We start from the raw sequence: 201810 nt of genomic DNA on the forward strand, positions 1-201810 counted from the left end.
CCGCGAAGGCCAAGCCGAAGTGCACGACGCAGCGGAACTACACCGATCCGGACGCGCGGATCATGGGAACTGCGGACGGCTCAGCCCACCTCGAACACGTCAAAGAGATCGAGCGCGGGACTGCCGGCGGCACAGAGTTCTTCAGCGCCACCGGCCGGCTCAAGCACGGCGAAAAGTCCCGGACGCGCCTTGGAGCAGGATCCCCGCCAACGCCACGCTGAATGAACGCATGGCCCGCAAACTCAAAACCAAGAGGGGCAGGGCCGTCTGGCCTGGCGCAAAGCAATCGTGGAGCCGGTCTTCGGGCGGATCCACACCAGGCAGGGCAAACACGTGCTGCTCCGCAGCCTCGACCAGGCCTTCCACGAACGGGAACCTGCTCGCTGGCTGCCACAACCTGCTTAAACTCTTCACCTACCGGCAGGACCAAAGGACCGTCCCCGCCGACGCGTAAAGGCGTCCGGCAGGTCCCCGGCACGCGAGGACGCTCACGCAGGGAAACCGCTACCAGCCCCCGCCCCATTAGACACTCAGACCACTAGGGACCCATGCTCCTAGCACTGGCAGGCTCCGTGCCGCGTTGAGCGGCACAGCATCGAGAAACGGGGGCGAAAAGCCATCCGGGCCGGGGCCGCAGGCCTGTGGCTCCTGCTGGGGACCGACAGCCGCCGCGATTCCTGCCGGTCCCGGTGGCCGGGACCGGAACTGCACCAGCACACGCGGCCGTGACTGAATGACCCCATCAATCGGCAACCGGAGAGGCATCAATGATGAGTACACAGGGACCGGCGGGACCGGTGGACGCCCGCAATATTGACTCGATCGATTTCGAGACCGACGTGTTGGTGATCGGATACGGCTGCGCCGGAGCGGCCGCTGCCCTGGAAGCGCGTGGCCGGGGCGCCGACGTCGTCGTCCTTGAACGCGCCAGCGGCGGAGGCGGATCGTCTGCGCTCTCCGGCGGAGAGATCTATCTCGGGGGTGGTACACCAATCCAGCACGCCTGTGGCTTCACCGACACCGCAGAGGACATGGAAGCCTACCTGCTCGCGGCGCTGGGACCTCACGCCGATGCCGAGAAGATCAGGCTCTATTGCCGCGGCAGCCTGGAGCATTACGATTGGCTCACCAAGTACGGGGTCCCGTTCAAACCCTCACTCTGGGATTCTCCTGCTTGGGTTCCACCCACCGACGACGGTCTGATGTGGCTGGGCGAAAACGCCTGGCCCTACACCGGCCTTGCCAAGCCGGCACCCCGCGGCCATCGGGTCACAGCGGAAGGCTTCGGCGGCAAGGTGCTGATGAGCGTGCTGTCCACGGCCGTCGACGACGCCGGGGCCCAGGTCCACACGGACACTCAGGCCTCACAGCTCATCCTCGAGGGCCCGAAAGTTGTTGGTGTCGTTGCGCGCCGCTTTGGGAAAGCAGTAACCTACCGGGCCCGGCGCGGAGTCATCCTCACGACCGGCGGGTTTGCGGACAACGGTGAGATGGTGGCCCTGCATGCGCCCCAGCTGACCGGACTGGGCGTGACCAGCGATGGCGGGGATGACGGACACGGAATCAAAATGGCCCAGGCTGCAGGGGCAGCAGTGCAGCGGATGTCGGCCGCCCAAGTAGGCATTGCCCTGATACCGGGAATGGTTGTGCGCGGCATGCTGGTCAATGCCGTCGGGCAACGGTTCATCAACGAAGACCAATATCCCGGCCTGCTGGGACAAGCTGCCCTGTTCCGGCAGCAGATGTCTGTCTGGGTCATCCTCGACGAACAGGCCTATGAGGAAGTGCCGGAGGATGAGCGCTGGGGCGTGCAGCCGCACTTCGTTGCCGATACCATCGAGGAACTGGAGCAGGAGGTCGGCATGCCCGAGGGCTCCCTGGCGGCCACAGTGAGCGTGTACAACAGGCATGCAGCAGTCGGCGAGGACCCGTACTTTCACAAGGACAAGCGGTGGCTGCGCCCGTTGGAGCCACCGTTCGCGGCCATCGACGTCAGCCGCGGTATGGCAACGCCGGAGCAGGGCACTGCAGGTCGGGGCGGGGCGGAAGTCTTTACCCTTGGCGGCCTGCGGACCGGACTCGATGGAGAAGTCCTTGATGTGTCCGGATCCCCGATGCAGGGGCTTTATGCCGCCGGCCGGGCCACGTCGGGCCTGCACGGCCAGGGATACATCAGCGGCACGTCCCTGGGCGACGGCACATTCTTTGGCCGGCGTGCCGGGGCATCGGCCGCAGCCCGGTAAGCCACACGGTTACTACCGGCGGCGGCCTGCCCTCACCGGGCCGCCTGTGACGGCAGCACGGGCGGCCGCAGAACCGCCGGCCCTGCCCCGCGGCTACGGCCGATGGGGCAGGGCCAGCGCCTGGATGGCCTCGGCGTACATCACGGCTTTCACGGTGCCCAGGGTGGCAGGATGCCCCGGCGGGTTCGCTGTGGCCAGCGCGGCAGCGTGCCCGATCAGCTCCTGCTGCCCGATGGCGGCGTCGGCCAGTCCCGCTTCGGCGGCTTCCGCGCCGCCGAAGCGGCGGCCGGTGAGCATGGCGTCCCGGGCGGTCAGCGGGTCCAGCTTGCACTGGACCAGGGCCGCCATCCCGGGGGTAAAGGGAATGCCGATGTGCACCTCGGGGAAGCAGAAGAAGCCGCGGTCCGCGCGCATCACCCGGTAGTCGTGCGCCATGGCCAGCAGCGCTCCGGCCCCGAAGGCATGCCCGTTGATCGCAGCCGCGGTGGGCAGCGGCAGGGTCAGGATCCGGCTGTACAGTTCCTGGACCGCCCGGACGTAATCCGCTTCCAGCGCCACCGGGCCCTCGGACTCTGCGACGTCGAGTCCGTTCGAGTAGAACTTGCCGGTGCCGGTGGTGACCAGGGCAGGGGGCGGATCGGTCAGGACCTTGTCGAGCAGCCGGCCCAGCTCCTCCAGCCAGGCTAGGGTGAAGCGGTTCTCGCCGCTGCCCAAGTCCAGGACAGCGACTCCGTGCTCTGTGCTGAGGCTAGGCATGGGCTTCCTCCATAGGTGTGCTGGCAGTCCGCAGCTCCCGCTTGAGGATCTTGCCCATGGGGCTGCGGGGCAGCCGGCCAGTAGTCTCGACGGAGCCTTGGATCTTGTAGTTGGCCAGCCAGCAGTCGGCGTCGATGGCCGCAGAGGTGGCTGCCGGGTCATCCAGATAGCCCAGCATGACGTTCGGCCCGCGGACCAGCATCTCGCAGGCCACATTGGCTAGCAGGTTTTGGCCGTGGGCGACATCGCCCGGTTCCACCGAGCCGGCACGCTCCTGGAAATCCGTGGCAGGAACCTTTTCGGCCCGCGCCAGCAGTTCCGTCCAGGTCAGCAGCCCTGTCCCGGCCCGGTCCGGGAGTCCTTCGGTGGAGGGCAGCAGCACCACCGTCCGGAGGGCGGGCAGGCCGGGGACGAGCGGGGCGGGGCCTGAATAGCCCAGTTCCGCAGCAGCATCGGCAAGCAGTTCAAGATAGACAGTGCTGAGGAAGCTCTCGGCCGCAATGAGCACCGTGACCCGTGCCCGGCGCAGAATTTCATGGGCCTCGATTCCCCTGTACCGAGTATTAAAGGGCACGACGGCGGCACCCACCGACGCCGCGGCAAGGGCGCCGATCACCCAGCGGAAGGTGTTGGGTGCCCAGTGCGCCACACGGTTGCCGCGTCCGACGCCAAGGGGCATGAGCCCGCGGACGGCCAGGGCCACCTGTTCCTGCAGGTCGTCGAAGGTCAGGCGCACCTGGCCATCGACGATGGCCTCACGGCTGGCGTAGTTCTGAGCGCTGAATCGCACCAGTTCCGGAATTGTCCTTGGCTCTGCCCTGTCCTGCATTACCTGCCTTTCTTCTTGATCATGCGCTGCTGGCCTCTGCGAAGGCTCGCCTCAGGCGCCGTAACCGCCGTCGACGTCGAGCTTTTGCCCGCTGATGAAATTCGCTTGCGGCGAGGCCAGGAAGCACACGGCGGCGGCGATATCGGCCGCCGAGCCGTAGCGGCGCAGCGGGATACTGGCCGTGGCCGCTGCCTGAGCCCTCTGGTCGAAATCCCCGGATGCCATCAGTCGCTGTGCCATGCCATCGGTGAGCATGCCCGGCCCCACACAGTTCACCCTCACACCGTACCGGCCCTCCTCGACGGCCAGCGCGCGGGCCAGTGCCTCGACGGCACCCTTCGGGCCGCTGGAAAGGCCGTCCCGGGTGGGATAGCGCCGGGTGGCTGCGGTGGTGACGGCAACGATGGAGCCTGCCGACCGGCGCAGATACGGCAGACCCAGATGGGCGCAGGTATAGAACGCCTTGACATCGTCGTTGAGCTGCTCGGCCATCTGGGCCGGCGGTACCTGGCTCAGGTACCGCTGCGGAACATGCGGTCCCGCCGCATGGACGAGGGTATGGATGCCGCTGGTCCGGGTCGCCGCGTCCCGGAACGCCGCCGCAACGGCGGCCTCATCGGTGAGCTCCAGCCGGACGGCGGAAACGTGGTCGCCCAACTCCTGGGCCAGGTCACGAGCCGTTTCCGGATTGCGATAGTAGCTGAACAGTACCCGGCTGCCCTGGGCGGCGAGCTGGCGGACCACGGCTGCGCCGATCCCGCCGGAGCCGCCCAGTACGATGGCGGTTCCAGGCAGCCGCGCAAAGGCGCCTGCCGCCGAGGGCATGAGATCAACTGCCGGCATGGCCGCGATGCTCCCCGGCTCCTCGTTTTCCAGCATGGAATGAACTCCCTCGCCCTGAATGGTAGGTATCGGCTGCGGTCGTAGATCTGGGATCGACCGCAGCATCCTTTGAAGAACCTACCAAGCACTTGTTACGAGCACCAGTATGTTGTTCAATTCCTCTCAGAGGTATTTCAGCTAATGCCGGCCAGGGGGTCGCTGCGGTCCCGGTGACCGGGAATGCGGACCCGGCGCTGCTGGCGGGCCGTGCCGTGGTCGTCACCGGCGCAGGCTCCGGCCTAGGCCGTGAACATGCGCTGCTGCTGGGCCGCTGCGGCGCCCCTTCCCACTGAACGGATAGGCATTCTGTCCCGGGGAGTGGGATGTCCGGCAGTGTGTAGGGGGAGAGTTCCTTACCGTTGGCTCAATTGCAGCTGGTCTGAAGGCGACTCACTCTGGGAGGTCCATGTGGTACACGGAGCATTCGATGAGCAGTACGACGTCGTCGTTATCGGCGTTGGAGCGGCCGGAGCGGCCGCCGCGTTGGGCGCACACGAACATGGCGCGCGTGTTCTGGTGATCGATAAATGCCCGTCGGAGTGCGCGGGTGGCAACACCCGGGTATCTGGTGGCGGCTGGTTCATCAACAACAGCCCGGAACGAGCGGAAGTGTTCCTGCGCGCTCTCAACGGCTCACGCACCGTCGCGGCGGACGTCGTGCAGACCTGGGCGACGGAGACCGCGAAGAACTCAGACTGGTTACGCGGCCTTGGGGCCGCGGTCCGTCAAACCGGCGCTTACCACACTGAAGCAGAATTTTCTGAAGTCGACGGCGCTGACTGCTATGCCGGCATGGACACGATCAAAGGCGAAATGGGGCAATCCCTGCTCTACGAATTCCTTCTGGCTGCGCTCGCCGAGCGAGGCATCGAGGTTCGATTCGAGACCTGGGCCGAAGATTTGATCGTCGAGTACGGGGCGGTGCGCGGGCTCAAGGTCCAAGGACAGGAAGGCCTGTCGATCATCGGCGCCCACGGCGGTGTTGTTCTAGCCACCGGCGGGTTCGCCGCCAACCCCGCCATGGTTCAGGACTACTTACGGCTGGAGGACTACGTGTTGTGGGGCTCGCCGCACAACACCGGGGACGGTCACCGCATGGCGCAACGCGTCGGCGCAAACCTGTGGCACATGGACAATATGATGACCATCACCGGGATCGATGTAGGCGATAGGACCGGGCTGTACCTCGCAATGTGGAGCGGATGCAACTACGTGTTCATTGCGCCCGACGGACGCCGATTCATTGACGAGACCAAGGCGAATCGCCATGGACACGTGCAGCGTAACGGGCGCGAGGAGCTGTTTCCGCTCAGCGCGTTCTATCTGGTCTTTGACGAAACGATGCGCACGGCGGGACCATTGAGCCCGACCACGGCGGTACTGCCGGTCGGCTGGAAGCTGCTGATGGAGAACTTTGTATGGTCGGCGGACAATTCGAAAGAGGTGGCCGACGGCCAGATACACCGGGCGCAAACCCTCCGCGAGCTGGCCGCGACAATTGACGTCGACCCGGACACTCTTGAGCGGACCATCAACAACTACAACGCCGGCTGCGAGGCCGACCGCGACGACCATTTCGGCCGCGCACCGGAAACACATGCGCCCGTTTCGGAGGCTCCCTTCTACGCGCTGCGGGTAGTGCCGCTGCTCGGCTGGAGCGATGGAGGCCCTAGGCGCGACGGACGGTCGCGGGTGCTCAACACCCGCGGTGAGGTAATCGAGGGCCTATACGCGGCGGGCGAGGCCAGCGCCACCTATAGCTGGACCAAGGACGGCGGGTTCCATATCGCCGACGCGCTGGCATTCGGCCGCGTAGCCGGTTTAGATGCGGCCACCAGGGCTGCCGGCTGACCACATCACTGGACGGAGCGCTGGAGCATCAAGTCCTACTTGCCCTCTGCGGGGCAGGCGGTCAACGGACTGCGTGTTCAACTTACCCGGCTTGCCCGGCGACGGCGGTTGATGGGGCGGAGGCTGCCGCGAGTGAATGGGGAGGCGGCGATGGCCTAGCCGTCGGTGAAGTCCTCCGGGTTCATCTTCTGGCCGCGTTTGTTCCGTCGGCGCTTGCTCCGGTCTCTTCAATTTACCCGCCACTTACCGCTGATGACTAGTGAATGGATGAAAAAATGGAGTTGAAAGATAAGGGTGACGATGAGCGCTCGCACCCTTTCGAAGACTGGCAGCGGCTGCCGGGGGCTACGGTCAAAGTTCGCCGCGAGGGGAAAACCATCCGGGCCGGAATTATTGACGATGCCACCCCCGACGGCAGCATCGTATGGATCGCACAAGAAGGTGTACTGGAAAGAATGCTCATCCATAAAGCTGACGGATACGAAATTTGGATAGCACCGGCTCAGCTACAGAAGGCTGCTTCCATCGTTGTTTGAGGGTAGTGCTTGAGGGCGCCGCCACTTCGACCGGTATCCACAACGGGTCCGGCTGGCCGCGCACCTGCCAGGCGGTTTACGCAGCAGCCCGACCTAGCGCGTTAGTTAGAAGGGCCGGGCTCCGTCCGGATTCGGTATTCACAGATCGAATTCTGCGCAAGAATCTCTCATCTAATGATGAGATTATGCCGCTAGTGCCGGGAACCATGCCGCATATTTGTGTGAACCTTTATCCTCAATGTATTCCGGCTCGCGCGAGAACACGCTGAGGCCGGTTCTCGCAGCTACTTCTACTCCCGTACTTTGAACGCCGATAAGCTAGATTACGTCAAGTAGTTGCTAGGACAACCGTGCAGACGTCTCCAACCCACGGCCAGTAGCATGAGCCCATGCAGACGGCTTTGATGCTCATAATCACTGGCGTTTTGCTTGGCATGCCCACGGCGATATTTGCCTACAGAAATCCGCGGCGGAAAGGTGAACCCCTTGACGCACAGCGGACAGGGGTTCTCGGCTTAAGCGCCCTTGGCATGGCCTGCCTCATTGTCGGAGCCGCTGTCATCTTGTCAACCCTGCAGTAGGAATAGTCCAACTTTTTGGGAGACCAGTTCAGCAACGTGGCACTTTTCTGCGCTCCGGCGGCCTGCACAAAGCTGTTCAGCTCCCGTCCGGGGGCCTGGCCGTCTTCCGGGCCGGAAACTCCCCTGCTTTGGGCTGATTTTTTAAGCCGATAACCTGCCTTATGTAGTTGCTGCTGTTCCGCCTTTGGCAGGGCGTCGTACGTGTAGGAAGCAGCGGCCAGAGGCTTGGCCGCATCATCCAGTGCATAGCGGACGATGTGTTCATTCTTCGATCGGGACGTTAGAATTCCCACCGCTGGCCGCTGCCGTGGCAGCTTCATCTCTTCATTGACGACTAAGACATAAAAGTTGAGCTGGCTGAGATGCTCGGGCTTGAACTTTCAGGCTTTCGGCTCGATTACGACGTAGCGATCGGTCGGGATGTGATGAGCAGCAAGTCGATGAAGAAGTCGTCACCACCGACCTCCAGATGCACCGCCGGCCGGAGCAACGCGCGGGAGCGGTGAGGGCGTCGCCGCGAGCGAGATTGACCTTCTCGTACTTAATGATTCCCCGGGGAGCCACGGGGAGGGGCGGTCAACGGACGGCGACCAGCCCGTCGAGCCACTGCGGGGCTAGGGACCGGAACCGGTCGGGATCCATTGCGGCGGCACCGGCCGGGATCGCACCGGCCAGCGGCGTGGACAGGCCGCTCAGGTATTCGAAATTGCTGGCCTCAATCGCGTCGGGCTGCTGGGGCCAGGCTCCGATCACTACGCCGCTCACCGGCAGCCCCCGATTGTCCAGCGCCTCCAGTGTGAGCATGCAGTGACTGAGGGTTCCCAGGCCGCTGCGCGCGACGACGATGACGCCTACGGTCAGGGCGCGCGGATCGGACCGGGTGCCGGCCCCGCCGCTAAGGGCCGCCGCAAGGTCCGCCAGCGTGTGCCCGGCCGAGTCCAGTTCGACCAGCAAACCGCCGGCGCCTTCGACCAGGACGTGATCGTTCGCTGCGGCCAGTTTCCTCACCCGTTCCACGTGTACGGCCAGGTGCGGCAGCCGGGTGTCCTCCAGCTCGGCGGCCGCCGCAGGGGCCATCGGCGCCCGCAGCCGGGCGCCGTCGGAAACCGCTGCCAGGCCAGCCAGGCGCCGCACTTCGTCCGAGTCGCCGGGTTCACCGTCCTCGACGCCGGTCTGGACCGGCTTGTAGGCGGCCACCGTCCGGCTGCCCCATGCCGGCGAGGTGAGGGCGGCGGCCAGCGCCGCCGTCGTTATGGTCTTGCCCACGCCGGTGTCTGTGCCGGTCACCACCAGGATCCGGGGAAGGGCGGGTGTTCCTGCGTCCAGGGGAGCGGGCATTAGGGCCGTCCCGCCATGGCTGGCCGGGAGCCGGCGGCGGTTCCCGTTCCGGCTCCATTGCCGGTGCCGGCGACGGTCACCGTCAGCGGTGCCTGGAAGGACAACAGCCGGAGCCAGGCCGGTTCCGGACCTGTGAGGGCGATCTCGGGCAGGGCGCGGGCGGTCTCCTCCAGAACCAGTGCCGTCTCCAGCTCCGCCAACCGGGCGCCGAGGCAGCGGTGCAGGCCATAACCGAAGGCCAGCGAATACGCGTTGGGGCCCGCCTCCTGGGGATGGTGGCCGCTGAGCTCCAGCAGGATTTCCGCGCCTGCGGGCAGTTCATGTCCGTTCAGCTGGGTGTCCTGGGCCGCTGCCCGGCGCCAAGTGAAAACGGAGGATTCGGTTGCCAGCACCCGGCGCACCATCGGCCCGGCCTCACTGTCGCCGGACGCCAGGCGCCGCCACAGCTGCGGGTCCTCCAGCGAGCGGTACAGCGTGGTGGCGATCAGCTGGGAGGTGGTTTCCTGCCCGGCAATGACCAGGAAGTAGCCCAGGGAACAGATCCGGGCGGCATCCACCCCCGCCCGGTGCAGCACTCCGAACAGCGAATCCGTGTTCCGGCTGGCCTCGACTTCGGCGCGCAGCCAGCGGTAGAAGTCGGCGGCGCCGACGGCCAATTCGACCTGGCGCTGTGCGTCCGGCCAGCCCCAGAACAGCTCTAGGGAGTCGCGGCTCCAGCGTTTCAACTCGTCCAGGTTTGGGCAGTTGAGGCCAATCAATTCCTGCATGATCACCGGCGGGATATGTTTGGCCACCAGATCGGCCAGGTCCACCGTCCCGTGTGCCAGCCCGGCGGCGGCCACATCTGCCCGTTGGCGCGCCAGTTCGCGGATCCTCGGTCCCAGTGCTGCTACTTTGGCGGGAGAGAAGAACCCGGCTACCAGCTTCCGTACGCTGCGGTGGTCCTCGCCGGTGGCGGAGGCCAGCACTGGCGGCAGGGCGAACCGCGCGCGGCTGAGGATCCTCAGCGCCGCCGGACCCAGCGGCACGACGGCTGTCAGGGCGTTCGTGGGCACAAAGACATCCGTCCGGCGCAGGACCTCGCGGACCTGATCCGGATCCTTAACGACGTGAAAATTCATGCCCGTACCGCCTGTACTGCCTGTACTGCGTGTTCAGCCCGTAGTAACTGTTCTGCCCGGACCGCATCAGCCACGAGCTCGGCGGCGCGCCGTGTCTGCTCCGCTGTCAGGTCCGCCCGGGCCGTCAGCCGCAGCCGTGAAATGCCGTCCGGGACGCTCGGTGGACGGAAACAGCCCACCAGCACGCCTGCCGCCTCCAGCCGCGCGGCGATCCGCAGCGCCGGCCCGGGCCGGCCGACCGGAACAGACCGAACCGCTCCCGCGGCACGCTCGATCCCGCACGCCTGCGCAATGGCTGTGGCGTTGCGGGCGACTGCTGTAGGCAGTTCCGGTTCAGCCAGGATGATCCGGCAGGCCTCGGCAGCAGCGGCCGCAGCGGCCGGGGCGAGCCCGGTGTCGAAAATGAACGGGCGGGCGGTGTTGACCAGGTGCTCGCGCAGCAGGGCGGGCCCCAGCACCGCCCCGCCCTGGGCACCCAGGGACTTGGACAGGGTGGCGGTGAGCACCACGTGTTCTTTTCCGGCCAGTCCCGCAGCATGGACCAGTCCGCGTCCGTTCCCGGCTACGCCCAGGCCGTGCGCCTCATCCACCACCAGCAATGCGTCGTACCGTGCCGCCAGGGCGGCAGCCTCGGCCAGGGGAGCGGCGTCTCCCAGCACCGAGTAGATCGATTCCAGTACGACGACGGCGCGCGGCTGGGTGCGTCCGGCCAGCAGCCGTTCCAGTGCGGCCAGGTCCGAGTGCGGACAGATTTCCACCGGTGAGCGTGAAAGCCGGGCGGCGTCCACGAGCGAGGCGTGGATGTGCTCATCGCTGATGATCAGTGTGCCGGGTCCGCCCAGTGCGGTGAGGATCCCGAGGTTGGCGGTGTAGCCGCTGGAGAAGACCAGTGCCGCTGGCTGGCCGGTCAGCGCGCAGAGCCGTTCCTCCAGCTCCAGGTGAACGGGCTGGGTCCCGGTCACGACGCGGGAGGCCCGCGCGCCGGTTCCGCAGCGCTGGAGCGCGTCAATTGCGGCGGCCTTCAGCCGCGGGTCCGTGGACAGGCCAAGGTAGTCGTTGGAGGACAAATCCAGCAGGTGCCCGGCGGGCAGTTGTCCGCCGGCAGCATCTGCCCGCACTGCGGTCTGGCGGACCAGTCCCCGGCTGGTGCGCACCCGTTCCCGGTCCGCCAGCCAGTCCTGCATGGCACCCATCAGCCGTGCACCTGTGCGATGGCGGCGGTGAGGGCTGTGCCGATCGCCGCGACGTCGTCGTCATCGGCCAGGTAGGGAGGCATGGTGTAAACCAGGTCGCGGAAGGGCCGGACCCACACGCCACGTTGCAGCGCTGCCCGCGTGACGGCAGGAATGTCTACCGGACAGTTCAGCTGGACGACGCCGACGGCGCCGAGGGTGCGCACGTTCCGGACTGAAGCCAGTACGCTGGCCGGTGCCAGCGCCCTGGCCAGCCCGAGGCCGACCCGGTCCACCTGCCGTTGCCAGTTGCTGGACTCGAGCAGGCCCAGCGGCCACGTCGGCGGAGCACAGCACCGCGGCGAGCGTGAGGTAGCCGCCGGTCAGGGCCTTGCCCACGCACATCACATCGGGGGCCACCCCGGCCCATTCGGCGGCGAACAGCTTCCCGGTGCGGCCGAAGCCGGTGGCGATCTCGTCGAAGATCAGTAGCAGGTTGTATTGATCCGCGACCCGGCGCAGGCCGCGCAGGCACTCCGGGGCGTAGATGTGCATCCCACCGGCTCCCTGCAGTACGGGTTCCACGATGATCCCGGCGAGTTCGCGGTGGTGCCGTTCTACCGTCTCCTCCAGCAGTGCTGTCCAGGCCGCGACTTCGTCTGCATCGGAGATTAGATTTCCGTCGTCGGCAAGCCGGGCCGCCGGAGGCTTGGGCAGGAAGTGCTGCCGCGGTACCAGCCCCGGGAAGGCGACATGCATGCCGTCCACCGGATCGCAGACGCTCATCGCGGCGAAGGTGTCCCCGTGGTAACCGCCGCGCAGGGCCAGGAACTGCTGCCGCTCCGGCCTGCCCGCGGCGGCCTGGTACTGGACGGCCAGCTTTAGTGCCACCTCTACGGAGACCGATCCGGAGTCGGCGAAGAAGACGTGCTGCAGCGGCTCCGGGGCCAGCCGGACCAGTGTCTCGGCCAACTGCACGGCCGGTTCGTGGGTCAGGCCGCCGAACATCACGTGGCTGAACCGCCCGGTCTGCTGCCGCACGGCCTCGTCCAGGACCGGGTTGCGGTAGCCGTGGATGGCACACCACCAGGAACTCATTGCGTCGATGGCCTCGAAGCGCGCGCTGTCCGAGGCCTCCAGCTCCAGGCGCACCCCCGACGCGCCTGTGACGGCGTAGGGGGACGGTCCGTCCAGCGGGGCGTAGGGGTGCCAGAGCAGGCCCCGGTCGCGGGCGGCCAAGGTGGCGGTTGCTGTTGCCACCGACGGCAGGCCCGCTGTACTAGGCATTGGGCGCCAGCTCCGTTCCGGCGCCGCGGCGCCGGATGGCAATCCCGCCGGCGAGGGCAGGATCAGCGTCGGCGCCAGCACCGGCGTCGTCCGCCCCCAAAACCACGAAACCGGCGTCGGTGATCATGGCCAGGTCCGCCTCGGCAGACTGGCCTTCGCTGGTCAGGTAGTCACCCAGGAAGAGGGAGTTTGCCACCTGCAGCGCCAGCGGCTGCAGGGACCTCAGATGCATCTCGCGGCCGCCCGCCATACGCAGTTCCTTGTCCGGGCAGACGAAGCGCACCATGGCCAAAATGCGCAGGCACTGGGCCGGGGTGAGCAGCCAGGTGCCCTCCAACGGGGTGCCCTCGAACGGCATCAGGAAGTTCACCGGAATGGAGTCGCTGTCCAGCTCGCGCAGCGCGAAGACCGCGTCCACCAGCTCCTCGTCCGTCTCGCCCATGCCCACGATCAGTCCGGAACAGGGGGAGAGGCCGGCGCTCTTGGCGTACTCGACGGTGCGCACTCGATCGGCGTATTCGTGGGTGGTGCAGATATCGCGGTAGTTGGATTCGCTGGTGTTGAGGTTGTGGTTGTAGGCGTCGACGCCGGCGGCCTTAAGGCGGTCCGCTTGGCCGTCCTTGAGGATTCCCAGGCAAGCGCACACCTCGACCCGCGGATGCTCGTCCTTGAGCCGCTCTACTGCGCCGGCCACCCGCTCCACGTCGCGGTCGGTGGGGCCCTTGCCGCTGGCGACCAGGCACACCCGCGAGGCTCCACCGCCGATTCCCAGTGCGGCCTGCCGCACCGTCTCCTCCGGCTTGAGCCAGGTGTACTTAAGGATTTCCGCGGCCGATCCCAGCCGCTGTGAACAGTAGGTGCAGTCCTCCGGGCACAGGCCGGACTTGAGGTTCACCAGATAGTTCACCTTGACGGTGTTACCGAAGTGCGCGCGCCGCAGGCGGCCTGCGGCGGCAACGAGGTCTATCAACTGGTCGTTGGTAGAGTGCAGGACGGAAAGTGCGTCTGCCCGGCTTGCGCGACCGCCAGCCAGCAGTCGGTCCGCTATCTCATTGAATGAATTGAACACCGTTCAATAGTCGGCGTCCACCCTGTCGATGTCAATAGTGAGCCGGAGCCAGGTGGGAACGTTAAGGAGCTTGCATGGCGTTATCGCGGCAACAGATCATCGACACTGGTCTGGAGATCCTGCGCAGCTACGGCCTGGCCGACCTGTCGATGCGGCGGCTGGCCCGAGACCTGGGGGTGCAGCCGGGCGCCCTCTACTGGCACGTGAAGAACAAACAGGAGCTGCTCGGGATACTTGCCGAACGGATCCTGGCGCCGGTGGCAGTGGGCGCTTCCGCCGGCGGTGCGGCCGCCGATGTGCGGCGCCTGGCAAAGGACATCCGGGCGGCACTGCTGTCCGTGCGGGATGGCGCCGACGTCGTCTCCCTCACCCAAGCACTCGACCCGCAGTCCCTGGAGCCCTTGCGGCTGCTCGAAGCGCTGCTGTCCGACTGCGGCCTGCCGGCGGAGCACGCAGGCTGGGGAGCCCGAACACTGATGCACTTCATCCTGGGGGCGGTCGCCGAGCAACAGACACGGGCTGAGCTCGCCGGCGCCCGCTTGGTGCCTTCCGGCTTCCAGGAACTACCGGCGGACGAAGCATTCGACTTCGGTGTGGACACCATCCTCCGGGGACTGGGCATATAAGTCGCTCCAGCCGCGGCGTACGCCTCGTCATGCGGCGGTTATCCACCTCCAAGATAGGGCAGTAAAAGTGCTCCGGAGCTGGGCGAATGGTATGGCGGTGGAGTACCGCCTAAGCGAGGAATCACTGACTATCAAAGACCTGCCAGAATCTAAAAGGCGTTGCGCTTCCGTTGAGAACCCGGGACGTTCATCACGGGTTGGTGCGCCGTTCGGTCCTCGAGGTTCACGTCACCCTCGCCACGAGCAGCTTCTCGGAACCTCGACGGAGGCACGCCCGTCCATCGCTTGAACGCCACCGTGAAACTGTCAGGGTCGGTGTAGCCCAACGTGCGGGAGATCTGTGCGATGGAGTGACTTGTATTCGAGAGCAAGTCGGACGCGAGTTCATTTAAGGTCTCATCCCGAACCCGAACGAAGTCATGGCCAGTTTGCTCCAGCTTGCGCTGAAGAGTTCGTGGGGATACCCGCAGCGCCGCGGCCGCATTAGCCAGCTTCCGGTTGAGTTTGGGCGCGGCCTTGATGGCTTGTGCGACGGTCGCGGGCCAGTCTCCCGTGGCTCGGAACGAATCGAGCACCTCGTTGTCGGCCCGCACCCAGGCCGCATGCTGGAAAGCGTTTCCGTAGGGGAGTTCATAGGTCGACATCGCGGGATCCCACCACAGGCGCAATGCCTCGGAGCCACAGTCGACATCGCAGGAAACGTACGTTGTGGCCTCTGGGGAGATTTCCGCGAGGGGGAATTCAACCCGTGTGAAGGGGAATGGTTCGCCATACAGCCAGTCAAGGGAGCGTGAGGTGACACAGAGCTCGCGGTAGACGCTGAACGGTATGAGGTCTTCCGGGGTCTCGGGGTAGGAGTATTCCATTCCGGTGATTGCCCCTTCCGGTGTCCGCAGAGGGATGATCTGCAGGAGTCCCGGTGTGTAGTCCAGCGGGGTGGCGGCCTCCAGCCATGCTGCGACGGTTGGCGCTGTTGCGAGGGCCATTCCGCGGGCACCGGTCGTACTCGTTGTGTACGCACGCGCGGCTCGGATCCAGAGATCGACACGGTCGTGCGTGAGCGCCACGAACTGCTGCTGGAATGCCAGCTCCTTCTTGGCGGGAATGGTGCCGCCCGGTCGGTCGACGGCGTAGGGCGCGATGTCGGCGCGTGCTAGCGCGGCACGCCAGTCCAGACCAGCATCCCGGAGCAGATCGCGCAGGTTGTGGACGCTGAAGTTCTGCACGCGCAGGTTCTGGTAAGAGTTCAACTTCATCGCTTCACTCCTCGTCATCAGGGTTATCGCCACGGTGATGCAACGTTGTGGGGCGACCCGTTGCAGGGTGTGTGATTGCCGCAAGCATGGTGGCGTGCTCCAGATCACGATTTTACCTTGTGGCGTAGATTTCCGGTTAGTTGGCGTACTTTACCGGACCAGTACAGTGATTTGGCTCATAGCATTGACATGAACCGCCGCAAGCAGAGGCGCTGGCGGATGGACATCACGGGAGAGTCGAAGAGCGGCCCACGGGTCGAATCCACTGGCAGGCCCCCGCGTCAAGTTGCCTTCCCGAGAGACCTCGGATCCGGCAAGCCGATGCGTTCGTGCAATCGCACGCCCACCTACAGCGCGCTCGAAGGCACTCACCAACGCAATGAATGGGAGTACACCAATGACCGACATGGCAACTACGACAACCACAGCAGAACGTGATTTCGTCGCCGATCACACCGTCGAACGCGATCAGAGCCCGATGATCGGTGGCGATAACGCGTTCAAGGTCGCGGTCTTCGGGGCGAACGTGACGACGGGCCAGGGAGGGCTGAACCTGGCCGAGAACACGATCAAACTGGGCAACTGGGCCGAGATCGAGCAGCTTGCGCAGAAGGCGGACCGCTATGGCGTCGACGGATTCATCCCGATCGCCCGGTGGATGGGACTCACGGGCCCTGAAGGTCCTTGGGGCCGCCAGTTCGAGACGTTCACGTGGGCGGCGGGACTGGCGGCGGCGACGAAGAACATCCAGATCTTCGCCACCTGCCTCATCCCGTTCATCCATCCGATCATGGCTGCAAAGATGATGGCGACGGTCGACCATATCAGCGGCGGACGGATGGGCCTGAACGCGACGGCGGGCTATTTCAAGCCCGAGTACGCCATGTTCGGCGTGCCGGTGCCCGAGCACGACGTGCGCTACGAGCTCGCCGATGAGTGGATGACGATCGTTGAGCGGCTCTGGTCGAACGACGAGATCGAGTTCGACTTCGACGGAGAATTCTTCCAACTGGAGGGTGCACAGTCGCACCCGAAGCCGGTGCAGACCCCGGGTCCAATGGTGATGAGCGCAGGCTCGAGCCCTGCCGGCCAGCAGTTCGCGTTCAAGCACGCGAACATCCTCTTCGCGGCAATCACGAGTGTTGCGCACAGTGCCGAGGTCACACCGAAGCTGCGGGCGAACGCCAACGCGGCGGGCCGCGAGGACCTCGGGCTGTGGTCGGGCGTCCACATCATCTGCAAGGACACCGAGAAGGAGGCGCGCCAGTACCTCGAGTACGTCGAGGAGAACGGTGACTATGAGGCAGCGCTCAAGTACAAGCACATCATCATGAACGGCGACTCCCGCGGCTGGAGCTGGGACAACTACAAGAAGTCTGAGGACCCGAAGCAGGACGAGACGATCAAGACGTTCTTTCGCGCCGGCCTCGTTCCGCTCGTCGGCACGCCGGAGATGATCGTCGAGGGTCTGCAGAAGCTGCAGGACTCGGGCATCACCGGCGTCTGCACGGGGCTCGTCGACTACGACGAGGGCTTGGACCGGATGAACGAGCAGATCTTCCCGCTGATGCGCGAAGCCGGTCTGCGCGCCTGACGACGGTCCACTACTCAGAACAAGAGAGGCATGAGATGACGTTTCCTGACCCCAAGAAGTTCCGTCTCGTCGTAGCAGGCACGACCGAGTCGGGCGAGGCCGACTTCATCGAGCCAGGCCCCGCCGCCGAGTTCGACTTCCCCGGCGTGTCCGCGGGCGCGTTCTACTGGGCCGTCGACGGCGGCCACAGCAAGGAAAACTTCGGCGCTCCGCCCAGCAAGGTCGCGTTGGCCGGACCCAATGGATCCACCTTCGGGGTGAGCAGTTTCCCCGCGCACTCCTCTGGCGAGGTCGACGCGGCGACGCTCGATGAGAGCATGACCGCCACCGAAGACGATGGAGACGCCGGCATGCATGCCAGCGACACCATCGACTACGAGGTCGTGATTTCGGGCAAGGTTGACCTCGTGCTCCCCGGCGGCAAGAAGCGCACGCTTGTGCCAGGCGACCTGCTCGTCATGGCGGGCGTACCCCACGCTTGGAAGAATCCGTACGACGAGGACTGCGTCTACATCGTCGTAACGGTCGGCTTCAACACCCCGGAGGCGACGTCGTGAGCCCGACTTCACCCGGCAAGGCGCTGCGGGCGGTCTTTGAGAGCGAAGAGACGGCGCTGATGCCGTTCGGAGCCCTGCCGATCCACGCGCAAATGGCGCAGCACGCCGGCTTCGGTGCGTTCCAGCTCTCGGGTGGCATGTCCGCCTGGTGGCAGGGCGTTTCCGACACAGGCTGGCTCACGCTGACTGAGGTCGTCGAACACGCCAAACGCACGGCACGCGCTGTCGACATCCCCATATACTGCGACGCCGACACCGGCTTCGGCGCGCCGATCAACGTGCAGCGCACCGTCATGGAGTTCATCGACGCCGGTGTCGGCGGCATCCATATCGAGGATCAGCGCGAGCCGAAGAAGTCAGGCGGTGTCGCGGGAATCGAGCTGGTGTCCGACGCCGAGGCGGTCGGTCGCCTCAATGCCGCGGTCGACGCACGGGACAAGTACGGCGCGGACTTCGTGATCGTCGCGCGAACCGACGGATATGGCGCGGCCGGCGGCGGAGTTGACGAGGCGATTCGCCGCGCACAGCTGTACAAAGCCGAGACCGGCGCCGACGTCATCTTCTTCGAGGGCTTCCACACGTGGGAGCAGGCAGAACTCGCGCTGAAGGAGACGCCCGGGCCCGCATACGCCATCGGAGTTCCGATGATCGGGCGCAAGAGTGTCGCCGAAATGACCGCTATCGGTCAGGCCATCCAGCCCGTGCCCTTCGTACTGCCCGGGATCAACGAAGTGTGGCGACTGCTTATGCAGGTGAAGGAGTCGGGCGAGGCTACGCCGCTCGCTGAGTACATCGACCGAATGACCGAGGACACCGACGGCATCGGTTGGGGCGCGATGTTCGGGCGACCCTCGACCGACTACGTGCGTGAGACGGAAGAGAAGTTCCTTCCGCAGGACTCCCAGCGCGACTACGAAAATAACCTCCACGCAGGAGAACGGAGCTACTAATGAGCGAACAGCTTGATTTCAATGGACGGGTGGCGATCGTCACCGGCGCAGGGCAGGGGATGGGGCGCGAGCATGCCAAAATGCTTGCCTCCCGCGGGGCGCGCGTCGTCGTCAACGATTTCAACGCGGCCAATGCTGCCGAGGCGGTTGCCGAGATCACCGGCGCCGGCGGCACCGCGGTGGTGGACACCCATAACGTCGTCACCGGATCGTCCGACATCGTCCAGACGGCGCTGGATGCGTTTGGGCAGCTGGACATCGTCGTCAACAACGCCGGCATTAACGCCTTCGGCCGCTTCTGGGAGATGGACTCCGACACGTGGTGGCGGATCTTCGACGTCGCAGTGAAGGGCGTCGTCGGGGTCTCGCGCGCCGCGATGCCGCACCTCATCGCCTCGGGCAGCGGCCGTCTGATCAACATCTCGTCGAACGGGGTCATGGGAGTGCCGACCGACACAGCCTACAACGCTGCGAAGGCCGCGATCTGGGGGCTTAGCATCAGCCTCGCAGCCGAGGCGCGAGAGGTCGGGGTCCAGGTCACCACGCTGATGCCGGTGGCGTTGACGCCGATGACCGAGGACGCGTTCCCGAACCCGGTCATCCAGGACGCGATGCGCGAGACGGTTCCACCCAGCGCTGTATCTGCCTTCGTGACGTGGCTGGCTCACCAGGACACCACAGTGTACGGCGAGACGTTCGAGATCGCCGGGGTCGCAGCCGGCCGCGTGGCAATCGCTGGAATGCCGCGGATGAAGGTCGAGGTTCCCACGCCAGAGGCCTGGGCCGACAGCGGGGATGCGCTCACGAAGGACGGCGAACTGCGTCAGTTCCGCAACGCGAGCGAGTCTTTCCGCGACCAGATGGTGTATCTGGCGCCCGAGCTCGACGCGGTGCTCCCCGCCGACGCAGCGGACGTGTCGAGGTGACCGCGATGCCTGTGGCAGAGAAGGAAGGACTAGTCATGATTCAGAACAGGCTGTGCGGTTTCGAGGACGATCCGATGATCGTGCGTCAAACGTTCGCGCAGTTCCCCTCGGGCGTCGCGGCACTTGCAGCCGAAATCGACGGCGCGAAGCACGCGCTCGTCGCATCGTCCTTCATGGTCGGTGTGTCCCTGGAACCGTGCCTCGTCGCCGTCGCGGTGCAGAAGACGTCCGAGACATGGGACCAAATCTCGAAGGCCGGCCGCCTCGGCGTCTCAATCTTCGGGAAGGGCCAGGGCGGGCTCACTCGACAGCTCGCCAGCAAAGACCGCGCGGCGCGGTTCGAGCACGTCGCCATCGAGGCCAGCGACGACGGAGCTGTCTTCATCGACGGGGCGGCACTGTGGCTCGACTGCTCGATCTCCTCGGTTTCGGAAGCCGGCGATCACTGGATGGTACTGCTCGAAGCGCACCGGCTCGGTGCCGGTGAGAACGAGCCGCTCGTCTGGCACGGTTCAACGTTCCGCGAACTCGCGGATCCTCCTGCAGCCCGCGCCGCGTAACGGAATCGATCCCATCAACTCCGCGCCGCGTCGTCAGCTTCCTACATGACCGGCAGTGAGCTGGTCGTCGACGGCGGACGCCTGGCCGAGTACGAGAGCTCGCGCGTTCGCGGGTGTGGCTCCGCCCTTCTCACTCAAGAAAAGGGCGGAGCGCACTTGCGAAAGTGTGAGTGGCCTCGACCGCTCAGGCGCCGGTCGCGATCGGCAATGCGAAGGGCCAGCCTTGCACCACTCGGCCGACCGAACGCCTGCCCGGTTTACCGCCAAGGCACCGTTCCCAGTGTGAGGAGAGGAAATGAGCACGATCAACCGGTCTCCTGGTGTCAGGTTTTCCTCTGACGCTGAAAATGGCCTCCCTGCGGCTCACGTCGTCGTCGCTGCCGTGGTCGAATGGCGGGGCAGGATTGCCCTGTTCAGAAGGAGCCGTCAGGTTGGCCATGACAGTGGCCTTTGGCACTGCATCACGGGATTTATGGAAGCCGGGGCAACGCCCGAACAGCAGGCTCTTGAAGAGTTATTTGAAGAAACCGGGCTGCAGGCCAAAGACCTCCTGGACCTCCGGCAGGGACCGGTTCTGGTGGTCACCGATGGCTCGGGAGCTCCCTGGCTGGTTCACACCTTTACTGCCCTGACCTCTCGCCGACGATTAAGAACCAACTGGGAACACGATTCATACCGGTGGACTGCTCCGCACAAGGCGAAGCGCTTTACTAATCGGGTCTCCTGGCTGGACGAAGTGCTCGACGCAACCGGCCATTGCCCCGCTACCGTCCCGGCACCACAGCCACGGGCCAACATAAAACAGCTAGATCAGCGAGTGAGTCAATGAAAGCCATTACCGAAGTGAGCGCCTCTTCCGTCGGTAGTCACCAACTGCCGGGCGCCGTCGTTGTGCCTCAAATCGGCGCCGCCGTCCGGCTTGAAGGCGCAGTGGAGCATGGTGATGCCCGCGGCCGGGAGCTTGGTTATCCCACGGCCAACATCTCCGTGCCGAACGCGAAGGTCCGGGACGGTGTCTGGGCGGGCACTGTCTGCCTTGGGCCGGAAGGGCTCGGCGAGACATATGCTGCCGCTGTCTCGGTGGGGCGCCGCCCGACGTATTACCGCAAAGGGACGCGCCTGCTGGAAGCTCACCTTCTGGACTACACCGGCGACTTGTACGGTCGCATCGTTATGGTGACTCTGCACCTTTATATACGACCCCAGCGCAGATTCCACGGAACCGATGAACTGGTAACCCAGATCAGGAACGACGTGGCCAGGGCGCGTTCCTGGGCCATAAGTGCTGACGAGGAATTTTGGTCGTGAGAGATCACAGGCGACAATCCGAAGGCGCCGCATCGGGCCAGCGGTCCACAGCCGCACCTCTGGCCCCCCGACAGCGGCGGCTGCCGGCCCAAACGGGCGCAGCCGCTGCTGCTCACGCCCCCGTGAGCCACTTGACACTCAGCCGGGCAACGCCCAGCAAACACGGCGCATGGAGCCTGCTGATCAACGCACTGGTAGAAATCCGGCACGACGGCCAAGTCATCAGAACCGGCTTCGTCGAAGACGCCATGCCCGACTCTTCCGTACTCTGGATCGCCGCGGACGCCAACGGCCCGCGCCAAATGTTTGAAGCGTCCCAGGGACACCAGGTGTGGGTCACGCCGCAGGAACTGCCCGACGGCCTCCGCTACCGGATGACTCAGAACCAGATCTTCAGAGCCGCATCCACACGCAACGCATAAGTAAACACCCATAGCCAGCCAGTTGAACCTTCAACAGGCAACTGTGCCAGCGAATCCCAAGGATTCTGAAGATATCCGAAAGCGCGCCAGCACCTCTTGCAGAACGCTCATGGGTTGGTGCTTCCGTTCGTTTCCCGGGAGGCGAGCAATACTATGACCGCCCAAATCCCGACTACGAATCCGGGTTAATCGCGTGGGGTGCCCGGAAGGTTTTGCGTTCATTGAAGTTCGCGTTGTTCGTCGCCGCTAACCGTGAATATGTCACCGGAAGCAGTTCGCTGTAGTGGTGCCGACTGGACCAGTTGGCGCAGACCATGTGGAGGTCGGTTAGCGCTTGCTCAGAGCGTCCCAGAAAGTCTCCGTCGTGGCGGTCTAACAGGAACGGTTTCGGCCCAGCAGAGCTTGGACAAGTCTCGGCCAGCCGACGCAGCGGCACGTGCCGCGTCAGTGATATTCACAAGGGTGGCGGCTTGGCCTAGACTGAGGCGCACCTGACGAGTTCCACCTTTTATAAACATCGAATCAAGTCGCTTTTGGGCGATGGTCAAGGGTGTTCAGCGCTGGGGTGGAAACTGACGAAAGAGCTGACGCCTGCCATGAAGTTATCGTCCTTCAACTCCCTCCCGGCTCCCGAGGCTGCGGCGCTGTTGAGTCCCTGCGTAGACATTGCCCGCTGGGTGTCGGAGTTGGTGGCTGCCCGCCCGTTCTCTGGCAAAGAGGAGTTGCTGGCCGCCGCGGCAAGCGCGGCGGAGCCGTGGAGCGAGGCGGAAATCGACGCTGCGCTGGCTCGGCATCCGCGCATTGGCGAACGGGCCGAGGGGGCCAGCGCCGAGGCGGACATGTCCCGCGCTGAACAGGCCGGGGTGTCGCGGGATGACGCAGTACAAGCAGAATTGCGCCGGCAGAACCTCGCCTACGAGGAGAAGTTTGGGCGGGTCTTCCTGATCCGCGCGGCGGGCCGCAGCACGGAGGAAATCCTCAAGCAGCTCAACAGCCGGTTGGACAACTCGCCGGAAGAGGAGCTCGCGGTGGTCGGCCAGCAACTGCGCGAGATCGCCCTCCTGCGGCTGGAGGGAGCGATCGAACAGTGAACGTCAGCCATATCACCACCCACGTCCTCGACACCGGCATCGGCAAACCCGCCTCCGGTGTCAAAGCCGTGCTGGAAGCCCAGTCGGCGTCCGGCTGGCAGGAAGTTGCCTCCGGACGGACCGACAGCGACGGCCGGATCAAGAACCTGGGCCCCGAGGCAGTCGACGCCGGGGTCTACCGGATCAGGTTCGAGACGGGACCGTACTTCGCGGCGACGGGAACCGAGACTTTCTTTCCGTCCGTGGAGTTGTCCTTCGAGATCAAGGACCCGGCCCAGCACTACCACGTGCCGCTTCTGATTAGTCCGTTTGCTTACTCAACCTACCGAGGGAGCTAGCTAGGATGAGCACACCAGCCAACAGCGGGGCGTCCACCCGGGTGGTCCTGGGACGAAACCAGTACGGCAAGGCAGAAGTCCGCCTGGTCAAAATTACCCGGGACACCGACCGGCACCAGATTCAGGATCTCAACGTCACGTCCCAGCTGCGCGGAGACTTCGAGCAAGCACACATCGCCGGCGACAATGCGCACGTGGTCGCCACGGACACCCAGAAGAACACCATTTACGCACTGGCCCGGGGCGGGGTGGGAACCCCCGAGGAATTCCTGCTCCAGCTGGGACGGTATTTCACCGGCCGGTTCGACTGGGTCACCGGAGGGCGTTGGGCAGTCGAGCAGTATTTCTGGGACCGGATCAACGACCATGACCACGCCTTCTCGCGCAATAAGAGCGAGGTGCGCACCGCCGTCGTCGGGATGTCCGAAACGGGGGCCACCGTGGTGGCCGGTATTCAGGACCTGACGGTCCTGAAGTCCACCGGCAGCGAGTTCCACGGTTTCCCACGGGACAGATACACCACGCTGCAGGACACCACCGACCGCATCCTGGCCACCGACGTCACGGCGCGCTGGCGCTATCGAACCACGGAAGTGGACTTCGATGCGGTCTACGCCAGTGTCCGCTCGCTGCTGCTCAAGGGCTTCGCCGAAACCCATTCGCTGGGCCTGCAGCAGACCATGTTCCAGATGGGGAAGCTGGTTTTGGAAGCGCAGCCGGTGATCGAGGAGATCAGGATGTCGTTGCCCAACAAGCACCACTTCGCCGTGGACCTGCAGCCGTTCGGCTTGGACAACCCGAACGAGGTGTTCTTCGCCGCCGACCGGCCGTACGGGCTGATCGAAGCCAGCATCCAGCGCGAGGGAAGTCCGACCAGCCACAAGATTTGGGCCGACGTACCGGCATTCTGCTAGCCATGACGGCGGCGCGGCCCAGGCCGACCCAGGGAGGAACACGATGACCATCGCGATAACGAACCAGCCGCCTGTTGCCGGCGCCGAGGAGATCCTCATGCCGGAGGCGCTGTCCTTCATCGAAGAGCTGCACCGCAAGTTCGCCGGCGCCAGGGACGCCCTGCTGGCCGAGCGTGCCGAGCGGCGCCGCGACGCAGCGCAATCCGGCAGGCTGGATTTCCTGCCGGAAACCGAGCACGTTCGCACCGGCGACTGGCGCGTCGCCGCGGCCCCCGCGGCATTGCAGGACCGCAGGGTGGAGATGACCGGGCCGGCGTCGCCGGCCAAGATGGCGATCAACGCGCTGAACTCGGGGGCCAAAGTCTGGCTGGCGGACTTGGAAGATGCCTGCGCGCCGACCTGGCACAACGTGATTGATGCCCAGCTCAACCTCTACGGTGCCGCCCGGGGCGAGCTGTCTCACACCTCCGCCGAGGGCAAAGAGTACAGGCTGCGCACCGACGCACCGCTGGCCACCGTGGTGGTCCGCCCGCGCGGTTGGCACCTGCCGGAAAAGCACCTGACGCTCGACGGCGCCCCCACCATCGGCGCGCTGGTGGACTTCGGTCTGCACTTTTTCCACAACGCAGACCATCTGGCTTCCACCGGGCAGGGACCGTTCTACTACCTGCCCAAGATGGAGAGCTATCTCGAGGCTCGGCTTTGGAACGAGGTGTTCATCGCCGCGCAGGACGCGCTGGGCATCCCGCGGGGGACCGTGCGGGCCACCGTGCTGATCGAGACCATCCCGGCGGCGTTCCAGATGGAGGAAATCCTCTTTGAACTACGCGACCATGCCTCCGGCTTGAACGCCGGCCGCTGGGACTACCTGTTCAGCATCATCAAGTACTTCCGCGACGCGGGCGCGGACTTTGTGCTGCCGGACCGCGCGACTGTGTCCATGACGGCGCCGTTCATGCGGGCCTACACCGAGCTGCTGGTCAAGACCTGCCACCGCCGTGGCGCTTTCGCGATGGGCGGGATGGCCGCTTTCATCCCCAACCGGCGCGAACCGGACATTACCGCACAGGCGGTGGAGAAGGTCCGCGCGGACAAGACCCGGGAGGCCGACGACGGTTTCGACGGCTCTTGGGTGGCGCACCCCGATCTGGTGCCGATCTGCCAGGAAGAGTTCGACGCCGTGCTGGGCGACAAACCGAACCAGCTGGACCGGCTGCGCGAGGACGTGCAGGTCACGCCGGACCAGCTGCTGGACATTCCGTCCGCGGGTGGCGAGGTCACCGAGGCCGGCCTGCGGCTGAACCTCTACGTGGCAGTGGCCTACACCGCCGTCTGGCTGTCCGGCAACGGAGCGGTGGCGATCCACAACCTGATGGAAGACGCCGCTACCGCCGAGATCTCGCGTTCCCAGATCTGGCAGCAGCTGCATAACAAGGTGGTGCTGGCCGACACCGCAAACACGGTCAGCAGCGAACTGGTGGAGAAGCTGCTGGCCGAAGAAACCGAGCGGCTGCGCGGGGAAGTCGATCCGGAGACCTTTGAGCGCCACTACCTGCCGGCCAGCCGGCTGATCCTCGAACTGGCAACCGGTTCGGAGTTCGTGGACTTCCTGACCCTGCCGGCCTATGAGCTGGTGGACTGATGACCCGCCGCTTGGCCCTGGGGGCGGACGCGCTGGCTTGGATCGACGCCGAGCTGGGTGCCACCGACCGCCTTCTCGCCACCCATTACCCGGGCGAGACCGCGGGGCGCCAGCCTGTCCACACTGTCTATATTCCCGCCGACGCATACGTTCCAGATGTGCCTGCGACGTGGGGCTCCGAGGCGCTGGCAGCGGCCAAAGCGCACGGCGGCCTGGAACAGCTGGCGGTTTCGCTGGAACTGGGGGAGCCGGAACAGCTGGCCGAACTCGTCCGGCGCAAACTGGAGACTGAACCGATCGAAGACCTGCGCGTGGACTTCGAGGACGGCTACGGCAACCGTGACGACGAGGAGGAAGACGCCGCGGCGGTGCGGGCCGGCGAGCTGGTGGCCCGAACCGCTGCAGACGGGACGGCGCCTCCGTTTATCGGCGTCCGGTTCAAGTGCTTGGAGGCGGCCACCCGCGCCCGCGGGCTGCGCACGCTGGACCTGTTCATCGCGGCCCTGGCCGAGCATGCTGCCGGACGCGGCCTGCCCGATGGGCTGGTGCTGACCCTGCCCAAGGTCAGTACCGTTGACCAGGTCCGGGCCATGGTGTACGCCTGCGAGCAACTGGAGCGCGCACACGGTTTCACCACGGGGCGGGTGCGCTTTGAAGTCCAGGTGGAGACGCCCCAGCTGATCCTCGCCGCGAACGGCACCGTTCCCGTGGCCCGGCTGATCCACGAGGGCGCCGGACGGGTGTCGGGCCTGCACTACGGAACCTACGACTACAGCGCCTCGCTGGGAATCGCCGCTGCCTACCAATCGATGGAGCATCCGGCGGCCGACCACGCCAAGAGCGTGATGCAGGTTGCCGTGGCAGGAACCGGCGTCCGCCTCTCCGATGGTTCGACGAACATCCTTCCGGTCGGCGAACCCGCAAACGTCAGGACGGCATGGGCGTTGCACGCCAGGCTGGTCCGCCGGCACCTGGAACGCGGCATCTATCAGGGCTGGGACCTGCACCCCGCCCAGTTGCCCACCCGTTTCCTAGTCACCTATGCCTTCTACCGCGACGGGCTGCAGTCCGCGGCCTCGCGGCTGAGGAACTACCTGCAGGGGATCGACGGCACAGTTCTGGATGAACCCGCCACCGTTTGCGCCCTGGCCCGCTTCCTCGACCGGGCGCTGACCTGCGGCGCGGTGGAAGAGGCCGAGATCCTTCAGCTGGCGGACCTCTCCGTGGCACGGCTTCGAACGCTGGCATACCCGCCCAGAGCCTCTGCGCCGGAGGAAACACCATGACCATGCCGCACTACTACGCGAATCCGGCCGGCCTGCCGCCGCAAACCGCCCTGCTCACCGACCGGGCCATCGTGACCGAGGCCTACACGGTCATACCTCGCGGCGTGCTCCGCGACATCGTTACCAGCATGCTGCCCGGCTGGGCCGGCACCCGCGCCTGGATCCTCAGCCGACCGGTCCCGGGAGGAGCCAGCACGTTCGCGCAGTACCTGATGGAAGTAGACCCCGGCGGTGGATCGGAGCGTCCGGAAGAGCAGCCGACCGTGCAGGGGTTCATCTTCGTGCTCAGCGGCGAGCTGTCCGTGACCATCGACGGCGAGCGTCGCCAGCTGCTGCCGGGTGGATTTGCCTACGCCCCGGCGGGTGCCCCATGGGCGGTCAAGAACGACGGCGATGCGCCCGTGCAGTTCCAGTGGATCCGCAAGGCCTACCAGCCGCTGGAGGGCCATAGCGCGAAGCCGGTCTTCGGCAACGAGCAGGATCTTGAACCCGTGCCGATGCCGGATACGGAGAACAGATGGCTCACCACTCGGATGCTGCCCGTCGATGAACTGGGCTACGACATGCACGTCAACGTGGTCACGTTCGAGCCGGGCGGTTCGATCCCCTTCACTGAAACGCACGTGATGGAACACGGTCTGTACGTGCTCGAAGGCAAGGGGGTGTACCGGCTCAACGGCGACTGGGTGGAGGTGCAGGAAGGCGACTACCTGTCGCTCCGGGCCTTCTGCCCGCAGGCTTGCTACGCGGGCGGGCCGTCCAATTTCCGTTACCTGCTGTACAAGGATGTCAACCGGCAGATCATGCTCTAAGGCCGGAGTTCGAGACAGGAGCAAGTCCGTTGACGAAGGAAGCGCAACAGGCCTACGACCTGGTGGTCCGGGGCGGCCGGGTCATGACTCCTGACGGAACAGGGCCACGGGAGATCGGCGTCCAGGCCGGGACCATCGTGGCAATTGCACCCCTGGGCGCAGGGCTGCGGGGCGCCAGGACCCTGGAACTGCAAGCCGACGAGACGTTAATCCCCGGCCTGGTGGACACGCACGTCCACGTCAATGAGCCGGGGCGCACCGAGTGGGAAGGGTTCGCCTCGGCCACCCGCGCGGCGGCGGCCGGAGGGGTGACCACCATCCTGGACATGCCGCTGAACAGCATCCCGCCCACCGTGAACGTACTCGCTTTGGAGGAGAAACGGGCTGCCGCCGTCGACCAGGCCTTCGTCGACGTTGGTTTCTGGGGCGGCGCGGTGCCAAGGAACAGCACAGACCTGCGACCGCTCCACGACGCCGGAGTCTTCGGCTTTAAGTGCTTCCTAATCCATTCCGGAGTGGACGAGTTCCCGCCGCTGGATCCGGCGGAGCTGGAGAAGGACCTGGCCGAACTGGCAGCCTTCGGCTCGCTGATGCTGGTGCACGCCGAGGATGCGGCGACCATCGACCGGGCGCCGCAACCTGCCGGGACCAGCTATGCGTCCTTTCTGGCCTCGCGGCCGGGCAGCGCGGAAACCGCGGCGATAGCGGACGTGATCAATCAGGCCCGCAGTACCGGTGCACGCGTCCACATTGTGCATTTGTCCTCTGCCGAAGCGCTGGCGGAGATCGCCGAGGCCAAGGCCGCCGGCATCCGGCTCACCGTCGAGACCTGCCCGCACTACCTGACGCTGACGGCCGAAGACATCCCGGACGGAGCCACCCCGTTCAAATGCTGTCCGCCCATCCGCGAGGAAGCCAACCGTGAGCTGCTCTGGGCCGGCTTGGTGGGCGGGACAATCGACTGCGTGGTCTCCGACCACTCGCCCAGCCCCGTGGACCTGAAGGACTTGGAGCACGGCGACTTCGGTACTGCGTGGGGCGGGGTCGCCTCGCTGCAACTTGGCCTGCCGCTGGTCTGGACCGAGGCGCGCCAGCGCGGCGTTGCACTGGAATGGGTGGTGGACTGGATGTCCGCCCGGCCGGCCGCCATCGCGGACTTGGCGAAGAAGGGCCGAATCGAAGTCGGTGCGGACGCCGATTTCGCCCTCTTCGCCGACAAGGAGGACTTTGTCGTGGACGCGGCAGCGCTGAAGCACAAGAACCCGGTCTGCCCCTACGACGGCAAGACCCTGACGGGGGTCATCCGGCGCACTTTCCTGGGCGGCGCCCCGGTCACCGATGACGTCCCCCGCGGGCAACTGCTGCGCCGCGGCAGGGACTGAGGAGGTCAGAAGCCCGAACCCGGCGGCGCCAGCGCCGGCCGCCCGACGCCGGACCTCGGCGGCACCAGCGGCGGCCACGCAATTCCGGCCGGCGGTGGCTTCGGGCATAGCATCGGATCCGTGAGTAGTGCGGAGCAACCCTGGGCGGGCCACCCGAAAGGCAGCCGGGGCTACCGCAACATGCTGCTGGCCCTCTTGTTCGCCGGTTTCGCCACCTTCGCCCAGTTGTACTCCGTTCAGGCTGTCCTTCCTGGCATCGCCCGGAGCTTCACGGTCAGCCCGGCCGACGCGGCTCTCAGCCTCTCCGCCGCCACCCTCGGCCTGGCGCTCGCAGTGATTCCTTGGTCGGCGGTGGCGGACCGCGCCGGCCGCAAGCGCACCATGACCTGGGCGATCAGCGCCGCCGTGGTGCTGGGCCTGCTGCTGCCGCTGGCGCCGAACTTCCCGGCCCTGCTGGTGATGCGCTTCCTGGAGGGCGCCGCCCTGGGCGGGATCCCCGCCGTCGCACTGGTCTATCTGAATGAGGAAGTGCAGCGGCTGCACGCGGCGGTAGCCGCCGGCACCTACGTCGCGGGCACCACCGTCGGAGGCTTGGCCGGGCGCCTGATCGCCGGACCGGCGGGGGAGTGGGTCGACTGGCGCGCGGGCGTGCTGGCGGTAAGCCTCACGGCCGCACTGGCCGCGGTGCTGTTCGTCCGGCTGGCTCCGGCCCCGCGCGGATTCCGTCCCATCCTGCGCGGGCAGGGCCCCGGGCTCGGCCGGCGGATCCTGGCCAACCTGCGCTCGGCGCCGTTGCTGGCGCTGTACGCGCAGGGGTTCCTGCTGATGGGCGGCTTCGTGGCCGTGTACAACTACCTCGGCTTCCGGCTGGAGGGGCCGCCGTTCTTCCTGCCAGCGTCGCTGGCGTCACTGGTCTTCCTCGCTTATCTCGCCGGAACCGTGAGTTCCCGCGTGGCCGGAGGGCTGACGGTGCGGACCGGCCGCCTGCCGGTGCTGCTGGGCGGGATCGTGGTCAGTATTGCCGGGCTGGCGCTCACGCTGGCCGACTCGTTGCCGCTGATCCTGCTCGGGCTGCTGCTCTTCACGGCGGGATTCTTCGCCGCCCATTCGATCGCGTCCGGCTGGACACCCCGGCTCGCCACGGTCGGCGCGGCGCAGGCCTCGAGTCTGTACAACCTGTTCTACTACGCAGGATCCAGCCTGTTCGGCTGGGCCGGCGGCCTCTTCTTCGGCCGTTTCGGCTGGACCGGCGTCGTCGCCTTCACCGCCGCGCTCGCCACCATCGCAGGTACGACGGCGGTGCTCGCCCTCCGTACTCGCCGCGCCGGGGAATGAGGCCAGCCGCCGCAGCGAGGAGCCTTCGCGGTGGAGGGTTCATCGTTTCGGAATCGGGGTGATGGTCGGAGGTTCCGGCATCGGGGCAGTCCGAGGCTTAAGCTTGAAGGCGTGAATCCGGAGAAGACGGCTGCACGGCAGCAAGGACAGGGCCTGAACCGGAGTATCCTTGCGCTGGCCATCCCCGCGTTCGGGGCCCTGATCGCCGAGCCGCTGTTCCTCGCGGCCGATTCGGCCATCGTGGGGCACCTTGGCGTGGCGGAACTGGCCGGCATGGGGCTGGCCGCCACCGTGGTGCAGACCGTCGTCGGACTGATGATCTTCCTCGCCTACTCCACCACGCCCGCGGTGGCGCGACTGCTGGGCGCGGGCCGGCTGGCGGAGGCCTACGGCGTCGGACGTGACGGCATCTGGCTGGCGCTGGCCGTCGGCGTCGTGATGGCCATCGCCGGCTGGTTTGCCGCCCCTGATCTGCTAGCGGCGATGGGCGCCACCGGATCAGTGCAGGACTTTGCGGTGGACTATTTGCGCTGGTCAATGCCGGGGCTGCCCGGCATGCTGATTGTGCTGGCGGCTACCGGTGTGTTGCGCGGGCTGCAGGACACCAAGACCCCGCTGCTGGTGGCCGGCATCGGTTTCCTGGTCAACATCGGCCTGAACTTCCTGCTGGTCTACGGCATGGGACTTTCAGTGGCCGGTTCGGCGATGGGCACCAGCCTGGTGCAGTGGGGCATGGCTGCGGTCTACCTGGTCATCGTCTACCGCGGGGCGGTCAAGTACTCCGTGCCGCTGCGGCCCACCTGGGCGGGGCTGAAGGCCACCACGCACGTGGGATCCTGGCTGATGCTCCGGACCCTGAGCATGCGGATCGCGCTGCTCGCCACCGTTTTTGTGGCCACCTCGCAGGGTCCGGTCAGCCTGGCCGGGCATCAGCTGGTGATGACCATGTACAGCTTCCTGGCCTTCGCGCTGGACGCCATCGCCATCGCCGCCCAGGCCCTGATCGGCAAGGAACTGGGCGCGTCGAACAAGGCGCTGGCCCACTCGCTGACCCGGCGGATGATCGTCTGGGGCATCGGGTTCGGTGCGGTGACCGGCCTGCTGTTGGCCGCGGTTGCTCCGGTGCTCGGCTGGGTCTTCACCTCCGACCCGGCCGTGCACCAGGCCTTCACCGCCGCGATCTGGGTGCTGGCGTTGAGCCAGCCAATCTGCGGCTTCGTGTTCGTGCTGGACGGCGTGCTGATCGGGGCAGGTGACGCACGGTATTTGGCGATCGCCGGCGTCGTGAATCTGGCCGTCTATGCTCCGCTGCTGGTGTGGGTGGACCAGGCCGGGCTGACGGGAACCGAGGGCCTGCTCTGGTTGTGGGCGGCGTTCGCGCTTGGCTACACGGCAGCGCGCGCCGCGACGCTGGGCTGGCGGGTGCGCAACGATGCATGGATGATCACCGGGGCGCATTAGGCTGGAAGCCGTGACGATCCCGAGTACTACCCAGGCCGCCGCGTTCTGGCAGCCGGTCCTGATCCGTGCCCTGGTGGCCGCTGCCTTCGGCGCCATCACCATCTTCTGGCAAGAGCCCGGCCGCACCGTGATGGCCGTGGCCGGCGGGCTCTTCCTGCTGCTCAGCGGCGGGGCGGTCTGGCTGCTGGCCCGCCAGCGGGCCGCCGCGGCGCACCGCCAGCTGCTGCTCCTGCAGGCCGGCGTGCTGGCCGTGACCGGCGTCCTCGCCTGCGTGTTCCAGACGGTGCCGATGTTCACCGTGCTGGCCACTGCGGCGCTGCTGGTCTCCGGCGGCGCGGAGCTGATGCTCGGCTGGAGCAACCGGCCGTCCGGCGCGGCAAAGGGACAACCGGCACACGGTAACGGCTCCGTGGCCGGTACCGGTTCCCCTGCCGCCCACGGCGACGCCGGCTCGGTGCTGGCCCGTGACTGGCTGATCACCGGCGCGGTGTCCGTGGGCTTCGGCATTGCCCTGCCGTTCTTCGCGTACCTCGGCCCGCACGCGTTGCTGGGCGTGCTGGGCGGGGCGGCGATCATCATCGCCGTCGTGCTGCTGATCGCTGCCTTGAGCCTGCGCCACGACGCACGGCAGCCCACCGCGGGCTGACGGATTCCGCCTGGAGCGCAGCCTGGCCGGCACCAGTGTGGCGGCGGCCACCGACACCCCTGCACCACTTCCACGGCCGGTAGACTGGATGTGGCTTTACCCCGTCAGCAGGAGGAATCATCGTGGCCAAGAACGCGTCTGGGCGTCCGGACGAAAAGCGGATGTCCGTCAAGGGCCCGCTGATCTTTTCGGCGGTGCTGGCCGTGATCGCCGGTTTCCTCACCATGGTCTTCGCCACCGGCGGCTCCGGCAACCTGCTGCGCTGGGACCTCGGCGTGACAGCTGCCGGCATTGCTTTCATCGCCTCGCTGCTGGTGGTGGCGGTGCTGACCATGTCCACCAAGGAGAACCCCAGCCACCTCAGCGAGGGCTCCGGGATCCACCGGGTCTCGTCCAAGATCCCCGGTGGCGCGGGCAGCGTGCCGGCCCCGGGCACGCCGCAGAGCCGGGCCGAGGTCGCAGATCAGCAGGCAGCGGAAGACGCGAAGAATCCTGGCCAGGCCGGGAACCGTCTTTCGCACAGCGACGACGACGGCGGCGACGCCCGCTGATGCGCTGGCGCGGGTCCACCCGGGCCTGACAAGCTGGCACTATGACTTCCGGCGAGCCTTCCCCGCAGCATCCCTTCCCGGCCGACCCCGGCGACACCGCGGAAGCGAACGCCGAGCAGGCCGCGGAAGCGAAAACCACCTTGGCGGCAGAGCTGTGGTACCGCTCCGATCCCGGACCTTCAGCGATGAGCTCCGGAACCGATTGGCGGCCGCATTTCCCTGCGCCACCTTTTCCGACGGCGTGGCCCTGCTGCCGCACGCGGAGCATTCCTTCGACATCAACGGTTCCGCCGGGGTGCAGACCGTCCACCTGAGCACCGGCGTCGCTGTTCCCAGCGTGCAGATGTCCTCCGCTGAAGCGCTGGAGGCCACCCCTACCGACCAAAGCTGGTCCTGGCCGGATGCCGAGCAGGAGGTGCCCGGCTGCAGCCATCGAATCCTGGTCACGGAAGTGCTGGCCAGCGGTTTCGAACCCAAGCCGCGCGTCGAGTCCTTCCAGCGGGTGTTGCACCTGCTCGCCGGAGCGACCGGCCCGGCGGCCATCCGCTGGCTGCACAACTCCCACTGGCGCGATCCGGGCGAACTGGAGGCCGCCCATCCGCTGGCAGGCCCGGTGAACATGCGGTTCTTCCTGGTCAGCAACGACGAAGGCGCCATGGTGGTGGACAGTCTGGGCATGTACCAGCTGGGCTTGCCGGACGTGCAGGTGCATTTCCGGGACGTAGACCCGAACGTACTGGTGGAACTGGCCTTCAACGTGGCGGCGTACCTCTACGAGCGCGGGCCGGTGATCCAGTCCAAGGCCCAGCTGAACGGCCCCGCCGGCATGCAGTTCACCGCCACCTGGGAAGATTCGCTGCTGCCGCCGCTGCGCACGGTCCTCGATTTGGACCCGGGCACGCCGTACTCAGCCGGCAACCGGTAGCCGTTGCCTCGGTGGGCACGCCAGCCGGCAGGCCAAGCGGTCAGCCGACGGCGGCCGATTTCCGGGCCCGGTAGGCAGCCACGTGCGTGCGGTTGGCGCAGTTACCGGTATCGCAGAATCGCTTCGACCGGTTTTTCGACAGGTCCACGAGTACCGCCGAGCAGTCCTCCGCGGCGCAGGTCCGCAGCCGGTCCAGCTGCTTCTCGCGGATCACGTCCACCAGTGCCATGGCAACCTCCACCGCAATCCGCACGTCCAGCGGCGCGGACGGGCTGGTGGCGTGCAGGTGGTAGTCCCACTGGTCGTGTTTGACCAGCTGCGGGATGGCACCGGCGTCGGCCAGAATCTTATTCACCATGACGACGGCGCGGTCCTCCGGTGCGGTCCAAACCTCCTTGAGGAGGACGCGCAGCGCTTGAACCGCTTGAAGTTCCTCCTCGGAATGCGTGCGTGACCCGGTGAGGCCGAAGTCGTCTACTAGCGCGTCCAGATCCGCTACGGTGGCCAGGCTGTCCGGATGCACTTCGGCCGTGTTGACCAGCCGTGCCGCGTCCACCAGCGAATGCTCTGTGTCATGAGCAAACACCATCTTGACTCCTGAACATTGGCGGTATTATTGTCAGGAGTATACCTCTAATGACTCCTGACAGGCTCACTCTGTGCCAGGAGCGAACCACATCTCTAAGGACCACCATGGCTTCTACCGTCGCTGAGCAGCGCAACCAGACAGCCCCGCCGCGCCCCGGATCAGCCTTGGCCGGCGTCGGCATCGCGTTGGCTTCCTCGGCGGTGTTCGGGCTCTCCGGATCCTTTGCCAAGTCCCTTCTGGAATCCGGCTGGACGCCCGGGTCTGCCGTGGCGGTACGCATGGTGGCCGCGGCGCTGGTGTTGTCCCTGCCCGCCGCGTTCATGCTGCGCGGCCGGTGGCACCAGTTGCGGCAGAACTGGAAGACCATTGTGCTCTTCGGGTTGATCGGGGTGGCCGGCTGCCAGTTGTTCTACTTCAACGCCGTGGCCACCCTGTCCGTGGGCGTCGCGCTGCTGCTGGAGTTCCTGGCCCCGGTGCTGATTGTCCTCTGGCTCTGGATGACCAGCCGCCGGATGCCCCGGCCGGCGACCATCGCCGGTACCGTCCTGGCCGTGGCCGGGCTCATGCTGGTCCTCGACGTCTTCGGGCCGGTGAAGCTGGATCCGGCCGGTGTGCTGTGGGGGCTCGGCGCGGCAGTGTGCCTGGTGGTCTACTTCTTCATCACCGCCAAGCAGAACGATTCGCTTCCCCCGCTGGTGCTGGCCGCCGGCGGCCTGCTGGTGGGCGGTGCCGCCATCGTGGTCCTAGGTGCGGTGCAGATCTTGCCGATGGCCTTCAGCACGGCGGACGTGCAACTGGCCGGCTGGAATACCCAGTGGTGGGTACCGCTGGCCGGGCTGGTGCTGCTGTCCACGGTGCTGTCCTATGTCACCGGCATTATGGCCGCGCGGGCCCTCGGTTCCAAGGTGGCATCCTTCGTCTCGCTGACCGAAGTGTTGTTCGCCGTCATCTGGGCCTGGCTGCTGCTGGGCGAGCTCCCCGCCGTCATCCAGCTGCTCGGCGGCGCCCTGATCGTCGGCGGTGTGGTGCTGGTCCGGTCCGACGAACTGCGCGGCCCGAAGGTGCGCAGACGCCGTCAGCCTCGGCCCGTCGCGTAGGCCGGGACCGGTTGCACTTGTCCGAGGGACATAGCGGCAGCAGCCGACGAAGCAAGCGCGCCGACGCGTCAGGTTATGCTTCCACGACGATTGTCCCCGCGGCGCCGTCGACGGAGAGGGTGTCACCGGTTCTGATTCGTACGGTTGCATCGGGGACTCCCACAACGGCGGGGATTCCATATTCGCGGGCAACGACGGCTCCGTGCGAAATGGGACCGCCCATCTCCATCACCAGCGCCCCGGCGGTCATGAACAGGGGTGTCCATCCCGGGTCGGTCGACGGGGCAACGAGGATTTCACCCGGTTCCAGCTGTGCACTGACCGGGTCCAGGATGACTCTGGCTTTGCCTGTCACCGTCCCGGCGGAGGCCGGCGCCCCGACCAAGGTTCCCGGTTGCAGCTGGCCGTCCGCGGGCGATGCCGCGCGGGCTTGCGCAGCCATGGCTGCTTCGACGTCCGTGCCGTCGGAAAGCAGCAGCCGGGGGATGTGTCGGCGCCGCATTTCGCGATGATAGTCTCGGCGGCGTTCGGCGATCAGTCCACGGAGGTCCGCGCCGCGCAGGCCCACCCGGGCTTCAGTGAAGTCGAGGAAGAAGATGTCGTCGGGCGCAGAGATTCGGCCGGCAGCGGCGAGTTCCTCGCCCACCAGCCGAAGCTGCCGGCGGAGGGCGGCGAGGGCGGCGATGAGTCGGAACTTGGGGGACTCGCGCATGCCGGCGGTGGCGCGTGCGCGTCGTAGGCTGTGGGCCACGATTCTTCCGCGCAGTCCGGACTTGCCGCGGACCCGTGCGGCCAGCTCGGCTGCTTTGGCTTCGGCCGTTTTTGCGGCTCGCGTGAATAGTCGGTCCGGCGCGAGCTCCGGGTCCGTCAGCTTCAAATAGTTGGCCAGGACGTTGATGATGTGGGACGGGTCCTCGGACCATCGAGGGATGCCGAGGTCAATCTCGGCCACGGAACGGTGGCCATAGGTGGCCAGGAAAGCGCGCAGCTCGCCCTGGCAGACGGCGGGCAACGCCCCCTCAAGGTAGCGGCGGGCCAGTAGCTGGGGGTCTTCCTCCGTGAGCGCGCGGACTGACTCGGGGTCCTCGCGGATCACACTGGCGGTGCGCCAGAGGCGCAGATCCATCTCCGTGGTCACATTGTGCGGTAAGCCGCGCAGTACTGTCTGCAGGTCGCCGGGCTGCGCCAGCCGGCCCAGCGCCAAACGGGCCACGGCCAGCCAGATGTACCCGGCCGCGGGCGGCGGCAATTCGCGGATCAGGACGGAGGTGACGTCTTTGGCGAGGACGCGCTCAGCGAAGTCCAGCCGTCGGGCACTGGAGGCTGGCTCCTGCAACACCAGCATCCGTTCGAACTCCTTGCGCGATTCCCCGGCCCGTTCCATCGCTGCGGCGGGATTGGCCATCGCTCGCAGGACCTGGGGCAGCAGGCGCAGTTGCGGGAAGGTGCGGAAGGTCGTTTTCAGCGACGCCAAACGGGACTCCTCGATGAGTGAGAACCGGGGATCGGCCGCCAGGTGCCTCAACACGTCCACGGACCGGGCATCAGCCGCTTTCATCAAGCGCAGTATGCCGCTGCGGCCGCCCTTGCTGCGCAAGAGCGGGGTGACGTCTAGATAAATGCGCATTCCGATGTGGGCAAACCGGTAGGCTGCCTCGCCATCGCTGGCCCGCGCTTCCCGGCTGCTACCCGCCATCACATCGACGGCCGCCATACCCATGGGTGTCAGCGGACGGGTCAGCCCTTGCAGCAGGCTGGCGCACAGATAGGCGCGGGCACCGTCGTCGGGGCCGTATGGCTCGGGCAGCGGGTACAGCGTGGTGATCGGGCGGGACTGCACCACCCACTTTTTGCCATCCGAGTCGATGGCCCACTCCAGATCCTGCGGCTCGCCGTAGTGCTCCTCCACGCGGGTGCCCAGCCTGGCCAGTGCGTGAACCTGTTCGTCAGTCAGGCATGCCTGCTGCTGGCCGTCCTGCAGCTGCAGGCGCCGGGTTCCGCCGCCGGGTGTGGAGCGGATTTCGATGCGTTTGTCCCCCAGCTTGCGCTCAAGGATCTCACCGGTGGCGGCATCGACCCTGAACTGGTCCGGGTTCACCGCCCCGCTGACCAGCACCTCGCCGAGTCCGGGCGCCGCATTGACCACGGTCTCCTGGCGGCGGCCGGTCAGCGGGTTGGCCGTAAACATCACCCCGGACACGGCGGCATCGACCATTTTCTGAACAACCACAGCGATGCCGACCGAGTGCTGGGCAATCCCGTGATCTGCGCGGTAGGCCACGGCCCGCTCGGTCCAGAGGGAGACCCAGCATCGGCGGACCGCGGCCAGGAGTGCGTCCGGGCCGACGACGTTGAGGTAGGAGTCCAATTGGCCGGCGAAGCTGGCTTCCGGGAGGTCCTCCGCCGTGGAGGAGGAACGCACAGCCACCGGGACGTCCGCACCCAGACGGGCGTACGCGGCAAGGATCGCTTCCGTGATGCCCTCGGGGAGGGGAGTAGCTTCGAGCCTGGTGCGTATCTGCTGCGCGAGTCCCGCCAGGTCTGGGTCCCCTGTGTCGGAGGCTGTCGCTTCGGCCGCTGCATCCAGCCTGCCGGAAGACGCTTGCAGATTCTCGATCAACGAATCCAGTCCGGCCGCGCTCGCAGCCTGCCGGTACGCTGCGGTCGGGACGCAAAAGCCATCCGGGATGGGGAACCCTGCCGCCAGGAGCACACCGAGGTTGGCAGCCTTGCCCCCCACGTCCGGCAGCATGTCCGCATCCGTACAGGCCAGATCGATGACGGTGCTGACGGGGTGCCGTGTGGGCTGCTCTGTGCTATCCATAATTGACCCGATCACCAGACGGGCGAAGATGATGCATGCGACTCTAAGGCCAGCCCCGGCAAGAATTCAACAGGCAGCGCAGGGCAGAACCAAGGGTCAGCGGATGATCTTGAAGTTGAATGCGGGCGTACCGAGCACGCTCATCAGGCGGATCCAGACCGGCAGGAGCATCTCGACACCACGGGCGGTGCTGATGTCGCCGAGGTCGATGACGTCCTGGTGACCGAAGTCCTTCAGGAGCCCGGTGACCGTGGTCTTGGCGCCGGCGTCATTGCCGGAAACGAAGACCGTGCCGGCCTCGGGGAGCTTGGTCGGATAGGCCTGAAGGTCGGCGGTCAGGGTGTTGAGCGCCTTCACCACGCGCGCCGTGGGGAAGGCCCGCTGGATCTGCTCACCGAGGGAATCAGTGTCCTTGACGAAGAGGGTCGGAGGCGTCCCGTGGCTGAAGTCCAAGGGATTGGCGATGTCGAGTAGGACTTTGCCGTCGAGGTTTTCGGCCCCGGCCTCGGTCAAGGCGTCGAGGGACGCACCGCCGCTGGTTGCGTTGACAATGAGCTCGGCACCGGCCGCGGCGTCGGCGAAACGGGCGACATGGACGCCCGGGTTGTCGGCTGCCCAAGCGGAGAAAGGCGGGGTACCCATGGCATCGGTCGCGGTCCGGGACAGCGTGGCGTCAGGATCGCGCGTTCCGATGGCGACGGTGTGGCCGAGTTCGGCAAGTCGTGCGGCGATGGTCCGGCCGACCCTGCCGGTTCCGAGGACTGCTGCTTTCATGATGTTCTCCCCCACTTCGGTTCGGGGCGCCCCGGTCGAATCTGGACGCACTACTTACTGTGCTCTTCCCACAGGGGCCAGACCAGCCCGATCGAGAAAGCCGGGTTCGGCACAGTGGCGAGCCCCGCCGTCGTAGTTCCACTCTTGCCATCCCCACGGCGGTTCCGGGATGATGCCTAGGCGCGGTGCTTTAGCGCCTGAGCCGAAAGGGACGCCGATGCTGCAGGCATTGGGCTGGGGCCTGCTTGCTGGCTCCTCCTACTTTCTGGGCGGATTGCTTGCCCTGCGGTGGCGGGTCAACAGCGTGCTGCTCGGTGTCCTGACGGGATTCGGTGCCGGCGCCCTGTTGTCGGCCGTCGCCTACAAGCTGATCGACGAGGCCGGCAAGCTGGCTGGCGGGAGCGGGTTCGTCGGAGCGGGGCTGCTCGGCGGGGCGGTGGCGACGTCCTGGGTAGTGACCGGGGCGAGCCGGGGCGTGCGGCTGTCCTCGCCGCCTCTGCACGAGCCCCGCTTCCTGGTGATCGGGCTGTCCGTGGTCGCCGAATCCATTGTCATTGCCGGCGGCCTAGTCAGCGGTTACGGGCTCAGTGCCGCCGTACTGGCCGCGGTCTTCCTCTGCGGCGTTCCTGAGGCAATGGCCGACACCGGCCCGCTGCGCACCTACGGTCTGACCTCCCGCCACGTGATGTCCGCCTGGCTAACCATGACGTTGCTGTGCGGCGTATCCGTGGCCGCGTTTACGCTGCTGCTCGGGGTTGTTCCGCCCGAAGCGGTTGCCTTCGTGCTCGCCTTTGCCGGCGGCGGCGTCCTGACGAACGTGACGGTCCGCATGGTGCCGGAGGGGATCCGGGACGCCGGGGCAGCCACCGGCATCGCCATCTCTGTAGGTTTCGGCCTGTCGTTCACCCTCGTGGAGATCCTCGGCAAGCACTGAGCCCGCCGTCTGGAGGGGCTGGTGCGATGCCGCGGCGGGGGAGCAGACTGGAACCAGCCAGCAGCTACGACCCCGGAGGCCCGACATGTGCCGGAATATCCGTCAGCTCCACAATTTCGAACCCGCAGCGACGAATGCCGAAATCGAGGCCGCGGCGCTGCAGTACGTGCGCAAGGTCAGCGGCAGCAACAAGCCGTCGAAGGCCAACGAGGAAGCGTTCAACCAGGCGGTGCACGACATCGCGCACATCACCGCGCACCTGCTCGACGACCTGGTGACGGCGGCACCGCCGAAGAACCGCGAGGAAGAAGCAGCCAAGGCCCGTGCCCGCGCCGCCGAGCGCTACGGCACAGCCGTCTAGGTCCGCCGCCCGGCCGTTTACCGGCCGAAGCGGCGCAGCCGCAGCGAATTGGCCACCACCAGCACCGAACTGGCGGCCATTGCGGCGCCGGCGATCATCGGGTTGAGCAGGCCGAAGGCCGCCACCGGAATGCCCAGCGTGTTGTAGGCGAAGGCCCAGAACAGGTTGGACTTGATGGTGGAGAGCGTCTGGCGGCTCAACTCGATGGACTGCACCACCTGGATGAGGTCGCTGCCCATCACGGTTAGGTCCGCGGCCTCGATGGCCACATCGGTCCCGGCGCCCATGGCGATGCCCAGGTCGGCCTGGGCCAGCGCGGCGGCGTCGTTGACGCCGTCGCCCACCATGGCCACGGTCTTGCCTTGCTCCTGCAGCCGCTTGATCGCGGCCACCTTTTCTTCGGGCAGCACATCGGCGAAGACGTCCTGGGGCGCGATGCCGACTTCAGCCGCCACTTCCGCGGCGACGGCGGCGTTGTCACCGGTGAGCAGGATGGGGTGCAGACCCAGCTCCTTGAACCGAGCAATCGCCGTGGCGGAGTTTTCCTTGACGGTGTCCTGCAGGTTGACGATGCCGACGACCGCTCCATCGACGGCGACCCACACGGCGGTGGACCCGGCCTGCTGCTGCTCCAGCAGGACGCGGCGGTGGCCGTTGGAGAGGGCAATGCCGTTCTCGTCCATCCAGTTGTTGCGTCCGACCACCACCGTGCTGGTGCGGCCGTCTGCTTCCGTGATGGTGCCGCGGACCCCGCCGCCGGCCGTGCTGTGGAAGTCCGACAGAGCCGGCAGGGCAGCAGGCTCTTGGCCGAGGGACGCAGCCGAGGCACCCGCCGGAGTGGCCAGCCGCGCCGCTGTTTCCCGGGCCGCCTCCACGATGGCCAGCGCAATCGGGTGTTCGGAGCCCGCCTCGACGGCGCCGGCCAGCAGCAGGACGTCGTCTTCGCTGCGCTCCCCCAGGGCCACCACGCCCTCGACGGCCTGCTGGCCGGTGGTTACCGTGCCCGTCTTGTCCAGCACGATCGTATCCACGTGCCGCGTGTCCTCAAGGATCTGCGGGCCCTTGATCAGGATGCCCAGCTGCGAAGCCCGGCCGGTGCCGGTGAGCAGGGCGGTGGGGGTGGCCAGTCCCAACGCGCACGGGCAGGCAATGACCAGCACCGTCACGGCTGCGGTAAACGCCGCTTGGAGGTCGCCGGTGAGGACCATCCAGAGGATGAAAGTGACGACGGCGATGACCAGCACCACCGGGACAAAGACAGAACTGATCCGGTCGGCCAGCCGGGCAATCGGAGCCTTGCCGGCCTGCGCCTGGCTGACCAGCCGGCCCATTTGCGCCAGCGTGGTGTCCGAGCCGACCCGGGTGGCGCGAACCAGCAGGCGGCCGGACGTGTTGATGGTGGCGCCGGTGACGGCGTCGTCCACGTCCACTTCAACCGGCACGGATTCACCGGTGAGCAGCGACGTGTCGACGGCGGAGTGGCCGTCCACCACATAGCCGTCGGTGGGGATCTTTTCGCCCGGCCGGACCACCATGATGTCGCCCGGGACCAGGTCGGCGGCCGGGACCTTGGCCTCGACGTCGTTACGCAGGACGGTGGCTTCCTTGGCGCCCAGGTCCAGCAGCGACTTCAGCGCGTCGCCAGCCCTCCGTTTGGCATTGGCTTCCAGATACCGCCCCAGCAGCAGGAAGGTGACCACGACGACGGCGACCTCAAAGTACAGTGCGTGCTCGGACATGCTGCCGCCCACATGTTCGGTCAGCATCGGATCCATGACCAGCTGCCAGGCGGAGAAGAAGAACGCGGCCAGCACGCCGAGGGACACCAGTGTGTCCATGGTGGAGGCGAAATGCCGGGCGTTGACCGCGGCGGCGCGGTGGAACGGCCAGGCTGCCCAGAACACCACCGGGATGCTGAGCGCGAACGCCACCCAGCCCCAGTGCGGGAACTGCGCGCCCGGGATCATCGAAATGATGAAGACCGGGATGGTCAGGATGGCGGCCGTCCAGAGGCGCGGCCGGAGCTGGTCGGCGGTACCGCCGTGCGCCATGTGGTCCTCATGGTCGGCGTGATCGCCGTGGTCGGCGGTGTCGCTGTCCCCGCCGGCTTCGCCATGAGCGGCGTGTTCGTGCCCGCCATGGTCCGCCGCGTCAGGTCCGGTGTGCGCTTTGCCGGTGGAAACGCCGGCATGCGGTTGCTGCTTCACCCGCGCCTTGTAGCCGGTGGCGTTGACCGTATCCAGCAGTTGCTGGTCGGTGACACCGTGCGGGACGTTGACCACCGCGGATTCCAGCGGCAGGTTCACGCTCGCCTCGACTCCCTCGATCTTGCCGAGTTTGCGCTCCACGCGCTTCACGCACGAGGCACAGGTCATGCCTTCGATCGCCAGTTCTACGGTCCTGGCTGGAGCCGGGTCGACGGCAGAGTCCTGGGTAGTGGGATGGGAGGCCATCGGTGGTCATCTCGATTCTCGGTGGGCGGCCCGCGGGCCGCTGCGGAAGATCAGGGGTGGGTCGAAAAGGCGGGCGGACAACGGCGGGAGGCACCGCCGTCGTGCGCGCTAAGCGTTGTTGGCGACGACGGTGTACCCGGCTTCGGCGACTGCTTCGCCGATCTGTGCCGGATCAAGTTGCGCTGTGGAGCTGACGGTGGCGACGGAAATCCCGCCCTTGTTCAGGCGGATACTGACGTTCTGGACGCCGTCGAGGGCCTTGAGTTCCTCAGTGACTGCGTCCACGCAGTGGCCGCAGGTCATGCCGTCGATGCTGATGGTGGTGGTGCTCATGAAAAGTCTCCTCGGGATGGGGGTGGGCGGAGGGCGGCGTCAGCGCAGGAGCCGGCCGATGGCGTCCGAGGCTTCCTTGACCTTGTCCTGAACGATCTGGGGATCGCCACTCAGTTCGGATTCCTTGGCCGCGCCGACCACACAGTGCGCGATATGGTCTTCGAGCAGTCCAACGCTCACCGCATGCAGGGCCTTGTTGACTGCGGCCACCTGCGTGAGGATGTCGATGCAGTACTTGTCCTCTTCCACCATGCGGGCGATGCCACGGACCTGGCCTTCAACGCGCTTCAGCCGGCGCAGGTAGGCGTCCTTGTCCGAGGTGTAGGCGTGACCGATGTGCTCGTCGACAGGAGTGCCGGCAAGCTCGGTGTCGATTGGCAGGGCTGCGTGGCTCATGACTTCCTCGTTCCGTTTGACTACACCATCTAGTATACCCCCTAGGGGTATCGTGCAAGGGCTTGTGGCGGATGTCATCTTTGGGATGCCGGAAGGGGTGCGCATAACGACGGCGGGGCGGCCTTCGGGTGGTTGGCGTGCGCCGGCGGGCAGGGGCGCGCGATGGCCTGCCCGGCGAGGGTGCCGAGCAGCCCCTCGTTACTGGTGCTGCGGCGCTCGCAGCATCCGGAAGGCCAGCCACGCGGACGCCAGCATCAGTGCGGCGGCCAGTCCCGCGGTGACGGTGACCCCGCTGTCGAAGGCGTGCACCGCGGAGTCCAGCAAGGCGGCGGCGGTGCGTTCCGGCAGTTGATCCGCGACGGTGATGGCGCCGCCCAGGGTCTCGCCCGCGGCGTGCTGCTGTTCGGCGCTCAGTCCGGAAGGCAGGTCGATGTTCTGCCGGTAGGCGCCGACCAGGATGCTGCCGAGCACGGCGGTGCCGAAGACCGAACCGACCTCGTAGGCAGTCTCCGACACAGCGGAGGCCGCGCCGGCCTTGGCAGCCGGGACGCTGGAGAGGATCAGGTCGTTCGACAGTGTTTCGGAAGCGCCGACGCCGGCGCCGAGCAGCCCGAACGCGGCCATTAAGGTCAAGGCCGACGCGTCCGGGGTGGAGGCCGCCAGCCAGTACGCCGCTGCGGACAGTAGCAGGGCCACGGAAACCACTAGGTGCGGGGCAATCCGGCGCACCAGCGGCACCGCGAGCAGTCCGGCGGCGATGGTCACCAACAGGCCGGGCAGCAGTACCAAACCGGCCTGCAGCGGACCGAGTCCGAGGACCAGCTGGAGGTGCTGGGAGACGAAGTACAGGAAGCCCACAAGGGAGAAAACGGCCAGAAGGTTGACCAGCACTGCGCCGGTGAACGGGCGGTAGCGGAACAGTCGGACGTCCAGCATGGGATTCGGGCGGTGCAGCTGGCGGCGGACAAACAGCCAGCCCGCCAGGATGCCGACGGCGGCGGCCGCGGCGATGGTGGCCGTGTCGCCACCGGAGGCCAGTTGCTTGATCGCGTAAACCACCGGAAGCAGTGCGGTGACCGACAGCAGGATGCTGGGCACGTCCACCGGGCCCGGCTCGGGGTCCCGCGACTCCGGCACAAACAGCGGCGTCAGCACCAGCATCGGGAGCAGCATGGGAACCGCAAGCAGGAACACCGAACCCCACCAGAAGTGCTCCAGCAGCACGCCGCCCAGCAGCGGGCCAAGCGCCGCACCTGCGGAGAAGCCGGCGGCCCAGATGGCCACCGCCAAGCGCCGCTGGGTCCGCTCGACGAAGATATTCCGGATCAGGGATAGCGTGGCCGGCATCAGCATCGCGCCGAAGATGCCCAGCCCGGCACGCGCGGCAACCAGCAGTTCCGTGCTGGGCGAGAAGGCAGCTAAAGCGGAGAGCGCAGCGAAGCCGGCGGCGCCGATGATCAGCATCCGGCGTCGGCCGAACCTGTCGCCCAGACTGCCCATCGCCACCAGCAGGCCGGCGAGCACCAGCGGGTAGATGTCGATGATCCACAAGAGCGTGGTGCCGCTGGTGCTGAAGGCCAGCGAAATGGCCGGCACGGCAAAGCTCAAAACGGTGTTGTCGACGGCGACCAGCAGGACCGGCAGCATCAAGACAGCCAGTGCGGTCCATTCCTTGCGGCCGGCGCGCTGGGTGACGGTAAGCATGAAGGATCTCTCAGAAAGGTTTTGGGTGATTCTGCTACTGTACCGTCTGGACGGTTTACTAGCAAAGCAGTGGCTTCGGTCCGGGGCGGAGGGCTGCGTCCTAGGATGGAGGGATGGCCAGTGCGAAAGACCGGATCCTCGACAACTTCGAGGACATCCTGATCAAAGAGGGCGAGCGAGCCGCCACCATGGATGCCGTCGCGGCGGCCGCCGGAGTGTCCAAAGGCGGGTTGCTCTACCACTTCCCCTCCAAGGAGGCGATGGTTGAGGGTCTATGTGACCGGCTCGCGGAGCTGACAACCGCGGACGCGGAGCGGATCAGCAGTGCACCGGAAGGCGCGGCCCGCTACTACGTGCGCACCTCCAATTACGTTGACTCGCCCTTGGACCGGGCGATAGTTGCCGTGGCCCGGCTGGTCCAGCAGGGCCACCCAGCTGCCGCCCGGACCTTCGCGCGGATCCAGGAGCTCTGGCTGGATACCCTGGAGGTGGCGTTGGGCAGCCGGCCGGTGGCGCAGGCGGTGAAGCTGATCGGCGACGGCCTGTACTACAGTGCGACGTTCTTTTCGCCGGATGCGCAGCAGAAACAAATGGCCGACGGCGAGATGGAAGCCTTGCTCGAACAAGTCGACGCGTTGGTGGGCCGGAGCTGACTTTCGCTCTACGGTTTGGGCTTCGCCGGTTTCGTGCGAAAGGATGAACCGTATAATCACGCACCGCACCGCACGATGAGAGGAAATTATGTCCACCCCTAACGGCCCCGGGGAGTACCCCGAACCCACTACGTCCGGACTGCCGCAGGCACCGCAGGCCAGCTACCCGGCCTACCCGCAACAGGGTCCAGGCCAGCAGCCGTATCCGCAGCAGAACGCCCCGTACGGCTACCCGGGGCAGCCCGTCCCCGGACAGCCGGTGCCCGGCAAGACCATGGGAATCGTCGGCTTCGTCCTGTCGCTGCTTGGTCCGCTGACCGTGGCCGGTCTGATTGTCAGCATCATCGGCATGGTGCAATCCAAGCGGGCCAACGCCAAGAATGGCTTCGCTCTGGCCGGCATCATCATTGGCGCGGTGGGGACTGTGCTGCTGATCCTGTTCACCATCATCACGATCGCGGGGGTCGCCTACATGATGGAGGTCTGTGGCGACCTCGGACCAGGCACCCACTTCGTGGATGGCGTCACCTACACCTGCAGCTGACCTCCTCAGCCCCATAACCAAGAGCCGGTGCGATCCCTAGGGGACCGCGCCGGCTCTTGGTTTCGGGTCAGGCGTGGCCCTCGCTTCGTTGGCCAGTCCGCCCACAAAGGCGCGTGGCGTTAGGAGCCGGCGTTCCCTCCGCCAGGTTTGGGGGGTGTCCGCTTGTCCCTGGTGGCAATAACGTGGTCGTACCCGGCTTCAAACGTTGGGTACTGCAAAGTTCCAAGCAACGAGAGGAGCAGCGCGCCGCTGAGGACGGTCCCGCTGGCCACCTCGGGCTCAATCCGCGGGGGTCGTTGGAGTCCCAACCGGTGCGCGATGTACGTGACGACCTCGCCCAGACTGGCGGGAGCCTGGTCGACGGCGTGCAGGATGGATGGCGGATTCTCCGCCAACAGCATTGTTTGCAGGGTGCGGACCAGGTCGGTCTCATGGATGCGGTTCGTACGCTTCGCGTACTGGACCGGGGCGCCCTCGATGACTTTCCTCAGCAGCATCTCCCGCCCAGGCCCGTAAATCCCAACGGGTCTGACGATATGCGCGTCGAAGAGCTCCGATGCAAGAAGTTCCCCGTCACGAAGCGTCCTGGCCCGGGGAGTCACCGGGGCGGGTGAATCCGTTTCCGTCAGCGGCCGCTCGTCCGTTCTGCCTTCGAAGACCCGGGTGGAGGAGACGAAGACAACTCGTTGCGGCTTGGCCGGCAGTGCTGTGGCGAGGTTCCTGAGTGCGGCGAAGTAACCCTCCGATCCATCCGGAGCCTCTTGAATATCGGGAGTGAGAGTGACCAGCATTGCGTCCACTTTCGGCAATTCACGCTGGACCGGTTCCCGGAGGTCAACAGGCAGGGCGGAAAAAGCGGCAGGAAGGGCTGCCGTGGAGCGGCGGAGCGCGAATACCTCCGCCCCGGCATGTGCCAGGCGCTTGCCTAGGCGCGTGCCGACCTTACCGCAACCGGCGAGCAGGATCCGCCCAGGTGCTTCTTGCGCTGTTCCGTCTTGGTCGGGCATGTTCGGCAATCCAGGCTCCTCCGCTCGCGGCATTCGAAGGACCCAATGGTTCCTTCAGCTCATCTAGGAGTATTCCCTCGCGCACCACAGCGGTTCAACCTGCATGAAGGTCCAGCTCTTGAACCAGATGAGGCGGGTCCGCCTCCAACGCGGCCTCGTGGAACCGCTCGTCGACGAGTACCAGCGGACAGCGCGATGCAGCTGCGGCCCACTTGGGCGAGCAGGCAACGTGGCGCGGGAGGGGGCCTCCCTTTTCGGGCCGGGAGTAGGCAATTCCTCCTCAAAAAGCCTTTTCAAGATTGCTGGCGGTGCAATAGGGTGTCACGCACGGTATACACCGTAAGTAACCTTATCATTTCTGAGAGGCCAACATCATGAAGCCGCAGACTCTTCTCATTGCCCCTGCTGTCGCGTTAGGCGCGATGGCTCTCGCGGCCGGGCCGGCTGCAGCCCAGGACGGCGTGTGGCAGGCCAACCTTGCACCTGCCAACAACAGCGGAACCGCCGGACAAGCCATGATTGAGATACATGGGCAGCAGGCAACGGTCAGCATGAACGTCTCGGGCGCCGCGGAAATCTGGATGAACGCGCCGTTCCCGCATGGCCAGCACATTCACATCGGCGGCCAAGGGGTTTGCCCAGGCCCGGCCGCAGACACCAGCGGCGACGGCGTTGTCAGTTCGCCCGAGGGCGAGCCTTTTGCCGGTGCCGTCAGTACCTCGCTGACCGTCCAGGGGGACACCAGCCCGGCTTCAATGGTGGCAACCGACCGCTTCCCCGCCGGCGGCGCCTACACCTATGAACGGACCTTGACCCTGGATGCGGCAACAATACAGGCGATCCAGGCCGGAACCGCCACGGTGGAAGTCCACGGCGTAGACCCGAACAAGCTCCCTGCCGCTGCCCAGAATGAAATGAGTTTTGAAGCCCCGGGGTTGCCGCTGGCCGCCACACTCCCAGCAGCTTGTGGAACTCTGGTTGCTTCCCAGATAGCCGGGCCGATGCCTGGCCAAGCCCCTGACACGGGCATCGTCGAAACCCCTGCGCAAACAGGTGAAAACGCAATACCCCTCGTCGCAGGTCTGGGAGTTCTGCTGGCCGCGGGCACAGCGGCGGCCGCCGTCCGCCGGCGTTCTGCTTCCAAGGATTGATTGGCGTGAGGAGGTCCAGGACAGGGGTGCCCTTTTTCGCCGGGCTTGCCCTTGTCCTGGCCCTGAATGCGGCCTGCGCTGCCCCCACCGGTATAGGGGCGCCCGCGCCCACTGCGCCGTCGAGCACCGCCGTCGAGCAGGCTCCGGGCCCGCGCCAAGGACCCGAACCGGCGCACAGCCCGGAACAGGCTGACCATCGCACAACCACACCCAAAACACCCGTGGCCGCTACCGGCGACAGTTCACCCGTTTTGAAGAAGGCCAGACCTTCAGCTTTGAGCATTCCCCGGATTGGTCTTCGCAGCGACATTATGGGTCTGGCCCAGCGGGAGGATCACACCTTGGAGGTGCCGCCGGGTGAGGCGGGCTCCCCGGCAGGGTGGTACGTCAATTCGCCGACACCGGGGGAAAGGGGGCCGTCAATCCTGCTTGGGCATGTCAACGCTCTGGGCGGCGGCCCGGGCGTTTTCGCCAGGCTGCATGAACTGGTCCCCGGAAACGAGGTCAGGATAGAGCGTGAGGACGGGACGACCGCTGTCTTCCGGCTGACGGCCGTCAAACGCTATGCGAAAGACAGCTTCCCTGCCCTGCAGGTGTATGGGAATACCAAGCGGGCAGAGATCCGGCTCATCACCTGCGATGGGTATAACGGGCAGAACGGCAGGTTCGACGACAACCTTGTTGTCTACGGAAAACTCGCCGTTGACGCCGCCGGTGCCGGGGAGAAGGGGTGACGCACGAACCGGCATCGGGAATTTCGCCAGCCAAGCTACGAGACATCATGCGGGCAGCAAGGAGCCAACAGTGACAGACAACCCCCAGCCCCCTGAAGAAAGCATCGACAGCGATGACATCAAGGACATCCAGCAGGATGAGGGACTGACACCGGCAGATCGGATGGACCTCATCAGCAACGCCATTGACGAGGACGAGGCCTCGGATGTGATAGACGACGAATCCGGAAACAGCTAGAGGCGCACGGGAACCGCGGTTCCCGTGGTCATTCCGACGGCGGTAGCGGTGTCCGCGCGGCTAGGTTCTCAGTAGACTGGGACGCATGGCCGAGCAGGAACCGGAAGGGTCCGAGGCTGCTCCGGTTGACGGAAGCGGAGCAGGTCTGCACGCGGACGCGGCTGTTGCGAACGCACCGGAAGCGGGTGACCAAGGCTCGAGTCTGGCCGATCCGCAAGCAGTCGACACTAGCTTGCGCAGCCCTGCGCAGCGGTACCGCACGTTCATGGGGATCCTGGTGAATACGGCGTTGGCCAACATCACCACCAGTTACTTGTGGTTCGCCCTGACGTTTTGGGTATACCTGCAGACGCGCAACGTAATCGCCACCGGGGTGATCGGCGGGGCGTACATGCTGTTGATAGCCCTTTCGAGCATCAGCTTCGGCACCTTCGTGGACCGTTACCGCAAGCTGGCAGTGATGCGCTTCGCCGCCGGATTCACGCTGGTGATGTTCCTGCTGGCCGGGGTCATGTTCCTGCTGACCCCCGAGCCCTCGCTGGTGGACCTAACCCAGCCGTGGTTCTGGATCTTCTCCCTGATCATCCTGACCGGCGCAGTGGTGGAGAACATGCGCAACATCGCCCTCTCCACCACGGTCACCATTTTGATCGAGCCGGACCGGCGGGCCAATGCCAACGGCCTGGTGGGCATGGTGCAGGGACTGATGTTCATCGTCACCTCGGTGCTCTCAGGCCTCTCGGTGGGGCTGCTGGGCATGGGCGGCACGATCACCGTCGCGCTGGTGCTCACGGTGCTGGCCTTCGCGCACCTGCTCACGCTGCGCATGCCCGAGGAGGTGCGCGCGGCCGCCACCGACGCGCACGGCGGATTCGACCTGCGCGGCTCGCTCGCCGCCGTGCTGGCCATCACCGGCCTGTTCGCGCTGATCGTTTTCTCCACGTTCAACAACTTCATCGGCGGCGTTTACATGGCGCTGATGGATCCCTACGGCCTGGAGCTGTTTCCCGTGGAGCTGTGGGGAGCGTACTTCGCGCTCGGTGCCACCGGGTTCATTGTGGGCGGGTGGCTGATCAGCAAGTTCGGGCTGGGGCGCAACCCGCTGCGCACCATGCTCATCGCGGTGATCATTATGGGTGCCCTCGGCGCGGTGTTCACGCTGCGGGAGTGGGCCTGGCTGTACATCGCCGGGATCTGGCTGTATCTGGTCCTGGTGCCTTTCGTGGAGGCCGCCGAACAGACGATCATCCAGCAGGTGGTGCCGCTGCCCCGGCAGGGGCGGGTGTTCGGTTTCGCCATGGCGTTTGAGTCGGCGGCAGCGCCGATCACCGCTTTCCTGATCGCGCCGATCGCGCAGGTGTGGATCATCCCGTATGCGCGGTCGGCTGAAGGTGCCGCCCAGTTGGCGCCGCTGCTGGGTGAGGGCACCTCCCGCGGCATCGCCCTGGTGTTCTTGGCGGCCGGGCTCATCATGATTGTGGCCGCGCTGCTGGCGTTCCTGACCCCGGTGTACCGCCGGATCTCGGCGACCTACACGCGGTCGGCAGAGGTGCCGGAGACGTCGTAGACCATGCATGCCTCACGGGGCTGGGTCGACGGCAGGCCGAAGATCGCCGGGCAGGCCGCGGCGAATGGAAGACCTGCCGCAGAGCACTAACCGTGCGTTTCGTCTTCCACTAGGGCGGTGGCGATGCTGTCCGAATCCTCGAGTGCGGCCAGATACCGTTCGGCGTCCAGCGCGGCGGAGCAGCCGGTGCCAGCGGCGGTGATGGCCTGCCGGTAGCGGTGGTCCACCGCATCGCCGCAGGCAAAAACGCCGCGGATGTTGGTGACGGTGGTGGGCGAGTCCACCTTGATGTAGCCGGCGTCATCCAGCTCCACCTGCCCCTTGACCAGTTCGGTGCGCGGCAAGTGCCCGATCGCCACAAACAGGCCCCCAGCCGGCAGGTCGCGGGTGGCACCGGATACGGTATCGGCCAGCGTGACGCCGGTGACCTTGGTGTCGCCGTGGATCGCGGCGATGGTGCTGTTCCACTCGAAGCGGATCTTGGGGTTGTCTTTGGCGCGCTGGGCCATGATCTTGGAGGCGCGGAGCGTGTCCCGCCGGACGACGACGGTGACCGACTTTCCGAAGCGCGTCAGGAAAAGCGCTTCCTCCATCGCCGAATCGCCGCCGCCGACCACGATGATGTCCTGCTCGCGGAAGAAGAAGCCGTCGCAGGTGGCGCACCATGACACCCCGTGGCCGCTCAGGCGTTTCTCGTCCGGAAGCCTGAGTTCCTTGTAGGCCGAGCCGGTGGCCAGGATGACCGCCGGCGCCTGGTACTCATCGCCGCCCATGGTGACCACGCTCTTAAGGTGGCCTGAGAGCTCAACGGAGGCAACGTCGTCGTACTCCACAGTTGCGCCGAATTTCTCCGCCTGCTTCTGGAGCAGACCCATCAGGTCCGGTCCCTGCACGCCGTCCGGGAAGCCCGGGAAGTTCTCTACCTCCGTGGTGTTCATCAGCGCGCCGCCGGCGGTGACCGAGCCGGCCAGGACCCGCGGCGCCAGGCCGGCCCGTGCGGCGTAGATGGCCGCGGTGTAACCGGCCGGGCCTGAACCGACAATGATGAGCTTCTCGGTGTTCATGCTGCGCTCCTCAGGCATGGGCAGGGTTCTACTGGGTGTCCGGATGCAGGGCCGGCTGTAGCTCGGACATCAATTGCTGCACCCGGTGCTTGATGTCGTCGCGGACCGCGCGGACACCGTCCCGGTCACGGCCGGCAGGGTCGTCCACGTCCCAGTCCTCGTAGCGGCGGCCGGGAATCACCGGGCATTCGCTGCCGGAGCCCAAGGTCACCACCATCTGCGCGCTGTTGATGGACCCGACCGTCACTTCCGCCGGCTGCGCCGCGGACAGGTCGATGCCGTCCTCCGCCATGGCATCAACCACCGCGGCGTCCAAGCTGGCGGCTGGCCGAATTCCGGCCGAGCGGGCGTTGAGCGCGCCGTCGGCGAGTTGGGTCAGATAGGCGGCGGCCATTTGGGAGCGGCCGGCGTCACGTACCCCCACGAACAGGACAGTGGGACGGACGGCGCCCGTGGTTGTGGCGGTCATGGCGGCCCCTCGCGTCGATCGGCTCCGGCCACCGCTGCCGGTGCCGGCTGCTTTCTTCACTGTGCCAGAAGTTCGGGCAGACCCATAGGGTGCGCCAGCGATAATGGCAGGCATGAGGTACAAAGCCGAGAAGCCCAGCGTCCTGTTCGTCTGCTCCAGCAACAGCGGGAAATCGCCGATGGCCGCCGGACTCATGGAAGCGGCCGCGGCCGGCGCGGTGGAAGTAAACTCCTGCGGCACCAAGCCCACCGACGCCGTCAACCCGGAGTCCGCCGCCTCACTGGCGGAACTGAACATCGACATCTCCAGCCAAGTCCCGACGGCGGTGACCGACCAGGCGCAGCAAAGCGCCGACGTCGTGGTCATCCTGGGCAGCAACGCGCAACTGGAGGAACTTCCCGGCACCCGTTACGAGCGGTGGGAGATCGACGAACCGAGCCTGCGCGGGATCCACGGCGAGGAGCGCATGCGCCTGGTCCGCGACCAGATCGCCGCCAAGGTGAGCGCGTTGCATCAGGAACTGACCGGCGGCTAGCCCACGGCGCTTGGCGCGCCGACGGTGCCCGACTGGTCACCCGGTTGGCACCGGCGGAACTAGATGCCGGCGCCGGCGTCTTTGTCGGACGTGTTCTCCTGCACGGTACCCTGCAACGTCTCCGGGGACATGTACATGATCTCCCAGACGTGGCCGTCCGGATCCGCCATGGCGGCCCCGTACATCCCGGGCATCTCCTCTTCCGCCGGCCGGTAGACGGTGCCGCCGCCGGACTGCGCGTTGGCCAGGAACCGGTCCACTTCCTCGTTCGATTCGGCGGTGAGGGCCAGCAAAACTTCCTTGGCATCCGAGCCCAGATGCGGGGTGCCGTTGCGGAGGAACTTGCCGAAGAACTCTTCCGTCAACAGCATCACCGCGATGGTGTCGGAAATAGTCATGTAGGAGGCATCCGGGGAGGAGAAGTCCGGATTTTGCGTGTAGCCCAGGCCCTTGTAGAAGTCGGTGGACTTCTTCAGGTCGCTGACGGGGAGGTTGATGAAAACCATGCGGTCCATGGGTGGTCCTTCTCAAAAGATGGCCGCCGGGTCGGCGGGCGAGTGTTTGCGGACGCTGTCCACCTTGGCATTCCGGCTGGTTTCCGCCAATGGCTATTGGTGAAGGTAGCTGTCAGCGGTGCCGCGCGGTAGCCTCCCGGGGCTGCCGTCCCTTGTCCGCCGCGACCGGCCGACCTACGGTGGAAGTACCGGCGAGCAGAGGATGCGTGAGATGGCGGAATTGCGGATTGAACAGTGGTGGCTGAAGCTGCCGACAGGGCACAAGCAGTGGTTCCGGGAGAACCTGCGCGCCGACGTCGTGGATCCGGATGCGGCCGCGGCGGTCTACGAGGCCGGCGGTCCGGACCTGAAGGATGCAACGCTGCCGGAAGAAGACTGGGAGTTCATCGAGACCCAGTCGGAGTTCGTTGACTGAAAACCACAACCGTTGACTGATCACGACGACGGCGGTTCGCGGCTTCCGGCGGATCGGTCCCGGGGCGGGTAAGTTGGTGTGAAACGGCCCACGTGTGGCCGCTAGACGACGCGCTCGAAGGGGTGGCCCGATGGCCGGAATCATCATCGTAGGAGTAGACGGCAGCGAAACCGCCATGAAGGCGGCGCGCACGGCGGCGCAGCTCGCCGCGTCCATGGGCGCCGAGCTCCGGGTGGTCACTGCCCACGAGTCCGATACGACCGAAGTGGTGGAGATCGGCAACGACAAGTGGTTCATCCACGAGTCGGAAAAGGCCGAAAAGGTAGCCCGGGACGTCGCGACGGAGCTGGGCGCGGAAGGGCTGCGGACCAGTTTCACCGCGGTGCACGGCAAGCCCCAGGACGCGCTGGTGGCAGAGGCCGAACGGGTCAACGCCCGCCTGATCGTGGTCGGCAACGTCGGCATGCAGGGGCTGGGCCGGGTGCTCGGCAGTGTGGCCAGCTCGGTCACGCACAAGGCGGCCTGCGACGTGTACATCGCCAAGACCGCGTAGCTGGCGCCCCCGACGTGAGTGAACTGCAGGTTTCCGGCCGGGCACAGGTTCCGCCGTTTCAGGTGATGAACATCCTGGACCGGGTGGCGCAAATGCGCGCCGCGGGCCGGGACGTGATTTCGCTGTGCGCCGGCGAGCCCTCGGGCGGCGCACCGCACGCCGTGTCGGAGCAGGCTGCCCAAATCCATGCCTCCGGCCAGGCGCTGACCTACACCAGCGCGCTGGGCATCCGCGAGCTGCGGACCGCGATCGCCGGGCACTACCGGCGCTGGTACGGGCTGGACGTGGCGCCGGAGGAAGTGGCCGTGACCACCGGGTCGTCCGGCGGGTTCCTGCTGGCGTTCCTGAGCGCGTTCAACCACGGGGACCGGGTGGCGCTGGCACGGCCCGGCTATCCGGCCTACCGCAACATCCTGCGCGCACTCGGCTGCGAGGTAGTGGAGATCGACTGCGGGCCGGAGGTCCGCTACCAGCCGACACCGGAACTGCTGGACGCCGCGGCTGCCGCCCACGGGCCGTTGGCGGGACTGGTGCTGGCCTCGCCCGCCAACCCCACCGGCACCATGGTGTCGCGCAGCGAACTGGCTGACCTCAGCGCCTGGTGCCTCGATCACAGCGTCCGGCTGGTCAGCGACGAGATCTATCACGGCATCACCTATCCGGCCGACCCCGCGGTACCCGACGCCCGCGGAACCTGCGCCTGGGAACTGGACCGCACCTGCGTCGTTATTTCCTCATTTTCCAAGTACTGGGGCATGACGGGGTGGCGGCTGGGCTGGGCGCTGATGCCGCGCGACCTCGCCCCGGCCATCGAAGCGCTCGCCGGGAATGTGGCGCTCTGCCCGCCGGCGCCGGCCCAGCTGGCGGCGCTCGCGGCCTTCAGCGAGGAATCCTACGAGCAGGCTGATGCTGCGGTGGTTGCCTTCGCCGAAGTCCGCACAGTGCTGCTGCAGAACCTGGAGCGGCTGCAATGGGGGACGGCGGCACCGGCCGACGGCGCGTTCTATCTCTACGCCGACCTCGGGGACCAGCTACGAGGCTTCGCGGATTCGGCCGATTACTGCCGGGCGCTGCTGGAGGAAGAGGGCGTGGCACTGGTGCCCGGCGCCGATTTCGACGCCGTCAACGGCACCCGCTCCGTCCGACTGTCCTTCGCCGCCGGTGCGGAAGCCGTGGCCGCAGCCGTGGAGCGAATTATCCGGTTCCAGGCGAACCGCGCGCCCACGGGCTGACCGCCGGAAAGTCAGGCAGCCCGAAAGTCAGGCAGCCCGCTCCCAGGCCTCCATGGGGCCGTCGACCAGGGTGAACAGGGGGTGTGGCTCCGGGATATACATCGGATCCGAGGTGATTGGGGGTTCCGTTCCGCCGGTCAAGACCAGGGCGTGTGCCGGATCCCGTATGGCCACCTTGGCCATCAGATGCTCGAATTCGTAGCGGAGCTGTCCCGTGGTGACCGGCAGGGGAGGGGCTAACGTGCCGGGCGCACACCCCGCGACCAACTCGGGTTTCACCCGGATCAGGCCGGAATTGAACGTGTAGCCGCGGATCAGCGCCTCGGCTTCCACACCGCAAAGGTAGGCGCCGACGGCGGCCATCGGGTCCGCGGTGGCACGGAAGCGCTGCAGCTGCGGGTGGTTCCGATAACCCTTGGTCTCCCCGGCGAGCACTTTCTGGGCCAGCAAGGTCTCCCGCCAGCAGGCCACCAGGCCTCTGCCGTCGAGCAACCGGGGGTGCAGGCTCCACATACGCATTGATCCAGAATAGGCACACCCCGGGCTCCCGGGCGGACCCGCGGCGGAGCTGTGAACAGGCCGCGTTTGCGGTGGCCGGGAGCGAACATTCCGGAGCGAAGGGAGAACTATATCCTGTCTGTGCGACAATGGATGGCAATGTCTTCGCAGATTTCTTCCCCCCAAAAAACTTCCGACCGGCCCCAGGTGCGCCCCGCCGCCGAGGGCTGGGACCAAGCCGTCACCACCGAGGGCCGGCCGCTGCTGCAGTTCAAGTCCCCTCGGGTCAAGCAGCCGCCGGTACATCTGGCGGACATGACCCTGGCAGAGCGGCAGGAAAAGATGAAGGAGCTGGGGCTGCCGGCGTTCCGCGCCAAGCAGCTCTCCACGCACTACTTCCAGCACTACACCACCGATCCCGAGCGGATGAGCGACCTGCCCAAGGAGCGCCGTGCGGAGTTGGCGGAGACCTTCTTCCCCACCCTGCTGACCGAGGTCAAGCGGCTGAAGACGGACAACGGCGACACGATCAAGTTCCTCTGGCGGCTCTTCGACGGCTCGCTGGTCGAGTCGGTGCTGATGCGCTACCCCGGCCGGATCACGCTCTGCGTTTCCAGCCAGTGCGGTTGCGGCATGAACTGCCCCTTCTGTGCCACGGGTCAGGCAGGCCTAACCCGCAACATGTCCACCGCGGAGATCCTGGACCAGATTGTGCAGGCCAACCGGGTGATCGCCGAGGGCGGCCTGGGCGGCAAGCGCAAGGACGCCGGGCACGACGCCGAGCGCGTCACCAACATTGTCTTCATGGGCATGGGCGAGCCGCTGGCTAACTACAAGCGCGTGATGAACGCCGTGCACCGGATGGTGGACGAGGCGCCCGAGGGCCTGGGCATGAGCGCCCGCGGCATCACCGTCTCCACTGTCGGCCTGGTGCCGGCGATCAAGAAGCTGGCGGATGAAAACCTCCCCTTCACCTTCGCGCTCAGCCTGCACGCACCCGACGACGAACTGCGCGACGAGCTGATTCCGGTAAACTCCCGCTGGAAGGTGGACGAGGCCCTCGACGCCGCGTACGGCTACTACCAGCAGACCGGGCGGCGCGTGTCCATCGAGTATGCGCTGATCAAGGATATGAACGACCACGCCTGGCGGGCCGACCTGCTGGCGAAGAAGCTGAACAAGCGCGGCCGCGGCTGGGTGCACGTCAACCCGATCCCGCTGAACCCGACGCCCGGCTCCATCTGGACCTCGTCCGATCCGGCCGTCACCCGGGAGTTCGTCAACCGGTTGAACGACGCCGGCATCCCCACCACGCTGCGCGACACCCGCGGCAAGGAGATCGACGGCGCCTGCGGCCAGCTCGCGGCCGCAGAGTAACCTCCGCCCGCCGGTGATCGACCCTAACGACGTCGCCCTACCGGTGGTCGACCAAGCGAGCGCCCACCGGTGGTCGACCAAGCGAGCGCCAGCGAGCGCGTGGAGACTCCGGACGTGACCGGACCTCCACAAGCGCCTCCAGACTGCTCCCGGCTCACATGCCGCTGATCGGTGAGTCGCTGCTGGCGCCCCCGGCGGCATCCTGATTGGGCGGGCGGTCGGGCCCGCCCCAACCAGGAGGACGCGATGGCGCTGTCGGAAGTGGAAGAACTAGAGGCGGAGTTGCGCGGGCTCGCGGACGACTTGACCACCCCGATACCCGGCGAGTGCCTGCTCTGCTATCTCTACCGGATGCTGGAGTTCGGTTGTCGGCGGCACGATTTCACTCGGCGGTACCAACGCCTGAGGGCGCCCCGGGCCACTGCCTTGTTGCGCAGGCTCTCCCGGATGGGCGGCTGCTGCTGCGAGTGCGAAATCTTCCTGAATGCTTACCAGCCGCATCCCCGGTATTTCGGTGTGGATGAGGACGGCGAGTTCATCATGGAGCCGATGCCGGTATGCCACGGCGTCCGCCGGGGTTCTTCGCAGCCATGCTGCCTGTGGCAGCGAAGACCGCGCTACCCGTGATCCGCAGTCGTCACTCGGCGGCGCGGCGGACAGCGTCCAGATGTTGGCTCGGCACGCGGTTTCGGGAGTAGGTGATCTCGGTGTAGCCGTGCGGCGCAGGCTTGCCGTCCTCGCCGAGGTTCACGAACACGATCTTCTCGATGGTCAGGATGGACTGGCGAGTGAACATGTTGCGCACTTCGGCCCGCATGGTCAGCGAGGTGCGACCGAAGTGGGTCGCCGTCAGCCCCATTTCGATCAGGTCGCCCTGCTGCGCGGAGCTGACGAAGTTGATCTCCGACATGTACTTGGTCACCGCCATGCCGTTGCCTAGCTGGACGATGGCGTAGATGGCCGCCTCTTCATCGATCCAGCGCAGCAGGCTGCCGCCGAACAAGGTGCCGTTGGCATTGAGGTCTTCGGGCCGCACCCATTTACGGGTGTGGAACGTGATGTCGCCGGTTTCCATGGAACCGACAGTAGCCGAAGTGCGAGCCTGCGGCCCACGCACGAGAAGGAACCCTTCTACCGAAGACGGGGACCGCAGCGCAGGTTACTCGTCGAGTTTCTCAACGTCGTCTGCCTTCTGAGGCACCAGCGGTATGGATTCGGTCGTCGGCGGCACCCGGGGCGTGAGCACGGAAGCGTAGTCGTGTTCGCTGGAGTAGTTGAGGAAGCCCAGGTGCGCCTCATACCGGTCAAGCACATCGTTGATGACCTGTTGCTGGGTCAGGCCCATCAGGTCGTAGCCCTCGGTGCCCGTCTGGGTGAACACCTCGAGGCGATAGTAGGTGTCGATCTCCCGCGGCATGCTACGGCCGCCGAAGGTCGGCACCGGTGCCTCCACCGCTGCCACTTGGTAGTGGAAGTTGCGGTGGTTGTCCATGTTCACTACCAGCGTGTACTCGTCGATCCTTGTTTCGGGGTTCGGGGTCGTCGTCAGCTCTGCCTCGTAGCCCAGGCTGGTGAACTCCTTGGCCACGTCCTGCAAGGCCGGCAGTACGGTACGTTCGGCGAACTGCGCCACAGCCTTGTTGGACGGGTAGGAACGCAACGTGGCCAGTCGTTGCCGCCAGGTCTTTTCCGGGACTTGGCCGCCGTGCGCAGCAGTCGAACGCCTGCGCCTCACCTGGCCCTCCCTCTCCGCACGCTCCATCCGGAGCACTTTGGAGAACGAGGCCATCACCAAGTACGCAATGATCGTGACCGGCAGGGCGAAGATCAAGGTGGCATGTTCCATCGTGGTTACGCCGCCGGCCACCAGCATGGCCACTGTGAGGATGGCGGTAACCAGCGCCCAGAAAATGCGAAGCCACTTGGCCCCGTCCATTGCCGGGTCGGGGATGGAGGAGGAGAAGTTGGACATCACCATTGCGCCGGAGTTGGCGCTGGTGAGGTAGAACAGCAGGCCGGACAATGTGGCGAGCCCGATCAGGAACGGGGCGCCCGGGAACATCTCCAGCAGCGCGTACCAGCCATGCTCGGGGCTCTCGACGGCGAGCCGTGCGAACTCCTTGTTTCCGCCGAGCACTTCGCTCATGGCGCTGTTGCCGAAGATCGAGACGATGAAGAAGTCGCAGAGAACCGGAGCGGTGATGGCGGCGATGACGAACTCGCGCAACGTCCTGCCGCGCGAAATGCGTGCCAGGAAGAGTCCGACGAACGGCCCCCAGGCCAGCCAGAAGGCCCAGAAGAAGAGCGTCCAGCCCGCCATCCAGGATGATCCGTCCTCTTCGTAGGCCAGCGTCTGCAGGGTGCGCTCGGGCAGCGAGAAGACGAAGCGTCCGATGTTCTCCACCATGGCATTGAGCAGGAAGGACGTCTTGCCCGTGACCAGGATGTAGAGCATCATCGCTCCGGCGGCCCATAGGTTGAGCTCGGAGATCCACCGGATCCCCTTGTCGACGCCGGAGGTACAAGCGGCGACGGTCATCACCACGGCGACCAGCACGAGGGCGATCTGCAGGGCTAGCCCCTCCGGCAGGCCGAACAGCCAGCTAAAGCCAACGTTGAGCAGGACGACGCCGATGCCCATGGACGTGGCCACGCCGAAGACAGTACCGACCAAGGCGAAGATGTCGATGACGTCGCCGGTGACCCCGCGCACCCGCTTGCCGAGCAGCGGATAGAGGGCCGCCCGGATGGACAGCGGCATGCCCCAGCGGTAGGCAAAGTAGCCCATTGCCATGCCGAGCAGGGCGTACATGGACCAGCCCGCCACCCCGTAGTGGAACATGGTCCAGACCACCGCGTCCTGGGCCGCTTCGGCGGATTCCGGAGTGGCGGTGGGGGGCGAGATGTATTGCGTGATCGGCCCGGTCACCGAGTAGAAGAGCATGTCGATGCCCACACCGGCAGCAAAGAGCATGGCGACCCAAGTGAACAGGTTGTACTGCGGGCGTGAATGATCGGGGCCAAGTCGGACGCTGCCCTCTTTGGAAAGGGCAACCCACAGGACGAAGAGGATGACCAACGTGACGGTCACAACGTAGAACCAGCCCAGATTGGTGGCGATCCAATTGACTGCCGTGAGCATGATTCCGGCCGCGTTGTCCGGGGCAGCTATGGCCCAGATGGAGAACGCCAGCACGATCACCGAGGCAATGATGAACACGCGCCAATTGACCCGTGGGCCACGATGCTCGGCCAGCTCGGTGGGTCCCTTGCTCAGTTCGGTGCTGGAAATCGGTGGGCGCCTGGCTTCGACCTCGGCGTCAACCGGTTTGCGTCGTTCCACCGCACCGAAGCGGCTGCGTTCGACCAGCGGCTTCGGGGTCTCATGCTCCGGTGTGGACGCGTCTTCGGCCTTGGCCATCACGATCTCCTTCTATCACGGGGCCCGGGTGCGCGGCCCCGTAAGAGGCACGGTACTCGGACCTGGGCCGGCGCTCCAGACGCGCCGGAGCGGGGGAACCTGGCGCTGCTCATTCAGCACCGGTGGGCTGCTCATCGACCTGCGCTTGACCTGCCTTGCAGGCGGCGTGGCGGCGTCTCATCGCTGTCGGTCGATGCCGATGGGCGGTCCGCTGCAGGCAGCGCGCACAAAAAATAGAATCCCGGCCGGGTGACCCGGGCCGGGATTCTACTGTGGTTGCGGGGGTAGGATTTGAACCTACGACCTCCGGGTTATGAGCCCGGCGAGCTACCGAACTGCTCCACCCCGCGGCGTATTAATGACTGTAGACCCCCCAGTGGCCAAACGACGAATTTGGTGAGGCGCGTCACCGTCGGCGTCAAAAACCCTTGTCCTTAAAGCACGACGGCGGCCGGGCGCCTTCTCCGCGGAAGGTGCACGGCCGCCGTCGTCGGCAGAACCTGTGGAGGACTAGATGAGGTGGTCCACCAGCTTGCCGGCTATGCCGTTGTAGTTGCCCGGGGTCAGCGCCAGCAGCCGTGCTTCGGCCTCGGGGGAGAGGCCCAGGCCGGAGACAAACTCCTTCATCCGCTCGGCGTCGACCCGGTGGCCGCGGGTGAGTTCCTTGAGCCGCTCGTACGGGTTCTCCATGCCTTCCACGCCGGCGATGGCCTCGGCGCGCATGACCATCTGGATGGCTTCGCCGAGCACCTCCCAGTTCTGGTCCAGGTCCGCGGCCAGCACGTCGGCCGGCACGCTGAGCCGGTCCAGTCCCTTGGCCACGTTGGAGATGGCCAGCAGCGAGTGCCCGAAGGCGACGCCGATGTTGCGCTGCGAGGACGAGTCCGTCAGGTCGCGCTGCCAGCGGGAGGTGACCAGGGTGGCCGCCAGCGTGTCCAGCAGCCCGTTGGAGATCTCCAGGTTGGCTTCGGCATTCTCGAAGCGGATCGGGTTCACCTTGTGCGGCATCGTGGAGGAGCCGGTGGCACCTTCCACCGGGATCTGCGCGAAGTAGCCGATGGAGATGTAGCTCCAGATGTCGGTGCAGGCGTTGTGCAGGATCCGGTTGAAGCGGGCCATGTCCGCGTACAGCTCGGCCTGCCAGTCGTGCGATTCGATCTGCGTGGTCAGCGGGTTCCAGGTCAGCCCGAGGCCCTCGATGAAGGACTTGGAGACGGCCTGCCAGTCGGCGGAGGGCACTGATGCGTAGTGGGCCGCGTAGGTGCCGGTGGCGCCGTTGATCTTGCCCAGGTAATCGGTCTTGGCGATCCGGTCCAGCTGGCGGTTCAGCCGGTGCGCGATGACGGCCAGCTCCTTGCCCAGGCTGGTCGGCGTGGCGGGCTGTCCGTGGGTGCGTGAGAGCATCGGCACATCGCGGTGCTCACGCGCCATCTCCGCAAACTGCTCCACCAGCGCGCGGGCAGCGGGTAGCCAGACCTGTTCCACGGCCCCCTTGACGCCCACCGCGTAGGACAGGTTGTTGATGTCCTCGGAGGTGCAGCCGAAGTGCACCATGGCGGTGAGGTTCTCGATGCCGATTCCTTCGAGCCGACGGCCGATGAAGTACTCCACGGCCTTCACATCGTGGACGGTGACGGCTTCGATCTCCGCCAGTTCGCGCACGGCGTTGCCGTCGAAGTCGGTGACGATCTTGCGCAGCGCCGCCTGCTGGTCTTCGCTGAGCGGGCCCGCGCCGGGCAGGACTGACTGGCTGGTCAGGTGAATCAGCCATTCCACCTCGACGTGCACGCGGTCGCGGTTCAGTGCCGCTTCCGAAAGGTAGTCCACCAGCGGCGCAACCGCGTGGTGGTACCGCCCGTCCAGCGGACCGAGCGCGATAGCGGGGGTGACTTCTGCCAAGGGGACGCGGTGAGTTTCAGCCATGGCCCCTATTCTCCCATGTTCAATCCCGCCGTTTCCTGCGTGACTTCGCCTCCACAGCGCTGCTGCGTCCGACGCCGTGCACATAGCCGGACGCCCGCGGCCGCCGGGGAAGGCGCCGGGCCTAGCGTCGATGGTGGAGGCGCAAGGAGGTCTGGGTGATGTTTTGGCAAACAACGACGGCGGAGGCCGGGTGGGGCGGGCCGCCGGACCCGGGATGGGGGCCGGCTGCCGGCCGGCTTTTGTCCTGCGAGCAGGAACTGCTGGGGGTGCGCGCAGATCTGGCGGCCGCCGCTCAGGCGTGGGTTTCGCCAGCCGGCAGGGCCTTCAGGGAGCAGTTGTACGAGTACCGGTTGGGGATGGCGGAGGCGGCGGAGCTGCTCAGGGTCTCGGCGGCTGCGCTCAGGGCCGCGGACGGGGCAATCAGCGCTGCCAGAGCGGCGGCCGCCGCCATGCACGGCCGCTTGCCGTGAGATTCCACCGGCGGACCTGGTACTGAGGATGCCCGGTGGCTGTGGCAGGCTGGCTGCCCGGGGGAGCCCGGTGGTGGGAAGGAGCGGCCGGATATCGCAGCTATGACGGCTACCGGGTGGCTGGCGGCATTGGCGGTATTGCGTTCGAATGGCAGGAGCTGGCGTCGGCCGCGGCCGGTCTCGAATCAGCCGCGGCATCCATCGGCGGGCAGTGGCGCGACGTCTGGGCCGTGAAACTGCTGCTGGCCGATCCGCGCTGGGTTCTGCTGCCGGAACGAGTGGCAGCCGAGGCGGCGGTGAACGCGGCAGCGGGATCGCTGGCCGGCTTGGCGGATAACTGCGGGGCATTGGCGGCCAAAGTGCGGCTGGCATACGGCACCTACCGGGCCGCGGAGCAGGCTGCCGCCACCGGAATGCAGGCCGTTGACGCGGCGACCTGGTGGATCACAGTGGCCGTCGGCATGGCCGCCAACGAGGGGCGGCCGACTCGGGCCGGTGCCGAGCGGCTGTTGAATCAGGGACCCGCCGCGCTCGCGCTGGGTGCTCCGGCCGCCGGCGCGCTGCTGCGGGACGCCCGGCACGGCGGTGTGGGGCAAGAGCCGGTCAGTCAACACATCGCGGTCATGCTGGCCGCAGCGGCGGCCCGCCATGCCGGCCTGCTTCACGGCTCCCGCATCGAGATCGTGCGCGTGGACGCGGCGGCCGAAGAGATCGACCCGGCGCCGGCCACGCTGGCGGGGCTGCTGGAACGGACCGCCGTCGCCGCTGAAGCCGGCGACGGAACCGTGGAGGTCCTTGAGCTGGAGTCCGGCGGGCAGAAGCGCTGGGTGGTCGCGCTTCCGGGCACCCAGGCCGCGGGCACGGCCCAGCCGACAGCGAATCCCTTTGACGAGTCCGGTATTGCCGAAGCCGTCGCCGACGGCAGCCCGTTTATTGCTGATGCCGTGTCGCGCGCACTCCGGGAGGCGGGCGCCGACGCGGACGATCTGGTGGTGTTGGCCGGCTACAGCCAGGGCGGCATCCACGCCATGAACCTCGCCGCGGACCCGGCTTTCCTGGCCGAACACAACGTGGGATTCGTGCTGACGGCCGGATCGCCGGTCGCCGGCATCGCGGCCGGCCCGGGCGTCCGCAGCGTCCACTTGGAGCACGTCCAGGACTGGGTTCCGGGCGCCGATGCCAGTCCCAATCCGGACCGGCGCGAGCAGGTCACCGTGACGCTGACTGATCCCGTCGCCACTCCGGCGGGCGAAGACGTGGGACTCGGGCCAGGCCACGATCTGCAGAACTACGTGCACGGCGCCCGCGGGATGGCGGCGAGTCCGGACCCTTCGGTGCAGGATGCGGCAGCCTACCTGGGCGCTGCGCTCGCCGGCGGGACGGTGCGGCAGCATCTGTTCACCCTGCGCCGTGCCCACCCGGATTGCGGGCGGCCGACCCGGGCGGGTTCGCCGGCTGGACGCACGGCGCAGCCGCGGGACGGTGCCGGCGGTCACCGGAAAGCGAGGTCCTGACTCAGCGGCTGCGGGTCAACGTGCCGGCCACCATCGACACCACGCTGATTATCAGCGAGCCGAGGATGGCGGTCCAGAAGAACGAATCGACGACGAATTCCACCGGGGTGAAGCTGGACAGCCAAGCGGTCAGCACCAGCATCAGTGCGTTGATCACAATGGTGAACAGTCCCAGCGTCAGAATCGTTACGGGAATCGAAAGGAAGGAAACGATCGGGCGGACGATCGCGTTGACCAGGCCAAAGACCAGCCCGATGAACAGATAACCCAGAACCGTGCCGAGCATTTCATTGCCGACCGCGTCGGCCGCGGCGGATCCGTGGATGTCCATGCCGGGCAGGATCCAGTTGGCCACCCAGAGTGCCAGCGCATTGATAATGACCCGCACAATGAACTTTCCCATGCGCTTATGCTGCCACACCCCGCCGTCGCCACGCTGACTGAACTGTGCCGGGGCCCACGTATCCTTTAAGGCATGACTTCTCCTGAGAACCCCATCAAGGAAGCTGCGGTTCAGGCAGCAGGAACGCCGGCCCGGATACACCCGCGTCCGGTCCTCGACAGGCTGCCTAAGTATGCTGCCGGCAAACCGCCGACAGCGATCGAGGGACTGCAGTCCTATAAATTGTCCTCCAACGAAAACCCCTTGCCGCCGCTGCCTGCCGTGCTGGAAGCCGTGAACGCGCAGACGGACATCATGCGCTACCCCGACCCGTTGTGCACCGCACTGCGAACCGAACTGGGCCGCTTCCTGGACGTCCCGGCCGACGACATTGTCACCGGCGCGGGTAGCCTGGGCGCCCTGGTGCAGATCCTGCAGACGTTTGCCGGGCAGCACGAGGACGGCAGCGAAGACGAAGTTGTCTACCCCTGGCGCTCGTTCGAGGCCTACCCCATCATGGTGGGACTCTCCGGCGCCCGGAGCGTCCAGGTCCCCAACCGGTCCGACGGCACGCACGACCTCGAAGCCATGCTGGACGCCGTGACCGAACGGACCAAGGTCATTCTGCTGTGCACGCCGAACAACCCGACTGGGCCGGCGCTGAAGGCGACCGACGTGGAGAACTTTGTCCGCGCCGTCCGTGACGACATCATCGTGGTCATCGACGAGGCCTACACGGAGTTCGTCCGCGACCCGGAGGTGGTGGACGGCGTCGCGATGTACCGGAAGTATCCGAATGTGGTGGTACTTCGCACCTTCTCCAAGGCGCACGGCCTGGCCGGCCTGCGCGTGGGCTATTCCATCTCGCAGCCACAGATCACCCAGCACCTGCGCGTAGCGGCAACGCCGTTTGCGGTCTCCAGCCTGGCCGAGCATGCGGCCATTACGTCGCTGCGCCACTACGACGAAGTTGTAGAAAGGGTACAAAGCCTGGTGGACGAACGTGACCGGGTGGTCGCCGGCCTCGCGATGCTGGGGTGGAAGATCCCGCAGACCCAAGGCAACTTCGTCTGGCTGCCGCTGGGCGACCGGGCGCAGGAGTTCGCCGAGTTGGCCGGGCAGCAAGCGCTGTCGGTCAGGGCCTTCGCCGGCGACGGCGTCCGTGTCAGTATTGGCGAGGTCGAGGCCAATAGCCGTTTCCTGACGCTCTGTGAGAACTATACAAACGGTCCCGGCGTTTCCTGACGGTAATAGCACGGGTCCCGGCGGGCGCTGCCGTTAGGCTAAGACGAGACAAACGACCGGTATATGCCGGGTCAGGAATGCATTCCCGGCCCGGCATATATGAACAGCGAAGATCTGCCGGACGCCGGCCGATCGGCGAGGAGTTCATATGGGCGCTGAGCACTTGCCCGCCTCGGAATTCGATATCGAAGAACTCGAGCAGTCCCTGATGACCAGCGACCCCGCTGAGGCACCGCCGCTGGTGCAGTTGATGGCGCCCGACGGCAGCGTCCGCGAGGACGCCAAGTACGGCCACTATGCGGCCCATTTGGACGGCGACGCGCTCCGCGCCATGTACCGGGACATGGCTCTGGTCCGCCGCTTCGACCAGGAGGCCACCGCGCTGCAGCGGCAGGGCCAACTGCTGCTGTGGCCGCCCCTGCTCGGGCAGGAAGCGGCGCAGATCGGCTCCGGCAGCGCGCTGCGACGCCAGGACTACGTGTTCCCGACCTACCGCGAGCACGGCGTTGCGCTCACCCGCGGGCTGGAACTGTCCAAGGTGCTGCGGCTCTTCCGCGGCGTCAGCAACGGCGGCTGGGACCCGCGGGAGAGCAACTTCCACCTCTACACGTTGGTGCTGGCCGCCCAATCGCTGCACGCGGTCGGCTACGCCATGGGCGTCCAGCGCGACGGCGAGGATGCCGTGACGGTCGCCTACTTCGGCGACGGGGCCAGTTCGGAAGGCGATATCCACGAGTCGATGGTGTTTGCCGCCTCCAACCAGTCGCCGGTGGTCTTTTTCTGCCAGAACAACCACTGGGCCATCTCCGTCCCCTCGGAGGTCCAGTCGCGGATCCCGCTGTCCAACCGTGCCACCGGCTACGGTTTCCCCGGCATCCGCGTGGACGGCAATGACGTGGTGGCCGTCCACGCAGTCACGCGCTGGGCGCTGGAGCGGGCGCGGTCGGGCAAGGGCCCGGTGCTGATCGAGGCGTTTACCTACCGGATGAGCGCCCACACGACCGCGGACGATCCCACCAAATACCGCGAGGCTGCCGAAGAAGAGAAGTGGCGTGAGCGCGATCCGCTGCTGCGGTTGGAACGGTATTTGCGCAGCACCAACACCGCCGGCCAGGACTTCTTCGACCAAGTCACCGTGGAGGCGGACAAGCTCGCGGCCAGCACACGCGCCGATGTGCTGGCGATGGAGGCCCCGGACTTCGAGGACCACTTCGCCAATGTGTACGGAGATCCGCACCCCTTGGTCCGCGAGGAGCTGGAGTGGCACCGGCAGTACCAGGCCGGCTTCGCCGAGGACAACGCCGGACAGGCTGAAGGGGAGGCACGCTGATGGCCACCATGACCATTGCCAAGGCGATCACCAGCGGCCTCCGCGCCGTCCTGGCCGACGACCCGAAGACGCTCATCATGGGCGAGGACATCGGCAAGCTCGGCGGTGTCTACCGCGTCACCGAAGGACTGCAGGCCGAATTCGGTGCCGACCGGGTGGTCGACACCCCGCTGGCCGAGTCGGGCATCCTCGGCACCGCGATCGGGTTGTGCTTCCGCGGCTACCGGCCCATCTGCGAGATCCAGTTCGACGGATTTGTCTTCCCCGCGTTCAACCAGATCACCACGCAGTTGGCCAAAATCCGCTCCCGCAGCTCCGGCATGCTGTCCGCCCCCGTCGTCATCCGCATTCCCTACGGCGGCGGCATCGGATCCATCGAGCACCATTCAGAGTCCCCCGAAGCGCTCTTCGCGCATACCCCCGGACTGCGCATCATCACGCCGTCCAACGCGCATGACGCCTACTGGATGACCCAGCAGGCCGTCGCCAGCGAGGACCCGGTGATCATCTTCGAGCCCAAACGCCGCTACTGGCTCAAGGGCGAGGTGGACACCGAGTCGGCCGGCCGTGATGCCTTCAGCGCACAGGTGGTCCGGGAGGGGACGGACGCCACCATCGTGGCCTACGGCCCGCTGGTCCCGGTCGCGCTGGCCGCGGCGCAAGCGGCGGAAGAGGACGGTAAAAGCGTCGAGGTGATCGACTTGCGCTCCATCTCGCCGATCGATTTCGAAACCGTCACGGCATCGGTCGAGAAGACCGGCCGGCTGATCGTCACGCACGAGGCCCCGACTTTCGGCGGCATCGGCGGCGAAATAGCCGCACGGGTGGGCGAGCGCGCCTTCCTGAGCTTGGAGGCCCCGGTGCTGCGCGTCGGCGGCTTCCACATGCCCTACCCACTGGCCAAGGTGGAGGAACAGTACCTGCCGGACATCGACCGCCTGCTCGAGGCCCTCGACCGTTCGCTCGCCTACTGATATCGGAGATTCCATGTCGAACACGCAGATTTTCAACCTCCCCGACGTCGGCGAGGGACTGGTCGAAGCCGAAATCGTGTCCTGGAAGGTCAAGGCCGGAGACACCGTGGCGGTCAACGACGTGATCGTCGAGATCGAGACCGCCAAGTCCCTGGTCGAGCTGCCCAGCCCGTACGCCGGAATAGTCGCAGACCTGCTGGTGCCGGAGGGCCAGACCGTGGAGGTCGGCACGCCGATCATCGCCGTGGCCCCCGAAGGCGCCCAACCCGCCGCCGCAAGGCCGCAGCCCGCCACCGAAGCACCGGCCGCCACGGCGGCGCCGGAGCAGCCGGTGCCGAATGCGGCCCCCGAGGCCGGCCCGCTGGTCGGCTCCGGCCCCAAGGCCGATCCGGTCAGGCGCCGGCTGCGGCGCGGCAGCGCCGCTTCAACCGCCGCTTCAACCGCCGGAACAACGACGGCGGGGCGCGGCTCCGCGGTTCCGTCCGGCAAGAGGACCCCGCCTGCCGCCGCCCTGCATTTGCCCGAACCGCAGGGCCAGGCCCAGCATGTGCCTCCGGTTCCCACCGACGACGACGCTGCCGTTCCCGGTTCGGCCCCGGCCGCCGCCGGAAACCGGGGTGAAGCAGTCCAGGCCGCCGTCTCCCGGCTGCTGACGCGGGTGCTGGCCAAACCTCCGGTCCGCAAGGCGGCGAAGGATCTGGGCATCAACCTGGCCGACATCACCCCCACCGGCAAGGGCGGCGAGGTGACCAAGCAGGATCTGCTCAGCTACCAGGCCCAGCGCGAGGCGGAACAGGCGGCCGCACCCACGTTCTGGGCGCAGCGGAAGGGCCTTCTGGACAACCGGATTGAACGCATCCCGGTCAAGGGCGTGCGCAAGGCCACCGCCAAGGCGATGGTCGAGTCCGCCTTCAGCGCCCCGCACGTGAGCATCTTCGTGGACGTGGACGCATCGCGGACCATGGAGTTTGTGCAGCGGCTGAAGAAGTCCCGCGATTTTGAAGGCGTCAAGGTATCCCCGCTGCTCATCCTGGCCAAGGCCGTGATCTGGGCTGCCGCACGCAACCCAAGCGTCAACGCCAGTTGGGTGGAGACGGAGTCCGGCGACGAGATCCACGTCAAGCACTTCATGAACCTGGGCATTGCCGCCGCCACCCCGCGCGGCCTGCTGGTCCCCAACATCAAGGACGCGCAGGACCTCTCGCTGAAGGAACTCGCGGTCGCGCTCAACGAGCTGGCCACCACCGCCCGCGCCGGCAAAACCAAGCCAGCGGACATGCAGCACGGCACGCTGTCGATCACCAATATCGGCGCCCTCGGCATCGATATCGGCACCCCGATCATCAACCCTGGCGAAGTCGCAATCGTCGCCTTCGGCACCATCCGGCAGAAACCGTGGGTGGTGTCCGGCGAAGTCATCCCGCGCTGGATCACTACGCTGGGCGGCTCGTTCGACCACCGTGTGGTGGACGGCGACCTCTCCGCCCGGTTCATGGCCGACGTCGCCGCCATCATGGAGGAGCCGGCACTACTGCTCGACTGAAGCTGGCGCCGCGGCGGCGAGCTGTTTCGCCGCGGCAAGGTGGTGCCCGCCCGCCGGAGGCCGCAGTTGCTAGGATCACGGTGTGGCGAGGAGGAGCACCATCACGTGACCAATCCAGCAGGTATTGCCAAGGCAAGCACCGCCGTCGTACCCGCAGTGACGCCCACCGCGGACCTGTATGACGAACGCGGCGACGAGCTTGCCTCGGTGGCACTCCAGTTCCGCAATTTCGGCGGCAGGGAAGCCTTCAGCGGACCGGTCCGGACCATCAGGTGTTTCCAAGACAACGGGCTGGTGAAGTCGGTCCTCAACTCCCCGGGGGATGGCGCGGTGCTGGTCGTCGATGGCCGGGGCTCGCTGGAAACCGCGCTGATGGGGGACATGATCGCCGCTGCCGCCGTGGCCAACGGCTGGTCCGGCGTGATCATCAACGGAGCGGTCCGGGACCGGGCTGCCCTCGCGCAGCTGCCGCTCGGCATCAAGGCCCTGGGCAGCAACCCGCGCAAGAGCGCCAAAGAGAGCCGCGGCGAAACGGACGTGCCCGTCGAGATCGGGGGAGTGGTGTTCCGGCCCGGCGCCACGGTCCACGCCGATCTGGACGGCATCCTCGTGGACGGCTGACCGGCACGGTACGCGTGCTAACGTCCGTGAAATGGAACTGCGCCTTGAAGTCGTCCAAGTTCCGGTCTCGGATGTAGACCGGGCAAAAAAGTTCTATACCGAGCAGATGGGATTCATTCTCGACCACGACGTCGAACACATCCCCGGCATGCGGGTTGTCCAACTCACGCCGCCCGGATCATCGACGTCCATAGTCATCGGCACCGGAATGACCAGCATGCAACCGGGCAGCGTGGAAGGACTGCAGCTTGTTGTGCCTGACATGGAGTCAACCAGGTCCGAGCTTTTGCGGCGCGGCGCAGACAGCGGCAAGCAGCGCAAGTCGAAGCGCGCCAAGCGCCGCGCGACCTCGGCGGGTTCCTCTTCGCCTCTTTCGGTGACCCTGACGGGAACCGCTGGGTCATCCAGGAAATCCGCCCAGATAGTGCAGCTACCGGCGGCTCCTGAGCTAACACCCTGACCTGCCTGGGGAAACGCGAGCGAACGGGCTGTAAAAGACTGGGCGCATGAGTAACAACAGGCCCTCGCGTCAGCGCCGCGATGACTCAGGGGTGCCCAGGATCGACTGGAAGGGCACGCTGTGGGCCATGGCTGCGGTCTTCCTGCTCAGCTATGTGATGATCTGGCTGGTTCCCGGCCTGCATCCGGTCCTGCGCATCATCATCGTGATCGGGCTGTATTTCGCTGGCCGCTACGCGTACTACCGCTACGTCAAGAACCGGCGCCGGCCATAGCTTTCTCAAGGACCGGGGCAAGCCTTCGCACGCCCTCGCGGATGGCCTCCTCAGGCACGGCGCTGAAGGCCAGCCGCAGCTGATTCGACGGCTCGTCCGAGGGGCTGAACGCCGCGCCCGGAATGAAGACCACTCCGGCATCGATCGCGTCGTAGAGCAGCGGGTAGGTGTCCACACCATCCGGCAGGGTCACCCAGACAAAGAAGCCGCCCTCGGGTTCGGTCCAGCTGGCCCCTTTCGGCATGAATTCCTTCAGGGCGGCCAGCATGGCGGCGCACCGCTCGGCGTACAGCTGACGGTAGGTGTCGATTTGGCCCAGCCAGTCGTGTTCGGCCAGATAGGTGGTGATCAGCATCTGGTTCAGCGTGGGCGGACACAGCGTAACCGCTTCGTTGGCCAGGTAGAAACGGCGCTGCAGGTGGTCGGGCAGCAGCGCCCAGCCGATCCGCAGGCCCGGCGCCAGGATCTTGGAGAACGAGCCCAGATAGATCACGTCGTCGGGATTGTCCGCACGCAGCGGCCGCAGCGGCTGGCCGTCGAAGCGCAGCAGCCCGTAGGGATTGTCTTCGAGCACAAGAATGCCTGCCTCGCGGCAGATTTCCACGACGTGTTGCCGGCGCTCGGCAGCCAGCGTGATGCCGGAGGGATTGTTGAAACTGGGGATGGTGTAGAGGAACTTAATGCTGCGGCCTTCGCCCTGCAGCTCTTCGATGCGGCGCTGGAGTTCGGACGGGATGAGGCCGTGCTCATCCATGGCGACCGGTTCCACCTGCACCTCGTAGGCCTCGAAAGTGTTGAGCGCACCCACGTACGTCGGATTCTCGCACAGCACCACGTCCCCGGGATTGCAGAAGACCTTGGCGGCCACATCTTGGGCGGACTGGGATCCGGCCGTGATCACCACATTCGCCGGGTCTGCGCCGGTGATACCTTCGTGCTCCATCACGTCGCAGATCGCGCGCCGCAACTCCTCGGTGCCCTGTCCGCCGCCGTACTGGAGGGCGGCCATCCCATGCTCGGCAATCAGCCGCTGCGCCATGCCGGCGATCTTCTCCAGCGGCAGGGACTGCAGGTAAGGGTTGCCGCCGGCCAACGAAACCAGGCCGGGCCGCATCGAAACGTCGAAGACGTCCCGGACAGCCGATTGCTTGATGTTGGCCGCCCGCTGCGAGAAGAGATGTTGGTGCCGGTGCGCCGCCGTTGCACGTTCCAGCGCTACTTCTGTCTCGGCTGGCAGGGCCTCGAGGTCTGCATCCTGTGAAGTCACTCACACAGGATAGCGCGACATGTTACGGAGAGGAAACAGAAGTTTTCTATTGGTGATGCTTCGGCTCAGAGCCAGCCGGCGTCCCGGGCCCTCAACGCAGCTTGGAAACGGCTGTCGGCGCCAAGCTGTTCCAGCATCCAAGCGATGTGCCGCCTGCAGGTGCGGACGCTGATGTCCAGCCGCCGGGCAATCACTTCATCGGAGTAGCCGGCAGCCATCGCGTTGAGGATGGATTGCTGGATGCCGTTAAGGGCTGACGTGGCGCCGTCCTGTCCGTCGAGCACATAGGGGTCGGCCAGCTCCCACGCCACGTGGAACAGGTTGATGAAAACCTGGATGAGGTTGAAGTCGCGCACCACCAGGGCGCCGCGGTCTTCCGGGTGCAGCTGGCGGCCGATCAAGGCGAGGTTGCGGTCGAAGATCATAATCTTCAGCGGCACGTAGGGCAGCGTGCGGTACTCGCCTCCGGCCGGGGAGATTGCGGCGACCGCTTTGCGCGTCGGGACGTGGTCCAAGGTGCTGGCATGGCTGATATTCTTGCGGACCACCCCGCGTTTGAGCAGCTCGAGGTCCTTCTGGATGCCCTCTTCATGGACATCGGCCGAGGAGCCGGACCCGGGCTGGCTGATGAGCACCTGCTCGGCGACGTCGCGGCCATAGTCCACCAGCAGTTTGCGGATCACGCCGGGGTCTTCGAGGACCTCCACGGAGGAATCGAGCGAGACGCGCTTGCGCGCCGCCAAGTAGGTGGGAACCAGGGCAGCCATGTCGGCGCGGTGCCCGCTGATCTTGGTGCGCAGGTCGATCAGCAGCCGCTCATCCGAATCCACCAGCTGCGAGAGCGCAACGTCGGGCGAGATGGCAACGTAGCACTCCACGTCTGGTGCCGGCTGCTGCAGCAACTGCCGGCTGACCAGTTCCCCGATGGCAATATTGAGGTCGCGGATGGTGTAGCCGAGGGCCGTTGACGCGGTCTCCTTGGTCCAGCCGGGATGCGCCACAGCGAATTCATAGACCTCGAATGCTGTCCCGCTCAGCATGGGGCGCTCCTCCGGTTGATTCATCTATGTATCACGCAGGGCTTGCTATTTCAGGCGCTTTTCGGCGGCCCTTGGGCCAGTCTAGGGCACTTCTTGGGCCGATCTTGCGCGGCCCCAAGGCTGCTACTTGCTGCCATGGCCACATTATGCCACCCTCTCGCAGGGTTTGTCCGGCCAACCGTCTAACCAGCCTATTTCCGCGGAATCACACGGAGAAGCACGCTCTCGGCGCCGTGTCCGGAACCTGTCAGTGCAAGCCCTGAGGCACGATCAGGGCATGTCCGGATGTTGCAAGTGGATTGGCTGGACAGGCGGAGCAGAAGCACGGAACTCTTGGAGTTGTCGGGCCGAGCAGTTCGGCTGGATTAGCCACCGTACGAACCGAAGCCATGTGAAGGGAATGACATGTTCAAGAAGATCGCAAGCATCGCGGCAGGGCTGCTCGTTGCATTGGGGGCGGTCTCGGCGGCCACCCCGGCAGTAGCCGCCGATCTAGGTCCGGTTCCGCAGTCCGCAAAGTCGGTCACCGTCTCAACTTCCGCCCTTATCTGGGACTGGTAAAAAGCCGCCCCATCTCATCGGCACTGTGCTGATTCCGCAACCAGGATGACGCCGACTATCCCTCCCCAAACCACCGGAACATCGAACCAGGAGAAGCGCATGAGCCAGCTGACAGCCATCCGCCCGACAAGTTCGGTGAACGTCAAACCGTACTGGTGGGTTCTGTCTATTTACACGGGTAGGCAGGACGTAGTCGACGCCGTCATAGGAGAACTGGTTACACCGCTGGTCGCCCACGCTCGCCGCGAAGGCGTGGGCCGCTGGTACTTCAGCCACAGTGCCGACCAGATGGGGCCTCACTTGAAGGTCCGGTTCCTGGGCCGCCGCCCAATCCTCGATAGCCTCCAAAGGTTTGAGCTCGCGGCCCGGGACCGGGTCCTGGACATCCTTCCCGACCTGACTACCCAGGAGAACTTCGTGCTGCCTTCCGGCAGCGAGGGCTCCATCCAGACTTCCGCCGGCGACGCCGTTGTCCCCGTACCGGAAGCCGACCTGGACCGCTTTGGCGGGCCGGACGGGTTGGAACTGGCGGAGGAGGTGTTCGAGCTTTCCTCCGAGCTAGCCATGTGGGCCACGCAGCGCTTCAGTAAGACGCAGGGCCGTTCGGCGCTGGCCTCGTTGCTCCTTTGTGATGCTGCCTGGGCCATGATGTACGGGCCGAAGGCGCAGCAGTGGCCGGACCGCAGCAGGCTTTCCTGGGAGTACTGCTGGGACAACCACCTGAGGGTATCCACAGCCGAGTTGGGCCGCTCGGCACCGAAGGCGCGGCACAGTCTCACCGCCGGCTTGGTCGCGCGCACGGCTCCGATGCACCGGTTGATGGCGGCAACCGCGGACGAGAGCAGCGTGCAGAACTGGCGTCGCCGCTGGATCAGGACCCTTGACTCGTACCTCTACCGGGCAGATCGGGCCCGCGTGAGCCGCAGTGCCCAGCAATTGACGTTCTGCCAGGCCCACCTGTTGATGAACCGGTTGGGTTTCACTACCTGGGAGGAAGCCGCACTCGGCGTCTATGCCAGAGCATGGTCGCCGGAGGTCGAATCCTCCATGTTGGAAAAGAGGACAAAATGAGCCCGTTCGGTTTCACGTCGATCGGACCCGAAGCCAGGGTGCCGGAAGTCCCGAACGACAGAACATCGGATTTGGACCAGGTCGGCGTGCTGGATGCGCACGGTCAGGATGACGATCTGTGGAACCTCACCGGCAGCGACTATCTGCGTGACGCCGCGTGGGCAGACCAGGCCTGGCAATAAGAGAATACCCGCCGGCATTCCGCCGGTTACAAAGCCATCCTCCCCCCAAGGGGATCAGGCCGGAGCCTCCCCCCAACGCTCCGGCCTGATCCTTGTCCGCGAGGCTCAATGAAGCTTCGTTGGATGCCCAGGACCCGCGGACACGTGCGGCGCGCTCAGCCGCCGGTATTAATTTCTGCGGCGGGTGAGGTCAGCAGTTTGTCCAGCAGCGCATCCAGCTGTGCCGCTTCCTCCGGATCCAAGCTTTCCGCCAACAGTTTATTGACCCGCAGGGCGTCTGGCATCAATTGCTGGAGCACGTTCTTACCGGCATCCTCCAAGGTCACGCTCTTGCGCCGCCGGTCGGCTTCGTCCCGGCGGGTGCTGATCAGTCCCAACAGCTCCAGACGCTTCAGCAGCTCGGCCAGGGTGGACTTATCCAGCTGCGCCAGCTGGCCCAGCTCACGTTGCCCGATGCCGGGTGCATCCCGCAGTGCGAGCAACACGCCGTATGCCACCGAAGACAGCTCGGTGGACACTTCACGCTGCCATAGGGCGCTGTGGAATTGCAGGGCGCGCCGCAACTGGAAGCTGCGGTACCGCTCGCGGTCCAGGGAATCGCCGATGGGGCTCAGCGTGGCAGGGGACACGTTCACGTCTACATCAATTGCTTAATCTGTGACGAAGGTCAAATTGTGATCCCTCCCGGAAGCCGAGTAATGTAACCCTCCGTATACGGACGAAGTTTCCGAACGTTCGGTCGGTGCGGTGCGCGGCGTAGTCTCACACCGCCGTCGAAGTTCGAAGCAAGCGCCCTGGCACCAGAGATCCACAAGAGAAGTAGGCACCATGGACATCAAGGCACGCATCGAAGCGTCTCCGATGACGAAGGCGCAGGTTGGCATTGTTGCCATCTGTCTGGCCCTGAACTTCATTGACGGCTACGACGTCCTGGTCTTGGCTTTCAGCGCGACGGCGATTAGCGAAGCCTGGGGGCTGAGTGGCTCGGAGCTGGGCATCCTGCTCAGCTCCGCCCTGGCCGGAATGACCATCGGCGCGATTTTTGTGGCACAGATCGCGGACAAGATCGGCCGCCGGAAAACCATCATCCTGTCCACCTCCGTGATCACGCTCGGAATGTTCGCCTCCGCGATGGCTCCGAACTACGAGGTCCTGTTGGTGCTGCGCATCCTCACCGGAATTGCGGTGGGAACCATGCAAACCAGTCTGAACGTGATGGTGGCCGAATACGCCAATGCCCGGCGACGGGCCACGGCAGTGAGCATCTACGCCGCCGGTCAACCCATCGGCGGCGTGCTTGGCGGCATCATCGTGGCCGCGCTCCTGACCTACTTCGAATGGCACGCTGGGTTCATTTTCGGCGGCGTGATCACGCTGGCCATGCTCCCCATTGTGCTCAAGTGGCTGCCCGAGTCCATCGACTACCTCAATGCCAGGCGGCCCGAGAACGCCCTGGCTGAGATCAACAAGATCCTGGTCCGGCTGGAGCAGCCCGAACTTGACGCCCTTCCTGCCGCTCCGGACACCACCGGACGGCCGAAGAACAACCTGGTGGCGGTTTTCGCCAACGGCCAAGCCAAGAAAACCGTGCTGCTGGCCTTCGCCTTCATGATGATCATGGGAAGCTTCTACTTCGCCAACTCCTGGACCCCACGCCTGCTGACCGAATCCGGATATTCGGCCAACCAGGGCATCACCGCTGGCGTGCTGTTCAGCGTCGGCGCGATCATCGGGGCAATGGTCTTCGCTTGGGCCGGCGCCCGGTTCCAGCTCAAGCGCACGCTGGCCGTCTTCTTCGTCCTGGCGGCGGTATCCTTCGCCGTGTTCGCCCTGCTGGCCGACACGCTGAACCCGGCGCTGATGGGAGCGGTGTTGCTGGGCATGCTGACTAATGCGTCCATTGCCGGCATGTTCACCATCGGTCCGGTCTACTACGACGCCTCCCTGCGTGCCACTGCCGTGGGGCTGATCGGCGGCATCGGCCGCTGCGGCGGAATCATCTCCCCGATCCTGGCCGGAGCGCTGGTCGATGCCGGCTGGATCCCGGGCAACATCTACTTCGTCTTCGTGCTGCCGCTGGTACTGGGCGCCATCGCCCTGATGGTGCTGCGCAAGCCCGCGGCCTTTGTAGCCCCGGCCGCTGCCGCCCAGCCGGAAGCCGCGCAGCCGGAAGCACTGGCCGGAAGGCGCTAGGACCCGACTTGCCGTTGCGGGCGCTCCTCCCACCGGAGGGGCGCCCGCTGCGTTTCCGGACGGCGCCGGTCGGGCCGTGTCAGGCAACGACCAGTGTCAGGCGACGGCTGACGGCAGGCCCAGAGCAGGCCGCCTAATGGCCGAAGACGTCGGCGTCGGCAATGTCCTTGGTGCCGCGGTCCAGGGCCGACAACTGGTCCAGCTCTGCGGCTTCCATCATGAAGTCGAAAATGGCGAAGTTCTCGGCCAGCCGGTCCGGCTGCGAGGACTTGGGGATCGGCACGTGCCCCAGCTGGGTGTGCCAGCGCAGCACCACCTGCGCCGGAGTCTTGCCGTACTTGTCGGCCAGCGACTGGACGGCCGGTTCGCGGAGCAGGTCCCCGCCACGCCCCAGGGGGCTCCACGACTCGGTCACGATGTTGTGTTCGCGGTGGATCTCCACCAGGTCGCTGCGGGTGTGCCGCGGGTCCAGCTGGATCTGGTTGACCTCGGGCACCAGCCCGGCGTCGAACAGCCGCTGCAGGTGCGCGGCCTTGAAGTTGGAGGTGCCGATCGCCCGCACGCTACCGTCCGCCAGCAGCCGGGCCAGTCCCTGGAACGCCTCCACGTAACGGTCCTGCCCGGGATTCGGCCAGTGAATCAGCAGCAAATCCACGTAATCAACGCCCAGTCGCCGGGCGCTGGCCTCGAAAGCCGCCCGCGCGCCGTCGACGCTGTGCCACTCCTTGTTGAATTTGGTGGTGATGAAGACGTCGGACCGGTCCAGTCCGCTGCGCCGCAGCCCTTCGCCCACGCCCTCTTCGTTCTGGTAGTTCTCCGCCGTGTCGATTAGCCGGTAACCCAGCTGCAGGGCCGTTTCGACGGTTTGGGCAACTTCGGCATTGTCCAGCGGCCAGGTCCCCAGCCCAAGCAACGGCATTTTGGCCCCATGTCGCAGGGTCACGAGCGGGGCAAGCAGGTCGGCCACGATGAGAGTCTCCTCTGGTTGTCCTTCCGGCCCGACCTCCGGGCCAGTGGCACCCAGCCTAAGCGCGATCGCGTCGGCTGTGCACCCCGGCGGCGGCTGTCCGTGCCGGAAGGCGGGAAGAGAGCCGAGCAGGCTACTGGTGGGCGGGGGCAGCTGAGTCGCCCGATGCTTCCGGCGCTGGCTCCTGGGCACCTGAGTCCGGAGCAGCGGTGCGGGTTTCCAGCCAAGCCAACACATCGGAGAGCCGGATCCGCCGGTGCGTCCCGCGGTACTGGACCGGAATTGTGCCGGCATCGGTCAAGCGCCGCATGTAGGTCAGCGAGACCCCGGCCACCTCGGCCGCCTGCGACGTGTTCAGCAGCTCCACCGTAGAGCTCACCATCACCGCGTCGCCGTGGGCAAACCTCCGGAGCATGTCGACGACGGCGTCCGCCGCCTGGGCGGGCAGCTTCACCGCCGTGCCATTCACGAACACTGTGACATCGGCGCTTTCGTCGAGCGCGCGCTGCAGGCGCTGCGCCTGGGCAGCGGGAAGGGCGTCTGCGGTGCGGGGCGTCAGCTGGGCCATGAACACAGCGTAGGGCACTTTCCCCGCCCGACCGCGGAAGGTGGGCACCGCCGTCGTTCTCAGGCTGTGGCTCATACTCCGGCCGGCGTTGACATCCCTTCCAGCGGTGATGTTAGGTGCCCTTAGCATCCCTTCCGGCATGGTGCCCCTTCATGCCGCCATGCGCCACCCCACAGGAGGACACCGTGCGGCAGACGTGCCCGCTGAGCCGGACCGTTGCCGCTGCCTCGAAACACCGCCAGATGGAAGGTGTCGGGGTGGCTGCGCTGGGGGAGCGGCGCCGGCGGAGCAGGTTGGGGCCAGCGGCTTGATGGCGCAGATCGCCAGTCTCCCGTTTGGGCTCGCGGTGCTCATCTTGTTTGCCATCGTGATGCTGCGGGCCAACGCCACCTATTGGGCCGGCAGGGCCGTGGCCGCCGGCGGCAGGCACACCCGCCTGGCGCGCCGGCTGGATTCGCCGCCGATGCGCCGCGCGGAGGCGATCATCGCGCGCTGGGGAGCCCCCGCCGTCGCGCTGTGTTTCCTCACGGTGGGCGTCCAGACGGCGGTCAATGCCACTGCGGGGCTGGGCCGGATGCCGCTGCGCCGGTACCTGCCGGCCGTGGTGATCGGCTCGGTGTTGTGGGCGGTGCTGTACGCCACCGTCGGGCTGGCGGCACTGGAAGCCTGGCTGGCCGCGACTGCAGGATCCCCGGTGGGGATCGCCGTCGTGGTGCTGCTGGTAGTTGCGGTGGCGGCCGGAATCGTGTTGGCCCGGCGTCGTCGACAGCGGGATCAAGCCTCCGCCTGATGCCTCCGCTGATGCGCCCGTCTGATGCGCCCGTCTGATGGGCTGGGGCGCGGGCGCAGAGCACGTGGTAGACGCCTCAGCCGGTATTCCTCCCGCCGTTGGTGGCTGCGGCAGCGAAAACATTAGGCTAGGGGTATGTCCGCTTTAAGAAACCGTCGTGCCGCTGCCCTCCCCGCTAAACTCTCCCGCTCCTGGCTGCTGGCGTCGGCCGCGGACGAAGCGAATTTCGGCCCGGCGCTCGCCTCTGAAGCAGACTCGGTTATTTTCGACATGGAAGACGCCGTCCCCGCGGGCGGCAAGGCCGAGGCCCGGGAACGCGTGGTGGAGGCGCTGTCCACCGGTATGACCGCCTGGGTCCGCGTGAACGGCATGGAAACCGACTACTGGGCCGACGACCTCGCCGCCCTCTCCAAGGCACCGGGCCTGCGCGGCGTCATGCTGGCAATGACGGAGAAGCCCGAGCAGGTTACGCACACTGCCATGCGGCTGCAGGCCGGCACCCCGGTGCTCGCGCTGATCGAATCCGCCATCGGCATTGAGAACGCCACCGAGATCGCCCGCGCGCCGGGCACCTTCCGGCTGGCTTTCGGTGTGGGTGACTTCCGCCGCGACACCGGGGCCAGCGATTCGCCGATGGCGCTGGCCTACGCCCGCTCCCGGCTGGTGGTCGCGTCCCGGGTGGGGCAGCTGCCCGGCCCGATCGACGGCCCGACCGTGGGCGCTCTGGGCGAGGAACTGCTCGAAGCCTGCAAGGTGACCGCGTCCATGGGCATGACCGGCAAGCTCTGCCTGCTCACCGATGCCGCCGACACGATCAACAAGGGGCTCTCGCCCAGCGAATCGGAAATCAAGTGGGCGCACGAGCTGCTCGACGCGCACGCGGCCGGCGCCGTGGTGGGCGACGGTTCCTACCTGCCGCGCCTGGCCCGCGCCGAGAAGATCTCCTCGCTGGCGGACTCCTACGGCCTCTGGAACGCGTAGGGTACAACGGCGGGGCCTGAATCCCGGCAGCGGATTTTGACGGCGGCGACGACGCCTCGGAGTCGCTCGGTCAGTCCCGGGCGAACAGCTGGTGCAGGCTCAGCGCCGGACGCCCGGTCAGCAGGTCCACATCGTGGGTCACCCGGTCCAGCTCCCCGGCGGCGATCGCCGTGTAGGTGCTGACCCAGGCGTCCACCTGCCAGTCCGGGGCGCCGTAGTGCGCGCGGCTGGCGTACGCCTCCTCCACCGTTTCGTTGATGAACGACGTCGGACGGCCGGTTGCGTCCGCGATGGCGGCGGCCGCCTCGGCCAGGGTCAGTGATTCCGGGCCGGTCAGCTCGTAGGTGAACGCGGCGTGCGGCATGGGTTCGGCCAGGATGGCTGCGGCGGCCCGGGCCACGTCCTCGCGGGCCACGAAGCCCGCCTTCCCATCGCCCGCGGGCCCGCGGATCACGCCCGCCTCGTCGGCGAAGAGCGGCAGGATGTCGGCGTAGAAGTTGTTGCGCAGCAGCGTGTGCTTCAGGCCGGATCCGCGCAGTTTCTCTTCGGTGGCGAAGTGGTCGCGGGCCAGCGTGAACGTGGCGTCCTCGGCCGCACCGACGAACGAGGTGTAGACGATGTGTTCGACGCCGGCGTCGATAGCGGCGTCGATGAAGGTGAAGTGCTGCTGCAGCCGGTCCTCGGCTTCGGCGGCGGAGACCATGAACACGGTCTCCACGCCGTCCAGCGCGGCGGCCACGGCGGCCTTGTCGCCGTAGCTGGCGCGCGCCGTCGTCGTTCCCGGCAGTTGCGGCGCTCGGGAGGGATCTCGAAGGATCAGTCGCAGCGGCAGGTTCTGCTCCGCCAGCATGCTGGCTACCATCCCGCCCACTTGGCCAGTGGATCCGGTGATGGCAATCGGGGTTACCTCGGGGGAGTCGGGTGCGCTCATGGCTACAGCATATTAGGCCCGGCCACCCACGTGCAGGCGCGCTGGCCGGTGGGTGGCAGTTGCCTTCCTGCCACGATCCGAGTCTTGCTGCCCGACGGCCGGCCCGCAGCCGGCTCACAGTCTGGCCCGGACAGCCGCCCGCAGTCCGCCCGCTTCCGTCCTGCTACCGTGGGGACGTGCCAGCAGTCCAGAGTCCCCCCGGTCCGCTGCCACCCGCCGGCCGGTTCGCGCCCAGTCCTTCCGGCGAACTGCACATCGGCAACCTGCGTACCGCGGTGCTGGCCTGGCTCTTCGCGCGCAGCACCGGCCGCCGCTTCCTCATCCGGGTGGAGGACCTGGACCGGGCACGCGCCGGTTTCGAGGCCCAGCAGCTGGAAGACCTGGCAGCCATCGGACTCGACTGGGACGGCGAGGTAGTACGGCAGACCGACCGCGGACCGATTTACCAGCGCGCGCTCGAACAGCTGGCCGAGGCCGGCCTGGTCTACGAATGCTTCTGCACCCGCCGGGAAATCGTGGAAGCACCCAGTGCCCCGCACGCCCCGGAAGGCGCCTACCCGGGGACCTGCCGAAACCTGACCGACGCCGAACGCGAGGAGCGCCGCCAAGACCGCCCTGCCGCGCTCCGGCTGCGCGCGGACACCGCCAGCTACACGGTCGCCGACCGGCTGCACGGCGACTACACCGGCACGGTGGACGACTTCGTGCTGCGGCGCAATGACGGCGTGCCCGCCTACAACCTCGCGGTGATGGTGGACGACGCGGCCCAGGGCGTGGACCAGGTGGTGCGCGGCGACGACCTGCTGTCTTCTGCTCCTCGGCAGGCGTATCTCGCTCAGCTGCTGGGGCTGCCGCCGGTGGAATACGCCCACGTCCCGCTGGTCCTCAACGAACGACGGCGGCGCCTGGCCAAGCGCGATGGTGCGGTGACACTGGCGGCGCTGGCGATGACCGGGCTCGACGCCGCTGCCGTGCGCGGCATGCTGCTGGAGTCGCTGCACCTGCCGGACGCGCCGCTGGACCAGTTGGCCGCCGACTTCCGGCCGGAGGCCCTCCCGCTGGAGCCGTGGATCTTCGACCCGCCGCAGCTGGCGCTCTCCCGCCGCTGAGCTCCTCCCGTCACCGCTGCGGCCACACTGGCCTTGCGGTTTTCATGCGGAGTTTGCCTGGGCTTTCCCCGTTCGCACTAGCGTGGGCGCGTGGGCGGACTCTTCGTGGCGTTGGGCGACAGTTTTACTGAGGGCGTCGGGGACTACAACCCGAACCTTCCGAACGGAGTCCGCGGGTGGGCAGACCGGGTGGCCAAACAATTGGCAAAGCAGGACCCCGACTTCCGCTACGCGAACCTTGCGGTGCGCAGCAAGCGGTTGCACCAGATCATCGCCGACCAACTGGAACCGGCCATCGCCCTGCGGCCTACACTCGTCTCCTTCTACGCCGGCGGCAACGACATCCTGGAGTTCAAGCGCAGCATGCCGGAGCTCATGGCGGAGTACGAAGGGGCCATCAGGCAACTGTCCGAAACCGGCGCGAGGTTGATCCTGTTCACCGGGTTCGAGGTGATGCTGCCGCCAGTGCTGGAACCGATGCGGCGGCGCAACTGGGCGTTCAACGAGGCCGTCCGGGAACTGTCCCGCCGCTACGACGCGGTGTTGGTGGATCACTGGGCGTTCGAGCGCTACCAGGACCGGCGGATGTGGGACACGGACCGGCTGCACATGTCCTCGCTGGGGCACAGGTACATGGCGGCCCGGGTGCTTGAAGCCCTGGGCGTGGACCACACACTCAAGCTGCAGCGGCCGGAGGCGCCCGTTCCGGTTGGGTTGCGCGAGATCCTGCGGCGCGAGCGCGATTGGCTGCAGGAGTGGGTGATCCCGATGTTCGGCCGCAAGTTCAAGGGCGTCACGCTGGGAGACAATCTGCCCCCGCGCTGGCCGGAGCCGGTACAGGTCTCACGCGGTTTGAAGAAGCTCGCCAAGGAGCGTTCTGCCGCCGCGGCCGGCTAATGCGGGGCGCCGGTTGCCGCTCCAGCCCTGCCGTTTGCCGACCACATCGCGTTGAACGGTGCGGCCGTGCCTGCTTGTCCGACAGCGCCTGTACGCTGTTGCCACCACTTTAGGCCTGCGGCCATGCCGCGTCGTCAGGTAGGAGGCTGCCGAAGGTGACAGTCCAGGAACCGCGTAAGCCTGTGCCGGCGCTTCCGGCGGCGTTCCAGGAGCCGACCGTTAAGGTCCGCCCCGGCTGGGTCACCGCCGTCGTCCTTACCAATTTGGGCATCAACGCGGCGTTTTTTGGCCCGCTGCAGGTCTTGCTCGCCCAGCAATCGCAGACTTTCGACGCGGTGAACAAGGAAGCCGTCCTCGCGCTGGCCACCGGATTCGGCGCTGCGGTCTCGCTGGTTGCGAATCCGATTTTCGGCGCACTGAGCGACCGCACCACCTCCCGGCTCGGACGACGGGTGCCGTGGGCCCTCGCCGGTGGCATTTTGGGTTTCGCGGCACTGCTGCTGCTTGCCGGCGCGCCCAACATCGCCGTGATGGTGATCGGTTGGTGCCTGGTGCAGGCCGGGTGCAACGGAGCTTACGCAGCCGTCACCGCCAGCATCCCGGACCGGGTGCCCCGGCGGCAGCGCGGCCGGATCGGCGGCCTGGCCGCCATCGGCCAGACGCTGGGCATTGTGATGGGCGCAGTGCTGGCGAACCTTGCCGGCGGTTTCGTTGCCGGTTACATCTACTGCGCCGTTTTCCTGCTGGTCAGCATCATTCCGTTCGTGATTGCCGGCCGCGACACGCCGCTGGACAAGACGGACCGCCAGCCCTTCGCCTGGCGCAGCTTCCTGAAGGGCTTCTGGATCTCCCCGGCCAAGTACCCCGATTTCGGCTGGGCATGGCTGACCCGGTTCCTGGTCAACCTGGGCAACAACATCTTCACCCTCTACCTGTTCTTCTTCCTGCAGGACGCCGTGGGGCATCCGAACCCCGCCGCCGGCGTGCTGCTGCTGACCGGCATCTACGCCACCATGGTGGTGTTGATGGCCCTGGTCGGCGGACCGCTGAGCGACCGGGCGGGCCGGCGCAAACCATTCGTGATCGCGTCCTCGGTGACCATCGCGACCGCCTCGATCATTGTGGCGGTCACTCCGGCGTGGCCGGCGGTGATCGCGGCGGCGATGGTCCTCGGAGCGGGCTTCGGCATGTTCCTGGCCGTGGACTTCGCCCTGCTGACCGAGGTGCTGCCCAGCGCCGCCGACCGCGGCAAGGACATGGGCGTCATCAACATCGCGGCTTCGTCCCCGCAGGTCATTGCCCCGCTGATTGCTGCGCCCACGGTGCTTTACCTGGGCGGGTACACTGCGCTCTTCGCCCTGTCAGCCGTCATCGGCCTGCTGGGAGCGGTCTTCGTGGTCAAGATCAAGGGCGTGCGCTAACCAGTTCGCGCCCCGCGGCCGGGCAGGCGAACGACGGCGGGTGGCCGCCTGACCCGGCCCCCTGACGTCCGCGCCGCGTCCCAGCGCGGGCCGACACGGCGGTCATGCCGCGCCGCTCATGCTGCGCCAAGTGCAGGCGAAATGATCGCCCCAAACGCAACGATAGCAAGTTTGCTTACTAATTCTTTGTGTGTTTATGGTGGGGGTGCAGTCGAAATGAAAGGAGAACGTGATGGCAGGCCAGAACAATCCCGGACAGTTCGGAAACCGTAACGATACGGAGCAGCAGGCCAGCAAGGGTGGCCAGGCCAGCAGTGGCAGTTTTGGCAGCGGGAACGGTGTTGATCCCTCCGCAGCCGGTCGGAAGGGCGCAGAAGCGCAGCCCAATGAGGCCAAGGCGGAAGGCGGCGCAAACAGCCACCAGGGCAGCAATGGCTGACCACCGCTGAAACAGCTGACGAGGAGGGGGCGAACCTCTCCTCGTCAGCTTATTCAGACACGATGACGGCCGCGGCGCACCGTCTCGGGACAGGCCGCAATCACGGCCCGGTTTCCCGTCGACCGCAGGGCGCCGTGGTGAATCGCCCGGGCCGGGCCGCCCCGAAAAGGAGGACAGATGAAAGCACTGACATGGCAGGGAAAGCGTTCGGTGAGCGTCGAGGAGGTCCCCGATCCCCGGATCCAGGAACCCACGGACGCAATCGTCCGCATCACCTCGACCGCCATCTGCGGTTCGGATCTGCACCTGTATGAGGTGCTCGGCCCGTTCATGGACAAGGGTGACATCATCGGCCACGAGCCGATGGGAATCGTCGAGGAAGTCGGTTCCGCCGTCACGCACATCAAGGCCGGGGATCGCGTCGTTATCCCGTTCAACGTATCCTGCGGCCACTGTTTCATGTGCAAGCAGGGCCTGCAGTCGCAGTGCGAGACCACCCAGGTCCGGGAGTACAACAGCGGTGCTGGTTTCCTGGGCTACTCCCGCCTCTACGGCTCGGTGCCCGGCGGGCAGGCCGAATACCTACGCGTCCCTCACGCGGACTATGGCCCGATCAAGGTCCCCAACACGGGCGAGGACGAGCGCTACCTCTTCCTCTCCGATGTCGTCCCCACCGCTTGGCAGGCCGTGCAGTACGCCGCACCCCCGAAGGGCGGCTCGCTGGCCGTCCTGGGCCTGGGCCCGATCGGCCAGATGTCCGCCCGGATCGGCCGGCATCTGGGCTACCGCGTGCTCGCGGTGGATCCCGTGGCTGAGCGCCGAGCCATGGCCGAGCGCCACGGCATCGAGACGCTGGATTCCTCCGGCGACGTGGCCGAGCAACTGAAGGACCTCACGGACGGCCGCGGCCCGGACTCCGTGGTGGACGCGGTCGGCATGGAGGCCCACGACTCGCACGTGGCGGGCCTGGCCCATAAAGCGGTGGGGCTGCTGCCGTCCCCGCTGGGGCGCAAGGCCATGGAGACGGGCGGGGTGGACAAGCTCGATGCGCTGTACACCGCCATCGATGCGGTCCGGCGCGGCGGCACGATCTCGATCAGCGGGGTATACGGCGGAATGAAGGATCCGCTGCCGATGCTCACGATGTTCGACAAGCAACTCCAGCTGCGCATGGGCCAGTGCAACGTGAAGTCCTGGATCGACGACCTGCTGCCGTTGGTTGATGACCCCTCGGACCCGCTCGGCGTCCTCGACCTCAAGACGCACACCGCGCCGCTGAACGAGGCACCAGCGATGTACGAGTTGTTCCAGAAGAAGGAAGACGGCTGCATCAAGGCGGTGCTCAAGCCGTAGTCCCGAAATCACTACGGCAGCACGGCTGCGGAAGCCGGGCGGACAAGCGACGGCGCCCGGCCAGGATCCTCAAAGGAGCCACTAACCCTTGGCTTCCGGCGTCGACCGGAGGACGATTAAAGGGTCGAGGTGAAGGAGGTTTGTGATGTGCTACTCCTCGAACAGGGATTTCGGATGGCGCTTTAGGAAGGAAAACGAGCGCACACCGGAAACCCGCCGGGAAGACCAGGACGCCAAGGACGAGACCTGGACGAAGTCCGATGACTCCGAAGTAAAGGCATTCCTGGATAAGTCCCCAGCCGACGAACCGGCCCGCGACCGGGCGTTGTAGCCGAAACCATTGAAGCCCCGCAGGAAATCTGCGGGGCTTCAATCGCGCCCACGTTCGCCGCTGTGACCGCCCGAGCTGGAGAGGTCCTCCGCGGCAGCCACCCGGTGGTAAACCCAGATCGGCCGCTTTGAATGCCCTTTTGTCTTTTCTTGGTGTCATGGGCGTCGTATTCTGGAGCCGTTGCAGCGCGCTCTTGCAAAGATAGCCCGACCCTTCGGAGCCGGCCCCTCGCTCGAGAAGGAGGCGCAGGGTGGCCCATATCCAACTGCTGGGCACCGGCGGTACTATCGCCTCGCGCGGCCACGGCGCCGGGGGAGCTGTCGCTACCGACGCCTCGTCTGCGTTGGTCGATGAGCACTACGGCGATGTCACGGTCAGCGCCCGCGACGTAATGACCATCGGCAGCTACCGGCTGGATCTTGCCGACCTGCGCCGGATTGCCGAGGCGGTTGGGCAGGCCCTCGAAGATCCAGACACCGACGGCGTGGTGGTCACCCACGGCACGGACACGCTCGAGGAAACGGCCTTCCTGCTCGACCTCGTGCACGCCTCGCCCAAGCCAGTAGTGCTCACCGGCGCCCAACGCACTGCCGACAGTCCCGACGCGGATGGCCCACGGAACGTCGCAGAGGCGGTCCGCGCAGCAGCCGACGAGCATCTGCGCGGGGCCGGAGCGCTCATTTGCTTTGACGGAACAGTCCGTTCCGCCCGCGGTGCCCGCAAGGTGCATACCACCGCGGGCAGCCCTTTCGGCGGTGGCACGGAAGTGGCGCACACGGCAGGCGGCCAGCTCGTGGTGACTGCCACGCCCCGCCGCTACCCGCCGTTGGCGGTACCGTCGAGCGCGTTCGATGACACCCGGGTGGAAATCATCACCGCCTATCCCGGCGCGACTCCGGATTTGCTGGACTACGCCGTGCAGCTGGGGAGCCGCGCCGTCGTGCTGGCCGGTACCGGGGTCGGCAACGCCGGACCGGGATTTGCCGAGGCGGCGAAACGGGCGACGGAGAATGGCTGCGTCGTCGTGCTCAGCACCCGGGCGCCGTGGGGACCTGTGGTCCCGACCTATGGCAACGGCGGCGGCATTGATTTGGTAGCCGCCGGAGCCATTCCCTCGAAGGATCTCAACCCCTTCCAGGCGCGCATCCTCGCCGCCGTCCTGCTTTCCTACGGCAAGTCACCAGAAGAATTCCCAGGAGCGTTCGAAGCCTACCTCTAAAAACACCACCGCTACCGGAGGAGAGATCATGGCCAAAAAAATCTACGTCTCGGTCGGCATCGACGTCGACGCCGTCGGCGGCTGGTTGGGTTCCTACGGTGGGGAGGATTCTCCGGGCGACATCTCGCGTGGGATCTTCGCCGGCGAGGTCGGCGTGCCCCGGCTGCTTCAGCTCGCCCAGCGCCGTGAGATGCCCGTGACCTGGTTCTGGCCGGGCCATTCCGTCGAGACGTTTCCAGAGCAGTTCGACGCCGTCGTTGCTGCCGGGCACGAGATCGGGGTGCATGGTTACAGCCACGAAAACCCCATCGCCATGACCCGGAAACAGGAGACCGAGGTTCTTGACTACTGCACCGACCTGATCGAGCAGCGTTCCGGACGCAGGCCGGTTGGCTATGTGGCTCCCTGGTGGGAGTTCTCTCCGGTGACCAATGAGATCTTGCTTGAGCGCGGGTTCCTGTATGACCACTCGCTGATGCACGACGACTTCACCCCGTATTACGTGCGGGTGGGGGACAGCTGGACCAAGATCGACTACGAAGCCGAGTCGGCCGGGGAATGGATGAAGCCGCTGGTGCGCGGCGAGGAGACCGATCTCATTGAAGTGCCGGCGTCGTGGTACCTCGATGACCTGCCTCCGATGATGTTCATCAAGTCCAGCCCCAACAGCCACGGCTTCGTCAGTCCCCGGGACATCGAACAGCTCTGGAAAGACCAGTTTGATTGGGTGTACCGCGAGATGGACTACGCCGTCTTCCCGATCACCATCCACCCGGATGTCTCGGGCAAGCCGCAGAACCTGCTGATGCTCGAGCGGCTGTTCGACCACATCCAACAGCATGACGGCGTTGAGTTCGCCGTCATGGAAGACCTCGCGCGGGACTTTGCCGCCCGCCACCCCCGAAGAGACTCCTGAGAACCCTCGCGTCAAGGAAGCAACTGCCATGTCATCGCTACGTTCTCCCGGCGGCCGCTCAGTCGAGCCGTGGAATGTGCCCATCACCAAGAAGACCATCACGCAGGTCTCAGTCGTCTGCTTTATCGCCTGGGTCGCCTCGGTCTATGACTACACCCTGTTCGGCACCCTGCTGCCGGTCATCGCCGACGAGTTCGGTTGGACTCCCGCGCAAGCGACCGCGATCAACACCTTCGCAACGATCGGCGTTTTCATCGTCTCCCTGCTCGTGGGAACCATTCTTGACCGGATGGGCCGCAAGAGAGCCCTGATCATCCTTATGCTGGGCGGAGCGGTGGCTTCCGGCCTGACCGGTCTCGCGGCCGGCGCCGTAAGCCTTGTCATCATCCGCTCCTTCACCGGGTTCTCCATGTCCGAAGAAGTCGTCAACGCGGTCTACCTGAACGAGATCTACAAGGAGGCCAAAAGCCGGGGCCTGATGTACTCCCTGGTTCAGGGCGGCTGGCCGGTCGGGGCCCTTATTTCCGCGGGGCTCTCGGCGCTGCTGCTGCCGATCATCGGCTGGCGCTGGACCTTCGTGGTAGCCGCTGTCCTGTCGCTGATAGTGGTGGCCATGGCCCTCCGGCTGCCCGAATCGCCCACCTTCGCCGCCATGCAGGAGGTTAAACGGCGCCGTGCCGGCGGCGACGTCGAAGGCGCCCACCGGTTGGCAGACGAACACGACCTGGAGGAGGCAGCCCACCATGCCACCGGCGTGAAGGATGTCTTCACCCCCGAGTTGCGCGGGCACACCATCCTCCTGGCCCTGTCGTGGTTCTTCAACTGGCTCGCCATCATGACCTTCTCCGTCTTGGGCACCACCATCCTGGTCAATGCCAAGGGGGTCTCCTTCGACAACGCCCTGATCATTCTGGTCCTGGCCAACGCTGTGGGCTTCGTAGGCTACGTCTTCCACGGCTGGCTCGGTGACAAAATCACCCGGAAGCGCACCGTAGTCTTCGGCTGGCTGGCGGGTGGCATCGTCAGCCTCATCATGCTGCTGGGTCCGGGCAACCCGGGCATCATCATCCCGCTGTACGCGCTGACCCTCTTCTTCCTCACCGGCCCCTACGCGGCGCTGCTGTTCTACATGGGCGAGTCCTTCCCCGCCCACGTGCGCGGCATGGGCACCAATGTGGCCCACGTGATGGCGCCCGTCGGCGGCATCGCCGGCTCCGGTCTGTTGTCCATCCTGCTCGCCGCCGGCGTGGATACCGGCTGGGCGGCGATCATCACCGGCACCGGCGGGCTGTTCGTCTCGGCCCTGTGCATGGCCGGCACGCGCACCATCCGCGATGCCCATCAGAGGACGACGGTGATCGCATGACCTCCTACGACGCCAACCGCAAGAACAACAGAAGGACGGTGGCCGCGTGAACCGCGACGACGGACTCGAGGGCAAGGTCGCCGTTATCTCCGGCGGGGGCAGCGGGATCGGCAGGGCGCTCGCCGTAGCCTATGCCCGGGCCGGCGCCCACAGTGTGATCGGCTACCTCCCCTCGGATCCCCACGATGCGACGGATACGGTGCGTGCGGTCGAGGAGGCCGCTGGACGCTGCGTGGCCGTCCCCATGGACGTGCGCCGTTTCGAGGACACGGAAAAGCTCGCCCAGACCGCACTGGACGAGTTCGGCCGGCTGGACATCTCGGTGGCCGCAGCCGGTATTCTGCGCCGGGCGCCTCTGGCCGACATGACCGACGAGGCGTGGGACGACATGATGGCTGTCGACCTCTCCGGTGTCCTGCGCGTCTTCCGCTCCTGCAGCATGCGGATGGACGACGGCGGGGCAATGGTCGCCACGTCCTCGATCGCCGGAGGCGTTTACGGCTGGGAAGAGCACAGCCACTATGCCGCCGCCAAGTCCGGTCTGCTCGGCCTGTGCCGGTCATTGGCCGTGGAGCTGGCTCCGCGCCGGATCCGGGTCAACGCCATTATTCCGGGGCTCATCGAGAGCCCGCAGTCCCTGGACCCGGTGAACTCGCTGGGCCGGGAAGGCCTTGACGCCGCAGGATCCATCATCCCTTGGGGCCGGGTGGGCAACGTCGACGAGGCCGCCCGCGCAATCCGCTTCCTCACTAGCGACGACTCGGCCTACATCACGGGACAACAGCTCATTGTCGACGGCGGGCTGACTGTCCGCTGGCCGAGCTGAGCATCGGACAGGAGTTGAGATGGAACAACAGCTCGTCAACAAGGTCGCCGTCATTTCCGGCGGAGGCAGCGGCATCGGTGCGGCCATCGCTCTGCTTTTTGCCCAGGAGGGCGCCGACGTGGCGCTGCTGGACCGGGATGAAGAGGGCACCGCAAAGGTAGCGGGTGAAGCCGGCGACTTCGGCGGCCGCACCGCAGCCCTCACTGTGGACGTCACCGACGGCGAAGCCGTGCGGCAGGTAATGGATCACGTCGCTGCAACATTCGGCGGTATCGACATCCTGGTCAGCGCCGCCGGCATTCTCGACGAGACGCCGCTGCTGGAAATGACCGAAGCGACGTTCGATAAGACCCTCGCCGTGGACCTGAAAGGCGTTTTCCTGGCGGCGCGTTGGGCCGCTCCCCACATGGTGGAGCGCGGCGGAGGCCGGATCATCAATATCGCCTCGCAGCTCGGGATCAAGGGCGGGGTCGGTTTGACTCACTATGTGGCCGCCAAGGCCGGGGTGATCGGCATGACCAAAGCCATGGCACTGGAGTTGGCCGAGCACCACATCCTGGTCAACGCGATCGCCCCGGGGCCCATCTTCACTCCATTGATCGAGGGACTCTCGGACGAGTGGAAGTCCGCCAAACAAGCCGAACTTCCCATCGGCCGCTTCGGACACGTCCACGAGGTAGCGCCGACGGCCTTGCTGCTAGCCTCCTCGCCCGGCGGCGACCTCTACACCGGGCAGACACTGGGCCCGAACAGCGGGGACGTCATGCCGTAACCGGTCGAAGTTCGTGGGTCGTCGTCGGGGGCGATGCTGTTGCTCTTCGACGCCGACGGCGGCTCGGGTACTTTCCTGCCAGGCTATTGCGCGTAGGCCTCAAGCTCGACGATCCGCGAGTACTTGTGGTCGTTCGAGTCGTAGGTGACGACTTGCACCTTGTCCCCCTGGACAGGAGTAAACGTTGCGGTGATCCGGCCGACCTCATTTCCTCTGACCTCCTTGACTGTCTGCCAACCGGTGGCGGTGTGCACCTGGATGTCGAAGTCGCGGACCCCCATCACTGAGGCGGGGTGCTTCGCTGAGTCGAGAGTGTAAAGCTCCACGCGGCCGATAGTGCTTTTCGCTGCGAGGTTGACGCCGTAGGTGTCCGGGAAGACTCCCGACGTCGCGTCGTGGGTTCCGCTCGCGCCCCACTGGGCGGAATCGGAGTTGCCGTCGACCCCGCCGCAGAGCTTGACGTTGCTGTGGGTCGAGGAGGCGTAGGCCTGTTCACCCAGCGCGAGGTTGTCATCGGCGTCGCGCTCGGGGACTTCCCCAACCTCCAGCCACACGTCGTGGGAATCCTGCCCGGCGACGCTGAGCGTCGCCCGATAGTAGCCCGGTTCTGCACTTCGAGGCAGTGCGACGTCAACTTCGGTGCTGACAGTCTGATCCGGGGCCGCCGCCGGCAAATACGTGGAGAAGATCCGCTGGGAGAGCGTCAATGGCGCCTCCACGGTCAGGTCCATGTCGGTGTACATGAATTCGTCGGTCGTGTTAGTCATGCCCACCGTGAACCCGCCGCCGGGCAGGCAAGGCAGCGGTGAGGACACGGTCACCAGACTGGGTGCACTGATCAAGACGGACGGGGGCGCGCTGGGCGCCTTGTTTTTGCGCCCGCCTTCGTTGGCGAGTGCGGCTCCGGCCAGCGGCACCGCGAGCAGGGCGGCGCTGGCGGACGCCGTGACGAGGAATTTGGTATGTCGCTGCATTGTCATGTCTCCTTCGTCAGCGCTGGATGCCGGCGACGCTGTTGGCCACGGTGAGGGTGGTGCGAGTGCTCATGGACCCGGCCTGATCGGTAACTTTGTCCGCCACCCGGTAGTCCGCGCTCCATTCCTTTGGTGTCACAGTGCAGCTGACATAGCCGCGCTGGCGGTTGGCGAACGCGATGTGCGGCCCCTCGGCCTTAATCGTCCGGGTCCAGCTGTCCTGATCCGCTCCGTCGCCGGCGGACGAGATTGAAGTGCCGACGAACTCGGCGCCGACGGTCGGAGAATCCGTATTATCGAAGTCGAGCTTGAGATCGGCGCCGAAGTTGGCGTGGACGTCACCGGTGAGCACGACCAGATTGTCCACCCCGCGCTCATGGAGTCCGCTAAGGATGCGGTTGCGGGAGGCCGAGTAACCCTCCCATGTGCCCATCGGCGAGGACTGCCCTTCGCCGGCCGAATTGTCGGCCCGCATCATCATGACCTGCTGGGCCAGCACGTTCCAGCGGGCGTTGGAGCCACCGAGACCATCAAGGATCCACTTCTCCTGCACATCGCCCGTAATGGTTCGGTTCGGGTCGCGGGTCGCATCGCTCGGTGCGCGCCAGCCGCCGTCGTCGTGGGAGCGGTACTGCCGGGTGTCCAGCACGGAGAACTCCGCGAGCCGGCCGTAGGTGAGCCGCCGGTAGAGCTGCATGTCCGGCCCTTTTGGTTCCTGCGCCATACGGAGCGGCATGTGCTCCCAATAGGCCCGGAAGCCATTGGCTTGGCGTACAACGAACTCCGCGGAGCCTATCGGTGACCAGTCGTTCTCAACCTCGTGGTCATCCATCGTGACCACCCAGGGCGCCGATGCGTGCGCCGCCTGCAGATCCGGGTCCTGCTTGTATAGGGCGTAGCGGAGTCGGTATTCGTCGAGCGAGTCACAGGAGCCCTGAGCCTCCGCCGGGACTGCTTGCTTGCGGAGCCCGCCGTCGTTCGGCACGCCGGTTTCGTAGATGTAGTCGCCAAGGAAGAACACGAGGTCGTGGTCCCGGGAAGCGATGTCCCGGTGTGCGGTATAGAAGCCGTCGTTCCATTTCTGGCATGAGGCGAAGGCAAGAGTGAGGGCAGAGATCTCCGCGTCCGGGGCCGGGGCTGTGCGGGTGCGGCCAACCGGGCTGAGTTGCCCGTCCACCCGGAACCGGTAGAAGTAGTGCCTCCACGGCCGCAAATTGCGGACGTCGACATGGAGGGTATGAGAGTACTCCGGCCGCGCAGTGGCGGTGCCCGACTGCACCACCTTGCCGAACCGTTCGTCCTCAGCGACTTGCCACTGAACCTGGACGTTCCGGTTGGCCATCCCGCCGTACGGTTCCAAAGGTTCGGGTGCCAGACGAGTCCAGATCACCACGCCGTCCGGCAGCGGGTCGCCGGAGGCCACCCCGAGGGTGAACATGTCACGCTTCTCGCGGCCACGGGGTGCCGCGTCAGCGGTACGGATGTCAGCCAGGGTGCCGGTGAGGGCGAGGGCCGCGGCTGCTGCTGTGCCGGTGAGGAACCGGCGCCGGGTAGCGGTCGCTGCCTGAAGGGTTGCAAGGTAATTGTCGGGGCGCACGACTGTGAGCCAACCCGGCAGGAGTGAACCGCTTGCCGCCCCGGCATGGCGGCAGCCTATCCGCCGGATGAACGTTACGACAGCACTGTTGTCGCGCCCAACTTCGTTGTTTTGCAGCAGGGTTCAATCCCCACATAGGCCAGCATGGGCCCGGCGGAGCTAACCACCGGGCCCGTGCTGGCCGACAAGACGGGGTTACTCCACGACTTCGAAGGTCAGCGTCTCGGTGAACTCCCGTCCGTGGACGTCGGTGGCGACGACCGCGGCGGTGTGCTTGCCGACGGCGAGGTCGGCGGGCAGCTCAAGCCGCCAGAGGTGCATGGAGCGGTCGGCCAGGCCACCGCCGTGGACGAACTGCTCCTGGATGGCCGCCGGGTCTGACCATTCGGCGCCGATCAGCGGGGTTTCGCCCTGCAGTCGCTGGGTGCGGACGGCCGAGGTGGCGTCGCCGCCGTCCAGCGTGACCTTGACGGTGGATCCGGTGCTGCCCATCCAGAAGTTGGTGGTCAGCCAGGTCTGGCCGGACAGATCTTCGCGCGAGACCTGCAGCGGATTCTCGAGAGCGGGAGCCGTGCCGCGGGGCTTGGCGACGTTCTCGGCGTACCAGGTGCGGTAGGCCGGGGAGTTCAGGCCCAGCGCCATCTGCTCGCTTTCGTCGCCGCCGCGGATGGTGAAGCGCTCCTTGACCTCGGTGTTCTTGATGTCCAGAGTCAGGACGCCGGGAGGGGTGCCGTCACGCTGCACCGAGGTGGGGTAGCCCTCTTCAAGGACGCGCCCGCCGTACCAATGGCCGGAAACTGCCGGGACGGTCAGGTGCGTGAACGGCAGGCCCGCGTCGCCGACCTCGTCGCGCCAGCCGGCCATGAGATCGCCTTCGCGCAGGTTCTCGGACATGTGGGTGTGCCCGCCGAGGGAAACGACTTCGCGGCCCTCAAGGATTTCGTAGACCTCCTCCAGCTGCTTCATCGTGTGGGAATCGCTGTAGAAGAACTCAAGCAGCGGGCTGTGGCCGGCCAGCACGATCACCCGGTCCTGGGGCACCTTGGCGATGTCGGCGCGGAGCCACTCGAGCTGGCGCTCGCCGAGGGAGTACGTGTAGTTGCTCTTCTTGGCGGGAATCGTCGTCGGATATTCAATGTTGCTCAGGGCGACGACGTGGGCCTTGCCGGCGTCGTACGAGTAGTACTCCGGGCCGAACTGGCTGCGGTAGGTGTCGAATTCGTGCTCGCCGTCGAGGGCGTCGAAGTCGAGGTCATGGTTGCCGGGGAGGAAACGGGCCGGCCCGTTGAGCATGGCTGTCAGTTCCCGGGTCTGCTCGAAAAGGGACAGGTCGTCGCCCACAATGTCACCGATGAACAGGGCGCCGCAGCCGGCATAGTCGGTGCGGGCGGCCAAGTCGGTGAAGACGCCGTTGCGGGCGAACTCAACCTCTTTCTGGTTGTAAGTCTGGACGTCGGCGCCGATGGCGCAATGCTGCTCCGGCGACTGGGTGAGCTGGCTCTTGGCCAGCGGGAAGTTCACCTCGTCAGGCAGCGCTCCGGTCGGGGCGATGCCGCCGTACTTCAGCTCCGGCGAGCCTTCGGGCAAGTGGTTGTAAAAGAACTGGGCAACGTTGTCCTCGTCCACCGGCACCTGGTAGCCGCGCGGCTGGGTGACGAAGACGGTCATGTTGTCGAAGGCCGGCAGCTGGTAGCGGCCGTGGCTGTCCGTCTTAACGACGTCGCGGCCGTTGGAGACGGTGACGCCGCGCAGGCCGGGCTCGTTGACGTCCTGCTTGGAGTTCTTGTTCTTGTCATTAAAGACGGTGCCATCGAGGGTCTGCTCGTCTGCATCCGGACCATCAACGACGTCGACTCCTCCTCGGTAGGCGGAGGTGGCCCAGTCGTTTTCGGCCGGGGCGGGGCCGGGCGCAGCGGTGGCAGCGGGACCAACCATGGTGCCGGCGGCCAGCAGAGCCAGGGCGCCGACGGTCAGGCGCAGCGGCCGGGCCAGCCGGGTTGCTTGTGGAGTGGGGGACGGGTGCATGAAACGGACCTCCGGTCGAGTGAGCGCCGGCCGTTCAGAAGTGGCCGGCATCGCCTACTGTTGCCCATGCCAGTGAACGGGCAATGACGGGGGAGCGCTGTCAGCGCCGCCTGCCGGTAACTCGGCTTCGCCGGGAGTTAACAGTTTCGGTGCCACGGTCCTGCCGTCGAGAACTAGCGGGGCGCCATGGCGCCTCAGGAAGGTTGGCGGCATGCCAATTCACAGAGCTGTAGCGCCGAAATGCCGGGGACATGTGATTGGCCTAAACGGGGCGGAAGCGTCGGCCTCGATAAGAAAATGGTCTTGTCTGGATCGCCGTCGTCGTACTTCTGTTGGTGAAGCGGAGGCGGCGCGCCCGGCGAAATCAGACGGCGGCGGACGACGGCGGTGCTCCGGTTGGGCGGGAAAGTCCGGTCGAGCGGCAAAAGGCTTTTCCCCGGCCCTCACTGTCCGGACCTACCGACGAGCCCTGCAGTTCCGGCGCGCGGAGAGGCGACGCACACCGACGGTGATCGTTTCGTCGGCACCGCAACGTCCTCGGCCATCGGAGTGAACACAGCGAGACCGCCCGTTCCCCCAGGCCGAGCCGGGGGATCCCGGCCAGGCGTCACCCGCTGCGGGCGATGGCCCCAAGGTGCGCGCGGAGGATAATGGTGCGCGATGACCACGGTCCAGCATAGTTCCGCTCGGCGGCGCGGGCAGCGCCTGTGGGTGCTGCTGCGTCCGGCCCTGACCGGCGTCGCCCTGCTCGTGGTTTACTACACGATGCCGCTTAACCGGGATGGCTCCCTTCCAGCGCTTTTGGTTGGCCTCGGCGCGTTGGGTGCGCTGGTCGCCTGGCAGATCAGGGCTGTGACGATGTCGCCGTCGCCGCGGCTGCGTGCCATCGAGGCGTTGGCCACGTCGATCCCGCTGTACATTGTCCTGTTCGCAGTCTCGTACGTCACTACGTCCTTTTGGGACTCGGGCGCTTTCACGGAACGGCTGGACCGGACCGACGCTTTGTACTTCACCATCACCACGCTGGCCACGGTGGGATTTGGTGATATCACTCCGGTATCTCAGGCCGCACGAATAGCAGTCACCGTGCAGATGGTTTCCGGGCTGGTGCTGCTTGGGCTGGTGATCAAGGCGTTCCTGAGCGCCGTGGAAGTCGGCCTCCGGAAGGCCGAGGGAAGCCGTGCCGGTCAGGCCGAGGCCGACGCGCCCGGCCACGACGACGGCGGCGCCGCCGGACCTGATAGGGATGCATCCGGTCGCCGCGACGGTGCCGGCAGCGACCCCGCCGGCGGGTAAGCAGATGCAGCTCAGCTCACCAAGTCATTGCTTTTCACGGCTCATGGCCTAGCAAAGGGCGATGAGTGGCCTCGGCTCCCATCGTCCTCCGGCAGGGCGGTGTCCCGAGTGCGGCAAGTTACCGGTTGGCACCGGGATTCGCTGGTGCTGCGCCCGGCGTGCTTCCGTTCGTCGTGCTCGGCTGCTCAAGCTTGAGCGCCCGCGCCTTGACGTGTTCGAACTCTTGCTGGTTGATTGCGCCGGAGTCCAGCAGTTCCTTGGCTTTGGCTATCTCCGCAGTCGGACTCGCGCCAGCCACCCCGCGGATGTACGCGTCGGTATCCATGCGCATCGCTTGCGACGCTTCGTGACTGCGCTCGGCCATTCCCCTGCCGCGCGCGATCAGGTAGATCAACGACGTCAGGAAGGGCAGGAAAAGCAGGAAGATCAGCCATACTGCCTTCAGCCACCCGTTTATCGACCTGTCGCGGAACAGGTCAGTGATGATTCCGAACAGCACGAAGAGGTAGGCGATGAAAGCGAACGCCCAAAAGAACCACCAGATGGTGTCCCATAACGATTCCCCGAAGTTCACGGCATCCACCTCCGATTTCCCGGCACCGCCGCACCGGATAGCCTCAAGCCCTTCCAGAACGTGGGCGCAGTCTACAACCTTGCCGGGCAGAGCCGTCAAGACCTCGGAATGCGGGAGCCGCAGCAGCCGCGGGAGCATCAGCGGCTGCCGTTGCATTTTCCGCCCCTCCGGAGGCTGTACGCAGCGTCAGCCCAGTGGCTTGTCGCAGAAAGCAGGGCTATTCCCGTTAGTGTGGGTGGGTGGAAGCCCAGATTCTTGCGACCGTTGTGTGCGGTCTGCTCATAGCCGTCGGCATTGCCGGCATCGTCGTGCCCGTTTTGCCTGGCACCATCACCATCGGCATCAGCCTGCTGGTCTGGGCCATCGCCCTGCAGAATATGGTGGGCTGGGTGGTCTTCGCCATCGGCATGGTGTTTGTGGCGGCCGGCATGCTGGCCAGTCTGGTGCTGACCGGCCGCCGGCTGAGGCAGCGGCAGGTGCCCAACTGGTCCGTCCTGGTCGCCGTGCTGACGGGCGTGGTCGGGATGTTCGTGATTCCCGTGGTGGGGCTGTTCATCGGGTTTGCGGCCGGCCTGCTGCTTAGTGAATATGCCCGACGGCGGCACTTCGGCCAGGCGGTCGGGGCCAGTTGGGCGGCGCTCAAGGCCGTGGGCCTCGGCATGCTGGTGGAGCTGGGCTGCGCATTCGCGGCCGGCGCGGTCTGGGTGGTCGGCGTCCTGGTGCAGTTCGTCTAGAAATCAGTCCTGCTTGAGCAGCCCGGTGGTCCGGTAGGGGATCACTTCGCGCAGGAACATCTGCGTGGACGTGCGGGTGATGCCGGGGCAGAACCGGATCTCCTCGCTCACCCGGTACAGGTCGTCCGGGCTGTGCGCCACCACGCGGATCAGCAGGTCGGTGTCGCCGGCCGGGGCATGGCACTCGAGTACTTCCGGAATCTTTCGGAGGGCTTCCACCGCATCATTGAGCTTGCTCTGGTCCAGTTCAGCGCTGACCAAGGCCATGACGCCGCGGTCCAGCGCCTCGGGCAGTACCCGGGCCGAGTGGGTACGAAGACATCCCGAGGCTGCGAGGCGTTCCAGTCTGGAGTGCACGGTCCCGCGTGCCAGGCCGAGCCGCTGCGCCAACATCATCACCGGGACCCGCGGATCCTCGTCCAGCGCTAGCAGGATCCGCCGGTCGGTGGCATCTAGTTGCTGCAAATTGACCACTTCCTGTCGATCGTCTGGCGGTTGCTTGAACAGTCTGATCAAGTATAGAGTCGCCACTTGCACGAATTGTAGGCATGATGATGGACTGTTCATCAGATCGGGCGAAGCCACAAGCCGCAGCCCGCTGAGGTGCACAGTCCAAGCTCACGACGCCGGGCAGTGTTTGCGGGCCCGCAAAGCCCGGACCTTGTTGTTCACACAGCCGAAGACCCCTGCCAGTCCGGATTCCGGGCAGTCAGGGGTCTCGCTGTTGGTGGGATCAAACGGTGTTTGTTGCCGAGCGGGATGAGTGCAGGCTCAAGCGGCGTTCGCAGGAGTGCTGCCATTGAGCGGGGGAGTGTTCTGCTTCTCGCGTGGCTGGAAGAACCGCTTGTAACCGAGGAACAGTACGATGGCCAGGCCAACGGTCACCACGATGAATGAGAGCGTGGTGTTCCCGGACATGAAGCTGCGCGTGATGCTGTAGATCAGAGTGAACAGGCTGCCAAGCATGACGCCGTTGGCCAACACCCGGTTGCGCCTCTCGACCACCAGGCTCAGACCGAGTAGGACAACCGCGCTGATCAACGCCGCAATGGTGACGTTGCGGTTGTAGATATCCGATGCTTCCTTGTACTCGCGGAAGGCCGCTTCTTGCTGAATCTGCAACTCCCGCTGCTTAGCCAGCTCCTCATCCGTGGGATTGCTCTTTTCGATAATCATCTCCACCGGGTACTCCGGCACCTCCGGCGGGGCATAAAACGTGCGGATGCCGAGCCCTACGAAGAGCGCGATGATGACCCCCAAGAAGACCGTATAGACGGCCTTGAGAACTTTGTTGTCCATGGCCAGAGTCTATGGCGCGGTTTCGACTTGCCTGGCGGACGCCAGTGGGCGCTGCGCATTCGTTATCAGAACGGGTGAAGTGGGCGGGGACATTGGTTGTGCTGGGCGCCACGGCAGGGTGTCTGAGGCGCAACACTGCATCCTGTCAGCTTGGCGATCGGAGCCCCGCAGTCTTATGATCAAACGCAGTGGCACGGGGCTTTAGCTCAGTTGGTAGAGCGTTTCGTTCGCAATGAAAAGGTCAGGGGTTCGATTCCCCTAAGCTCCACTACACGAAGGGCCCCTACTTCCTTGTAAACAAAGAGAAGTCGGGGCCATATGTTTCACCGGCGGCGCCGACGGCCTGGCCGAGTGCGCGGCCCTTGGCCTTCTCCGGCCGGCATCAAACTGCCGATTCAGCAGGTTCGGCGCAACGATGCCCTGCTCGCCCTGGTTAGAGTTGTAGCGCTTCTTCTTCCGTCGGACCTTGCAGACCAGCCGCAGCGAACGCAGCATTCGCCTGACAGCCGTCGCAGATCCGGTTAGGACAGCCAGCGCCACCAGCGTGACTGCTCCGGTTCCGGCGTCAGTTCCGGCTCCGGCTCCTCGCCCAAAGCCAGCGCGGCCTCGACGATGTCGTCCGCAGTGAGCGTCATGACGGCCTCACGATCGAGCGCCTCGAGACTTTGTTCCTCGTCGAGCGACAGCCGCAGCGCCTGGCGGTTGAGCGCCTGCTCGAACAGGGTGCGGGCGAACCGTGCATTGCCGGAGTCTTCGCCCGCGTGGAGCCCGGTGAAGATGCGGCGCAGCATCTGGTCCGCACCCGGCTCCAGCGTGTACTCGTGCTGGGCCAGCATCTGATGGAAGATCGTCTGGAGTTCGTCGACGGAGTAGTCGGGGAACGTGATCTCGCGGGCGAACCGGGAGCGCAGTCCGGGGTTCGAGAGCAGGAAGGACTCCATCAGCCGCGGGTACCCGGCCACGATCACGACCAGGCGGTGGCGGTGGTCCTCCATCCGCTTGAGCAGGACCTCGATCGCCTCGGGGCCGAAGTCCGCCCGGCCGTCCTCTGGGGCCAGCGCGTAGGCCTCGTCGATGAACAAGACGCCGTCCAGCGCACGCCGGATCACCCTGTCCGTCTTGATGGCGGTCGCGCCGACGTACTGCCCCACCAGGCCCGAACGGTCGACCTCGACCAGATGGCCTTTCTGCAGCAGACCGACCGCGCGGTACATCTCGGCCAGGAGCCGCGCCACGGTGGTCTTGCCCGTGCCCGGGTTTCCGAGGAACACCAGATGCTGTGATGTGGCCACCTCCGGCAGGCCGTGCATCTTACGGCGGGCCTGGACCTGGAGCAGTGCGACGAGGGCCCGTACCTGTTCCTTCACGGTCTCCAGTCCGACCAACGCGTCGAGCTCGGCCTGCACCTCGGACAGCGGCCGGGCCGGCCCGGGCCTCGCACCAATGAGATCGCCGACCAGGTCGACGCGCTCCGAACCGTGCAGCTTAAGCTGATCGGCCAGATGGCCGATGGTTTCGCGCAGGTCGTCGAGCGGGTTGCGGCTGGCAGCCATGCACCCACTGTAGTACTCGATTCCCGACCGGGGTGGGGCTGGCTTCAACGTATCAACCCCTTTTGGCCGCAGTGTTCACAGGGTAAGGCAGTCTCCGGTGGATAACGCGGGCACTGGCCGTGCTTTCGGTGCTGTGGAGATCGAGGCCGACGTTTTATGAGCCGGTCCTTGCACGCTCCCGCCTTGACGGAAGGGCCCGGGCGTTGTGGACTGGGCGGACGCGGGAGCCGCTGGGGCGCGGCTGCCAATGACGGAAGGCCGAAACATGGACAAGCACCATCAGGTAGTGGTTGTCGGCGGCGGCAATGCGGGAATTTCGCTGGCAGCGCGGCTTCGCCGGTGGAAGGTTGAGGACATCGCAATCATCGAGCCTCGGGACCAGCACTACTTCCAGCCGCTGTTCTCCCACATAGGAGCCGGGGCTGCACGAATGGCCGAAGCAGTCCGCTCGCAAGCGGATGTCATGCCGCAGGGGGTTGACTGGATCCGCGGGGAGGCGGCCGACGTGCGGCCGGAGGAGAACGTCGTCGTCCTGGCCGGAGGCGACCGCGTTGGTTACGCGCACTTGGTGGTCTGCCCGGGCCTGCAGTTGGACTGGGACGCCGTTCCCGGGCTGCCGGAGGCCGTAGCCTCGCCGCATGGCTCGTCCAATTACGACGCCGCGCTGGCCCCCAAGACCTGGGACCTGGTGCGAGGGCTGCGCGGCGGCACCGCCGTATTCACCGAGCCGCCCGGGCCCGCAAAGTGCGCAGGTGCCGCCCAAAAAATTGCCTACATGGCCTGCGACTACTGGCGGGAACAGGGCGTGCTTCAGGACATTGACGTGCACTTGGTGGTGCCCACACCTACCGTCTTCGGGATGCCGGAGGTGGACCGGGAGCTGGAGCGCAAGATCAGCGAGTACGGGATCAGGCTGTGGACCTCCACCACCGTAGCCTCGGTCAATCCTGAGGCACAGACACTGGTGCTGCACGGCTCCTCGGGGGATCGGGAGGTTCGCTACGACCTGCTGCACGCAGTTCCGCCGCAGTCGGCGCCGGACTGGTTGAAGGCCACTGCACTGCCGGCGAGCGGAAGCAGCGGCGGCTTTGTGGAGGTGGATCCAGAGATTCTGCGCCACCCGCGATTTCCCAATGTCTGGTCCCTCGGCGATGCTGCCGGAACACGCAACTCCAAGTCCGGCGGGGCGCTCCGCAAGCAGGCCACGGTACTGGCGAAGAATCTCACCGCTGTTCTGGCCGGGCGCTCGCCGGAAGCCCGTTACAACGGCTACTCAGTCTGCCCGTTCACGCTGAGCCGCCGCACCGCGTTCTTTGCTGAGTTCGACGACCAATACCGCCCCCAACCGAGCTACCCGTTCCTCAGGATGGCCAAGGAACGGCGCTGGCAGTGGGTGATGGACCGGCGCATCTTCCCGCAGATCTACTGGCACCTGATCCTGAAGGGCCGGGCCTGAATGTCGCGCCGCTACTGATTAGTGGCACCTGCTTGTTCCGCCGCCCGGCAAAGCTGTTCCTGCTGTTCCTCCGGCGACAACTTATTCCAGGTCTCGGCCTGAGCCCTGATCATGGTTTCGGACATGCCCCTCGCGCGCATCTCTGCGGGTGACACCACAACGCTGTTCTCCGGACCAATCATGTTGCGCTGGTCCAGATCGGCATCAGGGCCATCGGCATAGCTGGGTGAGCATGCGGCGAACCCTGCATTCACTTCCTCGTCGGTACCTGCCGCTGGTGCCGTATCCGTAATTGGCGGTGAGGGATGGGAAGCCCAAGGCTCTATCGTGGACTCGCCTAAAAGCGACCCTGTGCCCACAGAAATCCCTACCGCCAACAGCAAAACAGTGGTGAGTCCAACCGATAACCTTTTCAAGCAGAACCCCCATGCTTCAGGCCCCTGCTGAATGAGCGGGGCGACTATTATCCTCGTCAGACTACGGCACTGCACCATACGGAGCTTCCGGCGCATGCGCTTCGTCAGCCCCCGGATGCGAGAATGACGGCTGAATCTGTCAGGTCTATAACTTGCCAGCTATCGCTACCGTTTCCCGAGCATCGAACGAATTCCAGAGATTTATACTTCAGCCGCTTTGTCTTTTCGCAACGACTGTTGTTTAAGGATTTAGCCGTGACATTGCGGCCGCCCATGGCTGTTTCCCTGCCGAATCCTAGGCGCTGATTCCGAACGCTTAAGCAGGTCAGGTCCGGGGACCGGTGACGATTTCCAGAGATTCCCTTACGCATGCGCGCCCACGGCCGATTGCAATCCGTGACACCCGTGCCCGCATTCCCGCGGTCGGATGCATGACGAACGGATTCAGTTTGATGAAGTCCCTCCTCCGCGCACTCCTCGGAGCTGCCCTTGGAACGTCCCTGATCGCATCAGCACTGGTTGTCAGCATCCCGGCCCAGGGCGCGGTCCCGTACAGCGCGACCTACCAGACCTATACCGCGCCCAACGGAGTCAGCAGCAAATACCACGTTTACGCCAGCGGTATCGATACAAAGAAGCCCGTCGGCGTGCTGTTCGTCTTCCACGGCGACTACTCCCAGCCGAAGCAGTCCTACGTCCACCACCCCAATAGCTCCCTCATGAAGAAGATGGCGGCTGAGGCCGTCAAGAAGAACATGATCATGGTCCCCGTCATCACCCCCGACAAGAAGGGCGGCATCACCTGGTGGGAGGACGCCGACCGTAACGGGGACTGGTTCCGCTCATTGGCAACGAGTTTGATCGCGACATACAAACTCGATTCCCGCCGCATCTGGTTCCACGGCTACTCCGGCGGCGCCGAGTTCATCACCTACGAGCTCCTCGCGGACCGCCAGGAATGGATCAAGGGCGGCGGCGCCACCATCGTCGGCGGCGGGGGATACGACGGCATGCAGACAGCACCCTCCGCAGCCGTAAAGAAAATGAAGCTGCATTGGATCAGCGGCAGCCGCGATGGAAAGGGTGGCACCAGTCTGAAAACCTGGTCTGCACTGGACACCGCCAAGCGCGCGGAGAAAAAATACAAGGCCCTCGGGTTCACCAGCACCAAGATGACCGTCCTTCCGGGCGTCACGCATTACACCTACGACATGCCAAAACTTCTGGCCAACGACCTGAAAGCGATGCCGGCCGCCATCGCGCCTCCCAAGGCCAATTCCGGCGATGTCGTTGCTGTGGACTCCGCCGGCAAACTGTATATCTATCCGTCCGCCAGGGGCAGGGACCTGAACAAACGCCGCTACGTTTCCGCGGGCTGGGGAACATCCCTGACCGTGGAGATCGCCGACTGGAACGCCGACGGCATCCAAGACCTGATCGCCAACTGGAAGGACGGGCGGCTGACCGTCGACTACGGACTGAAGAACGGCGGCTTCAAACGGTCCATTCTGGGCACCAGCGGTTGGCAGCGCAACACCATCGTCGTCGCCCAATGGAGAAGCGCCGACAAGTTCCCTGGCATCATTGCCAAGAACCGCGACGGCAAGCTCTACTCGTACCGCAATAAGGACGGAGCAAAGCCCGCGGCGCGGAAACTGCTCAGCTCGGGCAACTGGAAGAGCTCGGAGCTGATGGCCATGGACTTCGACGGCGACACCAAGATGGACCTGGTCGCCCGCAATGCTGCCGGGCAGCTGAAGCTTTACCGGTCCAACGGCAAAGGCCAGCTCATTAAGGAGACCCGCAAGGTAGTCGGCGGTCCAAGCTGGAAGGCCATGACGCACCTGTCCGCGGCCGAAGGGCATCTGGCCGCGGGACAACCCGGCATCCTGGCCCGCGACAAGAAGGGCAACCTGCACTTCTACCCGGTCTCCTCAAAGAAGATCCAGAAGCGCGTCACCGTCGGGATCGGTGGCTGGAACGGCCTGAAGCTCGGCTCGTAGTCCTCCTAAAATAGCGCGGCGCGAGCCTCTCCCGGCCCGCGCTCGGGCTGGCGAGCGCTGGTGTGGGCGGCACAACGGTGTGTCCGCCAGCTCCGGGGCACGAACTTGCCGTACACATGAAGGGATATGAAACGCATCCGCCTTGCCCTCGCCGGCGTGCTGCTGGCCGGACTGACTGCCTGCAGCACCCCGGTCCTTGAAGCACCCGTTGTCACCGAACCACCCGTTGTTACTGAATCGCCCTCGGGCTCCGCATCGCCGGGCGCACCGGAGGCCAGTGTCCAAGAGAAGTCCGAGGCACCCGAGCCACAAGCTGAACAGGGACCCGCTGCCGGCACAGCGCTGGAGCAGCTGGCCACCATTGAGGTGAAGGGCCGGGCGCCCAAGACCGGGTATTCCCGGGAACAGTTCGGCAAGGGCTGGAAGGATCCTGACCGCAACGGTTGCGATGCGCGCAACGACATTCTTCAACGCGACCTGGACAACGCCGTGCTCAAGGCAGGCGGCTGCGTGGTGACCTCCGGGGTGCTGGCTGATCCCTTCACCGCGGCGACCATCGACTTCGTCCGCGGCAACACCACCAGCGGCGCGGTGCAGATCGACCACGTCGTCGCCCTCTCGGATGGATGGCAGAAGGGTGCGCAGCGGCTGGCTCCGAACCAGCGTGAAGCGTTCGCCAACGACCCGCTGAACCTGCTGGCCGTCGACGGGCCCACAAACGCGGCCAAGTCCGATAGCGACGCAGCCACTTGGCTGCCGCCCAACAAAGCGTTCCGCTGCGAGTATGTGGCACTGCAGACCGCGGTGAAAGCCAAGTACGGGCTGTGGATGACCAAAGCGGAGCGGGCGGCGATCAAGAACGTCCTCAGCACGTCGTGCCCGGACCAGCCTGTCCCGGCCGATGGGGGAGTGGCTATGCCGGTCGCCGCAACTCCGGCCCCCGCACCAAAGCCTCAGCCCGCCAGGGTCAAGGAGGCTCCTGCGCCGGCTCGGTCCGGCAGCAATGTTTTCTACGCGAACTGCACCGCCGTGAAGGAGGCCGGTGCGGCACCCATCAGGGCTGGTGATCCCGGCTGGGACACCAAATTCGACCGCGACGGCGACGGGATCGGCTGCGAGTCCTGACGGAGCGGATCTTGAGCTCCGCTCCGCTATTACGTCTCACCCACGCCGCTAGATCCCTGGCACGTGCCCAGGAGATGCATGGGCTGGGCGCTACACGTTTCCACATGGCCAGCATGAATTGACGATGGCGGGCCAGGAACTTTCCGGTCAGGGTTTCTTGCCGGCCAGGATGTTCTTTGCGGCCGTTCCGCGCGCTCCCTTGCAGTCCTGGGTGTACCAGTTGACCGCTGCGGTCGGGTCGGCGCCCATCCGGTAGGCCATGCAATCGGCGACCATCTCGACCCCGTTGTCGGTTTTGAAGATCTTGTTCAACCGGCTGTCCATCGCCTCAAGGCCGTTGCCGTAGAGGCGGAAGGTGATGATGTGCGCGCACTCATGCAGCGCGATCGCCTTGTGCTGGCTGCCTTGGTACCCAAGTGCCATTTCAATCCGAAGCGAACCGGAGTGGGCGGTGCTGGCCGACCCTCCCTTCTTCACGGTAATGATCTGGTTGGGGCAGTACTTCTTCATGTAGTCATAGGACAGCTTGCGGTACCCGGTGTAGCCACGCGGGTTTTCGTGCCGTACGGTGCCGGTTTTGGAGGTCCAGCCTTTTTCGTACGCGGAGGCATTCACCAGAATCCGATATTTCCGCGTCACGTTGGACTTTGTCTTCGGGGTTTTCGCAATGGCCAGGGGCGGGGTTCCGCTGGTCTTCTTCTTCCAAACCAGCTTCTGCACGGTGACCCATTTACCGTTACTGCGCATTTGCAGGGCCCCGGTCCGGGCGGATCTGCCGGTCCAGACGTAGACGCCGTGCCGGGCTTGGTCGCCCGCCGCTACCTTGCCTTCGGCCTCCGCAAACGGCCTCGTGTAGTTCGAGTAGCGGTGGCTGATGGCTGAGCGGTCACGCTTCCAGACGACCTTCTGGGCCGGACTCGCGGAGCGGGTTCTGCTGCCCTCGGTCGCCGCGATGCGCACCTGTACGGTGCCCTCCTTGGCCATCTTGTAGCCGAGCGTTGTTTTGCCTAGCTTGCCCGGTGCCTTGGAGTCCACCGTCTTCCAACTGGTGCCGCTCTTCAGCTGCAAGGCGATCCGGTACCCGGAGGAGCTCGGATCATGCCAGACCGTGAACTTCTTGGACGGCTCCCAGGGGTAGCTGTCCAGCGAAGATCCGTGGAGGGCGGGCGCCTGATAGGCCGGGCCGGCCGTAATCGTCACAGGGGCCGCGGCGACAGCCGGCGGTCCGGCGAAGACCATGATGCCGACCGCAGCGGCGGCCGATGCTAGGGCGACAATCAGACGTGCGGACAAAGCCTCTACTTCCGGATACTGACGAGGAAAGGTGCGTAGAGGCATCCGGACGTGGCAGGCTACGACTCCTCGCACTCGGATTCTAACGGGCAAAAGGGGATCTATGGCGCAACACAGGGGCTGAACTTGTCGGCGGCGGAAAGCTCGATCGGATCGCGCAGGCTTCGCCCATCGCGAGCCGCGTGACCACGGGGATTTCCATTGCCTGCAGACCGGAACGGCAGCACCTCAACCTGCCGGTGGACGAGTTAGCCGGGCAGCCCGAAAAGGGCCGCCAACCGGCGGTCGGTGTCGGTCAGGGCGGCGGTGTCGAAGGTGTTGGTGGTGACCATGAGTTCGTCGGCGCCGGTCGCCTCGAGCAGCAGGCCGAGCCGCTGAGCCACCTGGTCCGCGGTGCCGTGCACTGCAGCAGCCAGGGTCTCCTCCACGAGCACCTGCTGCCGTGCCGTCATCGCTAAGGCCCGGATGGCTTCCACTGGCGCCAGCGGCGGAAACTCCCCACGGGTGCGGGATTGCGCCATCGCCCACGCCTCGGGCAGCAGCAGTTCCCGCGCGGCTTCGGCTGAATCCGCCACGGCCACGTTCGCCGACGCGATCACGTACGGCTCGGCGTAATAGGCGGAGGGCCGGAAGTTCTTCCGGTACCGCGCCAGCACGCCGCGGGCCAATTCCGGCTTGCGCCCGGTGAAGGCCGGACCACCAACAACAACGGCGAGGCCCGCCTTCGCAGCGATTTCCGCGCCTTTGCCGGTGGCCAGCACAAAAGGCGGCGTTGCACCGCCGTCGTACGGGCGGGCAGTAATGGCAGCGGTCCCGCCCAAGTAGGACAGCAGCTCGGCCAGGTCCTCCGCGAAGCGGTCCGCCGCGTCCTTGTCCTGCCGCAGCGCGGACCGCACCGCCGGTGTGAAGCCCACCGAGCGGCCGACTCCGAGATCGATCCGGCCGGGAAAGAGCGCCTGCAGGGTGGCGGCTTGTTCGGCCACCACCAGGGGCTGGTGGTTGGGCAGCATCACCCCGCCGGAGCCGACACGGATTCGTTTGGTCTGCGCGGCCACCGCGGCCATCAGCACCGTCGGTGCGGAACCGGCGATTCCCGGCACGCCGTGGTGCTCGGCCACCCAGAACCGGTGGTAGCCCAGCCGCTCGGCCTGCTGCGCGCGCCGGACGGTGGCGGCCAGCGCGTCCGAGGCCGAGCTGCCTTCGCGGGCATTGGCGCGGTCCAGGATGGAGACAGGAAGGTTGGCGAGCTGCATGCCAGTCACAAGATGGCCAGCCGGCGGCTATTGCGTCGACCGAAATTCACGACGCCGATGACGCTCCGGCCGGAAGCAGCGAGGCGGCCGCCAGATCGGTGAGGACGGTGACGTCGGGATGCAATTGCAGGACGGAGGCCGGGCAGTCCGGGTGGATGGGGCCGGTCAGTGCATCGCGGAGCGCTTCGGCTTTGTCCCGGCCCTGCACCAGCAGCAGCAGCCGCTTGGCGGCGAGGATGGTACCGAGGCCTTGCGTGATGCAGCGGGTAGGGACGTCGTCCAGGCAGTCGAAGAAGCGCGCGTTGGCTTGCCGCGTGCGGTGCGTCAGCACCTCCACCCGAGTGCGTGAATCCAAGGCTGAACCGGGCTCGTTGAACGCCAGATGGCCGTTGTGGCCTATGCCCAGAATCTGCAGGTCGATGCCGCCGGCGGCAGCGATGGCCGCCTCGTAGTCCGCGGCCGCCTGATCCACATCCGGCCGGCCAGCGTCCGGCAGCAGAACCCTCGCGGGGTCGAGGCCCAAAGGGGTGATGACTTCGCGCTCGATCACCGCGGCGTAACTCTCGGGGTGGCCGGCCGGAAGCCCGATGTATTCGTCCAAGGCGAACCAGCTGACGGCGGCCAGGTTCAGCCGGCGGCGTGCCAAAGATTGGTACAGCGGCAGGGGGGAGGATCCGGTGGCCAGGCCAATGACGGCTTCGGGCACTTCATCAACGAGTCCGGCGACCAGGTCTGCGGCCACCGTCCCGATGCCCGCGGCGCTGTGGTGTGAAACGTGCAGCTTGCGTTGCTCATCGACGGTGGCGCTCATCGGGGCCACCTCAGTTTCGCGAGGCCGGTACGGAGCGGACGTGGTGCAACGGCCGAGGTCTGCGGCGGGGGCAGGTCAAGCTTCATGGCAGTTCCTTCATCGGTACTGGTCGCATCTGCAGGAGGCGGTGTATCCGCTGGCATAACAGAAACAGGTTACAGAAAGGTTATCGAATGGCGACGGCCGGGCACTTCGATCAGCACCCGATCATGCGCTCAGCGAATTCGGTCAGGCCGCCAGCTGCCGCTGGTCAGGTCACCACGTCGAAGGCTGCGTGAGCGGACAGCGTCCCGTTCGCCTGCACCTGGACCAAGTGCCGGCCGGCGTAATGCACACGGGTGGTCATCTGCCGGAAGCCGTGCGCTTTGCGGAACCGGCGCATCTCGCCCGGCGCCAGGTCGGCCACCGCCAGCTTGAATACCTTCGGGGCCAGCGCCCCGTTGGCCTTGACGTAGTGCACCACGTAGTCCACCGCAACGCGTGCGGGCACCGCCGCTTCGTTGCGGAGTTCGACGGCGAAGCCCAGTTCCCCGGGCAGGCGGACAATGCTCTGGTCGAGTTGCGGAGCGGATACCGCCACGGCTCCAGAGGTAAAACCGAGCGTAGCGAGGGCGCCGGGGTCCGCCTTCTTCACCAGGGTGCGCAGCCCGTGCCGGACTACCCAGGCCGAGCGCTCGTCCGGCGTCGTGCTCCAGCGTTCGGCGGTGGCCACCGCTTCGGCCGGGGCGTGCCGCGATATGTCGTTCAGGTGGTTGGCCACCGAGCGCCGGACGGTATCGCTGTCGTCCCGATACAGTTCGTCGAGGAGCGGCAGCGTCGCCGTCGGACGGGCGATGATGCCGGGCACCCGGGCGGCCCAAGGCAGATACGGCCGGGTGCCTTCGCTGGCCAGCCGCCGGACGTGCTCGTCCGGGTGCGCTGTCCAGGTGTGGATCGCTCCCAAGGCCCGATCCAAATCCGGAATGAGCAGCCGCCGGATGGCGAACTCGCTGCTCATCCGCGGCGTCAGTTCCGCGAGCAGCGCCAATGCGTCATCGAAGGTACGCCGGCTTCCATCTCGGAGCGCCAGGGTGACCGCGGCCTCGCCGACCGGCCACAGGAGCCACCCGGTGAAGCCGTCATCGGCGAGGGCGGTGCGGAAAACCCCGGCAGCCCGGCCGTAGTCCGCATCCAGATCGTCGATCAGCGCGGCGGCGAGCAGGCCGGCCCGGGCCCGCAGGGCCAGTGGTTCCAGCCGGCCGCCGGCTTCCCCGAGGGCCGGCCAGGCAGATTGGTCGGCGGCCACCTCCAGCGAAGTGCGCAGTTGCGCAACCTCGGACGGACCCAGCAGGTCGTTCATGATTCCCACTGCGGTCCTCCGGGTTGGCTCAGCGATGTTGTCACAACCCAGCCTATGGCTCACCGGCAGCGTCACCCGGCCTCAGCCCGCCGGTACGGCAGGCATAGGACCGTGGCTGTCCTGAATTCGACCCAAGGGGTGTCCCGGGCCACTGTGCGGGCACTAGAGTCACCTGACATGGACATCATCTTGGTACCTGGATTCTGGTTGGACGCGTCGTCATGGTCGGAGGTGACACCGCCGCTGGTTGCCGCGGGCCACCGGGTCTACCCTCTGACGCTGCCCGGGCTGGAGTCCGTGGACGCCCCGCGGGCGGGCATCGGCCTGCGGGACCACATTGACGCGACGCTGAAGGCAGTGGACGAGCTGGGCGGGCCGGTGATCCTCGTGGGGCACTCCGGCGGCGGCGCCATCATCCACGGCGTGGTGGACCAGCGCCCGGACCGCATTCTGCGCGCCATCTATGTGGACAGCGGCCCGTTAGGCGAAGGCGGCGTGATCAACGACGAGCTGCCCGCCGACGGGGATGAAGTGCCGCTGCCGGACTGGAGCTTCTTCGGGGACGAGGACCTGGCGGACCTGGACGACGGGCTCCGCGCAGCTTTCCGCGCCCGCGCCATCCCGCAGCCCAAGGGCGTTGCCCAAGACCCGCAGCACCTCTCCGACGAGCGACGGTTCAGCGTCCCGGCCACGATCATCACCTGTGAGTTCACGCCGGAGCAACTGCAAGGCTGGATCGACTCCGGGGCCCCGCAGGTAGTGGAGCTGGCCAGTATCAAGGACGTGGAATACGTCCATCTGCCCACCGGCCACTGGCCGCAGTTCACCAAGCCCGCCGAACTGGGCGAGGCCATTCTGGCCGCGGTCACCAAGACGGCGGGGGCAACACAGGCATCATGAGCGCCGCCACCCTGTTGCCTGCGGTTGAAGCAGCGCTCGCCGAGCATGGCCTGACCTACGAGGTGCTGGCGTGCGATCCGGAACTGGCGGACACCGCTGTGTTCTGCGATCACTACGGCTTCTCCCTGGACCAGTCGGCCAACACCATCCTGGTGGCTTCTAAGAAAGTCGAGCCGGCCAGGTATGCAATCTGCGTGGTGCTGGGAACCACCCGGCTGGACGTGAACAAGTCGGTCCGCGAGCTGCTGGGCGTCAAACGGGCTTCCTTCGCCGACGCCAAAACCACCAAAGCGGTGACCGGGATGGAGATCGGCGGAGTGACAGCTATAGGCATCTCGGGAAACACCATCTACATCGATTCGGCGGTGCTGGAGCGCGAGCGCGTAGTGATGGGCGGCGGCAACCGCACCAGCAAGCTGTTGCTCCAGCCGCAGGAACTGGCGAAGCTGCCCCACGCCGTCGTTGTGGAGGGTTTGGCCAAGCCCACTGTTCCGGCCCACGCCACCGGCAGCTGAGTTTACGGATAGCACAGGCTTTCCTCAGCTTGGCTTGCCTTACCTTGGTGGCGGTGATACAAATCGGTGCCTAATCTGGGAACTATGGGACTCACAGGAAAACTTGCAGAAGCGTTTAACAATCAGGTCACGCTGGAACTTCAGGCCTCCGTGGTCTACCGCCAGCTCGCCATTGAAATGGACGCCGTCGACCTGCCCGGCATCGCCGGTTGGTTCCGCGCCCAGGCCGAGGAAGAGGTGGTCCACGCCAACAAGTTCATCGAGCACATGATGGACCGCGGCGCGCACCCGAAGATCCAGGCGATCACCGCTCCCACGGTGTCCGCCGGGACCGTGCTGCAGGCGTTCGAAGCCTCGCTGGCGCACGAGAAGAAGGTCTCCGAATCCATCCGCGACCTGTACCGGCTGGCACAGCAGGAGGGCGACATCGACTCGATCCCGCTGCTGAACTGGTTCGTCGAAGAGCAACTCGAAGAAGAAGCCACCGTCGGCGAGATCATCGGCCGCGTCAAGCTGGTCAACGACGACGGCCCCGGCCTGCTGCGCCTGGACGAGCAGCTCGGCTCCCGAAAGGCCGCCGAAGACAGCTAACGCCTGAGGTTTTACACCTCAACCACAACGCAAGGAACGACGTCGGTGCTCACCTGGGCACCGGCGTCGTTCCTTTGCGTGGGTGGCAGCATCCTTGACAGGGTGCTGATTCCGGTGTCGACTCGGTCCCAAGTGTGCTCGGTAGGGGCCGAGCCGTGAGCGGACCGGAGAATCGGGTATGGCCACTATCGTGGTGCAGGCGTTCATCACTCTGGACGGCGTCGTCCAGGCGGGCGGCGGGCCGGATGAGGACCGCGAAGGCGGCTTCGAGCACGGCGGCTGGCAGGCAGGCTACGACGACGGGGACGTTGTCAGCGAGTGGGAGAGCAGGACCGAGGCACTGCTGCTGGGCCGCAAGACGTACGAGATTTTCGCCGGCTCCTGGGGCGTGTGGGACGAGAATGCCGACGGCCTGCTGGGTGAACTGACCCGCAGATACAACCGCGTCCCCAAGTACGTTGCCTCGCGCACGCTGACCGAGCTCGGCTGGAAGAACTCGCAGCTCCTCGGTCCCGACATGCCGACCGCCGTGAAGCTGCTGCGTTCCGAGCCGGGTGGCGAAATCCGGGTGTGGGGGAGTACCCAGCTGATCAGGACGCTGGCCGAGCACGACCTGATCGATGAATACCGGCTGGTCGTTTACCCGCTGGTGCTGGGCTCCGGCAAGAGGCTGTTCGGCGACGGGTTCCCGTTCAGCAGACTCAGGCTGGCCGAGTCCCGCGCACTGCCATCTGGAATTCTGATCAACATCTACAGGCGCTCCGACGCGAACTGAGCGGCGGACAGCGCTTGACGCCAGTTCATACCGCCCCCGATGGGTCCACTGATTCGGGGGTAGGCATTCACGCGTCTATTTGGCGCGTCGTCGGCGTTCCATCAGCCGGCCTCCGCCGTACAGCCCCAATCCGATGGCCAGCAGAATACCCGCGCGCAACCAGATCTCGGCACTCTGCTGCGTCAGCAGCAGCACGCAGGAGGCGATGGCGAGGTACGGGATGGGCGTGAAGGCCCTGAAGTGACTGTGCTCAACGGAGTCGCGGCGCAGCACCAGAACAGCGATGTTGGTGCTGAGGAACACGAAAAGGAGCAGCAGTACGACGGTTTCGGCCAATGACTCGAGGTCGCCCGTCAGCGTCAGGGCCATGGCCACCAGCGTCGTCGCAACAATGGCCACCCACGGTGTCCGGCGGTTCGGCAGCACCCGAGCCAATACTGACGGCAGGAGGCGCTGCTCGGCCATACCGTAGGTCAGGCGGCTGGCCATGATCATGGTCAGCAGGGCGCCATTGGCGACGGCAATCAAAGCGACGATGCCGAAGAGCCACGGCGGGATGCCGAAACCGGTGGCATCGACGACGGCGAGCAGCGGTCCGGAAGAACCCGACAGTTCGTCCACGGGGAGGGCGATCGCTGAAGCCAGGCCGATCAGCACATAAACTGCTCCGGCGGTGATGAGAGCGCCGAAGAGCGCTCGGGGGTAGACCCGGGAGACGCCGCGCACTTCTTCTGCCACGTTCGCCGAGGTTTCGAACCCCACGAAGGAGTAGTAGGCAAGCAGGGCCGCGCCAAGCACCGCGGTGGCCGGGTGCACGCCGTCGGTGAATTCGAAAACCCGGCTCGGTTCGCCGTCGCCGCGGCCAAGCATGAGCCCCACCAGAACGATGACCAACACCAGCCCGGAAACCTCGACCACGGTCATCACTATGTTGCTGCGCAAGGACTCTTTGATGCCGCGCATATTGAGCAGCGCGACCAGTAGCAGGAACACCACCGCGGCGGCCGCCGTCGGTACGTCCAGAAACGGTTTGAGATAGTCACCCGCGAAGGCCAAAGACAAGCCTGCTGCGCTTGTTACCCCTGCCGCGAGCATGCAGAACCCGACCAGGAAGGAGACTGCCGGAATGCCATACGCCCGCTCGGCGAAGACCGCCGCGCCGCCGGCCTTCGGGTATTTGGTGACCAACTCCGCATATGAGAACGCGGTGAGCAGCGCCAGCACCAGTGCAATCACCAGAGGCACCCAAATGGCTCCGCCAACCTCGGCAGCTACTTCTCCCACCAGCGCGTAGATACCGGCGCCGAGCACGTCACCGAGGATGAACAGGTAAAGCATCGGACCAGAGATGCCCCGTTTCAGTTTGGACGGGCTCTGAGTCTCGGTTCGTGTAGGCATGCCTTGAATTGTAATCACCCTTACTATCAGCTCAGTATTCGGGCAACGAGCCGGATCTTGTGGATGAGGGTGGCGGGACTAGCCGTTGCCACCCGTGGCCCCTTCCGTCGGAGGAGGGCCAACAGCCCGTTCCACCATGCACGGGTCTTGCCCCCGGTGGTCGGCGCCCCTAGGTTGTAAGTGGACGCCTGCGGGGATAGGTTCCCGACCGGGAGCCGGCGGTGCGGCCAAGAAGGATAATCAGCATGGCAACAGGCACCGTCAAGTGGTTCAACGCCGAAAAGGGTTTCGGATTCATTAGCCAGGATGACGATGGACCGGACGTGTTCGCGCACTTTTCGGCCATCTCCTCCGGCGGCTATCGCTCCTTGGAGGAAAACCAGCGGGTGGAGTTCGACGTGGTTCAAGGCCCGAAGGGCCTCCAGGCCGAAAACATCCGCACGCTCTAACTTGTGAACGAACTGCGCCCCGGACCTTGTGGTCCGGGGCCGCAATCGTGGTGCCTTGCTTAGACGTGGCTTAGACGTGCTGGTCCACGGTGATCGGGTTGCCGTCCGGATCCAGCAGCATGAAGCTCGCGGGGCCGTTCGTTCCCTCGTCCGCTTCCGCCAGAAATTCCACGCCCTCCGCCTTCAGCTCCCGCTGGAGGTCGCGCACGTCCGTGAAGGAGTCAAGCGCCTGGGCGTTCTGGTTCCAGCCCGGGTTGAAGGTCAGCGCGTTCTTCTCGAACATGCCTTGGAAGAGTCCGATGACGGTCTCGCCGTTCTTGAGGATCAACCAGTTTTGCGTGATGTCACCGCCGTGATCGCTAAAACCGAGCTTCTTGTAGAAGGCAGCGGAAGCCGCGATGTCCTTGACGGCGAGGCTGATCGAAAATGCGCCGAGCTCCACGGGCTACTCCACTCTGCAGAATGATGAATTCCTCTGATGATAGCCGTGGCGGATGCGGGCCCTGCCTGCGGCCAGGCACCACCAGCGTTTCAAGCCATTGCTGCCCCTGAGGCAGGCGGAACTACGGCTCCGGGTTGTGCCGGTGTTCCCTTCGTTCACGGACACGCTGCTCGTGCTCCAGCCGGTGATGTTCCTCGCGCTCGTGTTGCACCGGGATCAGTTCCGGATGGTTCAGCCGCGAGTGTTGGCGGCCGTACAGGAAGTAGATGGCCAGGCCGATGACGAGCCAAACCGCAAAGCGCAGCCAGGTGAGTGTGGTCAGGTTCAGCATCAGCCAGAAACACAGGACCGCGGCCAGGATCGGCACCACCGGCGAGCCAGGCACGCGGTAGGCGCGCGGCAGGTCCGGCCGCTTCTTGCGCAGCACGACGATGCCGATGCTCACCAGAATGAAGGCGGACAGGGTGCCGATGTTGATCATCTCTTCCAGCACATCCACGTTGGTGAAGCCTGCCACCAAGGCCACCAAGGCTCCAGCCAGGATCTGCACGCGGGCCGGGGTTTTATGATGTTCCGTGGTGTGGCTCAGCCAGCGCGGCAGCAGGCCGTCGCGGCTCATCGCGAAGGCGACCCGGGCGAGGCCCAGCAGCAGGACCATGATGACGGTGGTGAGCCCGATCAGGATGCCGACCGAGATGACCTGGGCGGCCCAGTCTGCCCCGACGTCGATGAACGCGGTGGCCAGCGAGGCCTCATCAGCCGCCGCAAGATCCTTGTAGGAGACCATTCCCGTCAGGGCCAGGGTCACGAGGATGTACAAGACGGTCACGATGGCCAGACCGCCGAAGATGCCTCGCGGAAGCGTCTTCTGTGGGTTGCGTACCTCTTCCGCACTGGTAGCAACGACGTCGAAACCGATAAAGGCGAAGAACACCAGCGCCGCGCCTGCCAGGATGCCCGTCACGCCGTACTGCTGTGGCTCGGCACCGCTGAGGAAGGAGAACAGCGACTGTGTCCAGGCGTTTCCGCCCGTGCCAGCGGTGGGTACCGGCTCCGGTACGAACGGTGTGTAGTTCTCCGCCCGTACGTATGTGAAGCCGACAACGATCACGAACAGCACAATCGCCACTTTGATGAGGGTAAAAACGTTGTTCACCCGGGCTGACAGTTCGGTGCCGAGCACCAGGAGGGTGGTGAAGATGGCAACGATCAGAAGTGGGCCCCAGGTCAGCTCCAGGCCCAGGAAGCTGACGGTGGTGGGGACATGGACGTCGAAGAGCAGGAAGACACTGCTGAGATAGATCCCCCAATACTTGGCGATGACCGCCCCGGCCGTGAACAGTTCCAGGATCAGGTCCCACCCGATGATCCACGCCAGCAGTTCGCCCAGGGTTGCGTACGTGTAGGTATAGGCGCTGCCGGCCACTGGAATGGCCGAAGCGAACTCGGCATAGCACATGATGGCCAGCGCGCAGGTGATGGCCGCGAGCACGAAGGACAGGGTCACGGCCGGACCGGCAAAGCTGCCGGCAGCTTTCGCCCCGACGGAGAAGATTCCGGCACCGACGGCAACCGCCACGCCGAGGATCATCAGGTCGAAGGTGCTCAGGGTGCGTTTAAGCTCCCGCCCTGGCTCCTCCGAATCCGCCATGGACTGTTCGATCGACTTGGTCCGAAAGAGGCTCATGGGACCAGTATTCTCAGGATGCACTGCCACGGATACCTTAATTTTGCGAAAGGGGGCGGTCATCGCCCAGATCGGGGGATACTGCCGGGAAGCGTAGTCCTGAGGGTGTCGGCCGGGGAACGGGTGTGGTGGCCGTTTCTAGTCGATGAAGGCGGCCTTCGAGCTGTACTCCTGATACAACCTGGCGGCATCACCCAACGGCATCTCGCCATACTTCAAAGCGGTCAGCAGCCCGTCGAGTTGCGCGCTGGCCGATTCTGCCGATGAGATCTGCTCCGCACTGTTGCGTGAGTTGGAAAGGCTGGACGCTATTGCGGCGACCAGGGAGAGGACCGAAGACAGGATGCAGATGACCTGCCAGACGACCGAAGGGCTGGATAGCGAGAAAATGCTTGCCACCGCTGAGTTAAAAGTGTCCTGTCCGAAACCCGGCCCCGCCGTCAACGCGGCGACGACGGCACTGGCCACGATGCTGACACTGGTCAGCCGGTTGCGCCTCGGACGCGCGCGGCGAAGAAACGCCCTAATGTCGTTGCGGCGCTCGTCGATTTGCCGGGTCAGGTCCTGGCGGTTCTGTGCGTCATCCATGATGTCCTCGTCCTGCCGGTAGGCCTGTGGCTTTTCTACCGGGTTGGTCCCACCACGCGAGGACGCGGGTGGCGTAGAAGGTGAGCCATTTGGACGCTTCGCCGGGTGGCACGTCGATATCGAACCAGACACGCCCTGGATGACGGCGTTCCTGTAGCCACGTGCCGTCGGGTTGGCGGGCGGAGCGGATCACCTCCACTGCGTCGGCCAGCCGCTGGTTGGGGGCGCCGCCGTCGTACAGCGCAGCAGACCTGAAATAGTCCGCAGCGTGCAGCGCGCCGTGGACGAACCGGAACGGGTAGGCGAAGTGGGTGGCCCACGGTCCGACGATTTCTCCGGTGGACTTGGTGTACAGCAGCCGGCGTTCCAGCAGGTACTCCTCGCCGGCGTGGCGGGCGGCGCGGAGTTCGTCCGATCCGCCGGTCGCTGACTCGTAGTACAGCAGCCCTTTCAGCGTGTTAAGCGTGGAGTGGAACGAGGAGCGGGTGGAGCCTTCGACCCATTCGCAGTTCCAGCCGCCGTCGGGCAGTTGATGCTCGAGGAACCAGGCGGCGATTCCGCCGACATCGGCTCCGAGCCAGGCGCCGTTGGCGAGTGTAAACGCGTTGATGCAGCAGTCCACTTCGCCGTCCCAGTACGGCAGGTTGTCATACTCCCAGCGGCTGTTGGCGGCGAGCCGCTCGGCGGTGCCGTCGAGCGCGGCCGCGTCGAGGCCCCACTCGCGCAGCGTGTTGAGCGTCCAAGTGGTGGCCGTCCACGGTTGGCCGGCTTCTTCGGCTGCTTCCGGGCCTTGGAAGTCGAAGTCGGCCGGAAAGTAGGCGCCGTCGGCCCATTGGCCATCGGCGTCCTGTTGCGCCAGCAGCTGCGCCCCGAATCCCTCGGTGGCCACCCGGGCCCTGGTTGCCTGCCACTGCTCAGGCGGCGCGTGGGCGAGGTCCCGTTCGACCTGCCAGCGCAAGGCCGGGTCGGAGTCGAGCATCCAGTCGAGCAACGCCGTCTCGGGCTTCATGGGGAACAGAGTAGCGGCCGCCGGGCGGGAGCAACACCGGCCCCGGGCTGTGGCGGCAGAATGGCGAGAAAAACACAAGGACGACGTCGGCAGCCGGGTGGGCGCCGACGTCGTCCTCTCACATGTGGAGAGTGCTCTCCGCGATCAGCCGCCGACTACTTGCGCGTCGATCAGCACCGGGCCGGTGGCCTGCAGCGCCTTCTGGTAGGCCGCGTCGAACTCCTCGCGGGTGGTGGTCCGTTCGGCGGGCACGCCATAGCCCTCGGCGATGGAGACGAAATCGATGCCGCCGAGCTTCAGGCCGGGCACGTCCGGCACGCCCATCCGCTGGGCGAAGCCGGCGAGGGCGCCGTAGCTGGAGTTGTTGACGATGACGAACACCGTCCGGGTCTGCCGCTGGGCCGCGGTGTAGAGCGCTGTGATGCCGTAGTTCGCGGAGCCGTCGCCCACGGTGGCCACGATGGTCTTCTCCGGGTCGCCGAGGGACATGCCGACCGCCACCGGCAAGCCGAAGCCCAGGCCGCCCGACGCGGGGAAGTTGTACATGCCCGGGCGGTCGATGGCGATGCGCTCGAGGTAGTCCAGATCCAAAGTGGTGGTCTCGTTGACGTACGCGACCGTCTCATTGACGTGGGCGTTCAGCACTTCAAGGATTTCGGTGCCGGTCATGCCGTCCGGCGAGGTCTTGGCCGCCGGGAGTTCCCGGGAACCGTGCTCGCCGCGCCGCTGACCCCGGTCCTTCACCCCCTCCGCCAGAACCTTCGCTGCCCCTGCCACATCGGCGACGACGGATCGGCCGAAGGGTGCACGGGTCGCCTCGCGCGGGTCCTGGGTCAGCTGGATGACTTGGGTCCCGGCTTCCAGGTAGTTGCTCGGCTCCCAGCGGTGATACCGGAAGACGGCGGCGCCGAGGACCAACACGACGTCGTGGCCGGCGAGGCGGTCCCGCACCGACTGGATGCCCGGGACGATGACACCCTCGAAGTTGGGATGGGTGGTGGGGAAGGGGCCGCGCGAGGGCGAGGGCGCGACGAAGACGGAGGCATCGGTTTTCTCCGCCAGCGACACCACGGCGTCGAACACGCTGGGATCATCGACGGCGGCGGCATCCACTTGTGGGCCGACGACGAGTGCGAGTTTCTTGGCGCCGTCGACTGCCGCGATGAGTTCCTGGGCGAGGGCCTCGGTGAGGCCTCCGGCGGTAACCATCGACCGCTCGGTGAGCAGGGCGTCGTCGTCGAGGGCGGGCTCCGCCCAGTCGTCGAGCGGGACCGAGACGTAGACCGGCCCGCGCGGCTGGGCGGAGGTCTCGAACACGGCCTGGGAGAGCGTGCGCGGCACGTCCGCGGCGGCCAGCGGCTCGTGCGAATACTTGACCAGTGGCGCCGGCAGCATGGAGGCGTCCGCACTGGCCAGCATCGTCTCCTGGCCGACCGTGCGCCGGACCTGCTGGCCGGCCAGGATGACCATCGGGATATGGCCGTAGTGGGCGTTGGTCAGCGCGCCCATGGCGTTGCCCGACCCGGAGGCGGCGTGGAGATTCACCAGCGCGGGCTTTCCGGTGGCGCGCGCGTAGCCCTCGGCCATGCCCACGACAACCTGCTCGTGCAGTCCGAGGATGAAGTCGAATTCTTCGGTCAGGCCGGCGAGGAAGGGCAGCTCGTTGGACCCGGGGTTGCCGAAGATGGTGGTCATGCCGTGCGCACGGAACACGTCCAAGGTCGTCTCCAGTACCGTCTTCTTTGTGCTCGCCACTGGTCTGCCTTCCTAGTCTTTTCGTTGTCTTTGGTTACTGCGTTGATGAGTCGGGACGGCCCGGCTCGTGCGAAAGATGGAGGGCTGCTGCCTCCCGCACAGAAGCTGTTGCTTTGACCAGGGCGGCCTGCTCCTCGGCGGAGCCCTGCCAGTCGGTCAGTTTGACCCTGCCGGAGCTCATCGTGACCGGCAAGGCGATGAAGGCTTCATCAAGCCCGTAAACTCCCGCGGTCCATGCGGTGGCGGGAAACATTTCGCCGCGGGCCATCATCCCGATCATGCGGGCCACGCCGAGCGGGGTGGTCCAGCCGGAACTCCGGCCCGGCTCCAACGCAGACCAGCGGTGGAACCAGCCATCGATGTCCTCGCGGATATGGTCCTGCTGGGCAGCGGACAGGGTGGCCGGGGCGCCGTCGACCAGTACGGAACTGAAGCACGGCACCTGCCCATTGCCATGCTCGCCCAGCACCTGGGCGCGGACCCGATGCGGTTCGATGCCGATCTCCCGGGCTACTGCGGCTTGGAACCGCACCGAATCGTTGATGCTGTAGCCCAATATCCGGTCTGGGCTGATGTCGGTGATCCGATGGAGGCACTCGGCCAGGACGTCGACCGGGTTGGATAGCAGCAGGACTACGCCGTCCTCGCCCGAGAACTTTTCAATCGTCGGGGCGAGCAGCCTGAGCAAGCGCAGATTGGCGGCCAAGAAGTCGCGCCGGTCCCCGCCAGGCACCTCCGGGGCCGACGCGGCCACGATGACCACGTCAACGTCCTCCCAGGAGCCAGAAGCTGCTGGATCAACAACATGCAGATGGGGTGCCCTGACACCGGCCAGGATCTGCGCCTCGGAAATATCGATGGCATGGGCGCGCGCGACGTTCTCTTTCACATCGACCAGATGGATCGTGTTGCCGATGCCGGCAAGTGCCAGCTGGTACACTACGCCCGAACCAATCAGCCCGGCGGCACCGATCACGGCGATGCTGCGGGGCCACACCTGACCTGCGCCCGCACTTTGCCCGGCACCTGGCGGATTGGTTTCAGCTTCCACTGTCTCTTCTTCCGTCTCGAAGGAACTGATCGTCGACACCCAGGGTCTTGTGCAGCATACCCACGTCCGCGCCCCGGCTGCAGCCAGCCGACCCTTGTATGACAGGTGCTGTCTCACGGTCGCGAAAAGGGAAAGGACGACGCCGGCGCAAAGCTGAGCGCCGACGTCGTCCTTGAGCGGGTGAGGCTACTTCACCTTGTCCTTGAGGAACTGCACCGCGCGGCTCCAGGCCAGCTCGGCCGCCTCGGGGCGGTAGTTGCCCTGCGGGTTTTCGTCGTTGTGGAAGGCATGCGGGGCGTCATAGAAGTAGTAGTTCACTTCGGCGCCGGATTCGCGGCGGATCTGCTCCTCCTGTGCCTTGGCCTTTTCCACCGGGTAGGAGGTGTCCTGCTCGCCGTAGTGGCCCTGGATGGCGGCGCGGACACCTTCATAGGATTTGGGCACGGCTTGACCGACGCCGTAGAACGGCACGGCGGCGCTGATCCGCTCGCCCTGCTGCGCGGCCAGCGCCAGCACGAAGCCGCCGCCCATGCAGAAACCGATGGCGCCGACGGTGGTACTGGTCACGGCCTCGTGGGCCAGCAGGTAGTCCACGGCGCCGGCCAGCAGGCGCGCGCCTTCTGCTTCGGGCAGCTTGGACATCATCTGCGCGGCTTCCTTGCCGTCATGGGCGATGCGGCCGCCGAACAGGTCCGGAGCCAGCGCCACGAAGCCTTCGGCCGCGAGGCGGTCGGCCACGTCGCGGATGTGGTCCACCAGGCCCCACCACTCCTGGATGACAATCACGCCGGGACCGGACCCGGACTCCGGCAGGGCAAGATACCCGTGGGCCTCGCCGCCTGCGGACTCGAAGGTGACATTCTGAAAGGTTGGGTTTTCAGCCAAAGTCCTACTCCTGATCGCTCGGGGCATACGGCATCAGTCTAGGGATAGGCACCGAAGTTGTCTCGTCGCCGGCCCTGGCCCCTCACGGCGGACCCCGGCACCTCAGGGGGCGGGCTTTCGCAGCGGCCCTTTGCGGCGGGGAGGCCCGGTCGGCGGTGCGGTCTCAGGCGGCGGTGCTTTCGCGGAAGCCGCCGAGCCGGCCGCCGTGGAAGACCAGCGGGTCGCCGTCGTCGGCCGTCATTTCCAGCACTTTGGCGATGATCAGCACGTGGTCCCCGCCGTCCAGCTCCTGCTGGATAGTGCAGTCGATCCAGCCAAGGGAGCCGGCGATGTGCGGTGTGCCGTATGCGGAGTGTTTCCAGCCGATGGCCGCGAACTTGTCCTCGGCTTTGCCGGCAAGGGCTTTGCAGATCGGCTGCTGTCCGTCCGCGAGCAGGTTGACGCTGAACATGGCGGAACGGCGGATCTTCGGCCAACTGGTGGACGTCCGGGCGATGCTGAAGGTCACCAGCGCCGGGTCCAGCGAGAGGGCCTGGAAGGTGCCGACGATCAGGCCGCAGGGTCTGCCGGTGGCCGGATCGGTGGCGCAGATCGCTGCGACGCCGGTGGGGTAATGGCGCATGACGGCGCGGTACTGATCGGGCTGGATTGCCGGGGAGACGGCCGCGAGGCTCATGACTCTTTCCTTAGGTCGTGGGGGCGAGTTCGGCGGGGGCTGTAGTGAGGCTGGCGTGGACGTCCCGCGCCGCGCGCAGGCCGCTTTCGATGGCGCCGTCGATAAAACCGGCCCAGATGTTGGCGTAGTCGCTGCTTGCGAAGTGCAACACACCGGTATTCTCCTGCTGGGCGGTGAGGTACCTGGTCAGCTGGCGCGGCTGCTGGATCAGCCAGGTTTCCTGCGAGTACTGGTCCGCCATCCAGTCGTGGCCGGTGGTTTCCAGGACCTCCAGGTCATCGCGCCACACCTTCAGTGCGCCGCGGACGGCCTGGACGTCGTTGACATTGAGCCGTGTGGCATCGGCGCCGAACGCGACCAGTACGGCGTCGGTCTCGCTGATGAACTCGGTGCGCACCACCGAGAGCGGGTGGTGCTGGGAGGAGTAGGCGAAGAACGGTTTGATCGGGCCGCGGACGCGGATCCAGGCTTTGACCCCCTGCGACGCGGTCTTCTCGATGCTCGGCCGGATCTTGCCTTCCGGCAGGGCGGGGGCGACGTCGAGCTGGTGCAGGGTGTTCTGCGGGACCGTGAGGACGACGCGCGACGCGGAAATGCTGCGGCCGGCGCCGTAGCTGATCAGGGCCGAGTCGGCGTCGTGCTCGATGGCCAGGACGGGGGAGTCAAGCCGGATGTCGGCGCCCGAGTCGCGGGCGATGGCATCGGCCAGGCTGCGGGTGCCGCCGGCGAGGCGGAAGATGGCCGAGGCCTCGTGCATGAGGTGCCAGGAGCCGGCCGTCGCGGCCGTCCAGCGCAGGGCGTTGGTGTAGGCACACCGGTCCAGAGTGGCGTTGAAGTGTCCAACCCAGGCTGCTTCGTTGGCATTTCGCTCGTCCACGGAGAGGTCCAGTTCATCCAGTTTCTCCTGCAGGCTGAACTGGTCGGCCTCCTCGATGCCGGAGACCGCCAGGGGCATGTCCGGGCGCGGGATCCAGTTCATCGTGTCTTCGAGCAGGCGGGTCATGCCCGGGTCGATGAGCTGCATGAAGTCCTCGAGGTTGCCGCGACGGACCTGGCTGCCGGCCAACCAGTAGGTCTCCTCGGAGCGGGGACCGCGGGTCACCTCCAGGCCATAGCGGGTGACTTCGGCCCAGGAATGCGGTTGCGTCCAGTGCAGCCAGGTGCCGCCCATCTCCAGGTCGTGGCCGAGCCGGTGGTCCGTCCAAGTGCGGCCGCCGAGCCGGTCCCGGGCTTCCAAGACAACCACGTCCAGGCCGCGGCGGGTCAGTTCGCGGGCCGTGATCAGTCCGGCGAATCCGGCGCCGACAACGACGACATCGGTTGATTCAGTCATCTGTGGTTCTCCTGCTTCGTCTGTTCGTGAGTCCTGCCTGGGCTGGGTTAGGAAGCGATGGCGACGGCGGTGCCCGCGCGATGGCCGGTGGCCGGATGCCTCGGAAGTGTGTACCGATGCCCGGGACCGTACAGCTTTTCGCGCAGCGTCAGCTGGGGGCCGGTGGACGCGGGAACTTCTGCGGCGAGCCCTTGGCGGCGCAGTTCGGGCAGGGCGTGCTCGATGAAGCGCTTCCAACTGTCGGGCTTGGTGGCGTAGCTGAGGTTGATGCCGTCCACGTCCGCTTCGTCGCGCCAGCGCCTGATTTCGGCGGCGACAGTACCGGGCGAGCCAACGATGACGCTTCCGGTGCCGCCGATCCCGAGGAATTCGGCGACGCTGCGCGGTGTCCACTCGCGGTCCGGATCGGCTTTGGAAAACATGTCCACGATCGATTGCACGCCGCGGGTCTTGACATGCTGCAGCGGCGCGTCGAGGTCGGCGGTGGAGAGGTCGAAGCCGGTCCAACCGGCGAATCTGGCCAGGGCGCCTTCGAGGCTGACGTTGGTGCGCGCCTGCTCGTGCAGGGCCTCGGCCTCGTCCTCGGTCGGCGCGACGATGACCGTCAGCAGGACCACCACCTTGATGTCGTGCGGCTCGCGGCCGTTTTCGACGGCGGCCTGCCGGATCTTTTCGACGCTGCGGCGGGCCTGTTCCACCGACACGGCGTTGATGAACACGGCTTCGGCATGGCGTCCCGCGAAGGCCATGCCCCGCGGCGAGGAACCGGCCTGAAACAGTACCGGAGTTCTTTGCGGCGACGGTTCGCACAAGTGGATGCCCGGGACGGAGAAGTACTTGCCGCTGTGCTCAATGGGGTGGACGCGGGCCGGATCGACGAAGGTGGCACCTTTTTGGTCGCGCACCACGGCGCCGGGCTCCCAGGACTGCTCCCACAGCTTGTAGAGAACTTCCATGTATTCCTCGGCCAGCTCGTAGCGCTCGTCGTGATCAAGCTGCTGCGACATCCCCACGTTCCGGGCCGCGGACTCCGAATAGGAGGTGACGATATTCCACCCAACGCGTCCGCCGGTCAGGTGGTCCAGCGTGCTGAAGCGCCGCGCCATCAAGTAGGGCGGCTCGTAGGTCAGCGAGGACGTGACGCCGAAGGTGAGCCTCTCGGTTACCGCCGCCATCCCGCTGATCAGCAGCATCGGGTCGTTGACCGGGAACTGCGCGGCATCGCGCAGCGCCGCGTCCGGACGGCCTTCGTAGACGTCGTGGTAACCAGTGGTGTCGGCCAAGAAGATCCCGTCGAACCCGGCGGATTCGAGCATTCGGGCAAGGTCCTTCCAGTACGCCAGTTCCTTGTAGCGGTGGCCCTGGTCCGCCTCATTGCGCCACGAGCCCGCAGTGAGATGCGCCGGGGAGTTGGTATCGAAGGCGAAAAGGCTCAGGGGCTGGTCTTTCATAGCAGCGACACTTCCTTGCACCGTTGAAAAGAGGAGGGCTGTATGTTCAATATCTGAACGTGACGTTCAATTTAGCGACGGACCAGCGGTAGTGTCAATAGTGTCGGACGTGATTTGATGCGCCGGCACCGGGCAGGGATTAAACGCAATGTTCGACACGTGAACGCCGACGTCCCAGATCCCGTCATAGGCTAGTAGTGCCCGCCACAACGCGGGCCCGCACGGCCGAGAGGAATGCCTGACCATGCCGGAGACAGATTCGAATGCAGAGCGCGCTGACACGCCGGACCTCACGAATAAGTCCGTCGTCAAAGCCATGGCGCTGCTGCGCGAACTGGGTCGCCATCCCCAGGGGATCACTGTCACCGAACTGGCGCAGAACGTAGGACTGACGCGTCCCACGGCCTTCCGCCTGCTGTTGAGCATGGAGCAGGTCGGGTTCGTCGACCGGTCCGACAACAACTACACGCTCGGCTGGGAAATGGCCCGGCTCGGACGGCTCGCCGACCCGACCGCTGGCGTGGGCGCGAAGGTCCAGCCGATCCTTGAACGGTTCGCCCAGGAGATCAACGAAACCGTCACCTTCGCACTGAATAAAAGCGCGACGGAGTACGACCTCATCGCCGAGGCCTCAGCGTCGAGGATCCTCAGCGTTTCGCAGCTGTATGTGCACCGCCAGTACCCGCTGTATGCGAGTGCGACAGGCAAAATCCTCCTAGCTGATCTGGACGACGAGAAGATCATCCAACTGCTGCCCGAAACGCTGACCCCGATCACCCGGCAGACCATCACCGACCGCGGTGTCCTGCTCCAGGAGATCCACGAGGTCCGGCGAAACGGGTACTCCGTGCTGGACAACGAACTCGAGGAAGGCCTGTTTGCCGTCGCCGTCGCCGTCCGCGATGCCGATGGATTCCTCCTCGGCGGACTCACCGCGACGGGGCCGGACCAGCGGCTGAAGTCCGGCCGCCTGCCCAGCATCGTGGAGCATCTGCACATCACCGCCGAAAAAATCGCCAAGGCGATCGGCTAGCCCGGATCAAGGACTAGCCTGGCGGTCTCCTTCCGTGACAGGAGCCCTGCGCTGCGGCGGAAGCCGGCGCCCGCCGTCGTGCCCTGAATTCTGTTTCAGGGCAGCCATTCCAATGCAGGTGGTCACGTTTTATCATGGGCCGTTAGGGCGACGAGCCGACCGGGGACCGCTGAGACCCAGCCCGTGTCCCGGCGGAGGAGCGTGAGGCAATGGAGCCGCATGAAGTGAAGGTCAACGGCGTGCCGCGGGTGTTGGCCGCCGGACCGCAGGTCAGCTTGCTTGACTGGCTGCGCGGCCAAGGCCTGACCGGGGCCAAGGAAGGCTGCGCCGAAGGGGAATGCGGCGCCTGCGCGGTCCTAGTGGCGCGCGCCGACGGGCCCGACCGCACGCGCTGGACCGCCGTCAATTCCTGCCTGCCGGCGGCGCTGGCTTTCGACGGCGGGGAAGTCGTCACGTCCGAAGGGCTCGGACGCGCTCCGGCTGCCTGCAGTACCGAGCAGCTCCACCCGGTCCAGCGCGAAATGGCGGACCGTGGCGGCTCGCAGTGCGGCTACTGTACGCCCGGCTTTGTCTGCGCCATGGCGGCCGAGTACTACCGTCCCGAACGGCGGCCCGCCGCTGCCGGCGAGCCGGAGCCCCACCACGGCCCCAATGGGTTCGACCTGCACGCGCTGAGCGGAAACCTGTGCCGCTGCACCGGCTACCGGCCCATCCGCGACGCCGCCTACGCCCTCGGTGCGCCGGAGGACGGGGATCCGCTGGCCGTCCGTCGGGAGGCGCCGGCCCCGGCTGCCCGGCGGACCCGTTTCGTCTCCAGCGGAACGGAATTTATCCGTCCGGAAACCTTGCAGGAGCTTTTAAACCGGTTGGAGCAGGATCCCGACGCCGTCCTGGTGGCCGGTGCCACCGACCTCGGGGTGGAACGGAACCTGCGCCACAGCCGCCCGCGGTTGGTCCTCGCCATCGACCGGCTCCAGGAGCTGCGCGGCCTGGACATGGGGGCCGACGTCGTGGACATCGGGGCCGCCCTCACGCTCACCGAAGTCGAGCAGGAATTGGCCGGACGGGTGCCGCTGCTCAGCGAACTCTTCCCGCAGTTCGCTTCCCGGCTGATCCGGAACAGCGCCACGTTCGGGGGCAACCTCGGCACCGGATCTCCCATCGGCGACGCCGCGCCGGTGCTGCTGGCCCTCGACGCCAGCCTGGTGCTGACTTCACAGCGGGGCGACCGGACCGTGGCGCTCGCTGACTACTTCACCGGCTACCGCCAGAGCGTGCGGGAGCCGGATGAGATCATCCGCGCCATTCGGGTGCCGCTGCCGCTGGCTCCGCGGACGGCATTCCACAAGGTGACCAAGCGGCGCTTCGACGATATCTCCTCCGTCGCGGTCGCTTTCGCGGCCCGGTTCGACGGCGCCGTGCTGACCGATCTCAGGATCGGGCTGGGCGGCGTCGCTGCAACGCCGCTACGAGCCAGGGCCACCGAGGACGCGCTGACCGGCAAGGAACTGACCGCGGAGATTGCGGAGGAAGCCGCCGGCGTCCTGGCCGGCGAAGGCACCCCGATGGATGACCACCGGGCCAGCGCCCGCTACCGCTCCGCGATGCTGGAGCAGGCGATGCTGCGGTTCTATGCCGAAAACGCACCGGAACTGGAGGTGATCCCGTGACCTCGCTAGCCGACCGGCCCGTCAACCCGGTCGTGGGACAGCACGTGTCGCACGAAAGCGCGGCGCTGCATGTGACCGGAGCCGCGCTGTACACGGACGATCTGGTCGGCCGGATGCGCGGCTGCCTGCATGCGTGGCCGGTGCAGGCACCCCACGCCCACGCCTACGTGACGGCGCTCCGCACCGAGCCGGCGTCGGCCGTTCCCGGCGTGGTGCGGGTGCTAACCGCCGCCGACGTGCCCGGCGTCAACGACGCCGGCGCAAAGGACGACGAACCGCTCTTTCCGCACGAGGTGATGTACTACGGCCACGCCGTCTGCTGGGTGCTGGGCGAGACCGCCGAGGCGGCACGGCTGGGGGCGGAGGCCGTTGAGGTCGACTACGAGGAACTGCCGTCGCTGCTGACCCTCACCGAGGCCATCGACGCGGCCAGCTACCAGGGAAATCAGCCGGTGGTGGGCCGCGGCGACGCCGAGGCCGGGCTGAAGCGCGCGCCGCACCAGTTCAGCGGAACGTTCGAGTTCGGCGGCCAGGAGCACTTTTATCTGGAGACCCACGCCTCGCTGGCCCACGTTGACGAGTCCGGGCAGGTCTTCGTCCAGTCCTCCACCCAGCACCCCTCCGAGACCCAGGAGATCGTCGCCCGCGTGCTGGGGCTGGCCAACAGCGAGGTCACCGTCCAGTGCCTGCGCATGGGCGGCGGCTTCGGCGGCAAGGAGATGCAGCCGCACGGGTCGGCCGCCATCGCCGCGCTCGGCGCCGTGCTCACCGGGCGGCCGGTCCGGCTGCGGCTGAACCGCACGCAGGACATCACCCTGACCGGCAAGCGGCATCCGATGCACGCCAGCTGGGAGGTGGGGTTCGACGACGACGGGCTCCTCCTCGCGCTGCGCGCCACCATCACGTCCGACGGCGGGTGGAGCCTGGATCTGTCCGAGCCCGTCCTGGCCCGCGCCCTCTGCCACATCGACAATGCCTACTTCATCCCCGACGTTGAGGTCCTCGGCCGGATCGCCAAGACCAACAAGACCTCGCAGACGGCCTTCCGCGGGTTCGGCGGGCCGCAGGGCATGCTGGTGATCGAGGACATTCTGGGCCGCTGCGCGCCGGCACTGGGCATCGAACCGGCCGAGCTGCGCCGCCGCAACTTCTACGCGCCGGGCCAGAGCACGCCGTACGGGCAGCCGGTCCGGCACGCGGAACGGCTGCACGACATCTGGGCCCAGCTCTCATTGCGGGCCGACGTCGAGCGGCGCCGGGCAGCGGTGGAGACGTTCAACGCCACCCACGAACACAGCAAACGCGGGCTGGCGATGACGCCGGTGAAGTTCGGGATCTCCTTCAACTACACCGCTTTCAACCAGGCCGGAGCGCTGGTGCACGTCTACAAGGACGGTTCGGTGCTGGTCAACCACGGCGGCACGGAGATGGGCCAGGGTCTGCACACCAAGATGCGCCAGGTCGCCGCCACCGCACTGGGCGTGCCGCTGGACTTCGTGCGGTTGGCACCGACGCGGACGGACAAGGTGCCCAATACGTCGGCAACGGCAGCCAGTTCGGGTGCCGATCTCAACGGCGGGGCGGTGAAGCACGCCTGCGAGCAGATCCGCGAGCAACTGGCCGAAGTCGCGGCGCGCAAGCTGGACACCCAGCCCTACAACGTGCGCTTCGTCGACGGCCGGGTGACCAGCCTGGGCTCAACCGAAAGCCTGTCCTTTGCCGAGCTGGTGCACACGGCCTACTTCCAGCGCACGCCGCTGTTCGCCTCCGGTTTCTACCGGACCGAGGGCATCCACTGGGACGCCGCAAACATGCAGGGTGAGCCCTTCAAGTACTTCTCCTACGGCGCAGCAGTGTCCGAGGTCGAGGTGGACGGCTTCACTGGGGCCTACCGGTTGCTGCGCGCCGACATTGTGCACGACGTCGGCGACAGCCTGTCACCGCTGATCGATCTGGGCCAGATTGAAGGCGCTTTCGTCCAGGGCACCGGCTGGCTGACCTTGGAGGAGTTGCGCTGGGACACGTCCGCCGGGCCGGACCGGGGCCGGTTAACCACACAGGCAGCCAGCACGTACAAGATCCCGAGCTTCTCCGAGATGCCCGAGGAGTTCAACGTCCACCTGTACGAGCGCGCCACTGAGAGCGGCGTGGTGTACGGGTCCAAGGCGGTGGGGGAGCCGCCCTTGATGCTTGCCTTCAGCGTGCGCGAAGCCCTGCGCGCAGCCGCTGCTGCCTTCGGGCCGGCCGACCGTCCGCTCGAGCTGCCCAGTCCGGCGACGCCGGAAGCCGTCTTTTGGGCTGTCCAGGAGGCACGCGCCGCCGCCGGCGGGCGCGCAGTACCCGCCGCGACGCCGGCCGCATCGGGAGCGGGCTGATGATGGACTGGCTGGTAGCAGTGCAGAATCTGCGCGACGACGGACGCCCCGGTGTGCTCGCCACCGTCACCTCCGTGCGGGGCCATGCTCCCCGGGAGGCGGGCGCCAAAATGGTCATTGCCGCGGACGGCCTGTGGGACAGCATCGGCGGCGGGAACCTTGAGGCCGAGGTGATCGACCGGGCCCGCCGCATGATCGCCGGGGCGTCCAGTGCGCCCGAAACCCTGACCTTCGCGCTCAACGAGCACGCGGCGAACCAGCATGGGCGCCAGTGCTGCGGCGGCGAAGTGCAGGTCCTCCTGGAACCGCTGCGCAATGATCCCGTGGTGGCGGTCTTTGGCGTCGGGCATGTGGGGTTCGAGCTGGCCCGGATCCTCTCCCGGCTGCGCCTGCGCCTGCACCTGATCGACAGCCGGGCCGGACAGCTCGATCCGCTCCGGCTGGCCGACGTGACCGCAGGCAGCGCCACGGTCACGGTCCACCACACGCCCGCACCGGAGACGGTGCTGCAGGTCTTGCCGGCCGGCTCGCACGTCTACATCATGACCCATGACCACGCGGAGGATTTCCTGCTTTGCGACGCCGCGCTGCGGCGCGGGGGCCTGGACGTTGGCCTGATCGGCTCGGCGGCCAAGTGGGCCCGCTTCCGGCAGCGGCTGCGCGCGGAGGGGCATGAGGACGTGGACTCCATCCGCTGCCCCATTGGCCTGCCCGGCATCGGCGGCAAAGCCCCCGCAGCCATCGCCGTCGCGGTCGCCGCGGAACTGCTTGGCAGGCTGGGCGGCGCGGGTAGTGCGGGACCGGAAGCTTCCGGGCCCGCTTCTTCCGCCAGGGCGGGGGTAATCGGTGAGGGCACCGTAAAACGGTGATGGCATGGTCCATGGATGCTGCCCTGAAAGATTTACCCTGCCCTCAAGGTGATTGAGCATCTGGGATGCGTCGGGCACTCGGTGCCAAGAACATCTGGTCAGGACGGCGCGGCGAAGCCCAGCTTCTTGTCGATCACGTTTTCCAGCGGCTGCTGCCTGACGTAGCGGCCGAAGTTGCCCGCGAACTGGCCGGCGAGCTGCGGCAGCCAGCCCCGGGCGTCGCCGCTGAGGTGCGGGGAGATGATCACGTTGTCCATCGCCCACAACGGGTGGTCCGCTGGTAACGGCTCGACTTCGAATACGTCCAAGGCCGCTCCGGCGATGGCTCCGGTCTGCAGCGCGTCCACCAACGCCTCGGTATCCACGCAGGCACCGCGGCCCACGTTGATCAGCCGTGCGGTGGGCTTCATGGCCTTCAGCACCTGCACGTCGATGAGGTGCCGGGTCTCCTCTGTCAGCGGTGCCACCATCACCACCCAGTCGAAACCATCGACGACGTCGGCAAGTTCCGAGGATGCGTACACCTCGCCGAAATCCGCATCGCCGCTGCGTGCCGTGCGTCCGGCCCCGGCGACGTGCAGGCCCACGGCTTTGAGCACGCGGGCAATCTCGCGGCCGATGGCGCCGGTGCCGACGATGAGCGCCCGGGAGTCTTCCAGCCGCTCGGTTTCCTTATGCTGCCAGGTCCGCTGCCGCTGCAGGGACAGCAGTCCGGGCAGGTTCTTGGCGAAGGCCAGCATGCCGGTGAGCACGAATTCGGCCATCGGCCGGTCGAAGATGCCGCGGGCATTGGTGACCACCACGCCGGATTCCCGCAAGTCCTCGAACAGGAGCTTGTCCACGCCGGCGGCTGCCACGTGGATCCACTCCAGCGAGCCGGCGGCATGCCAGGCATCCTCCAGCGCGGAGGAGAAGAAGTCCCAGAGCAACAGCACCTGCGCACCATCGAGGGCCTCGGCCAGTTGGTCCGCGGTGGCATACCGCACCTCGGCGGCAGCTTCCACCTCCTCCATGCCAGGCGGGAGGCTGTCCTTGTAGAGGACGGTGACCACCGGCTTGTGACCCGCCATGGGGCGCTCCGAGCCGCTGGGCTCGGGGGCTTGGCGTTCCGTCAAGGTTTCCTGCATCCCAGCCATCATCCTGCTTTCCGTCGCGGCACTGCCCTGGCCCCAAGGACCGTGACCATCCTAGAGGAGCCAGCGGTTCCGTGGCCGTTGAGCGCCCGGGGGAAGAGACTTGGTCCACGAGCAGCGCTGTACCGCCCGCCTGGAAAATCATGTGCGGGGCGCTGGGAATTTCACATGCGCGGCGGCTGGTTGCCCTTGGTCTTGAGTTCGCCCAGCTGGCCCTCGACTTCCGCGCTGGCCTCGAGCCATTCGAAGGCGGCCTGAACCTGGGGCGAGTCCGGATCCGACCAGGCGATTTCATTCCGGGCATTGGCCTCTGCCTCGATCCGCCGGGTCTCGCGCTCGGCCTCCCGGGCGGCCGACTGGATACCATTGGCGCTGCCGGCTGCAGCCGACGCTGCCTGCTGCATGCCGAGCGTGGCTTGGGCCACGCTGTGGCGGGCTTGGAGAGCCTGGAACTGCATCCGGCTTTCGTCGATCCGAAGAGACAGCCGGCCCAGCTCGCCGTTCAGTTGGCGCCAATGTTCGGCCATGCGATCATACTGTCGGGAGAGCGCTTGCACCCTCTTGGACGCGGTGATGCTGCGGTGCAGGGCCTCGCGGGCCCCGTTGTCGTCGCCTCGGGCAACGCATTCCTCGGCGTAGCGGTCGCAGTAGGACTGCTCTGCTTTGGCCTCGTCCAGCAGCAACTCGATCCGCCGGCAATCAGCGGCGATGTCGGCAACGCTGCGGCGGGCCTGCTCCACCGCGTCTACCTGTTGTTGCTGGCTTGCCGCGATGGTTGCCAGCGGATCCACTGGTGCTTCTTTGGCCGTGCGGTTGGCACGGATAATGCGTCCGATGCGGCGTTTGATGGACACATTAGCTCCTGGTGGGGTTGGGCCGGCGTTGCGCCGGGGCAGTCCGGCGGCGCGGCTGGACGTCCAGCCAACCGTGCGGCGGGGCAGCGGCGCCGAAGCCGCCAGGCGCGCCGCGGTAGGCCGAGGACCACGCATGCAGCGCCTCGATCTCGCGGGACAAGTGCCTGCCGGCCAGCTCCAACTGCTCGGCGTCGGCGGAATAGCCGGCTTCCATCACATGTTGCCGCAGTTCGCCGGAAAGCCGGTTCAACTGCTCCGCCCGGCCCGCCAAGTTGGTGGCCAAGGAGCGCTTCACTCCAGGCTCCGGCTCTCCTTCGGCCAGCTTCAGCTGCGTATCCAGGGATCGGGACGCGGCCTGAAGCCGGTCCGCCACCAGTGGGAGTTCGCCCACGGGGCGGCCCTCTGCGAAGGCAGCGGCCAAAGCGCGCCCCGTCGCTTCAGCCGAGCGCTGCAGGCCGAGCCGTTGCCGCGCAAGGCGGCGCCCGGCGTCGTCCTTGGTGTAGCTACGTACGGTCAGGGTCCCCGTGCGGAGCCCGTTCCGGAGCCGGCGGGAGCGCCGGATCCGGCGGATTACCAGCCACAGGCCGACGGCAGCCGCAGTGCCGACGCACAGCATGGTGATGCCGGTGAACAGAAGAATTTGCAGGACCATGTCAGCTAGGAAGGATCCGGAACTCGCGGTCGCTGGGGTCGGTGGCATGCCTTAAGTTTGCCCCCGGATGCCGGTTCCTGCCAGTGGGAGGGAAAGTTACCCCAGTGGGAGGCAAAGTTGCCGGCAACAGGCGGGTGCGGCAAAAACAATGGAGCCGGTTCCCGTGTGGGAACCGGCTCCATTGGAAAGACTAGTGCGGCGTTGCCGCTACCGTCTTAGAGGCCGCGGATGTTGGCAGCCTGCAGGCCCTTGGGGCCCTGCACGGTTTCGAATTCGACCTTCTGGTCTTCACGCAGTTCGCGGTATCCGCCACTGTTCTCGATGGCCGAGTAGTGAGCGAAAACGTCGGCCGAGCCGTCGTCCGGAGCGATGAAGCCGAAGCCCTTTTCAGAGTTAAACCACTTGACGGTTCCAGTTGCCATTTTTGTACTCCTCCGAGTAATTCACGATCCGCGGACTTCACGAATCGCTTGCAGCGGTGTTTTTCGTCCGCCGTTCAGAGAAGCACAAGCCCTTCGGTGAAAGGCTCGTTGCTCAAAATCAAATGCGCAACACAACAACTACAAGATTCACAGTACACGATACTGGAGGGGATGCCGAATGGCGGTACCACGGCCGTGCTGGGTCTAGCGTCCGTTCAGCAAGGCAACGTAGAGTGATCTTCATCTACGGGGTATCCGCCCTACTGAAGCGGCTGGGAAGTCGGACGCAATCCACTGAAGGCCGCATGAGCATATCTGTATCTCCACCCGCACCCACCACCCGCAGCAGGCGCGGCTCCTCAGCCGCCACCGGCTACTCCCAGCTATTGAACACGGTGCGGGACGCCGGCCTGCTCAGAAAGCGCCGCGGCTTCTACATCAGCCTGTTCGCGGCGCTGGCATTGGGCCTCGGCGGCGCGGTTACCGGGTTCGTGCTGCTGGGCCACAGCTGGTACCAGCTCCTGATCGCCGCAGCACTCGGCATCCTGTTCACACAGCTGGCGTTCCTGGCCCACGAGGCGGCCCACCGGCAGGTCTTCGAGACCGGCCCCGCCAATGACCGGGCCGGAAGGTTCCTGGCCAACGCTGTGGTGGGAATCAGCTTCCAGTGGTGGATGAACAAGCACAGCCGCCACCATGGCAACCCGAATACCATCGGCAAAGATCCGGACATCGAACAGGACACTATTTCCTTCCTGCCGGAGCAGGCGGCCGAGCGCAAGGGCCTGATGGCCTGGTTCACCCGCCGCCAGGGCTACCTTTTCTTCCCGCTGCTGATGCTCGAGGGCCTCAACCTGCACGCCACGTCGATCAAATCGTTGTTTGCCCGGGGTGAGGTCAAGGGCCGCAAGCGCGAACTGTCCATCCTCTTTGCCCGGTTGTCGCTGTACATCGCCGCGATCTTCATCTTCCTGCCCACCGGCATGGCGTTCGCCTTTATCGGGGTCCAGCTGGCTGTCTTCGGCGTCTACATGGGTGCGTCCTTCGCGCCGAACCACAAGGGCATGCCGTTGATCCCCAAGGACTCCAAGGTGGACTTCCTCAGCCGCCAGGTCCTGACCAGCCGCAACATCATCGGCCGTACCCGGCTGGGAAGCGGCTCCATCAACGCCTTCATGGGCGGGCTGAACTACCAGGTGGAGCACCACCTCTTCCCCAGCATGCCGCGGCCCAATCTGGCTAAGGCCGCCGAGATTGTGCGCGAATACTGCGCCACCCACAAGATCCCTTACACGGAGACGTCGCTGCCCAAGTCCTACGGAATTGTGGTCCAGTACCTGAACAAGGTGGGACTCTCCGCCCGGGACCCGTTCGATTGCCCGATGGTGGCCCAGTACCGCCGGCTCTAGCGCTCGGCTTCTAGCGCCCAGCAGTTTCTCCCGGTTGCCGGTGTCTAACGCGGACACCGGCAACCGTCGTTTCTAAAGCTGGGTGAATTCGGCCGTGGCCGGATCGGCGCCGATGCGGCCACCGGCGTCGAGCGCTGTGATGGCGGCCAGGTCCTCCGCATCCAGCGTGAGCCGTGCCGCGGCCAGGTTCTGCGCAATCCGGTCCGGATTGGCGGACTTGGGGATCACGATATTGCCGTTGGCCAGATGCCAGGCGAGCACCACTTGGGCCGGGGTCGCCAGGTACTTGGCCGCGATGGCGGTAACCGTCCGGGTCTCCAGATCGGCGCCCTGGCCCAGCGGGCTGTAGGCTTCGACGGCGATGCCGTGCCGGCGGCTGAGCGCTGCCACGTCGCGCTGCTGGAAGGTCGGGTGGATCTCGATCTGGTTGACCGCCGGCACCGTGCCTCCGGCGGCCAGCAGAGTTTCCAGGTGGTCGGTTAGAAAGTTGGAGACGCCGATGGCCCGGCTAAGGCCTTCGGTGTAGATCTCTTCAAGCACCTGCCAGGCCTGCAGGTAAAGGTTCTGCGACGGCACCGGCCAATGGATCAAATACAAGTCGACGAAGTCCAGGCCGAGTTCGCGCAGGCTGTTGTCGAAGGCTTCGCGCGCGGTCGCCTGTTCGCCGTTGCGCAGCTTGGTGGTGATGAACAGATCCTCCCGCGCAATCCCGCTGGCCTTGATGGCGGCGCCCACACCGGACTCGTTGCGGTACGCGGCAGCCGTGTCGATGTGGCGATAGCCCGCTTCAAGCGCAGCTTCGACCGCCTGCTGGGTTTCAGCCGGCGGCACCTGGAAGACGCCGAAGCCCAGCTGCGGGATGGCGACGCCGTTGTTGAGGTCGATCGTGGGCACAGAGACCATGGGAATGCTCCTTCGTACAGGGGTGCGGAACTACTTCTTCGGGACCAGCACGCCGAACACGCGTAGTTCGGCCAGATGCTGCCCGTCCTGGTCGTGGATGGAAATATCCACAATGTTGTTACGGCCGAAGCGGGTGCGCTCGACGCCGGTGGCAACCAGCCGTGAATTCGCCGCGCCGGGTGCGATGTAGGTGATCTCGGCCTGCCGGGAGACGGACGGGCGGCCCAACGACTCGCACACAAACGCGAAGCAGGTGTCGCCCAAGGTGAACAAGTATCCACCATGCAGAATGTGGTGGCCGTTCAGCATGTAGTCCTGGACAGCCATGGCCATGACCACGCGGCCCTCTTCGGCCTCGAGCACCTCAATGCCAAGGTGCTGCGACGCTTTGTCGGACGCGTAGCGGTGGCGGACAAGGTCCTCGACCGTGGCAAACTGCGCATTGGTGGCAGGGGTGGTCAACAGTGTCCTCCCGGACGTGGCGTGGATCATTGGCGTGATCCACGCTACCAACATCGGCGCCCGAACACTTCGCCCCTACGGCCCATGATCGGGCGGCCGCCGCGCACAAAGCCGCGCTGCCGGAGATCAGTCCTCGCTGGAGAGGATCTTCCGTCTGGTGCTCAGCAGGTCGACGCCCGGCCGGTAGGCGACGTAGTTTTCGGCGGAGTCCAGCACCTGCACCACATGGGCCCGGTCGGCGCCGACCAAACCGATACCCACTTCCGCCCGGCGGTAGAGGTCCTGCTGGCCGACCTCGGCCACGGAAACATCGAACCGTTTCCGCACTTCGGCGATGATCGGCCGCAGCACGGAGCGTTTTTCCTTCAGCGAATGAACATCGCCCAGGAGCAGGTCGAACTCAATCCAGCCGATCCACATGGGGACGATTCTAGGGCAGGTGGTCCATCGCCTCGCACGGGCTGGAATTGGGCTGGGCTCGGTGGATTTCCATGGCGAGCCGCTGGATGAGTCCGGACAACTGGGCGACCTCGTCCGCTGCCAAGCCCGAAAGCAGGCTCTGTTCAGCAGCGGCCACGCGGACCTCATAAGTCGAGAGCACCGTGCGCCCTTGCCCGGTCGGGACAATCTTCCGCGCGCGCCGGTCGTTGGCCGCGGGGACGCGTTCCACCAATCGGGCCGCCACCAGTTTGTCCAGGAGGTAGGTCAACACCGTGCGGTCGATCGCCAGATGCGCACCCAGAGCCTGCTGGTTCGGCGGATCCCGGTGGACGACGGCGGAGAGCACCTGATAGCCGCGGATACCCTCCGGCATGTCAGCGACGGCCTCCTCGAACCTGGACTGGTATCCGCGCAGCACCATGCCCAGGTTCCAGCCGAGATCGCCGGGAATCTGGTCCTGCGTCCGGCCAGCGGACGCTGTGGGTGCTCCTGTCATGCCACACATCATAACCGGTTTCACGAAGTTGCACAGATAATCTGTGTCCAATATAGTCTGTCCAGCAACATACTTTTTCTCAACTGGAGTTTGGCGTGGACCGTGGCGTGATTGGCATTTTGGGAGCGGGACGGGTGGGCACAGCTGTGGCCCGGCAGTCGCTCAAAGCCGGATTCCGGGTGAAGATCGCCACGGCCAAGCCGGCGGACGAGATCGCCTTGTTGGCCGAGATCATCACGCCGGGAGCAGAAGCGGTTGATGCGGCCGAAGCAGTGGCGGCGGACCTCGTCGTCGCGGCCGTTCCGCTGCACAAGTACCGCACGCTGCAGCCGGAGCTGTTGTCCGGAAGGACCGTCGTCGATGCGATGAACTACTGGGCGCCGACCGACGGTGTGATCGCCGACTTCGACGACGACGCGCGCGGCAGCAGCGAGGTCATTCAGGAGTTCCTGGCCGGCGCCCGCCTGGTCAAATCGCTGAACCACATTGGGTACCGCGAGCTTGAAGTGGACGGCCGCGAAGCCGGGGCCGCCGATCGCCGGGCCCTGGCGCTTGCCTCGGATGACCACGGAGCCAAGGCCCTGGTCGCTGGCTTTATCGACGGGATCGGTTACGACCCGGTGGATGCCGGCCCGCTGTCGGCCGGCCGCGCCTTCCAGCCTGGCACCGCCATTTTCAACGCGGCGCACACCGCCGAACAGCTCCGCGGCCTCTTGGCCGAGGCCAACGAACCCGCCCGTCCCTGACCACGTCATCGGGCAGAACAGGAAACACGATGGAAATCGGTGCTTACAGCTTCGGCGACACGCAGCTGAATCCGGACGGCTCGCAGCGCGCGACGTTCGAGGCGGTCCGCAATCTCTTCGAGGCCATCGTCCACGCCGATGAGGCCGGGCTGGATTATTTCGGCATCGGCGAACACCACACCACCAGCATGCCCGCGTCCTCGCCCGGCGCGATCGTAGCGGCAGCCGCGGCCGCGACGAAGCAGATCAAGCTCGGCAGTGCCGCCAGTATCATTTCCACCGACGACCCGGTCCGCGTGTTCCAGCAGTTCGCCACGGCCGACGCGATCTCCGGCGGGGGCCGGATCGAAATCACCGCGGGGCGCGGTTCGTCGGTGGAAACCTTCCCGCTCTTCGGTTACGACCTGGGCGACTACGACGAGCTGTATGCGCAGAAGCTGGACCTGTTGATGACCATCAACAACAGCACCACGCCCGAGGTCGCCTGGAGCGGCTCCCGGCGGCCAGCCATCGCGGACCTGGCCGTGGTGCCGCGCCCCGCCGCCGAACGGCTGCCCATCTGGCTGGCCACCGGAGGGAACGCCGGTTCGTCGGCCCGCGCGGGGCAGCTGGGCCTGCCGGTCTCCTACGGAATCATCGGCGGGGCCCCGCACCGGTTCGCGCCGCTGGCCGAGCTGTACCGGCGCTCCGCTGCCCAGGCCGGCCATTCGGGTCCGGAGATCAAGGTTTCCGTGGCGGCGCTGGGGCTGGTGGCACCGACCAAGCAGGAGGCCCTGGACAGGTTCTACCCCGGCTGGCACAACCTGAATGTGGAAATGGGACGGCTGCGCGGCTGGCCGGCGCCGGACCAGAGAGCCTTCCTGGCCCAGGCCGAGGCCCCGGGCGCCTACTACGTGGGGGACCCGGATGAAGTGGCAGAGCGCATCGTCCATCTGCACGGCCATCTGGGGCACATGCGGCACTTCCTCCAGACCGACATCGGCGGGCTGCCGCATGAACACCTGATCGAATCCATCACGTTGCTGGCCAGCGAGGTGAAGCCGCGCGTCGAACGCCTGCTGTCCCTTAAGTAGGCGTGGCCGGGGCGCCGGCGCTGTACACCGCCGGCGCCCCGGGTCGCGGGACAGCCCTAGTTGGCTACTGTGAAACGCCGGTTTTCATGCTGCGGGTATTCCAGTTCGTCCAGCACGGCCACGGCAAAATCCTGGCTGGAGACGCTCTCGCCCGCAGGGGAATCGGCACCCAGCTTGTAGGTGCCGGTGCGTTCGCCGGGCGCGATCTGCGGGGCGGGAGCCAGCATGGTCCACTCCAGACCGGACGCGGAGCGGTACAACTCCAAAACTTCGGCCATGGTAGTGGCTTCGGGCTTGTAGTCCTCCGGGAAATCGGGCAGATCCTTCAGCTGCACGCCGTCCACCTCGGTGGCACCGGCGCCGCCGACCACGAACAACCTCGCAGGGATGAGGGTCTCGGAGATTGCCTCGTGCGCATCCACGAACGGCGCGTGCGGTTCTCCGGTGCGCGACGGCGGGATGGAAAGGACGACGACGTCGTGCTCGCCGGCAATCTGCTTGTAGGTCTTCAGATCGGAGTGCTCCGCAGCCCGGGCCGTGGCGCCGTCCACCGCGGTGCCGCTGCGCGAGATGGCGGTGACCTGATGGCCGCGGCGCAGTGCCTCTGCGGTGATTTGGCTGCCGACCATGCCGGTGGCGCCGTAGACGGCAATCTTCATCTGGAAATCCTCTCATCGGGCGAAGCGGTCATCTGGCACCGACGTTTCAGCCACGACCTAAGCTAGGGAACGTGGACAAGACGGTGGACAGTCAGGCGAACCAAGCGGAGCTGGCGGCAACAGTCGTTTTGCTGCGCGATCATGCGGACGGACTCGAGGTCCTGATGCTTGAACGGCCTGGCAAGGGAACCTTCGCCGGGGCCTGGGTATTCCCGGGTGGCAAGGTGGACCCGGACGACTATCTGGCGGCCCAAGCGGAAGCCGGCGTGCCCGCACCGGCGGGCACCGCCGTCGTCGATGGCCATGCCAAGCAACTGGCCGCGGCGAGGAATGCGGGCGTGCGCGAGACGTTCGAAGAAACCGGGCTGCAGATCGCCGGGCAGGAGCTGGTGCACCTCTCCAACTGGGTGCCCCGACACAGCCTGGTTCGCCGCTTTCAAACCTGGTTCTTCGTGGCGGCAGCGCCGGCCGGCGAGATTCGGCTGAACGACGGCGAGCTGGCCGGCTACACATGGATGACGCCAGCGGAAGCACTGCGCCGGCACCAGTCCGGTCGCATGCAGTTGGTCCCGCCGACCTGGGTCACCCTGCACGAACTGAGCGGCTTCGCAACCGTGGCCGACGCCTTGGATGCAGCCCGCGGGGCGCAGCCCTTCGATTTTGAGAGCCATGTGATCGATGATCCGGTCTATGGGCAGACCATCGTCTGGGCGGGGGACGATGCGTACCCCGGTCCCGGACCGGCGGCTTCCGCGGGGTCCAGGCACCGGCTCTCCACTGGTGCGCTGCCGTGGCGGTACGAACGGTACCACTAAAGCCCTACTCCGCCCGCGGATGCGCGCCTACACTGGTGGCACCTGCTGCCTGCATAGACCGGGAGACCGCCATGAAGAACGCAATGCTGAGGGCCACCAAGAAAAAGTCCTTGAAGGATCTGAGCGGGGACCAGAAACGGCGCGTTGCCGTGACGGCCGCGGTGCAGATGGCCTTGCAAGCCGCCGCACTCAAGGACCTGAAGAAGCGGTCGAAAACCTTGATCAACGGACCAAAGCCGGCGTGGTTCGCGGCGTCCTTCGTCAATTTCATCGGCCCGGTGGCCTACTTCCTCTTCGGCCGAAAGCGCTTAGGTCACTAAGCACAATCCGTTGAGGATTTCAATCTACCCGCTTCAAGCACCGTCAAACACTGTCTTGTGGTTTCGGCTGAGTAACGATGCCCTAGAGTGTTTGACGTCACTGAGTGGCATCGACCACACTTGAAATAGTGAACGCGTGTTCGGTCAGCGAACAAGCGCGGTCTGTATCCCCGTTCTCCTCGGGGCAGAAGGAGTGGAAATGAAATGTGCGCTGAATAAAGCGCCGCACCGGGATGAGCTGCCATGAGCGCTCCTGCTGTGACAACAGACGGCCAGGGCGCCGCGGTCAGCCGGTCGCCGAAGCGGCCGGCAAAGAAGCGCCCCACCAAGCAGTTATTGGGGCTGGCCGGGATCTTGGCGTTCTTGCTGGTGTGGGAACTAGTGCCGCGGGTGGGGATTGTCGAAGCGCGCTTCCTGCCGCCGGCATCCGAGGTCATCGCGATGCTGTTCAACGACTTCGGGCTGACCGCGTTTTGGTTGGCGGTGGGTGAGACCATGTTGGCTTGGCTGCTCGGCTTGCTGATGGCCGTGCTGCTGGCGGTGGTGCTTGGTTTCATCATCGGTTCGTCCAACTTCCTGCGGAAGGTCACTAACTCCACCGTGGAGTTCCTGCGCCCGATTCCGTCGGTGGCGTTGATTCCGCTGGCCGTGCTGCTGTTCGGCGTGAAGATCGAGTCCTCGCTGATGCTGATTGTGTATGCGTCGTTCTGGCAGGTCTTCATCCAGGTGCTCTACGGGGTGGCGGATGTGGACAACGTGGCGATGCAGACAGCGAAGTCGTACGGCTTGGGCCGGTTCGCCCGGGTCCGCTACGTGGTGTTCCCGACCGCTTTGCCGTACCTGATGACCGGTGTGCGGCTGGCGGCTGCGGTGGCGCTGATTCTGGCGATCACGGCCGAACTGGTGATCGGTTCTCCGGGTCTGGGCCGGGAGATCGCGCTGGCGCAGTCCGGCGGGGCGATTTCCGGGATGTATGCGTTGGTGTTGGCCACCGGTTTGATCGGCGTGCTGATCAACCTGGTGATGCGTTTCATTGAGCGCAAGACCCTGTCCTGGCACGAATCGATCCGGTCCGAGGTGATCGCATGAAAGTCCTGAAGGGCATTGCCTACGCGCTGGCGCTGCCGGTCATCCTGGTGCTGATCTGGTGGGGATCCACGCTGGGCACGACGAACTTCTTTGTTCCGACCCCGGCAACGCTCGCGGAAGCGTTCGCCGAGACTTGGTTCGGTGAGCGGATCTTCTCTGACGTGTTGCCGTCGATCGGCCGGCTGCTCGTCGGTGTGATTGCCGCGATCGTGATCGGTATTGCTGCCGGCCTGCTGATCGGTTCAATCAAGTGGCTGCGTGACTTCACCGAGCCGGTGCTGGAGTTCTTCCGCGCGATCCCGCCGCCGGTGCTGATTCCGGTGCTGATGCTGCTGATGGGCATCACCGACTCGATGAAGGTTGTGGTCATCATTTCCGGCTGCATCTGGCCGGTGCTGCTGAACACGATCGAGGGTGTGCGGGCGATTGACTCGGTGCTCTCGGATTCGGCCCACACCTACGGGATCGGCGGTTGGGCGCGGGTACGTTACCTGGTGCTGCCGTCGGCCGGCCCGCAGATCATGGCCGGTGTCCGCCAATGCCTGTCGATCGGTTTGATCCTGATGGTCATTTCCGAAATGTTCGCCTCGTCCTCGGGGCTGGGCTTTACCATCGTGCAGTTCCAGCGTTCCTTTGCGATTCCGGAGATGTGGTCCGGCATCGTGGTGCTGGGCCTGATCGGTGTTGCCATGTCATTCATCTTCCAATGGACCGAGCGCAGGATCCTGCGCTGGTACCACGGCCTGCGAGAGGTAGAAAATGCAGCCTGAAACCACCCCCGTTTCGACCGGCAGGACCCTGCCCGAAGGCCAGGCCATGCTCTCGGTCCGCGGCGTCAAGAAGGTCTACCACACCGACGGCGGCGACATCGAGGCGGTGCGCAACCTGACCTTCGACCTGAAGGCAGGGGAGCTGGCCTGCCTGGTGGGCCCGTCCGGTTCCGGCAAGACCACGTTGCTCAAGTGCATTTCCGGCCTGCTGGCGCCCACCGAGGGCGAGGTGCTGCTGGACGGTGCCCGGGTGACCGGCCCGCCGAAGAAGATGGCGGTGGTGTTCCAGGAATACGGCCGCTCGCTGTTCCCCTGGATGCGGGTGCGCGAGAACGTGGAGCTGCCGCTGAAGAACGCCGGCATGGCCAAGGCCGAGCGCGACAAGCTGGTGGACGAGGCGCTGGAGGCCGTGGGCCTGGACCATGTGCCGCAGTCCTACCCGTGGCAGCTCTCCGGCGGCATGCAGCAGCGCGTGGCGATCGCCCGTGCGGTGGCCTACCAGCCCGAGGTGCTGCTGATGGACGAGCCGTTCGCGGCCGTCGACGCGCAGACCCGCGCGGACCTGGAGGATTTGATCCGCACGGTTTGGAAGAAGCTTGGCGTGACCGTCCTGTTCGTGACCCATGACATCGACGAATCGGTGTACCTGGGCCAGCGCGTGATCATCCTGTCCTCTTCGCCGACCGTGATCCAGGAAGACCTGGAGATCGATCTGCCGGACGAGCGCGACCAGCTCAACACCCGCGCCCTGCCGCGGTTCACCGAGCTGCGCCACCACGTGTACGAGCAGATCCAGCTGGCCAAGCAGGGCCACCGCCCCGCCGCCGCCACTCAGGCCGGCAGCGCAAGCTAACCAGGCTCAAGAACAGCCAGGCGCCGGCCACTTCCTTCGCGGAAGCGGCCGGCGCCTGGCTTTTTCGTTGGTCTGGGCCGGTCCGCCGGCCGGCCGCTCGCCCTGCGAAGCAAACCACAATCGACTATTCGGCTGCCGTCCTTCTCAGCGCTGAAAAGGGCGGCAACCGAAGAGTCGATGTCGATGGGGCCGGGCCGTGGAGATCGGGGCGTGCGCGGCCGGGTCATGCAGAACTGTGCCGCGGCTTAGAGGGGGCGCTGCTCAGAAGGCGATACGGCGGAGCAGGTCGCGCAGCGTCTCGCGCTCCTGGTCATTCAGCTGCGCCAGGGAATGGTCGGAGGCCTGCCGGACGATCGCTTCGGCCCGCTTATAGAGCCTGCGGCCGGCGGGCGTGGGGGCGATGACCTTGGACCGGCGGTCGCGCGGATCGGCTTCACGCGTCACCGCTCCACGCTTCTCCAGCTGGTCCACCAGGGCCACGATCTGGCTGGGATCCAGGCTCAAAAAATCTGCCAGTTCACGCTGCGAGGGGTTCTGTCCGCTGCAGGCCAGTGAGAGGACCGAGTAGGAGCGGACCTTCAAATCAAGCTCGGCCAGCATGTTGTTGGCACGCCCGGAGCCGAGCGACCGCGCCCGGGCGGTGAGGAATTCGATCTCGCTGGCGAGGTCGGTGTTGTACAGCCGCTCGACGCCGCTGCCCTCCGCCGTCTGGCTGGCCGTGCCTGCGTCGGCCGTGGTTGGTGCGGACATGTTCCCTCGCTACATCTCGATGCTGGAAATATGATTGACTTTTTCAATCATATGGGTTGTCATTGGTTTCAGACCAGCATAAACCCATGCGCCCCTCAGGTGCAGGAACAAGGAGCATCAAATGTCACTGGCCGGAAAAGTAGCCATCGTCACCGGAAGCGGCCGCGGCCTCGGCCTGGCCTACGCCCAGGAGCTTGCCCGCCAGGGAGCCGCCGTCGTCGTCAATGATGTTGATGCACAGGTGGCCGAGGAGGCCGTCGCCAGCATCACGGCGGCCGGCGGCAAGGCCACCGCCGTCGTGGCTCCGGTGGGTTCCACCGAAACTGCCAAGCAGCTGGTGGGCACCGCCGTCGAGACCTTTGGCGGGCTGGACATTCTGGTGACCAACGCGGGCGTGCTGCGGGACAAGTCGCTGCTGAAGATGACGGACGAGGACTTCGACCTGGTGATCAACGTGCACCTGCGCGGCACCTTCACCTGCGTCCGCGAGGCCTACGCCTACTTCAAGGAAAACGGCGTGGCCGGCCGGATCATCACCATCGGCTCGCCCACCGGACAGCGCGGCAACTTCGGCCAGACCAACTACGCCGCCGCGAAGGCAGGCATTGTGGGCATGGTCCGCACCTGGGCACTGGAGATGAAGAGGGCCGGCGTCACCGCCAACGCCGTCATCCCGGTGGCCGCCACCGCCATGACCAAAACGGTGCCGTTCTTCCAGAAGGCCGTGGAGGCGGACGAGCGCGGCGAGGCCATGCCGGACTTCTTCCGCAAGGACCTGGGCTTTGGCACGGCCGACGACGTAGCCGGCCTGGTTGCCTACCTCGCCTCCGACGCGGCGGCCAAGGTGACCGGCCAGGCGATCGGCGTGGGCGGCGACCGCCTGCAGCTGTGGTCCCATCCGGAAGCCGTGGTCTCCGAGTTCATGGACGGCGGCTGGACCTACGAGGCGCTGAACGAGCGCTTTGAGGACCTCTTGGGTGGCCGGCTGCAGAGCGTGGGCGAGGAGTTCCCCGAGCTGCCGGCTGAACTGCAGCCTGAGCCGGCGGCGAAGTAGCCATGGCCCCCACGCGCTACGAGCTGGGTCTGGACGTCGCCTCACTGACCGCGATCGACATGCACGTGCATGTCGAGATCGACGGCCACGGGCACGTCTCGCTGCCGCAGGAACTGATGGACGCCTCGAGCAAGTACTTCAAGGCCGAGGAGCGGACACCGTCGCTGGACGCCATTGCGGCGACCTACCGGGAGCTCAAGATGGCGGCCGTGGTGTTCACCGTGGACGCCCGGACCCGGCTGAAGCACGCGCCGAACAGCATCGAGGATATTGCCGAAGGCGCGGCCCGGAACAACGACGTGCTGATCCCCTTCGGGTCGGTTGATCCGCTCACCGGTGCCGAAGCGATCGACCGGGCGAAACGGTTGGTCGAGGACTACGGGGTGCGCGGGTTCAAATTCCACCCGAGCCTGCAGGGCTTCAATCCGTCCGACCAACGGTACTACCCGCTGTGGGAGGCTCTGCAGTCGCTCGGCCTGCCGGCCGTCTTCCACACCGGGCAGAACGGCATGGGCGCCGGCACGCCCGGCGGGTCCGGGATAAAACTCGGTTACTCCAATCCGCTGCTGCTGGATGAGATCGCCGCGGACTTCCCCCAGTTCCAGATCATCATGGCTCACCCGTCGGTGCCGTGGCAGGACGAGGCCAACTCGATCGCCACGCACAAGTCGAACGTGTTCATCGATCTGTCCGGTTGGTCGCCCAAGTATTTCCCGGAGTCATTGGTGAAGCTCTCCAACTCGGTACTGCAGGACAAGGTGCTCTTCGGCACCGACTACCCTCTGATCACCCCACAGAAATGGCTGGGCGCCTTCGCGGACCTCGCGTTGAAGGACGAGGTGCGTCCGAAGATCCTTAAGGACAATGCGGTGCGCCTGCTGGGGCTGGACGGGGCGCAGCGATGAGTGCCGTCGCCGAAGAGAGGGCAGGGGCCATGGCTGAACAGTTCTACCCGTCAGACCAGTACGGCTATGCCACCCTGCTGACCGACGCCGAGCGTGACGTGCTCGGCCGGCTGCGGACGGTCCTGCAGGAACAGGTCCAGCCGCTGCTGGCCGACTACTGGGAACAGGGCGAGTTTCCCTACCAGATTGCCCAGCCGCTCTACGACCTGGACCTGATGGCCCCGGCGGAGCTGACCGGCGGCGGCGCCAAGCCGTCCGGGCTGTACGAGGGCTTCCGCAACTTTGAACTCGCCCGCACGGACGCCTCCGTTGCCACCTTCTACAACGCACAGTCCGGGCTGTTCCGCACGGCAGTCAATTTGGGCGGCAGCGCAGAGCAGGCGGCCGAGCTGGACCCGAAGATCCGTAGTTTCGAGTTCAAGGGCGTTTTCGCGCTGACCGAACCGGAGCACGGATCGGACATCGCCGGCGGGCTGGAGACCAGCGCCCGGCGCGAAGGCGACGAGTGGATCATCGACGGCGCCAAGCGCTGGATCGGCGGAGCTGTTACCGCCGATGTGCTGGCCATCTTCGCCCGCGACCAGGCCGACGGCCAGGTCAAGTGCTTCCTGGTGCCAACCGATGCTCCCGGCGTCGAGCTTTCCAAAATCCTGCGCAAGACGTCGCTGCGGATGATGCAGAACGCGGACATCACGCTGTCCGGCGTGCGCGTCCCGGACTCGGCGCGGCTGCAGAAGGTGAACTCGTTCGCGGACGTGGCCTCGCTGCTGAGGAACATGCGCTCGGACGTTGCGTGGATCGCCGCCGGGCTGCAGGCCGGGGCCTACGAGGCAGCGCTGCGCTACGTCAAGGAGCGGAAGCAGTTCGGCAAGCCGCTGGCCGGCTTCCAGCTGATCCAGGAGAAGCTCGCCACCATGCTCGGCAACGTCACGGCGTCGCTCGGCATGGCGGTGCGGCTGACCCAGCAGCAGGAGGAAGGCATCTACAAGGATGAAAATTCCGCATTGGCCAAGATGTTCTGCAGTGCCCGGATGCGCGAAACCGTAGCCCTGGCGCGCGAGGTCGTCGGAGGCAACGGCATCACGCTGGACACCGACGTCGCGCGTTTCCACGCCGATGCAGAAGCCGTCTATTCCTACGAGGGCACGCATGAGATCAACGCCCTGATCGTCGGCCGGGCCATTACCGGCACCGGCGCATTCCGCTAGACCACACCAGCAACACAGTCCCCAAGGAGCAATCATGAGCAACACCGTCGTCAACTTCGAAGATCTGCCCAACCTGGTTGGCAAGGACCTCGGCTACACCGACTACCGCGAGATCAGTCAGGACCAGATCAACACCTTCGCGGATGCCACCGATGACCACCAGTGGATTCACACCGACGTGGAGAAGGCCAAAGAAGGCCCCTTCGGCGCGCCGATCGCGCACGGCTTCCTGACCCTGTCCCTGGTCATCCCGCTGTGGAGCGAATTGTTCGACGTCGAAGGCGTCAAGACCAAGGTCAACTACGGGCTGGACCGGGTGCGCTTCACCAACCCGGTCAAGGCCGGTTCCAAGGTCCGCATGCACTCCGTCATCGCCGAGGTCACCGAGGTCAAGGGTGGCGTGCAGATCAAGACCAACAACACCATCGAGATCGAGGGCGAGGAACGCCCCGCGGTCATCGCTGAGTTCCTGGCGCGCTTCTACGTCTGACGGCCCGGCCGGTGTCGGCCGCGGCGCGGCCGGGGACGGGCCGGACCCGGTCCCGTCCCCGGCCCGGTCCCGTCCGGCCTCGGGTCCCGGCGACGCACTAACATCACAAACGGGCCACGACTATTGATTTATTCAACTATTGTAACTACGTTGTAGTTAGCTGTGGTGCTGGTCACAGTCAGCCCCCGATGGTCGGGGGACGGCACTACGGAACACAAGGAGCATTCATGAAGAAGCATTTGGCTAAACTTCTGGCTGGCGGCGCCATTGCGGCGATGGCACTGACCGGCTGTGGATCCGGCTCTCCGTCCGGGTCCAACGAAGCCCCGGCCGCCGAGTCCGGTGCCGCGAGCGGCGGCCTGACCAAGATCGCGGTGGGCGTGCTGCCGATCGCACCGTCGGGTGCCATGCAGTACGGCATTGACGAAGGCATCTTTGAGAAGCACGGGCTCGACGTCGAGCTCCAGACCGGGCAGGGTGGCGCGGCAATGCTGCCGGCAGTTTCCACCGGCACGATGAACTTTGCCGTGGGCAACCCGCTGTCGGTGATGACCGCAGTGGACAAGGGCCTGGAGATGAACATCGTCACCGGCTATAGCAACTCCAAGGCCGAGGGCGAAGATATCAACGCCGTGATCGTCAAGGCGGATTCCGGGATCAAGTCGTTCGCGGATCTGGAGGGCAAGACCACCGCCGTGAACACGCTCAAGACCCAGGGCGACCTGACCATCATGGAATCCGCCGCCATCGACGGCGGAGATCCGTCGAGGCTGAAGTTCAGTGAAATGCCGTTCCCGGATATGGAAGCCCAGCTGGAACGCGGCAACGTTGATGCTATCTGGGTTCCGGAGCCGTTCCAGTCCAAGGCACTGGCCAACTCCGACTACAAGCTGTTGGGTTACCCGAACCAGAAGGCCTTGCCGGGCCTGCCGACCATGGTGACCTTCACCAGCGGCAGCTATGCTGACCAAAACCCGGAGGTCGTGGCCGATTTCAAGGCGGCTGTTTCGGAGACCCTGACCGCCGCAGAAGCGGATCCGGCCGGTGTCCGCGCCGTCTTGCCGGACTTCATGGGCATGCCCGAAGAGGTGGCCAAGAACCTGAAGATGGAAACATTCGACGCCAAGGTGCCTGTGGACGTGCTCAGCGACATGGGCGAGCTGATGGTCAAGTACAAGTACGTGGACAACCAGCCGGACGTGCCGGCCATGGTCGTGAAATAATTCGATCCAGCATCGAGCAGGGGCGGTTCCCGGTTTTTCGGGGGCCGCCCCTGCGGCGTGTGATGCCCGGGGCACGGCGTTGGCTGGGCGGGCTCAGCTAAGTATTAGCTGCATGAGTGGGGATCGGACAGCCCCCACTGTGGCCTGCCCGACAACCGCTGCCTAGACTCCCATGAAACGCTGAAAACACACGAGGGAGTGCATGATGAAGCGACTTGTCACCATGGTCTGTGCCGCCGCTGTGGCGGCAACGTTGGGGGCCTGCGGCGCGGGGTCGCCGTCCGGAGAACCGGCAGCTACCGACGGCGGCGGCGCCTCGCCGGCGGAGGGGATGACTTCGGTGAAGGTGGGTGCGATTCCGATCGGCGACGTGGCACCGCTCCACCTTGGCAAGGCCAAGGGGTTCTTCGAAGAGGAAGGGCTCGACCTGGCCATCGAGAACACCACTGGCGGCGCCGTCTCTGTCCCGGGCGTGGTGAGCGGCAGCTTCGACTTTGCCTTCGGCAACACCGTCTCGCTGATGGTGGCCCGCGACCAGGGGTTGGACCTGAAATACGTGGTCAACGGAACCCGTGCCTCCAACCAGGACGACGTCGACTTTGCCGGCGTCGTGGTGGCGAAGGATTCGGACATCACATCGGTTACGGATCTGGAGGGCAAGACGGTCTCCTCCAACAATCTGGCCAATATCGGCGACACCACTATCCGGACCGCCGTGGATAAGGCCGGCGGCGACGGCTCCAACCTGAAGTTCGTGGAAGTTGCCTTCCCGGACGCGCTGGCCGCGGTGGAGAACGGCCAGGTGGACGCCGCGCTCATCCTGGAGCCCTTCCTGACCTCAGCCATCAAGAGCGGGGCGCGGGTAGTGTCCTGGCCGTACCGCGAAACACATCCGAATTTGGACATCGGCGGCTACTTCACCTCCGCGGACAAGATCAAGCAGGACCCGGAACTGGTGCAGAAATTCACCGCGGCAATGACCAAGTCGATGAACTATGCCCAAGAGCACCCGGACGAGGTCCGGAAAATCATCGGCACCTACACCAAGACCGACCCGGCGCTGCTCAAAGAAATCGTGCTGCCGCGCTTCGACCCGAAGTTCGACCGCGACGCCGCCCAGACGCTCGCCGATGCAGTGCTGAAGTACGGCACCGTCGACAACAAGGTGGACCTCGACGCGCTGCTGCCGGCAGCTAACCAGTGACGTCGCGGAAGCTGTCGGCTGCACCGGCTTATTGGCCCACGCCGCTGCTGGGACGACGCCAGATTCCGAGGCTGAGGAGCCCGGTTGATAACAATCCGGACGCTTCGTTGACCTCTACCACTATGGATGTAGATACTGTGAGTGAGCTGGGGCACACTCGTGCCTTAAGGCAGATTGATGGGAGAGGGAACCGTGAAGAAAATCAGGGCAGCAGTGGCATTGGCGGCGGTGCTGGCGTTGACGGCGTGTGGCGGTGGAAGCCCGTCGGGCGGCGGCGGGGAATCCGCTCCCGCGGGTGGCGGCGAAACAGCCGGTGGAATGACAAAAATCAACGTTGGTGTCATCCCCATCGTGGACGTAGCGCCGATTTACCTGGGTAAAGAGCAGGGCTTCTTCAAGGAGGAGGGGCTGGACCTGGAGCTGACCTTGGCGCAGGGCGGTGCGGCCATCATCCCGGCGATCACCAGCGGCCAGATGGACTTCGGATTCAGCAACGTCACCTCGCTGGTCATTGCCCGGTCCAAGGGCCTGGACATGAAGATGGTTGCCAACGGTGTCGCCACCACCGGCGACCGGGATAAAGACTTCGCCGCTGTCATGGTCAAGCCGGACAGCGGCATCAAGGACATCCCCGACCTCGTGGGTAAGCGGATCGGTGTCAACACGCTTAATAACATCAGCGATTCCACCATCCGCGAAGCTGTCGAGCAGTCCGGCGGCGATTCGTCCAACCTGAATTTCGTGGAAATGCCGTTCCCGGACATGCCCGCGGCCTTGGCGAACGGCCAGGTGGACGCGATTGCGGCCGTCGAGCCGTTCGAGACCATTGTGAAAGACGACGGCGCCGTCCCGGTCTTCTCCAACTATGCGTATCCGGTCAAGGATCTCACCGTGGCGACCTACTTCACCTCCGACAAGAACGTGCAGGAAAAGCCGGAAGTCACAGCAGCGTTTGTCCGCGCCATGAAGAAGTCGCTGGCCTTCGCCAACGATAATCCCGAGAAGGTGCGCGAGATCCTGCCTACCTACACGAAGCTGGATCCGGCCGTGATCGAGAAGCTGACCCTGCCGAAGTTCCCGCAGGAAGTGAACGCCGACTCAATCAAGGAGATCGCCGACATCTCGCTGAAGAACGGGCTGATCGACCAGGTTCCGGACATGCAGGCGCTGCTGCCGCAGCAGTAAAGCCCACACCATGCGCCGATGATGCCTCTTCCCTGGCGGAAGGGGCATCATCGGCGTTTATGGACGCCGGCCCCAGCCTTATTCGGACGGCAATCTCAACTATTGACTTTTTCAACTAAAACGCATTAGGTTGAGTGTGAGCCGCAGTGATGCGCTTCACGGCGGCTTCATTGGGTAGCCCGGGCGCCGGGTACGTCGAAAGGGTTTGAACGATGCAGAATCAGGGGCTCGGTGCCTGGATCCACAAGCGCCGCATGAAGTCCGCGGCCAAGACCGCGATCATCAGCACAGCGGGCGAGATGAGCTACGGAGAGTTCGCCGAGCGTGTCGACCGGCTGGCCAATGCGCTGGCGGACCGCGGCATCGCCCAGGGCGACCGGGTGGCCTATCTGGGGGAGAACCACCCGGCCTTTTTGGAGACCTTCTTTGCCTGCGGAACGCTCGGAGCCATCTTCGTGCCCCTCAATACCCGCTTGGCACCGCCTGAGGTTCAATTCGCCCTGCAGGACTCCGGCAGCCGCATCCTCGTCCATGCCCGCACTTTGGAGCCGCTCGCGGTCCGCGGCAGCACCCTGCTGGGTATCAGCCACCGGATCGTGGTCGAGGACGGCCCCGCGGGGAACGGAAACGGCCTCCCCACGGCAAGCCCAACCGAGGCAGGCGGGGAGGGCACCGCCGTCGAGCTGTTGGAGCACGTCATTGCCTCCGGCAGCGAGGAGCGCCGCGATGTGGCCGTCGCGCTCGATGACCCGGCCATGATCCTCTACACCTCCGGTACCACCGGCCGGCCGAAGGGCGCGCTGCTCACGCACGGCAACATGACCTGGAACAGCATCAATGTGCTGGTTGATTTCGACATGGCCAGCACCGACGTCGCCCTGATGATCGCACCGATGTTCCACGTCGCGTCGCTGGGCATGGGTGTGCTGCCGAGCCTGCTCAAGGGTGCGACCGTGGTGCTTGAGCCGAAGTTTGAGCCAGGCCGGACCCTGCAGCTGATCGAGCAGCACAAGGCAACCTTCATCAGCGGCGTGCCGACCACCTATCAACTGCTGTGCGAGCATCCCGACTGGGACAAGACCGACATCAGCTCGCTCAACAAGCTGACCTGCGGCGGCTCCGCGGTGCCGATGCGGGTACTGGAGGCCTACGAGGCCCGCGGACTGTCCTTCACCAACGGCTACGGGATGACGGAGACAGCGCCTGGCGCCACCACGCTGGCCGCGGAGAAATCGCGCCCGAAAGCCGGATCGGCAGGACTTCCGCACTTCTTCACCGATGTCCGGATTGCCGACCCGATGGGCGAAGTGCTGCCGCCGCGCGAGGTGGGCGAGATCCAGATTTCCGGCCCCAACGTGATCCGCGAGTACTGGAACCGGCCCGATGCCACGGCCGAAAGCTATGCCGACGGCGTCTGGTTCAAGTCCGGCGACATGGGCTACGTGGACGACGAAGGCTTCCTGTTCATTTCCGACCGGCTCAAGGACATGATTATTTCCGGCGGCGAGAACATCTACCCAGCCGAAGTGGAGCAGGTCATCCTGGAGCTGGAGGCGGTCAGCAGCGCGGCCGTGATCGGCATTCCGGACCAGAAGTGGGGCGAGGTCCCGCGCGCGGTGGTGACCGTCCGCGAAGGCTTTTCGGTGACTGCCGAGGACATCCAGCAGCACCTGGACGGGCGGCTGGCCCGCTACAAGATCCCCAAGTCCGTGGTGATTGTGGAGGACCTGCCGCGAACCGCCAGCGGCAAGATCCGCAAGGCGGACCTGCGCAAGGAATACTCCAACTAGCCTGCCGATGTCCGGGTGCCGCTAACGTCCTACCGAGGACCAACGACGGCGGTGCCCGGCTCCCATTCGGCGGCTGACGACGGCGGTGCCCCGGCTTCGGCTCTTCCGGAACCAGCGCCGGGCTGCTTTCGGGCGGCTACTTCCTGGCGCCGGCAGCCTGCCGGGAGCCCGGCCGGCTGGCATAGAGCTGGTCGATCAGGGCGAGCCCGCGCTGGGCCCAGGCAATCTCTTGGTCGGCCCGGGCCACCAGGCCTTCATACGTGAAGCGCTTGAAGGCCTTGACCCGGTCGCGGTCGGCATCGGGTGTAATGGCCAGACGGCGGTTCAGCATTTCGCTGGCGTCCTGGTCGATCTCGCGGATCCGCTGCTCCCATTGCTGGCGTAGGCCGGTGTGGTGCTCAATGTGCGCGCGCATCTGCTCACGCGCTGCTTCGGGCTCGGCCCACTCCAGGTACGCGGCCTTCAGGTGCGCTGGATCCCGCACCCGGGTGTACTCGAGGGTGGTGTTCATCCAGTCCCGGAACGCCTTCACCCCGGCGTCGGTGATGTGGTACCGGCGCTTCTTGCCGCGCTGGCCCCAGGTGACTTCCTCGCCGTCGAGCAGGCCTTCCTTCTCCATCCTCCGCAGCTCCGGGTAGATCTGTGAGTCCGGTGCGTGCCATACGTGCCCTACGGAGGATTCAAATTCCTTGTAGAGGTCGTAGCCGGTCATGGGCTCAACGCTGAGCAGCGCCAGCAGGGCGTAGCGAAGACTCATTGATCCAACTTTCTATTCACCTGTGTTGCTAATCACTATATCCATCGATAGTCTGAGATTCACGCCACTATCTATGTTGATAGTTAGTTGGCCCGGACCCGGAGACGGGACCGCCATCGGCAAATATATCGGAGCTGCGTCACTGTGGATGCCAAGCTCCACGTACCGGAAGGAATCGTTGTGACAACTGCTGTGCAGACCGCCAGCTCGACTACCCACAAGGTCATGGGCCACCCGCTGAACGCGTGGTACGTGGCGGCCTGGGACCATGAGGTCACCCGCAAGCCGATGGCCCGGCGCATCGCCAACCGGCCACTGGCGCTGTACCGCACGGAAGACGGCAAGGCTGTGGCTCTCGCCGACGCCTGCTGGCACCGGCTGGCACCGCTCTCCATGGGCAAGACCATGGGCAAGGACGGAATTCAGTGCCCTTACCACGGCATTGTTTACAACTCGGCCGGGCGGTGCGTTTCGATGCCGGCCCAGGAGACCATCAACCCGTCGGCCACCGTTCCGTCCTTTCCGGTGGTGGAGCGCCACCGGTACGTCTGGGTCTGGCTGGGCGACCCGACGCAGGCCGATCCGGGTCTGGTGCCGGACATGCACCAGATGGACTCGCCCGATTGGGCGGGCGACGGCGAGACTATCCACGCCGACTGCAATTACCAGCTGGTGCTGGACAACCTGATGGACCTGACCCACGAAGAGTTCGTGCACTCGTCCTCCATTGGGCAGGAGGAGCTGAGCGAATCCGACTTCGTCGTCACGCATGAGGGCAATACCGTCACCGTGACCCGTTGGATGCACAACATCGACGCACCGCCGTTCTGGCTGAAGAACATGCGGGATAAGTTCCCTGGCTTTGAGGGCAAGGTGGACCGCTGGCAGATCATCACGTTCCAAGCCCCTTCCACCATCTGCATCGACGTCGGCGTGGCCAAGGCGGGCACCGGCGCGCCGGAGGGCGACCGCAGCCAGGGTGTCAACGGCTTCGTGATGAACACGATCTCGCCGGAAACCGACCGGTCCTGCCACTATTTCTGGGCGTTCATGCGCAACTACCGGCTGGACAGCCAGCTGATCACCACCCAGCTGCGGGACGGTGTGCACGGTGTGTTCGGCGAGGATGAGGAGATGCTCAAGGCGCAGCAGGAAGCCATCGATGCCAATCCGGACTACGAGTTCTACAACCTGAACATCGACGCCGGCGGCATGTGGGTGCGCCGGCTGATCGAGCGGATGCTGGTGGCCGAAGGCCGGATGGCTTCCGCCGTCCCGGCCGGCCGCTGAGGGAAGGCGTAGGCGGCGACATGGCAGCAACAAATGTAGAAGTCTGGCAGCACGCCACCGTGCTGGACGTGCAGGACGTGGCGGCCGGCATCCGGCGCATCGTACTGGAACCGGCTCTGCCGAAAACCGCAGAACCGGGATCGCACATTGACCTGAAGGTCCGGATTGCCGGCCAGGAGGACAAGCGTTCCTACTCCATCGTGGACTCCGCCGACGGCGGGCGCCGCCTCGCGCTGAGCGTGCTGAAGGCGCCGGCTTCCCGGGGCGGATCGGAATTCATGCACACGCTGGCGGCCGGCGACACGCTGGAGATCACCCAGCCGCTGCAGAACTTCCCGCTGCGCGTCGGGGCCGAGCGGTACATCCTGTTGGCCGGCGGTATCGGCGTGACTGCGATGGTCAACATGGCGCGGGTACTCAAAGCCGTGAAGGCCAATTACCACATGGTTTATGCCGGACGCAGCCGCGAGGCAATGGCCTACCTGGACCAGTTGCGGGAGGAGCACGGGGACCGGCTGCAGGTCCACGTGGACGACGAAGCCACATCGCTGCAGGTGGGCGAACTGGTGGCCGGCGCGGACATGGATACCGAGCTGTACATGTGCGGGCCCATTCGCCTGATGGACGCGGTCCGCCGGGCCTGGACGGAACGCGAACTGCCCGCGGCGAACCTGCGCTACGAGACGTTCGGCAACAGCGGCTGGTACGACCCGGAGGAATTCGTGGTGCGGATCCCGCGGCTGGGCATCGAGGCCACGGTAGGCCAGGGCCGCTCCATGCTTGAGGCCCTCGAAGAGGCCGGCGCGGACATGATGTTCGACTGCCGCAAGGGCGAATGCGGACTCTGCGAAGTCCGCATACTGGAACTGGACGGCGCGATCGACCACCGCGACGTTTTCTACAGTGAGCGCCAGCAGCGAGCAGCGGAAAAGATGTGTTGCTGCGTCTCCCGCGCCGTCACGTCCGGCACCGGCGCGCAGTCCGACGCCGCTCCCGGCCGCGGCCCAGCCGTCGTCACCATTGAGGTCTCCTGACCCGCCGGTGATCGACCAAAGGCGCTTGCGTTCGCGGTGGTCGAACAAAGGCGCTTGCGCCTGCGTGGAGATCCGGCCGAACGGCGCTGCCGCCCGACTTAGATCCAGCGGGGTGCTGGGGGCGCGTTCGTCCTGTTGGAGGTGATGCCGCGAGTCGACCGGCCCGCAGCCCAGCCGGCGATATCCGGCAGGGATCCGGTGACAATAACCGGGTCGGCGGCCGAGGTGTCGCCGAGTTGCGTGACACCGCCAGAGCCCAGGACCTCCAGTCGCAAGTCTTTGTCGTCGCCGCGATGGTGCCAGGCTCCAGTGATGTCTTTGAGCAGGCGTTCGAGCACGTTGGCGGGCATGTCGGCGAAGCTGGCGCCGTTGTCGAGGTCGACGGCGTGGATCCAGACTTCGCGGGTCCGCCACCAGACGGTTTCGGTGGCCGGGACGGTGTGGCCCTTGGCGGCTTTGACCTCGTGTCCCCACGCTTCTTGCGGTGTGTTCCGCCATGCAACGTCGAGGTGGTTGGCGGACTGTTCGTAGAGGTCGCGCAATTCGGCGGGGGAGAGCAAGGCGCCATGGTCGATTTCTTCGTTCCTTGCCTGCCGCGAGGAGTACATCGGCGTTTCCACGCCGGTGTTGGCCCATCCGATCAATCGCGCGATGGCGCGGGCGTTGTAGCCGACGTGGGCGATGACGTGGGCTCGGGTCCAGCCGGGCAGCAACGAGGGTGCAGCGAGCTCATCGTCGAAGAGTTCGTTGAGTTTGCGGTTAAAGAAGACGGTGCCACGGCGGGCGGTGAGCAGCGCGCGCCGGAGGCCCGGGTCCTGGGCGAGGTCCTGGTTTGCAACCATGATGTCTCCTGCAAATGGGTGGCAGGCGCGCGGCCCGCTCGCACGGGCATGCCTGGCCGTTCGGTTTCGACTGCTGTCACGGGTAGGTCCAGTCCCCTCTGCCGTCAAGCGTAGCGCTCGGAGTGCCGCGGGCTCGGGCCAGGGGAAATGGAGCCCGTACCGCTGAGGGCAACGGCGGCACCCCGGTGGGCACCGCCGTCGTCGTCAGGTGCTGACCGTTGCCGCTAGGCGCTGGCCGGCTCCACGGGTTCCAGTTTGCGCTCCAGCGGGTGATCGATCTCGTCCTTCAGCATGCCGCCGAAGGTGAGCGCCAGCACGGCCAGGAGCGGCAGAGCCAGGCCCACCAGCAGGAAGATCAGCCAGATCGGCACCACTTCGCCCAGCGGCCCGGCCAGCGCCATGGAAACCGGCATCAGGGCGAGCGAGACGAAGAAGTCCAAGCTGGATATGCGGCCGAGCAGGTGCGAGGGCACCCTCCGCTGCAGCAACGTGCCCCAGATGACCTGGCCCGAGCTGCCTGTGGCACCGACGACGAACAGCGCTACTGCCATCACCCAGAAGCTGTCGGTAAGCCAATGACCGCGATGGGCAGGGCGCCAAGGCCCCAGAACAGCAGCATCACGGTGAGGTAGCGCCTTGGCAGCCGCAGGGAGGCGGTGAACAAGGCCCCTACCGCTCCGCCGATACCGAAGATGCCGAGCAGGAAGCCGAAGGTCTTCGAATCCCCGCCCAATTGGTCGGCGACGGCGAACGGCAGCAGCACCTCGATTGGACCGATAAAAATGAGCACACTCACCACGGCCCACAGCAGCGTCCACAACAGCCAGGGAGTCTTCAGGGTGTACGACACGCCCTCGCCCAGGTCGGCCAGGACCGAACTGCGTTTGGCGGGCGCGTCTTCTGCGGCGACGGACGCAGCGGTTCCCTGATCCGGAATCAGCTCCTGACCCAGGAAGTTCAGGATGACCAGCGCGGCCAGATGGCACAGCGAGATCCAGCCGATCGCTGCGCCGGGCGAGAAGGAAGCGACAACCATTCCCGCCAAGGCGGGGCCCGCGGCCTGCTGCAGCAGCGGGCGCATGGTGCCTTCCATGCCGTTGGCGGCCAGCAGGTCCTCGGCCGGGAGGATCCTGGGCAGGATGGCCGAGTAGGCGGGGAAGAAGAAGGCGGCTCCCACACCCATCAAGAAAGCGGCCGCGGCAAGGTGCCACAGTTGCAGCAGTCCAGTCAGGGCAAGCAGCGTTACGGCGCCGATGGCCAACAGGTTGGCCGCCTCGACACAGATGATCAGGCGGCGGCGCGGAAGCCGGTCGGCCGCGATGCCGCCCAGCAGTACGAACGCCAGCAGCCCGACGCTGGAGCAGGTGGCGACGAGCGAGAGCTGGATGGGGCCACCGCCCAGTGCGATGACTTGGTAGACCATGGCCACGGCCCACATGCCCGTGCCGAAAACCGAGATGGCCAGGGCTGAAATGAGGATGCGGTAGTTGCGGTGCGCGAAGGGCCTCAGCACGCGGGGCGTGGACATGGTTGTTCCTGAGATTGAAGGGAAGGCTTCAACAGTATGCGCCCAGTGATTGAGAAAGGCAAACCACTCGCAACCCTCTATATCCGTAGTGGCTTTGCGGCTAGACTCGCAGCAAGCCGGGCAGGAGTGGCCGGTGCCACACGTGGAAGGACTTAGACCATGGCCGACCCTAAGCATGCTTCATCGGACGGTGCGCGCGCGTTGCTCGACGACTTCTCGCTGGAGATGACCGGCAAGGACGTTCCGGCGCTGGAAGGCGCGGCCGGCACGATTCCTCCGGGCACACAGATCAACGTGACCTTCCTGGGGAACGAGGACCTGCCGATGAGGGTTTCCGCGGCTGCGGCAGTGAAGCGGCGTGGCTTCGTGCCGGTGCCGCATGTGTCTGCCCGCCGGTTGGCCTCACAGTCGGAATTGGAGGATTTCCTGCAGGCTTTGTCCACCGACGCGGCGCCGGAGGACGTCTTTGTCGTGGGCGGTGACCCGGCTGAGCCGATGGGGCCGTATCCGGACTCGCTGGAGGTGATCCGCAGCGGATTGCTGGCCAAGTATGGCATTCGGAGGGTGGGCATTAGCGGTTATCCAGAGGGCCATCCGGATATTTCCGACGACGTGCTGTGGAAGGCGCTGGAGGACAAATACGCCGAGTTGCAGCAGCAGAACCTGGAGTCGGTCATCATCACCCAGTTCGGCTTCGACGCCGATCCCGTGTTTGAGTGGCTGGCCGAGGTCCGCCGCCGGGGGATCAAGGCACCGGTGCGGATTGGCGTCCCGGGTCCGGCCGGGGTCAAGCGGTTGCTGAACTACGCCAAGCGCTTCGGCGTGGCCTCCTCGGCCGGAATCGTGCACAAGTACGGGTTCTCACTGACCAACTTGCTGGGCACGGCCGGGCCGGACAAGTTCCTGGAGGAATTCGCCAGCCGCTACGACCCGACTGTGCACGGCACGGTGAAGCTGCACTTCTACACTTTCGGCGGAATGAAGGCCACCGCGGAGTGGGTCACCGACTTCCGCGGTGGACGGTAACGGGCTTTCGGGGGAGCGGTACCGAGCGTCTGCGGCAGGTGGGAGTCGGCTTTCGCTCCCACGTATAGGAGTAACTTCCCGAGTTTCAAAACGTTTGCCCAGCTCTGACTAGGTTGAATGCTTCGGTTGGCTCCTGAGATGTGGGAGCGAACGGCCGGGTGTGAGGCCGGCTGGCCGGGTGCGCAGCGAGGGCGCAGGCAATTCCCCGGCCCTGTTGCACGCGACCGCTCTGTGATTAGGTGAAGACAGGGCGCACCGGCGCCTGAGGGAAGGAGCTTCATGAGCGAGAACATCAGCAATCCGGACCGATACGACCGCGAGGACCGTGACAAAACCTTGGGTGAAACGGTGCGGGACGAAGAGGTGCTACCTCCGGGTGAGATACCGCCGGATGCCAAGCAGGGGCTGGCCAACGTCTACGGCGATGCCGATCGCACCGCCATTGATGATCCCGTCAGCGAGCCTGGGCCCGTGGATGCTGCTGCCATCGAGCACATGGAACAGCACTACAGCGTCCGAGAGACGGAGTCGGGCGAGCGATACGTCGAAGAGACTGTCCTGCGCGAGGACGGCGACTAATCAGCGCGGTCGCCGGCGCTCGCCGCGGAACGCGGTGACATAGCCGGCCAGCTGCTATCGCCGAGTCCTTTAACTGAAGCGGCGGGGAGGATGCCTTAGGGCACCCTCCCCGCCGTTCGCCGTCGTGCTCCTCAGGAGCAACCGGGCATCAGGCCTGCTTGCCGGAGCGCCAGCCGCCCGGGTAGTCCTGGCGGACCGCCGAGGAGTACGGCACCGGGCTGACAATGGCGCGCACGTTCAACTGCTGGTGCGGCTCCACCGTGGTCTTGCTGGACCCGCCGTCGGGTTCGCCCCACACCACGGTGACCTCGGTGCCCTCCGGCACATCGGCGTCCACGGTAGCCAGGGACAGGGCCTTCTGCTCGTTCGCCGAGTAGCCGGTGAACATGGACAGTCCGATCGTCTCGCCCGCGGCGTCGAGCACGGCGTCGTAGTTCGACGAGCCGTAGTTGGCCAGCGGGAGGTCGAAGTACTTGTAGGACTTGCCGTCGGGGTCGAAGAGCGAGGCGAAGATCTTGGCCATGTCTTCGGCGTTCCACTCGAGCGTGACCTTCTTGCGCTGCGTTGCCGTATCAATCTTCTCGAGGGCCTCGCGGCCGATGAAGTCGTGGTCGAACTTCACCATGTGGCCGTAGCCGAGCTCCCACGGGTTCAGGTAGTAGTCCTCGATCTTGTCGGAGACGAAGCTGCCGGCCACGGCGTTGACCGCTTCGTAGCTGTCGGCGCCGAGCCACTCGCGGTAGGGGCGGAGCTCCTCGCCGGTGTAGATGGCCGGCAACGGCGACGGGATCCAACCGGATTCGAGCGTGTTCGAGGGGTAGGCCCGGGAGCCGACAGCGAGCATGCCGAACTCCTGGCCGGCCTCCAGGATGGTGTCCCGAACCTGGTCGTAGGTCTCGTACGGCCCCCAGATTTCCAGCCCCGGAGCTCCAGCCATGCCGTGGCGCAGGGTGTGGACCTGGCGGCCGGCCACCTGCATGTTGTCCATGTTGAAGAACTTCAGCTGCTCCACCGGGCCGCCGTTGATCTTCTCGATGATCTTCCAGGCGTTCGGGCCCTGGATCTGGAAGCGCCAGTACTTGCGCTTCACGGGCTGGCCCATGGGCCGCGACGGCGACCGGCGGTCCACCTCGATGTCCACGTCGTAGCCGCCGGTTTCACCGTGGTAAATCAGCCAGTTGGCGGCAGGGGAGCGGCCCACGTAGACGTACTCGTCTTCAGCCTCGTGGAACAGGATGCCGTCGCCGATCACGTGTCCGGCCGGCGTGGTGGGCACGTACTGCTTGGCTTTGTTGACCGGGAAGTTGGCTACCGAGTTGATCGCGGTATCCGAAATCAGCTTCAGGGCGTCCTTGCCCTTGATGAACAGATTGTCCATGTGGTGCGACTGGTCGAACAGCACCGCGCTCTCACGCCAGGCGCGCTGCTCGCTGCGCCAGTTGGTGAATTCTGGGGCGACGACGGGGTAGATGTAGGCGCCGATCTGCGAGTTCCGCAGCATCTCGACGGTGTTGCCGGATTGGTCCAGGACTTCCTGGAGGTTCTTTGCGCTCATGGGTACTTGTCCTCCTAGATGCGGCTTGATTGTGACGCAGTGCACAACCCCAAGACACCTCGACTCTATATCTATGGAGGTAGTTATGTCGACGGTTTTTGCCGGAGGAAAATTCGCCGGCAAGGAAATAAGGCACGAAAATCTGCCTTTTTGATCGGCCGCGGCAGGCATAACGTGGTGGACACGAATCCAGCCCATCCGAGGGCGCGCGCCCAGCCAGGGCGACAGAAGCATGGAGGAGCCGCCATGACCGCAACAGCTCAGGTGACCGATTGCAGCGTCACCAACTGCTCTTTCAACGACCACACCGAATGCAACGCCGGGGCCATCACTGTTGCCGGCGGCGAAAACCACGCTGCCTGCGCCACGTTCATTGATACCGGTGCGCACGGCGGGCTGCCCAAGGTTCTGGCCGGGGTAGGTGCGTGCCAGCGGAGCGAGTGCGTGCACAACGACCACCTGATGTGCCAAGCTCCGGCGGTCCACGTGGGCCCGGGCGCCGATAACGCCGACTGCCTGACCTACGCACACCGGTAGCCAGCGACTCTGCGAGCCACCTGACCTACGCGCACCGGTAGGCCGCGCAAGATGCCCTTCCCGACTTCGTCAAGGGCCGACGTCGGGAAGACCACCTGGGTTTGTGGCCTCAGTGGGGCGGATCAGCGCTCCGCGGCAAGCACCGGAGCTTCCGCCGCGTGGACCCGATGGACGGCTTCGTTAAACTCCGCCTCGATCTCCGGCGTGGGCTTGTGCGTCAGGAGGCTGACGACGACGGCGACGACCACGTTGAGGATGAAGCCCGGAACAATCTCGTACATGGTGTCCGTGAGCGCCGACGTGCCCCAAACAAACACCGTTGCCGCACCGGCGACCATGCCGGAGAGTGCGCCGGCGACGGTGAGCTTCCGCCAGAACAAGCACAGGATGATGGTCGGGCCGAAGGAAGCGCCGAAGCCCGCCCACGCGAAGGCCACCAGGCCCAGGATGGTGTCATTGCGGCTCCAGGCCAGGATGCCCGCCACCAGGGAGACCACCAGCACACCCATCCGGCCGAGCATCACCTGGGTCTTGGCCGACGCGTATCTGCGCGCGAAGATCTTGTACAGATCCTCTACCAGCGCCGACGAGCAGACGATCAACTGCGACGACACCGTGCTCATGATCGCCGCCAGCACGGCCGCCAGCACAAATCCGGCGACGAACGGGTGGAAGAGGATCTGGGACAGGTCCAGGAAGACGGATTCGGCCGACTTGGCGTCCGTGAGGGAGTTGCCCGGGTTCTGCTGGAAGTAGGCCACGCCGACCAATGCGGTGGCGACGGCGCCAACGACGGTCAGCAGCATCCAGCCGATGCCGATCCGGCGGGCGGCTTTCGCCTCGGCGGGCGAACGCAGCGCCATGAAACGGACAATGATGTGCGGCTGCCCAAAGTAGCCCAGGCCCCACGCTGCAGCCGAGATGCCGGCGACGGCACCGCCGGTGAACAGGCTCAGGTGGTTCGGATCCACCTGCTGGATGGATTCGATGGTGGCGCCGAGGCCGCCGGTGGCGAAGACGCCGACAATCGGCACCAGGAGCAGGGCCGCGAACATCAACAGGCCTTGGGCGACGTCGGTGTAGCTGGCGCCGAGGAAGCCGCCGAACATGGTGTACAGGACCGTGACGCCGCCGACCACCAGCATGCCGATCTCATAGGTGGAGCCGAACGATGACTCGAAGAAGATGCCGCCGGCCACCATGCCGGAGGACACGTAGAAGGTGAAGAACACCAAAATGATCACACCGGAGACGACCCGCAGCAGGTGCGAGCGGTCCTTCAACCGGTTCTCCAGGAAGCTGGGAACGGTGATGGAGTCGTTGGACACTTCGGTGTAGGAGCGCAGCCGTGGGGCCACGAACTTCCAGTTGAGCCAGGCGCCGATGGTCAGGCCGATGGCGATCCAGGCCTCGAACAGGCCGCCGACGTAGAGCGCGCCCGGCAGCCCCATCAGCAGCCAGCCGGACATGTCCGAGGCGCCGGCGCTCAAGGCCGCGACGCCGGGCTTCAGGCCGCGGCCCGCCAGCATGTATTCGTCAAGGTCGCTGGTGCGCCGATAGGCCCACCAGCCGATAGCCAGCATGCCTGCCATGTAGATCAGCATGGCGATGATCTGGAAAATCTGGTCGTCCAAGTGGGGCCTCCCCGGTAGCGGTTCGGCGCCTCAGTATTCCAGCGACCCGCTGGTGGCGCCAGTCACAGGGCGTACCGCAGCGGGAATCCGGGCTAAATCGTTTCATCCATACGGTGAGCCGGCAGGGAAAAACTACCGATTGAGTTTCGCCAATCAGTGATAAGGTGTAGCCTCTATCTGCCCTCACTTCAACCCTTTGCCCGAAAGTTGCGTCATACCCAGATGCTGCTCCGTTTAATCCGCCATTATGGGCGCCCCTATCTTCCCTTCGTCTTCGCCGTAGTGGTGTTGCAGCTGATTGCCACCATCGCGGCGCTGTATCTGCCCAGCCTTAACGCCCAGATCATCGACGAGGGCGTTGCCCGCGGCGATACCGACTACATCTGGAGCACCGGCGGCGTGATGCTGACCGTCAGCTTTGTCCAGGTGGCCGCCGCGATCGCCGGCGTCTATTTCGGCTCCCGGGCCGCGATGGCGGTTGGCCGCGACTTGCGCCGCGGCATTTTCCACAAGGTCACCGGGTTTTCCGCCCGCGAAGTGGGCCAGTTCGGCGCACCCAGCCTGATCACCCGCGGCACCAACGATGTGCAGCAGGTGCAGATGCTGGTGCTGATGGGCCTGAACTTCATGGTGATGGCGCCCATCATGTGCGTCGGCGGCATCATCATGGCACTCCGCGAAGATTTGCAGCTGTCCTGGCTGGTGTGGGTCTCGGTGCCGCTGCTGTTCGTTGTGGTGGGCCTGCTGGTCTGGAAGCTGATGCCGCTCTTCCGCACCATGCAGCAGAAGATCGACAGCATTAACGGCGTGCTCCGCGAGCAGATCACCGGCATCCGCGTGGTCCGGGCGTTCGTCCGCGAGCCGTACGAGGCCAAGCGCTTCGAGAAGGCCAACCGTGAACTGACCGATGTCTCGCTCTCGGTCGGCAACCTGTTCGTGCTGATGTTCCCCTCGATTGGCATGATCCTGCACTTGGCCACCGCCGCCGTGCTCTGGTTCGGCGGCCTGCGCGTGGACGCCGGTGAAATGCAGGTCGGCGCCTTGACCGCGTTCCTGCAGTACCTGCTGCAGATCCTGATGGCGGTGATGATGGGCACGTTCATGGCGATGATGATCCCGCGCGCCTCGGTCTGTGCCGAGCGCATCGGCGAGGTGCTCGACATCGAGCCTTCCGTGCATGAACCATCCGAGCCGGAAAAGGCACGCGAGCCCGCCGGAGTCGTCGAGTTCCGCAACGTGACCTTCGCCTATCCCGGCGCCGAGGTGCCGGTGCTGCGCAACGTCAGCTTCACCGCCCGGCCCGGGCAAACGACGGCCATCATCGGCAGTACCGGCGCCGGCAAGTCCACGCTGATCAGCATGCTGCCGCGGCTGTTCGACGCGGGCGACGGCGAGGTGCTGATCGACGGTGTTCCGGTCACCCACATGGCCCGCACGGACATCACCGACCGGGTTGCCCTGGTGCCGCAGCGGCCGTACCTGTTCTCCGGCACGGTGGCACACAACCTGCGCTTTGGCAATCCGGACGCCACGGACGAGGAGCTCTGGGAGGCGCTGCGCGTAGCCCAGGGCGAGGGCTTCGTCCGCGCCAAGGACAAGGGCCTGGAGTCGGCGGTCTCGCAGGGCGGCACCAACGTCTCCGGCGGCCAGCGCCAGCGGCTGTGCATCGCCCGGGCGCTGGTGGCCAAGCCCAAGGTCTACCTCTTCGACGACTCGTTCTCTGCGCTGGACGTGGCGACCGATGCCAGGCTGCGGGCCGCGCTGAAGGGGACCACCAAGGACGCCACCGTGATCATCGTGGCCCAGCGCGTGGCCACGATCATCGAGGCAGACCAGATTTTGGTGATGGAACACGGGCAGATCGTGGCCCGCGGCACCCACGAGGAGCTGCTGGAAAGCTCCGAGACATACCTGGAAATTGTTGATTCGCAGACCGCGGTGGAGGAAGTGGCATGAGCCCGGACAAAGAAACCCAGTCCGAGCTGGCCACCGGACCCGAGCCGGTGGCAGCGCCCACCCCGGCCGCTGCCGCGGAAGCCGAAGCCGAGGTCCTGGAGGAGCAGTTCCAGCCGGGCGAAGCCGACCAGGACTTCATGACCGGGACCCCGGTCCGCAAGGCGCAGCACTTCTGGCCGTCCGCCAAACGGCTGTTCGGCCTGCTGAAGCCGGAGAAGGCCGGCATCGCCCTGGTGCTGGCCATGGTGCTGGTGGCCGTGGTGCTCAACGTGATTGCGCCCAAGGTGCTGGGCAACGCCATGGACGTGATCTTCAACGGCGCGATCGGCATGAACCTGCCAGCCGGTGCCACCCAGGCGGAAGTCATCGCGGGGCTCCGCGCGCAGGGCCAGAACCAGTTCGCTGACCTGCTCTCCGGCATGGAACTGGTGCCCGGAGCGGGCATCGACTTCCAGCTGCTGGGCAAACTGATCCTGCTGGTGCTGGGGATGTACGTGGTCGCGTCGCTGTTCATGTGGCTGCAGGGCTGGCTGCTGAACCGGATCGTCATGAAGGTGGTCTTCGGGCTGCGCCGGGACGTGGAAGCCAAGCTGAACCGGCTGCCATTGAACTACTTCGACACCCGCCAGCGCGGCGACATGCTCTCCCGGGTGACCAACGACGTCGACAATATCCAGCAGGCACTGCAACAGGCCTTCGCGCAGCTGATCATGTCCGCGCTGAGCCTGCTGGGCATCACCATCATGATGTTCATTGTCTCCTGGCAGCTGGCCCTGATCGCCCTGATCGCCCTGCCGCTCTCCGCCGTCGGCGCCGGCATCATCGGCACCCGGAGCCAGAAACTGTTCACCGCCCAGTGGAAGCACACCGGTGCGCTGAACGGCCACATCGAGGAGTCGTTCAGCGGCCACGATCTGGTCCGCGCCTTCGGCCGCGAACAGCAGTCGGTGGAACAGTTCGACGAGAAGAACGAGGAGCTGTACAAAGCCTCGTTCGGTGCGCAGTTCGTCTCCGGAATGATCATGCCGGTGATGCAGTTCATCTCCTACCTGAGCTACGTGGGCATTGCCGTGGTCGGCGGCCTGCGGGTGGCATCGGGGTCGATGACCCTTGGCGATGCCACTGCGTTCATCCAGTACTCGCGGGAATTTAACCAGCCGCTGAGCCAGATGGCGGGCATGGCCAACATGCTGCAGTCCGGCGTTGCCTCCGCAGAGCGGGTTTTCGAGCTGCTCGACGCCGAGGAGCAGGAGCCGGACACGGCCACCCAGACGCTGCCGGCCAAGACCGACGGCCACGTGGAGTTCCACAACGTCAGCTTCAGCTACACCGCTGACAAGCCGCTGATCGAAGACCTCTCCTTCTCGGCGAACCCGGGGCAGACGGTAGCGATCGTGGGCCCGACCGGCGCGGGCAAGACCACGTTGGTGAACCTGGTGATGCGGTTCTACGAACTGGACGCCGGCCGGATCACGCTGGACGGCGTGGACATCACCGCGCTCAGCCGGGCCGAACTGCGGTCCAAGGTGGGCATGGTGCTGCAGGACGCGTGGCTGTTCGGCGGCTCCATTTTCGACAACATCCGCTACGGCAACCTGGACGCCACCGAGGAAGAAGTGATGGCGGCGGCCAAGGCCACCTATGTGGACCGCTTCGTGCGGGCGCTGCCGGACGGCTACGACACCGTGATCGACGAAGAGGGCAACAACGTTTCGGCCGGTGAGAAGCAGCTGATCACCATTGCCCGGGCGTTCCTGGCCAATCCGTCGCTGCTGATCCTGGACGAGGCCACCAGTTCGGTGGACACGCGCACCGAGCTGCTGGTCCAGCACGCGATGGCCGCGCTGCGCTCCGACCGGACCAGTTTTGTGATTGCGCACCGGCTCTCCACCATCCGGGACGCGGACGTGATCCTGGTGATGGAGGACGGCAAGATCGTGGAACAGGGCAACCACGCCACGCTGCTGGCCGCCGAAGGCCCGTACTACCGGCTCTACATGTCCCAGTTCGCTGCTGCCGCGGATCCGGTGCCCTGATTCGCTGAACCACGGGAATAACGACGGCGGTGCCCGGGTGAGGATTCGCATCCCACCTTCAGCGCCGCCGTCGTCGGTTAGACGGGTGTGCAGCCCTCGGCGATTTGCTCGGCGGCACGGCGCAGCGGCGGAAGATGGGCAGCGGTCGCCGCCTGCAGGGTGTCCGGCGTAGCCAGCATGTTGACGCCGACCGCGGCGACCACCGCTCCGGCGGTATCCCTGACCGGCACGGAGACGGTGCGGTGGCCGGACTGCAGTTCGCTGTCGTTGACCGCGTAGCCTTGCCGGCGGACCTGCTCGATCTCCAACCGGAAGCGCTCGGTGCTGTCGATGGTCTGCTCGGTCAGCCGGCTGAACTGGCTGCCGTCCAGGGCGGCTCGGAATTCGTCCTCGCTCAATCCCGCCATCAGGACCTTGCCCATCGATGAGGCGTGGGCCGGAATCCGGGCGCCGACGGTCAGCCCGGCGCGGATCATGCCGGGAACCCGGGTGGCCGCGATGCAAATGACGTCGCCGCCGGCCAGCACGCCGGCCGTGCACGGTTCGTCGAATTCGTCCGTCAGCCATTCCACGCCTTGGCGCGAGGCCAGCACCAAGGGAGAGCCGGACAGGTAGCCATAGCCCAGCTCCAGTGCCTGATGGGTCAGCGCGAACTTCTCCCCGTGGCAACGCACGTAGCCCAGCTGGACCAGCGTCCGCAGCACCCTGGCGGTGGCGGCCCTGTTCAATCCGGCCCGTGCCGCAACGTCGGCGGCGCGCATGGACGGATTGCCGTCGTCGAACACGCTCAGCACCGACAGCCCGCGCGCTAAAGTGCGCACGGACGGCTCGGCGCCGGGCCGGAGGGCAGGCTCGCTGGTGATGGTCATCACTGGAGAGGATACCCGGCCAGCCACCCGGCGGTGATGCTGGTTACACTGTGCGAAGCAGTGCTCTCAGTTCGTGTCGGGGCGGTCCTCGAGGACGCCCAGCACGGACGACTCCGGAACCCACATAACGTCACCGTGTTCGGCGTTCGCCGCCCGGCCCATCACGAACAGCAGGCCCGACAGCCGGTTGAGGTAGCGCCCGGTCTCGCGGTTGACCACGTCCCCGTGTTCGTCCAGGGCAGCCCAAACCGTTCGTTCGGCCCGGCGCACCGCGGTGCGGGCCTGGTAGAGCAGCGCGGCGGAGAGGGTTCCGCCGGGCAGCAGCATGCCGCTGAGATCGCCGGCTTCTTGCCTGAAGTGGTCGATGGCACGTTCCAGCCGTTCCGCGTGCTCGGGAATGATGCGCGCGTCGACCGGGAGGTCGCTGGGATAGGGCACCAGTAGGTCGGCCATCAGGTCAAAGAGATCGTTCTGCACGCTGACCAGCATGGCGTTGGCCTCGGGAGACAGCCCGCCGCTGGCCATGGCTACTGCCACGGCCGCATTGGCCGCATCCACCTCGGCGTGCGCGACCACCCGCAGATCGTCTTTGGACACTTCGCCGTGGCTGCCGAACAAGGTGCGCCCGGAGTCCCCGTAATGGTCGGTTTCCGTCTGGTTGTCCGCTGCTGATTCGCCACGTTCATTCATGCCTGCAACTATACTTACCGGGACGTTTGACATCGAAGAGCCACAGGAAGCCCGGGCTGTGTAACGCACCGGTGACAAGAGTGAGGACCATGATGAGCAACGAATACACCGGCCCCTTGCCGACGGCCGCCGAGGAAGCGGACGACGGGCTGCGGGGCTGGAAGACCGTCGACAAGACGGTTTTCTTCGTTTCGGGCGGCATTATTGTCGTCGTCTGCCTGCTGGGCATTTTCTTTACGGAGCAGGTTACCGAAGTCGCCGGGGCCCTTCTCAGCTGGGTGACCAGCACCTTCGGTTGGTTGTTCATCCTCGGAGCAACAGGATTCGTGGCGTTTTCGCTGGTGCTCGCCTTCGGCCGGTACGGCAATATCCCGCTCGCGCGCGAGGGCGAGACGACCGAGTTCTCCACGCTGTCCTGGATCGCCATGATGTTCAGTGCGGGCATGGGCATCGGCCTGATGTTCTTCGGCGTTTATGAACCGGTGACACATCTGGCCTCACCGCCGCCCTTCGTTGATGCTGCTCCCGGATCGCCCGAGGCAGCGAACAACGCCATGGCCTACACGCTCTTCCACTGGGGTCTGCATCCGTGGGCCATCTATTCGGTGGTGGGCCTTGCGCTGGCCTATTCCACTTACCGGATGGGGCGCGGAAACCTGATGAGCTCGCCTTTCCAAGCGATCTTCGGCAAAGAACGGATCGAGAAAAAAGGCTGGGGCAAGCCGATCGATATTCTGGCGATCATCTGCACCAAGTTCGGCTCGGCCACCTCGTTGGGCCTGGGCGCACTCCAGATCGCGGCCGGCCTGTCGCTGCTGCGAACCGGCCAGTTCCAGGAGAACCCGGGGACAGCGGCACCGATCCTGATCATCTGCGTGCTGACCGTCGGTGTGGTCATCTCCGCCGCGAGCGGGGTGTCCCGCGGCATCAAATGGCTGAGCAACACCAACATGTTGCTGGCAGCCGTGCTGCTGGTGTTCGTCTTTGTGCTCGGCCCCACCGTCTTCATCCTTGACCTGGTGCCGGCCTCGATCGGCGATTATCTGGCCAACCTGGTGCCGATGAGTTTCCATTCGGCCGTGTTCGGCGGCACCGAGTGGTTGGCCAACTGGACCATCTTCTACTGGGCCTGGTGGATCTCCTGGACGCCCTTCGTCGGGACCTTCATTGCCAAGATCTCCCGCGGCCGGACCATTAAGGAGTTCGTCCTGGGCGTGCTGCTGGTCCCTACCACCGTGAGTGTGATCTGGTTTTCCATCTTCGGCGGCGCCGGCATCCACCTTCAGCTGAACGGCGTAGACATTGCCGGGGCCGGAAACGAAGCGGCCGCGTTCTTTGCCACACTGCAGAACTATCCCTTCTTCATTGGTGCGGCCATCGTCGTCATGGTGCTGACTGCGGTGTTCTTTGTCAGCGGTGCCGACGCCGGCGCCGTGGTGCTCGGAACGCTGTCCTCCCGTGGACGCAAGGAACCGTGGAAGCCGCTGGTCATCCTTTGGGGAGTGCTTACCGGTGCGGTGGCGGCTGTGCTGTTGTTCGTCGGCGGCCTGAATGCTTTGCAGACGTTCACCATCCTGGCTTCCACGCCCTTCGTGCTGATCATGGTCGGCTTGTGCGTATCCCTGTACGTTGACCTGCGCAAGGATCCGTTGCGACAGCGGCGTCTGGGGCCGGTGCGCGGCGCGGTCAGTGTGCCCAGCAACGTGCCGTTTGCGGTGCCGACGTCCACGTCGGAAATCCCGGTGGTCGGACCGGAACAGCTGCCGCGCATCGATGGTTCCGGAAGCACGGACCACCCGGCCGGGGGCCTGCCCGAGGACGTCGGCGACGGCAAGAAACACGGACACCACGCGTAGCTAAATCCAAGAGGGTCGGGGCCGGCGAATATTCGCCGGCCCCGCTCCTTTGCTCTCTGGTTGTTGGCGAAGGCTAACCGAGCATGATCCCGGCGAAGAAGTCCGCCAGTTCCTGATGTGCGTCGAGCGACAGCACGTGGGCGACGTACTGGTCCGGCCGGACCACCACCAGGGCGCCCTGCCGGCGATCGATGCCACGCAGGTCGAAGATGTCATCCCCGGTCTTCAGGTCGGGAGTGAAGACTTTCTCGTAGTCCTTCAGGCCGAAGGGACCCTTCTGCGGGAACAGGAAGGATGGCACGTCGTTGGCGTCCAGTTCCCGGTGGCCCTGCTGGAAGACGGCGCGAACATCAAAGACTGCATCGGCGTCGGCTCCGGCGGGCGTGTAGCGCCGGACCGGAGAGTCTTCGGATTCGGCCAGGAACCGGCACAGTTCGGTCAACCGGGAGTCTGCCGCTCCGGGGTGGGCGGAGTCGGCGAAGGCGTAGATCCGCCAACGGCCGTCTGCTTGGGCAACGTGGCCCAACCCCACCGGTTTGGCGTCGGCCAGGCGGACAACCGGGGCCGAGTAGAACCGCTCGCCAATCGGGAAACCCTTGGCCAGATGCTCGTGGGTGCCCTCGCCGGTGATCATCGACGGCGGGTAGTCGGTGGCGAAGCCAGCAGTGAAGCGGCCGGCCTCGACGAATTGCCGTTCCACTTCCTCCGGGTCCAGGCCCTCGTCGTCGGGCCGGTTGGGGTCCCTCGGACGGGAGCTCATGGTCTTGGACCAGCGGGTGTCGAAGTCGATCAGCTCCTGGGCCACTGCCTGGCGCTCACCGGAGTAGGTGTCCAACAGCGTCTCGGGGCTGCGGCCTTCCAGGACTGCCGCGAGCTTCCAGCCCAGGTTGAAGCCATCCTGCATGGACACGTTCATCCCCTGGCCGGCTTTGGCGCTGTGTGTGTGGCAGGCGTCGCCGGCAATGAAGACCCGGGGCGTGCGGGTCCCGCGCTCCTCCGGAAGAACGTCGTCAAATCGGTCGGCAATGCGCTGGCCCACTTCGTAGACCGACCACCAGGCGATGTCCTTGACCTCCAGGGTGTAGGGATGGAGGACCCGCTGGGCCGCCTCAATGACCATGTCGGAGGTGAACCGCTTGCGGGCATCGCGGTCGGCTGGGTCGAGGTCGCCCAAATCGACGTAGAGCCGGACCAAGTAACCGCCCTCGCGCGGGATCAGCAGGATGTTGCCGCCGTTCGCGGACTGAATGGCGGCCTTGAAACGGACGTCCGGGAAATCAGTGACAGCCAGGACGTCCGCCACGCCCCAGGCGTGGTTGCGGGCGTCGCCGCGCAGCTCCACGCCGATCGATTTCCGTACCGCACTGCGGGCGCCGTCGCATCCCACCACGTACTTGGCGCGGACGGTCACCTCTTCCGACGGATTGTCGGCGTCGGTCCGGCGCATGGTCACCCGGACCGGGTAGTCACCCGATCCCTCGACCTCGACGCCGGTGACTTCCAGGCCGTAGTCCGGTTCCAGCCGGCTGGGGGACTTGCGCATGTGCTCCAGCAGGTAGTCCTGCATCCGGGCCTGGTTAACGATGACGTGCGGGTACTCGGACAGCCCGTCCGCAACGTCCTGGACTCGTCCGCTACGGACGATCCTTGAGCGGTCCTTGTCATCCGGCCGCCAGAACACCGTTTCGTTGACCCAGTACCCTTCGCGGACCAGGCGCTCGGCCAGGCCGAAGGCGTTGGAACATTTCGACGGTCCGGCAGGCCACGCCGTCGGCCTGCCCCAGCGCCAGCGGCCCTTCCCGTCGTTCCACCACGCGCGTGGTGATGCGCGGGAATTCAGCCAGCTGGGCGGCCAGGACCACCCCGGCCGGACCGGTACCCACCACCAGAACATCCACCTCCTCCGGCAAGTCGCCCTGGTTGTCCGGGCGGCCCGCCGCGGCCGGCCGGAATTCCGGATCACCTGGATGGTAGCCGTCTAGATAAAACTGCATGATGCTCCTGGAGGTTTGTCGGGCCGTGTCCGGGACCGGGTGTTCTCGGGTCGCCTCACATCGTAGTGATTGGCGCCACGGATCAACCAAGAGATTCTGTTCAGCAGAATTTTATGTAATGGGCAGTACACCGTCGTCGTGAAGTTCGCGCAACACTGCTTCGCAGCTGGCATGAAGGGCCTGGATGACTTCCGGCTGCTGGATATCGCCGGCGCGGGACAACGGAGAGCTGATCGATATGGCCATGGCGGCGGGCCGGCCTGCGGTTGCCAGCGGTGCGCCGACGGCGGCGAGGTCCGCTTCGGTGCGCCCGAGGTTAACGGCATACCCCTGCGTCCGTGCTTCCGCCAGTTCGTGCTGGAGGCCCTCCAGTTCCGCCGGCGCGAGGCTGCTGCCGCTTTGTTGCGCCGGCCTGCCGGTGTAGAGCTGCGCGACCGACGGCTCCGGGAGCGTGGCCAGGATGGCTTTGCCGGCGGAGGAGAGGTGGGCCGGAAGAACCGTGCCGGTGCGGTTGCCGACCCGTAGCAACTGCGGACCCTCCGCCGTGAACAGGTAGCGGACGGTAACGCCGACCCGTTCGACGAGGTTCACGGTTTCACGCACCGAGAGGGCCAGCGCCTCAAGGTGCGGGCGGGCGATGGAGACGGCGGTCCGGGCAGGGCCAGCGGCGGCGTCGGCGCGCAGGGCCGGTCCGGTGCAGTAGCGCCGCTGGTCATCTTGCAGGGCAAAGCCCCGGTACACCAGCATGGCCATGAGCCGGTGGGCAGTGGACGGGGCCACACCGAGCGCGTCGGCCGCGTCGGTGATCCGCAGCCAGTCCCGCTCCTGGAGAAGCATGATCAACTGCAGTGCCCGGTCGACGGAGTCCACGGCGTAGCCGGGCTTCTTCACGATGTTCATGTTCTGCACAGCAGAAGTTTAGGCTGGAAGCTCCGCGCTCACCGAGGGCATGGAGCCGTCCGTTGCAGGTCCGCCGTCCGCAAGCGGCTGCGGAAGATGCTGGGCAGTTAAGTTACCTGCGGGTAGCATGACGGAATGCACCTGATTTTCCGCACCCTGTTGCTGCTTGTCACGGCACGCCGCCGGCCAGCGCTGGGAATTTGGGATTCGTCCTCTTTATCCTTGCGCGTGCTGCCCACGGACATCGACATCGCCATGCACGTCAACAACGGGATGTACTTCTCGTTGATGGACCTCGGACGCTTCGAGCTGATGGTGCGCGCCGGCGTCTGGGACGTTTTCCGTCGCAAAGGCTGGTCGCCGGTGGTCAGCGCGGAAACCATTGCCTTCCGCAAGTCGCTCACGCTCGGCCAGCAGTACAGCATTGAAACTCGGATCATCGGCTTCGACGACCGCGCCATCTATTTTGAGCAGCGCATGGTTTCCGGCGGCGAGATGTACGCCCGCGCCTATATTGCCACCCGACTGGTCTCGAAGCAGGGGCCGGTCGCTAACGAGGAGATTTTCGCGGCGACCGGTCAGCAGCCGCCAGCCGATCTGGTGCTGCCCGCCTGGTTGCATGAATGGCGGGAGAACAACGCGCTGCCGAGCACCCGCCGTCCCGCTCCGCACCGCTGGGTGCGCTGACTCTGGTCGGCGGCACCTCGTTGCCCTACGCTATGGGGGAGGAGGTGAGCGGTCATGATCGCAGCACCCGGAGACCGCATCGTCATCAGGGGAAAGACGGTGGAATCAACGGACCGGCACGGCGAAGTCATCGAGGTCCGCGGCGCCGGCGGTGCCCCGCCTTACTTCGTCAGATTCGACGACGGACACGAGAGCGTGGTCTTCCCAGGCACCGACTGCAGCATCGAGCGCCCTGCCGGATAAGCGCCGCCGAGTAAGCCCGCTGCCGGCCAAGCATGACGGGCTGCCAGCCAAGCTGGCGACGGGCGGCCGGCAAAACACGCTGCCGGCCAAGCAGTCAGGGCTTACCCAGCCACCCGGCGCGCGCGGAGAACACTGTCCGTCATCATGCCGCTGTCGCCATCCGGTCCCGTGACCTCGCGCTCAACCGAGTCCACGGTCTCCAGAGCCCAGACTGGACCACCGAGCCCGAGCTCGGCGGCGAGTTCAGCTGCGGTGGGCAGCGCTTCCTCCGGCTCCGGGTGCTTGGACCACGGCGGAAACGATTCGTGGCCAACGATTAGCAGCCGGCCGCCGGGGGAAACAGCGCGAGCCCCCGCTGCGAGGATCGCGTTCCGCGGCAGCTCGACCGGTGAGTGGAGGAACTGAGCGCAGACCAGGTCGTACTGTTCGGTGGCTTCCCAGCCCGCCAGATCCTGCCGGCGCCAGTGGATCCGGTCCGCGACGCCGGCTTGTTGGGCGTGCAGTGCCGCCCGCTGCAGCGCGAGCGCTGACATGTCCAGGCCGGTGACCTGCCAGCCTTGTTCGGCGAGCCAGATGGCGTCGGCGCCCTCGCCGCATCCCAGTTCCAGCGCTTTGCCGGGGCGCAGGCCGGAGAGCTCACGGACCAGCATCGCGTTGGGCCGGCCGCTCCAGATTTGGTCCCGCTCAGCGTAAAAGGACTCCCAGAACTCGTCGGGATCCTTCGCATGGCCTTGATGGCAATGTTCCATGCCTCCAGACTCTACGCCGCGGCGCTTCCGCGCAGAACGCCGCAACCGCTTCTTCGCACCGCGTCGTTGGCTGGCGGCCGGCAGCGGACACCCGAGCCACGACGCGCCCGGGGAGGGGGAGAAATAAGGTGGGCACCGCCGTCGTTATGCCAAACGTGTGCCCGCGGCAACTACCGTGGGCCATCCCGACGAAAGGCCCGCTGGCGTGAACGTACCTCTATCCATCCTTGACCTGGCAACCATCGGCACGAACGAAACCGTGGGCGAAAGCCTGGCCGGCAGCGTGGCGTTGGCACAGCGGGCCGAAGAACTGGGATACCGGCGGGTCTGGTACGCCGAGCACCACAACATGGCGTCGATCGCTTCCTCGGCCACCAGCGTGCTGATCGCCCACGTGGCCGCCAACACCAGCACGATCCGGCTGGGCGCCGGCGGCATCATGCTGCCCAACCATGCCCCGCTGACCATCGCCGAGCAGTTCGGCACACTGGAAGCGTTGCACCCGGGCCGGATCGATCTGGGCCTGGGACGTGCGCCGGGCAGCGACCAGAACACCATGCGGGCGCTGCGCCGCGATCCGATGAGCGCCGATTCGTTTCCGCAGGACGTGCTGGAACTGCAGGGCTATCTCACCGGACAGACCCGGATCAAGGGCGTGGACGCGACGCCGGGCAAGGGCAGCAACGTGCCGCTGTACATCCTGGGCTCCTCGCTGTTCGGTGCCAAGCTGGCCGCTGCGTTGGGGCTGCCGTACTCGTTCGCCTCGCACTTCGCGCCGAACGCGCTGCAGGACGCCGTGGCGGTCTACCGCCGCGAATTCCAGCCCTCGGAGCAGCTCGCCGAACCGTACGTGATCGCCGGCGTGAACGCCATTGCCGCGGACACCAACGAGGAAGCGCAGGAGCAGTTCCGGATTGTCCGGCGCAGCCGGGTCTCGCTGCTGTTCGGCCGCGACCGTGGGTTCACGGATGAGGAAGCCGACCTGATCCTGGACTCGCCGCAGGGCCAGCACGTGGAGCAGATGGTCAAATATTCGGCCGTCGGTACGCCCGATGCCGTGACGGAGTATCTGGAGGGATTCGCCAAGCACGCTGATGCCGACGAGCTGATTGTGGCGTTCCAAGCACCGACGGTTGCGCAGCGGCTGCGCGCGCTGGAGCTGACCGCTCAGGCCAGAGGCCTTGCCGCCTGAGTTGGACGGTGCAAGGCGGCGCGCAAATGCTGCCGAGCGGTTTGTGGCGTAATCTCCGCCACAAACCGCGGTGCTGCTCGGGGCTGCCGGTACAGTGGTGCCGAATCCGGATCCGCAGTTTCGCAGGGATATCCCCGAGAAGGAGCAAATTATGAGTACAGCCGTAGTCGCGCGCCAGGGTGTTCTGGCCGACGCCCTCGTCCCCAGCACCGCCCTGGCCAACACCGCGCTGGTGGTCGGCGGCGCCGGCCTGACCGCTGTGATGGCGCAGCTGGCCGTGCCGCTGTGGCCGGTGCCGATCACCGGCCAGACCCTGGCCGTGCTGCTGGTCGGCAGCACCCTGGGCCCGGTGCGCGGGATGCTGGCGATGGCGCTGTACTGGGTGGCCGGTGTCGCCGGCATGCCGGTCTTCTCCGACGCCTCCTCCGGCCTGGCCGCCGCCGTCGGCCCGACCGGCGGCTACCTGGTGGGCTTCGTTGCCGCCGCGGGCCTAACCGGCTGGCTGGCCAAGCGCAACTGGGACAAGAAGTTCCTCGGCGCCACGGTCTCCTTCCTCGCCGGCACCGTGATCACCTTCGTCTTCGGCATGGCCTGGCTGTCCATCTCGCTGGGTGCCGATCTGCAGCAGACGCTGGAGTGGGGCCTGTACCCGTTCATCATCGGCGGCATCGTAAAGTCCCTGATCGCGGCCGCCGCCATGCCCGCCGCCTGGAAGCTGGCAGCCCGGCTGCCCAAGGACTCCTAGACCTTTCGGCCCGCAGCCGAACCATGACGCCGGTGCCCGAGTGGGGGTTCGCCTCACCCGGGCGCCGGCGTCTTTTTTGGTCCCTGTTGGGCGGCTAGGGCTGCGGGCACCCTTGGTTTCGAGCGGCGCGCAGGGTTGGGGGCGCGGGTTCTCATCGAGTGGCGAAAAGATGCACCGAACACGCCACAAAAAGACCATTTCGCTGCATCTTCCCGCCACTGGATTGCTGACAATCCGGAGACAGGCTCCGGGCCAGCTGCGGCGCCTTGTTTTGCGAGCAGATCGGATACGTTGGGAACGTGACGGCGCACCAAGGGATCCGCGACTTTGTGGAACGGCTGGGGAGGTTCAGGACGGGGCCAGCGAGCCGTAACTTCTTCTCCACGGAGCTGCCAGCGAACGCGGCACGCCGGCACAACGTCACCCGCTACTTTGAACAGATGCTGGAACGGCGGCCAACGGTCCTGCTGGTCGGGGAAGCCCCGGGCTACCGCGGCATGACCGTTACCGGCGTCCCGTTCACCAACAAGGCGCTGATCTCCGGCGACGACCCTTTCGGCATGTTCGGCCCGACCAACGGGTACCTGATGCCGCCGGAGGTGCTGACAGTGCCGGCCGAGCCCACCGCCACGGTGATGTGGAACGTGCTGGCCGAACTGGACTTCCTGCCGCTGCTGTGGAGCGCCTATCCGTTCCATCCGCACCAGCCCGGGCGGCCGCAGTCCAACCGCACGCCGTCGGCGCCGGAGATCGCGGCCGGCACGCTCTACTGGCAGGACCTGGCCCGGCTGTTCAGTATTGACGCAGTCGTCGCAGTGGGGAACATCGGGCACCGGAGCGTGACTGCCAGCGGGCTGGATGTACCCAAGATCCGCCACCCGGCCCATGGCGGCAAGGAACTGTTCCGGCAAGGCCTGCAGGACCTGCTGGACACCGGCGTCATCCGGAGGAACCAATGACGCTCGGCAGCTCCGGGCCCGGTGGGGGCGCTGCGGTCAATGAATCTGGCGCTCGGGTGACGACCAAAACGACTGTGCCGATCTGGCCCCTCCAGAGCTTTCCGGAAGGGCCAGATCGGTACAGCCGATGGATGGGGACTGCCGGTCGGGCTAGACGGCTTCGAGCACGCTGACGTAGTTGGCGATGGCCAGCCCGCCCATGTTGTGCACGGCGGCGCGCCGTGCCCCTGCCAGTTGCATGTCCCCGGCGGTGCCGGAGAGTTGCATGGCGGTGACCACGTGCTGCGAGACGCCGGTGGCGCCGACCGGGTGGCCCTTGGCCTTCAGGCCGCCGGACAGGTTCACCGGCAGCTTGCCGCCGCGGTACACCATGCCCTCCTCGATGGCCCGGCGGCCCTCGCCGGAGGCCGTCAGGCCCATGACCTCGTACATGATGAGTTCGGCGATGGTGAAGCAGTCATGCACCTCGGCCAGGTCCAGGTCGGCCAGGCCCACCCCGGCCATGCCCAGCGCCCGCTGCCACGCCGCGCGGCTGCCGGCGAAGGCGGTTGGATCGCGCTTCTCCGCCGGCATGAAGTCGTTGGCATGGCCGAAGCCGGCCAGCCGCACGGCAGCAGCTGCGGCACCGGAACGCGGCGCTTCCGTGCTGAGCACCACCGCGGCGGCGCCGTCCGAGACCGGCGAGCAGTCGGTCCGGCGCAGCGGCTCGGCCACCACCGGGTTCTTGTCCGAGACGGTCTGGCAGAACTCCTCGCCCAGGTCCTTGCGCAGCTGCGCGTACGGATTTGCCACCCCGTTGCGGTGGTTCTTCGCCGCGATCGAGCCAAGCACGTCACCCACCTCGCCGTAGCGCTTCTGGTAGTGCTTGGCCGTTTCGGCAAACAGCCCGGCGAAGCCTGTGGAACTCGGCTTGCCGGCCGCCTCGTAGTCGGCGCCGAGCAGGGCGGCACCCACCACGTCGGCACCGGCGTGGGTCATCTTCTCCGCGCCGATCACCAGCACGTTGCGCGCGGTGCCGGCCAGCAGCGACTTGGCGCCCTGCTGCACCGCGGCGGAGCCTGACGCGCAGGCGTTCTCCACCCGGGTGGCCGGCACGTTGGCCAGCTCATCGGAGACCTGCAGCGCCAGCGAGGATGCGAAGCCCAGCGGCACCATGCCGGAGTTGAACTGGCCCAGGTAGACCTCGTCGATCTGTCCCGGCTCCAGCCCGGCGTTGGCGACGGCCTCCCGGGCCACGCCCACGATCAGCGACTCCAGCGTCTCGTCCGCCAGCTTGCCGAACGGGGAGTGTCCCCAGCCGGTGAGCAGGATGTCTTTTCCGAAGTGTTCCTGCAGGCTCATCAGCGTGTTCCTTCCAGAGCGGTTTCCAGCTCGGCGTCCGGCTCCGTGTCCGGGGTTTGATCCAATCCAGGCGCGACGGCGAAGTCCGGCTCGGTCTTCTCCCGCACCTCGGCCACGGTGACCCCCGGCGCCAGGCGGACCAAGCGCAGCGAGGGGGCATCGCCGTCGTTATCAATATCAAAGACCGCCAGGTCGGTGATGATCCGGTCCACCACGCGCACGCCGGTGAGCGGCAGCGAGCATTCGTTGACGATCTTGGGGGTGCCGTCCTTGGCCACGTGCTCGGTCAGCACCAGCACGCGCGGGGTGCCGGCGACCAGGTCCATCGCGCCGCCCATGCCCTTGACCATCTTGCCCGGGATGGTCCAGTTGGCCAGGTCGCCGCTGGCGGACACCTGCATGGCGCCCAACACGGCGATCTTCACGTGGCCGCCACGGATCATGCCGAAGCTGGTGGCCGAGTCGAAGATGGAGCCGCCGGGCAGCACCGTGACGGTCTGCTTCCCGGCGTTGATCAGGTCCGCGTCCTCGTCGCCGTCGTACGGGAACGGGCCCATGCCCAGCAGCCCGTTCTCGCTCTGCAGCACCACCCGCACGCCGTCGGGCAGGTTGTTGGCCACCAGCGTGGGAATGCCGATGCCCAGGTTGACGTAGTCGCCGTCGTTCAGTTCGCTGGCGGCGATGGCCGCCATTTCATCTCGTGTCCAGGCCATGGTTCTCTCCTTCAGGGGTTGTCTTCAGGCGCCGACGACGGCGGGGCGGGGGCGGACGGTGCGCTGTTCGATGTCCTTGACGCGGTCGGACGCCTGCACCAGCCGCTGCACGTACACGCTGGGGGTGACGATGTGGTTCGGGTCAAGTTGGCCCGGTTCCACGATCACCTCGGCCTCGGCGATGGTGACGCGGCCCGCGGTGGCCACCACCGGGTTGAAGTTGCGGGCGGTGTGGCGGTAGATCAGGTTGCCGTCGGTGTCCGCGGTGTGCGCATGCACCAGCGCCAGGTCGGCCACAATGCCCCGTTCCTGCACGTACAGCTCGCCGTCGAACTCCTGGTGCGGCTTGCCCTCGGCGATCACCGTGCCCACGCCGGTCTTGGTGTAGAAAGCCGCGATGCCGGCGCCGCCGGCACGGAGCCGTTCGGCGAGCGTGCCCTGCGGGTTGAACTCAACCTCCAGGGTCCCGGCCAGGAACTGCTGGGCGAACAGCTTGTTTTCGCCCACGTAGGAGGCCAGCACCTTGCGGACCTGTCCGGCTTCGATCAGCACGCCCAAGCCCTTGCCGTCGATGCCCATGTTGTTGGACACCACGGTGAGGTTCTTGACGCCGGAATCACGCACCGCGTCGATCAGGTCCGCGGGGATGCCGGAGAGCCCGAACCCTCCCACCGCAATGGTCATGCCGTCATGCAGCACGCCTGCCAGCGCGGCGGCGGGTCCTGCGGTCAGTTTGGACATCTGCTTCCTCCTCGTTGAGTGCTTTCCCCTGCGGTGGGCCCACTGGTTCCTGCGGTACTGTCCATCTTGTGGACAACGTCTACCGGGCAGCCTAAAGGTGTTCCGTGCGTCACGTCAATGAGGCCACCAATGCGCTATTCACAGTGTGGACAGGGCCGGATAGACTGTCCACAATGTGGATTACGGTCGGGCGCGAAGGCTGCCAGTGGGCACCCGCCGGGCAAGAAGGGAACTCGATGCCGGAGAAACAAGTGCAGGGCGCCCAAGTGGTCAGCCGGGTGGCCAGGCTGCTGCGGATTGTGGGCCGCGCGCCGGAGACCGGGGCCGCCCTCGGCGACATTGTGCAGGCGTCCGGACTGACCCGGCCGACTGTCTACCGGCTGCTGAACTCGCTGGCCGCCGAGGGTCTGCTGGACCACCACGCCGAAACCGGCAACTGGCATCTGGGACCGGAGCTCTATGTGCTCGGCTCGGTGGCGGCCAGCCGGTTCGCCATCGAAGACCTGGCCCGGCCCAGCCTGCAGCGGCTGGCGGATGAGACCGGCGAGAGCGCGTTCCTCTCCATCCGCCGCGGCGACGAAACCGTCTGCCTGGTCCGGGTGGAGGGCAGCTTCCCGGTGCGCTCCTTCGTGCTGCACGAGGGCGTCCGCTTCCCGCTGGGCATCGCCTCCGCGGGGCTGGCCATCATGGCGTTCCTGGAGGCTGAGGAGATTGACCGGTTGCTTGACGACGGCGGTGCCCGGCTCCAGCGGTTCGGCCCGGCCCATGCGCCGGAAAAGATCCGCAGCAACTTGGCCGCGACCCGGGAGCGCGGCTATACCGTCAATCCCGGACTGATTCTGGAAGGCAGTTGGGGGATGGGCGCCGCCGTCTTTGACCGGCAGGGCCGGCCGGCCTGGGCACTGTCGCTGACCGGCATTGAGCAGCGCTTCCGCCCGGATCGGCAGGAGTTCCTGGGCAAACTGCTGCTCGAGGAAGCGCACAAGCTCACGCAGAAGCTGCGCGAGCAGCCCCACGCCGGCCGGTAGGCTCGGACACAGCCGCCCCTTCGGGGCCGGCACTTGGAGCACACGAGGAGGACCCATGGCCGAACACCGGCCGCTGCGCACCGCCGTGATCGGCTACGGCCTCTCCGGCCGGGTCTTCCACGCGCCGTTCCTGGCAGCTGCGAGCGAGTATTCGCTGGACGCGATCGTGACGTCCAGTCCGGAACGGGCGGCGCAGGCGGCAGCCACGCACCCCGGGGCGCGGATCGTAGCCACGGCGGACGAACTGTTGGCGGCCCCCGAGCTGCTGGACCTGGTGGTGGTGGCCACGCCGCCGGCCAGCCACTATCCGCTCGCCGATGCCGCCTTGAGCCGCGGCCTGCATGTGGTGGTGGACAAACCCTTTGTCCCGGTATCCGCCCACGGCGAGGCCTTGATCGCCAAGGCCCGGGCGGCAGGCATGGTGCTTTCCGTTTACCAAAACCGCCGCTGGGACGCTGATTTCCTGACCCTGAAGAAGCTGATCGACGGCGGCGAACTGGGCCAGGTGCACACCTTCGAATCACGCTTTGAGCGCTGGAAACCGGAGGGGCTGCGGGCATGGAAGGAGACGGCGGGCGTCACCGAGGGCGGCGGCATGCTCTTCGATCTGGGCGTGCACTTGATCGACCAGGCGCTCACGCTCTTCGGTCCGGCCGAAACGGTCTACGGCGAGACCGCCCGCCACACCACGTCCGCCGGAGACGCAGCCGAAGCAGCGGCAGAGTCCGCGGCCGGATCCGGCCCGGACGAGGACGCGTTTGTCTCGCTGCTGCACGAATCCGGCGTGCGCTCGCGGCTATCCATGAATCTGATCTCCGCGCTGCCCGCTCCGCGGTTCCGCGTCCTCGGCTCGGCTGCCGCCTTCACGACCTGGGGGTTGGACGGCCAGGAGGCTGCACTCAATGCCGGTGCCGTGCCCGGGTCGGACGGTTATGGTGTGGAACCCGAAGAACACTGGGGCACCCTGGGCACGCCGGGGGACACCCGCAAGGTTCCGTCCGAGCGCGGCGCCTACCCGGAGTTCTACCGTCAACTGGCCGCGGCCATCAACGGCGGCGCCCCCGTGCCGGTGGAGCCGGCGGACGCCGTCGCGGCCATCCGCATCATCGAGGAGATCCACCGGCAAAACCGGGCCTAAGGCCGGCATGCCGCGATCCCGGACAGCGGCATCCCGTCAATCGTCGTCCGGGCCAATGAACCGCGCCGGCGCGGCATGCGGAATGTGCCAGCCGTAATGCAGCGAGACCACGCGCAGCCCGAACACCACTGCGGCCACGCCGATCGCTGCCGCCGTCCCGTAGATCCCGACCAACCACAGAACAACCACCAGTGCCGAGCCCAGCATCGCCGGCACGACGTACAGGTCGTCGGGGTTGAACAATTGCGGCACCCGGTTGGCAACGACATCGCGCAGCATTCCGCCGCCCACGGCTGTGGTCAGGCCCAGCAGCGCCGAAGCAACAGGGTTCATGCCCAGGCTCAGGGCCTTAACGGTTCCGGTGATGCAGAACAGGGCCAACCCGCCGGCGTCGAAGATCAACAGCGGACGCTGGAACCGCTCGACCCTGTGGAAGAGGAAGAACACCAGCAGCGCCGCCAGCACCGGCGGGATGAAATAGACCGGATTGTTGAAGGCACTCGGGACGGTGCCCAGAATCAGGTCCCGGATGATTCCGCCGCCCAAACCGGCCAGTGCACCCAGGAACAGCGACCCGATAATGTCGAACTTCCGGCGGGCTGCCAAGATGCAACCGGACATGGCAAAGAAGAAGGTGCCGAAGAGGTCCAGTATCAAGCCGATGGTCATGCCTGCCATCCAATCATCGTTCGCTCCGGTTCACACCGCGGCGCCGGCACCGATCAGCACGGCGGAAAGAGCCGGCCGCATGGGTTGTCCGCATGCCGTCAGCCGGCCCGCCCGTAGCGGTGCTCGGGCCGCCCGGTGGTGCCGTAGCGCAGATGGATCTCCACCGCACCGTCGTCGGCCAGGGCGGACAAATAGCGTTGCGCGGTGGCCCGTGAGACGCCGACCGACTGGGCCACTTCCGCCGCCGAACGCTGCAGTCCGGACGCCAGCGCTTCCAGCACGGCGGCCTCGGTGGCCGACCGGGTGCGGGCAGCCACCGCCGCCTCGGCCGGATGCAGCGCATGGAGCGCCCGGTCAACGGTGTCCTGGTCCACCGCCGGCTGCTCGGCCAACAGCCGCCGGTACCGGGCGTAGGCACGCAGCTTCCGCGCCAGTTCCTCGGCGGTGAACGGCTTGATCAGGTAACCCAGCGCACCGCGGCGCAGGGCCTTGCGGACCGACGGGGCGTCCGCTGCTGCGGTCAACATGATGGTGTCCACGTCGACCTTGCGCAGCAAATCCAGCCCCAGCGCGTCCGGCAGGTACACGTCCAGCAGCATCAGGTCCGGCGCATGCCCGTGCACGGTGCGCAGAGCCTGCTCCGCCGTTCCGACCGGTGCCAGCGCGCTGAAGCCCGGGACGGAATCCACATAGCTGGCATGCAGGCGCCCCACGTGAAAGTCGTCGTCCACAATCAGTACCTGCAGGTTAGTCATGGTTTGCTCCTGGTGATGCGGGTTCAACGGTGCCCGGCAGCCGGGCACAGAATACGGCGCCGGGGCCGCCCGGACGCCCGGGATCTGCCACCCAGACGTCTCCGCCCCGGCGGCGCGCGAGCCGGCGGATCAGCGACAAGCCGAAGCCTTGGCCGTGAATGTCCGGCAGTTCTGCTTGACCGGCCACGGACTCGGCCACCGCCCCGTCGACGGCCGCGTCAGTGGCCTCTGCCGGCCTGTTCTGGGAGCGGTCGCCCGCCGTCGAAAAGCCTTCGGCAAAGATCCGCTCAACCCCCGTACCGCCGTCTGCTGCCGTGCCATCGGGGAGCCCGGGCAGTCCGTCCCCGGAGTCTGCGACCACCAGGTGCAGCGTTCCGGCGACGTCGGTCAGTTCGTCCATGATCTCCACCTCCACCCATCGGTCCGGAGCGCTGCCGTGCACTGCTGCCCGGACGGCGTTGTCCACCAGGTTCCCGATCACGGTGGTCACGTCCTGCGGATCGGTGACCCGGCCGCGGACCAGCGTTTCCGGCCCGACGCGCAGCGTTACGCCGCGCTCGGCCGCCTCCATGCTTTTGGCGCCGATGAAGGCCTGCAAGTACGCATCCTGCAGCAGCTCGGCCTGTTCGGCGGGGTAGTTCAGCGGGCCGGTCTGCATGATCGACGTGAGGTAGTCCTGCGCGTGGCTGGGGTTCCCGGTGGCCAGCAGGCCGGAGATCGTGTGCAGCCGGTTGGCGAACTCGTGTCTTTGCGCGCGCAGCGCAGTGCTCAGCGCGCCCACGGCATCCAGCTGCCTGGTCAGGGACTGGACGGCGGTGCGGTCGCGCAGCATGATCACCCAGCCCAGTTCGGGGGCACGCGGAACGACCGGGCCGGTGCCGGTCCCGGGCCGGTAGCCGCGCCGGCCGGGGGTGCGGCTGGCCTGCACCTCCCGGGCGGAGAGGATCAGCACGCGGGGACCAACCACCAGCTCCACCGTCGGCGACTGCGGGTCCGCGGCATCGAGCAGCCGGCTCAGTGCGTCCGGCAGGCCGGATTCCTCCAGGCCGGGCAGCGGCAGCCCCTCCAACGGCCGGCCGACCAGATCGGCATCAATGGCGAAACCCAGCAAGCGTTTAGCCTCGCGATTGAACACGGTGATCCTGCGCTCGGCGGAAACGCCGATAACGCCCTCGTCCACGCCGCGCAGCACCGCCTCCTGGTCCTGGGTGAGGGCGGCAATCTCCTCGGGCTCGAGTCCCAGCGTCAGCCGCTTGAGCCGCCGGCCCAGCAGCAGTGACGCCGCCAAGCCAAGTGCCAGCGCTCCGGCAGTGGTGGCCGCGATGGGCAGGATGTTGCTGACCAGGGATTGCAGCACGTCCTGGCTGGAGAAGCCCACGCTGACCTCGCCCACCACGGTTGTTGAACCGGGGGCGAACACGGGGACTTTGGCACGCGCCGAATGACCCAGAGTGCCCTGTTCCTGTTCGGTGACCTCACGGCCGGCCAGCGCTTCGGAGGGGTCGGTGCTGACCATCCGGCCCAGCTCCGCCGGGTTGGGATGCGCCAGCCGCAGGCCGGAATCGTCGGTGATCACTACGAACAGCGCGCGGGTCCGCCGCCGGACGTCTTCGGCCTGGTCCTGCAGCGGACCGCCCGCCAAGGCCTTGGCGGAAAGCTGGTCCGGCCCCGCTTCCGCCAGTGCGGCGGTTTCGGTGCGGACATCGCCCGAGGCTGCAACGGCGCGGGCCACAGCCAGGGCCTGGCGTTCCGCATCTTCGCCCAGCCGCTGATAGGTCAACCAACCCAGCACCACCGCGGAGAGCAGCAGCACCAGCGCCACCACGCCTACCTGGAGCAGCAGCATGCGCGCGGAGAAGCCCATCCGCGGGCGGCGGTCGCCCCCGTTCTCCATGGTGCCTCCCGGGGCGGCCTGCGGCCGGTGATGTGAGCTAAATGAGCAAAACGTGCGCAATAAGCAGTATGCACCTGAAGTGGGCGAAACCGCCACCAGTGATCCGCACCACCCTAGAGTCTGTAGGGCCGGTCACACCGGCAGTTTTTATACAAAGGAGTTGCTGTGCTGGTATTTCTCGGCTTTGCAATGATCGCGGTCTTCATGGCGCTGATCATGACCAAGAAACTGACACCCGTTCTGGCCCTGATTATTGTGCCGACGATCTTCGGCCTCTTCGCCGGTGCGGGCCTCGGCCTGGGCGACATGGTCCTCGAGTCGATGAAGTCGTTGACGTCCACAGCAGCTCTGCTGATGTTCGCCATCATCTTCTTCGGCCTGATGATCGACGTCGGGCTGTTCGACCCCTTGGTGCGCTTCATCCTGCGCACCCTGGGCAACGACCCGGCCAAGGTGGTGCTGGGCACCGCGGTGCTGGCCGCCGTCGTCTCGCTGGACGGCGATGGGTCCACCACCTTTATCCTCACCACGGCCGCCATGCTGCCGATCTATCTGCGGCTGGGCATGAGCCCGGTGGTGCTGACCTGCGTGGCCGGCCTGGCCAACGGCACCATGAACATTGTCCCCTGGGGTGGCCCGACGGCCCGCGCTGCTGCTGCGCTGGATGTGTCTCCCTCCGACGTTTTCGTGCCGATGATCCCGTCCCTGTTGGCCGGCATGGTCATCGTGATGGTGTTCGCCTGGACGCTCGGCCTGAGCGAGCGCAAGCGCCTGGCCGGCGGCAACGCCAAGGCCGCTGCCAAGGGTAAGCCCGACCTGTGGGCTGATGCTGCGGAGAACAACGACGGCGGCGCCGGCACCTCCCGCGGCAATGCCGGCTCGATCTTCGGCGGCCGTGGCGGACGCAGCGCCGGCAAACCGGTTCCTGGCACCTCCCCGGTCGGCACGGCTCCGGCCGGCGGCTCGGTGGCAGTCCTGGAAGCACCCGCAGAGGAGAACACTTCCGTCGGATCGCTGACCGATTCGGCGCTGGATCCGAACCGTCCCACCCTGCGCCCGCACCTGTTCTGGTTCAACCTGGCCCTGACGGTAGCGGTCATGGTGATCCTGGTGCTGGACGTCGTTCCGCTGGCCTACGTGTTCATGGTCGGCGCCGCCATCGCTCTGGTGGTCAACTTCCCGAACGTCAAGGAGCAGGCAGCCCAGCTGGTCGCGCACGGCAAGAGCATCGTGGCCGTCGTGTCCATGGTGATGGCCGCAGGCGTGCTGACCGGCGTGCTCAACGGCACCGGCATGGTGGATGCCATGGCCGCCTGGCTGGTGGATATCATTCCGGATTCGATGGGCCCGTTCATGGCCGTGATCACCGGCCTGCTCAGCATCCCGATGACGTTCTTCATGAGCAACGACGCGTTCTACTTCGGCGTGCTGCCGGTGCTGAGCGAAACCGCTGCGCACTTCGGCATCGCCCCGGCCGAGATGGCCCGGGCTTCGATCACCGGACAGCCCGTGCACATGCAGAGCCCGCTGGTCCCGGCCATCCTGCTGCTGGTCTCGCTGGCCAGCGTGGAGTTGGGCGACCACCACAAGAAGGTGCTCTGGCGTGCGGCCATCATCTCGCTGGTCATGCTGGCGGTCGGCATCTTGCTCGGCGCCATCCCCTGGGGCTGAGCCACCACCACAGTAATGACGGCGGTGCCCGGGTTCTGGTCTTGACCAGCCCGGGCGCCGCCGGCATTTAACGCCTCGTCCTCCAGAGGCTATCCGTGTGGCATGCCGGGGTGGTCCGTGTTGAGGAAACGCACTCTCCAGCAGCGAAAAGAATGTTTCTCAAACAGTTAAATAAATGCAGATAAACATTCAGTGTTTCTGCTTCGCCCACGGCGAACGGAATATTGGCCTTAAAGAATTTCACTGGATATAATCCGAGTAGGCAGCCAAATTCCCGCATTCCGACGCCGATCACGAAATAGTTTTCAACTTCCATCAGGCTACGACTGCAGGAAACCCCAAGCCAGCCGTCGTGATGAAACTCTTCGGAACCGTCTTATCGCGGCGGACAACCAAGACCACCACGACGACGGAAGCTCTCGGCGGTGCAGCCCGTGAGGAGATGCGGATGCCCCTATCCCCTGAAGAACAACAGCAGCTCGAGGCCATAGAGCACTACCTCGGCCTGGAGGACCCTGATCTTGCACAGAAACTCCGGTCAGGATTTGACGGTACTTCCGTCAAGGTACCCAGTATCTGGGTGCCGCTGATGCTGCTGATCGGGATTATGGCTCTGCCCGTGGGTATCGCTGCGAAGCTTGCGGGCGTCGCCCTCATCGGATTCGTTCTCGCCGCGGCCCGAGCCTACGGAGTTTTCAGCAATTCTCGTGTTGAAAATCCTCAGGGCAACACGCGGGAAAAAAGCCGGGAAAAGCCGGAAAGGCGTTAGCAACAGAATGACGGGCGCGATCTGCCGAGAGACGTGCCGCGTCCAAGCATTGATTGAAGGAGGTAAGTGTGACACAGGACAAAATTGTCTTCACCCTGACGGCGTCACCACACACAGGCGGCGAACGGGTTTTCCGCGACAGCATCGAACTGGTCGTTGAACATGGCGTCGGGGGCGCAATTTTCACACCGGTCGACATCGGCAGTACGCAGGCCGTCCTGCAAGGGGAGATCATCGCTGATCTCCGTTTAGTCACCGAGCGTGGACTGGCGGAATACCTGGAGGACACTTTGGCGTCGAAGGAGAGCATCCACCTGGACCTCACCTTGGAGTTGGAGGCCGACGGCCACCCCCTGTCCGTCGCCCGCGCGGCAGCCGCCTGAGACCCTAGCCCAGCAGCAGGGCGACAAGCAGGACGGCGGGCAGCGAGAGCATTGAGCTGAGGAAGATAATGTCCCGGACCAGGGTGGACTGCATCTTGAACTGGCTGGCGAACAAAAACACGTTCTGCGCAGTGGGCAAGGCGGCCATGACCACAACGCCGAGCAGCGGGGTGCCGTCCAACTGGAAGAGGAAGTGCCCGACCACCCACGCGAGGGCCGGCATGAGCAGAAGTTTCACCACCGTGCCCAGTGCCACGTCCGCGCGCAGGCTCCGCTGGGTCAGTGGCTTCTGTCCGTACAGGCTCATGCCGAACAGCATGAGCAGCAAGGGGATGGAGGCGTTGCCCACCATTTCTATCGGTGCCCAGAGCACCTCCGGAAGGTGCACCCCGGTCAGGGCCATCAGGGCTCCGACGGCGGTAGCAACGGTGACGGGGTTAAGGATGGATCGCACGACGCTGCGCCATAGCGGGGCAGCCGCGGGAGCACCGCCGTCGGGATGGAGGGGTTTAGCGGCAGCAGCCTTCCGCTGGCACCACGCGAAAATGGATAAGTAGATCGGCGCGATGACCAGCAACTGGGCCAGCAGCACCGAAACCACCGGGTCTGCGCTGCCCACTGCGTAGAGGGCGATCGGTACGCCGATGTTCCCGGCGTTCACGTAGGTGGAGGCCATGGCACCACCGGCCGTTTGTGCGGCCGACCGCCGCATCAGGAAGCGGCTGAACAGCGCATAGAGCGTGCCCGCAACGGCCGCCGTGATCAACGCAATGGGGGTGTAGACGCCGACCACCGACGCGAGGTCAGTGTCCGCGAGCAACACCAGCATCAGCGCCGGATTGGTGATGTAGAAGATCACCGGCGTGAGCCCGCGCTGCATGTCCGGCGCCTTTTGCGGCAAGATAGCCGCGGCCGCGAAGCCCACCGCAACGATCACCAGCACTACGCCGAAGCCGAGCAGCACTCCTTCCACGGAACCTCCTGAAATCACGGCAATGTCCGGCCGGCCAGAAACGGCCGACCGGACAGAGCATCACACGGTAGAACGGAAAAATCCGCCCGCCCCGCAGCGTGCGGGGCGGGCGGAAGGTCCTAGCGGACCAGGCTGGGGCGCTTGGGGTCGAATTCCCAGCCCTGCACCAAGTACTGCATGGAGACGGCGTCGTCGCGCGCGCCGAGGCCATGCTCCAGGTACAGGGCATTCGCCTCGGCCAGCCGCTCGCGGTCCAGTTCCACGCCCAGCCCCGGGGCCTGCGGCACCTTGATCTCGCCGTCGCGGATCAGCAGCGGTTCCTTGGTCAGGCCCTGGCCGTCCTGCCAGATCCAGTGCGTGTCCAGCGCGGTGATTTCGCCCGGGGCGGCCGCGCCGACCTGGGTGAACATGGCCAGGGAGATGTCGAAGTGGTTGTTCGAGTGCGAACCCCAGGTCAGGCCGAACTCGTTGCACAGCTGTGCCACGCGGACCGAGCCGGCCATGGTCCAGAAGTGCGGATCGGCCAGCGGAATGTCGACGGCGTTGGTGCGCACCGCGTGGGCCATTTCGCGCCAATCGGTGGCGATCATGTTCGTGGCGGTCTGCAGTCCGGTGGCCCGGCGGAACTCTGCCATCACCTCGCGGCCGGAGAACTTGCCTTCGGCGCCGCAGGGGTCTTCGGCGTACGCCACCACGCCCTGCATCCGCTTGCCCAGCCGGATGGCGTCCTGCAGCAGCCAGCCGCCGTTCGGGTCCAGCGTGATGCGCGCGTCCGGGAAGCGCTCCTTGAGCGCGGTCACCGCGTCGACCTCCAGGTCGCCGGCCTGGACGCCGCCCTTGAGCTTGAAGTCCTGGAAGCCATAGCGGGCCTGCGCTGCCTCGGCCAAACGGACCACGGCCTCCGGGGTCATCGCCTCTTCCCGGCGCACCCGCTCCCAGTCGTCCGCCCCGTTGGGCTCGCGCAGGTACGGCAGGTCGGTGGCGTCCGGGTTGCCCACGTAGAACAGGTAGCCGAGCATCGGCACCGCGTCGCGCTGCTGGCCATCGCCGAGCAGTTCGGCCACGGGAACACCGAGGAACTGTCCGTGCAGGTCCAGCAAAGCGGATTCGACGGCGGTCACGGCGTGCACGGTGGTGCGCAGGTCGAAGGTCTGCAGCCCGCGGCCGCCGGAGTCGCGGTCGGCGAACGCGGCGGCGATTTCCCGCAGCAGGCTGCGGAAGCGGGCCACCGGCCGGCCGGTGATCATGGCGCCGGCGTCCTCGATGGTGGTGCGGATCTTCTCGCCGCCGGGGACTTCGCCCAAGCCGGTGCGGCCGTCGGAATCGGTCACGATGACCACGTTCCGGGTGAAGAACGGACCGTGCGCCCCGGAGAGGTTCAGCAGCATCGAGTCGTGCCCGGCGACCGGGACCACCTCGACCGCGGCAATGGTGGGTTGGTTGCTCATGCGTTACTCTCCTGCGCGTTCGATGGTGCCGTCGATGCGCCGGTTCAGCTGCCACGGGTTGGACTGCTGCAGGGGTACCGGCAGCAGGGCGTCCGGGATGTTCTGGTACGCCACCGGGCGGAGGAACCGCTCGATCGCCAGCGTGCCCACCGACGTGGTCCGGGTATCCGAGGTGGCCGGGAAGGGGCCGCCGTGGACCATCGCGTGTCCCACTTCGACGCCGGTCGGCCAGCCATTGGCCAGGATGCGGCCCACCTTGCGCTCCAGCACCGGCAGCAGCGGGGCCACCGTCGGCTGGTCCTCCTCGGTCATATGCAAGGTGGCGGTCAGCTGGCCTTCCAGCCGCTTAGCCGACGCCAGCAGGTCCTCGGTGGACGTGTAGCGGACCATCAGCGATGCCGCACCGAAGATCTCCTCGTGCAGCACATTGTTGGCTAGGAAGGTGGGGACGTCGGTGCCGAACACGGCCGGGGCCGGGGCGTTCTCCGTGGCTCCGACCTGGCCGCGGGCCACCAGGTCCACGCCATCCTGCTTGCCCAGCGACTCGACGCCGGCGGTCCAGGAGTCGGCGATGCCGCGGGTCAGCATGGTCTGGCCGGCGGCCGGGGCCATGGCGCGGTTAACGGCAGCCGCGAAAGCGTCTCCGGCTTCGCCGGCCGGGACGAAGACCAGGCCCGGTGCCGTGCAGAGCTGGCCGCTGGAACCGGTGACCGAAGCGACGTAGGCGGAGGCCAGCGCGTCCAGGCCGCCCTTGAGCGCGCCGTCGAAGAAGAATACCGGGTTAATCGAGCTCATCTCGGCGTAGACCGGGATCGGTTCGGGGCGTGCGGCGGCGGTGGCCACCAGGGCGGTGCCGCCGGAGCGGGAACCGGTGAACCCGACGGCCTTGATGGCCGGGTCGGAGACCAGCGCCTGGCCGATGCTGGCGCCGGGACCGTAGATCAGCGAGAACACACCCGGGTGCAGACCGGCGTCGCGCACGGCGTCGGCGATGGCGTGGCCGACGATTTCGCTGGTGCCTGGGTGGGCGTTGTGGGCCTTGAAGACTACCGGGCAGCCGGCGGCCAGCGCCGAGGCGGTGTCGCCGCCGGCGGTGGAGAAAGCCAGCGGGAAGTTGCTGGCGCCGAATACGGCAACCGGGCCCAGCGGGACCTTGCGCTGCCGGATGTCCGCCCGCGGCATCGGCTGGCGGTCCGGCAGGGCAGGATCAATGCGGACGCCACGGTGGTCGCCCTGGCGCACCACCGACGCAAAGAGACGCAGCTGGCCGGTGGTGCGGCCGCGTTCGCCGTTCAGCCGGGCAGCGGGGAGACCGGTTTCGGCCATCGCACGCGCGACCAGCTCTTCACCGACGGCTTCGATGTTGTCGGCGATCTTCTCCAGGAAGGCGGCGTGCGTTTCGGGATCCAGCGAGCTGAAAGATTCGAAAGCTTCCTCGGCCGCAGCAGTGGCGGTCGCGAGCTGGGCTGCGTCAATGAGGCTGTAGGCCGGTTCGAGGACTTCGTTGGTGGCAGGGTCGAAGCCGTTGACGGTGCCGCCGGTACCGGTGACGGATTCGCCGGCAATGATCGAATGGCCTGTCAGAGTTGTCTGCGTGGTGGGCATCGGGTGCTCCTTCTTACTGCTTCTTTACTGCGGTTGGTCGGCTGTAGCTGAGGGCCGGAAAGCGGCCGCCCGTCTCGGGCGGCCGCTTCGGGCCAAGAGAGCCGCCCGGGATCCCCGTGCTGAGCAAAGCGAAGCCGGGGCAGGCGGCGAACGCTAGGCGTTCTGCAGGGCAGCGTCCGCCGGGCGGATGCCGGCGGCGTCGATCAGGGCCGACAGGTCGGCGATGTCCTTCTCGGTCAGATCCTGCAGCGGCGGACGGACCAGGCCCCCGTCGCGGCCGACGGCCTTCAGGCCGCCCTTGACGATGGAGACACCATAGCCCTTAACCCGGTCACGGATGTCCAGGTAGGGGAGGACGAAGCGGTTGAGCTTCTCGGTCACGGCGTCGCGGTCCTGGTTGCGGACGTCGCGGTAGAAGTCCAGGGCGAACTCCGGCACGAAGTTGTACATGGCGGAGGAGTAGGTGCTCATGCCCAGCTGCAGCAGCGGCAGCGCAAAAGTCTCCGCGGTCGGAAGTCCGCCCAGGTAGAACAGCCGGTCGCCGTTCTTGGCGTAGACCTTGGTGAGGTGTTCGATGTCGCCCAGGGCGTCCTTGAAGCCGATGAAGTTCGTGTGCCGGTCGGCCAGTGCAGCCACGGTGTCCGCGGAATAGATGGCGTTGGCACGGTTGTAGACGATGACACCAATGCTGGTGGCGGCGCAGACGGCTGACACGTGGGCCAACAGGCCTGCCTGGTCGCATTCGGTCAGGTACGGCGGCAGCAGCAGCAACCCTTCTGCGCCCGCGGCCTCAGCATCCTTGGCATTCTGGATCGCTTGGGCGGTGGAACCACCGGCGGAAGCGAGCACGGGAACCCGGCTGCCGGCTTCCTCGACCGCCATGCGGACCACGCGGGCCGACTCTGCCGGAGTCAGGCTGAAGCCTTCTCCCGTTCCGCCGGCGGCAAACAGGCCGGCAACATCGAAGCTGGACTGCCAGTCCAAGTGCTTGCGGTAAGCGGCTTCGTCAACGTTCAATTCCGCGTCGAAGGCCGTGACCGGAAAGGACAGCAGCCCGTCCTTGAGCTTGTCTGCGAGTTCTTGGGGCGTGTACTGGGCCACGTGCATCTTCCTTTGCATTGGTGCCGGAGGCGGCGGGATTGAATGCGTTGGTTCCACCCTAGGAAGGCGGATGATGCCTGTCCAAGCCCTCTTTTGTATGGATTGATGCCCTAAGAGTATTGAGGTTCAGAAAGGCGGCGGTGGGCGGCAGCTAGGAGGCTTTGGCCCAGACGCTGTCCAGCATTCTGCGCAACGCGGGGTTGTGCGAGTTCCGGTTCCAAATGGCATGCAGCTCCACCGAGTCCGGCGCGAGTTCGGGCAGATGCAAGTAGCTGACGCCATCCACTCCCAGCAGTTGTGCCGATTCGGGCACGAAGGCCACGCCTCGGCCGGCCGCGACCAGCGCCACCACGGTCAGGATCTGGCTGACGGTGTGCGCGACGTTGCCGTGCTCGATCGGGATTTGGCGCACCACCAGATCGTAGAAATAGCGCGCCTTGATCGGTGAATGCATGATGAGCGGCACGTCTTTCAGGTCGGCCACGGCAAGCGGACGTGCCAGTTGGTCCAGCGGATGCCCGCTGGGAACAGCGAGCATCAGGTTCTCCGACAACATCAGATGCGATTCGAAGAGGTCTGTGTCAAAGGGCGGGCGGGCCAGCCCCAGGTCAAGGTCGCCGTCCATAATGGCCTGGATTTGCTCCCCGGTCACCAGTTCCTCGAGTTCGACGTCGACATCGGGCAGTTCCAGTGCGATCTCGGCGAGCAGGGGTCCAAGTACGCTGAAGGCGGTGGCGGCAGTGAAGCCGATCCGGATCTCACCCGCCCGGCCAGCGGCGATGCGGCGTGCCGTCCGGGGCGCCCGGTCCGCCGACACCACCAGCTTCCGCGCCTCGGAGAGAAAAGCGTGGCCGGCGGCGGTCAATGCCACCTTACGGTTGTCCCGCTCCAAGAGTTCGACGCCGATGCTGCGCTCCAGTTTCTGGATCTGCCTGCTGAGCGGGGGCTGGGTCATGCTCAGCCGCTCGGCGGCTCGGCCGAAATGCAACTCTTCGGCGACAGCGATGAAACTTCGGGCCTGGTCCAAGGTGAACATGATGCCTTTCAAGTATCATTCAATGCACTAATGGGCTTGGACATGCATCATAGTCTCTTTCTAGGCTCGATGTCCGAGCCACTAGTGACCTGTCTCATATGAGTCGGGTCATGGCCGAGACCCGTTCGAACATCGCTGTTCATCGAGCAAGGAGCCCGAAGTGAAAGCACTCTCCATCCGCCGGACCGTTCTAGGTCTGACCGCTGCCTCTGCTGCGCTGGCGTTGACCGCTTGCGGCGGCAACGTTGGGGGCGGCACTGCCGCCGAGGGGGACACCTTCCCCAACGGCCCCATCACCCTGACGGTCGGCCAGGCTCCGGGCGGGTCTACGGACCTGATCGCGCGCACCGCGGCCGAAGGCATGGCGGATGAGCTCGGCGTCGCCGTTCCGGTGGTGAACAAGCCCGGTGCCAACGGCGCCCTGGCAACGCAGGAAGTCGCGGCAATGAAGCCCGACGGACAGAACCTCGTCCTGCTGAATGCCTCGCTGATCACCATCACTCCGCTGGCAGTGTCTGAAGGCGAAGCCGTCAGCCTTGACGACCTGGACGTCATCAAGGGCCTTTCCCAGGACGACTACGTGTTGGTGGCCAGCGCCGAGTCCGGTTTTGAAAACCTGAACGATATCAAGAACAGCTCCAAGAAGCTGACCTTCGGCACCACCGGCGTGGGCACCGGCTCGCAGCTGTCCCAGGCCATCCTGTTCGCCCAGGCCGAGATCAAGGGCACCGCGGTGCCGTTCGATTCGGGTTCCCCTGCGCTGACCGCTGTTATGGGCAACCAAGTCCAGTTGGCCACCATTCAGCTGGGCGAAGCCAAGCCGCAGATCGACGCCGGCAAAGTCAAGCCGATCGTCGTCTTCTCCGACGAGCGCAACACCTTCCTGCCGGACGTCCCCACCGCCATTGAAGAAGGCTACGAAGTTCCGGTGTCCCAGTACCGCGCCCTGGCTGCCCCGAAGGGCCTGCCTGAAGATGTGAAGGCCAAGCTGGTCGAGTCGGTCGAGGCCGCCCAGGCCACCGATACGTACAAGGCCTTCAACGAGAAGAACATGCTGACCCCGAAGGAAATCTCCGGCGAGGAAGTCGTCCAGCAGTGGAACGACTTGGCTGCCAAGTACAAGGAGCTCACCGAGAAGTACGACATCTCGCTGGCCGGCG

At 66.1% G+C, this 201810-nt stretch carries 197 protein-coding genes, 2 tRNA genes and 4 pseudogenes (1 of these 203 cut by a window edge); 116 read left to right on the top strand and 87 right to left on the bottom strand.

Annotated features, from left to right (window positions below):
• Together AC5RW2_RS17560 and AC5RW2_RS17565 are read left to right on the top strand one after the other, a co-directional pair.
• Positions 1-454: pseudogene (locus AC5RW2_RS17560) on the top strand (transposase); it begins 546 nt to the left of the window's first position.
• 316 nt (positions 455-770) lie between these two features.
• A complete protein-coding gene (locus AC5RW2_RS17565; protein ID WP_494074330.1) occupies positions 771-2243 on the top strand; it encodes an FAD-dependent oxidoreductase in 1473 nt (490 codons plus the stop codon).
• A gap of 93 nt (positions 2244-2336) precedes the next feature.
• On the opposite strand, the gene AC5RW2_RS17570 is transcribed toward AC5RW2_RS17565, so the two are convergent.
• From AC5RW2_RS17570 to AC5RW2_RS17580, 3 genes are all read right to left on the bottom strand, one after another.
• A complete protein-coding gene (locus tag AC5RW2_RS17570) occupies positions 2337-2999 on the bottom strand; it encodes an enoyl-CoA hydratase/isomerase family protein (protein ID WP_493962739.1) in 663 nt (220 codons plus the stop codon).
• On the bottom strand, positions 2992-3789 hold the full coding sequence (locus AC5RW2_RS17575) for an AMP-binding protein (RefSeq protein WP_493962738.1): 798 nt from the start codon (positions 3787-3789) through the stop codon (positions 2992-2994). Before AC5RW2_RS17575 ends, AC5RW2_RS17570 begins: the two co-directional genes overlap by 8 nt.
• Positions 3790-3879: 90 nt before the next feature.
• Positions 3880-4707 (bottom strand): SDR family NAD(P)-dependent oxidoreductase, encoded by an 828-nt coding sequence (locus AC5RW2_RS17580; RefSeq protein ID WP_493962737.1) that lies wholly within the window; start codon positions 4705-4707, stop codon positions 3880-3882.
• A 411-nt stretch (positions 4708-5118) separates the two neighbouring features.
• Between AC5RW2_RS17580 and AC5RW2_RS17585 the strand changes: the two genes are divergently transcribed.
• Together AC5RW2_RS17585 and AC5RW2_RS17590 are read left to right on the top strand one after the other, a co-directional pair.
• Positions 5119-6561 (top strand): FAD-dependent oxidoreductase, encoded by a 1443-nt coding sequence (locus AC5RW2_RS17585; RefSeq protein WP_494074331.1) that lies wholly within the window; start codon positions 5119-5121, stop codon positions 6559-6561.
• A gap of 263 nt (positions 6562-6824) precedes the next feature.
• A complete protein-coding gene (locus tag AC5RW2_RS17590; RefSeq protein ID WP_493962736.1) occupies positions 6825-7097 on the top strand; it encodes a hypothetical protein in 273 nt (90 codons plus the stop codon).
• A 454-nt stretch (positions 7098-7551) separates the two neighbouring features.
• On the opposite strand, the gene AC5RW2_RS17595 is transcribed toward AC5RW2_RS17590, so the two are convergent.
• From AC5RW2_RS17595 to bioB, 6 genes and pseudogenes are all read right to left on the bottom strand, one after another.
• Positions 7552-7998: a hypothetical protein gene (locus tag AC5RW2_RS17595; RefSeq protein WP_493962735.1), complete on the bottom strand. Its 447-nt coding sequence runs from the start codon at positions 7996-7998 to the stop codon at positions 7552-7554.
• A gap of 256 nt (positions 7999-8254) precedes the next feature.
• Positions 8255-9016, bottom strand: a complete 762-nt coding sequence (gene bioD / locus AC5RW2_RS17600) for a dethiobiotin synthase (protein WP_493962734.1) — start codon at positions 9014-9016, stop codon at positions 8255-8257.
• Positions 9016-10137 (bottom strand): cytochrome P450, encoded by a 1122-nt coding sequence (locus tag AC5RW2_RS17605; RefSeq protein WP_493962733.1) that lies wholly within the window; start codon positions 10135-10137, stop codon positions 9016-9018. Before AC5RW2_RS17605 ends, bioD begins: the two co-directional genes overlap by 1 nt.
• The gene (locus AC5RW2_RS17610) at positions 10134-11330 is read right to left on the bottom strand and encodes an 8-amino-7-oxononanoate synthase (protein ID WP_493962732.1); all 1197 of its coding nucleotides are present in this window, start codon (positions 11328-11330) and stop codon (positions 10134-10136) included. The genes AC5RW2_RS17605 and AC5RW2_RS17610 overlap by 4 nt, the downstream gene beginning before the upstream one ends.
• A pseudogene (locus tag AC5RW2_RS17615) lies at positions 11330-12596 on the bottom strand (aspartate aminotransferase family protein). The gene AC5RW2_RS17610 and the pseudogene AC5RW2_RS17615 overlap by 1 nt, the downstream one beginning before the upstream one ends.
• Positions 12589-13665, bottom strand: a complete 1077-nt coding sequence (gene bioB, locus AC5RW2_RS17620; protein WP_493962731.1) for a biotin synthase BioB — start codon at positions 13663-13665, stop codon at positions 12589-12591. Before bioB ends, AC5RW2_RS17615 begins: the two are co-directional and overlap by 8 nt.
• A gap of 74 nt (positions 13666-13739) precedes the next feature.
• Between bioB and AC5RW2_RS17625 the strand changes: the two genes are divergently transcribed.
• Positions 13740-14291: a TetR/AcrR family transcriptional regulator C-terminal domain-containing protein gene (locus AC5RW2_RS17625; RefSeq protein ID WP_493962730.1), complete on the top strand. Its 552-nt coding sequence runs from the start codon at positions 13740-13742 to the stop codon at positions 14289-14291.
• A 149-nt stretch (positions 14292-14440) separates the two neighbouring features.
• On the opposite strand, the gene AC5RW2_RS17630 is transcribed toward AC5RW2_RS17625, so the two are convergent.
• On the bottom strand, positions 14441-15547 hold the full coding sequence (locus AC5RW2_RS17630; RefSeq protein WP_494074332.1) for a helix-turn-helix domain-containing protein: 1107 nt from the start codon (positions 15545-15547) through the stop codon (positions 14441-14443).
• A 397-nt stretch (positions 15548-15944) separates the two neighbouring features.
• Between AC5RW2_RS17630 and AC5RW2_RS17635 the strand changes: the two genes are divergently transcribed.
• From AC5RW2_RS17635 to AC5RW2_RS17730, 20 genes are all read left to right on the top strand, one after another.
• Positions 15945-17141 (top strand): LLM class flavin-dependent oxidoreductase, encoded by a 1197-nt coding sequence (locus AC5RW2_RS17635; protein WP_493951594.1) that lies wholly within the window; start codon positions 15945-15947, stop codon positions 17139-17141.
• Positions 17142-17176: 35 nt separating this feature from the next.
• Positions 17177-17698, top strand: coding sequence for a cupin domain-containing protein (locus tag AC5RW2_RS17640; protein WP_493962728.1), 522 nt, complete (start codon positions 17177-17179; stop codon positions 17696-17698).
• On the top strand, positions 17695-18648 hold the full coding sequence (locus AC5RW2_RS17645) for an isocitrate lyase/PEP mutase family protein (RefSeq protein WP_493962727.1): 954 nt from the start codon (positions 17695-17697) through the stop codon (positions 18646-18648). Before AC5RW2_RS17640 ends, AC5RW2_RS17645 begins: the two co-directional genes overlap by 4 nt.
• A complete protein-coding gene (locus tag AC5RW2_RS17650) occupies positions 18648-19574 on the top strand; it encodes an SDR family NAD(P)-dependent oxidoreductase (RefSeq protein ID WP_493962726.1) in 927 nt (308 codons plus the stop codon). The genes AC5RW2_RS17645 and AC5RW2_RS17650 overlap by 1 nt, the downstream gene beginning before the upstream one ends.
• A 35-nt stretch (positions 19575-19609) precedes the next feature.
• Positions 19610-20134: a flavin reductase family protein gene (locus AC5RW2_RS17655; RefSeq protein ID WP_493962725.1), complete on the top strand. Its 525-nt coding sequence runs from the start codon at positions 19610-19612 to the stop codon at positions 20132-20134.
• 295 nt (positions 20135-20429) lie between these two features.
• Positions 20430-20963, top strand: a complete 534-nt coding sequence (locus AC5RW2_RS17660; protein ID WP_493962724.1) for an NUDIX domain-containing protein — start codon at positions 20430-20432, stop codon at positions 20961-20963.
• On the top strand, positions 20960-21442 hold the full coding sequence (locus AC5RW2_RS17665; RefSeq protein WP_493962723.1) for a riboflavin kinase: 483 nt from the start codon (positions 20960-20962) through the stop codon (positions 21440-21442). The genes AC5RW2_RS17660 and AC5RW2_RS17665 overlap by 4 nt, the downstream gene beginning before the upstream one ends.
• 122 nt (positions 21443-21564) lie before the next feature.
• Positions 21565-21864, top strand: a complete 300-nt coding sequence (locus tag AC5RW2_RS17670) for a hypothetical protein (RefSeq protein ID WP_493962722.1) — start codon at positions 21565-21567, stop codon at positions 21862-21864.
• A 596-nt stretch (positions 21865-22460) separates the two neighbouring features.
• Positions 22461-22955 (top strand): 2-oxo-4-hydroxy-4-carboxy-5-ureidoimidazoline decarboxylase, encoded by a 495-nt coding sequence (gene uraD, locus AC5RW2_RS17675; protein WP_493962721.1) that lies wholly within the window; start codon positions 22461-22463, stop codon positions 22953-22955.
• The gene (gene uraH, locus AC5RW2_RS17680) at positions 22952-23293 is read left to right on the top strand and encodes a hydroxyisourate hydrolase (RefSeq protein ID WP_493962720.1); all 342 of its coding nucleotides are present in this window, start codon (positions 22952-22954) and stop codon (positions 23291-23293) included. Before uraD ends, uraH begins: the two co-directional genes overlap by 4 nt.
• A gap of 5 nt (positions 23294-23298) precedes the next feature.
• The gene (gene pucL / locus AC5RW2_RS17685; protein WP_493962719.1) at positions 23299-24207 is read left to right on the top strand and encodes a factor-independent urate hydroxylase; all 909 of its coding nucleotides are present in this window, start codon (positions 23299-23301) and stop codon (positions 24205-24207) included.
• Between the two features lie 43 nt (positions 24208-24250).
• Entirely contained in the window at positions 24251-25849 is a 1599-nt protein-coding gene (aceB, locus tag AC5RW2_RS17690) for a malate synthase A (RefSeq protein ID WP_493962718.1), read from the top strand.
• The gene (locus AC5RW2_RS17695; RefSeq protein ID WP_493962717.1) at positions 25849-27135 is read left to right on the top strand and encodes a DUF6986 family protein; all 1287 of its coding nucleotides are present in this window, start codon (positions 25849-25851) and stop codon (positions 27133-27135) included. Before aceB ends, AC5RW2_RS17695 begins: the two co-directional genes overlap by 1 nt.
• The gene (locus AC5RW2_RS17700; RefSeq protein WP_493962716.1) at positions 27132-27947 is read left to right on the top strand and encodes a bifunctional allantoicase/(S)-ureidoglycine aminohydrolase; all 816 of its coding nucleotides are present in this window, start codon (positions 27132-27134) and stop codon (positions 27945-27947) included. Before AC5RW2_RS17695 ends, AC5RW2_RS17700 begins: the two co-directional genes overlap by 4 nt.
• Positions 27948-28030: 83 nt before the next feature.
• The gene (allB, locus tag AC5RW2_RS17705) at positions 28031-29329 is read left to right on the top strand and encodes an allantoinase AllB (protein ID WP_493962811.1); all 1299 of its coding nucleotides are present in this window, start codon (positions 28031-28033) and stop codon (positions 29327-29329) included.
• 180 nt (positions 29330-29509) lie between these two features.
• A complete protein-coding gene (locus AC5RW2_RS17710) occupies positions 29510-30664 on the top strand; it encodes an MFS transporter (RefSeq protein ID WP_493962810.1) in 1155 nt (384 codons plus the stop codon).
• Between the two features lie 111 nt (positions 30665-30775).
• Complete coding sequence (locus tag AC5RW2_RS17715; RefSeq protein WP_493962715.1) at positions 30776-32125, top strand: MATE family efflux transporter; 1350 nt, start codon at positions 30776-30778, stop codon at positions 32123-32125.
• Between the two features lie 10 nt (positions 32126-32135).
• Positions 32136-32771: a hypothetical protein gene (locus AC5RW2_RS17720; RefSeq protein ID WP_493962714.1), complete on the top strand. Its 636-nt coding sequence runs from the start codon at positions 32136-32138 to the stop codon at positions 32769-32771.
• Between the two features lie 122 nt (positions 32772-32893).
• Positions 32894-33322 (top strand): hypothetical protein, encoded by a 429-nt coding sequence (locus AC5RW2_RS17725; protein WP_493951522.1) that lies wholly within the window; start codon positions 32894-32896, stop codon positions 33320-33322.
• Between the two features lie 202 nt (positions 33323-33524).
• Positions 33525-34247, top strand: coding sequence for a DUF4261 domain-containing protein (locus tag AC5RW2_RS17730; protein WP_493962713.1), 723 nt, complete (start codon positions 33525-33527; stop codon positions 34245-34247).
• 40 nt (positions 34248-34287) lie between these two features.
• On the opposite strand, the gene AC5RW2_RS17735 is transcribed toward AC5RW2_RS17730, so the two are convergent.
• On the bottom strand, positions 34288-34836 hold the full coding sequence (locus AC5RW2_RS17735) for a CGNR zinc finger domain-containing protein (RefSeq protein WP_493962712.1): 549 nt from the start codon (positions 34834-34836) through the stop codon (positions 34288-34290).
• A gap of 104 nt (positions 34837-34940) precedes the next feature.
• Here AC5RW2_RS17735 and AC5RW2_RS17740 point away from each other — a divergent pair, with 104 nt between their 5' ends.
• Complete coding sequence (locus tag AC5RW2_RS17740; protein ID WP_493962711.1) at positions 34941-35933, top strand: EamA family transporter; 993 nt, start codon at positions 34941-34943, stop codon at positions 35931-35933.
• A 73-nt stretch (positions 35934-36006) separates the two neighbouring features.
• On the opposite strand, the gene AC5RW2_RS17745 is transcribed toward AC5RW2_RS17740, so the two are convergent.
• Positions 36007-38757, bottom strand: coding sequence for a PEP/pyruvate-binding domain-containing protein (locus AC5RW2_RS17745; protein ID WP_493962710.1), 2751 nt, complete (start codon positions 38755-38757; stop codon positions 36007-36009).
• A 96-nt stretch (positions 38758-38853) separates the two neighbouring features.
• Positions 38854-39531, bottom strand: a complete 678-nt coding sequence (locus AC5RW2_RS17750) for an NADPH-dependent F420 reductase (protein ID WP_493962709.1) — start codon at positions 39529-39531, stop codon at positions 38854-38856.
• A gap of 217 nt (positions 39532-39748) precedes the next feature.
• On the opposite strand from AC5RW2_RS17750, the gene AC5RW2_RS17755 reads away from it, so the two are divergent.
• Positions 39749-40465: a ZIP family metal transporter gene (locus AC5RW2_RS17755; RefSeq protein ID WP_493951516.1), complete on the top strand. Its 717-nt coding sequence runs from the start codon at positions 39749-39751 to the stop codon at positions 40463-40465.
• Between the two features lie 85 nt (positions 40466-40550).
• Positions 40551-40826, top strand: a complete 276-nt coding sequence (locus tag AC5RW2_RS17760) for a DUF2277 domain-containing protein (RefSeq protein WP_493951515.1) — start codon at positions 40551-40553, stop codon at positions 40824-40826.
• 17 nt (positions 40827-40843) lie between these two features.
• Here AC5RW2_RS17760 and AC5RW2_RS17765 read toward each other — a convergent pair whose 3' ends face one another.
• The 4 genes from AC5RW2_RS17765 to AC5RW2_RS17780 all read right to left on the bottom strand — a co-directional run bounded on the left by AC5RW2_RS17765 (position 40844) and on the right by AC5RW2_RS17780 (position 45712).
• Entirely contained in the window at positions 40844-43279 is a 2436-nt protein-coding gene (locus tag AC5RW2_RS17765; RefSeq protein ID WP_493962708.1) for a heavy metal translocating P-type ATPase, read from the bottom strand.
• 108 nt (positions 43280-43387) lie between these two features.
• The gene (locus AC5RW2_RS17770; protein ID WP_493942603.1) at positions 43388-43612 is read right to left on the bottom strand and encodes a heavy-metal-associated domain-containing protein; all 225 of its coding nucleotides are present in this window, start codon (positions 43610-43612) and stop codon (positions 43388-43390) included.
• Between the two features lie 39 nt (positions 43613-43651).
• Positions 43652-44008 (bottom strand): metal-sensitive transcriptional regulator, encoded by a 357-nt coding sequence (locus AC5RW2_RS17775; protein ID WP_493951512.1) that lies wholly within the window; start codon positions 44006-44008, stop codon positions 43652-43654.
• Between the two features lie 198 nt (positions 44009-44206).
• Complete coding sequence (locus tag AC5RW2_RS17780; RefSeq protein ID WP_493962707.1) at positions 44207-45712, bottom strand: MFS transporter; 1506 nt, start codon at positions 45710-45712, stop codon at positions 44207-44209.
• 113 nt (positions 45713-45825) lie between these two features.
• On the opposite strand from AC5RW2_RS17780, the gene AC5RW2_RS17785 reads away from it, so the two are divergent.
• Entirely contained in the window at positions 45826-46365 is a 540-nt protein-coding gene (locus AC5RW2_RS17785) for a TetR/AcrR family transcriptional regulator (RefSeq protein ID WP_493962706.1), read from the top strand.
• An 88-nt stretch (positions 46366-46453) separates the two neighbouring features.
• Positions 46454-46909, top strand: coding sequence for a DUF4190 domain-containing protein (locus AC5RW2_RS17790; protein WP_493962705.1), 456 nt, complete (start codon positions 46454-46456; stop codon positions 46907-46909).
• Between the two features lie 119 nt (positions 46910-47028).
• Here the strand turns inward: AC5RW2_RS17790 and AC5RW2_RS17795 are convergent, their stop codons facing one another.
• Complete coding sequence (locus AC5RW2_RS17795; RefSeq protein WP_494074333.1) at positions 47029-47700, bottom strand: sugar nucleotide-binding protein; 672 nt, start codon at positions 47698-47700, stop codon at positions 47029-47031.
• Positions 47701-48290: 590 nt separating this feature from the next.
• Between AC5RW2_RS17795 and AC5RW2_RS17800 the strand changes: the two genes are divergently transcribed.
• The 4 genes from AC5RW2_RS17800 to AC5RW2_RS17815 all read left to right on the top strand — a co-directional run bounded on the left by AC5RW2_RS17800 (position 48291) and on the right by AC5RW2_RS17815 (position 51606).
• Complete coding sequence (locus AC5RW2_RS17800; protein WP_493962703.1) at positions 48291-49067, top strand: hypothetical protein; 777 nt, start codon at positions 48291-48293, stop codon at positions 49065-49067.
• A 221-nt stretch (positions 49068-49288) separates the two neighbouring features.
• Positions 49289-49801 (top strand): class F sortase, encoded by a 513-nt coding sequence (locus AC5RW2_RS17805; RefSeq protein WP_493962702.1) that lies wholly within the window; start codon positions 49289-49291, stop codon positions 49799-49801.
• Positions 49802-49871: 70 nt separating this feature from the next.
• Positions 49872-50039, top strand: a complete 168-nt coding sequence (locus AC5RW2_RS17810) for a hypothetical protein (RefSeq protein ID WP_493962701.1) — start codon at positions 49872-49874, stop codon at positions 50037-50039.
• Between the two features lie 265 nt (positions 50040-50304).
• Positions 50305-51606, top strand: a complete 1302-nt coding sequence (locus AC5RW2_RS17815; RefSeq protein ID WP_493962809.1) for an MFS transporter — start codon at positions 50305-50307, stop codon at positions 51604-51606.
• Between the two features lie 86 nt (positions 51607-51692).
• Here the strand turns inward: AC5RW2_RS17815 and trxB are convergent, their stop codons facing one another.
• Together trxB and AC5RW2_RS17825 are read right to left on the bottom strand one after the other, a co-directional pair.
• Positions 51693-52670, bottom strand: a complete 978-nt coding sequence (gene trxB / locus AC5RW2_RS17820) for a thioredoxin-disulfide reductase (protein WP_493962700.1) — start codon at positions 52668-52670, stop codon at positions 51693-51695.
• A gap of 28 nt (positions 52671-52698) precedes the next feature.
• Positions 52699-53139 (bottom strand): arsenate-mycothiol transferase ArsC, encoded by a 441-nt coding sequence (locus AC5RW2_RS17825; RefSeq protein ID WP_493962699.1) that lies wholly within the window; start codon positions 53137-53139, stop codon positions 52699-52701.
• 112 nt (positions 53140-53251) lie between these two features.
• On the opposite strand from AC5RW2_RS17825, the gene AC5RW2_RS17830 reads away from it, so the two are divergent.
• Positions 53252-53674 carry an arsenate-mycothiol transferase ArsC gene (locus AC5RW2_RS17830; RefSeq protein WP_493962698.1) on the top strand — a complete coding sequence of 141 codons (423 nt, stop codon included), beginning with the start codon at positions 53252-53254 and terminating at the stop codon, positions 53672-53674.
• Positions 53675-53733: 59 nt separating this feature from the next.
• Here AC5RW2_RS17830 and AC5RW2_RS17835 read toward each other — a convergent pair whose 3' ends face one another.
• The gene (locus AC5RW2_RS17835; RefSeq protein ID WP_493962697.1) at positions 53734-54189 is read right to left on the bottom strand and encodes a VOC family protein; all 456 of its coding nucleotides are present in this window, start codon (positions 54187-54189) and stop codon (positions 53734-53736) included.
• A 211-nt stretch (positions 54190-54400) separates the two neighbouring features.
• On the opposite strand from AC5RW2_RS17835, the gene AC5RW2_RS17840 reads away from it, so the two are divergent.
• From AC5RW2_RS17840 to AC5RW2_RS17850, 3 genes are all read left to right on the top strand, one after another.
• Positions 54401-54604 (top strand): hypothetical protein, encoded by a 204-nt coding sequence (locus tag AC5RW2_RS17840; protein WP_493962696.1) that lies wholly within the window; start codon positions 54401-54403, stop codon positions 54602-54604.
• A gap of 130 nt (positions 54605-54734) precedes the next feature.
• A complete protein-coding gene (locus tag AC5RW2_RS17845) occupies positions 54735-55157 on the top strand; it encodes a universal stress protein (RefSeq protein WP_493962695.1) in 423 nt (140 codons plus the stop codon).
• A gap of 65 nt (positions 55158-55222) precedes the next feature.
• Positions 55223-56389, top strand: a complete 1167-nt coding sequence (locus AC5RW2_RS17850) for an aminotransferase class I/II-fold pyridoxal phosphate-dependent enzyme (protein WP_493962808.1) — start codon at positions 55223-55225, stop codon at positions 56387-56389.
• 27 nt (positions 56390-56416) lie between these two features.
• On the opposite strand, the gene AC5RW2_RS17855 is transcribed toward AC5RW2_RS17850, so the two are convergent.
• Positions 56417-56908, bottom strand: coding sequence for a pyrimidine dimer DNA glycosylase/endonuclease V (locus AC5RW2_RS17855; RefSeq protein ID WP_493962694.1), 492 nt, complete (start codon positions 56906-56908; stop codon positions 56417-56419).
• Positions 56909-57046: 138 nt separating this feature from the next.
• Between AC5RW2_RS17855 and rlmN the strand changes: the two genes are divergently transcribed.
• Both rlmN and AC5RW2_RS17865 read left to right on the top strand, forming a co-directional pair.
• The gene (gene rlmN / locus AC5RW2_RS17860) at positions 57047-58264 is read left to right on the top strand and encodes a dual-specificity RNA methyltransferase RlmN (RefSeq protein WP_493962693.1); all 1218 of its coding nucleotides are present in this window, start codon (positions 57047-57049) and stop codon (positions 58262-58264) included.
• Between the two features lie 246 nt (positions 58265-58510).
• A complete protein-coding gene (locus AC5RW2_RS17865; protein ID WP_493962692.1) occupies positions 58511-58891 on the top strand; it encodes a DUF2695 domain-containing protein in 381 nt (126 codons plus the stop codon).
• 10 nt (positions 58892-58901) lie between these two features.
• Here the strand turns inward: AC5RW2_RS17865 and AC5RW2_RS17870 are convergent, their stop codons facing one another.
• The 4 genes from AC5RW2_RS17870 to purB all read right to left on the bottom strand — a co-directional run bounded on the left by AC5RW2_RS17870 (position 58902) and on the right by purB (position 63608).
• The gene (locus tag AC5RW2_RS17870) at positions 58902-59339 is read right to left on the bottom strand and encodes an acyl-CoA thioesterase (RefSeq protein WP_493962691.1); all 438 of its coding nucleotides are present in this window, start codon (positions 59337-59339) and stop codon (positions 58902-58904) included.
• A gap of 84 nt (positions 59340-59423) precedes the next feature.
• On the bottom strand, positions 59424-61685 hold the full coding sequence (gene betT / locus AC5RW2_RS17875; RefSeq protein ID WP_493962690.1) for a choline BCCT transporter BetT: 2262 nt from the start codon (positions 61683-61685) through the stop codon (positions 59424-59426).
• Between the two features lie 273 nt (positions 61686-61958).
• Positions 61959-62035, bottom strand: a tRNA-Met gene (locus AC5RW2_RS17880).
• Between the two features lie 160 nt (positions 62036-62195).
• Positions 62196-63608: an adenylosuccinate lyase gene (gene purB, locus AC5RW2_RS17885; RefSeq protein WP_493962689.1), complete on the bottom strand. Its 1413-nt coding sequence runs from the start codon at positions 63606-63608 to the stop codon at positions 62196-62198.
• Positions 63609-63763: 155 nt separating this feature from the next.
• Between purB and AC5RW2_RS17890 the strand changes: the two genes are divergently transcribed.
• Positions 63764-64078: a hypothetical protein gene (locus AC5RW2_RS17890; RefSeq protein WP_493962688.1), complete on the top strand. Its 315-nt coding sequence runs from the start codon at positions 63764-63766 to the stop codon at positions 64076-64078.
• A gap of 35 nt (positions 64079-64113) precedes the next feature.
• Positions 64114-65592 (top strand): hypothetical protein, encoded by a 1479-nt coding sequence (locus AC5RW2_RS17895; protein ID WP_493962687.1) that lies wholly within the window; start codon positions 64114-64116, stop codon positions 65590-65592.
• 1 nt (position 65593) lies between these two features.
• On the opposite strand, the gene AC5RW2_RS17900 is transcribed toward AC5RW2_RS17895, so the two are convergent.
• On the bottom strand, positions 65594-65995 hold the full coding sequence (locus tag AC5RW2_RS17900; RefSeq protein ID WP_493962686.1) for a phage holin family protein: 402 nt from the start codon (positions 65993-65995) through the stop codon (positions 65594-65596).
• A gap of 72 nt (positions 65996-66067) precedes the next feature.
• Here AC5RW2_RS17900 and AC5RW2_RS17905 point away from each other — a divergent pair, with 72 nt between their 5' ends.
• From AC5RW2_RS17905 to AC5RW2_RS17935, 7 genes are all read left to right on the top strand, one after another.
• Positions 66068-67219 (top strand): histidinol-phosphate transaminase, encoded by a 1152-nt coding sequence (locus AC5RW2_RS17905; RefSeq protein WP_493962685.1) that lies wholly within the window; start codon positions 66068-66070, stop codon positions 67217-67219.
• Between the two features lie 148 nt (positions 67220-67367).
• Positions 67368-68549: a pyruvate dehydrogenase (acetyl-transferring) E1 component subunit alpha gene (gene pdhA / locus AC5RW2_RS17910; protein ID WP_493951490.1), complete on the top strand. Its 1182-nt coding sequence runs from the start codon at positions 67368-67370 to the stop codon at positions 68547-68549.
• Positions 68549-69523, top strand: coding sequence for an alpha-ketoacid dehydrogenase subunit beta (locus AC5RW2_RS17915; RefSeq protein ID WP_493962684.1), 975 nt, complete (start codon positions 68549-68551; stop codon positions 69521-69523). The genes pdhA and AC5RW2_RS17915 overlap by 1 nt, the downstream gene beginning before the upstream one ends.
• A 13-nt stretch (positions 69524-69536) precedes the next feature.
• On the top strand, positions 69537-71066 hold the full coding sequence (locus AC5RW2_RS17920) for a dihydrolipoamide acetyltransferase family protein (RefSeq protein ID WP_493962683.1): 1530 nt from the start codon (positions 69537-69539) through the stop codon (positions 71064-71066).
• A gap of 105 nt (positions 71067-71171) precedes the next feature.
• Complete coding sequence (gene rraA / locus AC5RW2_RS17925) at positions 71172-71687, top strand: ribonuclease E activity regulator RraA (RefSeq protein WP_493962682.1); 516 nt, start codon at positions 71172-71174, stop codon at positions 71685-71687.
• A gap of 31 nt (positions 71688-71718) precedes the next feature.
• A complete protein-coding gene (locus tag AC5RW2_RS17930) occupies positions 71719-72147 on the top strand; it encodes a VOC family protein (RefSeq protein WP_493962681.1) in 429 nt (142 codons plus the stop codon).
• A gap of 46 nt (positions 72148-72193) precedes the next feature.
• On the top strand, positions 72194-72421 hold the full coding sequence (locus AC5RW2_RS17935) for a hypothetical protein (protein WP_493962680.1): 228 nt from the start codon (positions 72194-72196) through the stop codon (positions 72419-72421).
• Here AC5RW2_RS17935 and AC5RW2_RS17940 read toward each other — a convergent pair.
• A complete protein-coding gene (locus AC5RW2_RS17940; protein WP_493962679.1) occupies positions 72399-73688 on the bottom strand; it encodes an aminotransferase-like domain-containing protein in 1290 nt (429 codons plus the stop codon). The genes AC5RW2_RS17935 and AC5RW2_RS17940 overlap by 23 nt on opposite strands.
• 65 nt (positions 73689-73753) lie before the next feature.
• The gene (locus tag AC5RW2_RS17945) at positions 73754-74728 is read right to left on the bottom strand and encodes a helix-turn-helix transcriptional regulator (protein ID WP_493944032.1); all 975 of its coding nucleotides are present in this window, start codon (positions 74726-74728) and stop codon (positions 73754-73756) included.
• Positions 74729-75133: 405 nt separating this feature from the next.
• Here AC5RW2_RS17945 and AC5RW2_RS17950 point away from each other — a divergent pair, with 405 nt between their 5' ends.
• The 3 genes from AC5RW2_RS17950 (at position 75134) to AC5RW2_RS17960 (ending at position 76542) form a co-directional block, all read left to right on the top strand.
• Positions 75134-75289, top strand: a complete 156-nt coding sequence (locus tag AC5RW2_RS17950; RefSeq protein ID WP_493951483.1) for a hypothetical protein — start codon at positions 75134-75136, stop codon at positions 75287-75289.
• A 99-nt stretch (positions 75290-75388) separates the two neighbouring features.
• Positions 75389-76360: a lantibiotic dehydratase C-terminal domain-containing protein gene (locus AC5RW2_RS17955; protein ID WP_493951482.1), complete on the top strand. Its 972-nt coding sequence runs from the start codon at positions 75389-75391 to the stop codon at positions 76358-76360.
• Complete coding sequence (locus tag AC5RW2_RS17960; RefSeq protein ID WP_493951481.1) at positions 76357-76542, top strand: hypothetical protein; 186 nt, start codon at positions 76357-76359, stop codon at positions 76540-76542. The genes AC5RW2_RS17955 and AC5RW2_RS17960 overlap by 4 nt, the downstream gene beginning before the upstream one ends.
• Positions 76543-76697: 155 nt before the next feature.
• Here the strand turns inward: AC5RW2_RS17960 and AC5RW2_RS17965 are convergent, their stop codons facing one another.
• A complete protein-coding gene (locus AC5RW2_RS17965; RefSeq protein WP_493962678.1) occupies positions 76698-77177 on the bottom strand; it encodes a MarR family winged helix-turn-helix transcriptional regulator in 480 nt (159 codons plus the stop codon).
• A 193-nt stretch (positions 77178-77370) separates the two neighbouring features.
• Here AC5RW2_RS17965 and AC5RW2_RS17970 point away from each other — a divergent pair, with 193 nt between their 5' ends.
• Positions 77371-78735, top strand: coding sequence for an MFS transporter (locus tag AC5RW2_RS17970; RefSeq protein ID WP_493962677.1), 1365 nt, complete (start codon positions 77371-77373; stop codon positions 78733-78735).
• 133 nt (positions 78736-78868) lie between these two features.
• Here the strand turns inward: AC5RW2_RS17970 and AC5RW2_RS17975 are convergent, their stop codons facing one another.
• Together AC5RW2_RS17975 and AC5RW2_RS17980 are read right to left on the bottom strand one after the other, a co-directional pair.
• The gene (locus AC5RW2_RS17975; protein ID WP_493951478.1) at positions 78869-79702 is read right to left on the bottom strand and encodes an aldo/keto reductase; all 834 of its coding nucleotides are present in this window, start codon (positions 79700-79702) and stop codon (positions 78869-78871) included.
• Positions 79703-79835: 133 nt separating this feature from the next.
• Positions 79836-80270, bottom strand: coding sequence for a helix-turn-helix domain-containing protein (locus AC5RW2_RS17980; protein WP_493951477.1), 435 nt, complete (start codon positions 80268-80270; stop codon positions 79836-79838).
• A gap of 310 nt (positions 80271-80580) precedes the next feature.
• Between AC5RW2_RS17980 and AC5RW2_RS17985 the strand changes: the two genes are divergently transcribed.
• Entirely contained in the window at positions 80581-81060 is a 480-nt protein-coding gene (locus AC5RW2_RS17985; RefSeq protein WP_493962676.1) for a DedA family protein, read from the top strand.
• Positions 81061-81195: 135 nt separating this feature from the next.
• Positions 81196-82041, top strand: a complete 846-nt coding sequence (locus AC5RW2_RS17990; RefSeq protein WP_493962675.1) for an HpcH/HpaI aldolase/citrate lyase family protein — start codon at positions 81196-81198, stop codon at positions 82039-82041.
• A gap of 70 nt (positions 82042-82111) precedes the next feature.
• On the opposite strand, the gene AC5RW2_RS17995 is transcribed toward AC5RW2_RS17990, so the two are convergent.
• The gene (locus AC5RW2_RS17995) at positions 82112-82972 is read right to left on the bottom strand and encodes an SDR family oxidoreductase (RefSeq protein ID WP_493962674.1); all 861 of its coding nucleotides are present in this window, start codon (positions 82970-82972) and stop codon (positions 82112-82114) included.
• A gap of 206 nt (positions 82973-83178) precedes the next feature.
• Here AC5RW2_RS17995 and gluQRS point away from each other — a divergent pair, with 206 nt between their 5' ends.
• From gluQRS to AC5RW2_RS18050, 11 genes are all read left to right on the top strand, one after another.
• Complete coding sequence (gene gluQRS / locus AC5RW2_RS18000; protein WP_493962807.1) at positions 83179-84081, top strand: tRNA glutamyl-Q(34) synthetase GluQRS; 903 nt, start codon at positions 83179-83181, stop codon at positions 84079-84081.
• A gap of 90 nt (positions 84082-84171) precedes the next feature.
• Positions 84172-84978, top strand: a complete 807-nt coding sequence (locus AC5RW2_RS18005) for an SGNH/GDSL hydrolase family protein (RefSeq protein ID WP_493962673.1) — start codon at positions 84172-84174, stop codon at positions 84976-84978.
• A gap of 155 nt (positions 84979-85133) precedes the next feature.
• The gene (locus tag AC5RW2_RS18010) at positions 85134-86399 is read left to right on the top strand and encodes an MFS transporter (RefSeq protein ID WP_493962672.1); all 1266 of its coding nucleotides are present in this window, start codon (positions 85134-85136) and stop codon (positions 86397-86399) included.
• 232 nt (positions 86400-86631) lie between these two features.
• A complete protein-coding gene (locus tag AC5RW2_RS18015; protein ID WP_493962671.1) occupies positions 86632-86838 on the top strand; it encodes a stress protein in 207 nt (68 codons plus the stop codon).
• A 177-nt stretch (positions 86839-87015) separates the two neighbouring features.
• Complete coding sequence (locus AC5RW2_RS18020) at positions 87016-88191, top strand: zinc-dependent alcohol dehydrogenase (RefSeq protein WP_493962670.1); 1176 nt, start codon at positions 87016-87018, stop codon at positions 88189-88191.
• A 145-nt stretch (positions 88192-88336) separates the two neighbouring features.
• Positions 88337-88522: a hypothetical protein gene (locus AC5RW2_RS18025; RefSeq protein ID WP_493962669.1), complete on the top strand. Its 186-nt coding sequence runs from the start codon at positions 88337-88339 to the stop codon at positions 88520-88522.
• Positions 88523-88772: 250 nt separating this feature from the next.
• Positions 88773-89741 carry an asparaginase gene (locus tag AC5RW2_RS18030; RefSeq protein WP_493962668.1) on the top strand — a complete coding sequence of 323 codons (969 nt, stop codon included), beginning with the start codon at positions 88773-88775 and terminating at the stop codon, positions 89739-89741.
• A gap of 28 nt (positions 89742-89769) precedes the next feature.
• Positions 89770-90657 carry a polysaccharide deacetylase family protein gene (locus tag AC5RW2_RS18035; RefSeq protein WP_493962667.1) on the top strand — a complete coding sequence of 296 codons (888 nt, stop codon included), beginning with the start codon at positions 89770-89772 and terminating at the stop codon, positions 90655-90657.
• A 28-nt stretch (positions 90658-90685) separates the two neighbouring features.
• Entirely contained in the window at positions 90686-92023 is a 1338-nt protein-coding gene (locus AC5RW2_RS18040; RefSeq protein ID WP_493962666.1) for an MFS transporter, read from the top strand.
• Between the two features lie 46 nt (positions 92024-92069).
• Entirely contained in the window at positions 92070-92849 is a 780-nt protein-coding gene (locus tag AC5RW2_RS18045) for an SDR family NAD(P)-dependent oxidoreductase (protein WP_493951543.1), read from the top strand.
• Positions 92850-92868: 19 nt separating this feature from the next.
• Positions 92869-93621 carry an SDR family NAD(P)-dependent oxidoreductase gene (locus AC5RW2_RS18050; RefSeq protein ID WP_493962665.1) on the top strand — a complete coding sequence of 251 codons (753 nt, stop codon included), beginning with the start codon at positions 92869-92871 and terminating at the stop codon, positions 93619-93621.
• 83 nt (positions 93622-93704) lie between these two features.
• On the opposite strand, the gene AC5RW2_RS18055 is transcribed toward AC5RW2_RS18050, so the two are convergent.
• From AC5RW2_RS18055 to AC5RW2_RS18065, 3 genes are all read right to left on the bottom strand, one after another.
• On the bottom strand, positions 93705-94601 hold the full coding sequence (locus tag AC5RW2_RS18055) for a galactose-binding domain-containing protein (protein WP_493962664.1): 897 nt from the start codon (positions 94599-94601) through the stop codon (positions 93705-93707).
• Between the two features lie 10 nt (positions 94602-94611).
• Positions 94612-96192, bottom strand: a complete 1581-nt coding sequence (locus AC5RW2_RS18060) for an alkaline phosphatase D family protein (RefSeq protein WP_493962663.1) — start codon at positions 96190-96192, stop codon at positions 94612-94614.
• Positions 96193-96387: 195 nt separating this feature from the next.
• Entirely contained in the window at positions 96388-98217 is a 1830-nt protein-coding gene (locus AC5RW2_RS18065; RefSeq protein ID WP_493962662.1) for a calcineurin-like phosphoesterase C-terminal domain-containing protein, read from the bottom strand.
• Positions 98218-98877: 660 nt separating this feature from the next.
• Between AC5RW2_RS18065 and AC5RW2_RS18070 the strand changes: the two genes are divergently transcribed.
• Positions 98878-99513 (top strand): potassium channel family protein, encoded by a 636-nt coding sequence (locus AC5RW2_RS18070; RefSeq protein WP_493962661.1) that lies wholly within the window; start codon positions 98878-98880, stop codon positions 99511-99513.
• Positions 99514-99631: 118 nt separating this feature from the next.
• Here AC5RW2_RS18070 and AC5RW2_RS18075 read toward each other — a convergent pair whose 3' ends face one another.
• Positions 99632-100087, bottom strand: coding sequence for an SHOCT domain-containing protein (locus AC5RW2_RS18075; protein WP_494074334.1), 456 nt, complete (start codon positions 100085-100087; stop codon positions 99632-99634).
• A gap of 239 nt (positions 100088-100326) precedes the next feature.
• On the opposite strand from AC5RW2_RS18075, the gene AC5RW2_RS18080 reads away from it, so the two are divergent.
• Positions 100327-100821: a DUF456 domain-containing protein gene (locus AC5RW2_RS18080; RefSeq protein WP_493962659.1), complete on the top strand. Its 495-nt coding sequence runs from the start codon at positions 100327-100329 to the stop codon at positions 100819-100821.
• Positions 100822-100824: 3 nt separating this feature from the next.
• Here AC5RW2_RS18080 and AC5RW2_RS18085 read toward each other — a convergent pair whose 3' ends face one another.
• Together AC5RW2_RS18085 and AC5RW2_RS18090 are read right to left on the bottom strand one after the other, a co-directional pair.
• Complete coding sequence (locus AC5RW2_RS18085; protein ID WP_493962806.1) at positions 100825-101286, bottom strand: Lrp/AsnC family transcriptional regulator; 462 nt, start codon at positions 101284-101286, stop codon at positions 100825-100827.
• Between the two features lie 306 nt (positions 101287-101592).
• A complete protein-coding gene (locus AC5RW2_RS18090; RefSeq protein ID WP_493951457.1) occupies positions 101593-102120 on the bottom strand; it encodes a hypothetical protein in 528 nt (175 codons plus the stop codon).
• A 195-nt stretch (positions 102121-102315) separates the two neighbouring features.
• On the opposite strand from AC5RW2_RS18090, the gene AC5RW2_RS18095 reads away from it, so the two are divergent.
• Positions 102316-102388 (top strand) — tRNA-Ala (locus tag AC5RW2_RS18095).
• 253 nt (positions 102389-102641) lie between these two features.
• On the opposite strand, the gene AC5RW2_RS18100 is transcribed toward AC5RW2_RS18095, so the two are convergent.
• A complete protein-coding gene (locus AC5RW2_RS18100; protein WP_493962658.1) occupies positions 102642-103673 on the bottom strand; it encodes an AAA family ATPase in 1032 nt (343 codons plus the stop codon).
• Between the two features lie 265 nt (positions 103674-103938).
• On the opposite strand from AC5RW2_RS18100, the gene AC5RW2_RS18105 reads away from it, so the two are divergent.
• The gene (locus AC5RW2_RS18105) at positions 103939-105129 is read left to right on the top strand and encodes an NAD(P)/FAD-dependent oxidoreductase (RefSeq protein WP_493962657.1); all 1191 of its coding nucleotides are present in this window, start codon (positions 103939-103941) and stop codon (positions 105127-105129) included.
• An 11-nt stretch (positions 105130-105140) separates the two neighbouring features.
• On the opposite strand, the gene AC5RW2_RS18110 is transcribed toward AC5RW2_RS18105, so the two are convergent.
• Positions 105141-105383: a hypothetical protein gene (locus AC5RW2_RS18110; protein ID WP_493962656.1), complete on the bottom strand. Its 243-nt coding sequence runs from the start codon at positions 105381-105383 to the stop codon at positions 105141-105143.
• Positions 105384-105997: 614 nt separating this feature from the next.
• Between AC5RW2_RS18110 and AC5RW2_RS18115 the strand changes: the two genes are divergently transcribed.
• Complete coding sequence (locus AC5RW2_RS18115) at positions 105998-107548, top strand: hypothetical protein (RefSeq protein WP_493962655.1); 1551 nt, start codon at positions 105998-106000, stop codon at positions 107546-107548.
• A gap of 126 nt (positions 107549-107674) precedes the next feature.
• Positions 107675-108673: a GmrSD restriction endonuclease domain-containing protein gene (locus AC5RW2_RS18120; protein WP_493962654.1), complete on the top strand. Its 999-nt coding sequence runs from the start codon at positions 107675-107677 to the stop codon at positions 108671-108673.
• A gap of 147 nt (positions 108674-108820) precedes the next feature.
• On the opposite strand, the gene AC5RW2_RS18125 is transcribed toward AC5RW2_RS18120, so the two are convergent.
• The 4 genes from AC5RW2_RS18125 to AC5RW2_RS18140 form a co-directional block, all read right to left on the bottom strand.
• A complete protein-coding gene (locus AC5RW2_RS18125) occupies positions 108821-109966 on the bottom strand; it encodes a hypothetical protein (RefSeq protein WP_493962653.1) in 1146 nt (381 codons plus the stop codon).
• 248 nt (positions 109967-110214) lie between these two features.
• A complete protein-coding gene (locus AC5RW2_RS18130; RefSeq protein ID WP_493962652.1) occupies positions 110215-111219 on the bottom strand; it encodes an LLM class flavin-dependent oxidoreductase in 1005 nt (334 codons plus the stop codon).
• Positions 111220-111265: 46 nt separating this feature from the next.
• Positions 111266-112030, bottom strand: coding sequence for a glucosamine-6-phosphate deaminase (locus AC5RW2_RS18135; protein ID WP_493962651.1), 765 nt, complete (start codon positions 112028-112030; stop codon positions 111266-111268).
• Between the two features lie 250 nt (positions 112031-112280).
• Complete coding sequence (locus AC5RW2_RS18140; RefSeq protein WP_493962805.1) at positions 112281-113369, bottom strand: DNA alkylation repair protein; 1089 nt, start codon at positions 113367-113369, stop codon at positions 112281-112283.
• A 177-nt stretch (positions 113370-113546) separates the two neighbouring features.
• Between AC5RW2_RS18140 and AC5RW2_RS18145 the strand changes: the two genes are divergently transcribed.
• The 4 genes from AC5RW2_RS18145 to AC5RW2_RS18160 all read left to right on the top strand — a co-directional run bounded on the left by AC5RW2_RS18145 (position 113547) and on the right by AC5RW2_RS18160 (position 116150).
• Complete coding sequence (locus AC5RW2_RS18145) at positions 113547-114269, top strand: alpha/beta fold hydrolase (protein WP_493962650.1); 723 nt, start codon at positions 113547-113549, stop codon at positions 114267-114269.
• On the top strand, positions 114266-114784 hold the full coding sequence (locus AC5RW2_RS18150) for a YbaK/EbsC family protein (protein WP_493962649.1): 519 nt from the start codon (positions 114266-114268) through the stop codon (positions 114782-114784). The genes AC5RW2_RS18145 and AC5RW2_RS18150 overlap by 4 nt, the downstream gene beginning before the upstream one ends.
• Before the next feature lie 84 nt (positions 114785-114868).
• Positions 114869-115375: a ferritin gene (locus tag AC5RW2_RS18155; protein ID WP_493951447.1), complete on the top strand. Its 507-nt coding sequence runs from the start codon at positions 114869-114871 to the stop codon at positions 115373-115375.
• A gap of 178 nt (positions 115376-115553) precedes the next feature.
• Complete coding sequence (locus AC5RW2_RS18160) at positions 115554-116150, top strand: dihydrofolate reductase family protein (RefSeq protein ID WP_493962648.1); 597 nt, start codon at positions 115554-115556, stop codon at positions 116148-116150.
• A gap of 75 nt (positions 116151-116225) precedes the next feature.
• Here AC5RW2_RS18160 and AC5RW2_RS18165 read toward each other — a convergent pair whose 3' ends face one another.
• Positions 116226-117548, bottom strand: coding sequence for an APC family permease (locus tag AC5RW2_RS18165; RefSeq protein ID WP_493962647.1), 1323 nt, complete (start codon positions 117546-117548; stop codon positions 116226-116228).
• Positions 117549-117793: 245 nt separating this feature from the next.
• Between AC5RW2_RS18165 and AC5RW2_RS18170 the strand changes: the two genes are divergently transcribed.
• On the top strand, positions 117794-117997 hold the full coding sequence (locus AC5RW2_RS18170) for a cold-shock protein (protein WP_127512273.1): 204 nt from the start codon (positions 117794-117796) through the stop codon (positions 117995-117997).
• Positions 117998-118067: 70 nt separating this feature from the next.
• Here AC5RW2_RS18170 and AC5RW2_RS18175 read toward each other — a convergent pair whose 3' ends face one another.
• The 10 genes from AC5RW2_RS18175 to AC5RW2_RS18220 form a co-directional block, all read right to left on the bottom strand.
• Complete coding sequence (locus tag AC5RW2_RS18175) at positions 118068-118439, bottom strand: VOC family protein (RefSeq protein WP_493962646.1); 372 nt, start codon at positions 118437-118439, stop codon at positions 118068-118070.
• Between the two features lie 121 nt (positions 118440-118560).
• Positions 118561-120126 (bottom strand): amino acid permease, encoded by a 1566-nt coding sequence (locus AC5RW2_RS18180; RefSeq protein WP_493962645.1) that lies wholly within the window; start codon positions 120124-120126, stop codon positions 118561-118563.
• 138 nt (positions 120127-120264) lie between these two features.
• Positions 120265-120714, bottom strand: a complete 450-nt coding sequence (locus AC5RW2_RS18185) for a hypothetical protein (RefSeq protein WP_493951438.1) — start codon at positions 120712-120714, stop codon at positions 120265-120267.
• Complete coding sequence (locus AC5RW2_RS18190) at positions 120707-121723, bottom strand: squalene cyclase (protein WP_493962644.1); 1017 nt, start codon at positions 121721-121723, stop codon at positions 120707-120709. The genes AC5RW2_RS18185 and AC5RW2_RS18190 overlap by 8 nt, the downstream gene beginning before the upstream one ends.
• A 144-nt stretch (positions 121724-121867) precedes the next feature.
• Positions 121868-123478, bottom strand: coding sequence for a benzoylformate decarboxylase (gene mdlC, locus AC5RW2_RS18195; protein ID WP_493962643.1), 1611 nt, complete (start codon positions 123476-123478; stop codon positions 121868-121870).
• 34 nt (positions 123479-123512) lie between these two features.
• Complete coding sequence (locus AC5RW2_RS18200; RefSeq protein ID WP_493962642.1) at positions 123513-124529, bottom strand: malate dehydrogenase; 1017 nt, start codon at positions 124527-124529, stop codon at positions 123513-123515.
• Between the two features lie 186 nt (positions 124530-124715).
• A complete protein-coding gene (locus AC5RW2_RS18205) occupies positions 124716-125414 on the bottom strand; it encodes a dienelactone hydrolase family protein (RefSeq protein ID WP_494074335.1) in 699 nt (232 codons plus the stop codon).
• A 163-nt stretch (positions 125415-125577) separates the two neighbouring features.
• Positions 125578-126090 (bottom strand): flavin reductase family protein, encoded by a 513-nt coding sequence (locus AC5RW2_RS18210; RefSeq protein WP_493962641.1) that lies wholly within the window; start codon positions 126088-126090, stop codon positions 125578-125580.
• A gap of 10 nt (positions 126091-126100) precedes the next feature.
• Positions 126101-127423 (bottom strand): flavin monoamine oxidase family protein, encoded by a 1323-nt coding sequence (locus tag AC5RW2_RS18215; protein ID WP_493962640.1) that lies wholly within the window; start codon positions 127421-127423, stop codon positions 126101-126103.
• Between the two features lie 47 nt (positions 127424-127470).
• Positions 127471-128874 carry an LLM class flavin-dependent oxidoreductase gene (locus AC5RW2_RS18220; RefSeq protein WP_493962639.1) on the bottom strand — a complete coding sequence of 468 codons (1404 nt, stop codon included), beginning with the start codon at positions 128872-128874 and terminating at the stop codon, positions 127471-127473.
• A gap of 244 nt (positions 128875-129118) precedes the next feature.
• Between AC5RW2_RS18220 and AC5RW2_RS18225 the strand changes: the two genes are divergently transcribed.
• From AC5RW2_RS18225 to xdhC, 4 genes are all read left to right on the top strand, one after another.
• Entirely contained in the window at positions 129119-129907 is a 789-nt protein-coding gene (locus AC5RW2_RS18225) for an IclR family transcriptional regulator (RefSeq protein WP_493951430.1), read from the top strand.
• A 209-nt stretch (positions 129908-130116) separates the two neighbouring features.
• Positions 130117-131577: a xanthine dehydrogenase small subunit gene (locus tag AC5RW2_RS18230; RefSeq protein WP_493962638.1), complete on the top strand. Its 1461-nt coding sequence runs from the start codon at positions 130117-130119 to the stop codon at positions 131575-131577.
• Positions 131574-133952, top strand: coding sequence for a xanthine dehydrogenase molybdopterin binding subunit (xdhB, locus tag AC5RW2_RS18235; RefSeq protein WP_493962637.1), 2379 nt, complete (start codon positions 131574-131576; stop codon positions 133950-133952). The genes AC5RW2_RS18230 and xdhB overlap by 4 nt, the downstream gene beginning before the upstream one ends.
• Positions 133952-134821, top strand: a complete 870-nt coding sequence (xdhC, locus tag AC5RW2_RS18240; protein WP_493962636.1) for a xanthine dehydrogenase accessory protein XdhC — start codon at positions 133952-133954, stop codon at positions 134819-134821. The genes xdhB and xdhC overlap by 1 nt, the downstream gene beginning before the upstream one ends.
• A 98-nt stretch (positions 134822-134919) precedes the next feature.
• Here the strand turns inward: xdhC and AC5RW2_RS18245 are convergent, their stop codons facing one another.
• The 4 genes from AC5RW2_RS18245 to AC5RW2_RS18260 all read right to left on the bottom strand — a co-directional run bounded on the left by AC5RW2_RS18245 (position 134920) and on the right by AC5RW2_RS18260 (position 137882).
• Positions 134920-135948, bottom strand: a complete 1029-nt coding sequence (locus AC5RW2_RS18245) for a D-2-hydroxyacid dehydrogenase (RefSeq protein ID WP_493962635.1) — start codon at positions 135946-135948, stop codon at positions 134920-134922.
• Positions 135949-136118: 170 nt separating this feature from the next.
• Positions 136119-136808: a PspA/IM30 family protein gene (locus AC5RW2_RS18250; RefSeq protein WP_493962634.1), complete on the bottom strand. Its 690-nt coding sequence runs from the start codon at positions 136806-136808 to the stop codon at positions 136119-136121.
• A 1-nt stretch (position 136809) separates the two neighbouring features.
• The gene (locus AC5RW2_RS18255) at positions 136810-137508 is read right to left on the bottom strand and encodes a hypothetical protein (RefSeq protein WP_493962633.1); all 699 of its coding nucleotides are present in this window, start codon (positions 137506-137508) and stop codon (positions 136810-136812) included.
• 167 nt (positions 137509-137675) lie between these two features.
• Positions 137676-137882: a cold-shock protein gene (locus AC5RW2_RS18260; RefSeq protein ID WP_127512299.1), complete on the bottom strand. Its 207-nt coding sequence runs from the start codon at positions 137880-137882 to the stop codon at positions 137676-137678.
• A gap of 305 nt (positions 137883-138187) precedes the next feature.
• Between AC5RW2_RS18260 and AC5RW2_RS18265 the strand changes: the two genes are divergently transcribed.
• The gene (locus AC5RW2_RS18265) at positions 138188-139291 is read left to right on the top strand and encodes a fatty acid desaturase family protein (protein ID WP_493962632.1); all 1104 of its coding nucleotides are present in this window, start codon (positions 138188-138190) and stop codon (positions 139289-139291) included.
• A 72-nt stretch (positions 139292-139363) separates the two neighbouring features.
• On the opposite strand, the gene AC5RW2_RS18270 is transcribed toward AC5RW2_RS18265, so the two are convergent.
• From AC5RW2_RS18270 to AC5RW2_RS18285, 4 genes are all read right to left on the bottom strand, one after another.
• Positions 139364-140194, bottom strand: a complete 831-nt coding sequence (locus AC5RW2_RS18270; protein WP_493962631.1) for an aldo/keto reductase — start codon at positions 140192-140194, stop codon at positions 139364-139366.
• 30 nt (positions 140195-140224) lie between these two features.
• On the bottom strand, positions 140225-140686 hold the full coding sequence (locus AC5RW2_RS18275) for a hotdog fold thioesterase (RefSeq protein WP_493951421.1): 462 nt from the start codon (positions 140684-140686) through the stop codon (positions 140225-140227).
• Between the two features lie 96 nt (positions 140687-140782).
• The gene (locus AC5RW2_RS18280) at positions 140783-141076 is read right to left on the bottom strand and encodes a DUF503 domain-containing protein (protein WP_493951420.1); all 294 of its coding nucleotides are present in this window, start codon (positions 141074-141076) and stop codon (positions 140783-140785) included.
• A gap of 10 nt (positions 141077-141086) precedes the next feature.
• On the bottom strand, positions 141087-141593 hold the full coding sequence (locus tag AC5RW2_RS18285; RefSeq protein ID WP_493951419.1) for a MarR family winged helix-turn-helix transcriptional regulator: 507 nt from the start codon (positions 141591-141593) through the stop codon (positions 141087-141089).
• A 95-nt stretch (positions 141594-141688) separates the two neighbouring features.
• Here AC5RW2_RS18285 and AC5RW2_RS18290 point away from each other — a divergent pair, with 95 nt between their 5' ends.
• Together AC5RW2_RS18290 and AC5RW2_RS18295 are read left to right on the top strand one after the other, a co-directional pair.
• A complete protein-coding gene (locus AC5RW2_RS18290) occupies positions 141689-142339 on the top strand; it encodes an NADPH-dependent F420 reductase (protein WP_493962630.1) in 651 nt (216 codons plus the stop codon).
• 29 nt (positions 142340-142368) lie between these two features.
• Positions 142369-143412, top strand: a complete 1044-nt coding sequence (locus tag AC5RW2_RS18295) for an LLM class flavin-dependent oxidoreductase (RefSeq protein WP_493962629.1) — start codon at positions 142369-142371, stop codon at positions 143410-143412.
• 56 nt (positions 143413-143468) lie between these two features.
• Here AC5RW2_RS18295 and AC5RW2_RS18300 read toward each other — a convergent pair whose 3' ends face one another.
• Positions 143469-144071: an NAD(P)-dependent oxidoreductase gene (locus AC5RW2_RS18300; RefSeq protein WP_493962628.1), complete on the bottom strand. Its 603-nt coding sequence runs from the start codon at positions 144069-144071 to the stop codon at positions 143469-143471.
• A 71-nt stretch (positions 144072-144142) separates the two neighbouring features.
• Between AC5RW2_RS18300 and AC5RW2_RS18305 the strand changes: the two genes are divergently transcribed.
• The 5 genes from AC5RW2_RS18305 (at position 144143) to AC5RW2_RS18325 (ending at position 147918) form a co-directional block, all read left to right on the top strand.
• Complete coding sequence (locus AC5RW2_RS18305; protein WP_493962627.1) at positions 144143-144886, top strand: NUDIX hydrolase; 744 nt, start codon at positions 144143-144145, stop codon at positions 144884-144886.
• A 71-nt stretch (positions 144887-144957) separates the two neighbouring features.
• On the top strand, positions 144958-145206 hold the full coding sequence (locus AC5RW2_RS18310) for a PLD nuclease N-terminal domain-containing protein (RefSeq protein ID WP_493962626.1): 249 nt from the start codon (positions 144958-144960) through the stop codon (positions 145204-145206).
• A gap of 243 nt (positions 145207-145449) precedes the next feature.
• A complete protein-coding gene (locus AC5RW2_RS18315) occupies positions 145450-146295 on the top strand; it encodes an ABC transporter permease (RefSeq protein ID WP_493951413.1) in 846 nt (281 codons plus the stop codon).
• A complete protein-coding gene (locus AC5RW2_RS18320; RefSeq protein WP_493945157.1) occupies positions 146292-147065 on the top strand; it encodes an ABC transporter permease in 774 nt (257 codons plus the stop codon). Before AC5RW2_RS18315 ends, AC5RW2_RS18320 begins: the two co-directional genes overlap by 4 nt.
• Positions 147055-147918, top strand: a complete 864-nt coding sequence (locus tag AC5RW2_RS18325) for an ABC transporter ATP-binding protein (RefSeq protein WP_493945156.1) — start codon at positions 147055-147057, stop codon at positions 147916-147918. Before AC5RW2_RS18320 ends, AC5RW2_RS18325 begins: the two co-directional genes overlap by 11 nt.
• Positions 147919-148179: 261 nt before the next feature.
• On the opposite strand, the gene AC5RW2_RS18330 is transcribed toward AC5RW2_RS18325, so the two are convergent.
• Positions 148180-148668, bottom strand: coding sequence for a MarR family winged helix-turn-helix transcriptional regulator (locus AC5RW2_RS18330; RefSeq protein WP_493951412.1), 489 nt, complete (start codon positions 148666-148668; stop codon positions 148180-148182).
• Positions 148669-148789: 121 nt separating this feature from the next.
• Here AC5RW2_RS18330 and AC5RW2_RS18335 point away from each other — a divergent pair, with 121 nt between their 5' ends.
• The 8 genes from AC5RW2_RS18335 to AC5RW2_RS18370 all read left to right on the top strand — a co-directional run bounded on the left by AC5RW2_RS18335 (position 148790) and on the right by AC5RW2_RS18370 (position 157727).
• Positions 148790-149722: an SDR family NAD(P)-dependent oxidoreductase gene (locus tag AC5RW2_RS18335; RefSeq protein WP_493962625.1), complete on the top strand. Its 933-nt coding sequence runs from the start codon at positions 148790-148792 to the stop codon at positions 149720-149722.
• A 2-nt stretch (positions 149723-149724) separates the two neighbouring features.
• Positions 149725-150627: an amidohydrolase family protein gene (locus tag AC5RW2_RS18340; protein ID WP_493951410.1), complete on the top strand. Its 903-nt coding sequence runs from the start codon at positions 149725-149727 to the stop codon at positions 150625-150627.
• 29 nt (positions 150628-150656) lie between these two features.
• Entirely contained in the window at positions 150657-151835 is a 1179-nt protein-coding gene (locus tag AC5RW2_RS18345; RefSeq protein ID WP_493962624.1) for an acyl-CoA dehydrogenase family protein, read from the top strand.
• A 34-nt stretch (positions 151836-151869) separates the two neighbouring features.
• Positions 151870-152325, top strand: coding sequence for a MaoC family dehydratase (locus AC5RW2_RS18350; protein WP_493951408.1), 456 nt, complete (start codon positions 151870-151872; stop codon positions 152323-152325).
• 227 nt (positions 152326-152552) lie between these two features.
• A complete protein-coding gene (locus AC5RW2_RS18355) occupies positions 152553-153548 on the top strand; it encodes an ABC transporter substrate-binding protein (protein WP_493962623.1) in 996 nt (331 codons plus the stop codon).
• A 202-nt stretch (positions 153549-153750) separates the two neighbouring features.
• Positions 153751-154752, top strand: a complete 1002-nt coding sequence (locus AC5RW2_RS18360; protein WP_493962622.1) for an ABC transporter substrate-binding protein — start codon at positions 153751-153753, stop codon at positions 154750-154752.
• 177 nt (positions 154753-154929) lie between these two features.
• Positions 154930-155937, top strand: a complete 1008-nt coding sequence (locus tag AC5RW2_RS18365) for an ABC transporter substrate-binding protein (protein ID WP_493951405.1) — start codon at positions 154930-154932, stop codon at positions 155935-155937.
• Between the two features lie 212 nt (positions 155938-156149).
• Positions 156150-157727 carry an acyl-CoA synthetase gene (locus tag AC5RW2_RS18370; RefSeq protein ID WP_493962621.1) on the top strand — a complete coding sequence of 526 codons (1578 nt, stop codon included), beginning with the start codon at positions 156150-156152 and terminating at the stop codon, positions 157725-157727.
• 136 nt (positions 157728-157863) lie between these two features.
• On the opposite strand, the gene AC5RW2_RS18375 is transcribed toward AC5RW2_RS18370, so the two are convergent.
• The gene (locus AC5RW2_RS18375) at positions 157864-158484 is read right to left on the bottom strand and encodes a helix-turn-helix transcriptional regulator (RefSeq protein ID WP_493962620.1); all 621 of its coding nucleotides are present in this window, start codon (positions 158482-158484) and stop codon (positions 157864-157866) included.
• Positions 158485-158709: 225 nt separating this feature from the next.
• Here AC5RW2_RS18375 and AC5RW2_RS18380 point away from each other — a divergent pair, with 225 nt between their 5' ends.
• Both AC5RW2_RS18380 and AC5RW2_RS18385 read left to right on the top strand, forming a co-directional pair.
• Positions 158710-159774, top strand: a complete 1065-nt coding sequence (locus AC5RW2_RS18380; RefSeq protein WP_493962804.1) for an aromatic ring-hydroxylating oxygenase subunit alpha — start codon at positions 158710-158712, stop codon at positions 159772-159774.
• 20 nt (positions 159775-159794) lie between these two features.
• Positions 159795-160808, top strand: a complete 1014-nt coding sequence (locus AC5RW2_RS18385) for a PDR/VanB family oxidoreductase (RefSeq protein WP_493962619.1) — start codon at positions 159795-159797, stop codon at positions 160806-160808.
• A 98-nt stretch (positions 160809-160906) separates the two neighbouring features.
• On the opposite strand, the gene AC5RW2_RS18390 is transcribed toward AC5RW2_RS18385, so the two are convergent.
• Together AC5RW2_RS18390 and AC5RW2_RS18395 are read right to left on the bottom strand one after the other, a co-directional pair.
• Complete coding sequence (locus tag AC5RW2_RS18390; RefSeq protein ID WP_493962618.1) at positions 160907-161650, bottom strand: maleylpyruvate isomerase family mycothiol-dependent enzyme; 744 nt, start codon at positions 161648-161650, stop codon at positions 160907-160909.
• Positions 161651-161874: 224 nt separating this feature from the next.
• Positions 161875-163178 (bottom strand): annotated as a pseudogene (locus AC5RW2_RS18395) (MFS transporter).
• Positions 163179-163337: 159 nt separating this feature from the next.
• Between AC5RW2_RS18395 and AC5RW2_RS18400 the strand changes: the two are divergent.
• Both AC5RW2_RS18400 and AC5RW2_RS18405 read left to right on the top strand, forming a co-directional pair.
• Positions 163338-164204, top strand: a complete 867-nt coding sequence (locus AC5RW2_RS18400; protein WP_493962617.1) for a methylenetetrahydrofolate reductase — start codon at positions 163338-163340, stop codon at positions 164202-164204.
• 279 nt (positions 164205-164483) lie between these two features.
• Complete coding sequence (locus tag AC5RW2_RS18405) at positions 164484-164783, top strand: hypothetical protein (RefSeq protein ID WP_493962616.1); 300 nt, start codon at positions 164484-164486, stop codon at positions 164781-164783.
• 148 nt (positions 164784-164931) lie between these two features.
• Here AC5RW2_RS18405 and ligM read toward each other — a convergent pair whose 3' ends face one another.
• Positions 164932-166338, bottom strand: coding sequence for a vanillate/3-O-methylgallate O-demethylase (ligM, locus tag AC5RW2_RS18410; protein ID WP_493962615.1), 1407 nt, complete (start codon positions 166336-166338; stop codon positions 164932-164934).
• 246 nt (positions 166339-166584) lie between these two features.
• On the opposite strand from ligM, the gene AC5RW2_RS18415 reads away from it, so the two are divergent.
• Positions 166585-166875, top strand: a complete 291-nt coding sequence (locus AC5RW2_RS18415; protein WP_493951396.1) for a DUF1540 domain-containing protein — start codon at positions 166585-166587, stop codon at positions 166873-166875.
• Positions 166876-166997: 122 nt separating this feature from the next.
• On the opposite strand, the gene putP is transcribed toward AC5RW2_RS18415, so the two are convergent.
• On the bottom strand, positions 166998-168509 hold the full coding sequence (gene putP, locus AC5RW2_RS18420) for a sodium/proline symporter PutP (RefSeq protein WP_493962614.1): 1512 nt from the start codon (positions 168507-168509) through the stop codon (positions 166998-167000).
• Positions 168510-168731: 222 nt separating this feature from the next.
• On the opposite strand from putP, the gene AC5RW2_RS18425 reads away from it, so the two are divergent.
• A complete protein-coding gene (locus tag AC5RW2_RS18425) occupies positions 168732-170465 on the top strand; it encodes an ABC transporter ATP-binding protein (protein WP_493962613.1) in 1734 nt (577 codons plus the stop codon).
• Complete coding sequence (locus AC5RW2_RS18430; protein WP_493962612.1) at positions 170462-172501, top strand: ABC transporter ATP-binding protein; 2040 nt, start codon at positions 170462-170464, stop codon at positions 172499-172501. Before AC5RW2_RS18425 ends, AC5RW2_RS18430 begins: the two co-directional genes overlap by 4 nt.
• 77 nt (positions 172502-172578) lie before the next feature.
• On the opposite strand, the gene AC5RW2_RS18435 is transcribed toward AC5RW2_RS18430, so the two are convergent.
• Together AC5RW2_RS18435 and AC5RW2_RS18440 are read right to left on the bottom strand one after the other, a co-directional pair.
• The gene (locus tag AC5RW2_RS18435; RefSeq protein ID WP_493962611.1) at positions 172579-173370 is read right to left on the bottom strand and encodes an IclR family transcriptional regulator; all 792 of its coding nucleotides are present in this window, start codon (positions 173368-173370) and stop codon (positions 172579-172581) included.
• A gap of 66 nt (positions 173371-173436) precedes the next feature.
• Positions 173437-174060, bottom strand: coding sequence for a cob(I)yrinic acid a,c-diamide adenosyltransferase (locus tag AC5RW2_RS18440; protein WP_493951391.1), 624 nt, complete (start codon positions 174058-174060; stop codon positions 173437-173439).
• Positions 174061-174149: 89 nt separating this feature from the next.
• On the opposite strand from AC5RW2_RS18440, the gene AC5RW2_RS18445 reads away from it, so the two are divergent.
• Positions 174150-175916 (top strand): BCCT family transporter, encoded by a 1767-nt coding sequence (locus AC5RW2_RS18445; RefSeq protein ID WP_493962610.1) that lies wholly within the window; start codon positions 174150-174152, stop codon positions 175914-175916.
• Between the two features lie 73 nt (positions 175917-175989).
• On the opposite strand, the pseudogene AC5RW2_RS18450 reads toward AC5RW2_RS18445, so the two are convergent.
• Positions 175990-177910 (bottom strand): annotated as a pseudogene (locus AC5RW2_RS18450) (FAD-binding monooxygenase).
• Between the two features lie 111 nt (positions 177911-178021).
• Positions 178022-178810 carry an IclR family transcriptional regulator gene (locus AC5RW2_RS18455; RefSeq protein WP_493962803.1) on the bottom strand — a complete coding sequence of 263 codons (789 nt, stop codon included), beginning with the start codon at positions 178808-178810 and terminating at the stop codon, positions 178022-178024.
• A 135-nt stretch (positions 178811-178945) separates the two neighbouring features.
• Here AC5RW2_RS18455 and AC5RW2_RS18460 point away from each other — a divergent pair, with 135 nt between their 5' ends.
• Together AC5RW2_RS18460 and AC5RW2_RS18465 are read left to right on the top strand one after the other, a co-directional pair.
• On the top strand, positions 178946-179497 hold the full coding sequence (locus tag AC5RW2_RS18460) for an acyl-CoA thioesterase (protein WP_493962609.1): 552 nt from the start codon (positions 178946-178948) through the stop codon (positions 179495-179497).
• A 54-nt stretch (positions 179498-179551) separates the two neighbouring features.
• Positions 179552-179740 carry a DUF1918 domain-containing protein gene (locus tag AC5RW2_RS18465; protein WP_493962608.1) on the top strand — a complete coding sequence of 63 codons (189 nt, stop codon included), beginning with the start codon at positions 179552-179554 and terminating at the stop codon, positions 179738-179740.
• A 101-nt stretch (positions 179741-179841) separates the two neighbouring features.
• Here the strand turns inward: AC5RW2_RS18465 and AC5RW2_RS18470 are convergent, their stop codons facing one another.
• Positions 179842-180489 carry an SAM-dependent methyltransferase gene (locus tag AC5RW2_RS18470; protein ID WP_493962607.1) on the bottom strand — a complete coding sequence of 216 codons (648 nt, stop codon included), beginning with the start codon at positions 180487-180489 and terminating at the stop codon, positions 179842-179844.
• Between the two features lie 205 nt (positions 180490-180694).
• On the opposite strand from AC5RW2_RS18470, the gene AC5RW2_RS18475 reads away from it, so the two are divergent.
• The 3 genes from AC5RW2_RS18475 (at position 180695) to AC5RW2_RS18485 (ending at position 183385) form a co-directional block, all read left to right on the top strand.
• A complete protein-coding gene (locus AC5RW2_RS18475) occupies positions 180695-181681 on the top strand; it encodes an LLM class flavin-dependent oxidoreductase (RefSeq protein WP_493962606.1) in 987 nt (328 codons plus the stop codon).
• Between the two features lie 151 nt (positions 181682-181832).
• Positions 181833-182426, top strand: a complete 594-nt coding sequence (locus tag AC5RW2_RS18480; protein ID WP_493962605.1) for a biotin transporter BioY — start codon at positions 181833-181835, stop codon at positions 182424-182426.
• A gap of 299 nt (positions 182427-182725) precedes the next feature.
• Complete coding sequence (locus AC5RW2_RS18485; RefSeq protein WP_493962604.1) at positions 182726-183385, top strand: uracil-DNA glycosylase; 660 nt, start codon at positions 182726-182728, stop codon at positions 183383-183385.
• A 150-nt stretch (positions 183386-183535) separates the two neighbouring features.
• On the opposite strand, the gene AC5RW2_RS18490 is transcribed toward AC5RW2_RS18485, so the two are convergent.
• From AC5RW2_RS18490 to AC5RW2_RS18500, 3 genes are read right to left on the bottom strand one after another with little or no spacing between them, the layout of a single operon-like run.
• Positions 183536-184726 carry an acetyl-CoA acetyltransferase gene (locus AC5RW2_RS18490; protein WP_493962603.1) on the bottom strand — a complete coding sequence of 397 codons (1191 nt, stop codon included), beginning with the start codon at positions 184724-184726 and terminating at the stop codon, positions 183536-183538.
• Positions 184726-185439: a CoA transferase subunit B gene (locus AC5RW2_RS18495; protein WP_493962602.1), complete on the bottom strand. Its 714-nt coding sequence runs from the start codon at positions 185437-185439 to the stop codon at positions 184726-184728. The genes AC5RW2_RS18490 and AC5RW2_RS18495 overlap by 1 nt, the downstream gene beginning before the upstream one ends.
• A 24-nt stretch (positions 185440-185463) precedes the next feature.
• Complete coding sequence (locus AC5RW2_RS18500; RefSeq protein ID WP_493939972.1) at positions 185464-186180, bottom strand: CoA transferase subunit A; 717 nt, start codon at positions 186178-186180, stop codon at positions 185464-185466.
• Positions 186181-186416: 236 nt separating this feature from the next.
• Between AC5RW2_RS18500 and AC5RW2_RS18505 the strand changes: the two genes are divergently transcribed.
• Together AC5RW2_RS18505 and AC5RW2_RS18510 are read left to right on the top strand one after the other, a co-directional pair.
• Complete coding sequence (locus AC5RW2_RS18505; protein WP_493951379.1) at positions 186417-187208, top strand: IclR family transcriptional regulator; 792 nt, start codon at positions 186417-186419, stop codon at positions 187206-187208.
• Positions 187209-187263: 55 nt separating this feature from the next.
• The gene (locus tag AC5RW2_RS18510; protein ID WP_493962601.1) at positions 187264-188346 is read left to right on the top strand and encodes a Gfo/Idh/MocA family protein; all 1083 of its coding nucleotides are present in this window, start codon (positions 187264-187266) and stop codon (positions 188344-188346) included.
• A gap of 36 nt (positions 188347-188382) precedes the next feature.
• On the opposite strand, the gene AC5RW2_RS18515 is transcribed toward AC5RW2_RS18510, so the two are convergent.
• From AC5RW2_RS18515 to AC5RW2_RS18525, 3 genes are all read right to left on the bottom strand, one after another.
• Complete coding sequence (locus AC5RW2_RS18515; RefSeq protein WP_493962600.1) at positions 188383-189024, bottom strand: trimeric intracellular cation channel family protein; 642 nt, start codon at positions 189022-189024, stop codon at positions 188383-188385.
• 89 nt (positions 189025-189113) lie between these two features.
• Positions 189114-189770 carry a response regulator gene (locus AC5RW2_RS18520; RefSeq protein WP_493945105.1) on the bottom strand — a complete coding sequence of 219 codons (657 nt, stop codon included), beginning with the start codon at positions 189768-189770 and terminating at the stop codon, positions 189114-189116.
• Positions 189763-191664 carry a sensor histidine kinase gene (locus AC5RW2_RS18525; protein ID WP_493962599.1) on the bottom strand — a complete coding sequence of 634 codons (1902 nt, stop codon included), beginning with the start codon at positions 191662-191664 and terminating at the stop codon, positions 189763-189765. The genes AC5RW2_RS18520 and AC5RW2_RS18525 overlap by 8 nt, the downstream gene beginning before the upstream one ends.
• A gap of 165 nt (positions 191665-191829) precedes the next feature.
• On the opposite strand from AC5RW2_RS18525, the gene AC5RW2_RS18530 reads away from it, so the two are divergent.
• The 3 genes from AC5RW2_RS18530 to AC5RW2_RS18540 all read left to right on the top strand — a co-directional run bounded on the left by AC5RW2_RS18530 (position 191830) and on the right by AC5RW2_RS18540 (position 194487).
• Positions 191830-193335 carry a CitMHS family transporter gene (locus AC5RW2_RS18530; protein ID WP_493962598.1) on the top strand — a complete coding sequence of 502 codons (1506 nt, stop codon included), beginning with the start codon at positions 191830-191832 and terminating at the stop codon, positions 193333-193335.
• Between the two features lie 355 nt (positions 193336-193690).
• Positions 193691-194104 (top strand): DUF3040 domain-containing protein, encoded by a 414-nt coding sequence (locus AC5RW2_RS18535; RefSeq protein WP_493951538.1) that lies wholly within the window; start codon positions 193691-193693, stop codon positions 194102-194104.
• 68 nt (positions 194105-194172) lie between these two features.
• Positions 194173-194487 (top strand): hypothetical protein, encoded by a 315-nt coding sequence (locus AC5RW2_RS18540; protein WP_493951374.1) that lies wholly within the window; start codon positions 194173-194175, stop codon positions 194485-194487.
• Positions 194488-194491: 4 nt separating this feature from the next.
• Here the strand turns inward: AC5RW2_RS18540 and AC5RW2_RS18545 are convergent, their stop codons facing one another.
• The 5 genes from AC5RW2_RS18545 to AC5RW2_RS18565 form a co-directional block, all read right to left on the bottom strand.
• The gene (locus tag AC5RW2_RS18545; protein ID WP_493951373.1) at positions 194492-195460 is read right to left on the bottom strand and encodes an AEC family transporter; all 969 of its coding nucleotides are present in this window, start codon (positions 195458-195460) and stop codon (positions 194492-194494) included.
• Between the two features lie 119 nt (positions 195461-195579).
• Complete coding sequence (locus AC5RW2_RS18550; RefSeq protein WP_493962597.1) at positions 195580-196908, bottom strand: enolase C-terminal domain-like protein; 1329 nt, start codon at positions 196906-196908, stop codon at positions 195580-195582.
• 3 nt (positions 196909-196911) lie between these two features.
• The gene (locus AC5RW2_RS18555; RefSeq protein ID WP_493962596.1) at positions 196912-198513 is read right to left on the bottom strand and encodes an aldehyde dehydrogenase (NADP(+)); all 1602 of its coding nucleotides are present in this window, start codon (positions 198511-198513) and stop codon (positions 196912-196914) included.
• 153 nt (positions 198514-198666) lie between these two features.
• Positions 198667-199614, bottom strand: coding sequence for a 5-dehydro-4-deoxyglucarate dehydratase (gene kdgD / locus AC5RW2_RS18560; protein WP_493962595.1), 948 nt, complete (start codon positions 199612-199614; stop codon positions 198667-198669).
• Positions 199615-199765: 151 nt separating this feature from the next.
• On the bottom strand, positions 199766-200650 hold the full coding sequence (locus AC5RW2_RS18565) for a LysR family transcriptional regulator (RefSeq protein ID WP_493962594.1): 885 nt from the start codon (positions 200648-200650) through the stop codon (positions 199766-199768).
• A gap of 160 nt (positions 200651-200810) precedes the next feature.
• Between AC5RW2_RS18565 and AC5RW2_RS18570 the strand changes: the two genes are divergently transcribed.
• A partial coding sequence (locus AC5RW2_RS18570) for a tripartite tricarboxylate transporter substrate binding protein (RefSeq protein ID WP_494074336.1) occupies positions 200811-201810 on the top strand: 1000 nt, incomplete at its 3' end.

This window comes from Arthrobacter sp. B0316-1-20 (assembly GCF_059091865.1).

What these genes read in the sequence shown, in the direction of transcription:
- AC5RW2_RS17845 (WP_493962695.1), top strand. Translation starts at nt 54,735, where the DNA reads ATGGCCGGAATCATCATCGTAGGAGTAGACGGCAGCGAAACCGCCATG.
- AC5RW2_RS18555 (WP_493962596.1), bottom strand. Translation starts at nt 198,513, where the DNA reads ATGCCCACCACGCAGACAACTCTGACAGGCCATTCGATCATTGCCGGC.
- AC5RW2_RS18470 (WP_493962607.1), bottom strand. Translation starts at nt 180,489, where the DNA reads ATGGAACATTGCCATCAAGGCCATGCGAAGGATCCCGACGAGTTCTGG.
- AC5RW2_RS17955 (WP_493951482.1), top strand. Translation starts at nt 75,389, where the DNA reads ATGAGCCAGCTGACAGCCATCCGCCCGACAAGTTCGGTGAACGTCAAA.
- AC5RW2_RS18180 (WP_493962645.1), bottom strand. Translation starts at nt 120,126, where the DNA reads ATGAGCCTCTTTCGGACCAAGTCGATCGAACAGTCCATGGCGGATTCG.
- AC5RW2_RS18100 (WP_493962658.1), bottom strand. Translation starts at nt 103,673, where the DNA reads ATGGCTGCCAGCCGCAACCCGCTCGACGACCTGCGCGAAACCATCGGC.
- AC5RW2_RS18360 (WP_493962622.1), top strand. Translation starts at nt 153,751, where the DNA reads ATGATGAAGCGACTTGTCACCATGGTCTGTGCCGCCGCTGTGGCGGCA.
- AC5RW2_RS17735 (WP_493962712.1), bottom strand. Translation starts at nt 34,836, where the DNA reads ATGGTGTTTGCTCATGACACAGAGCATTCGCTGGTGGACGCGGCACGG.
- AC5RW2_RS17870 (WP_493962691.1), bottom strand. Translation starts at nt 59,339, where the DNA reads ATGGAAACCGGCGACATCACGTTCCACACCCGTAAATGGGTGCGGCCC.
- AC5RW2_RS17990 (WP_493962675.1), top strand. Translation starts at nt 81,196, where the DNA reads ATGTCCGCTTTAAGAAACCGTCGTGCCGCTGCCCTCCCCGCTAAACTC.
- AC5RW2_RS18220 (WP_493962639.1), bottom strand. Translation starts at nt 128,874, where the DNA reads ATGAAAGACCAGCCCCTGAGCCTTTTCGCCTTCGATACCAACTCCCCG.
- AC5RW2_RS18185 (WP_493951438.1), bottom strand. Translation starts at nt 120,714, where the DNA reads ATGGATGACGCACAGAACCGCCAGGACCTGACCCGGCAAATCGACGAG.
- AC5RW2_RS17800 (WP_493962703.1), top strand. Translation starts at nt 48,291, where the DNA reads ATGAAGCCGCAGACTCTTCTCATTGCCCCTGCTGTCGCGTTAGGCGCG.
- AC5RW2_RS17710 (WP_493962810.1), top strand. Translation starts at nt 29,510, where the DNA reads ATGCTGCTGGCCCTCTTGTTCGCCGGTTTCGCCACCTTCGCCCAGTTG.
- purB (WP_493962689.1), bottom strand. Translation starts at nt 63,608, where the DNA reads ATGGCTGAAACTCACCGCGTCCCCTTGGCAGAAGTCACCCCCGCTATC.
- AC5RW2_RS18435 (WP_493962611.1), bottom strand. Translation starts at nt 173,370, where the DNA reads ATGACCATCACCAGCGAGCCTGCCCTCCGGCCCGGCGCCGAGCCGTCC.
- AC5RW2_RS18515 (WP_493962600.1), bottom strand. Translation starts at nt 189,024, where the DNA reads ATGGCAGGCATGACCATCGGCTTGATACTGGACCTCTTCGGCACCTTC.
- AC5RW2_RS17985 (WP_493962676.1), top strand. Translation starts at nt 80,581, where the DNA reads ATGGCGCAGATCGCCAGTCTCCCGTTTGGGCTCGCGGTGCTCATCTTG.
- AC5RW2_RS17695 (WP_493962717.1), top strand. Translation starts at nt 25,849, where the DNA reads ATGACCCGCCGCTTGGCCCTGGGGGCGGACGCGCTGGCTTGGATCGAC.
- AC5RW2_RS18165 (WP_493962647.1), bottom strand. Translation starts at nt 117,548, where the DNA reads ATGCCTACACGAACCGAGACTCAGAGCCCGTCCAAACTGAAACGGGGC.
- AC5RW2_RS18115 (WP_493962655.1), top strand. Translation starts at nt 105,998, where the DNA reads ATGAAGTCCCTCCTCCGCGCACTCCTCGGAGCTGCCCTTGGAACGTCC.
- AC5RW2_RS18370 (WP_493962621.1), top strand. Translation starts at nt 156,150, where the DNA reads ATGCAGAATCAGGGGCTCGGTGCCTGGATCCACAAGCGCCGCATGAAG.
- AC5RW2_RS17700 (WP_493962716.1), top strand. Translation starts at nt 27,132, where the DNA reads ATGACCATGCCGCACTACTACGCGAATCCGGCCGGCCTGCCGCCGCAA.
- AC5RW2_RS18255 (WP_493962633.1), bottom strand. Translation starts at nt 137,508, where the DNA reads ATGCCACCGACCCCAGCGACCGCGAGTTCCGGATCCTTCCTAGCTGAC.
- AC5RW2_RS18260 (WP_127512299.1), bottom strand. Translation starts at nt 137,882, where the DNA reads ATGGCAACTGGAACCGTCAAGTGGTTTAACTCTGAAAAGGGCTTCGGC.
- AC5RW2_RS18055 (WP_493962664.1), bottom strand. Translation starts at nt 94,601, where the DNA reads ATGACAATGCAGCGACATACCAAATTCCTCGTCACGGCGTCCGCCAGC.
- AC5RW2_RS17750 (WP_493962709.1), bottom strand. Translation starts at nt 39,531, where the DNA reads ATGAAAGCAGCAGTCCTCGGAACCGGCAGGGTCGGCCGGACCATCGCC.
- AC5RW2_RS17570 (WP_493962739.1), bottom strand. Translation starts at nt 2,999, where the DNA reads ATGCCTAGCCTCAGCACAGAGCACGGAGTCGCTGTCCTGGACTTGGGC.
- AC5RW2_RS17855 (WP_493962694.1), bottom strand. Translation starts at nt 56,908, where the DNA reads ATGCGTATGTGGAGCCTGCACCCCCGGTTGCTCGACGGCAGAGGCCTG.
- betT (WP_493962690.1), bottom strand. Translation starts at nt 61,685, where the DNA reads ATGGCCAAGGCCGAAGACGCGTCCACACCGGAGCATGAGACCCCGAAG.
- AC5RW2_RS18340 (WP_493951410.1), top strand. Translation starts at nt 149,725, where the DNA reads ATGGCCCCCACGCGCTACGAGCTGGGTCTGGACGTCGCCTCACTGACC.
- AC5RW2_RS18350 (WP_493951408.1), top strand. Translation starts at nt 151,870, where the DNA reads ATGAGCAACACCGTCGTCAACTTCGAAGATCTGCCCAACCTGGTTGGC.
- AC5RW2_RS18120 (WP_493962654.1), top strand. Translation starts at nt 107,675, where the DNA reads ATGAAACGCATCCGCCTTGCCCTCGCCGGCGTGCTGCTGGCCGGACTG.
- AC5RW2_RS18415 (WP_493951396.1), top strand. Translation starts at nt 166,585, where the DNA reads ATGACCGCAACAGCTCAGGTGACCGATTGCAGCGTCACCAACTGCTCT.
- xdhC (WP_493962636.1), top strand. Translation starts at nt 133,952, where the DNA reads ATGATGGACTGGCTGGTAGCAGTGCAGAATCTGCGCGACGACGGACGC.
- AC5RW2_RS17655 (WP_493962725.1), top strand. Translation starts at nt 19,610, where the DNA reads ATGATTCAGAACAGGCTGTGCGGTTTCGAGGACGATCCGATGATCGTG.
- AC5RW2_RS18365 (WP_493951405.1), top strand. Translation starts at nt 154,930, where the DNA reads ATGGGAGAGGGAACCGTGAAGAAAATCAGGGCAGCAGTGGCATTGGCG.
- AC5RW2_RS18015 (WP_493962671.1), top strand. Translation starts at nt 86,632, where the DNA reads ATGGCAGGCCAGAACAATCCCGGACAGTTCGGAAACCGTAACGATACG.
- AC5RW2_RS17795 (WP_494074333.1), bottom strand. Translation starts at nt 47,700, where the DNA reads ATGCTGGTCACTCTCACTCCCGATATTCAAGAGGCTCCGGATGGATCG.
- AC5RW2_RS18490 (WP_493962603.1), bottom strand. Translation starts at nt 184,726, where the DNA reads ATGAGCCTGCAGGAACACTTCGGAAAAGACATCCTGCTCACCGGCTGG.
- AC5RW2_RS18265 (WP_493962632.1), top strand. Translation starts at nt 138,188, where the DNA reads ATGAGCATATCTGTATCTCCACCCGCACCCACCACCCGCAGCAGGCGC.
- AC5RW2_RS18325 (WP_493945156.1), top strand. Translation starts at nt 147,055, where the DNA reads ATGCAGCCTGAAACCACCCCCGTTTCGACCGGCAGGACCCTGCCCGAA.
- AC5RW2_RS18505 (WP_493951379.1), top strand. Translation starts at nt 186,417, where the DNA reads ATGCCGGAGAAACAAGTGCAGGGCGCCCAAGTGGTCAGCCGGGTGGCC.
- AC5RW2_RS18525 (WP_493962599.1), bottom strand. Translation starts at nt 191,664, where the DNA reads ATGGAGAACGGGGGCGACCGCCGCCCGCGGATGGGCTTCTCCGCGCGC.
- AC5RW2_RS18465 (WP_493962608.1), top strand. Translation starts at nt 179,552, where the DNA reads ATGATCGCAGCACCCGGAGACCGCATCGTCATCAGGGGAAAGACGGTG.
- AC5RW2_RS17785 (WP_493962706.1), top strand. Translation starts at nt 45,826, where the DNA reads ATGGCCAGTGCGAAAGACCGGATCCTCGACAACTTCGAGGACATCCTG.
- AC5RW2_RS18565 (WP_493962594.1), bottom strand. Translation starts at nt 200,650, where the DNA reads ATGTTCACCTTGGACCAGGCCCGAAGTTTCATCGCTGTCGCCGAAGAG.
- AC5RW2_RS17590 (WP_493962736.1), top strand. Translation starts at nt 6,825, where the DNA reads ATGGATGAAAAAATGGAGTTGAAAGATAAGGGTGACGATGAGCGCTCG.
- AC5RW2_RS17740 (WP_493962711.1), top strand. Translation starts at nt 34,941, where the DNA reads ATGGCTTCTACCGTCGCTGAGCAGCGCAACCAGACAGCCCCGCCGCGC.
- AC5RW2_RS18160 (WP_493962648.1), top strand. Translation starts at nt 115,554, where the DNA reads ATGGCCACTATCGTGGTGCAGGCGTTCATCACTCTGGACGGCGTCGTC.
- AC5RW2_RS17835 (WP_493962697.1), bottom strand. Translation starts at nt 54,189, where the DNA reads ATGGACCGCATGGTTTTCATCAACCTCCCCGTCAGCGACCTGAAGAAG.
- AC5RW2_RS18155 (WP_493951447.1), top strand. Translation starts at nt 114,869, where the DNA reads ATGGGACTCACAGGAAAACTTGCAGAAGCGTTTAACAATCAGGTCACG.
- AC5RW2_RS18535 (WP_493951538.1), top strand. Translation starts at nt 193,691, where the DNA reads ATGAAACTCTTCGGAACCGTCTTATCGCGGCGGACAACCAAGACCACC.
- uraD (WP_493962721.1), top strand. Translation starts at nt 22,461, where the DNA reads ATGAAGTTATCGTCCTTCAACTCCCTCCCGGCTCCCGAGGCTGCGGCG.
- AC5RW2_RS18440 (WP_493951391.1), bottom strand. Translation starts at nt 174,060, where the DNA reads ATGAATGAACGTGGCGAATCAGCAGCGGACAACCAGACGGAAACCGAC.
- AC5RW2_RS18230 (WP_493962638.1), top strand. Translation starts at nt 130,117, where the DNA reads ATGGAGCCGCATGAAGTGAAGGTCAACGGCGTGCCGCGGGTGTTGGCC.
- AC5RW2_RS17595 (WP_493962735.1), bottom strand. Translation starts at nt 7,998, where the DNA reads ATGAAGCTGCCACGGCAGCGGCCAGCGGTGGGAATTCTAACGTCCCGA.
- AC5RW2_RS18170 (WP_127512273.1), top strand. Translation starts at nt 117,794, where the DNA reads ATGGCAACAGGCACCGTCAAGTGGTTCAACGCCGAAAAGGGTTTCGGA.
- AC5RW2_RS17610 (WP_493962732.1), bottom strand. Translation starts at nt 11,330, where the DNA reads ATGGGTGCCATGCAGGACTGGCTGGCGGACCGGGAACGGGTGCGCACC.
- AC5RW2_RS17915 (WP_493962684.1), top strand. Translation starts at nt 68,549, where the DNA reads ATGGCCACCATGACCATTGCCAAGGCGATCACCAGCGGCCTCCGCGCC.
- AC5RW2_RS18460 (WP_493962609.1), top strand. Translation starts at nt 178,946, where the DNA reads ATGCACCTGATTTTCCGCACCCTGTTGCTGCTTGTCACGGCACGCCGC.
- AC5RW2_RS18145 (WP_493962650.1), top strand. Translation starts at nt 113,547, where the DNA reads ATGGACATCATCTTGGTACCTGGATTCTGGTTGGACGCGTCGTCATGG.
- AC5RW2_RS17630 (WP_494074332.1), bottom strand. Translation starts at nt 15,547, where the DNA reads ATGAAGTTGAACTCTTACCAGAACCTGCGCGTGCAGAACTTCAGCGTC.
- AC5RW2_RS18025 (WP_493962669.1), top strand. Translation starts at nt 88,337, where the DNA reads ATGTGCTACTCCTCGAACAGGGATTTCGGATGGCGCTTTAGGAAGGAA.
- AC5RW2_RS17840 (WP_493962696.1), top strand. Translation starts at nt 54,401, where the DNA reads ATGGCGGAATTGCGGATTGAACAGTGGTGGCTGAAGCTGCCGACAGGG.
- AC5RW2_RS18455 (WP_493962803.1), bottom strand. Translation starts at nt 178,810, where the DNA reads ATGAACATCGTGAAGAAGCCCGGCTACGCCGTGGACTCCGTCGACCGG.
- AC5RW2_RS18275 (WP_493951421.1), bottom strand. Translation starts at nt 140,686, where the DNA reads ATGATCCACGCCACGTCCGGGAGGACACTGTTGACCACCCCTGCCACC.
- AC5RW2_RS18355 (WP_493962623.1), top strand. Translation starts at nt 152,553, where the DNA reads ATGAAGAAGCATTTGGCTAAACTTCTGGCTGGCGGCGCCATTGCGGCG.
- AC5RW2_RS17605 (WP_493962733.1), bottom strand. Translation starts at nt 10,137, where the DNA reads ATGAATTTTCACGTCGTTAAGGATCCGGATCAGGTCCGCGAGGTCCTG.
- AC5RW2_RS18310 (WP_493962626.1), top strand. Translation starts at nt 144,958, where the DNA reads ATGAAGAACGCAATGCTGAGGGCCACCAAGAAAAAGTCCTTGAAGGAT.
- ligM (WP_493962615.1), bottom strand. Translation starts at nt 166,338, where the DNA reads ATGAGCGCAAAGAACCTCCAGGAAGTCCTGGACCAATCCGGCAACACC.
- AC5RW2_RS18425 (WP_493962613.1), top strand. Translation starts at nt 168,732, where the DNA reads ATGCTGCTCCGTTTAATCCGCCATTATGGGCGCCCCTATCTTCCCTTC.
- AC5RW2_RS18400 (WP_493962617.1), top strand. Translation starts at nt 163,338, where the DNA reads ATGGCCGACCCTAAGCATGCTTCATCGGACGGTGCGCGCGCGTTGCTC.
- AC5RW2_RS18390 (WP_493962618.1), bottom strand. Translation starts at nt 161,650, where the DNA reads ATGGTTGCAAACCAGGACCTCGCCCAGGACCCGGGCCTCCGGCGCGCG.
- AC5RW2_RS17980 (WP_493951477.1), bottom strand. Translation starts at nt 80,270, where the DNA reads ATGGCCCAGCTGACGCCCCGCACCGCAGACGCCCTTCCCGCTGCCCAG.
- AC5RW2_RS17815 (WP_493962809.1), top strand. Translation starts at nt 50,305, where the DNA reads ATGGGGATCCTGGTGAATACGGCGTTGGCCAACATCACCACCAGTTAC.
- AC5RW2_RS17865 (WP_493962692.1), top strand. Translation starts at nt 58,511, where the DNA reads ATGGCGCTGTCGGAAGTGGAAGAACTAGAGGCGGAGTTGCGCGGGCTC.
- AC5RW2_RS18215 (WP_493962640.1), bottom strand. Translation starts at nt 127,423, where the DNA reads ATGACTGAATCAACCGATGTCGTCGTTGTCGGCGCCGGATTCGCCGGA.
- AC5RW2_RS18430 (WP_493962612.1), top strand. Translation starts at nt 170,462, where the DNA reads ATGAGCCCGGACAAAGAAACCCAGTCCGAGCTGGCCACCGGACCCGAG.
- AC5RW2_RS18550 (WP_493962597.1), bottom strand. Translation starts at nt 196,908, where the DNA reads ATGAGCAACCAACCCACCATTGCCGCGGTCGAGGTGGTCCCGGTCGCC.
- AC5RW2_RS17580 (WP_493962737.1), bottom strand. Translation starts at nt 4,707, where the DNA reads ATGCTGGAAAACGAGGAGCCGGGGAGCATCGCGGCCATGCCGGCAGTT.
- AC5RW2_RS17650 (WP_493962726.1), top strand. Translation starts at nt 18,648, where the DNA reads ATGAGCGAACAGCTTGATTTCAATGGACGGGTGGCGATCGTCACCGGC.
- AC5RW2_RS18320 (WP_493945157.1), top strand. Translation starts at nt 146,292, where the DNA reads ATGAAAGTCCTGAAGGGCATTGCCTACGCGCTGGCGCTGCCGGTCATC.
- AC5RW2_RS17995 (WP_493962674.1), bottom strand. Translation starts at nt 82,972, where the DNA reads ATGAGCGCACCCGACTCCCCCGAGGTAACCCCGATTGCCATCACCGGA.
- pdhA (WP_493951490.1), top strand. Translation starts at nt 67,368, where the DNA reads ATGGGCGCTGAGCACTTGCCCGCCTCGGAATTCGATATCGAAGAACTC.
- AC5RW2_RS18385 (WP_493962619.1), top strand. Translation starts at nt 159,795, where the DNA reads ATGGCAGCAACAAATGTAGAAGTCTGGCAGCACGCCACCGTGCTGGAC.
- AC5RW2_RS18150 (WP_493962649.1), top strand. Translation starts at nt 114,266, where the DNA reads ATGAGCGCCGCCACCCTGTTGCCTGCGGTTGAAGCAGCGCTCGCCGAG.
- AC5RW2_RS18065 (WP_493962662.1), bottom strand. Translation starts at nt 98,217, where the DNA reads ATGCACCCGTCCCCCACTCCACAAGCAACCCGGCTGGCCCGGCCGCTG.
- AC5RW2_RS17625 (WP_493962730.1), top strand. Translation starts at nt 13,740, where the DNA reads ATGGCGTTATCGCGGCAACAGATCATCGACACTGGTCTGGAGATCCTG.
- AC5RW2_RS17635 (WP_493951594.1), top strand. Translation starts at nt 15,945, where the DNA reads ATGACCGACATGGCAACTACGACAACCACAGCAGAACGTGATTTCGTC.
- AC5RW2_RS17935 (WP_493962680.1), top strand. Translation starts at nt 72,194, where the DNA reads ATGAGTAACAACAGGCCCTCGCGTCAGCGCCGCGATGACTCAGGGGTG.
- AC5RW2_RS18445 (WP_493962610.1), top strand. Translation starts at nt 174,150, where the DNA reads ATGATGAGCAACGAATACACCGGCCCCTTGCCGACGGCCGCCGAGGAA.
- AC5RW2_RS17945 (WP_493944032.1), bottom strand. Translation starts at nt 74,728, where the DNA reads ATGCTGAGCGGGACAGCATTCGAGGTCTATGAATTCGCTGTGGCGCAT.
- AC5RW2_RS18270 (WP_493962631.1), bottom strand. Translation starts at nt 140,194, where the DNA reads ATGGTCTCTGTGCCCACGATCGACCTCAACAACGGCGTCGCCATCCCG.
- AC5RW2_RS17660 (WP_493962724.1), top strand. Translation starts at nt 20,430, where the DNA reads ATGAGCACGATCAACCGGTCTCCTGGTGTCAGGTTTTCCTCTGACGCT.
- AC5RW2_RS18280 (WP_493951420.1), bottom strand. Translation starts at nt 141,076, where the DNA reads ATGTGGATCGGCTGGATTGAGTTCGACCTGCTCCTGGGCGATGTTCAT.
- AC5RW2_RS17755 (WP_493951516.1), top strand. Translation starts at nt 39,749, where the DNA reads ATGCTGCAGGCATTGGGCTGGGGCCTGCTTGCTGGCTCCTCCTACTTT.
- AC5RW2_RS18210 (WP_493962641.1), bottom strand. Translation starts at nt 126,090, where the DNA reads ATGAGCCTCGCGGCCGTCTCCCCGGCAATCCAGCCCGATCAGTACCGC.
- AC5RW2_RS18105 (WP_493962657.1), top strand. Translation starts at nt 103,939, where the DNA reads ATGGACAAGCACCATCAGGTAGTGGTTGTCGGCGGCGGCAATGCGGGA.
- AC5RW2_RS17960 (WP_493951481.1), top strand. Translation starts at nt 76,357, where the DNA reads ATGAGCCCGTTCGGTTTCACGTCGATCGGACCCGAAGCCAGGGTGCCG.
- AC5RW2_RS17665 (WP_493962723.1), top strand. Translation starts at nt 20,960, where the DNA reads ATGAAAGCCATTACCGAAGTGAGCGCCTCTTCCGTCGGTAGTCACCAA.
- AC5RW2_RS17830 (WP_493962698.1), top strand. Translation starts at nt 53,252, where the DNA reads ATGAGGTACAAAGCCGAGAAGCCCAGCGTCCTGTTCGTCTGCTCCAGC.
- AC5RW2_RS18040 (WP_493962666.1), top strand. Translation starts at nt 90,686, where the DNA reads ATGTCATCGCTACGTTCTCCCGGCGGCCGCTCAGTCGAGCCGTGGAAT.
- AC5RW2_RS17850 (WP_493962808.1), top strand. Translation starts at nt 55,223, where the DNA reads ATGAACATCCTGGACCGGGTGGCGCAAATGCGCGCCGCGGGCCGGGAC.
- AC5RW2_RS18345 (WP_493962624.1), top strand. Translation starts at nt 150,657, where the DNA reads ATGGCTGAACAGTTCTACCCGTCAGACCAGTACGGCTATGCCACCCTG.
- AC5RW2_RS18405 (WP_493962616.1), top strand. Translation starts at nt 164,484, where the DNA reads ATGAGCGAGAACATCAGCAATCCGGACCGATACGACCGCGAGGACCGT.
- AC5RW2_RS18480 (WP_493962605.1), top strand. Translation starts at nt 181,833, where the DNA reads ATGAGTACAGCCGTAGTCGCGCGCCAGGGTGTTCTGGCCGACGCCCTC.
- AC5RW2_RS18190 (WP_493962644.1), bottom strand. Translation starts at nt 121,723, where the DNA reads ATGAAGCCCGAGACGGCGTTGCTCGACTGGATGCTCGACTCCGACCCG.
- AC5RW2_RS18140 (WP_493962805.1), bottom strand. Translation starts at nt 113,369, where the DNA reads ATGAACGACCTGCTGGGTCCGTCCGAGGTTGCGCAACTGCGCACTTCG.
- AC5RW2_RS17565 (WP_494074330.1), top strand. Translation starts at nt 771, where the DNA reads ATGAGTACACAGGGACCGGCGGGACCGGTGGACGCCCGCAATATTGAC.
- rlmN (WP_493962693.1), top strand. Translation starts at nt 57,047, where the DNA reads ATGTCTTCGCAGATTTCTTCCCCCCAAAAAACTTCCGACCGGCCCCAG.
- AC5RW2_RS17775 (WP_493951512.1), bottom strand. Translation starts at nt 44,008, where the DNA reads ATGAGCCACGCAGCCCTGCCAATCGACACCGAGCTTGCCGGCACTCCT.
- AC5RW2_RS17825 (WP_493962699.1), bottom strand. Translation starts at nt 53,139, where the DNA reads ATGACCGCCACAACCACGGGCGCCGTCCGTCCCACTGTCCTGTTCGTG.
- AC5RW2_RS18245 (WP_493962635.1), bottom strand. Translation starts at nt 135,948, where the DNA reads ATGCAGGAAACCTTGACGGAACGCCAAGCCCCCGAGCCCAGCGGCTCG.
- AC5RW2_RS18130 (WP_493962652.1), bottom strand. Translation starts at nt 111,219, where the DNA reads ATGCAGCTCGCCAACCTTCCTGTCTCCATCCTGGACCGCGCCAATGCC.
- bioD (WP_493962734.1), bottom strand. Translation starts at nt 9,016, where the DNA reads ATGCCCGCTCCCCTGGACGCAGGAACACCCGCCCTTCCCCGGATCCTG.
- AC5RW2_RS18315 (WP_493951413.1), top strand. Translation starts at nt 145,450, where the DNA reads ATGAGCGCTCCTGCTGTGACAACAGACGGCCAGGGCGCCGCGGTCAGC.
- AC5RW2_RS17970 (WP_493962677.1), top strand. Translation starts at nt 77,371, where the DNA reads ATGGACATCAAGGCACGCATCGAAGCGTCTCCGATGACGAAGGCGCAG.
- AC5RW2_RS18380 (WP_493962804.1), top strand. Translation starts at nt 158,710, where the DNA reads ATGGGCCACCCGCTGAACGCGTGGTACGTGGCGGCCTGGGACCATGAG.
- AC5RW2_RS18300 (WP_493962628.1), bottom strand. Translation starts at nt 144,071, where the DNA reads ATGAAGATTGCCGTCTACGGCGCCACCGGCATGGTCGGCAGCCAAATC.
- AC5RW2_RS17790 (WP_493962705.1), top strand. Translation starts at nt 46,454, where the DNA reads ATGTCCACCCCTAACGGCCCCGGGGAGTACCCCGAACCCACTACGTCC.
- pucL (WP_493962719.1), top strand. Translation starts at nt 23,299, where the DNA reads ATGAGCACACCAGCCAACAGCGGGGCGTCCACCCGGGTGGTCCTGGGA.
- AC5RW2_RS18520 (WP_493945105.1), bottom strand. Translation starts at nt 189,770, where the DNA reads ATGACTAACCTGCAGGTACTGATTGTGGACGACGACTTTCACGTGGGG.
- AC5RW2_RS18335 (WP_493962625.1), top strand. Translation starts at nt 148,790, where the DNA reads ATGTCACTGGCCGGAAAAGTAGCCATCGTCACCGGAAGCGGCCGCGGC.
- AC5RW2_RS18375 (WP_493962620.1), bottom strand. Translation starts at nt 158,484, where the DNA reads ATGAGTCTTCGCTACGCCCTGCTGGCGCTGCTCAGCGTTGAGCCCATG.
- AC5RW2_RS17640 (WP_493962728.1), top strand. Translation starts at nt 17,177, where the DNA reads ATGACGTTTCCTGACCCCAAGAAGTTCCGTCTCGTCGTAGCAGGCACG.
- AC5RW2_RS18035 (WP_493962667.1), top strand. Translation starts at nt 89,770, where the DNA reads ATGGCCAAAAAAATCTACGTCTCGGTCGGCATCGACGTCGACGCCGTC.
- trxB (WP_493962700.1), bottom strand. Translation starts at nt 52,670, where the DNA reads ATGAACACCGAGAAGCTCATCATTGTCGGTTCAGGCCCGGCCGGTTAC.
- AC5RW2_RS17930 (WP_493962681.1), top strand. Translation starts at nt 71,719, where the DNA reads ATGGAACTGCGCCTTGAAGTCGTCCAAGTTCCGGTCTCGGATGTAGAC.
- AC5RW2_RS17765 (WP_493962708.1), bottom strand. Translation starts at nt 43,279, where the DNA reads ATGGCCTCCCATCCCACTACCCAGGACTCTGCCGTCGACCCGGCTCCA.
- AC5RW2_RS18070 (WP_493962661.1), top strand. Translation starts at nt 98,878, where the DNA reads ATGACCACGGTCCAGCATAGTTCCGCTCGGCGGCGCGGGCAGCGCCTG.
- AC5RW2_RS18090 (WP_493951457.1), bottom strand. Translation starts at nt 102,120, where the DNA reads ATGGACAACAAAGTTCTCAAGGCCGTCTATACGGTCTTCTTGGGGGTC.
- AC5RW2_RS18330 (WP_493951412.1), bottom strand. Translation starts at nt 148,668, where the DNA reads ATGTCCGCACCAACCACGGCCGACGCAGGCACGGCCAGCCAGACGGCG.
- AC5RW2_RS18510 (WP_493962601.1), top strand. Translation starts at nt 187,264, where the DNA reads ATGGCCGAACACCGGCCGCTGCGCACCGCCGTGATCGGCTACGGCCTC.
- AC5RW2_RS18495 (WP_493962602.1), bottom strand. Translation starts at nt 185,439, where the DNA reads ATGGCCTGGACACGAGATGAAATGGCGGCCATCGCCGCCAGCGAACTG.
- AC5RW2_RS18050 (WP_493962665.1), top strand. Translation starts at nt 92,869, where the DNA reads ATGGAACAACAGCTCGTCAACAAGGTCGCCGTCATTTCCGGCGGAGGC.
- AC5RW2_RS18020 (WP_493962670.1), top strand. Translation starts at nt 87,016, where the DNA reads ATGAAAGCACTGACATGGCAGGGAAAGCGTTCGGTGAGCGTCGAGGAG.
- AC5RW2_RS17950 (WP_493951483.1), top strand. Translation starts at nt 75,134, where the DNA reads ATGTTCAAGAAGATCGCAAGCATCGCGGCAGGGCTGCTCGTTGCATTG.
- AC5RW2_RS17920 (WP_493962683.1), top strand. Translation starts at nt 69,537, where the DNA reads ATGTCGAACACGCAGATTTTCAACCTCCCCGACGTCGGCGAGGGACTG.
- AC5RW2_RS18135 (WP_493962651.1), bottom strand. Translation starts at nt 112,030, where the DNA reads ATGAGCGCCACCGTCGATGAGCAACGCAAGCTGCACGTTTCACACCAC.
- AC5RW2_RS17780 (WP_493962707.1), bottom strand. Translation starts at nt 45,712, where the DNA reads ATGCTTACCGTCACCCAGCGCGCCGGCCGCAAGGAATGGACCGCACTG.
- AC5RW2_RS18500 (WP_493939972.1), bottom strand. Translation starts at nt 186,180, where the DNA reads ATGTCCAAACTGACCGCAGGACCCGCCGCCGCGCTGGCAGGCGTGCTG.
- AC5RW2_RS17760 (WP_493951515.1), top strand. Translation starts at nt 40,551, where the DNA reads ATGTGCCGGAATATCCGTCAGCTCCACAATTTCGAACCCGCAGCGACG.
- AC5RW2_RS17770 (WP_493942603.1), bottom strand. Translation starts at nt 43,612, where the DNA reads ATGAGCACCACCACCATCAGCATCGACGGCATGACCTGCGGCCACTGC.
- AC5RW2_RS17900 (WP_493962686.1), bottom strand. Translation starts at nt 65,995, where the DNA reads ATGGGAAAGTTCATTGTGCGGGTCATTATCAATGCGCTGGCACTCTGG.
- AC5RW2_RS17905 (WP_493962685.1), top strand. Translation starts at nt 66,068, where the DNA reads ATGACTTCTCCTGAGAACCCCATCAAGGAAGCTGCGGTTCAGGCAGCA.
- AC5RW2_RS18225 (WP_493951430.1), top strand. Translation starts at nt 129,119, where the DNA reads ATGCCGGAGACAGATTCGAATGCAGAGCGCGCTGACACGCCGGACCTC.
- allB (WP_493962811.1), top strand. Translation starts at nt 28,031, where the DNA reads ATGACTCCTGACGGAACAGGGCCACGGGAGATCGGCGTCCAGGCCGGG.
- aceB (WP_493962718.1), top strand. Translation starts at nt 24,251, where the DNA reads ATGACCATCGCGATAACGAACCAGCCGCCTGTTGCCGGCGCCGAGGAG.
- AC5RW2_RS17745 (WP_493962710.1), bottom strand. Translation starts at nt 38,757, where the DNA reads ATGGATAGCACAGAGCAGCCCACACGGCACCCCGTCAGCACCGTCATC.
- AC5RW2_RS18295 (WP_493962629.1), top strand. Translation starts at nt 142,369, where the DNA reads ATGGAAATCGGTGCTTACAGCTTCGGCGACACGCAGCTGAATCCGGAC.
- AC5RW2_RS18285 (WP_493951419.1), bottom strand. Translation starts at nt 141,593, where the DNA reads ATGACAGGAGCACCCACAGCGTCCGCTGGCCGGACGCAGGACCAGATT.